We start from the raw sequence: 230686 nt of genomic DNA, 5'->3' as shown, positions 1-230686 counted from the left end.
CAGAATTAAAAAAGAATGGATGATAGCGTCATCCATTTTTAAATATTTAAAAAGCAAGACCAAGAGGCCTTGCTTTTTATCGACTCAGGAATTATTTAGCGATTTTTGCGAAGTATTCAAGAGTACGAACAAGTTGTGCAGTGTATGACATTTCGTTGTCGTACCATGATACAACTTTAACCAATTGTTTACCGTCAACGTCAAGAACTTTAGTTTGAGTTGCGTCAAACAATGAACCGTAAGACATACCTACGATATCTGAAGATACGATTGGATCTTCTGTGTAACCGTATGATTCGTTTGAAGCTACTTTCATAGCTGCGTTCACTTCATCAACAGTAACGTTCTTTTCAAGAACTGCTACCAATTCAGTTACAGAACCTGTTGGAACAGGAACACGTTGAGCAGCTCCATCCAATTTACCGTTCAATTCAGGGATAACCAAACCGATTGCTTTAGCAGCACCAGTTGAGTTAGGAACGATGTTAGCTGCAGCAGCACGAGCACGGCGAAGGTCACCTTTACGGTGTGGTCCATCAAGAAGCATTTGGTCACCAGTGTAACCGTGGATAGTAGTCATCAAACCTTCAACGATACCGAAGTTGTCATGAAGAGCTTTAGCCATTGGAGCCAAACAGTTTGTAGTACATGAAGCACCTGAGATAACTGTTTCAGTACCATCAAGAACGTCATGGTTAGTGTTAAATACAACTGTTTTAACATCTGATCCACCAGGAGCAGTGATAACAACTTTCTTAGCACCACCAGCGTGCAAGTGTTTTTCAGCAGCTGCTTTAGTAGCAAAGAAACCAGTTGCTTCAAGAACGATGTCTACACCGTCGTTAGCCCAGTCGATTTGTTCTGGATCACGTTCAGCAGAAACTTTAACGAATTTACCGTTAACTTCGAATCCACCTTCTTTAACTTCAACAGTACCGTCGAAACGACCTTGAGTTGTGTCGTATTTCAACAAGTGTGCAAGCATAACTGGATCTGTAAGGTCGTTGATGCGTGTAACTTCAACACCTTCTACGTTTTGGATACGACGGAAAGCAAGACGACCGATACGTCCGAAACCGTTAATACCAACTTTAACTACCATTAGTGATTTCCTCCTTATGAAAATCATGAAATTTTTATTGTGAAAAGAGTAACTTGAATCACTACAAATCACCTTTCAACAAACCTATTATATAACTATTTGAGTTGAATTGCAAGTACGGGCATTGTTTTTTGTCTATACCCCACTTATTTTTCTTTCTCCTTTGAAAGCCTATACTGCTGTCTTTCTTTCTCTACCTAGTCATTTCCCACTTTCCTTTTCAGATGAAAAGTGAAAATAGAAAAGATAAAAATTATTTTCAATCTTCCAATTTTACAAAAAAGAGACAGGAAATTCCTGCCTCTAGGCTGATAACAATTATTTACGGCGTCCTGGTCTTTCTTTGTAACCATAGTAAGAATCTTCGATGATTTCTTGCATATGGTCAACCATTGGAAGGCGTGGGTTAGCTGGTGAACATTGATCTTCGTAAGCAAGGAAGGCCAATTCACGTGAATGTTCTTTCCATTCTTTTTCATCGATTCCTTGTGCTTTGAAGTTCATTTGGATACCTACGCGCTCACCAAGTTCGTAGACAGCTTTTGCGTAAGATTCCACACCTTCTTCTGGAGTAGAAGCTGGAAGGCCAAGCATACGAGCGATATCTTGATATTTCTCATCTGCACGGTAGTAGTTGTACTTAGGCCATGTTGCTGTCTTAGCTGGACGTGTACCGTTGTAGCGGATGACGTATGGAAGCAAGATAGCATTTGTACGACCATGGATTGTGTGGAATTGCGCACCAATCTTATGAGCCATTGAGTGAGAAATACCTAGGAAGGCATTGGCAAAGGCCATACCAGCGATTGTTGAAGCGTTATGCATTTTCTCACGTGAGTGGAAGTCTGCATTCTTAACTGAGCTTTCAAGGTTTTCGAATACAAGTTTGATGGCTTGAAGTGCAAGACCGTCAGTGTAGTCGCTAGCCATTTGTGATACGTAAGCTTCAGTCGCGTGGGTCAGTACGTCCATACCAGTGTCCGCAGCAACAAATCCAGGAACTGTCAATACCAAAGCAGGGTCTACGATTGCCACAGTTGGTGTCAATGAGTAGTCAGCGATTGGGTATTTACGGTTGTTTGCTTTATCAGAGATAACGGCAAATGGTGTTACTTCAGACCCTGTACCAGATGTAGTTGGAATCGCGATGAATTTAGTCTTCTTACCAAGCAATGGGAATTTGAAGGCACGTTTACGGATATCCATGAATTTTTGGACAAGGTCACGGAAGTCCACTTCTGGTTGCTCATAGAAGAGCCACATTACTTTAGCAGCATCCATTGGAGATCCACCACCAAGAGCGATGATTGTATCTGGTTTGAAGGCACGCATAATCTCAGTACCACGGTTTACAGTTGTGATATCTGGATCTGGTTCTACATCTGCAAAGATTTGGTAAACAACCTTATTGCGACGAAGATCAAGTTGTTCGATGATACGATCAAGGAAACCAAGCTCGACCATGGCATGGTCAGTAACGATCATGACACGTTCAACGTCACGACATTTTTGAAGGTATTGAATTGAATCACGTTCAAAGTATGTTTTTGAAGGAAGTTTCATCCATTGCATGTTATTTCTCCGTCTTCCGACTTTTTTGATATTCAAGAGGTTAATGGCACTAACGTTATCCCCAACTGAGTTGCGTCCGTAAGAACCACATCCAAGTGTCAATGATGGCAAGAAGGCATTGTAAACGTCCCCGATACCACCGAAAGTAGAAGGTGAGTTACAGATAACACGAATAGCTTTAACAGCTTTACCAAATTCTTTAGTCAATTCTTCGTCAGCTGTGTGGATAGCTGCTGAGTGTCCAAGACCGTTAAATTCAACCATTTGACGAGCCTTAGTAATACCATCTTCACGGCTTTCAGATTTCAAAACTGCGATAACTGGTGACAATTTTTCACGGGTCAATGGCTCATTTTCACCAACTTCTTTACATTCTGCAGCAAGAATGTTTGTTCCTTCTGGAACTGTAAATCCTGCTTGTTCTGCAATCCAAGTTGCTGGTTTACCAACGATGTCAGCGTTCAATTTTGCACCAGCACAGTTTTTGCTGTTTGCTTTCACGCCGAAGCAGAATTCTTCAAGAAGTGCTTTTTCTTTTTTGTTTACAAAGTAAGTGTGATATGATTTGAACTCTGCTACAAATTCATCGTAAATTTCTTTATCAATGATAACTGCTTGTTCAGATGCACAGACCATACCGTTGTCAAATGATTTAGACATAACGATATCGTGTGCAGCTTGACGAATGTTTGCTGACTTTTCAACATAAGCTGGAACGTTTCCGGCACCTACTCCAAGAGCTGGTTTACCACATGAGTATGCCGCTTTAACCATGGCATTCCCACCAGTTGCAAGGATTGTTGCAACACCTTCGTGGTTCATAAGTGCACTAGTTGCTTCCATAGATGGTTCAGTGATCCACTGTACACAGTTTTCAGGAGCACCTGCTTTAATCGCAGCATCACGAACGATTTGAGCTGCGTGAGCTGATGATTCTTGAGCTGATGGGTGGAATGCAAAGACAATTGGATTACGTGTCTTCAATGAAATCAATGCCTTAAAGATTGCTGTTGATGTTGGGTTTGTTGTTGGAGTGATACCACAAACAACGCCAACTGGTTCAGCGATAAGAGTCAAACCTGTTACATCGTCTTCTTCGATAACACCAACTGTTTTAGTGTGGCGCATGTTGTTTACTACGTGTTCACAAGCAAACAAGTTCTTAGTTGCTTTGTCTTCAAATACACCACGTCCTGTTTCTTCATAGGCATGTAGAGCCAATTCCCCGTGGGCATCCAAAGCTGCTACTGATGCTTTGGCAACGATATAGTCAACCTGCTCTTGGTCCAACTTACGCATTTCCTCAAGAGCAACTAGAGCTTTTTGCACCAAGCCGTCGACATGCTTTTCAGCAGCGAGTTTCTTTTCCTCTGGTGTCACAGTTTTTTTATCAGCCATATTTTCCTCCATAGCTTTCAAGGGATCGATATCCTTTGTTAATTTTTTCACAAGTTTATTATAACGCATTATTTCAACTTTGTAAACAGTTTCATAAACATTTCACAAAGAATTTTTAAACCCTTGTGAAATTTTTCTCATTTTCCTTTATTATCAGTTTTTTTCTTCAAAGTTTGTGAAAATTATTTCAAATATTTTTTATTTCACAAGCTTGATTGGAAGAGGAGCTTGGAAAGATAGGGATTTACAGGTAAGCGCTTACTTAAACATTCTAACAATACCTCCTTTGATAAGGAGGCTTTATTTTTGTTGAAAAACGCCTTGTTTAAAAGTCCCTTCATAAACGACTTCTTGTTCTGTTGTTAGTTTTCCTTTTCCTTCAGCCTGACCATTTACAAAATCACCTTCGTAGATCCAGCCTTCTTTAGATTGAAAGGTACCTTTTCCGTTGAAGGCTCCATTGTTGAAACCACCTGTATATTGATCTCCATTTTGGAAGGTAATGGTACCTTGACCATTCATTTTACCACGGACAAGACTGCCGTCGTAAACAATCGTTCCATTATCGAGTTTTAGAACACCTTTTCCGGGAATATTTAGAAAAAAGACGAGTACAGCACAAAAAACAATGGCAACTACTGCTAAAAGTTCGAGACGTGGACGAGTCAGATACACTCGATACTTGTCGTAAAAATTCTTAAGATTTTCCACCTTCACTCTCCTTTTCTAAACGTTCTAGCCAAACTTGACAGCCCTCTTGAACACGTCGATAGGTTTCCTCAAAATCTCCTGTATACCAAGGATCTGGTATACTTTCAGATGCGAATGAGTAAATCTTATCTTGACAGTCTACTGGACACATCTGACGTAAGTCAGAAACATTTGAAGCGTCCATACCGATAATATAATCAAAGGCTTCAAAATCTTCCTTACTAATCTGAAGCGATGTCTTGCCTTTGTCATAAGGAATCTCATACTGTTGAAAAATCCCCTGAGTCCCCTTATGAATCGGATTGCCATGTTCCCAAGAGGACGTTGCTCGACTTTGGATTTCGTAGTTATCTGTCATTGATTTCATAACAAACTCGGCCATAGGGCTGCGGCAAATATTTCCCAGACAGACAAAGACTAGTTTTTTCATCCCATTTCCTTTCTTTTATAGAAAAACGGGAGTTCGTGATCCCGTCTTATTTTTCAATCGCGCCTTCTAGTGAAGCTGTTTCTTTAAGTGGTAATACGGTCTTGATAGCAGCTAGTTCAAAAGTCAAGTAAACCCCATCTACATCAAGAACAATTGTTTTCTTTTCTGTATCTACTTCATCGACTGTTCCATAAAGGCCCCCGATTGTAATAACTTCATAGCCTTTTTGTAGTTTATTCAAGCTTTCCATACGTTTTTGTGCTTGTTTCTTTTGAGAGCGTTGCGTAAAGAACATTAAGCCTAACATCGCTACAAGCATAATTAAAAATGTATAATTTGGATTCATTTTCTTCTCCTTTGTCTTTTACATAGGACTACTATATCAAATTTCAGTTACTTTTACAAGATTGTACCTTACTTTTCTAGTAAGAAAAAAACAGAGCTTGCGCCCTGATTTTTAGAATTATTTCAAGTTTTGAACGACTTTTACTAGATTTTCGACAGTAAAGCCATATTCTGCCAATACTTTTGGTGCTGGGGCAGAGGCTCCAAAGGTATCAATACCGAGAACAGCACCATCGAGACCAACATATTTGTACCAGTTTTGACTTGCACCCATTTCGACTGCAACACGACGGCGGACTGCATTTGGAAGAATTTCTTCCTTATATGCTGCATCTTGTTTATCAAAGACATCTGTAGATGGCATGCTGACTACGCGGACTTTTGCGCCTTGACTAGCCAATTCTTTAGCAGCTGCGACAGCAAGATTGACCTCTGAACCTGTTGCAATCAAGATGGTATCAAAGTCTGCTGCATTTTCATAGACAACATAGGCACCTTTTGCAACCTTGTTGAAGTCTGTCCCTTCTTCAACAGTCAAGTTTTGACGGGTCAAGACAAGGGCAGTTGGTGTTTTTTCGCTTGTCACTGCAAGGTACCAAGCTGCTTGCGTTTCACGCGCATCTGCTGGACGGAAAACATTCAGATTTGGCATGGCACGAAGGCCGGCTAAGTGTTCAACTGGTTCGTGCGTTGGACCGTCTTCCCCGACTGCGATTGAATCGTGGGTAAAGACATAAGTCACAGGAAGTCCTTGTAAGGCTGACAAGCGAACAGCTGCCTTCACATAGTCAGAGAAGACGAAGAAAGTTCCACCGTATACACGAAGTCCACCATGAAGAGCCATCCCGTTCAAGATTGTTCCCATGGCAAATTCACGAACACCAAACTGAATGTTGCGGTTCAAGCGGTTGGAATCGTCTTGAAGTCCGTCAGTCTTGATATAAGTCATGTTTGAGTGAGCAAGGTCAGCTGATCCACCTAGGAAGGTTGGTAACTTAGCTGCCACAACATTCAAGGCATCTTGGCTTGAATTACGAGTTGCTTGAGAGAAACCATTTTCTAAAGCTGGGAAGTCTGCTGGAGTCACTTCAACTGGATCACGTCCATCAATAATGGCTTCTACTTCTGCAGCCAATTCTGGATGCGCTTCTTTATAGTCAGCAACTAATTTTGTCCAAGCTTCATAAGCTGATGCGCCACGGTCTGCAACATGTTCTTTGAAATCAGCATAAACTTGTTCTGGAATTTCAAATGGTTCATAGTCCCAACCAAGGGCTTGACGAGTTGCTGCAGTTTCATCTGCTCCAAGAGGAGCACCGTGTACAGCATTAGTTCCTTGTTTGTTTGGAGAACCGTATCCAATAACAGTCTTCACTTCAATCAAAGATGGTTTGCCTGAAGCTTTTGCTGTTTCGATAGCAGCATGGATTGCTTCCAAGTCTGTTCCATCTTTAACCAAGGCTGTATGCCAACCATAGGCATTGTAACGGTCACGAACACTTTCTGTAAAGGAATCCTTTGTCTCACCATCCAAGTTGATGTCATTTGAATCATAAAGAACAACCAACTTGTCTAGTTTTTGCAAGCCTGCGTATGAAGCCGCCTCGCTTGAGACACCTTCCATCAAGTCTCCATCTCCACAGATAACATAGGTATAGTGGTCAAAGATATTGTAGCCTTCGCGGTTATATTTGGCTGCCAAGAAACGTTCTGCTTGGGCAAAACCAGTGGCAGTTGAAATCCCTTGACCTAGAGGTCCAGTAGTAGCATCAATCCCTGCTGTATGACCAAATTCTGGGTGACCTGGTGTTTTTGAACCCCATTGACGGAAGCTCTTAATCTCATCCATGCTGACATCTTCAAAACCAGAAAGGTGCAGAAGAGCATAAAGGAGCATTGAACCATGTCCTGCTGAAAGAATAAAGCGGTCGCGGTTAATCCAGTTTGGTTGAGCTGGATTGATGCGAAGTTGTTTTGTAAAGAGGCTGTAAGCCATCGGAGCTGCTCCCATAACCACACCTGGGTGACCTGAGTTGGCTTTGTTGATAGCGTCAATACCTAGGAAACGAATTGCATTAACAGATAGATTTGACATAGAATTTCCTTTCTATTTGAGGTGATTATTGAATCACACATTCTATTCTACTATTATATGAAAATTATCCGTATCATGCAACATACGGATAACCTCCAAAGAATATTTTTATATTATAGCAAAGCTTTAAATTGAATATTAGAGTCTTGTTCAAAACAATCATCAAAACCACGTGGATGATGGTATTCTACTAAGTGTTGATCTTGAGGATAAGTGTACTTACCGCCGACTTCCCAGATAAATGGATGGAAATCGTATTGCAAGCGATCTTTTCTCATTTTCCAAAGTTCTATAATCTCATTAGTAGAAGCCATGAAGTTAGACCAGATATCATAGTGAACTGGGATAATGACTTTTGTACGCAGATTTTCTGCCATACGAAGAAGGTCGATAGATGTCATTTTATCTTGGATACCTACCGGATTTTCACCATAGTTATTCAAAGCAACATCAATTTTAAAGTCTTTACCATGTTTTGCAAAATAGTTTGAGAAGTGAGAATCTGCACCATGATAGATGGTTCCACCTGGTGTTTCAAAGATATAGTTAACAGCCTTTTGAGCCATTTCTTCATCTGTAACAGCTAAGCCAGCAAGTTCCCCGCCTGTCTTATCAGCACCGTTCACTGGGAGAGTTACCAAGCAAGTACGGTCAAATGATTCTACTGCATGAATCTTCATATCTTTTAATTCGATAGTGTCACCTGGTTTAACAACGATGATACGTTCTTTTGGAACACCCCATCCTTCCCAGATTCGTCCACAGTGGTAAGGACCGATAAACTTAACATGCTCTAACTTAGGATTGTTGAGAATTGCTGCAGCTGTGTATGGGTCGATATGATCACTGTGGAAGTGTGAAACTAAGTAATAGTCTAGTTCGTTGATAGCAAATGGATCGATAACCATTGGCTGAACACGCAAGTTTGGTTGCAACTTACGAACACCTGCCATATTTGCCATTTGATGCCCACGAACCATATCTTTCACTTTTTTGGTTGATTTTCCACGGTTTGACCAAAGGTCCATGACAACGTTAGCACCACCTGGTGTCTTAATCCAAGTACCACAGTTGCCTAGCCACCACATGGCAAAGTTGCCTTCAGGTACGACTTCTTCTTCGATTTCTTCGTTCAACCATGTTCCCCACTCTGGGAAAGTAGCTAAAATCCATGACTCTCTTGTAATTTCTTTGACGTTTGGCATATGTTGCCTCCTTTGGATATAATTGTTATCTTTGAGATTAGTATACCACCCTTCAAAACACTAAAAAAGACCAAGAAAAACACAGGTTTGTGTTCATCATTGGACTGTCCTTCAAATATCTTCCAAAAAAGCTTGAACTACTATTTCTTGATTTATAAGTGTTTGAACCTCTTCTTGGAACTTACTAGCCAACTTGCTGTCTACAATATAAGACGAAATAAGACTAGAAAGATTTTCACTGAAACTTTTGCTCTCATTACGAAATATATTGTGTTTAAGATAGTCTAGCATTTTCAAAATATCTTCTGCTTCAAGGATAGGATTAACCCTTAAAGTCGGAAATCTGCTATCCAAATCATCATTAGTTGTAATCACTACATCAACTTGTGCAATATCTTCCACACTCTTAAATTGTTCTGTTGTAAATACAGTGCCAATCTGCTCATTTGGAAAATAAAGTTTGCATTGTTTCAGCAAAAGTCTCGAAACCGCAACACCTTCATCACAAACGAGATAAACTTTTTTCATATTTTTTTGAGACGATGGTGTATACTTTAAAAATCCTCCAATATGAATCGTCAAATAGGCAATATCATCGTCTGTTAGCCGAATAAACCATGCTCCTTCTAAAATTTCCGCAGATTTTCTAGTGACTAAAAATAATTCTCCATACTTGGATCGAATTTGTTTTGTTAGAGGATTTTTAGAAAAAATACCGTAAGTCTTTCTAAATAACAAGGCTTTACAGTGGATCATCAAATTTCGTAACAAATCATCCTTGTTTTCAATCTCCATTCGGATTTGTGATTCAAAATACCAGATAAATTCTTCTAAAGCAAGTTTTAATTGCCGAAAATCATCACTTTCTGCATGAATATCCAAATCTTTACGATAGGAGAGGAGAAGAACAGCTACAAGAGAAACTTCAAGTTCTGACAAAGAAATTTCAAACTTTTGAAACAACCGTTCTCCTAATTTCTTAGACACCTGATACTCTATTCTTTTTCTTATCAAAGAAAATTCTTTCTCTATATCCTGATGTCTTTCTTGATACTGTTCAACATTATGACAGCTTAACAGCAAATAAGGTAGAACCTGCAACATAAAAGTTACTTCATGATGGTTTATTTTCTTCCCTAAATCTTGTTCAACTAAAGGAACCTGTTCCTTAAAAAATTGGTTCATTTCAACAGAAAGCAAACTCTCATCATCTAACCTCTCTTTCATCTTATCTTCTAAAATAGATACAAAAGTGGCATTTTCTTCCATAAAAATATGATATAGAAGCGATTGAAGATACTGAATTTTATTAAGGGGGTGGGCATAAAGGTGGTATCCCTGTGACTTGCTCACTTGCAAGGTCACCTGATATTGTTCCAAAGTTAGTTGATAACGAATACTATTCAAATCATTGAGAACAGTATTCCTAGATACCTCTGTTAACTCCATCAATTTTTCAATCGTAATACGTTCTTTAGAGATACCTATCCATAGTAACATTATCATCATACGTTCATGCGCACTCATGATATAATCGTACGAATCTACTTCCGATAATAGTTCACAACAAGCATCTCTCTGCTCTTCCGCTAAGTGATTACCAATTCGTGGAATACTAATGATTTGAAGCGCCTCGTCACCCAGAGCAGCATTGATTTTGTCAATGTGATAATAAATTTTCCTTCTTGACTCTTTCAAATCTTTCGAAATCGCCATAATCGTTTTGGACGTTTCTTGATCCATCAAATATTGAAGCAAATCACAACTTGCCTTATCCAGTACCATATTTCATACTCCTCTATCAATCAACTGCCTTGAAAACAACTTTATAATAGTATCACATTCACTAATGCATTTCAATTATCAACAGTAGTCTCTTAATAACGAATACTTACAATTACAAAAGCGAGGCTTGGATCAAAAGGTCCTAGCCTCTTTTCAATTCAATTTCTTATTTCTTTTGACCGTAATAAGCATTTGGTCCATGCTTACGTTGGTAGTGTTTTTCTAAAATGTACTGGGGAGCAGGTTCAACTCTTGGATTGATTTGTTCTGTAAAGCGATTCATCTTTGATACTTCCTCTAGTACGACAGAGTGATAAACAGCATTCTCTGGATTTTTGCCCCAGGTGAATGGACCGTGATTGCGTACAACAATTCCTGGTACTTCAACCGGGTTAAGTCCGCGACGTTCAAACTCTTCTACGATAACCAGGCCAGTATCTTTTTCATAGGCCACTTCTACTTCGTCCTTGGTCAAACTACGGGCGCAAGGGATTGAACCGTAGAAATAATCTGCATGGGTTGTTCCATAGAAAGGAATATCACGTCCAGCCTGTGCCCAACCAACTGCTTCTGTCGAATGGGTGTGGACCACACTACCAATCTCTTGCCATGCCTTATATAACTGCACATGAGTTGGGAGGTCAGAAGATGGTCTTAAATCTCCTTCTAGAACTTGGCCATCCAAGTCCGTCACCACCATGTTTTCAGGTGTCAATTCGTCATAATCTACGCCTGATGGTTTAATAACAATGACACCTAGTTCGCGATTGACTTCCGATACATTTCCCCAGGTAAATTTAACAAGTCCATGTTTTGGTAATGATTGATTGGCATTACAGACTCGTTTACGCATATCGTTTATTACTTGATTCATCTTACATCAAACCTGCTTTCTTAATTAGTGGATAGAGAAAAACTTGCGCCTCTTGAATGGCTGCGCGTGTTTCTTCTACAGTTTCACAATTTTCAGACCACATTTCGATTAGGAAAGGTCCATTATAATTGGTTTGTTTTAAAATATCGAAAGCTTCTTCCCATTTGACACAACCTTGCCCAAAAGTTACATCTCGGAACTGGCCCTTTGAATTTTCTGTCACTGCATAAGTATCCTTGAGATGGAGAGCTGCGATGGCATGATGCCCAAGATAAAATTCACTGTAGACATCATTATGCCATGCAGACACATTACCAATATCTGGATATACAAAAAGGTAGGGAGAGTCAATATCCTTTTCTACAGCCAAGTATTTTTCGATACTATTGATAAAAGGATCATCCATAATTTCAATAGCAAGTACCACCTGAGCTTCTTCAGCCCAGTCACAGGCTTTTCTCAAATTTTTGATAAAACGTTGGCGTGTCTGGGGTGACTTTTCCTCATAGTAAACATCGTAACCAGCTAGTTGAATCGTACGAACTCCCAAATCTTGAGCTAATTCGATACATTTTTTCATGAGTTCTAGAGATTTTTCCTCTAGAACTGGATCACTTGATCCCAATGGGTAGCGACGATGGCCTGAAAAACAAATAGAAGGAATACGAACACCAGTTTCATAGATTGCTTTGACAACTTCCAAGCGTTCTTCCTTACTCCAGTCAAGTCTTGCTAAACGCTCGTCACGTTCGTCAATAGACATCTCGACAAAATCAAAGCCTAACTCCTTTGCAAAATTTAAACGTTCTAGCCAAGTAAAGTGTATCGGGGTTGCCTTTTCATAAATTCCAATTGGACGTACCATGGTTTACCCCCAAATTCGTTTAATTTCATCCTTGAAGGCACGCGCTGCTCCTGCTGGATCCGCAGCCTCTGTAATTCCACGACCTGCGATAAAGGTAAAGACATCAACATCTTCAAAGAGTTTGAGAGTATCTACATCTAGACCACCTGTTACAGATACACGGAAGCCCATGTCAATGAGTTTTTTAACCTTATTAAGGTCTTTTTCACCCCAAGTTTCACCAGCAAGAAGAGCATCACGAGATTGGTGATAAATAGCTTGTGAGATACCTGCATCTAGCCAAAGCTGAGCTTGTTCAAAAGTCCAATCGCCATAAAGCTCGATCTGGATTTCGCCTCGTTCTCCTCGTTCAGTCTTGATAGCCTTTAAAGCTGCTTCCATAGTAGGGATGGTTGCACAACAGATACAAGTCATCCAGTCTGCTCCACGAACCGCATTATTTTTAGCAACTGTTCCACCAGCATCAGCACATTTTGTGTCTGCCACAATAATCTTATCTGGGAAAAGACTACGCAAGACTTCAACCAGCTCACTTCCAACTTGAAGCAAGCAAACAGTTCCAGCTTCGATAATATCTACTTCCTGACCAACAGAAACAGCTGCTTTAATCGCTCCTTGCAAGTCTGAATGGTCTAATGCAACTTGTAAATTAGGTATTCTTTTTGTCATCTCTTTATTCCTCTTTCTAACTTTCCAAATCCAATCCTTCGAGATAAGGGCTATCCTTAGATTCTTCAATCATAGCCAAGACATCTTCTTTAGTCTGGCAAGCCTGTAAACGTGCAATAGAATCTTCTAATTCAAACAGGGCAATGATTTGTGGAATGGCTACACTTGTGTGAATTTTCGAGCTTGTTGCTGCTAGTGCCAACAAAACAGATACCTCTTTCCCATCTGAAAATACAACAGGATTTTGTAAGGTAATCAATGAAAAAGCATCACTTTGCACACCAGCTTCAGGTCTAGCGTGGGGCATAGCCATACCTGGCATCAAGATATAGTAAGGGCCATACTCTTCAGTCGATTCAATGATAGCATCGTAATACTCTGGCAAAATTGCCCCACTTTCAATCAAGGGGTCTACTGCTACCTTGACTGCTTCTTTCCAATCGTGAGCCTCTAAACCTAGTCGGATCGAGTCATTGTCAATTAAAGATTGTTTTAAATTCATATCTGCCTCCTTTATTTAAAGAGGGAGAAGGACAGAAACGATAACTCTCAGTTTCTGTCCAGCCCCCTCCAACCTTTTACTGTAGTGCTTGACTGAGTTTTTCAGTGATTTCTTTATCATCCATCAAGTTGTCAAGCCCAATTAACTTCCCATTAGTTCGCCCTTCCAATTCTTGAATCAAATGAAGAGAAGCGATTACGATGTCATATCCTGCTGCTAAACCTTTAGCTTCACCGACACTGCATGAATTGACTGTAAAATCTGTTTGATTAAGCTTACGGAGAGCATTTTCGACCTTCATCTTGATAACCATTGATGAACCCATTCCATTTCCGCACGCTGCTAATACTTTAACCATTTTATTTCTCCTTTTTCTAGATACTAAGCTTCTTCTTGAACTTCACCGTTGTAATATTTCTCTTTATCTTTTGCTTTGGCAAATTGAAGTTGAGGAATAACAAGCAAGAAGAGACACACAAGTACATAACCAACAATACCAAGGTATTTGAATATATATCCAAATCCAAGCCATGGGAATTCAAAGTCGATATTTCCATGGTAACCACCATAAGATGCTAAATAAAGAAGAGCTACACAGAGAGCTCCTAAAGCAACTTGGAGAACACCTGAGATGAAGGATAGGATAACAGCTGCTTTCCATCCGCCGCGTTTATCAGCGTAGACCGCAATGGCTGCATTGTCAAAGAACACTGGTACGAATCCTGTAATAATAAGAATCGGATTTTTAAAGACGATGAGCAAGACAATTGTGATCAATTGACCAATCAAACCAAAGGCAAATCCTGACAAGACAGCGTTTGGAGAACCAAATCCATAAGAAGCTGCAACGTCAACCGCTGGGAATGAACCTGGCAACAATTTGTTTGAAATACCTTGGAAGGCGTTTGTCAACTCAGATACGAACATGCGGACACCTTGCATCAAAACGAACAAGTAAACTGAGAAGGTAAAGGCTGTTTGGATAATGTACATAAAGAAATCTTGTTTAGCAGGATTGAATAGAGTTCCTGAAGTGATGACTTCTTTATTAGACATAATGTCTGGACCCAAGATTAAAAGAATGGCTCCGAAGAATACGAGCATCAAGGTAGCAGATGCAACAACTGTATCGTGGAAAATTGAGAGGAACTTAGGTAATTTAAGATTGTCTAAACTTTCTTCTTTCTTACCAAAGCGTCCTGCTATTTTATCTACAAACCAGATTGCAAATTGCTGTTGGTGACCAATCGCAAATCCACCACCACCAGTCAAACGTTGAGTTGCCTCAACAGTCATATTTGAACTAACCGCCCAGTAAAGTCCACAGATGATACCAATCGCTGCTGTACCGTAAGCATTGCGCAATTGTGGTACTAAGAATAGAACCATAAGAGATACTGTTGCAGCTTGTTGTACCATGATGTGACCAGTAATAAAGAGGGTTCTTACCTTCGTAATCTTGCGAAGAGCTACGAGCAAGATATTTATTCCGAAACCAATCAATAGAGCTGTAGTTGCAGTTCCAACAAAATCTGGAAACTCTGCTGCAATTTTGTTGTTTGCTGCAGCAAGTCCAAAGTAAGGGTCGATAACCGCTGCACCAATTTGGAATTTGTAGTTAAGGGCTGCTAAGATCGGACGGAAGGTTGTAACCAAACCACCCGCACCCACGTTGAGCAACATATACCCTACTGTTGCTTTAACAAACCCTGAGAAAACGTCATGGGCAGGTTTTTTCAAAAGTGCGTATCCTACCAACACCAATAAACCTACGAAAAATGCGGGATTCTGCAAAATATTGCTAGAAAACCAATTTAGAACACTTGAAATGACTTCCATAATTGTTCTCCTTTTGAATTGTTTTTGTAGGTTTATTATATACTTTGAAAGCGTAAACAAAAAGACCAAGAATTACACAGCGGACTGTTCACTCTTGGACTGTATGATTTATGATATTTTACGGATTATCTAATTTTCTTGTAGCTAAATAATAGGGAAGAATTTTAGCATAAGATTTCAATAGACCTTCTACGATTTCTTCTTCAGATAAATTTGCAGTCACAGGAACATCTGCCTTCACTAAAACTTTGCGAACTTCCTGATGGGATAGTTTTTCTCTTAACACTTGGCGATTTTCCTCAGTAGACTCCTTCTTATGACTTTCTCCATTTGAGTAGACTAAGTAATAAACACCTTCAACGGTTGGAATTTCTAAAACTTTGGCCTGCTTACCTAGAGTTTGCTCATCTTTCTTGCGCTCGATGAAACTGACTTCTAAGGAAATACCAAAATCAGAAGGATTCCCGTACAAACGTAAGGCTAGCATGGGCTCTGTCACTTGTCCGTCTCTCTGTAGATAGACCCAGAAATGTGGTCGCAAACGTTGTGCCTGATTCATCCACTGGCTAGTCTGTTGGAGTTGCCATTCTGGATGGCTTGCTTGAAAGGCTTTGGCTAGCTCTGTAAAAGCCTTTCTGGCCTCTTGACCTTTGTGGCGAAATTCCAGCATCTTCTCTCGCTCATCTCCAGACTTATCCGGATTACGATACTGCAAACCAGCAAAGTCTAAATAGTCTCTTATCTTATTCAACATTAATTTAATCTCCTCTAGCTAGCAAAAAATCAGGATAAACCTGATTTTACTTATTCTGTATCTACAACGACATAGCGATTTGGCTCGTCACCTTCAGAGTAACTAGTCACGCCATCCATACGTGAAATAATACGATGGATAATCTTGCGTTCGCTATTCGACATTGGATCTGTCTGATGACTGCGTCCTTCTTCTAAAACACGAGTCGCCAATTTTTGCGCATAGGTCTGCAATACTTCTGCACGGTGTTCGACATAATCATTAACATTGATTGTGATGTAGAAGGTTCTTGAATAGCGGTTGTAAAGATAATTTTGAGCCAATAGTTGCAAGGCCTTCAAGACTTTACCATGATAACCGATAATACGACCTGGCTCATTAGTATCAATTTGTAGATTGATGCTACGACGGTTGTAGTCATTTGAAATCGTCGCCTCAACGTCCATATCATCAATGATTGTTTGGACATAAGTCGTTACTTCCGTAGCCACTTGTTCAATATCAAAGCTTGGTTCCACCTTTAAGCCCAAATCTTCTAATTCTTGACTTTCAGTTTGTTCAGCTTGAGTCTCAACAATAGGAGTTTCTACTTCTTCACCGAAACCAGCTTCTTCAAGTTGTAATTCATTTAGAATCTCAATATGTCCAGTTTCTTCTAAAATGGTGTTAGCATGTTTTTCATTTTTCAAAATTTCAGCCTTGACTTCATCAGAAACCCCTTGGCCTTCCTCTTCAATCTTTTTAATTGCTTCTACTACATGCCCCAAATCAACGGTTGCTTCACTGACCGTTTTGACTGGTTCATTTTGTTCATTAATTTCTTTAGGAACGCCCTTTACAGCTTGTTGATTGGCTTTAATGACCGTTGTTTCACTAATAGCTTCAATATCAACTTGAGCTGGTTTTTTACCAAATAAACCAAGAAAGCCATTTTTTTCACGAGAAATGACTTTGATGTGAGCCTTCAGTCTTGGGATATCTAATTCTTTCAATCCTTTCTGGATTGCTTCTTCAACAGTTGAACCTGTAAATACTACCATTACCAGATTCCTCCTTATTATTTCGTTTTCTGAGCCTTTTTCTTGGCTTTTCTTTTTCTATTTTCCAAATCTTTCTGTGCCTGAACTACCGCCTCGCGCTCTGCGATAATCTTGAATGGATTGTTCAAGAAATAGGTTTGCAAGACTTGATAAGCATTGGACACTGTCCAGTATAGGGCGACTCCACCTGGTGCATAAACTGCAAAGATAAAGATCAAGACTGGAATCCCATACATCATCGCAGTCGTAGCGCCATTACGCTCAGACAAAGCTTTGTTGGACAACCAAGTACTTAAAAAGGTGAATACAGCTGCTAAAACAGGAAGAACAAGGGTTGTATCCACACCACCAAGGTTAATCCATAAGAAATGACCTGTCTTTAAAAAGTCAACTCTTGATAGAGCTTGGAACAAGGCCAAGATAACCGGCATCTGAATCAAAATCGGCCAAAGAGAATCTGACTGTCTGACACCCATTTCTTTAAAGACTTTACGCATTTCTTGCTCTAGCTTGGTTCTGCTTTCCATATCTCGACCTGGATATTGTTCTCGAAGCGCCTTAATACGTGGCTGAGCTTCCTGCATTTTTCTAGAAGCCACCATTTGCACTTGAAAGACCGGCAAGAGAACTGTACGAATCAAGACCGTAAAGAGGATAATTCCCACTCCGATACTGATATCAAACGATAAAAAGCGAATGATTTCCGCAAAGAAGTAAACAAATTTACTCCAAAAATCAGCCGAATCGGCTGTAATATCGCTAGTTGTCCCATTTGTTGCACAGGCTGTCATGATCAATAGGGACAGTCCTAGCAAACTAGTCAACTGTAGTTTCTTTTTCACTCCCATTTCCTTCCTGGTAAATCTTTGATAATTTTAATACGTGGAGTAGATTTTTCTCCATCTCTGCGTATCCCAAGGTTTCGACCCCTTTTCGAGCAATGACAACAAAATCGACATTTTCTTCCAGACTCCCTTTTACATTCTGAATAATATGTCGAATTCGTCGCTTGATTTGATTTCTAGTGACCGCATTCCCCAGTTTTTTGCTAACTGATAGACCTACTCGAAAATGGTTTTTCTGGTTTTCTAACTGGTAGACAACAAATTTGCGATTGGCAAAACTTGTCCCCTCCTTGAAAATTGCCTTAAAATCTTTCTCTCTTTTTACACGAAAGTTTTTCTTCAAAACTCAACTCCATCTATTAAATTACTACTATTATACCATATTTTTCAAAAAAGCCAATCATAGCAAGGTTTTGGACAATTTCATCAGAAAAAGGAGCTGGAAAAATCTCTTTCCCAGCTCCTTGTACTGAATATTTTTTCTAGTTTTACTTATTTTTCAAGCGCTCAACGTCACGGGCAATGACCAATTCTTCATCTGTTGGAATAACCAAAACACGAATCTTAGCTGCCTCTGTTGAGATATCTCCAGTTACGCCAAAGACATTCTTCTCTGAATCCACATCACATCCAAACCAAGAGATACCTGAAATAACATCTTCACGTACATCGGTTGCATTTTCTCCTACACCCGCTGTAAAGATAATAGCATCTGCACCGTTTAAGACTGCAAGGTACTGCCCAATATGTTTTTGGATACGGTCAATATAGATTTCATATGCTAATGTAGCATCATGGTCGCCTTCTTTTTTAGCAGCAATCACATCACGCATATCACTAGACTTGCCTGAAACTCCCATGAGTCCTGACTCACGATTGAGAATATGACTAATAGCCTCCGGCGTATTAAAGTCCTCTGTATATTGCATTAGGTAAGGGATGATAGCTGGGTCAATATCTCCTGTACGAGTTCCCATCATCACACCACCAAGTGGAGTGAATCCCATTGAAGTATCGACAGATTGACCACCCTTAACAGCTGTAATAGAAGCACCATTACCGATGTGGCAAGTAATCAATTTCAAGTCCTCTAATGGACGGCCCAAGAGTTTTGCTGCTTCTCCTGCTACAAACTGGTGACTTGTACCGTGGGCCCCATATTTACGAACCTTGTTTTCTGTGTAATATTTTGTTGGTAGAGGGTAGCGATAAGCTTTCTCTGGCATAGTTGTGTGGAATGAAGTATCAAAAACAACTACACTGGTAATATCTGGCAACAATTCCTTGAAGGCACGAACACCTGCTGCATTGGCTGGATTGTGGAGAGGAGCCAACAAGCTCAACTCTTCAACTTTTTCTAAAACATCCCCTTCAACAACTGTTGATTCTTTGAAATATTCTCCACCTGCAACAACACGGTGACCAACACCTGTAATCTCATCATAAGCCTTGATAATATCGAAACGAATCAAGTCATCCAATAAAATTTTAACAGCTTGTGTGTGATTTTCAATATCCAAAATTTGTTGTTCAGAACGGCCATCAAATTTTACAGTTGAAATTGAATCTTTCAAACCGATACGTTCAATCAAACCTTTCGCCAATACTTTTTCTTCTGGCATTAAGTATAATTGCCATTTCAAACTTGAACTTCCTGCATTTATTGCGATTGTTCTTTGTCATTATTAATTACCTCTTTTAAGCGTTTTCATCTATTATAACAAAATCTATTTTATATTTCAGTACCTTGAGTCCATTTTTGAAAATTTTCTTTAAATTTCATTAGAATACTTGCATCTTGCAAGCTAGAAAGTGGATAAATAAAAGGCTCCACTGCTATTTCACTTTTCTTCTGTAGGATAAAAATAGTCTTGGATTGTTTAGCACTGGCAAAGAGATTTTCAGGCAGACTAATCATAGCAACCAGAGTCGCATCCTCTTTCAACCACCCTTTCAACAAATCACCTTGAGGGCTGGTCAACAAATCACTCGGAGCGAGAAAAATAGCGTATCCATCTGACTTGAGATACTTAAGGCCTTGTTCCATGAGCAAGTGATGGGCGTAAGTATGTTCTTGACTAGAAGCAACTTGATGGCGCAACGCAACAGCATCATCAGGATAATAACCGACAGGCAAGTCGCTGATGACCACATCGCTTTCTTTGAGCATTTGTGGACGAACGGCATCTCCTTGGACAAAGCCAGCCTGCAAACCAATTACATCTGCCATGCTAGCTGCCAAATCAATCAGCAAATCATCTACTTCCATTCCCAAATAATCCACCTTTTTATCAAGCGAGGTCAAGAAAGTTGCGCCCAGAATCCCCATTCCAGACCCCATTTCGAGGATAGTGATTTCCTCCTCTTTAAACAACTCTTCCACAATAAACACCAAAAGTAAGGCAATAGCATCTGGCGTAAACTGGTGATTAGCCTGCAAGGGTTCTGTCTGCCCAGCCTTCATCAAGAGAAACTGGTAGGTCTTGAGCCATTCTTCTTTGCGTAGCGCTAAGCGTTTAAGAGCCTGATTGTTTTCCTTGACATGCTCTAACTCAGTCTCACCATCCAAATAGATGCTGTTTTGCTCCACCAGGGCGTCATAAAAGTTGGTCGCCAAATCACTTTGGATGACTTGGACATTCTCTAGTAAATACGTATAAGCTTGTTCAATTTTTTCAAAATCCATATTCCTATCTTATCAAATTTCCCTTCTTTTTTCCATCCTTATAGAAAAATCACTCCCTGACTAGGCGAGTGATTTTTGGGCTACTGTTAAAAAGAGTTCTGAGTAATTTCCTTGAAACAAGTCTTCAGCACTGTAAAGAGTCTGACTATGTACAGATGAAAAACCATGCTCAATTAGCTGTTTTTCCAGTTCAACCAATTCAAATCCATGATGGTTAGCTTCTGTCTTGGTAAAATCAGCAAGTAAAAGTTGTCCATCTTCCCTCAAATATTATGAAACAGTAGAGAGCCGCATCCAAATCAGGCATATGATGAAGAACCCGACAAACAACAATGAGATCAAACTCTTGCTTCAAGGGATTTTTCAATAAATCTTGCTCCAGAAACTGGATATTCTTGATGTCTTGTTGCTCCGCTTTCAAACGAGCTTGCTCCAGCATTTTCTCCGAAATATCCACCAATGTTACAGACTTGGCCTGCTTGGCTAGGGGCAAGGTTAACAGACCCGTCCCACCACCGAAATCCAAAATTTCTTTGTCTGATAGAAGATCAATCTGTTTCTCGACTGCTTGACAAACCAAGTTTGCAAGGAAAATGTTTTTAGGGGAATCAAAAGTTTCTGCTTTGTGGTTAAAATCATGTTTCATATTTTTAGTTTAGCACAAAGTAATTGAATTGACTAGGAATTCTCTTTCTTTTCAACCTTCTCTTCTGATTTTTTCTTCTCTGCTTTTTCGCTTAAATCAGTCGCTACCTTTTCCTTTTTATCTGTTTTCTCTTCTTTGATTTTGACGGAAGGAAACAGAAACTCATATTGACTCTTAGGCGTACGAACCCTTGTCACCAAGCTTGTTTTCTTGTTTTGATAACTCACCTGACCCAGATTAAAGATCTGTTCCCCACTTTCCTTATCAACCTTATCTTTGGTTCGCTTGGCCATGGCAAAAGCAACCAACTTTTCTTTATTCAAAGCATAGTCTTGATAGTGGGCAGCTTGTCTGTTCAAGTAAAATTGTAACAAAAGACTAAAGGTGGCTGCCATAGTGACTGCATAGATGAGAACACCCGCCTTAACTTTTTGCTTTTTCCACACGATAGATGAACTCCCTTTCTAAGCCTTTTTGGAATTGAAAACGAAAGCGAACCAGTTGATTCTCCTCTGTAATCTGCGCAGATTTGAGGCCATAAACCATAGGCTGATAACCTCGTCCACTGGCATCAGTTTTTCGAAAATCATCCGATTTTGACTTACCTATCGCAATTTCCTTGCCATCTTGCTTCATGTATAGGCGATTTCCCTCCACTTTTTCGAATTGCGAACGATCTAATTCTGCCTCCAACTGGTCCACAAACAAGAGCCACTCTTTTTGCTCACTTTGCTGCTGGTATCGAACTTCTGAAATGAGGAGCTGACTCATGGCTTGAAAGAGGAGTAAGCTTCCACTGATGACAATGAGGGCAATCAGGGATTCTAACAAGGTAAAAGCCTTGACCTTATGGCTCTTTGATTGCCAACAACTGTTCTGAACCATGGTAGACCTCCAATCCTTTTTCACTAGAAAACACCTGAATCTCCACTCCGTTGATCTTTACCTGATTTTGACCTGTCTGCAAGGCCATCTTAGCTACCCGCAAGACTTCTTCCTTTTGCAAAATTTTTGCTTCTTCTTGCCTATTCTTTTGAATTTGTCCCAAAAGAAGGGTAGCAATACTGGCAAAGATAGCTAGAGCGACTACTGCTTCCAGTAAAATCACTGCCCTAATTTTTTGTTTCCTTAATGCGTTTAATTTTTCCATTTCCTAGATATAATTGATAACGAATCGCTCCTTTACTGGTCTGAAATTCAACCTTAGCCAGGGACGAATTGCCCCCAGCTCGGTCAAATGTAATACTTTGGCCTGATGGTGCCTGAATTCCTTTAGGAACTGTCAACTTTTGACTGCCATTGCTAATCGTCTGCCCATCTAGATTCAGACTAGTCTTTTGCTGACTGGCTACACTGCGTTTTTGAGTTTCCCGATAGAGTTCTTCAAACTCCATAAAGAAAATCTGCTCCTCCACCGCCGCAAAAGTGGACTGGACAGAGCCGGATAAGCCCAAGGCAAGGATACTCACCAGACCCAAAACCAAGAGACTTTCAAGCATGGTAAAGGCCTTAATCTGCAACGGTTTGACTGGTATTTTGTTTAGCATGGTATTCTTTATAGGCTTTAGCCTGTTCTTCTGTGATTCGCCCATCTGCTTGTAACTTGCTTAGGCTAGCATCTTCATTTTTATCTAAGCTATAAAGTTCTGCCTGGCTTTCCACTACCTTAACAACAGCTGCTTTTCCTTTGTCATTGACCGCCTCTTTTTGCTTGGTCAAATTAGGTACAAAGAGCAAGAGAAGCACGCTGATGATGAGCAAGACCACCAACATTTCCACAAGTGTGAAAGCCTTCACTTTCGCTTTTTTCAAGAATGTCATCATTTTTTTCATTTTAAAAATTTACCTCCATATTTTGATACATGGGCATGAGCATTGCCGCATAAAGTAAAACGATAATCAGTGCCACAAAGATAAAAACCAGTGGCTGCACCAGATTCATGGTGCGATTGACTCGGGTAAAAAAGGCTTCCCAAGTTTTTTCAGCATAGATTTCCAACTCACTCCCCAGCTTAGACTTGACTTCCCCATACTCGATGATGAGACTCAACTCCTTCTTAAAGAAAGGATAGGTTCCTATCGTCTGAGAAAATTCCTGACCATTTTGTAGAGTTTGAGCCAAATCTTGACCGATTTCTTTAAAGAGCTGGGAACCTTGTTCCTGCATGATTTGAAAAATCTGCGTCAGCTCCATTCCTTGAGAAATCATATTGCCCCATTCACGCGCGTAATAAGCTGTCAAATAGGTCTGTACAAAAATTCCAAGGAAGGGGAGGCGTGCTAAGATCGAAAAGACACGCATCTTAGAACTTCTTTTATAAAAAGTTAGTGCTAAAAGAAAAACTGCTGAAATAAGTCCTACCATTCCTAGAAAGATTTGTGGTAGATTTCCGATAATTTGCGTGGCAATATTACTACTATCCAGTTGTGGTAATAGATAGTTACGGAGTCCCAACATAATTAAGAGAAGAAAGCCCAGCAAAATCAAAGGATAGGTCGCTACTTCAATTAGTTTTTTCTTGACCTTGGCCAGATTGTCTAGATACTCTTCTATCTTTCCCAAACTCAGGTGGAGATTTCCATGAACTTCAGCTAGGGATAACTGAGTGACAATGGCGCTTGAAAAGCCCAAACTTTCCATCATTTCTGAAAATGATTTCCCCTGAGACAAACCTGTGCGCATCTGGGTCACGCACTGCTTGTCCAACAAAGCACTCCTATCTAAAAAGGAGATAGTCTCAACCAGATGAAAACCGCTGGAAAAGAGATTGTTAAACAAGGTGATGATATTTTTTTGCTTAGCTGTAGCTAATTTTTTCCGTTTCAGCCTGAAGACTTGTGATATGTCCATCTTCAAGAAGCTGGTCAATCTGTTCATTCCAGCTAGTTGGCTGGTGTTCTTGATAGTCTTTGTTTGCAAAGTCAACAATTCCTCCTCCCCCGATTAATCTCTGGTAGCAGACTCCTTGCAGAACGACTGCCAATTCCTCCTCACTCACACCCAACTCCAGCAAGCGCTCATAAACACCTCGAATACTCTTGGCATGAATGGTTGAAAAGACGGTCGCACCTGTCAAACTAGCTCTAACTACTGCACGCGCCGTCTCGCTGTCCCGAATTTCTCCGATAATCAAGAGATCAGGACGATGACGTAAGGAAAGCTTGATAAGATTTTCATAGGTTAGCCCAATCGCCTCATTCAACTGCAACTGGAGCATGTCGTCCTGCTTGATTTCGACAGGATCTTCGATGGACATAACTTGCTGTCCTTTAAAGAGAGACTTGGCTAATTCGTGCATCAAGGTCGTCTTGCCACTTCCGACTGGACCAGCAAAGAGATAGAGACCACGTTGCCTGTACTGCTTACCCAGTTCTTCAATATCCTGAAACCAAAAATGCAAATCCTGCTCCTCATCATGCAACAGGCGAATAACTAAACTCTCATGCCCTCGATAATCGCCTACAGTAGACAAACGTAGGGACGCCATCTTCTGGTCATATTCATAATCACAGGAACCAAGTTGACTACGTCTTTTTTCTCCCACATTCATACCCGCCACAAACTTAAAGTGACTGATTACGGCCGCAAATTTTTCAAAATCATAACAACCGATTTTACAGCGCTCGTCTCCTACCCTCATATGAAGCTCATAGGCGTCTAACTTGGGGACAAAATAAATGTCTTGCGCCCCTTTTTTCCGAGCCGAACGAATGATTTCTTGTGCAATTTCTTGAACCATACTTACCTCCTCACCTATACTATTCGCAAAGATTTGGAAAAATAAAAAAAGCAACTCCAAAAAAGTTACTTTTTCTCTATTTTAATTTCATACGGCAAGAACGGTGCCTTTCCTTACCTGTTTGTTTTTCATAGCCTGGGCGTAGTTTTTCATCTGGGATAACCTGCTCATCCTGCAAAAGAGCCAAAGAATGGTATTGTTGTAAATAGTCATCACATTCATCGCACCAGCGTTGGTCTTCCGGGTCCCAGAAAATGGTCATCAAGTCACTTCTACTTTTATAAAGAGGGGATTCTTGTTCCAATCTAAACCAGCAAGTTTTATAGTATTTGAGAGCATCATAATACTGGTCAAATTTCTTACTTGCTACAATATCTTCTTCCCAACCTTCTATAAACCACCAGGGTTCAAAATCTCCGTACATTTCTATAACACGATACATATTCATTCATTCCTTTGTACCGTATATTATAACCAATTCCGCTAAACAAGGAAAGAAATATGCTCATTTCTTAATTTTTTGGTTCTTAAGCTTCTGAAATATCGTTTTCAATAATGACTTTGATTGCATGGTGGTCTGCTGCCTTACTGAAGACTTCATAGGCTTTTTCAATTTCACTTAATTTGAAATAATGAGTTACCAATTTTTCTGGTTCAATCTTATGACTTTCGAGTGCTTTCAACAATTGTGGAGTTGTATTTGTAGATACCAAACCAGTTGTTACATTGATGTTGCGAATCCAAAGTTTATCTAAATCGAATTCAACTGGTTTACCATGCACACCACAGTTGGCAACCGTTCCGTCTACACCGATAATCTTTTGACAGAAATCAAATGTTGCAGGAATACCAACAGCTTCGATAGCGACATCCACACCACGACCATCTGTCAAATCATAAATTTCTTTAATGGCTTTTTCAGGGTCTGAAGAATTAACCTTGTGAGTCGCACCAAATGATACAGCAGTTTCCAAGCGGTTATCGTCTAAGTCCACCATAATCAATTTAGCTGGTGAATAGAATTGAGCTGTTAAAAGAGCAGCCAATCCAACTGGACCTGAACCAATAATGGCTACGCTACAACCAGGTTCTACTTTCCCTTTCAAAACACCAATTTCATATCCAGTAGGCAGAATGTCTGATAACATAACCAAGGCTTCATCTGACAAGTCTTCTGGAGTGTGGTAAAGAGTGTTATCTGCATGAGGGACACGTAGATATTCAGCCTGCATACCATCAATCAGGTGACCGAAAATCCAGCCACCTTCGTCTTCACAGTGGGCATAAATTCCTTTTTTACAGTAGTAGCATTTACCACAGGCACAGACACAAGAAATCAAGACCTTATCGCCTTTTTTGAAGTTAGAAACTCCTTCCCCAACTTCTTCAACAATCCCAATCCCTTCGTGACCAAGAATGGTACCACTTTGGCAAGCAGGAACATCCCCTTTGATAATATGGAGGTCTGTTCCACAAATAGTGGTTTTTACGATACGCACAATAGCGTCTGTTGGCTTGCGAATAACTGGTTTGTCTACATCAACAAAAGAAGCAAGTCCTGGTTTAACATAAGTATAGGCTTTCATAAAGCACTCCTCCGTTTTTTTATTTGTACTATTTATAATATAATTGTAAGCCTTTTCAATTGTTTGTTCAAGTTTTTTTGTGATTTTTTTAACTTTTTTATTTACCGGTAAAGTAATATAGATAAAAAAAGCAGAAGCTAATCTCTAACTTCTGCTTTTTCTCTTATGCTTGATAACGTTTCACACCGTCTAGGTAGGTTGCTACCAATTCCAAATCTTTATCTAATACGATAAAGTCCGCATCATAACCTTCACGGATTTGACCACAGACATCATCAATGTGAACGGATTTAGCTGGGTTGAGGCTGGCCATCATGACTGCTTCATGCGGATTCGCAATTCCCCACTCGACTACATTTCTCATACCATCTTTAAGTTTGAGGATAGAACCTGCCAAATTACCAGTAGATTTGAGACGTGCAGTTCCATTTGCTACTACAACAGGGAATTCTCCCAACATATAGTCACCGTCTTCAAGCCCACCAGCTGTCATACAGTCCGTAATAAGAGCGATGTTTTCTGTCCCCTTTTGCTTAAGTAAAATCTCACAAGCTTTTGGATCTACGTGATAACCATCACAAATCAATTCTGCGTAAGTATGTGGGAGCTCATACATAGCTCCTACCATACCTAGTTCGCGGTGTGTTAAACCACGCATTCCATTGTAAGCATGTACCCAAACACTCGCTCCAGCATCGACTGCTTTTTTAGCTTCATCAAAAGTCGCATCTGAGTGTCCAAGTGCAACTGTCACACCTTCACCTGTAATAGTACGTACAAAATCTTCCACCCCATCACGTTCTGGTGCAATAGCGATTTTATTTAGCATCCCTTTTGCAGCATCCTGCCAAGAATGAAACTCCTCAACACCCGGGTCTCTCATATAAGTTGGATTTTGTGCCCCCTTAAAAGTTTCTGTGAAATATGGACCTTCATAATAAATCCCACGAATCTTAGCACCTGTTGCTTCTTTATAATGGTTTCCAAGATTTTCAGTGACTGCAAGCAATTGCTCATAAGTGGCTGTTAAAGTTGTGGGCAAGAAACTGGTAACACCGGTACTAAGAAGTCCTTCACTCATAGTATGCAATGTACCTTCAATGTTGTTGTCCATCACATCTACACCTGCATATCCATGAATATGAGTATCCACAAGACCTGGTGCAATGCTATAACCAGTATAGTCAAGAACCTCTGCTCCTTCAGGAATTTGATCCACATGTTTCCCAAATTTGCCATCAACAAGTTCTAGGTACCCACCACGACGAATGCCAAATGGATAGAAAAACTGATCCGCTTTAACGTAATTAGGCATAATAATGACCTCCTTAAAAGATTACTTTTGATATTTATTATGTCAATTACATTATAAACCTTTCTGATTCATTTGTAAATGGTATAGACCTATTTTCTAGAGATATTTTAAAAGCGTAACTTCTCAAAGTAACTTCCATCTCTCTCCCAAAACTGGAAGTTAGTCTCAGACGATGAATTATGCTAGAATTAAGTCTGAGACTTTTCGTGAGGAGGCACCTCATGACGAAAAAACAAAAACATCTCACTCTAGAAGACCGTATTGACATCCAAACTGGAATCAGCCAACAGGAGACTTTCCGTTCCATCGCTGAGAAGATGGGGAAAGACCCGTCAACGATTTCAAAGGAAATCAAGCGCAATCGCATCATGCATCCAACATCCGTCAAATCTGATTGCACGGATTGCCCTCTTCTCAAAAAAGCTCCTTATGTCTGTAACAACTGTCCAAAAAAGAGGACGGATTGTGGGTTTAACCGCTATCTTTACTACGCGAAAAAGGCACAGGAGCAGTACGAGACTATGTTGAGGGAATCCAGACAGGGAATTCCCCTAAACAAGGAAAGTTTTTATCAGATGGACAAGGTCTTAACCCAAGGCATCCAGAAGAAACAAAGCATCTACCATATCATTCAGACACATAACCTACCTGTGTCGAAAGCTACGGTGTATCGGCATGCCAAGCTGGGCTATCTGACAGCCAAGCCCATTGATTTCCCTCGGATGGTCACGTTCAAGGAACGCAGAAAATCCAGAAAAGTAGCTATTCCTAAAGAGCTGAAAATTGGGCGGACCTATCAAGATTTCCAAGAGTTACGAGAAACAGATGATTTCTTCAAATGGTTGGAAATGGACACGGTCATCGGCAGACCTGGTGGAAAGCTACTGCTCACCTTCAACGTTTCCTTCTGCAACTTCCTCTTCGCCCTGCTTTTGAACAACAAGACCGCTCTGGAGGTCGCCACTAAATTCGCAGCTTTGAAAGAAAGAGTCATGGACGGAGGGTGTGCGTTCCATCAGCTGTTCCCTGTCATTCTCACAGACAACGGATCTGAGTTCGCCTATGTGGAGGAGCTTGAGCGAGACATTGATGGGAAGTCTCACCTCTACTTCTGCGACCCTAGCCGTCCTGACCAGAAGGGGCGGATTGAGAAGAACCATACGGTTTTGCGAGCCATTCTTCCCAAGGGCACTTCCTTTGACCAGCTGACTCAGAAAGACGTCAATCTAGTCATTTCCCATGTCAATTCCTTGAAACGAGAAGAGTTTCAAGGAAAATCTGCTTACGACATCTTCACCTTCACCTTTGGCGAGGACATCGCTGCTCTTCTGGGTTGCCAATTTGTCAAACCAGAAGACACACACCTATCACCTGATTTATTGAAATAAAGGGAATTTTCCCCTCTAACTACACATCTTATCACCATCGAAAAGTCTCACACTAAACGCTAGCAACTGGAATTTACTCTAAGACGACTCTGTTTTAGGGCTATTTGTCGTGCACTTTTTTCTGAGTCTTTTCGCTTTTGAACCCTTATATATCAAGAAAAAGAAAACCAGTGGAAGTTAGTCTAAGACGGATTTCCACTGATTTCACGCGTTTTTCTCATACTAAAAGCTAGGTTGTGGGAAACTGGAAGTTAGTTTTAGAAGTTACCGATATTTTAAAAGAGCTGGATTTCTCCAACTCTTTTCTCTGTAATACAGGTTATTTTGATTTGACTGGCTTGTCTTGAGCCGTCTGCAAAGCTGTGGCAATCGTATCTGCATACAATTTAGCTCCTGCTTCAATAGTGCTAGTGTCACTTCCGAAATGGACTTGGTCTGTTCCTGCCCAGATTTCTGGATGTTCCTTAGCAGCTTGATTCCAATCTGCTATCGTGATGTAAGGAGTCTTCTCTGCCAATTCTCTCATATAGGCAGCCTCCTTCTCAACGATGGCATAGGTCTCTTTTGTCTTATCCCCCTCATAAGGAGTCACCAAAACCATATGGTGGCCCTTAGGAAGATTTTTTACGATACTATCCCAGTCTTCCTTGTAATTTTCAGGATTATTTACCCCAGTCGCAATGACCACCATCTTAGGTAAAAATTTATTCTGGCTATTGTTTAGCATGATTTCATTGGCAGTCTTGGTTGTTCTGCTGACCTGCGCGTTAATTTGTGCTCCAGGAAGAGCTGTCTGCAGGGCTGTATTTGCCCTTAAAGCCACTGAATCACCAATTAACATAGTACCATCAGCAATCCCCAAACTATCAGCTTCTGCTCGTTCTGCCATCACTTTTGTTTGGGCAATAGTACTAGCAGCTTGCTTCAAACCATTGACAGTTAAGTCTGTCTCAAACGCTCCCACTTGTGGTGCCAACAAAGTCACTAAGAGGACAATGAAGGCCAAGATTCCTGTACTTGTTGCAAGAATTGCGTGAATATAAGGCAGGGGACGAAGAGTTTGTAAAACAGGTGTGTTCTTTCCTGCAATCCACGGCTCCAATACATAAAATGAAAGACTGGCAAATCCATAAGAACAAATCAAAGTCAGTAACACAGCAAAAAGATTTGATGTCAACTGTGAGAAAATAATATAGAAAGGCCAATGGAAGAGATAAACCGCATAGCTAGTATCTGCTAAAAAGCTGATAATCTTTGGTTCTTGCACATGAGGAGTCTTTTCATGTAAGACACGCGCCGCCAGAATCATAGCAAGGGCTGCAAGGCTGGCAAGCAAGAAGCCCATAAGATAGGCAAAGAGATAGGTAAATTTGACAAAGAAGGTCAAAATGAGTAAGAAGCCAAAACCTCCTGCAAAAACTAAAAGGGTCTTGCGTAAATCCCAGATTTTATCTAACTGCTTGACGAGGGAAGTCGTCTGACGAACGCCTACAATCGTTGCTAGGATACTTCCCAAAAAGAATGGATAGACATGAGTTAAACTGGAGAAGTAAACAGAGGAATAAGAGGTTACTAGAAAACTACCAATAAACATGGAGAAGAAGCTGATCAAGAAGGCAGTGGCAGATAAAAGAAAGACCATCCCCTTCAACTGACCATTTGATTTAGCCTGTTTAGATAAGAACCAAACTGCCAATCCCCAAAGAATATAGTAGTGAACCTCAACGGCCAAGCTCCAATTATGAACAAACAAATGAGGAATGAACTGTGATTCATAACTCCCACCTGTTAGAAGTTCATAAAAGTTGGTCATAAAGCCTAAGACACCAGCAATCTGGCCACCAATTCCAGCCACATAATCTTGGCGAACTAGAAAGGTAAAGGGCATGGTTACCAAGACCATCAAAACCACAGGTGGCACAATCCGATAAAAACGTCTCCTAAAAAATCCTATCAAATCAATTTCATGATTTTTAGAAAATTCTTCGATGAGTAGAGCTGTAATCAGGAAACCTGAAAATGTGAAAAAGACATCTACCCCGAAAAATCCTCCAGGAAAGATGGTCTGAAAGAAGTGATACAAGAGTACCAAAAGTAAACCTGTAATCCTAATCAAGGAAAACCATTTAATGCGCATACGAGTTTATTCTTCCTTTCATTGTACACTTTATTCTATCAAAAAAAGAAGAAAAATCCCAAGAGAAAACTTAGGATTTTTAGCTTATATCAATTCCATTTTAGAAATTACGCCCTGACTTATTGTAGCCATATTTTTCCACAAAATACTCACGGAATTCCAAGAGATTGTCATCCATGATGGCTTGTCGCACTTGCTTCATCAGGTTAAGCAAGAAGTAAAGATTATGATAGCTTGTCAAGCGGATACCAAAGGTTTCATCAGCCTTGAGTAGGTGACGAAGATAAGCACGTGTATAGTTCTTACATGTGTAACAATCACACTCAGGATCCAGTGGCGTAAAGTCCTCAGCAAACTGGGCATTTTTGACAACCAAACGTCCCTGACTGGTCATACAAGTCCCATTACGAGCGATACGAGTCGGCAAGACACAGTCAAACATATCTACACCACGAATCACCCCATCAATCAAGCTATCTGGCGCTCCCACACCCATCAAATAGCGAGGTTTAGTTTCTGGCAGCAGTTGAGTTGTGAAGTCCAAGACAGCATTCATCTCTTCGTGGGTTTCTCCCACTGCCAAACCACCGATAGAGTAGCCTGGGAAATCCATGCTGACAAGGTCGTGAGCTGATTGGCGACGCAGGTCTTCAAATCCTGCCCCCTGCACAATTCCAAACAAACCTTGGTCATGTGGACGACGGTGAGCCTTCAAACCACGCTCAGCCCAACGACTGGTACGCTCGATTGATTTCTTAACGTAGTCGTAAGGTTGATAAAACTGAGGACACTCGTCAAAGGACATCATGATGTCTGAGCCCAGATTATTCTGAATAGAGATGGCTTTTTCTGGGGACAAGAACATCTTGGAACCATTGAGATGGTTTTTAAAGGTTACTCCTTCTTCTGTGATATTACGGCTATCTGCTAGAGAATAAACCTGGAAACCACCACTGTCCGTCAAAATAGGTTGGTCCCAATTCATGAACTTGTGGAGACCACCTGCGCGTGCGATGAGTTCATCTCCAGGACGAAGCCAGAGATGATAGGTGTTTGACAGGATAATTCCCGAACCCATCTCCTTCAATTCTTCAGGCGACTGAGTTTTGACAGTGGCTTGTGTCCCAACTGGCATAAACATAGGTGTTGGGAAGGTACCGTGGGGAGTGATGATTTCTCCCAGACGAGCTCCTGTGTGTTTTTCTTTCTTAATCAAACGATATTTGATTGGTGAATCTGACATTTTTTACCTCCGAAGCTGGGAAAGACAGTCCCAGTTCATACTTTGTACCCAAGGGCATACTGTATGATTTTATCAAAAAAAGCCGGAACTGTCACGAACTATGGTATAATAAGAGAATGAACTATCCAAAAATTGATTTAAAAACAATTCGTCAGGAGTCAAAACATTTTCAGGCTGACACCCCCCGTCTCTTTCTCCTCTATATCCTTCCCAGTATGCTGGTCATCTTATCTGGTTTTCTTAATCCCTTATCTCGGATCCACGGGACTGTTTTAGAACAGCCATTTTTCAGCATACTTGGTCAAATACTTCAAGCCTACCTCTTTCCTCTACTAGTCTCCTTTATCGGGACTATTCTTTTGACCAGTTCCGTCTATGCAACACTGACACTCATGAAAGATTCTAAAACGGAGCCATCTGTAAAAAACAGCCTAGCTCTCTTTGATGAGGAGCGCTTTTCTCAAACCTTTTTGACCCTACTTCTCAAACGTTTCTATCTCTTTTTATGGAGTATCCCTAATTTACTTGGGATTTACTTCCTCTTTTATAGTAGCTTTTTAGCCAAAAAATTCGTCACCCTACATCCTGAGTTTCCAAATCTAGATCTCTCATCAGTTGAAACCGAGCGTTTCCTCATGGTCTTTGGACTCTACTTTCTTGCAAGTCTCATCTTGATCATTGTAGGAAATATCCTCTATATTCCACAGTATTATGCCTATTCACAGGTGGAATTTCTTCTCTGTTATAGTCTAGACCTAGGACAGGCCTCACCAAGACGAATCCTAAAAACTAGCCGTTCCTTTATGAAGGGCTACAAGTTCCAGCACTTTGTCCTAGATTTACAGCTTCTTCCTTGGTACTTCCTCAATTGGATTACCTTTGGCATTGCTAGTTTTTTACTCCTACCTTATATCCAATGTACTAAAATCAGCTTTTATAGAGCAGTACTTAGAGCAGCACTTAGTAAAAAATACCAACTAAACTACCCCTGGTAGGGCTAGTTTTTCACTCCTACCCTACATTCAAATTAATAAAATGATTTTTTACCGAGCAGTATTGGCTCGAAAACGTCCAAAAGCTTGAAGGTTTTTCCCTCAAGCTTTTTTCTATCAATGAGTTTCTCCGCCTACCAACTTGAGGTCTTGATCTCCATGTTCGATAATGGCGCCGATTGCCGCTTCTATCCCTCGCCTAATATCCACTAAACTCATAGCTGGGGTAGTCGGTCGATTCACCACCTGTTCCATCATATAAGGAATATGCATAAAACCTGCCTTAACATGTGGAAATTTCTTTTCTACCAAATAGAGGGCCTGATACATCAAATGATTGCAGACAAAAGTCCCTGCAGTATTGGAAACAGAGGCCGGCAAGCCCTCTTTTTTTATAGCTTGAACCATCGCTTTAATCGGCAGACTACTAAAGTAGGCCGGAGCACCGTCTGGGCGAATGGGAAGGTCAATCGGTTGATTACCCTCATTATCAGGAATCCGTGCATCATCTTGATTAATAGCTACTCGCTCAGGTGTCAAGCTAGATCTTCCACCTGCTTGGCCAATACAAAGGACAAAATCAGGTTGATAACGACTCATCTCTTCTTCCAATACTTGAGCCGATTTGTGAAAAACTGTCGGCACTTCTAGCCAACGAACCTCAGCACCATGGATTTTAGCTGGTAAACCTTTAATGGCCTCCAAAGCTGGATTGACCTTTTCCCCTCCAAAGGGCTCAAAACCTGTCACTAATACTTTCATTTCTAACTCCTTAGAACCAATTCAATGAGACTCTTTTCTTAAAAACAAGTATAACATATTTCCCTTATTCTGGAGTGAAAAGGACTAGCGAGGCTAGGATTGCTCTTTGATACTCAATGAAAATCAAAGAGAAAACTAGGAAGCTAGCCGTAGGTTGATCAAAGCACAACTTTGAGGTTGTGGATAAGAGTGACGAAGTCAGCTCAAAACACTGTTTTGAGGTTGCAGATAGAACTGACGAAGTCAGTAACCATACCTACGGCAAGGTGAAGCTGACGTGGTTTGAAGAAATTTTCGAAGAGTATGACAAAGAAAAACGAACGAGACTCGCTTCCTATCACGAAAGCTAGATCTCATTCGTCAAAATGATATTACAAAGTCTGGTTTATCCATTCATTGAAACGTGAACGTGGTCATAGTGATTTTCTGTCACGCTACCACGGTCTGGCATTGGGTTCCAAGTGTTAGCTGGTCCATATTTGCTATCGAATGGAGCATAAAAACGCTGTTTCCAGATAATATAACTAATTCCACGGCTGGCCATATTTTGAATAGCGTATTCCGCAATCTTATCCCCTAGTTCTGAACCTTCTGGTACCATAAAGTCGATAGCCAAACCTTTTCTGTGATCACCGCTGTCTCCTGGACGGTAACCACTAAAGGATGTGATGCCAAACAAGTTGGCAATTTCTTCTTTAAAGGCAGCTGTTTGTGGTTGAAGGCCTGCATTTTCAGATTTCGCTACTGCCAGTCCAGCATAATCGGGCGCAGCTGGAGCCGCGTAAGTTGTTGAAACTGTTTTCGCCTCTTCTGGTTGATAAGTAGAAACTGCTGTTGTAGCTTCATTTGATGAGGCTTCTTTTGCTTCTTCTGAACTTGTTGCAGTTGTTTCGGTTCCTTTTTCTTCTACTGGCGTTGTAGTTGCTTCTACTGCTGATTCAGCTTGAGGGCTTGCTTGTGTTTCCTCTTTCTCAGCTGGAATCGTTGCCTGAGAACCCGCTTCTGCAACTGCACTACTTGTTTCGGCTGTTTGCTCCTCTGGGACAGAAGTGCCCGTAGATGGTGCCACTTCTTCAGAAGCAATCACTGTCTTTGTAACTTCTGAGCTTGATGCTACTTCTTTTGTACTTGTAGTTTCTATCGCTGTTGGAGCTTCTGCAATTGGTTGAGAAAGATCTGCAACTTGAACAGTTTGATCAGTAACGGTCACTTGATTGGTTGTCAAATCTGCTGTCGCAGTTGTCACTTCTTCACTAGAATCTGCTTGAGGTGTTTGAACCTCAACTTCCGTTACTTCTTCTGCTTCATTGACAGTCGTTGTCAAAACGGTTTCTGGGAAAATCAAGTCCATATTCGTGATTTTATTCAAATTCGCAAGAACTGTAACATCTACACCCAAGGCTTCTGCAATGGTGCTCAAGGTATCACCATACTGAACGGTATAACTTGTTTTGTTATCCGTTTTAGTCAAATCATTTTGGATTTGCTCAACACTACGTGCAATCCAAAGAACTTCTTCTGCTTGGATTGCCAATACTGGGGCAAATGACAAGGCTACTGTTGAGGCTAATAACATTCTTTTCTTCATTCTTTCAAATTCCTTTCAAATGAGTACCTGTCTATGATAACACAAAAAGAGCAGAAAAAAAGCCCTCTCGGGCCTATTTAACAGAACTGTCTATTCCTTGTAACAAACTCGGTTACTTGAAATAGTTTGTTAGGTATCTGTCACAAAACTGACACAATCTTTTTATTGCTCAGCCTCAAAAATACGGGGAATATCTGCTAACCCTTGAATCCTATGATTGCCTCCATAAGACGACTCTAAAAAGTTGATACTTTGAATCCCACTATTCTGGGCAAATTCCACATCCAGAGTCCGGTCCCCTATATAATAAGTCTTCTCAGGATTCAGCTGATACTTGTCTAACAGATAGGTAGCCGCTTCTGGATTAGGCTTGCGCGCAAAGCCACTCTGACTGGTTAAAATCTCTGTAAAATAGGACTCCAACCCCAAGTCTCTGAGGATGGCAAAAGCATTATCTCCTTTATGAGTGTAGACAAACTGTTGAATTCCTACTTGGTCTGCCCAAGCTAGCACCTCACGCGCACCTGGCATCAAGACTACCTGCGCATTCTTCTCAGCCAGACTCTGGGCACGTACCTGATTTAGTATTTCCACATTTAGTTTTCTCTCTTCTGCCACCTGCACAAGCAAATCCTGCACAGAATACTTGAGAATAAACTCTCTCACCTTCTCCTTATCATAAGGAATAGAAAACTGAGCAAAAGTTTCCTCAATCCCTGACAAAATCGCTTCGTAAGAGTCCAATAAAGTCCCATCTAAATCCCAAATAAAAGCTGTTTTTTGCATTTCCTATCCTTTCAAGCTCATATAACGCTGGTAACGGTAACGTAGAAATAACCAACGAAAACCATTATCCAAAAGGGTTCCAGCCCAAATACCAGGCAAACCCCAACCAAGCACAATCCCCATCAGATAGGCTGTCCCAATACGGATACACCACATCCCTATACTTGTCGCATAAAAGGGGAGGCGAGCATTGCCCAAACCCTGCCAGACTGCTGTATAGATGACTGTTCCTATCGTCATAGGAGTACCAAGTAGTGAAAAAAGTGTCACTAGAACACTAGCCTCCACCGCTAGAGGGTTAGTAGTATAGAGATGAGTCAGTGGTATCCCTAAGGCATAGATACTGAAGGTCAAGGGTAACATGAGGACCAGAGAAAGCCAAAAGGTTTGCTTGCTCAAACTAGCTACTCTTTCCCAATTATCTTCTCCAACCGCTCGAGCCACTTGCATGACTGTTGCTGTAGCCACACCAAAGGCAGGCATATAGTTAAACTGGGTCAAGACTTCTCCAACTGCATTCCCAGCCACTGCCTCCGTTCCAAAAGAAACGACCAAGGCAATGATCACTATATCTCCAGCTCGCATCATAAGCCGCTCTCCAGCTGCTGGCAAAGCTAAGGTCAATAGTTCCTTATCTAAACCAAAAGTCGGTTCCTCAAAAGGCAACTTTAATTGCGACCATAAAATCACAAGACCTACCAAGCGAGACAGAATTGTCCCCCAAGCAACACCAGCTATCCCCATATCCAGAACAAAAATAGCTAGACTTGAAAAAAGAATATTCAAGGCATTGGATAAAAGACTCACATAGAGGGGCAAACGTGGATTATGCGTTGCACGAATCAAGGCTCCCAGACTAGTCATTAAGCCTAAGAGAACAATCGAGCCACCTACCAAAGAGAGATACAGTCCACCACTCTCAGCTACATCTCTCTCCGTCCCCAAAAGTCCTATCATCTCTTGCCCAGCTAAGATAGACAAAGCTCCTAAAAGGAAACTTAATAGTAAGGTAATCTTCAAGGCCTCAGTCACATGATAGGCTAGCTTAGACTGATCCTTCTGCCCAATACTTTTTGAAATAACACTGGAAATAGCAGCTCCCAGAGCGATGAAAATCGCCTGGTAAATCGTGATAATATTGCCAGCTACTGATACACCCGAAATAGCTATCAAGCCCAAGTGGGCTACCAAGTAACTATCCACCATCCCCATGAGCATCTGCAAAAAGTTTTCACCCATAGCTGGTAAAGCAATATTAAGAATGTCTTTATTTTTCTTAAACAATCCTTCCTCCTGATGAAAAGAAACTCAGTTGGTTTCCCAACCGAGTTTACTTCCTCTGTCTTATGTCTTAAAGTCCTAGATAAGCCTCAACCTCTGCTTGCATATCTGCAGCCGCCACAGTTGTCTTGTGACGAACAGGAGCTGTTTCAAGCCCATCAACTGCTGGCGGCACTGCCACTCCTGAAATATCATGTAATTGAGCCAAGGCTTCAAAGTCAGTCAAGCCAACTTTCCCCGTTACAGCTTCTACTGCAACTACTGGGAACTTGTATGGACTAGCTGTTGAAGCAATCACTGTCTTAGTTACATCTCCAGTAGCAGCTTGGTATTTCTTATAAACTGCTGAGGCAACCGCCGTATGTGGATCTTCGATATAAGAATCTGACTCATAAACACGCTTGATTTCTGCCGCTGTTTCTTCCTCAGTCGCATATTCAGCTGCAAAGAGGTTAAGAATCTCTGCATCAAAGTCTGTCAACTCATATTGTCCTTGCTTGTTCAAGGCATTCATGAGTTCAGCTGTTTTAACCGCATCATTACCCAAAAGATGGAAAATCAAACGCTCTAAGTTTGAAGATACCAAGATATCCATAGATGGACTAGTTGTTACCTTAAACTCACGCTTCTTGTCGTAAACACGTGTCTTGAAGAAGTCTGTCAAAACATTGTTGTCATTTGAAGCACAGATTAATTTGCCAACTGGTAGACCGATTTGTTTGGCATAAAAGGCAGCCAAGATATTTCCAAAGTTTCCTGTCGGTACCGTGAAGTTAACCTTTTCACCAGCTACAATCTCACCAGTTTTAACAAGCTGAGCGTAGGCATAAACATAGTAGACAATTTGTGGCACCAAACGGCCAATATTCATAGAGTTAGCCGATGAAAATTGCAACTTGTTGGCTGCCAACTTCTCACGAAGAGCCACATCGTTAAACATATGCTTCACATTAGTTTGGGCATCATCAAAGTTACCATCAATAGCGATAACATGAGTATTGTCGCCAATCTGAGTGGTCATTTGCAACTCTTGTACCTTGCTGACACCATCCTTTGGATAAAAGACGATAATCTCAGTACCAGGAACATCCGCAAACCCTGCCATAGCAGCTTTCCCAGTATCACCAGATGTCGCTGTTAAGATGACAATCTTGTTCTCCAAACCATGCTTCTTAGCAGCCGTTGTCATAAAGTATGGCAAAATAGACAAGGCCATATCCTTAAAAGCAATTGTTGAACCATGGAAAAGCTCCAGATTGTATTGCCCATCTAATTTCACTAATGGTGCGATAGCTGGAGTATCAAACTTGCTATCGTAGGCATTGTTGATACAGTAGTCCAACTCTTCAGCTGTAAAGTCATCTAAAAATGCTGACAAAACAAGCTTAGCAACTTCCTGATAAGAAGCATCTTTCAATTTGTCAAAGTCCAAATCTACCTTTGGATAAGTAAGCGGTGTAAACAAACCACCATCCGTTGCCAAACCTTGCAAAATTGCTTGGCTAGCAGTTACTGTATTGTTGGCGTCACGCGTTGATTGATAAACTAATGTCATTACTCTCTATCCTTTATCTATAGTCTCTTCCATTATATCATGATTTTTCAGAAAATTCTCCCTTTATAAGAGAAATTATAGGCTCAATTCTTCTTTCAAAGGCTGTAAATAAGTCGTTTCTTGCTTGTTTCTCATCCTCAGTCCTTCATCAGCTAGCAAGAGTAAGTCTTTTGAAAACTCTATAATCGCAGTTTCTTCCTGATCTGTGAGCTTTTTCTTAGAAAATTGCCGCCTTAAAAACTTATAATTTCGTCCAAATTCTTTAAAGAAAGGTGCTGTTTCTAAATAAGCTTCTAACTTATCTAAATTAACCAACAATCCCAAGTGAAAAGCTGCTGAAGCGAAAGTTCTCTCTAGAGGCTGAGTACACACACTACGAAACTCAACAGTTCCGCGAGTCGTTAAGTCTTGGTACTGATAGCTACGATGAGTTTCAAAATCCTTTTCTTGAGGGTAAATAAGAACCTCATCCCCATTAAGATCAAATGCTTGGATTTCAGGTGTAGCCAAATAGTCCCTTGCCTGAATGGGATAAAAATAATAGGTTTGTTCATCACGTTCCGCAGTAAAAATTGCAGAATAATCTAGATAATCAAAAAAATCATCCTCATCTTTAAAGAGTCTAGCATTGACCCCGACGTTTTCTGGATAGACACCATGCATCGATTCTTCCCAGAAAATATCTCTTGAGATTTTTGTATCCCAATCCGCACCTGTAAACTCAGAATTGGCAAATAAATATGCCTTAGCCGCTTCAATTTGGGTAAAAGCATTAATCACCCGTAAGTAGTTAGACTTTGAAACATCCAGCTGGACCTGACTCCCACAGATAAAAGCCCCATATTCAGGGAAATAATGTAAGTCTGACTCAGTCACATTGCAACTCAAATTCAAATAATCCATCAACATCTGATAGCGTGGATAAGCCACTGGACAATTCTCATTTTTATCCCAGTTGGGATGAATACCACAGCCAACAATAACATGATTTGATTCAGCTAACTTTTTCTGAATCACTTCCATATAAATACTAAAACGTTCTTCAACCTCTTGTATCGTTTCAGCCTTACCAAATGCAAACTCAATCGTAGTATAGGAAACTTCAAATAAAATAGCATCCTGACTTACTAGATTCAATAACTGAATAGGATTTCCAAAATCATCAATCTTTTCTACAGTTAGATGCAAATCAGAAACTAGATATCTAAATAACTGCTTGATAACTTCAACATCGGTAGCATTCCCTTCCAAGTTTACAACAGGAAATTCCAGCTCAATCCCGACAAACAATTCAGGATTTTCTTTAATATTTTTCAAATACCGATGTTTTAATAAATCGATAGAACGAGACATACTTCCCTACACTTTCATAATCTAAATAAAATTTGAATAACTATTATTATACCAAAAATAATATAAAAAGGAACGAAGATATTCCACGTTCCTTAACTCTATACTATACCGGCGGCCGGGGTCGAACCGGTACGTCCTTGCGGACACTGGATTTTGAGGAAAGCCCTTGCAGTTTTACAGTTTCATGAACCCAATAAAAACAGTAATACAAGAAATTACATTTGCCATAAAATCGGTAGGTTTATTTGTTTTTAGTCACTTTTTAGGAATTACCATTTCTTAGCTGATGCCTTATTTCTTTACTTAAATTTTTAAGGTCTTCATCATTACATAATTCTTCCCCAATAAATTTACTAAAGGTAAAAGAATGAATCACTTTCTTACGGCTTTCCTCAGTCCCATCGTTTAGAAGCTTCAAATAGTTTTCAAAGTCTGCTATCGCTCTCCTCTTGACCGTCTCAAAATCTTCGCCATCACTAACTTGATAATTGACTGATGTCCAATATAGCATTTCTATCTCCTTATGTAAGTTTTATATCACTAGTTTATTATTTTTCAATTTATTTAGCAAATGGACTATACTTAAACAAACAGAGTCAAAATTATAAGAATGAAAACCCAGTAAAACCAGTATTATAAGCGACTACTTCCATCGTAAAAACGGTGGAATTTTTTATTTTTTGGAAATTTTTAGGAATTTAGGAATTAGCGTGTTCACCTATTTTATTTCTTCATCAATTTTATAATATTCCTTTATGTACTCATAATACTTATAAATTGCTTGATTTAAAATATATGCCTTAGTTACCCTACCTTCTTTTTCAGCAATAATTTTTTGGATTTCGTCTAATTCATCCGATGAGCGTTTTGTCATATAAAAAGCTATTTGTTTCTCCATTGATAACTCTCCTTTATTTAATTAAGTTAATTTTAGCAAAAAAAATAGTAAATAGCTATTTTTTTCTTTACAAAAATCTTTTTTAGTGGTATCATAGTCTTAACCTAGTTAATGACTAGCTATAATATAGTTAAAAACAGAATGGAGACTAATATGGACAACTTTGAAAAAGAGGCTTTAGATTACTTCTATGAAGAATTGGAAAGCTATTATGATGAAGACGAACAAGGAGACATCTATGATGGATACGACTTCTAGCACTTCCTCATTTCACTCATACATCACACAGGAGCATTTGCTCCCTCAATTAACATTAAAGAGAGGACAAAATGATGAATACATTAAAAACTGAACAATATCAAGAAGCACGAGATAGATTAGATACTCTTGATTCCGTTTTTACACTCAGCCCTAGTCTCATTAATCAATGGGAAAATGGGAAATTGTGTTATTCTTATCTCACCCCATCGGGTGGAATTTTAGCTCCAATTGATATAGACACTGATAAAGCACATTTTAGAGAGCTAGTAAATGAGTATGAAACCAGAACAGGAAATCTTGTTTACCTTGTTATTGCAGATAATCATCTAATAAATCTTCTTTACGTCAGTAAAGCAGAAAAAGGAATTTCAAAGGCAAAACAAGTTAAGATTTGGCAAAAGGAGTTTAATAACAATATTTTTGGCTGGGTAAATGCTTGTGTAATCAATCCTAATAATCCTACATCATATGTACACGAGGATATTTTTATAGGTACATGTCAAGGTATACTTGGCAGAATTAAATAATAGTAAGAGGAGATTTTCTCCTCTACTACTATTCTAAATAGAAAGGTTTAATTATGACACAACTTAAAATTTTGAATTGGAACGTTAACCAACGTTCTGGCCTTGGCAAACAAATTCCTGATGTAGTTGTAAATGAGTTAAAACATTTAGATGCGGATGTTGTGTGCTTAACAGAGTACAAGAATCATTTTGAATTTTGTGAACAACTAAAATCTTTAGGTTACTCTTTATTTATGTATCCTGAGTATATCGAAAGATTTCAAAATGAAGTTTTGATAGCGATAAAAACTAAATTCGTTACACTCCCCAAACTAACAACTTTCCCCAAAGAGGATATGTTCCCAGATTTTCTACATCTACAAATTGATTTTGAAGGTGCTCCCTTGCATATCATTGGTGCGAGAATAAAAATTGCTACCATTGATAATTCACTCTCCTATAATAGAAAATTACCACTTTTAGTCAAGGACGCTAAAGAACGCTTACTACAAATTGAGTATATTACAGAATATGTTCGTAAGTTGAATGGAAAAATTCTTCTTATGGGCGATTTTAACAATTTTCACTACTTTGAACATCAAAAAACAGACTCATGGGAACATGATAAGGAGTTTTTACAAAATTATTATTCTTACCCTCTCGTAGTCGAAAAAATGAATGAAGTAAATCTTGCTACCTAATCTCCCACAGGTAATTATGATGAGGTCTATTCATGGATTAACCCAAAAATAAGGGCAGATAATATAAAACGCTATATTAGGAACGACCACTTGTTTTCAAATTTAGCAGAAATCAGCGATATTAAATATATTTGGGAGTTCACTAAAAATCCCAATTATCAAAATAAAGTCGGCTTCCCCGACCACGCTATTTTATCGGCAACTATCTCTTTATAGTTGTCCTTATACTTGCTCATTATAGGAGGTAAAGTAAAATGAGTGATAACTTAAAAGCATATCTATCTCTTTTAGGATTTGTGATATTAGCTAGCATAGGAATTTTTATATTCCCTCAAGGACATTTCTTTTCGAATTCTATCCTTATCCTTGGGTGTATTCCACTGCTTATCTCAACATATTATTTCGCAAAAATCCAGCTCTTAGGTTTTTACGAACTTTTAAAAGAGCTTTTAGATAAAATAAAAGGTATCTAACTAATATGTTTAAATTAAGACAAAGTGCTGATTTAACCAAAACTTATATTATTACTAGTAGTAAATTGAAGACAGTACATTTTTCAATAATAGCACTCACTATCTGCATTATATGTGCTATTATTGCCAATATAAGGGCTCCAACTTTTTTTCAAATTCTCTTTATATTTTTAGGTGGATTTATTATCTATAAAATTCATCTGAAAATAAAAATTTTTCGATATAACTTAGAGTATTACCTTATTATACGTGAGAGCTTACTTTATGTACTCCACACAAACAGACTTTATACCACATCTAAAGATAGTTCAGGCTATGAAAAAATCATCAGAAGTGCAGCATTAGAATACGAGATAGATAGACAAAAAGGTCATGTTCTTATCAAAGCTCTTATAACGGGCGATGAATTTACAAAAAAACTTCAAGCTCTCGATGATTTGCTTTCTGGCGCGCTTGGACTAGAGCTTGACGAGAAGATTCTTCGGGCTAGTGTTGCAGAGTATCATTTCTATTACATAAAACCAAAAAGGTTAGTTCTACAATCTCACAACCAAAGACGAGAGATAGATAGCCTTGATATAGATTTAGGATATGGTGTAAATTATAACCCAATAAAATGCCCACATATTTTGGTATCAGGAGGAACAGGGAGCGGAAAGTCTGTCTTCATATCTTTCCTGATTTTAGAACTTCTCAAACGGCAATCAACAGTCTATATTGCTGACCCTAAGAACTCTGACCTAGGTAGCTTGTCTCATTACTTTGGAAATAAATACGTAGCAACCACCCCAAATAATATAGCTCGCATTGTGAGAATCGTAGTTGAGGAAATGCAGGAACGATATCAAGTCATGCGTGATAACTTCCAGTATGGTTCAAATTTTTCAGAGCACGGTTTTAAGCCGATATGCTTGATAATAGATGAAATGGGAGCATTTCAAGCTTCAGGAACGGATAAAAAATCAAAAGAAGTTATAGTTGAAGTTATGGACGGTATCAAGCAAATCATTCTACTTGGGCGACAAGCTGGGGTATTTATCCTAGTATCTGCCCAACAAGTAAATGCTAGTGCTACTTTAAGTACTGAACTCAGAGATAATTTAGGATTGAGAATAGCTCTTGGAGCTAATTCTAGCGAGGGATATCGAATGGTTTTTGGTTCAGCTACTCCCAAAAATTTGAAACCTATCGAGGTAAAAGGAGCAGGCTATCTTTATATGCAAGGTTCAGGAAAAGAATCTGCCCAATACTGGGAAAGCCCGTATCTTGATATAACTCAATTCGATTTTATAAAAGAACTACAATTATACGTAACAAAGTCAAAATAATTTCAATAGATATTTTTGCTTAAATTCAATAGATTTTCAGCAAAAATATCTGTTCCTCATCGCTCTGCGATGATAGAAAAGAGGTACACATGAAGTTGAATGATTTTTTAAAGCCAGAACTGCTTGGCAACAAATTTCTAGCAGTAAAAGGCTATACAGAAGTATTAGACAGAGAGACAAATAAGCCTACTGCTTTTCGCCTTAACGTGTCCATACAGGACGACAATACTGAATTTTTTTTAGAACTGATACAAGTAAAAGTAAATACACTAACACCTACTTTAACAGTTCAAGAAATGGCAAACAACAAAACCTGCCCTGTTATATTAAAAGATTTGAATGTTGGTCAGTATAACGGAAACCTTTGGTTCTCATGCTCTGATGTTTTACCTGTAACAAAATAGCTAAGATTAGATAATATATAAAGGAGTTTTACAATGCAAACTTTTAACTACGATGATTTTAAGAATGAAAAGGGGATTGTTTCATTTTCTGAAGCAGAACAAATCTATTCTAGTCTCCTTAATTCCTCCAATCAACTTGATAAAGAATTTCAAGAAGAATGGACAACATTTGTACTTCTATGCGTAGAGTATGCCTCTGCACGTGGTAAATGGCTCACACTCTCAAGAGAAGAGAAACTTGCCAATGATGAATCTAGAACTGTTACTCACAATAAAGTTATTTATCAACTAAAGATTTTAAAAGGTTTACAAGTGAACAGGGCAATGATGTTGCTTGGTTTGAACAATTTAACGATGACAGAAAACGTATTGGCGACTTTGCTTGCTATGTAGCTTATATCTATGCCTTAAATGCTCGATAGACAATTAGAGGATATTATAGCTATATATTACTCTATGTCTGATATTCATGGAAATTATTAAATAACATCTTAAGAATAATTAATTCTATTTATCTATCACCGAAACAATGTGCTATAACTTAATTCGATTCTTAGACTAATATCAAAAATAAAGAGGGGAATATATATGAAGACGTTATTAATTGGTGATTTACACTTAAAATCTCAACTGATTTTACCCATTGTTGACAAAATTATCCAAACACATAATATTAAGAGAATCATTTTTCTTGGTGATTACGTTGATTTACATGGTCAAACTAACAATATCCAACTTTATGCCAAAGACCTCACTTTTTTATACTCTTGGAAAATAGATAAAGAGCAAAACGGAATAGATGTAATTAATCTTATAGGTAATCATGATGCTTATTATTTACTGGGAGAACAAGCTCCTTTCTCAATTCAAAACCTAGAGGTCTTTTTCGCAGTTAAAGAATTGTTGCAGGATTTGAAATTACAAGTAGCTTATCAACTAGATAATTATTTAGTCAGTCACGCTGGTTTCAATCTGATATTTGACCCAAAAGAATGGCATTTTAACCTCTATACCAAAGAGCATGAAGAAGAATTAGATATTCTAGCTTATACAATAGGACCAATGCGTGGTGGGAAAGCTCTTGGGGGGTCTCCTTTATGGGCACATTTTAGAGAATTAGAACTGCTTCCCAACCAAGACTTTCCTAAACAAATTGTTGGGCATACCCCTAAAGAATCTATTGATATTTCTAAAAATGTTATTGGTATAGATACTTTTTCATTATATATTGACAAAGATAATAAATATCAATTTATTGGTAATGGAGATTTACTCGTTTATGACCAAGGACATTTTGAGGTCATTTCAACAGACTGGGCAACAGACAAAATATTAAAACAATTACCACGACTATAAATTTAATAGCTACTTCTCATCATGTATCTAAGCAAAACTGCCGACAAGCAGTCGGCAAGCTGGAAGTGTGTTTAGCGGAGCGGTGCTTAGGATCACATGATAGAAGTAGGGAGGAGCTTTGCTCCTCCTAGTTTATTTATTATATAGACAATCTTTTGGCGAAAACTATAATAAGGGTGCATTTTTTTATGACTAATTATAATAAAAAAATTATTCGCACCGCTTCCTATATCGAGATTTGGGAATATGAAAAGCCAATATTTTCAAAAGGAAAATCCATTCTAGATACTAATACTGAAAACAAGGAAAAATCACAACGTAGAACATTTGAAGAACTTACACCTGAAGAACAAGAACAACGTCTGGAGCGTATGAAAAAAACTCGCTTAGAAGCAAAGTGGAACTTATTACGCTTAGTTGATTGTAATTATAATGACAATACTTCATTTCTAACCCTGACCACTAAAGAAAATATTAGCGACAGAAACCACTTCAAAGACTTACTAAAAACTTTTATAAAACGCTTTAACTACCACATCTTTAATACCAAGAAAAGTAAATTAAAATATTTAACAGTATTAGAAAAGCAAAAACGTGGAGCATGGCATGCTCATATTCTGCTTTTCAGCGTTCCTTATGTACCACACCGTCAACTCTTGGAACTTTGGGGACATGGAGCAGTACGAATAAATAAAGTTGATGTAGACAGCAAAGAAAATCGCGGTCGATATGTCACAAAGTATTTTGAAAAAGGGATTGGACAAGAATTGTTGGAAAACTTCGGAAAGCAAGCCTATTTTTCATCACGCAACTTAAAAAAGCCTGATGAAGATAGATTTTATACTTATGAAGATTTTAATTATGATAGTTCAGTCGTACTATATGAAACGGAATACATTAGTAAAGTCTATAAAGACGGTCAGTATTTCGATAATCATGTAAAGTATAAGAAAATAAAACTAGATGAATAAAGGAGTAAGTTACATGATAGCAACTGTTACTAAGAATGACCTAGTTGCCCTTGGTTTTTCTGAGGGCACATCGAAACGTATTATCCGCCAAGGGAAAGAGCTACTGATAACACGAGGCTTTACAGTCTATCAGAATAAACGAATTGGTACTATACCTGCTACTATTGTAAGCGAATTACTCGGTTTTGATGTTCAAAACAGTACCCTCAAGGAGTAAAATATGGCAATTAGAAAAGGTAAAGACGGTAATTGGATAGTTGATATTAGCAACGGTTTTGACCCAATAACACTAAAGCAACGTAGAATTGTCAGAAAGGGCTATAAGACGAAAAAAGAAGCTATTGAGGCAGAACACTACTTACGAAGTGTAGAGTTAAAAGAACGCTTCTATGGGGCTAAAATAACTATCCCCATACTATATGAACTACTAAAGGAAGAAGATAGTATAAATCATCGAAAAGCAAGCTATATCAATACACAAGATAATAATTACAACAAACACATCAAAGATTATTTTTCTATGGTAGATAATGTCGGAAAACTAACCTATGAAGACATCTACCAATTTAGAGAACATCTTAGGCAAAAAGTAGCTAAAAATTCTGATAAACCGTTAAGCACAAATACTATCAACAAAATCATGATTTTACTCAAAAAAATTTTTGATGTTGGTTTGCGAAAAGGCTATTACTCCTCCAATCCAGCAAAATTGATAAAAAAGTTGCCAATTGAAAAAACAAAAATGCAATTTTGGACAGTCAAAGAATTTCAGAAGTTTTTGACACTATTTGAACCCGAAGAATACAATATCAAACTACTCTTTACTGTTCTATTCTTTACAGGATTAAGACTTGGGGAAGCTCTTGCCCTAACATGGCAAGACATCGACTTTTCAAGTAATACAATTCATATCACGAAATCTGTCTATGTTAATAAAGGAGTAACTCATATCAGCACAACAAAAACTAAAGCAGGAACAAGAAGAATTGTCATCAATAAAAAATTAAGCCAAGAATTACAAGATTGGGAAAAGCAACAAAAACATCTATTAGAGCAATTTACCAACAATAGCCTAACATTACAAGTGTTTCAAAATAGTCCTATCACAATTACAAAAAATGCAGTTGAAAAACAATATAAGAAAATACTTGAACGTGATAGCACACTAAAAAAGATACGCATACACGATTTTAGGCACTCACACGCTTCCCTGCTGATTAACCAAGGAGAAGATTATCTAGTTGTAAAAGAGCGACTAGGACATGCTTCTATAACAACCACGATTGATACCTACTCTCACTTGTACCCAAGTAAGCAAAAGGATTTAGCTGATAAACTAGATGAATTACTATAAAGTAATTGAGTTTTATAAATGGAAAGTTCATAATTAAATCATGGATACATCACAAGCAATAAAAGCACATGAAGTAGCTAAAAAAGCACACTTTGGACAAATTGATAGAGCAGGAATTGACTACATTAAACACCCTGAAACAGTAGCTAGTTTTGTCGCAACTGATGAAGAGAAAGCTGTCGCCTATCTACATGATGTAATTGAAGATACTTCACTAACCCTACTAGACCTAAAAAAGGAAGGTTTTTCAAAAAATATTATAGAAGCCGTCGATATACTCACAAAGAAAAAAGGACAAGATTATCAATCTTATCTCAATCTAGTAAAGAAAAATGAACTCGCTAGAGTTGTAAAGTTAGCGGATTTACGGCATAATTCAGATTTAACAAGACTACCATTAATTACTGAAAAAGACTTAGAGAGAAATAAGAAATACAGTTCTGCTATTAGATTTTTAAGAGCAAAGAAAAAAAGTTAGTAACTAAACTATAAAATTTTATAAAGATAAAACAAAAGACAAGGCTTATAAACTTTGTCTTTATTACTATACTGGCGGTCGGTCTCGAACTGGCACATCCTTGCAGATACTACAATTTTATTAAAATAAATAACTATAAAAAGTGAAATTTTTTATTGAGAAACTTTTAGACTAGGAGTATAATGTATCTAAAATAACTATTAGGTGGCTGTTATATGAATAATGTTGTTACTACACAAATTTCTATTCAACTTAGTCAAGAGTTAAATTCTTTATTAAATGCTATTGTTGAAGAAAATAATACAACAAAGACTGACTTTATTAGACAAGCTGTTATAGAGAAAATTGAAGATATATATGATATTAAGGTTGCTGATGAAGCTTATAAAAAATGGGTTGAATGTGGCAGAAAGACTTTCTCACATGAAGAAATGATGAGGCGCTATGGCTAAAATATACGCAATATCTGATATACATGGGCACTACAATGAGTTTATTAAATCTATCAATAAAATAGATTTATCTGATAAACAAAGTCGACTTATCTTACTTGGAGACTACATTGACAATGGTTCTCAATCTTTTCAAGTTATTTCCAAAATAATTGAACTTGAGGAACTTTATCCTAATCAAATTATCACTCTATTAGGAAATCATGAAGAATGGTTTTATGATTGGTTGATTTTAGAAAAGCCTACTTCTTCTGCATTTCCAGAAACAATAAAAAGCTTCTTCTCTCCAGAGGAATTGAACTATATTTTTAAATCGAATGCTAACAACTTTGAAACAGGTGTTAGAAATGAAATTAAAAATAATATCAAATTTAATCCATGTATAAACTGGTTTAAAAAACGATATAGGGATAAACGCTATTATGAAACTGATACCCAAATTTTTGTTCATGCTGGCATTGATGAAGAAGCAGGAAAGTTTTGGAAAGAACTAACGAGTTCAGAGATATTTACAAACAAATTTCCTATTACCACTGGTAGATTTCATAAAGCTATTATTTCGGGCCATATTGCTTCTTCGGAAGTAGCTAAAGATAGAAGATACCTGGGTAAGATTTACTATGATAGTAAAAGTCATTACTTTATTGATGGAGAGGTAACGAATAGCAAAACAATACCTGTTCTTTGCTATGATACAATTACCCAAAAATATCACTTTCTATAACTTTTAATCATGTGCTTTTATATGAAATTAGTAATTATTAGTAACAATTTCAAGAAATTTATTATGACATAACAAAAAGACAAGGCTTAGAAACCTTGTCTTTTCAACTATACCGGCGGCCGGGGTCGAACCGGCACGTCCTTGCGGACACTGGATTTTGAGTCCAGCGCGTCTGCCAATTCCGCCACGCCGGCAAATAGTAACTGGGGTAGCTGGATTCGAACCAACGCATGAGGGAGTCAAAGTCCCTTGCCTTACCGCTTGGCTATACCCCAATAATATAAAATAGGCGAGTGATGGGGATCGAACCCACGCATGCCAGAGCCACAATCTGGTGTGTTAACCACTTCACCACACCCGCCATAATTCTATTAACACGGGCAGTAGGAATTGAACCCACACTGAAGGTTTTGGAGACCTTAGTTCTACCTTTAAACTATGCCCGTAAAATGGAAGGGGAGGGATTCGAACCCCCGAACCCGAAGGAGCGGATTTACAGTCCGCCGCGTTTAGCCTCTTCGCTACCCTTCCAAAATATATAAATGGCGCGAGACGGAATCGAACCGCCGACACATGGAGCTTCAATCCATTGCTCTACCAACTGAGCTACCGAGCCTTATTGCGGGAGCAGGATTTGAACCTACGACCTTCGGGTTATGAGCCCGACGAGCTACCGAGCTGCTCCATCCCGCGTTAATACAAAAGGAGGATGTGGGATTCGAACCCACGCACGCTTTTACACGCCTGACGGTTTTCAAGACCGTTCCCTTCAGCCGGACTTGGGTAATCCTCCAAAATAGTCCGTACGGGATTCGAACCCGTGTTACCGCCGTGAAAAGGCGGTGTCTTAACCCCTTGACCAACGGACCAAACTTTATGGGCACGAGTGGACTCGAACCACCGACCTCACGCTTATCAGGCGTGCGCTCTAACCACCTGAGCTACGCGCCCAAGTTAAAAACTTGGTAATTGAACAAAGTTCAAAGCGGGTGACGAGAATCGAACTCGCGACAACAGCTTGGAAGGCTGTAGTTTTACCACTAAACTACACCCGCTTAAATGGGAGTTAACGGGATCGAACCGCTGACCCTCTGCTTGTAAGGCAGATGCTCTCCCAGCTGAGCTAAACTCCCTAGAGCTAAGCGACTTCCATATCTCACAGGGGGCAACCCCCAACTACTTCCGGCGTTCTAGGGCTTAACTTCTGTGTTCGGCATGGGTACAGGTGTATCTCCTAGGCTATCGTCACTTAACTCTGAGTAATACCTACTCAAAATTGAATATCTATTCAAATCAAGAAAAACCGTTCGCTTTCATATTCTCAGTTACTTTGGATAAGTCCTCGAGCTATTAGTATTAGTCCGCTACATGTGTCGCCACACTTCCACTTCTAACCTATCTACCTGATCATCTCTCAGGGCTCTTACTGATATAAAATCATGGGAAATCTCATCTTGAGGTGGGTTTCACACTTAGATGCTTTCAGCGTTTATCCCTTCCCTACATAGCTACCCAGCGATGCCTTTGGCAAGACAACTGGTACACCAGCGGTAAGTCCACTCTGGTCCTCTCGTACTAGGAGCAGATCCTCTCAAATTTCCTACGCCCGCGACGGATAGGGACCGAACTGTCTCACGACGTTCTGAACCCAGCTCGCGTGCCGCTTTAATGGGCGAACAGCCCAACCCTTGGGACCGACTACAGCCCCAGGATGCGACGAGCCGACATCGAGGTGCCAAACCTCCCCGTCGATGTGAACTCTTGGGGGAGATAAGCCTGTTATCCCCAGGGTAGCTTTTATCCGTTGAGCGATGGCCCTTCCATACGGAACCACCGGATCACTAAGCCCGACTTTCGTCCCTGCTCGAGTTGTAGCTCTCGCAGTCAAGCTCCCTTATACCTTTACACTCTGCGAATGATTTCCAACCATTCTGAGGGAACCTTTGGGCGCCTCCGTTACCTTTTAGGAGGCGACCGCCCCAGTCAAACTGCCCGTCAGACACTGTCTCCGATAGGGATCACCTATCCGGGTTAGAGTGGCCATAACACAAGGGTAGTATCCCAACAACGTCTCCTTCGAAACTGGCGTCCCGATCTCTTAGACTCCTACCTATCCTGTACATGTGGTACAGACACTCAATATCAAACTGCAGTAAAGCTCCATGGGGTCTTTCCGTCCTGTCGCGGGTAACCTGCATCTTCACAGGTACTAAAATTTCACCGAGTCTCTCGTTGAGACAGTGCCCAAATCATTACGCCTTTCGTGCGGGTCGGAACTTACCCGACAAGGAATTTCGCTACCTTAGGACCGTTATAGTTACGGCCGCCGTTTACTGGGGCTTCAATTCATACCTTCGCTTACGCTAAGCACTCCTCTTAACCTTCCAGCACCGGGCAGGCGTCACCCCCTATACATCATCTTACGATTTAGCAGAGAGCTGTGTTTTTGATAAACAGTTGCTTGGGCCTATTCACTGCGGCTGACTTAAAGTCAGCACCCCTTCTCCCGAAGTTACGGGGTCATTTTGCCGAGTTCCTTAACGAGAGTTCTCTCGCTCACCTGAGGCTACTCGCCTCGACTACCTGTGTCGGTTTGCGGTACGGGTAGAGTATGTTTAAACGCTAGAAGCTTTTCTTGGCAGTGTGACATCACTAACTTCGCTACTAAACTTCGCTCCCCATCACAGCTCAATGTTATAGAACTAAGCATTTGACTCAGTTCACACCTCACTGCTTAGACAGACACTTCCAATCGTCTGCTTTAGTTAGCCTACTGCGTCCCTCCATCACTACATACTCTAGTACAGGAATATCAACCTGTTGTCCATCGGATACACCTTTCGGTCTCTCCTTAGGTCCCGACTAACCCAGGGCGGACGAGCCTTCCCCTGGAAACCTTAGTCTTACGGTGGACAGGATTCTCACCTGTCTTTCGCTACTCATGCCGGCATTCTCACTTCTATGCATTCCAGCACTCCTCACGGTATACCTTCATCACACATAGAACGCTCTCCTACCATACCTATAAAGGTATCCACAGCTTCGGTAAATTGTTTTAGCCCCGGTACATTTTCGGCGCAGGGTCACTCGACTAGTGAGCTATTACGCACTCTTTGAATGAATAGCTGCTTCTAAGCTAACATCCTAGTTGTCTGTGCAACCCCACATCCTTTTCCACTTAACAATTATTTTGGGACCTTAGCTGGTGGTCTGGGCTGTTTCCCTTTCGACTACGGATCTTAGCACTCGCAGTCTGACTGCCGACCATAATTCATTGGCATTCGGAGTTTATCTGAGATTGGTAATCCGGGATGGACCCCTCACCCAAACAGTGCTCTACCTCCAAGAATCTCTAATGTCGACGCTAGCCCTAAAGCTATTTCGGAGAGAACCAGCTATCTCCAAGTTCGTTTGGAATTTCTCCGCTACCCACAAGTCATCCAAGCACTTTTCAACGTGCCCTGGTTCGGTCCTCCAGTGCGTCTTACCGCACCTTCAACCTGCTCATGGGTAGGTCACATGGTTTCGGGTCTACGTCATGATACTAAGGCGCCCTATTCAGACTCGGTTTCCCTACGGCTCCGTCTCTTCAACTTAACCTCGCATCATAACGTAACTCGCCGGTTCATTCTACAAAAGGCACGCTCTCACCCATTAACGGGCTCGAACTTGTTGTAGGCACACGGTTTCAGGTTCTATTTCACTCCCCTCCCGGGGTGCTTTTCACCTTTCCCTCACGGTACTGGTTCACTATCGGTCACTAGGGAGTATTTAGGGTTGGGAGATGGTCCTCCCAGATTCCGACGGGATTTCACGTGTCCCGCCGTACTCAGGATACTGCTAGGTACAAAGACTATTTTAAATACGAGGCTATTACTCTCTTTGGCTGATCTTCCCAAATCATTCTTCTATAATCTTTGAGTCCACATTGCAGTCCTACAACCCCGAAGAGTAAACTCTTCGGTTTGCCCTCCTGCCGTTTCGCTCGCCGCTACTAAGGCAATCGCTTTTGCTTTCTCTTCCTGCAGCTACTTAGATGTTTCAGTTCACTGCGTCTTCCTCCTCACATCCTTAACAGATGCGGGTAACAGGTAGTACCTGTTGGGTTCCCCCATTCGGAAATCCCTGGATCATCGCTTACTTACAGCTACCCAAGGCATATCGTCGTTTGTCACGTCCTTCTTCGGCTCCTAGTGCCAAGGCATCCACCGTGCGCCCTTATTAACTTAACCTTATTTTTCTGACCTTTCAGTCATAAACTCTTATTAATACTACAGCGTTTTCGGTTTATTTTCTTGTTACTATTTGATATAGATATTCAATTTTCAATGTGCATTACTTGGTGATCTCTCACCAATGGAGCCTAGCGGGATCGAACCGCTGACCTCCTGCGTGCAAAGCAGGCGCTCTCCCAGCTGAGCTAAGGCCCCACAAGACCTCTCAAGACTAAACAAGACCAATGCGCAGTTCCTTTTCCTTAGAAAGGAGGTGATCCAGCCGCACCTTCCGATACGGCTACCTTGTTACGACTTCACCCCAATCATCTATCCCACCTTAGGCGGCTGGCTCCTTACGGTTACCTCACCGACTTCGGGTGTTACAAACTCTCGTGGTGTGACGGGCGGTGTGTACAAGGCCCGGGAACGTATTCACCGCGGCGTGCTGATCCGCGATTACTAGCGATTCCGACTTCATGTAGGCGAGTTGCAGCCTACAATCCGAACTGAGACTGGCTTTAAGAGATTAGCTTGCCGTCACCGGCTTGCGACTCGTTGTACCAGCCATTGTAGCACGTGTGTAGCCCAGGTCATAAGGGGCATGATGATTTGACGTCATCCCCACCTTCCTCCGGTTTATTACCGGCAGTCTCGCTAGAGTGCCCAACTAAATGATGGCAACTAACAATAGGGGTTGCGCTCGTTGCGGGACTTAACCCAACATCTCACGACACGAGCTGACGACAACCATGCACCACCTGTCACCTCTGTCCCGAAGGAAAACTCTATCTCTAGAGCGGTCAGAGGGATGTCAAGACCTGGTAAGGTTCTTCGCGTTGCTTCGAATTAAACCACATGCTCCACCGCTTGTGCGGGCCCCCGTCAATTCCTTTGAGTTTCAACCTTGCGGTCGTACTCCCCAGGCGGAGTGCTTAATGCGTTAGCTGCGGCACTAAACCCCGGAAAGGGTCTAACACCTAGCACTCATCGTTTACGGCGTGGACTACCAGGGTATCTAATCCTGTTTGCTCCCCACGCTTTCGAGCCTCAGCGTCAGTTACAAGCCAGAGAGCCGCTTTCGCCACCGGTGTTCCTCCATATATCTACGCATTTCACCGCTACACATGGAATTCCACTCTCCCCTCTTGCACTCAAGTTAAACAGTTTCCAAAGCGTACTATGGTTAAGCCACAGCCTTTAACTTCAGACTTATCTAACCGCCTGCGCTCGCTTTACGCCCAATAAATCCGGACAACGCTCGGGACCTACGTATTACCGCGGCTGCTGGCACGTAGTTAGCCGTCCCTTTCTGGTAAGATACCGTCACAGTGTGAACTTTCCACTCTCACACTCGTTCTTCTCTTACAACAGAGCTTTACGATCCGAAAACCTTCTTCACTCACGCGGCGTTGCTCGGTCAGACTTCCGTCCATTGCCGAAGATTCCCTACTGCTGCCTCCCGTAGGAGTCTGGGCCGTGTCTCAGTCCCAGTGTGGCCGATCACCCTCTCAGGTCGGCTATGTATCGTCGCCTTGGTGAGCCGTTACCCCACCAACTAGCTAATACAACGCAGGTCCATCTGGTAGTGATGCAATTGCACCTTTTAAGCAAATGTCATGCAACATCTACTCTTATGCGGTATTAGCTATCGTTTCCAATAGTTATCCCCCGCTACCAGGCAGGTTACCTACGCGTTACTCACCCGTTCGCAACTCATCCAGAGAAGCAAGCTCCTCCTTCAGCGTTCTACTTGCATGTATTAGGCACGCCGCCAGCGTTCGTCCTGAGCCAGGATCAAACTCTCATTAAAAGTTTGAGTTCTCACTCATTTCTGTCACTGACAGATTGTTTGTTTGTTCATTGTTCAGTACTACAACAGTTGTTGTAGTGCCCTGCACATTGGTTCGTCTTGTTCAGTTTTCAAAGGTCTTTGTCACTTACTTCTCTCAAGTGACAACTATATTAGTATATCACAGTCGCTTTCGCTTGTCAACACTTTTTTGAAACTTTTTTGAACTTTTTTCATCAAGTGTTCCATCCGCAACATACCATAGTCCGTACGGGATTCGAACCCGTGTTACCGCCGTGAAAAGGCGGTGTCTTAACCCCTTGACCAACGGACCTGAGCTGTTATTTTCAACTCTTACTATTATACAGGCTTTTCTAACTTTGTCAACTACTTTTTTTATCTTTTTTCAAGTTAAGTAAAAAGAGCCAGAATTGTACTGACTCTTCTATTGATTATTAAACTTAGAAGCACGTTCTTCTCCCCACCAATAGGGGATTAGTTCTGCGACTTTAACTGTTTTTCTTATATTATAATCCATCATGAATTCTGCATCTTTATTTTCAGCATTCAACTCTAAAAGGAATTCTCTACAAGCACCGCAAGGCATAGCTGAACTTCCACCATAAGGTGGTTTATCTCGAAAGGCTAATACTTTCTTAACCTTAGTTTGTCCTGAAAATTGGTTCATATTGAAGAGGGCCGCCCGTTCTGCACAGAGATGGAATACACCACAGGTTCCCTCCATACAGAATCCTGTAAATAGTTGTCCATCTTCTGCTTCTACTGCGGCAACGACATGATTAGCATAAACAAAATCAGATACTTCATGTGGATTATACAATTTCTGTGCTTCTTCGTACATCTTTTCCCAGATGTCCATTATTGCATTCTCCTTATTTAGAGATTTCTTTTAGCATGTTTTCAATATGCTGAATTGATTTTTCACGTCCAAGCAAGAAGATCGTATCTGGTAATTCTGGTCCATGCATTTCACCTGAAACAGCAATACGAATTGGCATGAAGAGATTTTTCCCTTTGATACCTGTTTCTTTTTGAACAGCTTTGATTTGTGGGAAGATATTTTCTGTTACAAATTCATCATCTGTCATCGCTTCAAGTTTTGCTTTGAAGGCTTCAAGAACTGTTGGGACTGTTTCGCCCGCCATAACTTCGCGCTCTGCTTCGGTCAATTCTGGGAAATCTGAGAAGAAGAGATCTGTCAATGGAATAATTTCATCAACTGATTTCATTTGTGGTTTATAGAGCTCAACTAGTTTTTCAGCTTTGTCAGTTAAACGGCCTGCTTCCTCTAAGAATGGTTTTGCCATTTCAAAGATAGTTTCTAGGTCTGCATTCTTGATATAATCATTGCTCATCCAGTCGAGTTTCTTCTGGTCAAAGGCTGCTGGAGACTTGCTCAGGCGGTTTTCATCGAAAAGTTTAATGAGTTCTTCACGAGAGAAGATTTCATCTTCGCCACCTGGGTTCCAACCAAGAAGAGCAATAAAGTTAAAGACTGCTTCTGGTAAATAACCTTTTTTACGGTAGTCTTCGATAAACTGAAGGGTGTTGGTATCGCGTTTAGACAATTTTTTTCCAGTTTCAGAGTTGATAATTAAGGTCATGTGACCGAACTCTGGAGCTTCCCAGCCAAGTGCTTCATAGACCATGAGCTGTTTTGGTGTATTAGCAATATGGTCATCTCCACGGATAACATGAGAAATTTGCATATCATGGTCATCGATGACAACGGCAAAGTTGTAAGTTGGGTAACCGTCTTTCTTTTGGATAACCCAGTCACCACCGATATTGCCACCTTCAAATTCGATATCGCCTTTGACCATATCATGCCACTTGTAGATACCTGACTCATTGACAGCCAAACGAACCGTTGGGATGACCCCAGCTGCTTCACGTTCTGCGATATATGCTGCTTTCTCCTCTTTACTCATACCAAGATATTCATTGATGTAACGAGGTGTTTCCCCAGCTGCTTCTTGGCGTTCGCGTTCAGCTGCCAACTCTTCTTCTGTAACGTAAGATTTGTAGGCTTTTCCTTCAGCTAATAGTTGGTCAATGTATTTTTGATACAAGTCCAAACGCTCAGACTGGCGGTAATTTTCATGTGTCTCTGGGCTTTCATCCCAATCCATGCCCAACCAACGAAGATTTTCAAGCTGTGAACGTTCTCCATCCTCGACATGACGTTTACGGTCAGTATCTTCGATACGAATGATAAAAGTTCCACCATGATGACGTGCGTAAAGGTAGTTGAACAATGCTGTACGGGCATTCCCGATGTGTAGTAGTCCTGTTGGACTTGGTGCGTAACGTACGCGAATATCTTTTGACATAGTTTCTCCTATAAAGTCTCTAGGCGTCTGCCTTTTTGCTCTCTATATTATATCACAAGTCTTGGCTGAGTCCAATTTCTATGGATAAAGAGAGTAAAAAGAGTGGACAAACCACTCTTTTTTCTATTATTATAGACGTGCGTTAAGTTCTTTGCTTAATTCTTCAAATCCTGGTTTTCCAAGAAGAGCGAACATGTTACGTTTGTATGCTTCAACACCTGGTTGGTCAAATGGGTTGATGGCATTCAGGTAACCAGAAAGGGCGATAGCCAATTCGAAGAAGTAGATTGTGTAACCAAGAGTGAAAGCATCTTGCTCTGGAAGAGTCACGTACATGTTTGGTACATCACCGTCTGTGTGGGCAAGAAGAACACCGTCAGTTGCTTTTTTGTTTACAAAGTCAACGTCTTTTCCTTGAAGGTAACCAAGTCCATCAAGGTCTTCTTCCAAGCTAGGGATAATCACGTTTTTACGAGGTTTGTCAACACGGACAACTGTTTCAAACATGATACGAGTTCCTTCTTGGATAAATTGACCAAGTGAGTGCAAGTCAGTTGAGAAGTTGGCTGAAGTTGGGTAGATACCTTTTTGGTCTTTTCCTTCTGATTCACCAGCCAATTGTTTCCACCATTCTGAGAAGTATTGAAGTGATGGCTCATAGTTTACCAAGATTTCAGTTGCATAGCCTTTACGGTAAAGGATGTTACGAACTGCTGCATATTGGTAAGCTTCGTTTTCAGAGATTTTGTCTGAAGTGTAGTCTTTGCGAGCTGCATTCGCACCTTCCATAAGAGCTTTGATGTCAGCTCCTGATGCTGCGATTGGAAGCAAACCAACGGCTGTCAATACTGAAAAGCGTCCACCGATATCATCTGGAACAACAAATGTTTCCCAACCGTTAGCGTCTGCTTCAACCTTAACAGCACCTTTTTGGCGGTCAGTTGTTGCGTAGATACGTTTGTTTGCTTCTTCTTGACCGTATTTCTTAACCAAGAGTTCTTTGAAGACACGGAAAGCGATAGCTGGTTCAGTTGTTGTACCTGATTTAGAAATCACGTTTACTGAGAAGTCTTTGTCTGCAACATACTCTACCAAGTCAGCAAGGTAAGTAGATGAGATTGAGTTTCCTGCGTAAAGGATTTGTGGAGCCTTGCGTTCTTCTTTTGTTTGCAAGTTTGCAAAGTGGTGGTTCAAGAAGTCGATTGCTGCTTTGGCACCAAGGTAAGACCCACCAATACCGATAACAACCAAAACATCGCTGTCTGATTTGATTTGCTCAGCAGATTTCAAGATACGGTCAAATTCTTCGCGGTCGTAGTTTTCAGGAAGGTCCAACCATCCCAAGAAGTCGCTACCAGCACCAGTTCCTTTACGGATCAATTCATCTGCTGCTGTTACTTGTGATTGCATGTATTCCACTTCATGTGGTGCAACAAATTTGTCTAAAACTTTTGAATAATCAAATTTAATATGTGACATGTTATTCCTCCAATATTTCTTCTTTTCTATCATAACGCTTACTTTCGTTTTTTTCAAGTTTTTTTGTCGAATTGCTCCAATTATTATCAGAATTCAAACGTTTGCGTACAAATACCGCATCCCAAAATTTTGAAAAAATAAAATCATGACCACCCGTCAAACGGGTGGTTTGTCCCAGGGCTATAAGCCCAAATTACCAGCCAGCGCCTAAAGACGCTGGCTTTCATGTTGTTCAAGCCTCATTGCTCTTGGCTCGTCACTTGCCTCTTAAAGAGGCTTTAGTATTACTTACCACTATCCCTAAAGGGATCCTCATATTCTTTTACACTTAATTTATCTAGTGCTATATCATGCTTTTCCTGTTCTTGAATATATTTCTTAATTGTGCCTTCATTGAGTCCAACCGTACTCACATAATAACCTTCCGCCCAGAAATGCCGATTCCCAAACTTGTACTTGAGGTTGGCGTGTTTATCAAACATCATGAGTGAACTTTTTCCTTTTAAATAGCCCATGAAACTCGAAATACTTATCCTTGGTGGAATACTTACTAACATATGTACATGGTCTGGCATTAAGTGACCCTCGATAATTTCAACTCCTTTATAACTACACAAGCGATGAAATATTTCTCCTAAACTACTTCGATATTGATTATATATAACTTTTCGTCTATACTTAGGGGTGAACACAATGTGATATTTACACATCCACTTTGTGTGTGATAAACTATGTGCCTTTTGTGCCATATTTTTCTCCTTTCGCTTTACAATTGGCTTGAACACCTTTATTGTATCGCGTTTGGAGTTTTTTGGGTATAACCTTCGACGCGCACCCGCATAGCGGGTGGTTTTTTTGTCTCGCACCTAACGGAGCGAGACGGACTAACAGTCACATAATAAAGAACGACCAGATATACCAGTCGTTACAATTCATTCAATAAATACTCAAATAGTTCTAAATTGCCATCTTCTTCATTAACTAGAAACTCTGGATGCCACTGCAAACCGATAATGCGGTGTTCGTCGATAGACTCAATCGCTTCGATGGTTTGGTCTCTTGGATCAATAGCAGTTACACGGAAATTAGGTGCCAAATCTTTAATACTTTGACGATGGACGGAGTTGACCTGACTGTCTTTTCCAAATAGCTTAGCCACCACGCTTCCTTCTACTGTCTCAATAGAGTGAGATGTTCCGAAAGGTAATCCTTGCCAGTGACCTTCGATTTCTTGATTGAGGGTTCCGCCAAAGGCAACATTGACAAGTTGGACACCGCGACAGATTGCCATAATTGGTTTATTCTGACGGAGCGCTTCTTTCAAGAGGGCCAATTCAAACTCATCGCGCACTAGGTTGTAATCATCACTCTCGATGGTCTTTTTCTCTCCATAAAACTGAGGATGGACATTTTGCCCACCTGTTAAAATGAGTTTGTCAATCATTTCCACATAATCGCGTACAACTGACTCATCACCAACAGGGATGACTAAAGGGAGACCGCCGACTTGTCGAATGCTCTCTGCGAATCTACAAGATACAGATGAATGAATGTTTTTGCCCTCTGCGTCTACAGGACATAGATTTGCAGCAACTCCTACAACCGTTCTAGGCATGATGTGTCTCCTTTCGAATGTTAATACTCTTCGAAAATCTCTTCAAACCACGTCAGCGTCGCCTTACCGTAGGTATGGTTACTGACTTCGTCAGTTCTATCCACAACCTCAAAGCAGTGCTTTGAGCAACCTGCGGCTAGCTTCCTAGTTTACTCTTTGGTTTTCATTGAGTATAACGATAGTCCTATCATATCACTCAAAATGACTTTCGTCTAATATGTTTTTTTTAAGGCTGTGATAAAAATTTTTTATGGACAAGAAAAAGCTGCCCACATAGGACAACTTCTTTCTTATTCGAAAACAAATTGATTGTGATAGAGTTCTGAATAGAAGCCACCTAGTTTCAAAAGTTCATGGTGGTTACCGCGTTCAATGACTTCTCCATCTTTAAGGACAATAATCTGGTCTGCATTGAGGATGGTCTTCAAACGGTGAGCAATGACGAAACTAGTTCTGCCTGCTACAACCGCCTCCATGGCATGCTGAATCTTACTTTCTGTCACCGTATCTACGTTTGAAGTCGCTTCATCTAGAATGAGAACTTCTGGATCTGTCATCAGGGTTCGAGCGATAGAAATCAATTGCTTTTGCCCAGTTGAGAAGATGCTCTGGTCATCATCTATAAGAGTATCGTATTTATCAGGTAGGCTTTCGATATAGTCATGAATATGGGTTGCTTTGGCTGCTGCCTCAACCATTTCTTGACTAGCATCTGGCACACCAAAACGGATATTGTCTCGAATGGTTCCACTAAATAAGACTGAATCTTGCAAGACAATTCCCACCTTGCTTCTGAGACTATCCAAGTCGTAGTCACGGATGTCTTTACCATCAAAATAAATACCACCAGTATCAACATCATAAAAGCGATTGATGAGGTTCATAATAGTCGTTTTCCCTGAACCTGTCGGACCAACAACCGCTGTCATCTGGCCTTTAGGGGCAGAAATGCTGACATCTTTCAAAATAGGTTTATCAGGCAGATATGAAAAATCAATATGACTAATTTCAACACCTTCTTGCAACTTAGTAAAAATCGGCGCCTTTTCAGGTCGGATTTCTTCCTCTGCGTCAAACATTTCCTGAATCCGTTCAGCCCCAGTAAAGGCTAACTGAAGGCTTCCCCAACTAGCTGCAACTTGGATAATAGGCTGGTAGTACTGCTGTGAAAATTGGGCAAACATAACAATCAAACCTAAGGCTGTACTTGTTTCGATAGACTTATCATTCAAAAGTACAGCTGAACCAGCAAAAATGACGATGGCTGTATTAACCAGACTCATCCCATTCATGACAGGGAACAGAATTCCTGAAAACATTCTTCCTTTAAAGGTTGCCTTGCGCACGCACTCATTTTGTTCAAGAAATCCTGCCAGCATATCCTCTTGAATTCCTTGAACAATGACAGCTTTTTGACCTGAGATACTCTCATCCATATAGGCGTTGAGCTTCCCTACCTCTTTCTGCTGTAGATTGGTGTATTTGCGTGCCATTTTCATGATGAAAATCAGCATAAAGAAGGCCACTGGTGTGCTGGCAATGGTGATGAGGGCCAGTGTCACATTTCTCGAAAGCATGACAAGAATCAGACCAATGTATAAAACAATATTGCTCATGACCTGAATCAAGCTCTCGTTAAAGGCTTGAAGGATATTATCCAAATCACTGGTAAAACGAGACAAGATATCGCCATCTTGTCGGCGGTCAAAGAAAGAAACCGTCAAGCGAGCAAGCTTACCGAAGAGGCCTTTGCGCATCTCATTGGTCGACTCTGCAATCACGCGCGTCATGAGACACATGTATATCACACTAGAGATAAATAGAACCAAAACCAGCAGGCCAAGATTGACCATGATTCCCGATAGACTTTGCCAAACAAGTTCTGGATTGCCATCTTGATAAGCTTGAATTAAATTAGCTAGCTGCGTCACCGCTTGTCCAGCAAAGACCGGAAAGAGGGCTTGAGCAAGAGTCGCCAGAACAATCATCAGTATAACAACTACAAATGAGAGCTTATAGACTTTAAAATAATTCCAAAAAAATTGAACTGTCTTCATTTTACTCCTCCTTTCCTTTCTGTGTTTCGTAGATTTCACGGTAAACGGCATTGTTGGCAACCAAGTCTGCATGCGTACCTTGACCAATCAATCGTCCTTGATCTAGAACCAAGATTTTATCTGCATGAACAACCGAGCTAATCTTTTGCGCGATGATAATGGTTGTTGTTCCCTTCAAGTCCTTATTCAAGGCTTCTTGCACTAGGCGCTCTGACTTGGCATCCAAGGCCGAGGTCGAATCGTCAAAAATCAGAATACGTGGATTGCTGACAATCCCACGCGCAATCGACATCCTTTGCTTTTGTCCACCTGAGAAATTGGTTCCCCGTTCCTCAACTGGACTTTCAAAGGTTTTCTCCATACGATGAATGAATTCACTGGCTTGAGCAATATTGGCTGCACGCTCCATTTCAAATAGAGTAGCATCTCCCTTACCCTGTCTTAGATTATCTGCAATCGTTCCACTAAAGAGAATGGCACGTTGGAGAACGATAGAAACTGTTTGACGCAGGGTTCCTTCACTCACTTCTCGAATATCCTTGCCACCGATTTTAATGGCCCCGTCCTGTGGATCAAAGAGACGTGGAATCAGTTGAGCCAAGGTTGATTTTCCTGCACCAGTCGCCCCAACTACACCAACCATTTGACCAGGTTCGATAGTAAAGGTCACATCTTTCAGCATTGGTTCCTTGTCCATTGGATAGGTAAAGGTTACATTTTCAAAGCTAAGACTTCCAACCAACTCTTCATCTGAGACATCCTTGAAGGTCATGGCTGGCTCTGCGTCAAGGATTTCTCGAATACGACGCATGGAAATCATAGCACGGCTGACAGAATTTCCCAAAAATCCAACCATGACAATGGTAAAGATAATCTGGCTCAGGTAATTGACAAAGGAAGCAATGGAGCCAACAACTGACGGTTCCGACTGAACCATCCCTGCAACTAGCCAAATAGAGAGGAATACTGCCCCATAACCGACCAACATCATGAAAGGTTCCACTACTGAAAAGGCATAACCAATGTAAAGGTTTTGACCGAGAAGTTCGTCTGAAACCTTCGTAAACTTAGCAAACTGCTCTTTTTCTTGGACAAAGGACTTGACCACACGAACGCCACGCAGATTTTCCTTGGCAATAGCATTAATGCGCTCAAGAAGAGTTTGAAACTTGGCAAAACGAGGCCCCATCATCCCCATCATGACGGCAGTCAAGCCAAAAATTAAGATTACCATGAGAACAATCACCCACCACAGAGAAGGTAAGGTTTGAACCGCCAAGATAAAGGAACCAATAAACAAGAGAGGAAGTCTGAAAAGAATTTGGAAGGTCATCATGACGACGTTCTGAATCTGGTTGATATCATTTGTCATGCGAACGACTAGATTTCCCGCATTAAATTGTTCAATATTGGCATAAGAAAAGGTTTGGATTTTACGGAAGGCATCCTCTCGAAGGTCGGATGAAACTCCTTGAGCAATATAGGCTGCAAGGACAACATTGAGCCCACCAGCAACCAGACCGACCACGGCCACACCAATTAACCAAGCCCCGATACTATAAATAGCTTCATATTTTCCAGCAAGGAGGGCGTCTAACACTTCCTGCAGATAACGCGGTTGCAGAAGTGAACTAGCAACCGTCAAGCCCGTCATCAGGAGCGAAGTCAAGGCCTGCCACTTGTAGGTTTTTATTTTCTGAATCAGCATACTTTCTCCTTAAAAAATAGACAAAAGGGAGCGACAATGTGTCAGCTCCTTCTCATTCTGTTTGTGTGATGTTATTCTAGCAAAAAAGTGGAGGGTTGTCAAAGAAGTCTCCTTGATACAGCTAGAATGACTAGTAATTTTCTCTTTATAGTTTCTGTTTTAACTCGACCAAGACATTCATAGCCTGCATGGGTGTCATGTTGTAAATGTCCAATTTAGCTAATTCTTCTAGGATAGGATGCTCTTCTGCAGTATCAAAGAGTGAAATCTGTTCTGTGACAGTACTTGTTTGTTTCATAGGAACAGGACTTTCTATCCCTTGATTCTCTAACTGAGTTAAAATCTTATCCGCCCTTGCTAAAAGGTCTGCTGGCAAGCCAGCAATCTTGGCAACATGGATACCGTAGGATTTATCAGCTGGTCCTGGTTCAATCTTGTGAAGGAAGGTGACTTGCCCATCCTGCTCCAAGGTTGCCACGTGAACATTGACTAAGTGCTCCAAGCTAGACTCCAGACTAGTCAACTCATGGTAGTGGGTCGCAAAGAGGGTCTTGGCTCCGATATGCTCATGAATGTATTCGATGATAGACTGAGCAAGAGCCATACCGTCATAAGTTGCAGTTCCTCGTCCCAATTCATCAAAAAGAATCAAGGAATTTTTGGTCGCATGCGAAATGGCATTGTTGGCCTCCATCATCTCCACCATAAAGGTTGACTGACCTGAAACCAAGTCGTCTGCTGCTCCGATACGGGTAAAAATCGCATCAAAAATCGGTAAATGGGCGCTTTCTGCCGGCACATAGGAACCCATCTGAGCCATAACCGCCGTCATGGCTAACTGACGCATGTAGGTTGACTTCCCACTCATGTTGGGCCCGGTAATCAGCTGAATACTAATATCTTCTGCCATCTGAATCGTATTGGGAATATAGGTCTGAGCCCCCATAACCTTTTCAACGACAGCATGGCGCCCTTTCTGGATATCAATTTGTGAATCGTCACCAAACTCTGGTCGAATCAAATGCTGGGTTTCAGCTACAACCGCCAGACTTTGCAAGACATCAACTGTCGCAATTCCTTGAGCTAGAGCCTGCAAACGCTGGATATACTTGCTGACCTCTTCACGAATACGCATAAAAATTTCATATTCGAGATTGGCTGACTTCTCACGCGCCTCCAGCATATCTCCCTCGATACGGGCTAATTCTTCGGTTCCAAAACGTTCCGAGTTTTTCAGCGTCGCCTTGCGGAAAAAGTGGGCTGGCACATTCTCCAGTCGTGAATTGGTCACATGGAAATAGTAGCCATCCTTTTTATTGTAGTCAATTTTGAGCGTACTGATACCAGAATTTTCTCGCTCTTTAGCCTCAATCTCAGCAATCCAGCTAGCCCCTTCTCTGAGCACACGACGGTACTTGTCTAAAATCTCATCAAATCCAGTTCGGATAATTCCCCCATCTGTAATCACATGAGGAGCTTCAGGAGCAATCGCTGCGCTAATCAAACTCTCCAACTCAGGAATTCCATCCAATTGTTCGATAAGATAAGTTAGAGCAGATTGCTCCATCCCTTCTAAAATCGCTCGGATCCGTGGCACACTAGACAAGGTGATCGCCAACTGCAAGAGATCCTTGGGATTGGTTTTGCCAAAAGAAACACGACTAGCCAAGCGCTCAATGTCATAAACTCCCTTGAGACTGTCTGTCAAATCACTGCGCTCAAAGAAATGGTCGAGAAAGACCTGCACCACTTCTTGGCGTTGGATAATTCGTTCCTTATCAATCAAGGGGCGATGAATCCAAGACCGCAAGAGACGCATTCCCATAGCCGTTTTGGTTTCATCCAAAAGCCAGAAAAGACTGCCTTGCTTCTTGCCCGAACGGGCATTCTCAACCAAATCTAGACTAGCCTTGGTCGCATAATCCATCTGCAAGAAATCCTTGATTTCATAGCGTATAACAGGCTTGAGGTGGTTCAATTCCCTCATCTGAGTTCGATGAACATACTGGAGCAATTTACTAGATGCCGCTTGCTCCACAGCTGCCAATCGTGAATCCAGTAAATGAAGGTCTTCAAAGCCTTCTTTTTCATAGGAAAGTACCAGATTCATCTGACGACTAAGGATTAGTTCCTCTTCCTCAGACAAGTCATAGCCCAGCACCACTTCTCGCGCCTTGAGATTACGGATTTCCCCACAAACCAGCGTGAAATCCAAAAGACCCGTCACATAAAAGTCTCCGGTCACCAAGTCCATATAAGCTAGACCAAATTGACTGCCATCACGGTCTATAGCAACCAAGAAATTGTTCTGACTATCCGGCTTACTACTATCGACCACTGTCCCAGGTGTAATGACCTGAACAACCTCTCGTTTCACAACCCCAACTGCCTGTTTAGGATCTTCCATCTGCTCTGCGATAGCCACCTTATAGCCCTGCTCAATCAAGACATCGATGTACTGTTGGGCAGAATGATAGGGAACACCCGCCATAGGAATCGGATTGTCGGCATTCTTGTTGCGACTCGTTAAGGAAATTTCCAGAATCTGCGCAGCATTGACCGCATCCTCATAAAATAATTCATAAAAATCACCCATACGAAAGAGCAAAAAAGCATCTGGATATTGCTTTTTAATATCCACATACTGTTGCATGCCCGGTGATAGCTTTTCTGTCGCCATTTTCCGTCTCTCCTTGTCAAAAATAAGTCTTGAGAGCAACTCCCAAGACCTTACTTATCTTTCATCAAATCTAGCAAACGATCTTCCATGAGTTTGGCAACGTGCTGGTCTCGACAAATGACCAATAAGGTATTGGCACCAGCAACTGTTCCTAAAATCCATTCATCCTTGTTTGCATCTACAATATTTGCCAAAACAGAGGCTTCTCCCAATTTGGTATGAAGTACCAAGGTAAACTCTGCTCTTGCAACACCTTCTAAATGATGAGACAAAAATTCCACCAAATCAATCTTTTCTGTCTCATTTGCTAGTACATAATACACCATATCATTTTTCTTGACCTTGGTCAAGCCGATTTCGCGCAAATCACGAGACAAGGTTGTTTGCGTCACAAAAACATTATGTGCCTCCAACCGATCTTGAATTTCTTTTTGTGTACTTAATTTCTCCTCAGTAATCATTTTTTTTATTAACTGATGACGATCTCTTTTTCTCATAAAATCCTCTTATATGCATATTTATAACTAATTTTATAACTATATTATACCAAAAAAATAGGAGATTTCAAAAATTTTTTCTTCTTTCTTTAAAATTGTGATAAAATAGTAGAAAAGTCCAAAAAGGAGCTCTAAATGAATACAAAAGAATTGATTGCTAGCGAGTTGGCTAGCATCATTGATAGCCTGGACCAAGAGGCTATTTTAAATTTACTGGAAACCCCTAAAAACTCAGAAATGGGAGACATCGCTTTCCCTGCTTTTTCTCTTGCAAAAGTCGAACGTAAAGCACCTCAAATGATTGCTGCTGAACTGGCTGAAAAAATTAACAGCCAAGCCTTTGAAAAAGTTGTTGCAACAGGACCTTACGTCAATTTTTTCCTTGATAAATCTGCCATTTCTGCTCAAGTATTGCAAGCTGTTATCACTGAAAAAGAACACTATGCTGACCAAACTATTGGTAAACAAGAAAATGTTGTTATCGATATGTCTAGTCCCAATATCGCTAAACCATTTTCTATTGGTCACCTGCGCTCAACTGTTATCGGAGATAGCTTGTCACATATTTTCCAAAAAATCGGTTATCAAACAGTCAAGGTCAACCACTTGGGAGACTGGGGGAAACAGTTTGGGATGTTGATTGTTGCCTATAAAAAATGGGGCGACGAAGAAGCTGTAAAAGCTCATCCAATTGATGAACTTCTTAAACTCTATGTCCGCATCAACGCTGAAGCTGAAAATGACCCTAGCTTGGATGAAGAAGCACGCGAATGGTTCCGCAAACTGGAAAATGGAGATGAGGAAGCTCTCGCACTTTGGCAATGGTTCCGTGATGAAAGTTTGGTGGAATTTAACCGCCTTTACAATGAATTGCAAGTCGAATTTGACAGCTACAATGGAGAAGCTTTCTACAACGATAAGATGGATGCAGTTGTAGACATTCTTTCTGAAAAAGGCCTTCTTGTTGAATCAGAAGGTGCCCAAGTTGTGAATCTTGAGAAATATGGAATTGAACACCCAGCCCTCATCAAGAAATCTGATGGTGCAACTCTCTACATCACACGTGACTTGGCTGCAGCCCTTTACCGTAAAAACGAATACCAATTTGCTAAATCTATCTATGTCGTTGGTCAAGAGCAATCTGCCCACTTTAAACAGCTCAAAGCTGTCTTGAAAGAAATGGGCTACGACTGGAGTGAAGACATTACTCATGTTCCTTTTGGTTTGGTTACAAAAGAAGGGAAAAAACTCTCTACTCGTAAAGGGAATGTCATCTTGCTAGAGCCTACTGTTGCAGAGGCTGTTAGTCGTGCCAAGGCCCAAATCGAGGCTAAAAATCCTGAACTTGAAAACAAAGACCAGGTAGCGCATGCTGTTGGGGTTGGTGCCATTAAATTCTATGACCTCAAGACCGACCGTACAAATGGATATGATTTCGACCTAGAAGCCATGGTATCCTTTGAGGGGGAAACTGGTCCTTATGTTCAATACGCCTACGCTCGTATCCAATCTATCTTGCGCAAAGCAGATTTCAAACCAGAAACAGAGGCTAATTACAGCTTAAATGATGCTGAAAGCTGGGAAATCATCAAACTCATCCAAGATTTCCCACGTATTATCAATCGTGCGGCAGATAACTTTGAACCTTCCATCATTGCTAAATTTGCAATTAGCCTGGCTCAAGCCTTCAACAAGTACTATGCACATACACGTATCCTAGACGAAAATCCTGAGCGCGACAGCCGTCTAGCCCTTAGCTACGCAACAGCAGTCGTTCTCAAAGAAGCCCTTCGTTTGCTTGGAGTAGAAGCGCCAGAGAAGATGTAAATCGCTAAAGTTACTTGATTGCGGAGCAATCTAAGTAACTAACGCCAAATCCTATTTGGACTTTGGCTAGGCGCTTCACTAGTTTTAGGACATAAATATGATCGATTTATGTCCTAAAACGTCGTAATCTTCAAGTTATTGGAACTAAAGTTCCTAGTCTCTTGACGGCAATCGCTATATGGCGAATTGCCTAAACGCTTCACTAGTAAAGAAACATAAATATTATCGATTTATGTTTCTTTACGTCGTAACTAGAGACACTTGCCTAAACGATTTACTAATTTATCAAACCAAATAATATCGATTTGGTTTGGTTCATGTCGTAATCTTCAAGTCACTTGATTGCAAAGTAATCTAAGTAACTAACGCCTAATCCTATACGGGCTTTGGTTTAGGGTCTATCAAAAATCTTATCAGGTTTTGCTGGCTTGTTCTGCTATTTTAGATCCACTAAATCGATTTATTCACTACTACTTCTTCACTATCCAAGGAGATATTCTATGAGCCAATATGCTTATATCCTCGTTGTGATTAGTTTGGTTTTCCTTTTTCTGCTTAATAAGTACGAGAAGGAGAGACTGCAAAGACTCTACCAAGAACAACTTTTAAAGGATGAAACATTTAGGGCTGACATCAAAGAGAAAATTCAAACGACTGAAAATATCAATGATGTCATTGCTTACATCAATAAAACTTATCATCTGGGAATGTTGCTATCAAAAGACATTACAGATCAATTGAAATAAACCGAGCTATTCTTTAAGGAATATCAAAACCGAGTCTAAGAGTTTAATACTTAGGCTCGGTTTTTGTATATTTTTCAAGTAACAAAGCAACCACTCCCCAGCAATGCAAGTGCAAAATCCCCTAGAATGTGATAAAATAAAAAGAGAACTCTATCAAGGAGGAAAACATGGAAAAACAAACCGTCGCCGTCTTGGGGCCTGGTTCTTGGGGAACTGCCCTTTCACAAGTCTTAAATGACAATGGACACGAGGTACGTATTTGGGGAAATCTTCCCGAGCAAATCAATGAAATTAATACCTATCATACTAACAAGCACTACTTTAAAGATGTCGTTCTAGACGGAAATATCATTGCCTACACTGACTTAGCAGAGGCATTGAAAGATGTAGATGCGATTTTGTTTGTTGTCCCAACAAAAGTGACACGACTTGTTGCCCAACAAGTTGCACAAACCTTAGACCATAAGGCGATCATCATGCACGCATCAAAGGGATTAGAACCTGATAGCCATAAACGATTATCAACCATCCTTGAAGAAGAAATTCCTGAACATCTCCGCAGTGATATTGTCGTTGTTTCAGGACCTAGTCATGCGGAAGAAACCATTGTTCGGGACCTGACTTTAATCACTGCTGCTTCTAAGAATTTACAAACAGCTCAATACGTTCAGGAGCTCTTTAGTAATCACTACTTCCGACTTTATACCAATACGGATGTTATCGGAGTCGAAACCGCTGGTGCTCTTAAAAACATTATCGCTGTCGGTGCTGGAGCCTTACATGGTTTGGGATTTGGTGACAATGCTAAGGCAGCCATCATCGCTCGAGGCTTGGCAGAAATTACCCGCCTAGGGGTAGCACTCGGGGCCAATCCATTGACCTATAGTGGCTTATCTGGTGTAGGAGATTTGATCGTAACGGGAACCTCCATCCACTCTCGTAACTGGAGAGCTGGAGATGCCCTTGGTCGTGGAGAATCCCTAGCTGATATAGAAGCTAATATGGGCATGGTAATTGAAGGAATTTCGACGACCCGAGCAGCCTATGAACTAGCGCAAGAACTTGGAGTCTATATGCCGATTACACAAGCCATTTACCAAGTTATTTACCACGGAACCAATATCAAAGATGCCATTTATGACATCATGAACAATGAATTTAAAGCAGAAAATGAGTGGTCTTAACCCTCTAAAGAAAGGATTCTTATGACATCAAAAGTTAGAAAGGCAGTCATCCCTGCCGCTGGACTCGGGACTCGATTTTTACCAGCAACCAAAGCACTTGCTAAAGAAATGTTGCCAATTGTGGACAAACCAACTATCCAATTTATCGTCGAAGAAGCTCTTAAATCAGGTATTGAAGATATTCTGGTTGTCACTGGTAAATCAAAACGTTCTATTGAAGACCACTTTGACTCAAACTTTGAGCTTGAGTACAACCTCAAAGAAAAAGGCAAACATGACTTACTAAAATTGGTAGACGAAACAACTGGCATTCGCCTTCACTTTATCCGTCAAAGCCATCCTCGTGGTCTTGGTGATGCTGTCTTACAAGCAAAAGCTTTTGTAGGAAATGAGCCCTTCGTTGTCATGCTTGGTGATGACCTAATGGATATCACAGATGACCACGCTGTTCCTTTGACAAAACAATTGATGAATGATTACGAGTCGACTCATGCATCAACAATTGCTGTTATGCCTGTCCCTCATGAAGAAGTTTCAGCATATGGAGTTATCGCGCCTCAAGGCGAAGGGATTAATGGTCTCTACAGCGTCGAAACTTTCGTTGAAAAACCAGCTCCAGAGGAGGCGCCAAGTGATCTAGCTATTATCGGACGCTATCTGCTCACACCAGAAATTTTTGAGATTCTCGAAAATCAAGCTCCCGGTGCTGGGAATGAAATCCAACTTACCGATGCGATTGATACGCTTAATAAAACACAACGTGTTTTTGCCCGTGAATTTACAGGAGCTCGTTACGACGTTGGAGATAAATTCGGCTTTATGAAAACATCTATTGACTACGCCCTCAAGCACCCACAAGTCAAAGATGACTTGAAAGATTACCTCATCCAACTGGGAAAAGAATTAGCTGAGAAGGAATAACATAAAAAGATAAGGTTCAAAAATGCCTTATCTTTTTTCATTACACAACTATTATTATAAGCTCTCACAACCCCATTCCCTTGTAGAGAAGTAAGACTGCAAGTCCTACAAACAAGACTACCGCTACCAGTCTCTGACTAGCGCTATACATCCGTCTTTCTCCTCGAACTGGAAAGATAATTGCTAGAAATGCTCCACCAACTGCTCCCCCAATATGGCCTGCTAGGCTGATTCCTGGAATCAGAACACTTCCAATAATATTAACCACAAAAAGTGTCAGATAGGATTGCCCCAACTGCTGGATATAAGGATTACGCGTAGCATAGCGAAGAATGATAATCGCGGCAAATAGCCCATAGAGAGAAGTAGAAGCTCCCGCTGCTAAGGATTTTGGACTAAATACAAAAACAAAGAGATTGCCCATCATTCCAGATAAGAGATAGAGAAAGAAAAACTTCTTGGACCCAAAAATCTCCTCTACTTGCCTACCAAGATAATAAAGGGAAAGCATATTAACAATGAAATGCTCCCACCCAATATGAACAAAAATGGCAGAAAAGAGACGCCAAATCTGCTCAGGAAAGAGGAGAATAGCAGGCCCATACATGGCTCCAAATCGAAATAAGGTATCCGCCCTGTCAAAGTTTCCACCTGTGGTCGCCAACATTAGTAGAAACACCAAGGCCGTCACTAAGAGGAAGAAACTCGTCACAGGATAACGTCTATCAAAGATTTCCTTCATCAATTAAAACCTCCTGAACAGGAATATCATGATTTTCAGGCATGAATTGCTGAACTTGACAAGGATAAACCGTACTCAAAGTATGACCAGAAAAATGTTTCAGATAACGGTCATAATAGCCTCCACCGTATCCTATCCGATATCCTTTCGTCGTAAAAGCCAGACCAGGAACATGAATCAAATCAATCTGAGAGGCATCTATAACTTCCAGAACTCCCTGTGGCTCCAGTAAGCCAAAGGCAGTTTTTACCAACTGCTGTGGATCATAGACCACAAAGTCCATGCGCCCCTTGGGATAAGTTTTGGGTATCAGAACCTTCTTGCCGTCCTTCAGCGCCTGCTCAATCAGTTCCTGCGTTTGAAACTCATTAGGAAAAGAGAGATAGCTTGCAATGACCTTGGCTTCTTGGTAAAAGGGGTGTTGTAAAAGTCGCTCGGTTAAAGCTTGGTCTATAAATTGTTTTTGCTCTCGAGGGATAGCCTTCATTTCGTGCAAGACTTGCTTACGTAATTCCGATTTCATAGACAAACCCTCTACTCTGCTGCCTTCTTTTTCAGGAAACTAGAGACCGCATCCACCCCAATAGCTAATGCTTCTTCCTTAGGACTCATCTGAGGGTGATGAAGGGCGTAGGGACTATCAATACCTAGCCAGAACATAACCCCATCAACTTTTGAAAGGAGATAACCAAAGTCCTCACCTGTCATAGCAGGTTCGATATCAATCAACTCGATTCCGTCTTTTTCTTCAAAGAAGTCCATCAGTTCACGCGCCAAGGCTGGATCGTTCTCAACAGGCAGATAACCACCTTGTTTGAGTTCCACTTCGACTTCCATACCAAAGGCGGCCGCAACCCCTTCTGCAACTGTTTTAACTCTTTTTTGCACCAAGAGACTCATATCTTGAGTCAAGGCCCGAATAGTTCCATGTAAAAAGGCTGTGTCTGTGATGACATTGTTGGTGGTTCCAGCTTGGAAAACTCCAAAGGTCACCACCGCTCCCTCGATTGGGTTAACATTGCGGCTGACAACTGACTGCACCTGGGTCACAAAGTAACTAGCCGCCACCAAGGCGTCATTGGCTTCATGCGGAAAGGCTGCGTGGCCACCTTTACCTTTGAAACGAATCTTCACCTCACAAGTCCCTGCAAAGAGTGTATGAGTATTGGTCGCAATCTGACCAACCTTCAAATCTGGTCGAACATGAAGGCCATAAAATTGGTCTGGCAACCAGTCTCCAAAAGCGCCATCCTCATACATGAGCATGCCACCAGCTTCATTTTCTTCAGCAGGTTGAAACAGAAAGAGCAAATTATTTTTAGGTTGCTCCTCAAGGGCTCGCTCAAGACAGCCCAAAGCAATAGTCATGTGGAAATCATGGCCACAAGCATGCATACGACCTTGGTGCTGAGAAACGAAAGGAAGGCCTGTTTGTTCGACGATAGGCAGGCCATCAATGTCTGTTCGCCAACCAATGGTACGCTCTGGCTGACTTCCCTGCAAATAAACCAAAATCCCTGTACGCCAAGTTCGAACTTGGACAAAATCCTTGCCTACAGTCAATTTCTCAATCACATCCAACAGATAAGCCTGAGTCTTGAACTCCTCCAAGCCAATCTCTGGAATCTGGTGCAAATCTCGTCTAGTCTGAATCAAATCTAACATCTATCTATCCTCCGATATAGCAGAAAGAGGCTGGAAGAAGGGTTCCGCCTCTTTATTACTTTTACAATTATAAGGTACGAAGCGCATCCTCTAGCGCTGTTTTTTGTTGGGTTTGGGCATCAATCTCTTTGATGATACGAGCTGGAACACCTGCCACCACCACGTTTTCTGGGACATCTTGGGTAACAATGGCTCCTGCCGCAACAACTGAACCACTACCGATTTGAACTCCTTCGATAACCACTGCGTTGGCACCAATGAGAACATTGTCTCCAACACGGACTGGTTCTGCGCTAGCTGGCTCAATCACACCTGCAAGAACCGCACCTGCACCAACGTGACTGTTTTTCCCAACGATGGCACGGCCACCAAGGATAGCACCCATGTCAATCATAGTTCCTGCACCAATTTCAGCACCGATATTGATAACAGCCCCCATCATGATAACAGCATTGTCTCCAATTTCAACTTGGTCACGGATAATAGCACCTGGCTCGATACGAGCGTTGATCTCACGTTTGTCTAGCAACGGAACCGCAGAATTACGAGCATCTTGCTCAACAACATAGTCTTGATTTTCTACCAAACCATCAAGAAGCGGAGCCACGTCCTTCCAATCTCCGAATAGGACATTCCCTAGTTTGACAACAGATCCAGGTACAGCAGTTGCGAGTTGTCCCTCAAAGGTTACTTTAACACTGGTTTTCTTTTCAGCATTGGCGATAAATTGGATAATTTCTTGTGCGTTCATTTTTGTAGCAGTCATAAGCGCCTCCTAGTTCATTTTAATGATACCTATTCTACCAAAAAAGGCCTCAAATTTGAAGCCTTTTTGTTTGTTTTTAGGTATGATTTTTAGGGATGTGAGATAAAACGTGCTGTCGGTAAAAGCAAGCCTCTACCGATACAACCTAAAAACACTCTTCACAACTATCTCCCCGTGTTTTATTGACTATTCTAGTATAGCACACTTTTAGAATTAAGAAAAGACTTTTTATTTACTTTCTTTCGCTTCTTCTACCGATAGGAAAATCATGGGCAAAATAATCAAGGCCATAGCTAGAAGAAGGGACCAATCCACTACCAAGCCTAAAAATAAAACACTCAAAAGGGCAAAAAAAAGAGGCTCACTGGCACTAATAACGGAAACCACCAAGGGAAAAACCAAGGACACAGCCTTCATGGAAATGAAAAAGGCAAAAGCCGTCCCAAAGAAAGCGATAATGAGACAAATCAAGATACTCCAAATATCAAGAGTAAAGGAAAGCTGATAAACTGGTGAGAGAACATTGCTAAATAAACCTGCTAAAATCATACCCCACCCAACCGTGGGTACAAAACCATAGCGCTTCGCAAAAGGCTGAGGCAAGATAACATTAAACATGACCCCCATGGCACTCAGCAGACCTGTCACAAGCGCTAGTGGTGTCATGGATAACTGAGAGAGATCTCCCTTTGTCGCCATCAAGCAAACACCCAACATGGCAACCAAAACATAAAAAATAGCGCTTTTTGACGCTCGTTTTTGATAAACCAAACGATTGTAAAAGAGAATAAAGACAGGGCTGATAAACTGTAAAATAGTCGCTGTCGCTGCATTTGAGTATTCTACACAGAGATAGAAAAAATACTGAACTGAAAAAATCCCCAAAACAGCATAGGCTAAAAAGGGCAGGTAATTTTTCTTATCTCGCCAAATATCTAGCACTTGCGATTTTAATTGCATCGCAGACCAAATGAGTACAAGACTCCCTGCTAGTGTCAAACGCATAGAGGTAATCCAGCCAGAGGACACTTGATAATGAGTAAAGAAATACTCTCCTAGAATCCCACAAATTCCCCAGATTAAGCCGGATAGGAGTGAATAAATGGTTCCTTTAACAATCTTTTTCTGATACTGATTCATACCTTTATTGTAACACGAAAGGAAAAAAGAAAAAAGTGGCAATCAATACCACTTTCCTATCTTCTACTATTTGATTGTGTTGATGATGAACTTGATGTACTGCTAGAACTACTACTTGAGCTACTACTTGAACTTGGTGTAGATGAGAAACTACCAATAATACTTGACCAAGCATTTTGGTAATCTGCTTCACTTCCTCCAATGGCAAAGTGATAGCTTGTTGTAGGAGCTCCCGCTTTATTAGCCCAATAGCTCGTTACAGTAGAACCTGAAAGATCAACTGTTTTTCCATTAACGGATACTTTGCCTGGCTTCTCTCCTGTAGATCTGAGGACCTGAGATTGGGTCACACTAGAATCAAGATTAAAGCGTTCATTGCCCCAAACACCAGGCTCGGCCTGTTGGATAGCATTGACCAAGTAGGCCATATATTTGGCATTTCGATAATGCCCAGCCCCCTTAGCCATTGGGCGGTTGTCATCATGCCCTAGCCAACCACCTAGAGTCAATCTTGGTGTTGACAGCATGAGCCACATATTTTCATCTTCATTGGTTGTCCCAGTCTTACCAATCCAGTCTGCACGAGCTAAACTTGAATTGATAGAAGCCAAATCCGTTTGGAAACTTGAAGTGATCCGAGATGAAATCACCTCACGAAGCAAACTCTGCATAATCGTTGCCGTTGCCTTCGAGTACACTTGAACTGGCTTATCTTGGAATTCATAGATTACTCTACCATCAGATGATTCAATCTTAGAAATCACATGTTTCTGATGGTAGATACCGTTATTAGCAATTGTTTGATAACCATTGGTATGCTAGGCGACTGTGACTTCAATCCCACCACCCATAGGCAGACTTTCGATACCGTACTCCGGAATCTCGTAACCCATTTTCTCCATGTAACCCTTGACATCTACACCCTTCTCACGTAGCATTCGATAGGTCCAATAGGCTGGGATATTCCATGAATAGTTCAAGGCTTCTCCCAAGGTCATCATGCCTGTACCTGGACTGTTCACATACATGATAGGATTTCCATTAGAGAATTTTGTCGGATAATTTGACAAGATACTAGCGCTACCCATCAAACCTTGGTCAATGGCAATACCGTAGGCCAACAAAGGCTTGGTTGTAGAGGCTGGCGAGCGCTTAGTGTCGAAGGCATGATTGTTTTGGTTAGTCTGGTAATTACGACCACCAACAAAGCCTAGAACAGCCCCCGTTTTATTGTCCATCAAAACATTCCCTACTTCAGGCTGACCAGTCGCATCATCTACCAAATGACCGTAGTTAGCAACTGCATTTTGCATGGCGTTATGGATTTTTTTATTGATCGTTGTAGTGATTTTATAGCCACCGTTACTTAGTTCCTGCTCCGCTCGCTCATGATAGGCCTTTTGAATCGACTCGTTTTTCAACTCTTGACTAGAAACATTGTCCTGTCGAACTAAGTAATCATACATGCGATCTGTCGCTTCAGCCATAGCTGTAAAGTAGAGATAATCCCTCGAAACAACATTGACAGTTCCTGATGGCAAGAAATCTTGTTTGAGATTATAATCCTTGTACTGATCGTATTCTTCCTGAGTCAGAGCACCCGTACGGTACATGTTGTAGAGAACATCCTTGGCCCGCTTCAAACCAAGCTCTAAGTCTTCATCACTCTTTAACTCTCCAGTATTTTCATAAGGGGAATAAGTAATCGGACTCTGGGGCAAACCTGCTAGGAAGGCTGCTTGAGGAATACTCAACTTGTTGGCATCAATACCGAAAATTCCTTCAGCAGCTTGCTGGGCACCTGCAATATTCTGTCCTTTATGATTTCGACCAAAGGGAGCAACATTGAGATAAGTAGTCAAGATTTCATCCTTACTCATGCTGCGTTCCAAGGCAAGGGCATCAACAATTTCTGTAGCCTTACGAGCCAAAGTCGGAGCATCTCCAACCACTTGTTGTTTGATTAACTGTTGGGTCAAGGTCGAGCCCCCGCTAGATGAGCCCAAACCTGCAAAGGTTCCCAAAGTCGCCCGAATCACAGCTTTTGGCACAACCCCATTATGTTCAAAAAAATGTTCGTCCTCAGTTGCAACGATAGCCTTTTTGAGATTGTCCGATATTTCCTCAGATGAGACAGAAGTTCTCAGTAAATCACTCTCGATAGAAGCAATGACACTCCCATCTGCATAAACAATTTCTGAGATAGAAGAAATATTTTTAACCTGCTTGACCAACTCCTCCGATTGGGGAACCTTAGCCTTGTCAAACAAAGCAACTCCATAACCAAGAGCTAGACCAGCACCAAAAAGCCCACCGATAAAGCCTAGAATAAAGAGAGTATTCAAAATTCCCTTAATAGCAACTAAAATGCTCCCTAGAATAGACAGAATTCTCCCACCTGTCCCATCCGACTTCTTCTCTTCTGAGACTTTCTCTGATTTTTTATGATTTATTTTTGATTTTACTCGCTGGAAAAATTCCAGCATTTTTCGTTTTAATTCATTTAATTGATTTTGCATGGATTTCCTCACTCTATCTATTATACCATAAAAGGTAAACTTTCAATAAAATGGTAACTTCTAAAACTAACTTCCAGTTTCCCACAACCTAGCTTTTAGTATGAGAAAAATGCGTGAAATCAGTGGAAATCCGTCTTAGACTAACTTCCACTGGTTTTCTTTTTCTTGATATATAAGGGTTCAAAAGCGAAAAGACTCAGAAAAAAGTGCACGACAAATAGCCCTAAAACAGAGTCGTCTTAGAGTAAATTCCAGTTGCTAGCGTTTAGTGTGAGACTTTTCGATGGTGATAAGATGTGTAGTTAGAGGGGAAAATTCCCTTTATTTCAATAAATCAGGTGATAAGTGTGTGTCTTCTGGTTTGACAAATTGGCAACCCAGAAGAGCAGCGATGTCCTCGCCAAAGGTGAAGGTGAAGACGTCGTAAGCAGATTTTCCTTGAAACTCTTCTCGTTTCAAGGAATTGACATGGGAAATGACTAGATTGACGTCTTTCTGAGTCAGTTGGTCAAAGGAAGTGCCCTTGGGAAGAATGGCTCGCAAAACCGTATGGTTCTTCTCAATCCGCCCCTTCTGGTCAGGACGGCTAGGGTCGCAGAAGTAGAGGTGAGACTTCCCATCAATGTCTCGCTCAAGCTCCTCCACATAGGCGAACTCAGATCCGTTGTCTGTGAGAATGACAGGGAACAGCTGATGGAACGCATACCCTCCGTCCATGACTCTTTCTTTCAAAGCTGCGAATTTAGTGGCGACTTCCAGAGCAGTCTTGTTGTCCAAAAGCAAGGCGAAGAGGAAATTACAGAAGGAAACGTTGAAGGTGAGCAGTAGCTTTCCACCAGGTCTGCCGATGACCGTGTCCATTTCCAACCATTTGAAGAAATCATCAGTTTCTCGTAACTCTTGGAAATCTTGATAGGTCCGCCCAATTTTCAGCTCTTTGGGAATAGCTACTTTTCTGGATTTTCTGCGTTCCTTGAACGTGACCATCCGAGGGAAATCAATGGGCTTGGCTGTCAGATAGCCCAGCTTGGCATGCCGATACACCGTAGCTTTCGACACAGGTAGGTTATGTGTCTGAATGATATGGTAGATGCTTTGTTTCTTCTGGATGCCTAGGGTTAAGATCTTGTCCATCTGATAAAAACTTTCCTTGTTTAGGGGAATGCCCTGTCTGGATTCCCTCAACATAGTCTCGTACTGCTCCTGTGCCTTTTTCGCGTAGTAAAGATAGCGGTTAAACCCACAATCCGTCCTCTTTTTTGGACAGTTGTTACAGACATAAGGAGCTTTTTTGAGAAGAGGGCAATCCGTGCAATCAGATTTGACGGATGTTGGATGCATGATGCGATTGCGCTTGATTTCCTTTGAAATCGTTGACGGGTCTTTCCCCATCTTCTCAGCGATGGAACGGAAAGTCTCCTGTTGGCTGATTCCAGTTTGGATGTCAATACGGTCTTCTAGAGTGAGATGTTTTTGTTTTTTCGTCATGAGGTACCTCCTCACGAAAAGTCTCAGACTTAATTCTAGCATAATTCATCGTCTGAGACTAACTTCCAGTTTTGGGAGAGAGATGGAAGTTACTTTGAGAAGTTACGCTTTCAATAAAATAGCCACTTTCTTCCCTATTCTACTAGGCTATTGCCCAAGTTTGTGATACAATAGGTAGAAACAATAATTTTAAAAAGGAGAAAAGACACATGCACATTTTTGATGAGCTAAAAGAGCGTGGTTTGATTTTTCAAACGACTGATGAAGAAGCTTTGCGTAAAGCCCTAGAAGAAGGTCAAGTTTCTTATTATACTGGCTACGATCCAACTGCTGACAGCCTTCACCTAGGCCACCTTGTCGCAATCTTGACAAGTCGTCGCTTGCAACTAGCAGGTCACAAACCTTATGCGCTCGTTGGCGGTGCTACAGGTCTCATCGGAGATCCGTCCTTCAAAGATGCTGAACGTAGTCTCCAAACAAAAGACACAGTAGATGGCTGGGTCAAGTCTATCCAAGGACAACTTTCTCGTTTTCTTGACTTTGAAAATGGGGAAAACAAGGCTGTCATGGTCAACAACTACGACTGGTTTGGCAGCATCAGCTTCATTGACTTCCTCCGTGATATCGGAAAATACTTCACTGTCAACTACATGATGAGCAAGGAGTCTGTGAAAAAACGGATTGAAACAGGAATTTCATACACTGAGTTCGCTTACCAAATCATGCAAGGTTACGACTTCTTCGTTCTTAACCAAGACCACAATGTCACTCTTCAAATCGGTGGTTCTGACCAGTGGGGAAATATGACAGCTGGTACTGAATTGCTTCGTCGTAAGGCTGACAAGACAGGCCACGTTATCACAGTTCCGCTTATCACAGATGCAACTGGTAAGAAATTTGGTAAATCAGAAGGAAATGCCGTCTGGCTCAATCCTGAAAAGACTTCCCCATACGAAATGTACCAATTCTGGATGAACGTTATGGATGCTGACGCTGTTCGCTTCTTGAAGATTTTTACTTTCTTGTCACTTGATGAGATTGAAGACATTCGTAAACAATTTGAAGCAGCTCCACACGAACGCTTGGCTCAAAAAGTATTGGCTCGTGAAGTCGTTACACTTGTTCACGGAGAAGAAGCCTACAAAGAAGCCCTCAACATCACTGAGCAACTCTTTGCAGGAAACATCAAAAACCTTTCTGTCAAAGAGCTCAAACAAGGACTTCGTGGTGTACCAAACTACCAAGTACAAGCAGACGAAAACCTCAACATCGTGGAACTCCTCGTGTCAGCTGGTGTAGTTAACTCAAAACGCCAAGCCCGTGAAGACGTCCAAAACGGAGCTATCTACGTCAACGGCGACCGCATCCAAGACCTTGACTATGTCTTAAATGACGCAGATAAGTTAGAGAACGAACTGACTGTTATCCGTCGTGGAAAGAAAAAATACTTTGTTTTGACTTATTAAACTGTTCAACATTTACCTATAAAAAAGGAGTTAACCTCGAGAAAGGTAACTCCTTTTTGCTGTTAATAGTCCCCACCTATCCCTTAATAGACAGGCTACGCAGGACTATGCGTAAGGTTGTTAGATTATGTAAGATAGAGAGATTTGAAGGACTGAGCCAATTAAACAAGCCAAAGCCAATCAAACTACTATTTACGACAACGGTATCTTGAATATTCTTCTTGATGAGTGTTTGCAAAGATGATGATAGCCAATCCAACTCTTGGAAGAAATCCAAGCGATTATCTAACAATAAGATATCGCTCATCTGCTTAGAAATATCTGCACTCTCATTCATCACCACACCGATATCTGATAGGGTTAGAGCCGCTGAGTCATTTAATCCATCTCCAACCATCAAAATAGTGTGACCTGCTTTCTGAAGTTCCTCTACTAACTCAAATTTCCCATCAGGTTTCAAGTCTGTATAGACCTGATCAAAAGGCAAATCTTTGACTAATTCCTCTGTTCTAACCAAGGTGTCCCCTGTTGCCAGAATCAATTTTTTCCCTTGTGCCTTAAGTTTCTCCAAGGCCGCTTTTGCTTCTTTTCTCAAAGGAGTATGAATGCAGAACATTCCAATCAATTCATTCTGATAAGCCAAGAATAAGAGATTGTAGTGACTCTTGTACTCTTCAATTAAAGCATTTTGTTCTAAACTGATATGAATCTGCTCATCCTGTATCAAGACATAATTTCCAATAACAACTGGTTGCCCATCTATATGAGATTTGATCCCCTTACTTGCGATATATTGGAGTTTCCCATGCATTTCCTCATGTTCAATTCCCTCTATCTCAGCTTGCTTGACAATGGCATTAGCGATAGGATGATAGATGTGTTCCTCAAGACAGGCGCTGATTCTTAAGATTTCTTCCTCACTATAGTCTCCAAAAGGTAACACCTTTTCAACTATAGGATAGCTAGTTGTAATTGTCCCAGTCTTATCAAATAAGAAGGTATCGACTTCCAGATATTTCTCCAGAACATCCCCATCCTTAATCACCATTTCACGATTCAACCCCTCCTTGATAGCTGTCAAATAAGCTACAGGAGTAGAGATTTTCAAAGCGCAGGAGAAATCGACCAATAGAAAAGAAATAGCCTTAGAAAAGGAACCTGTTAATAGGTAAGTCAGCCCAGCCCCCAAGAAATTATATTTGACGACCTTATCCGCCATCTTGATGAAATAGCGTTGTTTCGTTTTCTTGTTTTCTTCAGATTTCTTCATCAACTCAATCAGCTGTAAAATACGGCTGTTCATCTGATTATCGGTTACACGAATGCGTAACTCTCCAGTTTCTAATACTGTATTTGCACAAACCAAATCAGACTCTCTTTTTTCAACTGGAAAACTCTCTCCTGTCAAGGAACTTTCGTTGACCATACCTAAACCTGAAACTACTTGTCCATCAAACAGAATTTCATTTCCTTGAGATAGGACCAAGACATCTCCTATTTGAACATCGGAACTCTTGATACTAACAACCGTATCGCCCTGTACTAAGAATACATCACTCTCTTTTGCAAGAAGGCTCTGTTCTAAATCTGTTGCAGTTTTTTTCAAGGACCACTGGTCTAAATGATTCCCCAAAGCAAGCATAAACATGATGTTGCTGGCAGTCTTGGATTGGTTCATAAACAAAGACAATAAAATAGCCGAACAGTCCAAGACTTCCATCGTTAGTTCCTTACGCGCTAGTGTTTGATAGGCTTCTTTAACATATCCAAAAGCCTGATAACAGGTCCATATATAGCGAATAGGAGACGGCACAAGACTACGAAAAAGCACACGCTTAATCGCTGCACCTGAAACGATAGAATAGGCACTTTCTTCTCTACGAACAGGAAGAGTCATCAACTCCGAAACTTTCCCTTTATCGATTTTTTTTAAAAAGGCTTCTGCATTATCTAATACAGAAAAGCCTTCTTTTATACGTAGAGTAAAATGCTGTTGATCCATGTAAAACTGGATAGACTCAATCCCCTTTTCATCTCTCGCCAAGGAACGAAGATAGTCTTGAATATCCAAGGTGAGTGAAAAAGAAGATGATAGTCGGATATGTTGATATCCTCTATATAGCACTTTAAAAGACATATTATTCCCCTATAAGGCTATCTAATTGCTCTTCTTTTTTCTCTTGCTCGTACAAATATTTGGCATCTTGCAAAACATCGTCTCCATGTTGTTTCACAACAGAAACAGATGCATCTAGCTCGTCTTTTAACTTGTAAGCCTTAGCCAAAGCTTTAGAATAACCTTTTTTAGCTTCCTTACTTGCTAAGATTTTCAAACCAAGGGTACCAAATGCGACACCACCCAAAAAGAGTGATGATTTTTTCGCAACTTTTGCAACGCTTAATACTTCTTTTAACATATTTATTTCCTCCTTATCATTATTATATAGCAATTTCGATATAAAAGCAATTTCATTCTATAAATTGGAGAATTAGTTTTATTTCTACTGAATCTCCCATCTACTTATTCCTAAAGTTGCTTTCATTTGCCTCTTTTGATACACTTAAACTATGAATACAAATCTCAAACCCAAACTTCAACGTTTTGCTTCTGCGACTGCCTTTGCCTGTCCTATCTGTCAAGAAAATCTGACCTTAGTAGAGAGCAGTCTCAAATGCAACAACCGCCATTCTTTTGACTTGGCTAAATTTGGCTATGTCAATCTAGCACCTCAAATCAAGCAATCTGCCAACTACGACAAGGAAAATTTTCAAAACCGTCAACAAATCCTAGAAGCTGGATTTTATCAAGCTATTCTAGAGGTCGTCTCTGATTTACTTGCTAGCTCAAAAAATGCCAAAACAATTTTAGATATCGGTTGTGGTGAAGGATTCTATTCTCGCAAACTCCAAGAAAGTCATCCTGACAAAACCTTCTATGCCTTTGATATTTCAAAAGATTCTATCCAAATCGCTGCCAAGAGTGAAGCAAACTGGGCAGTCAATTGGTTCGTTGGTGACTTAGCTCGTCTTCCTATAAAAGACGCTAGCATGAATATCCTACTAGATATCTTTTCACCTGCCAACTATGGAGAATTTCGTCGCGTTTTATCCAAAGATGGTATCCTGATAAAGGTCATTCCAACTGAAAATCACCTCAAAGAAATCCGCCAGAAGGTACAAGACCAGCTGACAAACAAGGACTATTCTAATCAAGACATTAAAAATCATTTCCAAGAACACTTTACCATCCTATCTAGTCAAACTGCCTCTCTGACCAAATCTATCACAGCAGAGCAGCTTCAAACCCTACTCAGCATGACTCCCCTACTCTTTCATGTCGACCAGAGCAAGATAGACTGGAGCAACTTGACAGAGATTACCATTGAGGCAGAGATTCTTATTGGACAAGCACTGTAATCAGCATATACAAAAAACCGCATTTCAAGAAGATCTGCGGTTTTAAATTTCAATTTTTAAACTATCTATCCGAAAAATTTAGGAAATTTACCAATTCTGAGTTCTAATCTTTATTCTCGATTCGAGATAACAAACTTATCAATAAACAGTAAGTGATATAAGGCCAGTACCGAACCCCAGAAACTACCACGAAGAGAGAGTTCTTGATGATTGAGAGGAAACAAATCGTGGTTACCTATATAGAGGCAGGTCAAAATGATAAATAAAATCCAAAATAAACCCTACATTCTTAAAATAACTTAGTACATAAATGATAATGCTGTCGCCGCCATCAATATTGCAAGAACTATTTTCCAAATTTTTTTATTTTTTCCAAAAATCTTATCAGGTAACAAGCTTATTACAAAAAAGGTAATAAACAACACCAATTTTGTATATATCATAAAAACACCTTCTTTCCTACAATTATATTATAATACTTGATGTAAACGGATGCAAGAAATATGAGGTAATCAACTACGAAGAAATATAAGGATGAAATAAAGTGTTATGCGTTCACTGTATCTATGATTTCCATCTTTTTAAGATAAGATGGACCCAAATCCACAGCATTCAAAAAAAGCGAATTTCAATCGAAACTCGCTTTTTTACAAAATGTATTAGTATAAACTTGTATCTTAGTTCAAGTGCCAGATATCTTCGTTATACTGAGCGATTGTACGGTCAGATGAGAAGAATCCTGCTTTAGCAATGTTTACGATAACTTTATCCAACCATGCGTCACGGTCTTCGTAGTCAGCCAACATTTGCTCTTTCACTTTGATGTAGTCTTCCAAGTCAAGAAGAGTCATGAACCAGTCTTTGTTGATCAATTCATTGTAAAGACGTTCCAAGCGCTCTTTGTTTCCAGCTGCAAGAACTGCATCGCTAACGATGAAGTCAACTAATGGCTTGATAGCTTTACGAGCGTAGAATTCGCTTGATTTGTAAGCTGCTTTTGCGTAAAGATCGATAACAGTTTCTGAATCTTCACCGAAGATGTAGATGTTTTCGTCGCCAACCAACTCAGCGATTTCTACGTTAGCACCGTCCATAGTACCAAGAGTCAAAGCTCCGTTCAACATGAATTTCATGTTACCAGTACCTGAAGCTTCTTTAGAAGCAAGTGAGATTTGTTCTGAGATATCACATGCTGGGATAAGGAAGCTTGCTGCAGTAACGTTGTAGTTTTCAACCATAACTACTTGCAAGTGTGGAGCTACTGCTGGATCGTTAGCAATAACTTCTGACATGCAAAGGATCAAGTGGATGATGTCTTGAGCGATTGTGTAGGCTGGAGCTGCTTTACCACCAAAGAAGATTGTGATTGGGCGAGCAGGGATGTTACCAGCTTTGATGTCAAGGTATTTGTGGATTACGTACAAAGCGTTCATTTGTTGGCGTTTGTACTCGTGAAGACGTTTGATTTGGATGTCAAAGATAGAGTTTGGATTGATTTCCACACCTTGGTGTTCTTTCAAGTGACGAGCCAATTTACGTTTGTTGTGAGCCTTGATACTTTCCAATTTTTCTTTGACAGCTGCTTTGTCTTCGTAAGACAAGAGTTTTTCAAGCTCATCCGCTTCATGGTGCCAACCTTCTCCAAGAATCTCATCCAAGTAGTGAGACAAGCTTGGGTTAGCATGCATAAGCCAACGACGGAAAGTGATACCGTTTGTTTTGTTGTTGAATTTTTCTGGGTAAAGGTCGTAGAAAGCTTTCAACTCAGAGTTCTTCAAGATTTCAGTGTGAAGTGCTGCTACCCCGTTAACACTGTATCCGTAGTGGATATCCATGTGAGCCATGTGAACACGTCCGCTCTCATCGATGATTTGGACAGCTGGATCTTTCACTTCTGCTTTCACGCGACGGTCCAATTCTTCGATAATTGGTACCAAGTGAGGAACCACTTCTTGCAAGAATTCAAGAGGCCATTTTTCAAGGGCTTCAGCAAGGATTGTGTGGTTAGTGTAGGCAGTCATGCTACGAACGATTGAGATTGCTTCGTCAAGTTCGATACCACGAGCAGTCAAAAGACGGATCAACTCAGGAATAACCATTGATGGGTGAGTATCGTTGATTTGGACAACTGCGTAGTCAGCAAGGTCATGCAAGTTGCTTCCTTTTTCGATTGCTTCTTCGATGATCAATTGCGCACCGTTTGAAACCATGAAGTATTGTTGGAAGATACGGAGCAATTCACCTTGACGGTCACTATCATCTGGGTAAAGGAAAAGAGTCAAGTTGCGAGCGATATCTGTCTTGTCAAAGTTGATACCGTCTTTAATGATTGAAGAATCAACTGAATCCAAGTCAAACAAACGCAAGCGGTTCTTCGTTTCTGTCTTGTAACCAGGTACATCGATATCGTAAAGAGTTGATGTCAATGTGAAGTGAGCAAATGGTACTTGGTAGCTGCGACTTGAGCGAACCAACCAGTTTTGCTCTGTCAACCATGCATTTGGAATTGTTTCTTGTTGGTTGTTTTTAAGAACTTGTTGGAATAGACCAAAGTGGTAGTTAAGACCAACACCGTCACCGTTCAAACCAAGAGTAGCAATTGAATCGATAAAGCAGGCAGCCAAACGTCCCAAACCACCATTACCAAGAGATGGTTCCAATTCAACTTCTTCAACTTCAATCAAGTCTTTACCTGCAGCTGCAAGTTCTTTTTTAACATCGTCGTAAAGACCAAGGTTGATCAAGTTGTTTGACAAGAGTTTACCAATCAAGAACTCAGCTGAGATGTAGTAAACTTTTTTCTTACCAGTGTTAACTGGTTTTTTGCTACTTGCAAGCTTGCTGTAGTTAAGAAGAGCAAGGTAAAGCTCTTCATTGCTACATTCTGCAATGGTTTTATTGTAACGATTTTGTACAAATTCTTGTAGTGATAACATGTTTAAGGTGTCTCCTGATATTGTATTATTTCTTTAATTCTACCAAATTCTCATTGATTCGGCGATAAATTGTTGTCAAGTCAAGCAAGCCTTCCTCGACAGCTGGTGTCAATTGATCTTCAGTCATACGCCAAGACCAGTTTCCACCAAGGGTAGATGGGAAGTTCATACGAGCTGCCTCATCCAATTCTAGCAAATCTTGCATAGTTGCAATTGCCATGAAACTAACTGATGAAAAGACTGTACGAAGCATAGCATGTGGCACTGTTTCGTATTCTTTACGGTTCGTGTAGCGCGCCATGTACTCACGAGTCGCATCATCGATCTCGTTACGGTACCAACCAAGGACCGTATTGTTATCGTGTGTTCCTGTGTACATAACTGAGTTAGCAGGTGCCAAGTGTGGGCTATCGATGCTTTCGTCTTCTGGGTTGAAGGCAAATTGAAGAATCTTCATTCCTGGGAAGCCAGTACGTTCACGCAATTCGATAACTTCATCAGTCATGAAGCCAAGGTCTTCAGCGATGATGTTTAGCTCACCAAGTTCTTCCTTAACGGCTGCAAAAAGCTTGTAACCAGGACCTTTCACCCACTCACCAGGTGCTGCTGTATCAGAACCAGCAGGGATTTCCCAGTAAGATTCGAAGCCACGGAAGTGGTCAATACGAACGATGTCGTAGATTTTGAAGCTTTCACGCAAGCGCTCAATCCACCATTTGTAGCCATCTTTGTCCATTGCTTCCCAGTCATAGATTGGGTTACCCCAAAGCTGACCAGTGGCAGAAAATTCATCTGGTGGGCATCCTGCGATGCAAGTAGCCTTACCATTGACATCTGTCTTGAAGAGATGTGGATTTGCCCACATATCGCTTGAATCTTCCGCTACGTAAATTGGCATGTCTCCAACGATTTCGATGTGGTTGTCGTTAGCGTAAGCTTTCAATTTCAACCATTGTTGGAAGAAGAAGTATTGAGTCACACGGTGGTAAACCAACTTGTCTGCCAATTGCTCACGGTAGCTTTCAAGTGCTGAAGCTTTACGAGCACGAGCATCTGCATCTGGCCATTCAGTCCAAGCAAGATTATCAAAATGCTCTTTGATAGCCATATACTCTGCAAAGAGTTCAAGCCATGATTGGTTGTCTTGAGCAAATTTCTCAAAATCTTTAACATCTCCTACTTCCAAGAAACGTTTTACCGCTTTTTCTAGAAGAGGACGACGTGCATAGTAGATTTTCGCATAGTCAACTTCAGACGCATCGCTACCAAAGTCAACCCCTTCAAGGTCACTTGCTTGCAACAAGCCTTGTTCCACCAAGATATCTAAATCGATAAAATGAGTGTTTCCTGCAAAGGCTGAGAAAGATTGGTAAGGAGAGTCTCCGTAACTAGTTGTTCCTAGTGGAAGGATTTGCCAGTAACGTTGTTTTGTGCGAACCAAGAAATCAACGAAGTCGTAAGCACTTTTACCAAATGATCCGATTCCGTATGCCCCTGGAAGAGAAGAAATGTGCATCAACACACCACTTTGACGTTTTTTCATAATAAGCACCTCATGTGTTTATAGTTAGATATTACATTTTTACGAACGCAAACGTTTGCGTTACTATCAGTATATCTCATTTTTTTGATAAATGCAAGCGGTTTTAAAAAACTTTTTTGATTATTTTTTAAAAAGTTTTTCTTCTTACCCGTATATATATACTTTCAGAAAACAAACAAAATAGGAATAAGGTTTTCACTTATCTTATGATCTGGAAAGAAAGTAGCAAATCTCTTTAGTTTCCATCTGTAAATTAGGCAATCGTTTTCTCAACTTTTTTTAAAATTTAAAATAAAAACTATTTTTGACTTTTCTACTATTATATAACGATAAAGCGTTTACTTTTTTTACAATTTTTTAAAAAATTTTTACAAAAAACACTTGCAACCGCTTTCTGATTGTGTTATACTAGTCCCATAAAGGAAAACGTTTGCGTTTCCCTCATTATAAAATTTGTTATTCTTTAGGAGGAATACACTATGTCATCTAAATTCATGAAGAGCGCTGCTGTGCTTGGAACTGTTACACTTGCTAGCTTGCTTTTGGTAGCTTGCGGAAGCAAATCTGCTGATAAGGCTGCTGATTCTGGTTCATCTGAAGCGAAAGAACTCACTGTATATGTAGACGAGGGATATAAGAGCTATATTGAAGAAGTTGCTAAAGCTTATGAAAAAGATTCTGGAGTAAAAGTTACTATTAAAACTGGTGATGCTCTAGGAGGCCTTGATAAACTTTCACTTGACAACCAATCTGGTGATGTCCCTGACATTATGATGGCTCCATACGACCGTGTAGGTAGCCTCGGTACTGACGGACAACTTTCAGAAGTGAAATTGAGCGACAGCGCTAAAACAGATGATAAAACTAAATCTCTTGTAACAGCTGCTGACGGTAAAGTTTACGGTGCTCCAGCCGTTATCGAGTCACTCGTTATGTACTACAACAAAGACTTGATAAAAGAAGCTCCAAAAACTTTTGCTGACTTAGAAAACCTTGCTAAAGATAGCAAATATGCCTTCGCTGGTGAAGACGGCAAAACTACTGCCTTCCTAGCTGACTGGACAAACTTCTACTATGCATACGGACTTCTTGCTGGTAACGGTGCTTACGTATTCGGACAAAACGGTAAAGACGCTAAAGACATCGGTCTTGCAAACGAAGGTTCAATTACAGGTATCAATTACGCTAAATCTTGGTATGAAAAATGGCCTAAAGGTATGCAAGATACTGAAGGTGCTGGAAACTTGATCCAAACTCATTTCCAAGAAGGTAAAACAGCTGCTATCATCGACGGACCTTGGAAAGCTCAAGCCTTTAAAGATGCTAAAGTAAACTACGGTGTTGCAACTATCCCAACTCTTCCAAATGGAAAAGAATATGCTGCCTTCGGTGGTGGTAAAGCTTGGGTCATCCCTCAAGCCACTAAGAACCTTGAAGCTTCTCAAAAATTTGTAGACTTCCTTGTTTCAACTGAACAACAAAAAGTATTATACGATAAGACTAACGAAATCCCAGCTAACACTGAGGCTCGTTCATATGCTGAAGGTAAAAACGATGAGTTGACAACAGCTGTTATCAAACAGTTCAAGAACGCTCAACCAATGCCAAACATCTCTCAAATGTCTGCAGTTTGGGATCCAGCGAAAAATATGCTCTTTGATGCTGTAAGTGGTAAGAAAGATGCGAAAACAGCTGCTAACGACGCTGTAACAAGGATCAAAGAAACAATCAAACAAAAATTTGGTGAATAAGAAATTTGTTCAAGGGGGGTGGAATTCAAATCCCCCTTTGAATTTATCAATCAAAAACATATATAATTTAGGTTTTAATTAGAAACCAGTATCCTATGAAAGGAGTTATTATGGAAAAGCAACAACCTAGTAAAGCAGCTCTGCTGTCTATCATTCCTGGGTTAGGACAGATTTACAATAAACAAAAAGCCAAAGGTTTTATCTTCCTTGGTGTAACCATCGTATTCGTCCTTTACTTCCTAGCACTTGCAGCCCCTGAATTGAGCAATCTCATCACTCTTGGTGACAAACCAGGTCGTGATAATTCCCTCTTTATGCTGATTCGTGGTGCCTTCCATTTAATCTTTGTAGTTGTTTATGTACTCTTTTATTTCGCAAATATCAAAGATGCACATACAACTGCCAAACACATTAACAATGGCATACCAGTAGCACTTACCTTTAAAGAAATGGTCAAAGGGATCTATGAAAATGGCTTCCCTTACCTCTTAATCATTCCATCTTATGTTGCCATGACTTTTGCGATTATCTTCCCAGTTATCGTAACCTTGATGATCGCCTTTACCAACTATGACTTCCAGCACTTGCCACCAAACAAATTGTTGGACTGGGTTGGTTTGACCAACTTTACGAACATCTGGAGTTTGAGTACCTTCCGTTCTGCCTTTGGTGCCGTTCTTTCTTGGACTATCATCTGGGCTTTGGCTGCCTCAACTTTACAGATCGTCATCGGTATCTTCACAGCTATCATTGCTAACCAACCATTTATCAAAGGAAAACGTATCTTCGGTGTTATTTTCCTTCTTCCTTGGGCTGTTCCAGCCTTCATCACTATCTTGACATTCTCAAACATGTTTAACGATAGTGTCGGAGCTATCAACACTCAAGTATTGCCAATCTTGGCTAAATTCCTTCCTTTCCTCGATGGGGCTCTTATTCCTTGGAAAACAGACCCAACTTGGACTAAGATTGCCTTGATTATGATGCAAGGTTGGCTTGGATTCCCATACATCTACGTTTTGACCTTGGGTATCTTACAATCTATTCCTAACGACCTTTACGAAGCAGCTTATATTGACGGTGCCAATGCTTGGCAAAAATTCCGCAACATCACTTTCCCAATGATCTTGGCTGTTGCGGCACCTACTTTGATTAGCCAATACACCTTCAACTTTAACAACTTCTCTATCATGTACCTCTTCAATGGTGGAGGACCTGGTAGTGTCGGTGGTGGAGCTGGTTCAACCGATATCTTGATCTCATGGATCTACCGTTTGACAACAGGTACATCTCCTCAATACTCAATGGCGGCAGCTGTTACCTTGATTATCTCTATCATTGTCATCTCAATCTCTATGATCGCATTCAAGAAACTACACGCATTTGATATGGAGGACGTCTAAGATGAATAACTCAATTAAACTCAAACGTAGACTGACTCAAACCCTTACTTACCTCTACTTGATTGGTCTATCAATCGTGATTATCTATCCACTGTTGATTACCATCATGTCAGCCTTTAAAGCAGGTAACGTCGCAGCCTTTAAACTCGATACTAACATCGACTTCAATTTTGATAACTTTAAAGGACTCTTTACTGAAACTCTATACGGTACTTGGTATCTCAATACCTTGATTATCGCCTTGGTTACTATGGCGGTTCAAACAAGTATCATCGTACTTGCTGGTTATGCCTACAGCCGTTACAACTTCTTGGCTCGTAAACAAAGTTTGGTTTTCTTCCTGATTATCCAAATGGTGCCAACCATGGCCGCTTTGACAGCCTTCTTTGTTATGGCACTTATGTTGAACGCCCTTAACCACAGCTGGTTCCTCATCTTCCTTTATGTTGGTGGTGGTATCCCGATGAATGCTTGGCTCATGAAAGGCTACTTCGATACAGTGCCAATGTCTCTAGACGAATCTGCAAAACTAGACGGTGCAGGACACTTCCGCCGCTTCTGGCAAATTGTTCTTCCACTTGTTCGCCCAATGGTTGCCGTACAAGCTCTCTGGGCCTTCATGGGACCTTTTGGAGACTATATCCTTTCTAGTTTCTTGCTTCGTGAGAAAGAATACTTTACTGTTGCCGTAGGTCTCCAAACCTTCGTTAGCAATGTGAAAAACTTGAAGATTGCCTACTTCTCAGCAGGGGCTATCCTCATTGCCCTTCCAATCTGTATTCTCTTCTTCTTCCTACAAAAGAACTTTGTTTCAGGACTTACAAGTGGTGGCGACAAGGGATAATATATCCCCGCCACCCTTTTTCATTTTATACTCTTCGAAAATCTCTTCAAACCACGTCAGCTTTATCTGCAACCTCAAAGCTGTGCTTTGAGCAACCTGCGGCTAGCTTCCTAGTTTGCTCTTTGATTTTCATTGAGTATTAGCGATTGTTACTGTAAATAACATCCTTGCGACAAGCAATTTGTCCCCTAGACTTGAAATAAAGCACATTTCTCTATATAATAATACTCATATAGAAAACACCTTTTAGAAAGATACCTATGCTTCCATATCCATTTTCCTATTTTTCAAGTATTTGGGGATTTCGTAAACCCCTGTCCAAACGTTTCGGGCTCAACTGGTTTCAACTGCTCTTTACCAGTATCTTCCTTATCAGCTTATCTATGGTACCTATTGCCATCCAAAACAGTTCGCAGGAGACTTATCCGTTAGAAACCTTTATCGATAATGTCTATGAACCATTGACAGATGAGGTTGTCCAGGATCTCTCCGAACATGCTGCAATTGTTGATGGTAAATTTACTTATACAGGAACAGCTAGTCAAGCCCCTTCTCTTTTAATCGGTCCAAGTCAAAGCAAGGAATTACCTAAGGACTTGCAATTGCATTTCGATACGAATGAGCTCGTCATCAGCAAGGAAAGTAAAGAGCTGACCCGTATCTCTTACCGAGCGATTGAGACTGAGAGTTTCAAAAGTAAAGACAGCTTGACCCAAGCCATTTCTAAAGACTGGTACCAGCAGAATCGTATCTATATCAGTCTCTTTCTAGTTATCGGTGCGAGCTTCCTCTTTGGTTTGAATTTCTTTATCGTCTCGCTAGGAGCGAGTCTTCTCCTTTATATCACTAAGAAATCACGCCTCTTTTCATTTAGGACCTTTAAAGAGTGCTACCATTTTATCTTGAACTGTTTAGGATTACCAACTCTGATTACGCTTATTTTGGGATTATTTGGCCAAAATATGTCAAACCTCATCACTGTACAAAACATTCTTTTTGTCCTTTATCTGGTCACTATCTTTTATAAAACGCACTTCCGTGATCCAGATTACCATAAATAGGAGATTTTTATGCCCGTTACGATTAAAGATGTGGCCAAGGCTGCAGGTGTCTCACCTTCAACCGTAACCCGTGTTATTCAAAACAAATCAACCATCAGCGACGAAACAAAAAAACGCGTTCGCAAGGCTATGAAGGAGCTCAATTACCATCCCAACCTCAACGCTCGCAGCTTAGTGAGCAGTTATACCCAAGTTATCGGCTTGGTCCTTCCTGACGATTCAGACGCCTTCTATCAAAATCCTTTCTTCCCATCTGTCCTCCGTGGTATCGCCCAAGTCGCATCTGAAAACCACTATGCCATTCAGATTGCAACAGGTAAAGATGAAAAAGAGCGCCTTAAAGCGATTTCACAGATGGTTTACGGTAAACGTGTGGATGGTTTGATTTTCCTTTATGCCGAAGAGGAAGATCCCTTGGTCAAACTAGTTGCTGATGAGCAGTTCCCCTTCCTCATCCTAGGAAAATCCATTTCACCCTTTATCCCTCTTGTTGACAATGACAATGTCCAAGCTGGGTTTGATGCAACCGAATATTTCATCAAAAAAGGCTGCAAACGAATTGCCTTCATTGGAGGGACTAAGCGACTCTTCGTAACGCAAGACCGTTTAACAGGCTATGAGTCAGCCCTCAAGCAATACCAACTGCCTCTTGATAATAACTTGACCTATTTTGCGAACGAATTCCTAGAAGAAAAAGGTTATCAATTCAGTAAGCGTTTGTTTAAACACGATCCTATGATTGATGCTATCATCACAACTGATAGCCTCCTAGCTGAAGGGGTCTGTGACTACATCGCTAAGCACCAGCTGGATGTCCCTGTTCTCAGCTTCGACTCAGTCAATCCCAAGCTTAACTTGGCAGCCTATGTCGATATCAATAGCTTGGAACTTGGTCGTGTTTCCCTTGAAACCATCCTCCAGATTATCAACGATGCTAAAAGCAATAAACAAATTTGTTATCGTCAGTTGATTGCCCACAAAATTATCGAAAAATAAAAACCAGCTCGCGCTGGTTTTTTTGGTTACTAATTTTCTGTTTCAACGAATCGTCCCAAAATATGGACATTCTCAGATACAGAGACAAAGGCGCTTGGGTCCACCTGTTTCATAATCTGTTTAAATTCATTAAACTCTGCACGTGTAATAACAGTAATTAAAACTGCCTTTCTCTCGTGATTATAGGTTCCTTCTGCATCGTGAATCATGGTTGCTCCACGATGTAATTTTTTATGGATTTTTTCAATTACCTTGTCTGGATGATTGGTCACAATCATGGCCTGCATCCGTTTTTGCTTGGTAAAGACCGCATCTGTTACACGGCTAGAGACAAAGATGGTAATCATAGAGTAGAGAGCATATTTCCAACCAAAGGTCAAACCAGCTATCAGCATGATGGTCCCATTTACCAAGAAAGAAATACTACCGACGTTCTTACCTGTTTTCTTGCGAATGGTCAGGCTGACGATATCCGTCCCACCACTGGAGATATTGTTGCGAAGAGCAAAACCAATTCCCAAGCCCATGACAACGCCCCCAAAAAGGGCATTGATAATGGGATCCTCCGTCAAGGTTGCCACAGGGACAAACTGGATAAAGAAGGAACTCATGGATACCGTGATAAAGGTAAAGACGGTGAACTTATGGCCAATCTGATACCAAGCTAAGACCATCAAAGGGAAGTTAATGGCGTAGAAGGTTAGCGAAATCGGAATGTGAAAACCAAACAAGTGATTACTCAAGGCAGAGATAATCTGTGCCAGACCTGTCGCACCACTCGAATACACATGCCCCGGTTGGAAAAAGAAATTGACCGCTACTGCTGATAAAAAACCATAGACCAGTGAGGCCGAAATCTTCTCATCATATTTTTCCCGAGAGATGCTTTGTAAGACACGTAAAATTTTTATCTGATGAGCAAAGCGGCGCAGATAATAGCGCCACCGCTTAATTCGTTTTGCTTGTTTCATCTTCTTCTACTTGTAAGCTGAGTTCCTCTAGTTGTTTGAGAGCGACTGTTGAAGGAGCTTGTGTCATTGGGTCAGTTGCCTTGTTGTTTTTAGGGAAAGCAATGACTTCACGGATATTTTCTTCTCCTGCTAAGAGCATGACAAATCGGTCAAGCCCGATAGCCAAACCACCGTGTGGTGGGAAACCATAGTCCATGGCTTCAAGAAGGAAGCCAAACTGGTCATTTGCTTCTTCGGCTGAGAAACCAAGAGCCTTGAACATACGTTCTTGAAGGTCTTTTTGGTTGATACGAAGGCTACCACCACCAAGCTCATAACCATTCAAGACGATATCGTAAGCAATGGCACGAACCTTAGCCAAATCACCTTCTAATTCGTGAGTTGTCTCTTCTTGTGGAAGGGTGAACGGATGGTGGGCGCTCATGTAGCGACCTTCTTCTTCAGACCATTCAAACATTGGCCAGTCAACCACCCAAAGGAAGTTGAATTTATCGTTATCGATCAAGCCAAGCTCTTTGGCAATACGTCCACGAAGGGCACCGAGCGTTGCATTGGCCACTTCAAGCGTATCTGCCACAAAGAGAACCAAGTCCTTGTCTTCAAGCGCAAGCGCTGCTGTCAATTCTGCTTGGATGCTAGTCAAGAACTTAGCAACTGGTCCGTTTAATTCTCCATCAACTACCTTGACCCAAGCAAGACCTTTGGCACCATACTGTTTGGCTACTTCCGTCATCTTGTCGATGTCTTTACGTGAATAGTTGTCCGCAGCGCCTTTGACTACAATTGCTTTTACAGCAGGTACTTCTGAAAAGACTTTAAAGTCTACACATTTGACCACTTCTGTCAAGTTCTGAAGCAACATGTCAAAACGCGTATCAGGTTTGTCAGAACCGTAAAGAGCCATCGCATCATCGTATTTCATACGAGGGAATGGAAGCGTCACTTCGATGCCTTTGGTTTCTTTCATCACGCGCGCAATCAAGCCTTCTGTAATATCTTGGATTTCTTGCTCAGTAAGGAATGATGTTTCCAAGTCGACCTGGGTAAACTCAGGCTGGCGGTCACCACGTAAGTCCTCGTCACGGAAACATTTAACGATTTGGTAATAGCGGTCAAAACCAGCATTCATCAAGAGTTGTTTCGTGATTTGCGGACTTTGAGGAAGAGCGTAAAAATGCCCTTTATTAACACGAGACGGCACCAAATAGTCACGCGCCCCTTCTGGCGTTGACTTAGAAAGGAATGGTGTCTCCACGTCGATAAACTCCAACTCATCCAAGTAATTTCGGATAGAGTGGGTCACCTTAGCACGAAGTTTGAGATTTTCCAACATTTCTGGACGACGAAGGTCAAGGTAACGGTAACGCAAACGCGTATCGTCATTGGCTTCAATCCCATCCTTAATCTCAAATGGTGTTGTCTTAGCTGTGTTAAGCACTGTCAGAGCTGTCACGTTTAACTCAACTGCACCAGTTGGTAACTTATCATTGGCTTGCTCACGCGCAGCGACCTGTCCAGTCACCTCGATAACAAATTCACTACGAAGGCTTTCAGCTGTTGCCATAACCTCTGCAGATACTTTTTCAGGGTTGATAACCAACTGCATGATTCCTTCACGGTCACGAAGATCTATAAAGATCAAACCACCAAGGTCACGACGACGGCCTACCCATCCTTTCAAGGTTATTTCTTGTCCGATGTGTTCCTCACGAACACGACCAGCATACATACTACGTTTCATGTTTTCTCTCCTCTTTTATTCTGTTACTATTTTACCATAAAAGCGCAGGCTCTTCATGAAAATCATCAGAAAAGTTTGCCAGTCTTTAAAAATTAACGCCCATACAAAAATCCGATGAACTTCATCGGACTCTTTTATTTTGAATTTTTGCCTGCTTTACGCTTTTCAGCTATTTCAGCTGCCTTTCGAGGCAAGACGATTTCCGTCGTATAAGCTGTCCCAAAACGCCAGATACCAGCAATAGGGGCAAAGACTACTGCGAGATGGCTGTAGAAGAAATCGCCCTTAAAGGCATAAGATAGTCCCCCAATGATGAAAAATAGAACGACTGCTTGAATCACTGCTAATAAAATTACTCGTTTCATGTGACCTCCTGACTCTATTATAGCATGAGAATCATCAAAAAGCTGACTAAATTATTCAAAGCGTGGAGAGAAATACTGTAGACCAGACCTTTTCGACTTACATAAGCCAGACCCAAACTCAATCCTAGACTAGCATAAACTAAAAACTGTTGCAAAGTTCCTGGAGAATGAATCAAGGCAAACAGAACACTCGACACCAGAAGGAAAAGCAGAGTTTGTTTGCTATTGTCCTGCTTAGGAAAGAGATAGCGTGCTAACATCCCTCTAAAGATGAGTTCTTCCGTCAAAGGAGCAAAAATATTAATAGCAAAGAATGAGAAAAGTGGCTGAGCCAAGGTCAGGTCTGTCGCTGTTTGCTGATTTACCGAAGGATCATTTGGTAGGAAAAATTGAACGGCAAGAGATAAGAACCAAACCAAGGCAGGGAGCCAAATAAATCGGTTGAAGCCACTCTTCTCAATATGGACAGGACCTTTCTGGTACCATTTATAAATGACGTACACATATACTCCAGCCAGGGCCACATAAAGCAAGGTAGTAGCATAGGGTGAAGCGCCTAGATTCAAAGCTTCTACAGCCCCACTCTGAACGGTACCATAGATAAACACAAAGGATAGAAGGGCTAGAAGAAACCAGCCAAATTTTTTAAGTAATTTCATAAAGTTCCCCTATCTTGCTTTATAGCTATTTTTCAATACAAAGAGGTTTGCTATTCCTAACACAAGTACCCAGGCAAGTAACATACCGATGTTAGAAAAAGATATTTCTCCACCTTTTTTATTTAAAAGATTTACAATAGGACCGACGAACGAGTAATCTAACACTTTCTGAGCCGTATCATTTTGAAGAGCAATTATAGGTAAAAAAGAGACGATTAACATAGGAAAAATACTATAAACTTGCGCTTTAGATTGAGTATCTGACACCGCACCGATTAGAAGGTTGAGAAAAATAATACTAATAGTTGCTAGGAGCAAATAGATAACGTAGGCAAATAAGTAACCTGATAGATCTACTTTAAGATAGACTGGGAGTAAAATCATTCCAAGCAACATTATCAACATAGGGAGAACAAGCATACTAAAAGTATATTCTGTTGCTGTCACACCACTTAGAATGAGTGATTTGAGATTTCGTTTTTCCTTATCTTCTGCCATCATAATCGATACCATATAACCACTTCCCATGCTCAAGACCATCGTCAAGCTAGCAGATAGTAAAAATAGGCTCAATTGTCCATTCTTATTTGAAAATTCATTATATAGAACAGCAATACCAAAAGGCATCAATAAAGTCGCTAACAAAGTTGAATTGCTAATAAGAACTTGCACTCTTAACCATAGTAGGGCATTTAATTTTCTAAACATCTAACTTTTCTCCTGTCAATCTGATAAAGATCTCTTCTAAAGTCGGCTCACAAGAGTGAACCACCATCAAATCTGTCGTGTCTAAATGTGGCAATTCTTCAAATGGAACTATCTGTTCTCGTCCATCTTTATAAGCTACACGTACTTTCTTATCCACATGGTACTTCTGGATAATATCTTGTGGACTTCCATACTCTATTAAGTTTCCCTTATTCAAAAGAGATAGGCGATCACAAAGCAGAGTTGCTTCATGCATATCATGCGTGGTCAGAAAGATAGTTGTCCCCGCCTGCTTTAATTCTTGAAGTAAGCTATGAATCATCTTAGATGTTGTAGGGTCTAAGCCACTGGTTGGCTCATCTAAAAAGAGAATCTTAGGAGCATTCAGAAGGGCACGAGCCAAGAACATTCGTTGTTTCATTCCTGTAGATAGTTTTTCTGCGATAATATCTTTAGCATCTGCCAATCCAACCTGTTGGAGCACCTGATTTACTCTATCTGACTTGAGACCATATAACTTAGCATAGATGAGAAGATTTTTATAAAGACTCATCTTTTCATAAAAACCACTGCCATCACTAACTATACCGATTTGTTCCAAATCATTTGAAGTTAAATCTTGAGAATTCTTGCCTAACAAAATTGTGTTACCTTGATCTGCAGCCAACTGACCTGTCAAGACATTGATCATGGTTGTTTTACCTGAGCCAGAAGGGCCAAGAAAACCAAAGATTTCACCTTCCTTAATCTCAAAAGAAATCTGATGAAGAGCTTTTTTGCTCCCAAAACTTTTGCTTACATTTTCAACACGAATCATAGAAACTCCTTTATTTGAAATAGCGTTTTACTATAGGTAACTGCATCACATTGATATAAACATGGATGGCTCCGACAAGCAAGAAGGCTAGTAACTGAATCTCTCCTGTCAGTAAAGAAAAGAGATCAATTAGAATGTAGAGACCTGGCAAGACATATTGGTGTAATTGGAATAAAATCCGAAAACTCTGTTCCAAATTAGCCTGGCGCTCCCCTTCATCGTAAGAATTGATAAAGTCCATGACATCCTTTGGTGTAGAGAAAAATGCCAAATCAAACTGACGAACAATCGCAATGGTCTTAAAAAGATATTTTTGAACACTGAAAATCAGCACTAATGCCAAAAAAGAAAGAGATAAGGTTAGATGGCTTCCATTTAGTACAATTGCTTCACAACCTGAGATGAAAAAAGCCAATAAAATCGCTACACTTGCAATATTAAAAGCAATGGTTCCAAACTCGAGATTCCGATACATTTGCACATAATAGCTTTCATTCTGATCATCATCCATTTCCTCTTGATACAAGGAATGAAATTTTCTGCTTTTCTTTAAGAAATTGAATGTCAAAAGAATGCTAATGAAACCTAACACTAAACAAATAGCTGATATCCATAGTATCAAGACTTTTACATCTAACATAATTCCGTGAGATTCAGCAAGTGCCTTAAACATCCCTACAAACATGGCCAAAAAAACTCCCAAGACAATAGACATCAAAAATAATAACAATCCACGTTTCTTTTTCATATTCATTCTCCTTTTTCACTTGCTAAATTGTTTGCTTTCTTTTCAATCCAGTCAACGACTGGGATGAGAGCAAAGTAGGCCCAAACAAATTGATCGCTTTGATATGGATTAAACCAGCCTAGATCCATCCCAATCAGTAGAAATACGCTGACTAATAAAGCTATGGCAACTACATAATAAATCACTTTATACTTATTCATCACTCGTCCTCCTCCAAGCGAAATACCGATTCGACTGTTTCGTTGAAAATCTGAGATATTTTCAAGGCAATCACAACGGACGGGGTGTACTCATCCCGTTCTAGTAGGCTAACGGTCTGTCTGGAAACCCCTGCCAGCTTGGCTAGGTCGGTTTGATTGAGGCCATCGCGAGCCCGCAGCTCTTTTAGACGATTTTTTAGTTGCATGTTACACACCTACTCTCCGTCAAATTCAACGGTTTGGATATCCTCAATGCGTTGTAATTTGAATTTTTCTTTTCCTTTTTTATTAACACGACGTAGCTTGACCCATTCCTCATCTACATCTACAACTTCCCAGTTGTCTGTTCCAAAAACTTGTCCAACAATTGTCGGTGTTTTCCCAATCAATTCTTTTAAAATTCTTGACATTTCTTTATTTCCTTTCTGTTTTTGCTCAATTCTTTTGATTTTATTCTCTAGTTTCTTGACCTTTTGGGAATGGTAGATATAATACATAATCACAAGAGGTACAAATCCTAATGCCCACATAATCGTTCCTTTCTCCTTTTCTCTTAACTTGCTTATATTGTAACACATCTTTTTCTTTTTGACAATCATATTTGTCAAAAAGTTTATGATTTTTGTCATTTTGCAAAAGAAAAAGGTCAGGAATAAGTTCCTGACCAGTTTATCTATCATTAATACTCTTCGAAAATCAAATTCAAACCACGTCAGCTTCACCTTGCCGTACTCAAGTACAGCCTGCGACTAGCTTCCTAGTTTGCTCTTTGATTTTCATTGAGTATAAAATCCTAGTTTTTCAAAGATTTCTGAGAAGTTTTGGCTGATTGCCTCAAGTGACACTTGAACTTCTTCTCGAGTTTGGTTGTTCTTGACCGTCACTTGTCCGCTTTCGACTTCACTCTCTCCTAGGGTGATAAGGGTCTTAGCAGCAAAGACATCGGCTGATTTGAACTGAGCTTTGAGTTTACGGTTGAGGTAATCACGCTCTGCTTTGAAACCTTGTTGGCGAAGAGCTTGTACTAATTCCAAGGCCTTGACATTTGCTCCATCACCCAAGACTGCTATATAGACATCTAGGGCGTTTTCGATAGGGAGGGCCACACCTTGCTTTTCAAGAATGAGAAGCAGGCGCTCTACACCAAGTCCAAAACCAAATCCAGCAGTTTCAGGGCCTCCAAAGTAAGAAACCAAACCATCGTAACGACCACCCGCACAGACTGTCAGGTCATTGCCCTCAATCTCAGTAATAAACTCGAAAATAGTGTGATTGTAGTAGTCCAGACCACGCACCATATTGGTATCGATGATATAGTCTACTCCAAGATTTTCCAACATCTGACGCACAGCATCAAAATGAGCTTGACTTTCTTCATCAAGGAAATCCAAGATAGACGGTGCATTCTCCACTGCTACCTTGTCTTCTTTTTCTTTAGAGTCCAAGACACGAAGAGGATTTTCCTCCAAACGACGTTGGCTATCCTTAGACAAGGTCTCCTTGAGCGGTGTCAAATAGTCAATCAAGGCTTGACGGTAGGCCGCACGACTCTCAGGATTTCCAAGAGTGTTGAGGTGCAATTTGACACCTTGGATGCCGATTTCTTTCAGGAAATGAGCTGCCATAGCAATGGTTTCCACATCAGTAGCTGGATTGCTAGATCCAAAACACTCAACACCAATCTGGTGGAACTGGCGCAAACGCCCTGCCTGTGGACGCTCATAGCGGAACATAGGGCCCATGTAGTAGAACTTACTTGGCTTTTGTACTTCTGGGGCGAAGAGTTTATTTTCCACGTAGGAACGGACAACGGGCGCTGTTCCTTCTGGACGGAGAGTAATATGGCGATCACCCTTGTCATAAAAGTCATACATTTCCTTGGTTACGATATCCGTTGTATCTCCGACAGAACGGCTGATAACCTCGTAATGCTCAAAAATAGGCGTGCGCACTTCTGCATAGTTGTAGCGCTTGAAAATCTCACGGGCAAAGCCCTCAACGTACTGCCATTTGGCAGATTCAGCAGGTAAAATATCCTGCGTTCCTTTTGGTTTTTGTAATTTCATAGGGAATCCTCTTTAAACTTAATAGTCTTATTTTACCATAAATAGAGGGATTAAGACAGTATGAAAAAAATTAGGATTTAGATATCATTTTTGAGATTAATAACTGTCAAAAGAATAGCTAGCAAGGAAAGACCAACAAATAGCATCCAAGTCAACTGTATATTCCATACGGCTACAAGTGAAAAACAGGCTGTTCCCACAGGTATGGATAAGGTGAACAATAAACCTAAAAAATTACTGGTACGAGCTAGAACCTCTGGAGCTAGATTTTTCAGGAGCATGGCACTAATCTTTGGTTGAACTTTACCAGACACATACAGAGTTGAACAGAGAAATAGTAAACCAAGTACGACTTGATTGAATAAATTAGCTAGACCAATTAGACTGAGTCCTACGGTCACCCACATCATCAATCTAGGCAAGGACTGCTTCCCAAAATAATCATTGCCCGTAAGGCTACTGATGATGATTGCTAACAAAGCACAGACTTGACTGATAAATAATGCCTCTGTGTAAGAAAAGTCCAAAAGAGAATGGCTCAAAAAGAAGATGTTATAGATGCTTCCTAAAGCGCCACCCAAGGCATTGATAAGCAAGACAGCAAAGATCATAAATCCAAAGTTTTTCTGTCCACCTTTAAGAAAAACGAGACGTAAATTTCGATAAATCGTTAGGAACTGCTCTTTGATCGGAAGCTTCTCATTTTTTAGAATTTCACCATCAGCAGATGACATTGACAGGCTCAATTTGCTTTTTCCTAAAAAGAGGATGACGGCTGATACTAGGAAGAAACAGGCATTGATTCCCGCAACGAGGGAAAAATTGTTGACCGATAGACCTAAGAGCCAGACTCCAAAAGCTTGACCACCAATAGCTGAAATATAGGTGATGAACTGGGAAAAAGAATAAGCCTCCATCAAATCCTCTTCAGCTACTTTTTCCTTAATAAGAGGCATGCGCAAGCCACCTGCAAAATCACTGATGACATCACTAATGACATTGATTAAACACAGGCTAGAAAAGGCAAATAGACTAGCTTGCTGGACAACTAAAGCTGCTAGAAAAAATAAAATCGCCTGAAACAAGCCACTATAGACCATCCATTTGACCTTGGCCCTCGTATAATCTGCCCGAATCCCTACAAAAACTGTAAAGAAAGTCGGAAGAATCACGACAATATTCGCCATAGCAACAGCAAAGGAGGCTTGTGGCAAGGTCGATGCATAGACGATAAATACCAAGTTGAGAATCGAAGCACCAAAAGCATTGAAGAATCGTGACAAAGTCAAGAGTCGATAAGCTTGATTTCTAAACAATAGTTTCATAAGTAATCTCCCTTCTTGTTCGAATACTCAATGAAAATCAAAGAGCAAACTAGGAAGCTAGCCGAAGGCTGTACTTGAGTACGGCAAGGTGAAGCTGACGTGGTTTGAAGAGATTTTCGAAGAGTATAAGTTTTATGTGAAGTATGACTATAGTATAGCACTTAGAAATGTTAGAGGAAAAACTTTTGAATATATGCAACAAATAAAATGAGCACAAAGAAACGAGAGAATTTCTCCAGTGACACGAGAGAGCCCAAAAATTCTATCACTTAAAATTTCAAATTATTTTCGTAGTTTGCAGATATTCAACAATCGGTCGTATTTCTATAGTATTCGGCAGATTTATTACAGCCAAGCATCTCAAAAATACGGACAGCATCTTCCATCTTTTTCTGACCTTCCTTGACTCTGCCTTGCTTGCTATCAAGGAGACCTTCCGCCCACAAATAGACAATTCGGAAATAGGTTTCATTTTCATTGTAGAAATGCTCTTCGATAACACGCTTAAAATAAGAGGCATTGGTAAATTCTTCACACTCAATGCTGGCTAAAAAGCCATTCAATAGTATAGTGTGAAAAAGGTTTCGATTGCCAGACATTTCCATTAGGAAATCAGATTTACGTACCATTTCTCGTACATATCTAGTAAAAAGAGAAACAGATAAAAAAGCAGAACTGACTGAAAATAAATTTAGTTCATAGATTCCCCAAATCTCGGTAGAAAACAAATAATCATGAAGGACTTTCCCCTCCTCTGCCGTTAACTCTACCCTTTCGTCCATGCTCTTCATATAAGACTTGATAAGAATGGCATTTAGAATATGTTTCTGTTTGTTTTGAGAATGGGCATGCTTTTGATACTCCTTGCGATACAAGTCCTCAAGCGGAGCTATATTCTTTGGATCCAAGACATCTATGATTTCTTTTCTCAACTCAGAATCTGTATCATACTGAAAACCTCTCGCCAGAAAGAGGATCTCCTCCACACTGGCCGATATATTTTCTAGTGCAAATAGAAACTTTTCCACCGAAAGCTCACTCTGACCTGTTTCAAAGCGGGACAACATAGACGGCGAAAATTGTCCCCCAGTTGCTTGTTTCAGCGAGATATTTCTTGACTCTCGTAATTGTCTAAAGACTTTTCCAATCTGCTCCATAGGCATCCCCTTGATTCAGTATTTTCTTCATTTTATCATATTTTTCAGAAAATTCATCAAAAACTTGCCAAATTGTCAGAATTATGAGAAAATAGAGGATATTTATCACGTGGAGGGACTGTAATGAGAGAGGATATCAAAATCAATGACCGTGCTTTGGCCTTACAAGATCAAATTATCGAAAAACTAGAGAAGGTTTTTGATACAGATGTAGAATTGGATGTTTACAATCTAGGGCTGATTTATGAAATTAATCTAGACGAAACGGGGATCTGTAAGATTGTCATGACCTTCACCGATACTGCCTGCGATTGCGCCGAAAGTTTGCCTATCGAAATCGTCGCAGGTCTAAAACAAATCGATGGTATCGAAGATGTCAAGGTTGAAGTCACCTGGTCACCTGCTTGGAAAATCACACGAATCAGTCGCTACGGTCGTATTGCCCTTGGACTGCCACCTCGTTAATACTCTTCAAAAATCTCTTCAAACCACGTCAGCGTCGGCTTGTCGTATAGATGTTACTGACTTCGTCAGTTCTATCCACAACCTCAAAACAGTGTTTTGAGCAACCTGCGCCTAGCTTTCTAGTTTGCTCTTTGATTTTTATTGAGTATAAGCAGGCAAATTACTTTTGAAGATGAAAAGAAGCAAGCCGAGATTGGCTTGCTTTTTAAGTTTATTTTTTACCTGACTTGTCCATATTCCAGAAGTCTGTCACGGCTCCGCGTGAAGCAGATGATACGATGTGGGCGTATTTACCGAGGACACCACGACTGTAAAGTGGTGGCAAGGTAGTTTCTGCCTTGCGTTTTTCAAGTTCTTCTTCGGATACGGCCATGGAAATTTCTTTGGTATCTTGGTCAACCGTAACGATATCACCTGTACGAAGGTAGGCAATTGGTCCACCATCCTGAGCTTCAGGAGCGATATGTCCAACAACCAGACCATAAGTACCACCAGAGAAACGTCCGTCTGTCAAGAGGGCAACCTTGTCTCCTTGACCTTTACCAACGATCATTGATGAAAGTGATAGCATCTCAGGCATACCAGGACCACCTTTAGGTCCAACAAAACGCACAACGACTACATCGCCATCAACGATTTCATCTGTCAGAACGGCCTGAATCGCATCTTCTTCTGAGTCAAAGACCTTAGCTGGACCAACGTGACGACGCACTTTAACACCTGATACCTTGGCAACCGCACCATCAGGGGCAAGGTTCCCGTTCAAGATGATAAGCGGACCGTCTGCACGTTTTGGATTTTCAAGTGGCATAATGACTTTTTGACCTGGTGTGAGGTCTGCAAAGTCAGCTAAGTTCTCAGCAACTGTCTTACCAGTACATGTGATGCGGTCTCCATGAAGGAAACCATTTGCCAAGAGATATCTCATAACCGCAGGAACACCACCGACTTCGTATAGGTCTTGGAAGACATACTGACCAGATGGTTTCAAGTCAGCCAAGTGGGGCACACGCTCTTGAATCGTATTGAAGTCCTCAAGTGACAAGTCAACATTGGCAGCATGGGCAATGGCAAGCAAGTGAAGAGTGGCATTTGTAGAACCACCGAGAGCCATAGTCACAGTAATGGCATCTTCAAAGGCTTCACGAGTCAAAATATCTGACGGTTTGAGACCAAGTTCCAACATCTTGACAACAGCACGTCCTGCTGCTTCGATGTCTTCTTTCTTATCAGCTGATTCAGCTGGGTGAGAGGAAGACCCTGGCAAACTCATACCGAGAACTTCGATAGCTGTCGCCATGGTATTAGCAGTGTACATACCACCACAGCCACCAGGGCCAGGGCAGGCATTACATTCGAGACGTTTCACTTCCTCAGCTGTCATGTCACCGTGGTTCCATTTTCCGATACCCTCAAAGACAGAAACCAAGTCAATATCTTTACCATCAAGATTTCCCGGTGCAATAGTTCCACCATAGGCGAAAATAGCTGGGATATCCATATTAGCAATGGCAATCATAGAACCCGGCATGTTCTTGTCACAACCACCGATAGCGACGAAGGCATCCACGTTGTGACCACCCATAGCCGCCTCGATTGAGTCCGCAATGATATCACGAGATGTCAAAGAGAAACGCATCCCAGGCGTTCCCATGGCAATCCCGTCCGCTACAGTAATAGTCCCAAACTGCACAGGCCAAGCACCTGCCGATTTGACACCTTCTTTGGCTAATTTCCCAAAATCATGCAAGTGGATGTTACATGGTGTATTTTCCGCCCAAGTCGAAATCACTCCCACAATCGGTGTCTCAAAGTCCTTATCTGTCATACCAGTCGCACGAAGCATGGCACGGTTTGGTGATTTTACCATACTGTCATAAATGCTACTGCGGTGACGTTTATCTAATTCAGTCATTTGTTCCCTCCCATTTCAGTTTTTACTATTATAGCACATTTTAAAAGCAATGAACAGAAGAAAATTCTTGAATTTTCAGAAAATTCTATACACATATAAACATTGTAAATTAAAAACAACAAAGCGGATCAGGGCACTTTCTGATTACCAGAATATGCTTTTAATCCGCTCGCTTTAAATAACGTAATGTAATTTTTACAGAAGTTCTTTCAGATAAGTGTATTTAACATCTATCTTGCATTATAAAACGCTAAAACTTTCTCTTTTATATTCGATTCACTCAAACCATACTCATTAAGAAGATAATCCATTTTCCCTACTTGACCGAATCTTTCTTGAACACCCATCCGATGAATTTTTGTTATTCCATCATCAGAGAATAATTCACATAAAGCACTGCCAATTCCACCTATCTGATTGTGGTTTTCTACAGTAAATATAGTTTTTCCGCTTAACATTGTTTTTATCTGTTCTGGTATCGGTTTGATTCTAAATAAATCTATCACACCTACTGAATAACCTAATTTAGACAGTTCATCCGCAACTCGAATACTTGGAGCAACCATTATGCCAGAAGCAACTATTACAACATCTTCACCGTGTCTTAACTCAATGTAGCCTTTAGAAAAATCTTCTCCACCTTGATATACAGCCTCTGGAGCTTTTCTAATTGTTCGAATATATTTTAGTCCTTTTAATTCTAATGTCTGGTTCAAGATTTCACGAAATTGGATATCATCAGTTGCTTCAAAAATGATTGATTTAGGAATTAAACGTAACAATCCAATTTCTTCAAATGGCATATGTGTTCCACCATTCATCTCTGCCGTTACTCCTGCATCTGAGCCAATCACAGTGGCATCCAATTGTGCGTACCCAAGAGAAATAAATAATTGATCAAATACTCTTCGTGAAGCAAAAGGGCCAAATGTATGAAGATAAGGTCTAAACCCCTGAATAGATAAACCTGCTGCAAGCCCGACCATTTCTGCTTCCATGATCCCAACATTCACATAACGGTCTCCAAAGTCCTTTTCAAGATTATTAGTAGCCATCGAACTTGACAAGTCTGCTTCTAAAACTACTATATCATAATAACTTTGGTTAGCTTCTAGAAGGAAATCTCTATACACATGTCGTAATTCTTTCGTACTTCTCATCATTCTGTTTCCTCCAATTCCTGACTTAATCTTTCTACAACTGAAGTTAACATTTGTCTCTCCTCTACAGTAGGGCGAAGATGATGATTGGATTTCATTTCTTCCAGCTCTCGAACTCCTTGACCTTTAATAGTGTCTAATACAATACACTTAGGGGATGAATTATTTGACTGTTTTAATTGGATAATCCCTTCATAAATTTCTCTAATATCTGAACCATTGACCCTAATGGATTCAAATCCAAATGCTGAGAATTTTTCTACAAAATCACCTGGATTACAAATATCCTTTGTAAAACCATCTAATTGTTTTTTGTTATCGTCTACAAATACCATTAAATTAGATAACTGTTGATGAGAAGCAAACTGTATAGCCTCCCAACATTGTCCCTCATTTAACTCACCATCCCCAACAATAGCATAGGTATAAAAGGGACTTTTTCTTATTTTCTGACCATATGCAAGTCCGGTTGCAACACTAATTCCCTGTCCTAAAGAGCCAGTTGTCATATCTATGCCCGGCGTTAGATTTCTATCAGGATGAGACGGTAATTTGGTTCCATTTGTATTTAAAGAATATAAGAATTCTTTGTCAAAGAAACCATTCAAATAGAGTGTGCTATACAAAGCTGGTCCAGCATGTCCCTTGGATAAAACAAAATAATCCCTATCTCGTGATGCAAATATTTCTGGAGTCATCGGCATTATTTCACCATAAAGCACTGCTAAAACTTCTACTATAGACAGACTTCCTCCATAATGGCCAAATCCAAGATGATTCAATGTTCTAAGAGTATTTAATCGGATTTTTGTTGCAAATTTTCTTAACTCATCTTCTCTATTTTCACTTAAAATCATCCCTTATTCCTCCTTTGCAGATGGCTTTTTAATAAAGGATACTCCAAACATAACTGCCAAAATAAGAACAAGACCAATAACAATGCCTGCTTGTGAACCAAACTGATTCAACATTCCTAAAATAATTCCTGATAGACCAAAATCTGCATCTGAGAAAGTTGATCCTTGGAAACCAAGTCCTCCCAAAACTGGCATTAAAAAGACTGGAAGAAAACTAATTAAAATACCTTGTAAAAATGCTCCAATAGTAGCTCCACGAACACCACCAGATGCATTCCCAATAACACCTGCAGTCGCTCCACAGAAGAAATGAGGCACAACACCTGGTAAAATAACAACCGTTCCTGAAGCAATCATAATTGCCATACTTACTAAACCACCAACAAAACTAGAGATAAATCCAATTAGAACTGCATTGGGTGCATAAGTATAAACAATCGGACAATCCAAAGCAGGTTTTGAATTAGGTACAAGACGCTCTGAAATACCTTTAAAGGCTGGAACAATTTCACCCAAAATAAGGCGAACACCTGCTAAAATAACAAATACCCCTGCTGCAAATTGACCTGCTAATTGTAAAGCATAAACTAGACCACTTGTACCACTACTGATTTCTTTTTCTATATACTCTGACCCTGCAAAGATAGCTACAATAATGTAAATAATTGCCATGGATAAAGTAATGCTAACAGTACTATCACGTAAAAAAGCTAAACTCTTTGGAAATTTAATGTCCTCTGTTGATTTTGATTTGTCACCGATAAGGCTACCAGTAAAACCACTCAACCAATATCCCAAAGAACTGAAATGACCTAAAGCCACCTTGTCATTTCCAGTTAATTGAACCATATATTTTTGCACAAATGCTGGGGAAACACTCATAATAATACCGAGTGCTAATCCTCCTAGTAAGATAAGAGGCAAACTTGTAAAGCCAGCAACTGATAAAATGACCGCAATCATACACGCCATATATAGAGTGTGGTGCCCTGTTAAAAAGATATATTTGAATCGAGTAAAACGAGCAATTAAGATATTGAATACCATACCTGCAAACATAATCATTGCAGTAGCTGAGCCATATGTTGTTAAAGCTACAGCTACAATTGCTTCATTATTCGGTACAACTCCAGATAAATGAAAAGCATGTTCAAACATGGTACCAAATGGATTCAAAGAATTTTGTACAATTCCTGCACCACCAGATACAACTAAGAAACCAACAAAGGTCTTAATTCCGCCTTTAATAATATCAGGTAATTTCTTCTTCTGAAGAACTAATCCTAAGATTGCAATTAAAGCTACTAAAATAGCTGGTGTACTAACAATATCCAATATGAACTTCATCATGACGCTAGCCTCCTATATAAGTTCTTTTTCTTTACAAATTTTAGTAATTAATTCTCGTAGCTCGTCCATATCAATAATACTATTTAAGATACGAACATCTCCAAGATGACTAGCGGAATCAGCTAGATCACGACCAACAATCCAAATATCAGCTGCATTTGGATCTGCTCCACCTAAATCATAATGTTCAACTTCTACATCTGAAACATTCAAATCACTCAATACAGATTCAATATTCATCTGTACCATAAAACTTGAACCTAATCCTGAACCACAAGCTGTACCAATTTTTAACATTATCTAATCCTCCTGTTTAATTATCATTTCAATGTCATCAAAGTTTTTTGATGATATTAAAGTTTGAACATGATTTTTATCTCTTAAAATTGTTGTTAAATGTGACAAAGCCTTTAAATGACTCTCATTATCAATGGCTGCAATACAAATCAACAATCTTACCTCTTGTTCTGGATTATCCAATAAATAAATCGGTTCTTCCAAAACTAACATTGACATTCCTATTTCATTCACACCTTCATCTGGCCGAGCGTGAGGAATTGCTACTCCCTTCCCTAAATTAATAAAAGGCCCAAACTCTTCTACTTTTTGAATCATTGCCTCAGGGTAGTTCTCAGTTATCTTATGTTGATCCAAAAGCGGTTTAGCTGCTAAACGAATCGCCTCCTTCCATCCTAATTTTTCCGAACTAACCTGATAAGTTTCTTTTGTAATTAATTCTTCTAACAATGGTAACACTTCCTTTCTGTTCATTTCTTGATAGAGATACCTCTTTAATGCTAATTTTAACTCTAATTCTTGTGTGACTACACTATATCGTCTTACTATGCTAATTATCTGATTAAGCTCAATATCTCGATAACCTGTATCTGGGAAATCTTTTGATACCAATTCAACTAACTGTGTTGTTTGTTCTTCCGTCATCATAACCGAAACTAGATAATTTGGTTTTTCTGTCTCCACCTTTATGGTAGAAAAAACCATATCATAGTCACTACTAGCTTTTACCTGCAAATCATCAATCTTTGAGGTTCCTATAAACTCAATTTGAGGAAATAATGCTAATAGATTCTCTTTTAACATCAATGAAGAACTAATCCCATTAGGACAAATAATTGCTGCTTTATAACATTTTTGAGGCAAATTGTCTGCTTTCTTTAAATATCCTCCAAAATGGATAACAAAATATGCTGTTTCACTATCAGGTATGGGTTTGTCAATAGCGTCCATCAAGGGAGTCAAAGAATCTTTTACTAGTTCAAATAAATCAGGATAATGTTCTTTAACATGCAACACATATTCATTTGAACTAGGTAAGCCGAACTTTAATCTATAGTAAGCCGGTATAAGGTGGCGGCGAAGATTTTCTCTCAATACTTCCCTTTGTTTAAAATGTAACAAAGAAATATCTTCCATTCTACTTATAATAGCCTCTGTTAATTGATTAAAGTAAACCGGAGCAACATCTACTTCACCTTCAAAGCAACTTGATAATAAAACTGTGATATAGCGATAATCATCCTCTGAAAATACCGTATCTATAATTCCCAAATCAACTACTGTATCCAATAAAATAGTTGTTATATCTTGAATAATAGGAGATACTAATGTCTCTGAAAGACATACTCTTTCAACATCCCTTTGATACCTACATATAATGAATACTAAACCGAAAAGGCAAACTTTTAATTGATTAACAATAGGTACTATCTGTAGCTTTTCATAATAATCTTTAACTACCTGATCAATCAAATCATAAGTTAATGAATACCCCCAACTAGATAAAACATAATCCAACCCCCAAATCCCTATGGAGGATTCCAGCAACTCACTAACCATTTGAAAAGCTAAACGGTGCTTATTCCACTCTGAACCGTGTAAAGTATAACCTTTTGCTCTACTGTACCCTAGCTCCAAATCATTATCTAACATAATCTTTCTTAATGATTGAATATCAGATAAGGTTGTATTCTTACTTACTTTCAAAAAGTCTTGGTAATGATTATTCGATATAAAATCTAATCGGCAAAAAGTGTAAAGATAGATTAATGCTAAGCGAGTCGACTTTGGTAAAACCAATTCATCCGACTTAATAATATCTGTCAAAGACTGCTTCGTACGATTTGATAAACTATAGCGACCTTGTTTTTTATCCAGCACTATCCCTTTATTAGCTAGATAAGGCACTAAATAATCTATTCCTTCTTTGACTTCCTTTATAGGTAAGCTCACCTTAACAGATAATTCATATAATGATAGCTCACAATGATCCATCAAAGTCATCAAAATAACTAGTGCTCTATAATCAAACATTTCTCTTCCTTTCTAACTACAATTATAGTGTAAAAGTTATAAGAATAAAAGAGTATTTGAGCACAATATAATCTCACCTCCTACAAGTAATTATTGGGCTGAAAGTTTTTAGTAATTATTTTTCTACTTTTTCTTGACGTTATAAATTAAAGCGATATCATTTAGATATCAAATAATAGGAATGGTTGAAATGACACTGGAACGGCTCAATGAAGAGGAATTGGTAGAGCTTGACGAAGAACGAAAAGCTGCCATGGTTTCAAATCTCCTAGTCGTTCTCTGTGGCAATCATGATGCACAACCAATTGTCAACACAGGAAGTCTTTACTAAAAATGGCTGAAGCTAAAAAAAAGCAGATCCCCCTTCGGCTCTCAACAAAGTTATACGCTGCACTCGCATCATGGGCAGAAGACGACTTTCGTTCAGTCAATGGGCAAATAGAATATCTCCTCACAGAATGTGTCAAACAACGGAAGAAAGACGGAAAATACGTATCAGAAACCATTGATGAACCATTTGAGATTGATATTTAAGACCTTCTCCTGTTTGCTGTGTCGGACAGGAGAATTTTTGGTAACTTCTAAAACTAACTTCCAGTTTCCCACAACCTAGCTTTTAGTATGAGAAAAATGCGTGAAATCAGTGGAAATCCGTCTTAGACTAACTTCCACTGGTTTTCTTTTTCTTGATATATAAGGGTTCAAAAGCGAAAAGACTCAGAAAAAAGTGCACGACAAATAGCCCTAAAACAGAGTCGTCTTAGAGTAAATTCCAGTTGCTAGCGTTTAGTGTGAGACTTTTCGATGGTGATAAGATGTGTAGTTAGAGGGGAAAATTCCCTTTATTTCAATAAATCAGGTGATAAGTGTGTGTCTTCTGGTTTGACAAATTGGCAACCCAGAAGAGCAGCGATGTCCTCGCCAAAGGTGAAGGTGAAGACGTCGTAAGCAGATTTTCCTTGAAACTCTTCTCGTTTCAAGGAATTGACATGGGAAATGACTAGATTGACGTCTTTCTGAGTCAGTTGGTCAAAGGAAGTGCCCTTGGGAAGAATGGCTCGCAAAACCGTATGGTTCTTCTCAATCCGCCCCTTCTGGTCAGGACGGCTAGGGTCGCAGAAGTAGAGGTGAGACTTCCCATCAATGTCTCGCTCAAGCTCCTCCACATAGGCGAACTCAGATCCGTTGTCTGTGAGAATGACAGGGAACAGCTGATGGAACGCATACCCTCCGTCCATGACTCTTTCTTTCAAAGCTGCGAATTTAGTGGCGACTTCCAGAGCAGTCTTGTTGTCCAAAAGCAAGGCGAAGAGGAAATTACAGAAGGAAACGTTGAAGGTGAGCAGTAGCTTTCCACCAGGTCTGCCGATGACCGTGTCCATTTCCAACCATTTGAAGAAATCATCAGTTTCTCGTAACTCTTGGAAATCTTGATAGGTCCGCCCAATTTTCAGCTCTTTGGGAATAGCTACTTTTCTGGATTTTCTGCGTTCCGAAAACGTGACCATCCGAGGGAAATCAATGGGCTTGGCTGTCAGATAGCCCAGCTTGGCATGCCGATACTCCGTAAATTTCGACACAGGTAGGTTATGTGTCTGAATGATATGGTAGATGCTTTGTTTCTTCTGGATGCCTAGGGTTAAGATCTTGTCCATCTGATAAAAACTTTCCTTGTTTAGGGGAATGCCCTGTCTGGATTCCCTCAACATAGTCTCGTACTGCTCCTGTGCCTTTTTCGCGTAGTAAAGATAGCGGTTAAACCCACAATCCGTCCTCTTTTTTGGACAGTTGTTACAGACATAAGGAGCTTTTTTGAGAAGAGGGCAATCCGTGCAATCAGATTTGACGGATGTTGGATGCATGATGCGATTGCGCTTGATTTCCTTTGAAATCGTTGACGGGTCTTTCCCCATCTTCTCAGCGATGGAACGGAAAGTCTCCTGTTGGCTGATTCCAGTTTGGATGTCAATACGGTCTTCTAGAGTGAGATGTTTTTGTTTTTTCGTCATGAGGTACCTCCTCACGAAAAGTCTCAGACTTAATTCTAGCATAATTCATCGTCTGAGACTAACTTCCAGTTTTGGGAGAGAGATGGAAGTTACTTTGAGAAGTTACGCAGGAGAATTTTTTCATCTTTTTTTGTCAAGTAACTTTACTTTACAAAAAAAATGTGTTATCCTAGTATGGTTGATGAAAATCAGTAGATTGAATCGAATATAAATACCTAAAGGAGAAATCAAAATGGCAGTACCTGCACGTCGCACTTCAAAAGCGAAGAAAAACAAACGTCGTACACACTACAAAGTAACAGCTCCATCTGTAAACTTTGACGAAACTACTGGAGATTACTCACGTTCTCACCGTGTATCACTTAAAGGATACTACAAAGGACGTAAAATCGCTAAAGCTGCATCAGCTGAATAATAGAAGGGAGATACCATGCGCGTAAATATTACACTTGAACACAAAGAATCTGGTGAACGCTTGTACCTTACTTCTAAAAACAAACGTAACACTCCAGACCGTCTTCAATTGAAGAAATACTCACCAAAACTTCGCAAACACGTTGTGTTTACAGAAGTGAAGTAAGCATTCAATACGAATCAATACAGAAGAAAAACGCTTAATCAGCGTTTTTTGATTTTTTGAAACTCATTACATTGCACTACAAATCAATTTTTTAGATAAATATATCAGTTGGATATTGGTTAAGCTCTGCTATCATTTCGATGGCAGGGCTTTTTAATATTTGGTACACTAACTTCTTATCTATATTTTGGTGGATTTTAAGTTGACATCTACAAAGTTTAATGTTAAAATACATTCAAAAATATATTTGAATGAGGTGTTTTATGATTCAAAATGTTGTTACTTCAATAATACTGTATTCTGGGACAGCCGTAGACTTACTTATTATCCTAATGTTATTTTTTGCCAAAAGAAAAAGCAGAAAAGACATCATTAACATCTATTTAGGACAATTTCTAGGCTCTGTTAGTCTAATATTGCTAAGTTTGCTTTTTGCATTTGTCCTAAATTATATTCCTAGTAAAGAGATTTTAGGTTTACTCGGTTTGATTCCAATTTTCCTAGGCCTCAAAGTTTTGCTTTTAGGAGATTCTGATGGAGAAGCTATTGCAAAAGATGGTTTGCGAAAAGACAATAAAAACCTGATTGTTCTAGTCGCTATGATTACTTTTGCAAGTTGTGGCGCTGACAATATTGGTGTCTTTGTCCCATATTTTATCACCTTAAATTTAGCGAATTTGATAGTGACTTTACTTACTTTTCTAGTCATGATTTATCTCTTGGTTTTTTCTGCCCAAAAATTGGCACAAGTCCCTTCTGTTGGAGAAACTTTGGAAAAATATAGCAGATGGTTTATTGCCGTTGTTTATTTAGGATTGGGGATATATATCCTGATTGAAAATAACAGTTTTGACATACTATGGACTATATTAGGCTAGGAGAAAATATTATGAAAAAAGATAGTATCTGCCAAGTGAATGTTATAAATCAGCAAAATATTACAACCGCAACGAACTACCTTGAAAAAGAAAAAGTCCAAAAATCACTTCGCATTTTAACAAAATTTACCGATAATAAACAGATAAATATCATCTTCTATCTTCTTGCTGTTGAAGAACTCTGTGTCTGTGATATAGCCTGTTTACTAAATCTCAGTATGGCATCTACTTCCCACCATCTTCGTAAACTAGCCAATCAAAACATCTTGGGCACTAGAAGAGAGGGGAAAATTATATATTATTTTATAAAAGATGAGGAAATTAGAGATTTTTTTAATCAACTAGGATAACAACTATTTTTACTACTTTTCCATGATTATAGGGGATTATATATGAAATTTTTTGATGAAAATTACTCACAAGAAATACATACTCGTATCAAATCTTTAAGAGAAAAATATAATTTAAAGCAAAGCTACCTAGGTAATGCAGGTCAAGTTAGCCAAGTTGAAAAGTAAAAGCGACAAGTTACCGCTTCAATATTGCTTTATTTGAATACTCAAACCGACTTGGACTATAAAGAAATTATTTTTAGAGATATCGCCAAGTTTGTTGAAAATCTGTTTTACCACTGCTTCAGCTCTATTATATTTATAGAAACTGTAGATAGAAGTTAAGTAAGCATTCAATACGAATTAATACAGAAGAAAAACGCATTCAAGCGTTTTTTCTTTTTGTTAATTCCACTACATTGCAAGACAAATCATTCGAATGACTACATTTTTTGTGAAATAAATTAGACTCTAATATATAGAAAAATCCAAAATCCCCTGCAAATCTACATTACAAGGGACTTGTGTGTTATTCTTGTACTTCTTTCTGGGCGGCCTTGCCTTGGTCTAGAAGGGCTTGGACGATTTTCTCATCGCGTAGCTTGACAGAATCGTTGATCATTTCTGCGGACTTAACGATAGTTGTTTCTAGCTGGGCACGTTTCTGGCGTCCCAATTCAATAGCAGCGACGATACCTTGGTTTTGAGCGACCAGACTTTCAGCCAGTTTGGTAACCGATTCGACAGCGACTGTCGGGCTTTGGGCAATTCGTTCCATCTGCGGAATCACTTCCTTACTGGTTTCAGCTAACATCTGAAGAGCAGCATTATTGGCATTGACAATGGCATCTGCCACAACACCTGATTTCATTGACTGTTGCAAAATACCCAGTTGAGCAATAGAAAGCTTCATTGTTGGAATCGTATTGCGACGAAGCATGCCCAATTTTTGGCGCATATCAGATGACACCTTCACAAGATTGCGCATCTGAGGTGTTGTTGCCCAGGCAACATAGAGACGGCTGACATACTCAGTGTGTTGTTGTTCAAGAGTATTAACCACTTCAGCCATGCGGGCCAATTCTTGTGACTTGGTTTGGTATTCTACCGTACTTGTATAAAGTTGGTCAGTTTGAGCTTTCAGTTCGGCAGCGCGATTACCAGCTTCTGTCTGGCTGGCTTCGATAAAGGAAATCACTCCCACTAGATTTTCAATGGATTTGGTATTGTCCTCAATCAACATCTCAGCAGAGACGATATTTCGAGCTAGCACATCTTCTTGCTTGACCACTGCAGCTGCCATACCATCGAGCTTTTGCTCCACTGTTTTTGAGTCAAAGTAAAATTCTTGTAGGGTATTCTTGCTCTTGTTAAACAATCGTTGCAAAAAGTTTGGCTTTTCTTCTAACTCAGCAATTTCAGCGTTCTTGTATTTAACTACAAAGCCTTGCAACTCACGGTTGGTATTTTTGAGTAGATCATCCACTTGGGGAATCTGCAGTTTCTTTTGTTCTGACAAGATACGATTGACCGTATTGTTCACACCTTCGACAGCAGATTGTCCAAAATCTAAAAGAGCATTTTGATTTGTGACAAACTGGTCTACTAACTGGGGCACGTGCGCCTTGATTCCTTCTTGCTGCTCAGGGCTCAACTTTTCAAGGAAGGTTAAGGTCTTGTCCGAGCCAGTATTGGTCTCGATGATTTGGGTTGTTTTATCCACCTTAGCTACCGTATTATTGGCAATCTGGTCAATATCAAAATTAAATTCTGTCATGGTTACTCCTTTATTTCTAACCTATTCTTTACGATCTTTTTCTAAGATACGCAGACTGATATCAAAATCACGCATATCTGTTTCATTGAGTTCTCTCAAGACTTGGTCTAGCTCAAGGTCAAATTGTTCGATAGCTGCTTTAGCTTGCTCTAAGCGTTCTTCTGCCCGATTATAGTTTTTAGGATTGGCCTTAATCTTTAAATAACCTTCTAAAATCGTTTTGAATTTCTCCATCTTCAAACTATGAATGGCCGTCAATTCTTCCTTATCCCCCTCGGCAGAGGTAGCAATCTTGTCTAAAATAGCCTGATGGTCAATAGCAATATTGGCCAAGGTCTGGGACAATTCTGGAGCTAATTCCTCTGTCTCCGCATTTTCAAGATCTACCTGACTTTCTCTATCCAAACGTTCTAGCTGAACATCGATGTTTGCCCTTACTGTACGAACCTTTTTGTCAATACGGTTGTAGACATCAGCATCGATATAGGACTTGAGACGATCCGCCTCCTGATGGATTTCCCGCAGTTCGATTAATACTTGATTGGCCAGACTCTTATAGGACTCTGAGCCTTTTTCTACTAAAGTTCCCTCTAATTGCTGAATATCCTTGTCCGCCTGACGAATCCGAGCTTTTAAAAGCTCAATCCGATCATCTAGAGAGGCATCCTGCAAAAGAGGATAACGCCAACGTTTATAGAGACGATAACCACCATAGCCTAGCAGTACACAAGCTGCAAGCGGAAGAGCATATTGGACCAAAAGGCCCAACAAGAACAAGAAGCCCCCAAAATAGAGACAACCTTTCCAAAAACCATTACCCGATTTCATAAACATTCCTTATTTTCAATTTATAAGTCTATTTTAGCACAAAAGACAAAAATGAGGGCGGAAATCCCTAGAAAAGAGTTGATTTCTTTGCTGTAGAATGGAACTTGGTAGCGCGTGTGCTAATTTCAGTGAAGCGGACTCAAACCACAAACACACTCTGAGGAAATATAAAAATAAAAACTTGAAATATTGGGTGTTATATGTTAGAATGAACTTACAATGTGAGTAAAGTTACAGCATATGTAACTAAAAAACCCCACCGTGCCACCGATGGGGTTTTTTGCTACCCTCTTAAAGGATTAAGAGCTACTTGCTACGTCTCTTTATCCATAGCTTGAAAAGCTCAGATAGTACGTTAACAAGTAACGGAGCTAGAAACACTGTGAGTAAAGTTTCTAACATATGTAACACCTCCCTTCATTAAATTGAGGGGGCCAAAACATTATATCATACCAGATTTATATCATCAACATCGTGGCATTCCCAAACAAAAACGCCTTTATATAGGCGCTACTTTTTCTTGAACAAGCGGATGTAGTCCTGTTTGCTATGAATAATATCTGATACAAAGACAGCTTTTCTGTCCTCTAAAATATGATAGAAGGCTAGATAATCTCCTAAAATGATACATCGAGTTTTGAGGGGTGGATATATAATACATCCTACTCTTTCGTCAGCATCAAATCCTGCTTCTGGGAAGACTTCAAGACGCTCCAAACCATAAAGAATATTCCTAACTGTGTTTGCTCCTGCCTGTTCTGAAAAGTAGTTAGCTGAGATATAGTCTTTGATACCTCTTAGCTGTTCTTGTACCGTTTCAGAGATAATGAGGCTATATGCGTTCTCGTTAAATTCCAAGGTTAGCCCTCACTTCATCAAGGCTGTAAGTTCTTCCCTGTTCTAAATCGTCAAAGCTACGGGCAATTTCAGCACGCAACCCTGATAGAAGTTCTTCTCTTTCTTTATCTACTTGAGTTTCAAATGGCAAGGATTTATGTTCTACAATGTGTTCCAAAAACAAGTTAAAGCTGGCTGTCATATCAAGATTTTGCGCTGTGATAATAGCTTTAGCCTTCTCTAACAAGTCTCTGTTAGTCTTAAAATTTACCTGTGTATTTTTTTCTAAAACATTCATAGTAGTACCTCCTTTTAGACTATTATATCACTTTAAACTATACAGGTCTAGTTGCATATAGACGATTATAGCTGGATACTAAGAGAAATCAAAAAGCACTAAAGGAAAGCGCACCAAAGTGCTTAATATCAAGGCTCTAAAGCCTATCTGATTCAATAAAATATTACAACATTTTATTATCTTGCAGTGATTAGGTACAGAAAAACAGGCCTAAGCCTGCTCTAAATCTAACTTGATTTTCTCCAAAACTATTAAATTCAAATAAGTTGAAAAAACATAACGGGTAACAAAAAAGGACTTAAAATGATGAGTTCAGCAGGCAAGAAACTAGCACGGTCAAACGTGCTTTTTTTATTGCTGATAGATTCATTATACCACGTAGTATATAAAAGGCAAAAATAACTCATATCAAAAAGCACTTAGATTTCTCTAGGTGCTGGAATAGGCGGGACGGGAATTCCCCGCTTTTCAGATACCCAAAGGGTGCGTAGTTCCCGATGTTTCTCTACTTCTATTCTTTATCTATATTATACACCTTTTCTAGTCCTTTTCAACCACAAAAACCCCCACAAAAGGACAATCAATCGTGCTTTTTTTATTACCTAATAATACTATCATAGCACATCTGGAATACACACTCAATTATTAGCAATCCCCTTCGATTTGCAGTATAATGATGAAAAAGTGGGTTAATGTTGACGGTTCACCAAAAAGACTGGTTTGGCGAGTTTATGGAGGAGGGATTTATATGGATAGATCAAAATCGACATGGGAAATTGATGGATATTTATGGTTACATTGCCCTGTTTGCGGAACTGAAGTTATGGACTATGATATCTGTGACGTCTGTCGTTGGCATAATACTGGTATTATAAATATTGACGGTGGCCCAAATAAATTGACTCTAGCCGAAGCCAAAGAAGCTTACGCAAGGAGAAAAATCGTAAAAATTCTAGAATTTGATACAGTGTTGTTAAAAAACGGTCAAACGGCGACAATTGTCGAAAAATTAAGTGAAGATACTTTTATTGCTGACATAGGAGATTCCTCGAAAGACTGGGATACCATAACAATTACAATCAATGATATTGAAAAAGTAGTGTATAGAAATAGCTAATATATTTGTATAGTGTTGGGAGTAACCTTAAATGAATAAGACTGGAAAAGAGAATTTAATCATTATTAACGGTAGCGAATATGTCCATTGTCCAGTATGTGGTACTGTTACCGCAGTGTATGATATCTGTGACGTTTGTCAGTGGCAAAATACAGGAGAAACTAATATAGATGGTGGTCCTAATAAAATGACACTTGCGGAGGCTAAAGAAGCGTATGTTAAGGGAATTCCAATAATATAACAGACTATAGTACCACGAAAGGAGAGACTGATGGAACTTAAAGAATTTAATAACAAGGTTGTCAGAATCACCGATATTGATGGCCAAATATTTAAAGGTGTAGCTCTTTACGAAGACAAAGATGTCCACGATGAAGAATTTGATGGGTTATCCGTTAATTCTGGAACCAAATGGATTAAACTCTTTGAAAATGAAATCAAGGAAATTGAAATTACTGATAAAATCAACCAGTCAAAAAACCCTTAGATTCGTTTCTAAGGGCTTTTAATTAGGCCTAAGATATTGTTTTGCTTATACACCACTAAAACACCACCACGATAGCTTTTAGCAAAGTCTAGCAGTATCTCAGCCTTGAGGCACTCATATTGAGCCTTATCGATGTCTAGCGCCTCGTATAATTGCCATAGCTTTAATCTCTCTCCAGTTCGCCTTGTAAAGAGAGTGGCGAATATCTCACGTCGTACATCATACAATCACTTATCTTCAAGTCTAAGTCTAAGTCTAGTCTCTGAGTTGCTTTTTCAAAATTTTTAATACTTTTTGTTTCTTTTCTACTTCGTCAGTGGTCAAGCTGCTACTCCTTTATGATATAATTAGTTTAAAGAGAAGTGAGGTAGAAATGATAGTGTCGCTACGCAACTTCATAGTATGAGATGACGGGACAGGCACACCGTCCACTACTCTTGAGCGCTTAGATTTTTCTAAGTGCTTTTTTGCATTTTCTCGGCGTTCGCTCTTGGTTCAAGTCCATTCTCCATACCATTTGGTAAGGAATTAAGAGACATTTTTATCTCTTCTATCCCTTGTCATTCTGCGAGCAACTAAGGCAAGTTATTACTTTGCTTATCTGCTTATCATTTTGTAAACATCAAATTTAAAATAACAGACTTAAACTTTTCTTATTTCCTCAATACCCAAACAATAAAACACTATCAACTCGTTTAAACACACGTTTCAGACACACACATACTAGGCTTTTGCTAAACTCTGGAATACCCTATAAAGAATTACAACACCGTCTAGGTCATTCTACACTAGCTATGACTATGGACACTTACAATCATCTCTCCAAAGAAAAAGCAAAAACAGCCTTCTCATTTTATGAGAAAGCTGTTAGTTCGTTATAAGTGATGACAAAAATGATGACAAACCCAGAAATCAACGTTTTAAGACAAAGCAAAAAGCCCACTGTTGTAGGCTTCTTACAATATAAAGTCTTATCTTAAAGCATTTTGTTGTAGAATTCAACGACAAGTGCTTCGTTGATTTCTGGGTTGATTTCGTCGCGTTCTGGCAAGCGAGTCAATGAACCTTCCAATTTTTCAGCGTCGAATGATACGAATGCTGGACGTCCAAGAGTAGCTTCTACTGCTTCAAGGATAGCTGGAACTTTCAATGATTTCTCACGAACTGAGATCACTTGACCTGGAGTTACGCGGTATGATGGGATATCAACGCGTTTTCCGTCAACAAGGATGTGACCGTGGTTTACGAATTGACGAGCTTGACGACGAGTAGTCGCAAGACCAAGACGGTAAACAACGTTATCCAAACGACGTTCCAAAAGAAGCATGAAGTTGAAACCTAGGATTCCGCCTTTGATTTTTGTAGCTTGTACGAACAAGTTACGGAATTGTTTTTCACCTACACCGTAAGTGAAACGAAGTTTTTGTTTTTCAGCCAATTGCAAACCGTATTCTGACAATTTAGAACGGTTGTTTGGTCCGTGTTGTCCTGGTACGTAGTTACGACGTGCCAATTCTTTACCTGTACCTGTAAGTGAAAGGCCAAGGCGACGAGCTTGTTTCCAAGATGGTCCTGTATAACGTGACATGTGAATGTCCTCCTGATATAAATAATATTTCGGTGGAAATAGTCACTTAGAAAGCCCTGATTCGTGCAGATGCCCTTCGCCTAAACAGCCAAGGTTACTTATCATAAGACACCTGTTGACGAGCTTCATGCTTTCCTGCTGATATTTCGCACAAAATCCATTCTACCATGAATGGCTAGATTTGTAAAGGGGTTTTAAGCTTTATTTTCACTACCAGAGAGGTTGAGAAGGAGGGTAAAGGTGCTTCCGAGGCCGTACTGGCTGCTGACCGTGATTTCCCCACCCAATTGATGGGCCAATTCACGCGCAATCGCAAGACCCAAGCCATGACCACCTGTTTTCATATTACGCGAAGTTTCGACACGATAAAGGCGTTTGAAAATATTCTCCAAATCCTCTGGGGCAATGCCCTGCCCCTCATCGGTCACACTGATTGAAAGCTGGTGCTTCTCCAGCTTAGCCACCACTTCCAGCTTGGTTCCTGGAGCAGAGTATTTAAAAGCGTTATTGACCAGATTCACCAAGATACGAGAAAGCTTAGCATAATCTCCTTCAATCCGGGCAGACTCTGGGATTACCTGCAAGTGGACATCTCTTCTTTCTTGCTCAATCAAGAACTGAAATTCACTCATGCACTCAATCAAGAGCTGATCCAGAAAAATGCTGTCTTTACTAGTCATATCCGCCTGATTTCTGGCTGTGTTTAGGGTCAAAAAATTCAACTCCTCAACCAGTTTATTGAGTCTTTCCGTCTGGCGTCCAATGGTTGCTAGATAATGAGCTTGCTCCGACTCCTTGATAACCCCATCCAAAATCCCTTCTACCGTCGCTTGGATCGAAGTGATAGGAGTCTTAATATCATGCGAAAGTTGAGCAATCATCAAGCCCTTTTCTCGTTCGCTTTCTTCCAAGGAATCAAAGCTGGCCTGCAAATCATGGGACATTTCATTAAAAGCTTGGCCTAATTGTTGAAATTCTAAAGGGCCTTGAACCTCTAAATTTGAAGGAAAATCCTTGTCCGCTACCCGCTTGGCATGTTCCTTGAGTTTGCCCAACGACGTAAATACCGGCGACAGGAGAAAGAGACTAATACCAGCACCGACAAGGCTAGCAACGATAGTCATCCCAAGCAAAAAGTAAATCTCGCTTTTCTCAATCAGCATTTTTTGAACAGCCCAAAAAACAACCAAAATGGTTAAGAGGGTTGAAATAATATATCCAACCAAAATATAACTTTTTAGTTTCATGTTTGTCCTCTCGGTTTCTCTATCTTATATCCCAACCCCCAAACTGTCTTAATAGTGGGCGTTTGGTCACTACTATATTTTGCCAACTCCTGTCGAAGAGCATGGATATGCACATTCAAGGTATTGGTGTCATCCACGTAGTCTTCTTGCCAGACCTTTTCATAGAGGTCTGTCTTGGAGAAAACTCTCTCTGGATTGCTAGCTAAAATCCACAGCAATTCAAATGATTTAACAGTCAAATCCAGCATTTCTTCTCCTATTTGAACTTCATGACTACTATGATTCATTTTCAGATTGCCAAGGGAAATCAGCTCTGTTTCGCCCCCACGATGAAGGCGACGCAAAATATTATGGACCCGCAAAACCAGCTCACGAGGGCTAAAGGGCTTAGCAATAAAATCATCTGCTCCCAAGCTCAGACCGTAAATCTTGTCCTGTTCACTGGTCTTAGCAGTAATAAATAGGAAAGGCTGCTCTGGTGATAAGTATTGAACCTCACCGATTAAATCATAACCATCCATCCGAGGCATCATGACATCTGTGATAATCAAATCAATCGGTTTTTTCTTGAACAGCTCTAGCGCTTCCAGTCCATCATGGGCTACCAAGACCTGATAACCTGCCTGAATTAAGTATCTCTGATGAATATCTGTGATTTCTACCTCGTCGTCAACGAGTAAAATTGTCTTTCCCATCTGTCTCTCCTTTGATAAAAACAGTGCTATACTGCTTTAAGTATAACACTATTTTTATTGTTTTACGATGATTTTAATCTGCTATTGAAAGAAAGTCCTGATTGCTGATTGAGTTGGTAAACTAGCCTTAGTCAGCCCACTATCCCTCATTTATTTCCTTAGCTGATTAGTTTTCTTCTTTTTTGTTTTTCAAACCTAGACCACCGAGTAAACCTGCAAGCGCAAGCCCAAGGAAACCAATACTTGCCATTGATGTTTGAGCTTCACCAGTATTTGGTAGCATAGCTTTATCATCTGACATCATCTTGTCTGACATCATCGTATCAGACATCTTGTTAGCAGAAGCAGCCATGTTTTCACCTGCCATCGTATTGGTAGAGCTTGTCATGGTGTCAGCAGGCATGCTATCTGTAGTACTTGGAGCTGGAGTCTCAGTCTTCATACCTGATTTTTCCATTTGGTCATTTGCTGGCATTGCTTTATCAGTCTCTTTGGCTGGTGCCATCATGTCCTTATGGTCAGTAGGCATTTGATGAGTCGCACCTGTAGCATGACTGTGATTCATCGGAGTCACGCCAGAACCAGAGTTAGAAGGTGAGAATGAACCATTTGCTGTGCCTGATGTTTCTTTAACATTTATCTTAATAGTAACTTGTTTAGTTGCTACGATGTTTGTCAAATCTGCTTTACCGTCTTTATTTCCGTAAACTTTAACAGTAGCTTTATAAGTTTGAGTACCATTAGCACGAAGCTGATCGATTAAAGCTTGACCTTGTTTACCAACAGTATTGCCATTTAAGTCTACTTCATAGAAGTATTGACCTTTGGTCTTCACATTTTCTCCTAATGGAGATAAAGCAGGATTTTTAGCTACACCATTATCAGACCATGGTGCCTTATCAGAAGCTTTTAGTAATAGACGAGTCAACATACCATCACCAGCGAATAGTTCATAAGGAATTACTTGATTTACACCGGCAGTGAAAGGACCTTTTCCTTCAGCTTTTTCAAGATAAGCAGCAGGAACATCGATACTGTCTTTAACGTTATCTTTAACAGCTTTTTCGACAGTTTCTTTAGCAACTAATCCATTGATGTTGATGTCTACATTTTTAGTAGCAACTAGATTAGTCAAATCAGCTTTACCGTCTTTATTTCCGTAAACTTTAACAGTAGCTTTATAAGTTTGAGTACCATTAGCACGAAGCTGATCAATTAAATCTTGACCTTGTTTACCAACAGTATTGCCATTTAAGTCTACTTCATAGAAATATTGACCTTTTGTTTTCACATTTTCTCCTAATGGAGATAAAGCAGGATTTTTAGCTACACCATTATCAGACCATGGAGCCTTATCAGAAGCTTTGAGCAAGAGACGAGTCAACATACCATCACCAGCGAATAGTTCATAAGGAATTACTTGGTTTACACCGGCTGTGAATGGACCTTCGCCCTTGGCTTTTTCTAGGTAGGCTGCTGGAACATCAATACTGTCTTTAACGTTATCTTTAACAGCTTTTTCGACAGTTTCTTTAGCAACTAATCCATTGATGTTGATGTCTACATTTTTAGTAGCAACTAGATTAGTCAAGTCAGCTTTACCGTCTTTATTTCCGTAAACTTTAACAGTAGCTTTATAAGTTTGAGTACCATTAGCACGAAGCTGATCAATTAAATCTTGACCTTGTTTACCAACAGTATTGCCATTTAAGTCTACTTCATAGAAATATTGACCTTTTGTTTTCACATTTTCTCCTAATGGAGATAAAGCAGGATTTTTAGCTACACCATTATCAGACCATGGAGCCTTATCAGAAGCTTTTAGTAATAGACGAGTCAACATACCATCACCAGCGAATAGTTCATAAGGAATTACTTGGTTTACACCGGCTGTGAAAGGACCTTTTCCTTCAGCTTTTTCAAGATAAGCAGCAGGAACATCGATACTGTCTTTAACGTTGTTTTCAACTGCAGAGTTAACATCACTTCTTGTTACAAGACCGTTCAAGGTAATATTGACTTTACGTTCCTTGACAACCTTAGTCAAATCAGCTTTATCTCCGGCTGCTTCATAGACAGTCAGGGTAGCTTCATAGGTATTTGTACCATTAGTACGAAGTGTATCTAATAAATCCTGACCCTGCTTACCTGTGGTGTTACCATTCAAAGATACTTGATAGTAATACTTGCCATCAGGTAAATTTTTCACTGGTGGAATTTTCTCGTTTTGAGCGACACCGTTATCTGACCATGGAGCCTTGTCAGATGCTTTGAGCAAGAGACGAGTCAACATACCATCGCCTGCGAAAAGTTCATAGTTAAGCGGTTTGTTTACACCAGCCAAGAAAGGACCGGTAGCTTTGGCTTGTTCTAGGTAGCCAGCTGGGACATCGATACTGTCTTTAACATCCTCATCGACAGCTTTTTCAATATCTGCTGGAGTTGCTTGTGTCCCTGCCACATCAGCTGTATCTACAGCTTCTTTTAAGACATCTGTTAGCTCTGGATTTTCTTGAGCTTCTTCACCTTTTTCAAAAAGTGTATCCAGACGAGAAGGGCTTGTTTCCTCGCTCACTTCAGTTCCTTCTGTAGGTGTCGGAAGTGAATTCGTATTTCCAGCAACGACCTCAGGTTTCGCTTGAGCAAGAACGGTGTCTCCCTGAGTTTCTGCTAAGTCACCCTTTTTCGTTACCGATTCCCCTTCAGGTAAGACTTGAGCAGGGGTTGGATTGAGCCCATCGGCACGTACAGAACTTGGCTGACCAACTAGGACAAAGAAGCCACTAGCCACAACAACTGAGGCAACACCGACACTAAGACGGCGAATAGACCAACGAGTATATCTTTGATTTGGATTGAATTTCATAGGATTCTCCTTAGAGTTTTTCTTTATTTGATGACTCTAGTATAATCTCCTAAAATTAAAAAGGACTAAGAAAAAGTTAAAATTTTTCTTAAATCCCTCTTATAAAATACTTATATCAATTAAATCCATAAACAGATTTGGTGATTTGATAGACAACATTGGACAGTTTGCGAGCTGGCAAGACTGAATGTTTGGTCAAACGACTCAACATGGTCTTGCGGATAGCCTGAAAAACCTCTGGATTTTCCTGCTGAATATAGGTCCACAGCTCCCGTTTTTTTGCCAGATGCTCCGCTGTTCCAGCTCGGTTGAGCAGGGCACTGGAAATCACCGTCGTAATCTCAATATGATTCAGCAGATATTCTCGCATTTTAGGGTGGCCTACTTTAGATAAATCAAGCTGGTCTACCAAGAGTCGATTGACCTTTAGTTGCTGGTCAATGCGCTTAATCATCACTTGCTCATTGACAGACTGGTCCTCACGCCCAATCAAATAACGATAGAAATCGACAGGTAGATAGTACATGGTCTTGACCTGCTGAAGGGGGGTAAAGACAAAGAGATTATCGACATAAAAAGTATGCTCAGGCAGTTGGAACTGGCTCGCTCGCAACAAATCTGTCCGATAAATCAGCGAGTGCATCATGATATACTGGCCTTTTGAAAAATTTCCGACCTGGTCCCAGCCAAAAATCTGCCGAACAGGCAAGACTGACTCGTAACTCATACTCTTCTTACGAGACTGGCCTTCCTTTTCATAGACAAAATTGGTCACAAAGGCATCCACCTCTTGCCCCTGGCTCTCAAGTTCCTGCAAGGTTTCCAAAATTTTCAGGTAAGCACGAGGATCCACCCAGTCGTCACTATCAACTACTTTAAAATAGCGCCCAGAAGCCTCCGCCAAGCCGCGATTGACGGCACCCCCATGGCCCTTATTTTCCTGATAAATGGCTCTCACGATGTTAGGATACTTGCTAGATAAACTCTCAGCAATTTCCTGAGTCTGGTCCTGAGACCCATCATTGATAATCAAAATCTCAACTTGCTCACCACCAATCACTAGCGACTCCACACAATAATGAAGATAGGCAGCGGCATTATAGCTAGGGATGGCGATAGACAATAACTTCATAATCTGCTCCTTTAGGGGACTGATTTTTTCTTATACTCTTCGAAAATCTCTTCAAACCGCGTCAACGTCGCCTTGCCGTAGGTATATGATACTGACTTCGTCAGTTCTATCTGCAACCTCAAAACGGTGTTTTGAGCTGACTTCGTCAGTTCTATCTGCAACCTCAAAACGGTGTTTTGAGCTGACTTCGTCAGTCTTATCTACAACCTCAAAACAGTGTTTTGAGCATCCTGTGGCTAGTTTAGTTTGATCTTTGATTTTCATTGAATATTACTCTCTCTTGTCACTTCTTTCTATTTTACCATAAAGTCCAGCCTTTGAAGAACTTTTACTAGAATACAAGGCTTCTGTCTCTCTGTCTCTCTTTGCCATCTTGGGCATCAAAAAAGAGGGGTGCTCCCTCCTTACGAATTTAATTCTGCCAAGTCATCTAGATACTGGTTGTTAATGACCGCCAAGATATAGGCATCTGCTTTCAAGAGGTCATTAGGACCAAACTGGACATCCAGTGGTGAATTTTCTTGTTCACGAAATCCTAGGACATTGAGATTGTATTTGCCACGTAGATCTAGCTGGCTCAGACTTTGACCTGCCCAAACACTCGGAATTTTCATCTCCACGATAGAGACATTTTTATCCAGCTGAAAGACATCGACATTGTTATGAAAGAGAATGGTCTGCGCTAGGGACTGCCCCATTTCATACTCAGGTGAGATCACCGAGTCAGCACCGATTTTTTCCAGAACCTTCTTGGCTGTCTGGCTTTTGACCTTGGCAATAACCCTTGGTACACCTAGACTCTTACAATGCATGACTGCAAGCACACTCGACTCCAGATTTTCCCCTGTTGCCACTACAACCGTATCACAGGTATCAATTCCTGCAGTTCTGAGGAGTTCCTCATCTGTAATATCGCCCACAACTCCACGCGCCAAAACTGGCTCAAATTGATTGATACGCTCAGCGTGGTCATCAATGGCAATGATATTCATATCTTGCTTGGCTAGGGCCGTCAGGACACTACTCCCGAAAATCCCCAAGCCTAAAATTCCAATCGTACGATCTGACATCATTCTTCCTTTCTTATCCAATACTAATATCTGCTTTCATATACTGAATCAAATCTTTCTTATCAGGCTGGTAATCCGCTAGACTAACCAGCAAGGTCAAGGGACCGATACGGCCAATAAACATGAGCACCATGACAATGCTGAGAGCTAGTTTGCCCAATTCTGGTGTCAGATTTGCCGTTACCCCAACTGTCGCAAGAGCTGAAATGGTCTCAAACATAAGGTAGATAAATCGCGGTGTTCCTTCTGCTGTAATTCCCAGCAACACCAAGCCCAACAGGAAGGTCATCAAAAAGATAATGAAGACACTAAAGGATTTTTGGACTGTTCGAGCCTCAATAGTTCTCTGAGCAACATTGGCATGAGGTAAGCCCAGCAATTCACTACGCGCAAAGACCAATAAGACAAAGAAAGTCGTAATCTTGAGCCCCCCAGCCGTCCCTCCAGGCGCTCCACCCAGAAACATCTGTAGGATATAGATAAACAAGGTCACAGGTCGAGCTTGAGTGTAGTCAATAGAAGCAAAACCGGCCGTTCTCATGCTAACGGTTTGGAAAAAGCTAACCAGCACTTTCTCTGGAACACTGAGATTGCCAATCGTTCCTGGATTGTGCCACTCCGTAAAGAGTGTGGATACTGTCCCAAACAGCAAAATCCCTGCAGTCAAGAAGAGGACTAGTTTGGTGTGGAAACGCAGACGGCGTTTTTTCTTCTTGTCAAACTGGGTTGCCAAGTCAAACCAGACCATAAAGCCAAGACCACCCGTGATAATCAAACCAGCAATGACCAGATTGATCAAGGGGTCCGTCTGAAAAGACACTAAACTGTTACTGCCGAAATTATCAAAACCAGCATTACAAAAGGCTGAAATGGCTAAAAAGATAGAGGTAAAAATGCCTCGTCCCCAGCCAAACTCAGGAATAAAACGAAAACTTAGTAGAAAAGCACCCAAGCCCTCCACCAGAAAAGTCGTCAAAAAGATAGACCGCATAAAGGCTTTCAGCGACCGAGTCTCCCCGTAACTAAAGCTTTCCTGAATGGTTTCACGACTGCGAAGACTGAGCTTTTGCTTGCCCTGAATATAAAAGACCCCGATAAAAGTCATGAGCCCCAGACCACCAATCTGTATCAAGAACATACAAATCAACTGACCCCAGACATTATAGGTAGTAGCCACTGGTTGCGTAAAAAGGCCAGTCACACAGACCATGGACACCGTCGTAAAAAGATGGTCAAAATAAGTGGCCTGAGAACCATTTGCCTGAACAAAAGGCAAACTCAAAAGAAGAGAGCCTATAAAAATAACTCCAGCGAAACTCAGAAAAATCCGACGAGCTGGCGAAAGTCCACCCAAAGCTCTTTCAATTTTTTTCACAAATAATTTGAATAACATACATCCATTGTACCATAAAAAGAAGGAGAGTAGCTAGATCTGAGAAGTTATCTCAAGGCAGAGTTCCAAGGCCTTCTCGAAAGCTTCTGAACCCCAGTCACGACTATCGTACTGGTCCAAGTCTGCTAAGGAATCAGCTGTGAACAACAATTCTCCCCAGAGAACCCCACGCAGTTGGGCTACTGCCGCAAGCGCAGAACACTCCATCTCCACAACAGCACAGCCTTCTTCCTTGCGATAAGCCACCTTTTCAGCCGTTTCTCGGTAAAAACCATCTGTCGTCCAGGTCATAACTTCTTCATAAGGAATCCCTCTGACTTCCAAAACTCGCTCAATAGCAGCAATAGCCTCTGACTGAATTTCCATATAACGAGAAGGTGCCATATAGTGATAACTAGCTCCTTCATCTCGCAGAGCGCGAACAGGAACTAGAAAGGCATTTTCTTCTATATCAGCCAGCACACCACAGGTTCCGGTTGAAATAATCTGCTCCACACCATAGCCAATCAACCAATCCATAAACTGGGCTGCTGGAGCTGAACCGACAGGAGCCTGAGCCAGACAAATTTCCTCGCCTTTGTAGTTCACGACATAGACTGGATAGGTCTTAGTGGCAGAAACGAATTCGCCTACACAGTCCGCCCCTACTTCCCTCGCATAGCGGTCAATCTCCTCTTCCAAAAATGCATAGATGCACTTCTTTGGTAACTTTAAATCCAAGCCTTCATGATTCGGCATAATGACCGCCTGAGGGTTATCATCAAACTCTAAAATGGGAATCGCATGTTTCTGAATCATAGCCTACCTCCTCTAATTTTGTACTATTGTATCAAATGCTGACCGAGTGTCAAGGAGAAGAATGATAAACCAAGGAGAAAAAAGCATCCCGATTACGAGATGCTTTTAATACTCAATGAAAATCAAAGAGCAAACTAGGAAACTAGCCGCAGGCTGCTCAAAACACTGTTTTGAGGTTGTAGATAAGACTGACGAAGTCAGCTCAAAACATTGTTTTGAGGTTGCAGATAGAACTGACGAAGTCAGCTCAAAACACCGTTTTGAGGTTGCAGATAGAACTGACGAAGTCAGCTCAAAACACCGTTTTGAGGTTGCAGATAGAACTGACGAAGTCAGCTCAAAACACCGTTTTGAGGTTGTGGATAGAACTGACGAAGTCAGTAACCATATATACGGCAAGGCGACGTTGACGTGGTTTGAAGAGATTTTCGAAGAGTATAAAACTGCCTCTGCTAAATAAATGTGACTCTTGTATTCATAGGTCATAAATATTTCCCTCTGTAGTTGTAACTTCAATTATTACATCTATTATATAGTAAAATGAAATAGAAACCTAACAAATCTATTAGGAAAGTCAAACTAATTTCTAACAATGTTTTAAAAGCTAAGTTGTACTCTTCCAGATTCAGACCACTATATAATTCCCATCAAGAAAGTCAAGCCAGACAACTTGAGGCCTCTATTCTAACAAAAAGAGGTCAATGTTCGCCATCAACCTCTTTCTTATCGTTCATTCTTTTTGCTAAGTAAGATGAATACTTTACCTATGGCCTGACATTTTCAGCCTAGTTTACCCATTCACCATTACCATTTACATAGTAACCATCTGGTGTTGTTGTGCTCACAGCCAAAGCTCCAGAATCGTAGGCATAGTACCAGTGTGGTCCAACTTTAAACCAACCTGTCTTCATAATACCTGCTTCGTCAAGGTAATACCAAGTGCCATTTTCCTTGTACCAGCCTGTCTTCATAGCTCCTGAGCCGTCAAAGTAGAACCATCTGCTACCATCTGTTCCCCAGCCTGTAAACATAGCACCTGAATTGCTCAAGTAATACCAGCTACCAGAAACTTTTACAAATCCAGTCTGCATGATACCTAAGTCATTCAAATAGTACCATTTACCATCTGTTTTCACCCAGCCTGTCTTCACATCACCAGACTCATAAAAATACCATTTACCATTAGATTCCACCCAGCCAGACTGATCAGACGTAGACGCTCTAAAATCTTTCAGTGGTTTTTCTACAACCGTAGCTTTAGTTTTAACTGTTGAAAGGTTTGAGGCAGTCACTTCTGTATACTGAACAGCAGAACCATATCCACCAGCCAATTCCTCTGAAGAAGCATCATCACCTAGAGTTTGAGCAATTGTAATAGCTTTGTATTGATTATTAGGATTTTTAAAAGCTGCCATCCCCATGTGTGTAAATTTAGGGTTAATTAGCGACTCATAGTGACCAGATTTCCCATTGTCTGAACCACTATTTTTTTTCTTCACATAATCTGCCTTTTCAGAACGCCATTGTTCAATAGCTTTTAGAAAACCGTCATGATTCCATGCCAAATTTTCTCCCATTATACTATTAGAAGTTGGAAAGGCACTCCAAAGCTCTTTGCTAGAAAGACGAGTATGATCCATGGTTATAGATGCTTCTGTAGCTCTGGCAAAAGCTGCCTTTTCTAGGTCAGTTGACCATTTAATAGGGACATACTTATCTACCAAACCTTCATCAGCTGCTTCCTTACGAATCTTATTAATCGCATCCAAAATAGCTTGTTTATCTGGGGTTAAAAATTCTCCCTTAATCCCAACTAAAACGTTGCCACTAGAAGGATTTAACACCTCTGAAGTCAATACATAACCATCAGCAGATTGCGTTGCCACCAACCTGTCATTCGCAAAAACATCAGTTGTCAAAACTGCTCCAGCCAAGGTCAAAGCCAAGGCGCTAGCAAATACAATTTTCTTCATTGTTTACTCCTTATATCTTTTGAATCGTATCTTGATAAATACTTCTCAACACACAATTATATCATATTTTCCTACTATTTGTCTTTGCTTACCTATTCCTAAATCCCCAAAGTAGGCGCAATGATTCTTTTATTTCACAACAAGTTCATAACGTGTCTTACTGGTGAAGGTTTGACCGGCTTTGAGAATGACTTGGTCTTTGAGGTTACTGTGAATGGCATCTGGTAAAGCTTGCGCTTCAAGGGCAATCCCATTGTGCTGAATCATTGGCTGACCAGCCACAAGTACACTCTCATCCACAAAGTTTGCTGTGTAGACCACAAAGCAAGGAGCCTCTGTCTTGAAAAGCAGGAAGCGACCTGAGTTTTGGTCATAAAGGAATCCAGCATTGTCATGACCTGCAGGAAGGGCAAATGGATGATCTAAGCCAGATACCAACTGGATTTGCTCATCTTCTTCTGCAAAGATATCTTTCAACAAGGCACCATTGTAGATGTGTTTGACCACATCACGGTTGGCTTCTGGAGTTTTGGCAGGAACACCGTCGAGAGCGATTGGGTAAATGCCCTCTGTATTTAGTTGGAAGACATGACGGTCAATCGTCTGCGTGAAATCACCAGACAAGTTGAAGTAGCTGTGGTTGGTCGGATTGACCAGCGTATCCTAATCGGTCGTTACCTTGTAGCTGATTTCGTAGGCACCAGTTTCTTCCAAGTGGTAACTAATCCAAATCTTGAGATTTCCAGGAAATCCCCCTGTCCCATCTGTACGCTCTGTGTAGAGGGTCAGACCATGGTCGCTCACTTCAACTAGTTCAAACAAGCTCGAATCCCAACCAGTTGAACCGCTATGGTTACAGTTGCTAGCATTGTTGACTTCCAGATGATAGGTCTGGCTATTGAGCTCAAATGTCGCACCAGCAATACGGCCTGCCACAGGACCTACACTAGCTCCATGCTTGGGACTATTGCCTACATAACTATCAAAATCATCAAATCCCAAGATAACATTGGCAAAATTTCCAGCCTTGTCAGGCGTTACATAGCGCAAGATGGTCGCACCATAAGTCATAACCTCAAGTTGGTAACCACCGTCCGTCTCAAAACGATAGGCCAAGACATCCTTGCCCTCAACATTTCCAAATACACGCTCTGTGTATGCTTTCATTCTCTTCTCCTTTTACTATTTCTATCAAGCAAACAAACCATAGAAAGCCGATTGACAATCTATGGTTTATCTGATAATTTATAAATCCTCTTTCAAGAATTCATAAATATTGCCTTATACTCAATGAAAATCAAAGAGCAAACTAGGAAGCTAGCCGCAGGTTGCTCAAAGCACCGCTTTGAGGTTGTGGATAGAACTGACGAAGTCAGCTAAAAACACTGTTTTGAGGTTGTAGATAGAACTGACGAAGTCAGCTAAAAACACTGTTTTGAGGTTGCAGATAGAACTGACGAAGTCAGCTCAAAACACTGTTTTGAGGTTGCAGATAGAACTGACGAAGTCAGCTAAAAACACTGTTTTGAGGTTGCAGATAGAACTGACGAAGTCAGCTCAAAACACTGTTTTGAGGTTGCAGATAGAACTGACGAAGTCAGCTCAAAACACTGTTTTGAGGTTGCAGATAGAACTGACGAAGTCAGTAACATATACCTACAGCAAGACGAAGCTAGTATGGTTTAAAGAGATTTTCGAAGAGTATTACTTTTGATAGTCATGGATGATAACACCTTGTACCACACGGTTTACCGTACCTGTAGGAGACGGTGTATCTGGTTTATTTTCTACCTTGAGTGAAGTCAATAGGGCAAAGAGTTGGGCATAAACGATGTAAGGGAAGACACGGTAAATATCATTCAAGACACCGCCACAACCAAGGGCCACTTCTTTGACATTTTCAAGACCAAAGGCTTGATCACTCAAAAGCACAACACGGCGAGCAATCTGATCACCAGCAACTTCACGAACCAAGTCCAAGTCGTACTTGCGAGTGTAGTCTGTCGTTGTACCAAAGACCAAAACAACTGTATCTTCGTTAATAAGAGATTTTGGACCGTGACGGAAGCCGACTGGGCTTTCATACATAGTCGCTACTTGACCAGCTGTTAATTCCAAAATCTTGAGCTGAGCTTCATGAGCAAGTCCGAAGAATGGACCAGCACCTAGATAGATGACACGGTTAAAGTCTAGGTCAACAAGCTCTTTGACATCTTCTGCCTTGTCTAAAACTTTACGGGCAAGACTAGATACAACTTCAAAACGTTCAGCTTTCACAGCAAATTCTGTAGGATCAAAGACCAAGAGAGCTGTTAACATCATAGACGTAAAGCTAGAAGTCATGGCAAATCCAGCGTCATTTGAAGCAGCTGGTTGCAACAGCAAGAGATTGCGGTCATCACCGTGGGCTTGAAGAGCCAACTTACCGTCCGATGCACAAGTAATCGTCACTTGGTAAAGCTCATCCACCAAGGCCTTGGCCAAATCAACAGTCGCCACACTTTCAGGCGAGTTCCCACTACGAGCAAAAGATACAAGGACAGTTGCCACATCTTTTTTCAAATAGGTTTCTGGATTGGCAACGATATCTGTGGTCGCAATAGCATTGAAATTCCATTTTCGTTCGTCATAGACTTCCTTAAAGTAAGGTACCAAGGTATCTCCCACATAAGCAGAAGTCCCAGCACCTGTCAAGATAACCTTGATATAGTCATGTTTATCAGCAATCCCTTGTAGGAAAGCTGCAATTTCTTCACGTTGTTCTTGATAAGATTCAAAAGCTTCTTTCCATACATCAGGCTGTTGGTAGATTTCACGTGTAGTGATTTCTGCACCCAATTCGAGCAAGTCTTCTTTTGTATAATGTAGCATTGAGTTCCTCTTTTTCTATTAAATATGGGAATGGGAGTAAGCCCCATTCCCATGTATATTCTATATCAGTTGTTCTGACGATGTTCACGTTGTCACATGAATTGAATCGAGTTCCAACTAAAATCTTTGGGAAAAAGACCGATTATCGTCGGAGCATCGCTCCATCCTCTTATCGCCTATTTTCCCTGTGATTTTCACGTTGTCACATCTTATTCATCTTCGTCATCATCGAAGCCCGCTAACAGGTCATTGACTTTCACAATGCTTTCTGCAGCACGGCTCTTGTAGTCCGCATCTGCACCTGTAAGGCTAGCATTGATAAATTCAATCACCATTGGAAGATTCATCCCTGCGTAAAGTTCGATGTCACGACCTTCCATAATCAAACGGCTTACCACGTTACATGGTGTTCCACCGAGAAGATCCGCAAAGACTAGGAAATCGTCCAATCCTTCAATAGCAGCTTTAAATTTTGCAGTAAATTCTTCTGGGCCATCTTCTGGAAGAAGAGCTACTGTATAAATATTGTCTTGTGGGCCCATAATCATTTCTGTGCTACCTTTAAGCTCCTCACAGAAGCGACCATGGCTCACCAAAATTAATGATTTGGTCATAAGGAATTACATTCCAAGTGCAAAGTGACCAAGGGCAGAAAGAACCAAAGCAAGTACGATAATAATAAAGATAGCTTTAGTAGAGTTCATACCTTTCTTACCAAGCAACCAGAAGATAAAGGCAGTAAAGATTGCTGGAAGCAAGCGTGGGAAGATTGAGTTCAAGATGTCTTGGAAGTCAATCATCTTTTCACCGATTGGCAACTTGTAAGAAATTTCAAAGTTAATCAATGTTGCTACAAGAGCACCCATCATGAAGACACCAAGTACAGATGCAGCGTCAATCAAAGCTGTCAAGGTACTTTGCATGTTGTTGATAAGGTTAACCCCTTCTTTGTAGGCAAATTCCAACTGTTTCCAACGGAAGATGTCATAAGCAACTGCAACTGCAATCCAAAGGAAGATACCCCAAGGTTGGCCAGCGATAGCCATAGTTGCTGCGACTGACCCCATGATAGCAGGTACAAGTGAACCAAAGATTGTATCCCCAAGAGGAGCGAATGGCCCCATCAAACCTGTCTTGATACCGTTAACGGCGTCTTTTGAACCTACACCATCTTTTTCTTCCATGGCAAGGTCAAAACCAGCGATAATGGTATGGAAGAATGGTGAAGTATTGAAGAATTGAGTATGAACTTTCATCATTTCTTTCAATTCAGGAGTTCCATCCCCATACATTTTACGCAATTGAGGCAAAATCATGTAAAGGTAACCAGAAGCTTGCATACGTTCGTAGTTCCAACCTAATTGGAAAGTAAACAAGCTACGTTTGTTGATTTGATTAAAATCTTCTTTTGTTAGTTTGTAATTAGAATTCGTCATCTTCGATTTCCCCACTTTCTGATGGTGTAGAAGGTGCTGCTACAGCTACTTTTTGGCTATTTTTGAAGTGAAGCACTGCAAGGAAGATACCTACGATAGAAATACCAATCATAGACAAACCTTTGAAGTTGTTCACGAAACCAATTTTTTCAGCAACATCTTTCGGTAGAGTGCCTACGATACCAGCAACAGCGCCACCAAGACCTGTTACATATGAGTAAAGAACAGTCAACATAGCTGTCAAACCAAATCCCATAGCAAGGTAGTGAAGGTTACGTTTAACTGGAAGGTAACGAAGCAAGATTGCAAATCCAAGACCTGGAAGCATACGTCCTGCAAGTGTCAAACCATCTGCAACCCATTGGTATTCCTTAACGAAGTCTACAACTGACTGTACAAAGGCACCACCAAAGGCAAGGGCAAAGAAGACTGGAAGGGCACGAGATAAAGCCCAAGGAATCGCACCAAGCAAGTAGTTGCGTTCAATACCTTTGTAGTCAAAGCGTTCGATTGCAGCATCCACACGGTGAGCAAAGAAAGTAGTTGTCATACGACCAAGAACGTCGAAGTAAGTCAAGAGAGCTGCTACTGGCACAGCGATTGTTGTAATCGCAAGTGCTGTATCAATTCCTTGTGAAACAGAGAAGGCTGTCGCAAGAACCGCACCAGAAGTTGCATCGATACGAGAAGCACCACCGAAGGTACCAACCCCAAGAACGAATAGTTGCAAGTTACCACCGATAAGCAGACCAGTAGTCACATCTCCCATGATTAAACCAGTAATGAAACCAGCAAATACAGGGGAACCTGCAGATGAAACGATCGTCAACTCATCACAGATTTGATAAGCTGAGTACAAAGTGAGAAGTAAAATTTGCCACCATTGTATCATAACAATGACCTCCTAAAAATTTTTTCCTATTTTAATAAGCTCAAAAAGTCTGAAACTGGATCATTTGGAACCATTTGAGCAGTAAGTTTAACACCTTTTTCTGCCAATTTGTGGAAGTCTTCCACATCCTTGTCCACTACGTTGATGGAACGTGTGATGGCGCGAGTTTCTGGTGTTTGAGACATATTCCCAACATTAAGGGTTTCAAGTGGTACACCTGCTTCTACCAAACCAAGGAAGCGATCTGGCTTACGAGCCACGATAAAGAGACGTTGGCTATCGTATTTTCCAGCAAGAATATTGGCTGCCGCTTTTTCAATTGGCAAAATACTCAATTTCACACCTGGTGGTGTCGCGAGTTTCAAACCACTCTTTTCAACGTCATTGTTGACAACTTCGTCATCTACAACCATAATACGTGAAACATTTAGTTTTCCAGCCCAAAGATTGGCTACTTGTCCGTGGATCAAACGTCCATCGATACGGCATCCTACAATTGTCATAAGTTTTCCCCCTTTATATGTTTTAGTGTAGGTTTACGAGTTAAATGAATCTCTTCTTTATATTCACCTTCTGTTTCAAAGATAATGATGCGGTTGGCACCTTCCTTGAGATAGCTATGAGGGATATAAAGCGAGAGGGTTGGACCGACGTTCCAAAAACGTCCTATGTTCCGCCCATTGACAAAGGCAACCCCCTTACCAAACTCAGACAAGTCTAGGTAAGTATCTTTTGGCTCTCGGACTGTAAAGTCATAAGCGTAAAAGGCTGGTTGTCCTTCTGTCCATCCTTTTGAAAAATCAATTTTCTCAGGATTATCCAGTGGGAGTGGATAGTGTTTCCAGTTTAGTAAGAAGTGCAAATCCTTACAAACTCCTGTTCGGATTCCCTTACGTTGCGTATCGGCTAAGAACTTATGCCCATAGTTGACACGCCCCATATTTTCTATCAATATGTCAATTCTAGATAGCGCTTCCTTTTGACCTTGATAGAAAATATCTTCCCCAATCTCTGTCTGGTATTGAGTGGAAATCCATTGACCATCTACAAAGAGTTGAGCACGGTCACGTCCATCAATGATACGAAGTCTTTCCTCTTCTGCATCCCAACTTGCCTCAGTACGATAGAGAAGATAGCCATAACTTTGTCCTAGCTCCTCCATCTTTTGAGGATAGAGACTTTCTATAGGACTGGACAAGCTATCTAAGGTTTCAAACAAGGAAACTTTTTCAGCAAGTGGAATAGCGTCCACTTTCATGCTTTCCTTATAGAGTGGTTCCAACTGCGGATACTCTGGGAAATGTGTCGCCATCATCTTCTTGACTGCCAAATATTTGGCAGTTGGATTTCCTTCTTCATCCAGAAGGGCATCATAATCATAAGATGTAACCTGTGGCAGGTCCAAAGTTCCTCGAGCCGAACAACCATTCATGAAGCCAAAATTTGTACCACCATGAAACATGTATAGATTGATGGAACCTTGTTCCAAAACTTCTCGAACTGCATCTGCCAATTCTTTTGGGTCCCGTGTGATAATCGGTTCCTTCCAACGATTGAACCAGCCATCCCAGAACTCCATACACATGAGTGGCCATTTCTTGCCATGTTCATCAAAGAATTCCTGCATCTGTGAAAAGTTGTAAGGGGCCTTAGAACCAAAGTTGCCTGTTACAAAGAGGTCATCTTCGATTAAGGTTCCAGCTTTCAGAGTAGCTCGCCATGGACCATCTGATGTAAAGAGTGGACAGGTTACGCCACGATCTTCCATCAACTGTCGAATTGCTCTTAGGTAAGCCTTATCTTCTCCATAAGAACCATACTCATTTTCAACCTGCATCATAAGGATATTGCCACCATTGTCCAACAAATGTGGAACCAATCGTGACAAGAGCTGGTCATAGTAGCGACCGACAGCTTCAATATAGGCTGGGGCGGATGAGCGAATCCGCATATTCTTGGTTAAAAGCCAAGCCGGTAAGCCACCGAATTCCCACTCCGCACAGATGAAGGGAGAGGGACGAACGATAGCGTAGAGACCCAAATCTTGTGCTGTCTGTAGAAATCGCTCCAAATCCAGAGCTCCTTCAAAATGAAACTCACCCTCACGAGGCTCATGTAAATTCCAAGCTACATAAGTCTCTACCGTATTAAAGCCAAGGGCTTTCAAGTTGTAGAGTGAATGATACCAATCTTCTGGAGGAATCCTAAAATAATGAATGGCGCCGGACAAAATCTTGAACGGTTTCCCATCTAAATAGAAATCGTCCCTAATATCAAATCGTGTCATTTTACTACCTTCTGACAATTAAAGTTTACGCTTTCATTTGTTGATATATTAAATATATCTCAATATTTTGCTTTTGTCAATAGGTTTTCACAATTTTTTTCATTTTTAACTAACTTTTACACAAAAAACTTATAAAAGTCTCTAATTTATAACAATAGTATCCTTTAAAAACCATGTATAAAAATGTATGTTTTTCTATTAATTTCGATGTAAATTAACCTTATACCCTATTATTCTAATTTTTTTATTCAAAAGACTACTATTCTTTTCGGTTTTATGGTAGAATCTTTAACGGAGAAGGAAAATCGAGGTGAAATTATGGCAATTCCAAAGTATCAATATATAAAAGATGAATTAAAGAACAAAATCATTTCTGGCCAATTCGCTAGTGGAGATAAATTTTACACTGAAGCTGAATTGATCGCTATGTATGATGTAAGTTCTATCACAGTTGTCCGCGCCTTAAACGACCTTGCCAAAGACGGCTATATTGTCCGCCAACAAGGAAAGGGTACATTCGTTTCACGCGCACGCAAACACAAACTCGTAGAGTTTTCTGATGTAGAAGTTTTTGAAACTAAAGATGATAAAGTTACCGTCCTTTCTATTGAGCGCGGAAACAAATTAAACTACTTAGAAAAACTTGGACTACGCGGTGACCAGTTCTACTACAAGATTGAACGTGTACGCGAAACAAATGGTGTCGTATACATCTATCACACATCTTATATTCCAGAACAATACATCAACGCAAATTATCCAAATCTTGAATATTATAGCTCTATCTATAACCGTTTCAAATTGGATTATCACATCCACATGAATGATGAACATTTTGAAGAAATCAACGAAATAGCATTTCCAACTCCAGAACATGCGGCTTCAGTCCTTGGAGTCGATGAACAATTCCCTAGCGTTTTACAAACCAAGACGACTAAACTAGAGTCTACTGGTCAAGTTCTCGCATACAGCGAAACATATAAACGAGCAGATTACTACAAAATCAAATTCATTTCATGTGACCGTGATCACTAAGAAGAAAGCCTGAGCCTTGCTTGGGCTTTTTCTATGCTTATTATATGACATTAAAAATATATGGCTCTTTGTCAACTGTAGTGGGTTGAAGTCAGCTAAGCTCGAGAAAGGATAAAATTCGTCCTTTCTTTTTTGATGTTCAGAGCGATAAAAATCCGTTTTTTGAAGTTTTCAAAGTTCCGAAATCCAAAGGCCTTTCGTTTGATAAGTTTGATGAGATTATTAGTCGCTTCCAATTTGGCGTTAGAATAGGGTAGTTGAAGGGCGTTGACAATTTTCTCTTTGTCCTTTAGAAAGGTTTTAAAAACAGTCTGAAAAAGAGGATGAACTAGCTGCAGATTGTTCTCAATGAGTCCAAAGAATTTCTCAGACTCCTTGTTCTGAAAGTGAAAAAGCAAAAGTTGATAGAGATGGTAGTGGTGTTTCAAGTCTTCTGAATAGCTCAAAAGCTTGTCTAGAATTTCTTTATTCGTCAAGTGCATGCGAAAAGTAGGGCGATAAAAACGTTTATAGCTGAGTTTCTGACTATCTTGTTGGATGAGTTTCCAGTAGCGTTTGATAGCCTTATATTCATGGGATTTTCGATGAAACTGATTCATGATTTGGACACGCACACGACTCATAGCACGGCTAAGATGTTGGATAATATGGAAACGATCTAGAACGATTTTAGCACACGGAAAAAGCTGTTTAGCCAAGTCATAATAAGGACTAAACATATCCATAGTAATGATTTTCACCTGACAACGAACGGCTCTATCGTAGCGAAGGAAGTGATTCCGGATGATAGCTTGTGTTCTGCCCTCAAGAACAGTGATGATATTGAGCTTTTCAAAATCTTGTGCAATGAAACTCATCTTTCCCTTTGTAAAGGAGTACTCATCCCAAGATATAATCTCTGGAAGATGAGAAAAATCATACTTAAAACGGAAGTCATTGAGCTTTCGAATGACAGTTGAAGTTGAAATAGACAACTGATGAGCAATATCGGTCATGGAAGTTTTTTCAATCAGCTTCTGAGCAATTTTTTGGTTGATGATACGAGGGATTTGATGATTTTTCTTTACTAGAGGAGTCTCAGCAACCATCATTTTTGAGCACTGATAGCACTTAAAACGGCGTTTTTTAAGGAGAATTCTAGTAGGCATACCAGTTGTTTCGAGGTAAGGGATCTTAGACGGTTTTTGAAAGTCATATTTCTTCATTAGACTTCCGCAATCAGGACAAGATGGGGCCTCACAATCTAGTTTAGCGATGATTTCTTTGTGGGTATCCCTATTAACAACATCCATAATTTGGATATTAGGGTCTTTAATGTCTAGTAGTTTTGTGATAAAATGTAATTGTTCCATATGAATCTTTCTAATGAGTTGTTTGGTCACTTTTCATTATAGATCTTATGGGACTTTTTTTCTACAACAAAATAGGCTCCATAATACCTATAGGGGATTTACCCACTACAAATATTATAGAGCCAAATATATTTTCTATATGTCAATGAAGATCGATTAAATTAGTTGAAATTTTACTAATACTCTCCGAAAATCTCTTCAAACCACGTCAGCGTCGCCTTGCCGTATATATGGTTACTGACTTCGTCAGTTTCATCTACAACCTCAAAATAGTGTTTTGAGCAGCCTGCGGCTAGCATCCTAGTTTGCTCTTTGATTTTCATTGAGTATAAAATATTGGTAATCTTTTTATCAAAAAGCTTTAATAAACAAGAAAAATCGAATTTCTTCTATTCCAGTAAATAGAGTAATAGAACTTCGATTTTTATTCTAATTATCCTAAACCAAGACGTTCAAAGATATCATCCACTCGTTTAGTGTAATAAAGAGGGTTGAAGATTTCATCGATTTCTTCTTGTGTGAGGCGTGATGTCACCTCTGGATCTGCTTCCAGAAGCGGTTTAAAGTCTACTTGGTTGTCCCAAGAGTAGGCTGTTTTTGGTTGCACCAAATCATAAGCTTGTTCACGGGTCATTCCTTTTTCAATCAAGGTCAACATAGCACGTTGGCTGAAAATCAAACCGAAAGTTGAGTTCATGTTGCGGATCATGTTTTCTGGGAAGACTGTCAAGTTCTTAACAATATTTCCAAAACGGTTAAGCATGTAGTCGATCAAGATGGTCGTATCTGGTGTGATGATACGCTCAGCTGATGAGTGAGAGATGTCACGTTCGTGCCAGAGAGCCACGTTCTCATAGGCTGTAATCATGTGACCACGGATAACGCGCGCCAGACCTGTCATGTTTTCAGAACCAATTGGGTTGCGTTTGTGAGGCATTGCTGAAGACCCTTTTTGCCCCTTGGCAAAGAACTCTTCCACTTCACGTTGTTCTGATTTTTGCAAACCACGAATCTCAGTCGCCATACGCTCAATAGAAGTTGCGATGCTAGCAAGAACTGCAAAGTACTCAGCGTGAAGGTCACGAGGAAGGACCTGTGTAGAGATTTCTTGAGCACGGATACCCAATTTGTCGCAGACGTATTGCTCTACGAATGGTGGGATGTTGGCAAAGTTCCCAACCGCACCAGAAATCTTACCAGCTTCCACTCCAGCAGCTGCATGCTCGAAACGCTCGATGTTGCGCTTCATTTCGCTATACCAAGTCGCCAATTTTAGACCAAAGGTTGTAGGTTCAGCGTGCACACCGTGGGTACGACCCATCATGATGGTAAACTTGTGCTCCTTAGCCTTATCAGCGATGATGTTGGTGAAATTTTCAAGGTCACGACGGATAATGTCGTTGGCCTGCTTGTAGAGGTAACCGTAGGCCGTATCCACCACGTCAGTTGATGTCAAGCCGTAATGGACCCACTTGCGCTCTTCACCAAGAGTCTCAGAAACCGCACGTGTAAAGGCAACTACGTCATGGCGAGTCTCCTGCTCAATCTCCAAAATACGGTCGATGTCAAAGTCCGCCTTTTCGCGAATCAAAGCCACATCTTCCTTAGGGATTTCCCCCAACTCAGCCCATGCCTCGTCAGCCAAGATTTCCACTTCAAGCCAAGCACGGTATTTATTTTCTTCACTCCAAATATTCGCCATCTCAGGGCGAGAGTAACGGTTGATCATGTTGTTCATTTTCCTTTCTTCTTAAGCTGTTGGGAATAAACTATCTAGGTAAAGCAAGATTTCTACTCAAACTCTTCTTTCCCAATAAACACAGACGGATAGTGTAGTAATTCATTGAGATCGGTATCCAATGGTAAATCATAAATTGCTAAATAGTTTTCAGGATATAGAGCAACTAGCTCTTCATATTTAGCCTTTACCTTTTCGTGATCACTACTAGCATACAAGACTTCAACGACTGCTCCAGTCTTATCCTTTTCAACAAAAGCGTTAACGATAATTTGTATCATAGACTTGTCCTAAAAATCTATCCCTTTCCCAAACTCAACCACATTGTCTGGTTCATTACTAAACACAGTCACATGTCCCATCTTGCGGTTGTGCTTCGCTTCTATTTTACCATACATGTGGAGGTGGGTGCTTGGATTTTCTGCGACATACTTTTCAGCGGCCTCGACGTGTTGGCCGAGAACGTTGAGCATAACGGCTGGCGCATGCAGGTGGATAGCTGGCAATGGTGCTCCCAGAACTCCTAAAATATGGGTATCAAACTGAGAGAAGGCGCAGGCTTCGATTGAGTAGTGTCCTGAGTTATGTGGGCGTGGGGCAATCTCATTGACGATAATATCATTAGCTGTCGCAAACATTTCCACGCAAAGGGTTCCAGACAAATTGAGCTGTTCTGCGATTCGCACTGCCATGGCTTTGGCTTTTTCATCTAAACTTTCTGAAATGCGAGCCGGCACAATGGTCTTAGACAGGATATTGTTGCGGTGGATATTTTCCTGAACTGGGAAAACCGTCACGTCCTTGCCATTTCCTGATACGATGACAGAAATTTCAAGGTCAAAATTAACAAATTCTTCCAAAACGCAGTCTGCTGAGTCAGCTAGCGCATAGGCTTCTTCCAAATCTGCTTCTGAGCGAATGACCTTTTGACCATGTCCGTCATAGCCACCAGTCGCAGTCTTGAGGACATAGTTTTTGGACAAGTCAATCTCCGCCAAATCTTGGCTAGAAGTCACAACCTTGTAAGGTGCTACCGTTACTTGAGCCTTGTTTGAGAGAAAGTCCTTTTCAAAAATACGATTTTGCGAAATGCGGAGCAGGTCGGTTCCTTGAGGAAGCTGACCTTCTTTAATAACAGCATCCAAACCGTCAGCATCTACATTTTCAAATTCATAAGTCAGGACATCGCAACGCTCAGCCAGCTGACGAAGGGCATCCACATCGTTATAAGGCGCCACAATGATTTCCGCCACACGAGAGGCTGGGCAATCCGCAGCAGGATCCAGCGCTATAACCTTGTGGCCCATGTAGATAGCAGAAATGGCCATCATCTGCCCTAGCTGACCACCACCGATAATTCCGATTGTTTTAGATGAGCTCATTGGTAGACTCCTCTGCGATTTTTCCTTGCTCCTTTGCGAAATCTGCCAATGCTGTCGCGATAGACTGATCCTCTACTGAGAGGAGACGGAGGGCGAAGAGGGCAGCGTTAGTCGCGCCAGCTTCACCAATCGCCATGGTTGCAACTGGTACTCCACCCGGCATCTGAACGATCGAATAGAGCGAATCCACGCCACTAAGGGCACGAGATTTGACAGGCACACCAATAACAGGCAGAGTGGTTTTAGCTGCAACCATGCCTGGCAAATGAGCTGCGCCACCAGCACCTGCAATGATAACCTTGATGCCACGGCTACGTGCTTCTTCGGCATATTTGAACATAAGGTCTGGTGTACGGTGGGCGGAGACAACTTTCTTTTCATAGGCTACACCGAAGCGGTCAAGGACTTCTGCTGTTTTTTGCATGGTTGCCCAGTCGGATTTTGAGCCCATGATGATGGAAATAATTGGCTTGGTCATAATTTTCCTTCTCTTTCCTTCTTTTTTCAATCACTTTAGGTTGTGAGGGACGGCAGCAGCCACCAAAGGTGTCTCATGCCTAAATCGGAAGCCCAAGGTCTTCCAATTTCCCTGAACGATTGGATTGTCATTCAATCGTTCTTTCACAACGGCGGTGATTGTTCTATATTAACTCGCTAACGCTCGTAAGTTATGCGACCATTATCGTGTTTTGTGAATTTTTGCTAATTCTTTTTTGATAATGGTCTTGGGGGGGACGGAAGCAAACCTTCGGTTTCATTCCTAAACTTTGAGCCTAAGGTCTCAAAGTTTCCCCGACCAGAACAGTATCTGTTCTGGTCTTTTCACCACGGCGACCATTATCTCACTTTGGCTCGCTTTCGCTCGCCATGACAACTATAATATCTGTTAATCTTTTATGGCCTTGCTTCCGATATCTGTTCGGTAGAAGAGCCCTTCTGTGTTTTGTTGGGCGAGTTCACTGTAAATAATGTTTTGTCCGTCTTCGACGGTATCTGCAGTAGTGACGAGCATATAAACACGTCCGCCATTTGACAGCAGTGCTCTGCTATTTTCCGCAAACTTAGCCCCTGCATAATAGGTGATAATGTCGCCTTCTGTCTTGGCTGGCAACTTGACACCTTTTTCATAGTCTAGGGGGTAGCCCTTGGATGCGACAACCACACCCAGAGTCACACCCTTATCTGTCCAAGTGATATTTGGCTCCTTGCTATCCAGAATATCCGTAATATTTTGTGCAAAGTCAGATGTCAGACGAGGCAAGATAATCTGAGTTTCTGGATCTCCGAAGCGAGCGTTGAACTCGATAACCTTAGGGCCGTCCGCTGTCAAGATAAGACCAGCGTAAAGGATACCAAGATAAGGGCGCCCTTCTTTAATCATGCCCTCAAGGACTGGCTTGACAATGGTGTCAACCGCTGTAGCAACCACGCTCTCTGGCAAGTGAGGAACTGGCGCATAGGCACCCATACCACCCGTATTAGGCCCTTTGTTGCCATCGTAGGCACGTTTGTGGTCCTGAGCCGTTGGCATGATGTAGAACTTATCACCATTGACAAAGGCAAAGAGTGAAAATTCCTCCCCATCAAGGAATTCCTCAATAACTACACGCGCACCTGAGTCACCAAATTTATTGTCCAAAAGCATCTCGTGAGCTGCTTCGACTGCTTGCTCAACCGTCTCCGCAACGACGACACCCTTCCCAAGCGCCAAGCCATCCGCCTTGACTACGATAGGCGCACCCTGCTTTTCGATATAGACCTTAGCTTCCTCGAAATCTGAGAATGTGCCATAGGCTGCTGTCGGAACTCCGTATTTGACCATGATTTCCTTGGCAAAATCCTTGGACCACTCAAGTTCAGCCGCAGCCTTAGTCGGACCAAAAGCTTTGAGTCCTGCCGCATTGAAATCATCCACAATCCCAGCCGCAAGGGCATCATCTGGCCCGATAAAGGACCAAGCAATATCGTTGGCTTTTACAAACTCAATCAATTCAGAATGTTCGGAAATAGAGATATTTACCAATTCCAAACCATCCAGAGTCATCCCGTCATTCCCAGGGGCAACAAAAACCTTTTCTACCTCTTTTGACTCAAGCAACTTCTTAGCAATCGCATGCTCACGACCACCTGAACCGACAACAAGCAGTTTCATTCTTCAACCTCTTTTGCGAATTATTTACTAACATTATAACATAAACGTTCGTTTTAATCTTGTTTTATTAAGTATTTTTAAGCAAAAAAGGAAAGAAACTGTTTTCTTCCCTTTAGTGTTCTTAATGTCTAAAATGTCTCACGCCTGTGAAGACCATAGTCAAGCCATATTTATCCGCAGCTTCGATAGACTCTTGGTCACGGACCGATCCACCTGGCTGGATAATAGCCTTGATACCTGCTTTGGCGATTTCTTCCACATTATCCGCAAATGGGAAGAAGGCATCGGAAGCAAGCACAGCGCCGTCGAGGCGGTCTTTAGCTTGGTCGATGGCAATACGAACAGAAGCCACACGGTTGGTTTGACCTGGTCCAACACCCAGCGTCATATGATCATTGGTCATGATGATACCGTTTGATTTGACGTATTTAATAGCTTTCCAAGCAAACTCAAGAGCTGTCGCTTCTGTCTCAGTTGGCTGGCGTTTGGTCACCACTTGCCAGTCAGTTGGACTTTCTTTCACCACGTCTTGATTTTGCACGAGAAGTCCACCGATTACGCCTGTGTATTCTGCTTCCACTTCGCTAGCCTCTTGAGCGTCAAATGGCAAGGCAAGGATACGCAAGTTTTTCTTTTTGTTGGTCAAAATGGCCAGCGCCTCATCCGTATAGCTTGGTGCAATGATGATTTCGAGGAAAACACCATGCATCTTCTCAGCTGTCGCAGCATCCACCTCACGGTTAAGAACGACAATGCCACCAAAAATAGACACTGGGTCAGACTCATAAGCGTAATCCCAAGCAGTCTCGATGTCATCAGCCTGACCGATTCCACATGGGTTCATGTGTTTGAGAGCCACAACGGTTGGACGGTCTTTGAAGTCACGGATGATACGAATGGCAGCGTCAGCATCACGGATATTGTTGAAGGACAATTCCTTACCGTTAAGCTGTTTCGCTGATGCAATAGAATAATCTGTCGACAATGCTTTTTGATAGAAATCTGCATCCTGCTGAGGATTCTCACCGTAGCGCATGGCTTGCTTGAGGTCATAGGTTAAAGTGAGTTTTTCTGGTTTGCGTTCTCCGACTTGAGCTGTGAAATACTCTGCAATCAAGGCATCATAAGCCGCTGTGTGACGGAAAACTTTGGCTGCCAAACGTTGGCGAGTTTCATAAGAGGTTTCGCCGTTTGCTGCCAATTCGTCCAAAACCACTTTATAGTCAGCAGGGTCTACCACAACCGTCACGCTGGCATGATTCTTCGCTGCCGAGCGAAGCATAGATGGCCCACCGATATCGATATTCTCCACTGCATCTGCATAAGTCACATCTGGTTTGAGGATGGTTTCTTTAAAGGGATAGAGATTGACCACAACAAGGTCGATGAGCTCAATCTGATTGTCCTTAGCTGCTTCCAAGTGACTATCCAAATCACGACGAGCGAGGAGCCCACCGTGGATATTTGGATGAAGGGTCTTAACACGGCCATCCATCATCTCTGGGAAGCCTGTCACATCATCGATAGCAATGGTCTCCACCCCAGCATTGTCAAGGGCAACCTTTGTCCCACCTGTCGAGATAATATCCCAACCAAGTTTTTTAAGTTCTTGGGCAAATTCAACAATGCCCGCTTTATCTGAGACGCTGATTAAGGCGCGTTTAGTCATTCTATTCCTCTTTCTTTAGGTCCAAGCGCATAGCGACTTCGTTATTTTCTTCTATAAATCCTGTTTCCTGAAAACCCAAACTAGTCAACAGGTGCTTCATTTTTTCATTTCCAACCACATAATCTGCGATAATATAATTGCAAGTGCTATCCATCTGAGCCTTTTTGATCAGAACTTCCACAGCTTTTCGTCCATAACCTCTTCCTTGGTACTGCTGGTCAATCATTATCCTCCAGATAAAGTATTCCGCTTCATCCTTATCTATTTCCAACAGGAGAAAACCAACTACAAGCTCATTCCAATAAATTGCCATTGGAAACACATCCCCATTCTCTCGGTAGAGCCATGCGTCAGCTAAAGAGCGTACATTTGGAGACACGAAACGTGCTCGTTCATCAGCTTCAGATATTTTCAAATCCAGCACTGCCTGAAAACTGCTCTCATCTACTAATTTCAGTTCAATCATTTTTTCTCCTAGCAAGATTGCGCAATCAAAACTTGATTTACTTCTTATCTTCTCCCCATCCCTAAACTCTCTAGAACTTCCGGATATAACTTATACTCTGCCTCATGAATCCTAGCTTCAAAGCTTTCTATGGTATCATCAGCTAGTCGCGGCACACGTACTTGTTTGATGACCTTTCCTGTATCCACTCCAGAATCCACCCAGTGAATGGTCACGCCAGACTGATCCACGTCAGCATTCCAAGCATCCTCAATCCCATGAGCTCCTGGAAACTCTGGCAGGTAGGCTGGATGAATGTTGACAATCTGACCTTCATAAGCCGCCAATAAGGTTGGCCCAACAATTTTCATGTAGCCTGCTAGACAAACCAAGGCAATCTGGTGTTCTTCCAAGAGTTCGACAAGGGCCGCTTCGTAGTCTGCCTTGCTCTCAAACTCCTTGAGTTCAAAAGCATAGGACAGAACGCCGAGCTTGTCTGCACGTTCGAGCACATAGGCGTCACGATGGTCTGAGAAGACAAACTCTACTGGAAATTGTTCCGCTATCACCTGAAAATTTGAGCCATTACCAGAGGCAAAAACCGCTATTTTTTTCATTTGATGATGACACTTTCGTTTTCTTTCTTGACGATACGACCAATTTCATAGACTGGTTCATCCAACAATTCCTTGACACGGCTTACATTTTCAGGGCTAACTGCTAGCATAAGTCCCACACCCATATTGAAGATTTCAAACATTTCTTCGTGTTTGATCTGACCGTATTTTTCAAGGGCTTTGAAAATCGGTAAAACTGGAACCTTGTCTTCTTCAATCTCAGCAGCCAAGTCAGCTGCAAACATACGAGGGACATTTTCGATAAAGCCACCACCAGTGATGTGGGCAATACCGTTGATCAACTCTTCCTTGATGAGTGGCAAAACAGCCTTGACATAGATACGAGTCGGCTCAAGGAGAACTTCCTTGAGTTGCTTGCCTTCCAATTCTGGCAGGACTTCCTCACCTGTGTAATCCGCAAAGACACGACGGACGAGAGAGTAACCATTGGAATGAATCCCACTTGAAGCAAGTCCGAGAAGAACATCTCCTTCTGCCACCTTTGAACCGTCAATGATTTGAGATTTTTCAGCCACACCGACCGCAAAACCAGCCAAGTCATAGTCATCTTCGCCGTACATGCCAGGCATTTCAGCCGTTTCCCCACCAATGAGGGCAGCGCCAGCCTGCACACAGCCTTCTGCAACACTAGCGACTACTTGTTCTAGTTTAGCTGGTTCATTCTTCCCTGTCGCCACATAGTCGAGGAAATAGAGGGGCTCCGCACCTGCAGCGATGATATCATTGACACACATGGCCACACAGTCCTGACCGATGGTATCGTGCTTGTCGTACTTGATAGCCAGCATGAGCTTGGTTCCGACACCATCAGTTCCTGAAATCAAGACAGGTTCTTTAACCCCAGTTTTTGAAAGATCAAACATACCACCAAAGCCACCCAGAGCTCCCATGACACCTGCACGCTCCGTACGAGCCACGTGCTTTTTAATCCGTTCAACAACTTCATAACCCGCTTCAACATCCACACCAGATTGAGCGTACGCATTTTTATTTGCCATTTTATTTTTCCTTTTCTTTGAGAAGATTGCGACGTATTTTTAGATAAACAATTATTTTATCTAATACTCAATGAAAATCAAAGAGCAAACTAGGAAGCTAGCCGCAGGCTGTACTTGAGTACGGCAAGGTGAAGCTGACGTGGTTTGAATTTGATTTTCGAAGAGTATAAAAATACTAGTCAGGGTTCTAGCTTTGCCCTATAGGACAAAGCGTCTACTGACAAATGCTTTAGCTTTTAGTCAGTAGTGAGACGTGAAGCATAAGCACTCCTATTTGTCATTTTGTCTCCTCTTCCTTTCCTTTAATGGAGAATCTTTATCCGTCTATTTGTAAAAACTGGTCTTTTCTTCTAAACTGCGACGATAGTCTTCTTCATAATCGTAGAGAGGTGTTGGGTAGTCACCGTCAAAGTAAGCGACACAGAGACCACCATTTGGCGCATCCGTTTCAATACCAATTGAATCAATCAACCCCTCAACAGAAAGATAGGTCAGACTGTCCGCACCAATGATTTGGCGAGTTTCTTCAACCGTATGATTGGCCGCAATTAGCTCCTGACGGGTCTGGATATCAATCCCGTAGAAGCATGGATAAGCTAGCGCTGGACTACCAATAGCAACGTGAACTTCAGTCGCACCTGCTTCTTTCAAGAGCTGAACGATACGACGAGAGGTTGTTCCACGAACAATGGAATCATCCACCATAACCACGCGCTTGCCTTTGACAACACCAGAAACAGCAGATAGTTTCATCCGCACCCCTTGCTCCCGCAATTCTTGAGTCGGTTGGATAAAGGTACGTTGGGTGTATTGGTTCTTGATGAGGCCCATTTCATTTGGTAGCCCAGACTCTTCCGCAAATCCCATCGCTGCGCTCAGGGAAGAATTGGGCACACCGACCACGATATCCGCCTCATGCTTGAATTCACGCGCCAATTGGGCACCCATACGTTTGCGAGCCGTATGGACATTGACACCATGAATGTTAGAATCAGGGCGAGCAAAATAGATATACTCCATAGAACAGATTGCTAACTGAGTATCGTCTGTATAGCTATCATACTGGATTCCCTTGTCATCAATGATCACAATCTCACCTGGCTTCAAATCACGAATCCACTCTGCACCAATGACTTCAAAAGCACAAGTTTCAGAGGAAACCACCACCGCTCCGTTGGCCATTTTCCCGATAGAAAGCGGACGGAAACCATTGGGGTCAAGAGCCGCAATCAACTTATCCTCAAACAGCAGGATATAAGCAAAGCCACCTTTGACAAGGCTGAGCGCTTCCTTGATTTTGCCCATCAGGCTAGGATTATGACTGCGACGAATGAGGTGAGCCAAGATTTCCGAGTCCGAAGTCGCGCTGAAAATTGCTCCTCTTTGTTCCAATTCTTTCTTGAGAGAGGCTGCATTGGTCAGATTTCCATTATGAGCCAACCCAAACTGCATATCGTGAAAACGGAAGAGGAAGGGCTGGATATTATCTACAGAAGCTTCGCCAGCAGTCGCGTAACGCACATGCCCAATCGCACCAGTTCCTGTCAATTTATCCAAATTAGCAGGATTTCTGAAGACTTCTGATAAAAGCCCCATGTCACGATGGTGCTTTAGTTTTCCTTGGTCATTGGAGAGGATTCCTGCCCCCTCCTGACCACGGTGCTGAAGACTATGGAGACCAAAATAGGTCAATTTAGCAGCATCTGGATGGCCCCAGATACCGAAAACACCACATTCTTCATTAAGAGATTTTACTTCGTATGTCATTTTATATACCTAATTTTTATTTGTGTAGCACCAAGAGCTAAATCTACATGACTTTTACATTACTGACACTATCTATTAAAACATCTGCAAGTCTTATTTTCCAGTAAAGTATTTAACCGCTGACGCAAACAGGTGCTGGTCTTTATTTCCTGGGATGTTTTGGAAAAGACCGTCTTCATAACGTTCTGAGTGGCCCATCTTACCGATGATTTGACCATTCTTGCTGGTAATTCCTTCGATGGCATGGACAGAACCATTCGGATTGTACTTAGAGTCCATACTTGGTTTTCCATCAAAGTCAACATATTGGCTGAAAATTTGTCCATTGTCACGGAGCTCAGCGAATTCCTCAGCCGTCACGACAAACTTCCCTTCACCGTGCGAAACGGGAATGGCGTGGATATCGCCCACTTGCACTCCAGCTAACCATGGCGAGTTAGTATTGGTAATCCGAGTTTCCACCATCTTAGCCACGTGTTGGTTGGCATCATTGTAGAAGAGGGTTGGGCTCGTACTGCTGGCATCTTCAAAGTTTCCGTATGGAAGAAGACCTGATTTTACGAGAGCCTGGAATCCATTACAGATACCGATAATCAAGCCACCACGGGCGATAAAGCTATCAATAGCCACACGGACTTTTTCATTGAGCAAAATATTGACAATGAACTTGGCTGAACCATCTGGTTCATCCGCAGCCGAGAATCCACCGGCAAAAAAGAGAATGTTAACCTTGCCGATATTGTCAACCATGGTTTCAACTGACTTGACAATAGCATCTTCATTCAAGGTCACAAATGGCACCAAGTTGACCTCTGCACCTTCTTTTTCAAAGGCCTTGGCTGAGTCATATTCTGAGTTGGTCCCTGGAAATACTGGGATGTAAACCACAGGTTTTTCAATAGTTTCTTTAGCTTTAATGACTGTGTTAGTAGCGACAGCTGGAACTTCTACTAGTTCTTTGGCTTGGGCAAACTCTGTTGGGTAAACTTCTTCCAATTTTCCTTGGAAGGCACTGTCAAGTTTGTGTCCATCTAGCTTCACACCGTTTACAGTCAGTGTAAAGTTTGCACTTGTTTGACCGATTTTCTCTACTCCAGCGATTTCTTCAGGAGATGTGAAGACAAATCCACCTAATTGAGCTGTCAAAGCTGTTTTAAGTTCAGGCAAGATCACCTCTGCACCAATATGATTTCCAAAAGTAGCAAGTGCCAAACTTTCAAGCACACCGCCGTATTTGACAGCTGAAGCTGCTGTTACTTTGTGAGACTTTTGAAGGGATTCAAACTGAGCAAAGTTATACTTAATCAAGTCAAAATCAATCTCTGCAGCAAGAGCTTGACCTGGGATGTAGTAAATGTTTTCCCCAACAGTCTTGAACTCAGGAGAAAGCACCTTACGGCTATCTGCCGTTGTCACCCCAAAAGCAACCAAGGTTGGCGGTACTGTCAATTCTTCAAAGGTACCAGACATGGAGTCCTTACCACCGATAGATGGTAAACCAAGTTGGATTTGTGCTTCGATAGAGCCTAGAAGAGCTGCTACTGGCTGACCAAAACGCTCAGCTTGTTTATCCATGCGCTCGAAATACTCTTGGTAAGAGAAACGAGCCTTAGACCAGTTTGCGCCAGCAGCCACCAAACGAGCAGTTGCTTCGATAACCGCATAAGCAGCACCGTGGTATGGAGACCATTCAGCTACATATGGGTTGAAACCTTGAGCCATGACTGAGGCAGTATGAGTCACACCGTGTTGTACAGGCAATTTCTGCACAGAAGCCTCAGTCGGTGTGAGTTGGTAGCGACCACCAAGCGGATGGTTGACTGTAGAACGACCGACTGAGCAATCAAAGATAGTCTGCAAGCCTTTTTGACTCGCATGGTTCAAGTCAGATAGAACCGCAAGGGTGTCAACTTCAAGTGTATCATCACTTGTTGTACGCTCTTCTGGGAGTTTGACATCCTTGTCCACAACCTTGACATCAACAACGACACGCACACCATTGGTATCAAGGAAACGACGTTCTAAGTCGACAATTGTTTCACCATTCCAGTGCATAACCAGATTTGGTTTTTCAGTCACTGTCGCAACCACAACAGCGTCAATATTCTCTTTGTTACATTCTTCAACAAAGGCATCTACGTCTTCAGGACGAACCACCACAGCCATCCGTTCTTGTGATTCAGAGATGGCAATTTCGGTACCATTCAAGCCCTGGTATTTAAGAGGCACCTTGTTGAGGTCGATTTCAAGACCGTCTGCCAGTTCACCGATGGCTACACAGACACCACCAGCACCAAAGTCGTTGGATTTCTTGATGAGACGAGTGACATCACCATTACGGAAGAGGCGCTGAATCTTACGTTCTTCGATGGCATTCCCTTTTTGAACCTCAGCTCCAGCAGTTTCCACAGACTCAACCGTTTGAACCTTAGAAGAGCCCGTCGCACCGCCGACACCATCACGTCCAGTCTTACCTCCAAGGAGGATAATGACATCACCCGCTTCCGGTTTTTCACGGACAACATTGCCCTTGGGAGCCGCACCGACAACTGCACCTAGCTCCATACGTTTAGCTACAAAGCCTGGATGGAAATACTCACGAACGTAAGTCGTCGCAAGCCCAATCTGGTTACCATATGAAGAATAACCATGAGCCGCTGTTTTAGAAATAACTTGTTGTGGCAATTTACCAGCGCGCGTTCCCGAAATCGGTGTGGTAATATCTCCAGCACCCGAGATACGCATGGCTTGGTAAACATAAGAACGACCTGATAATGGGTCACGAATGGCCCCACCGATACAGGTGGCAGCACCGCCAAATGGTTCGATTTCTGTTGGGTGGTTATGGGTTTCGTTCTTGAACATGAGAAGCCATGGTTCTTTCACGCCATCAACATCCACTTCGATTTCAACTGAGCAAGCATTAATTTCGTCTGACACTTCCATGTCATCCAAACGTCCATTAGCACGCTCATAACGACCAAAAATAGTCGCCATATCCATCAAGGTTTGCGGTTTTTCAGAACGCCCCAACTCATCGCGCATAGCGATATATTTGTCATAGGTTGACTGCAATTGTTTTTGGAATTTAGAAGCTGAGAAATCAATCTGTTTCAACTCTGTCTCAAAAGTCGTGTGACGGCAGTGGTCAGACCAGTAAGTGTCCAAAACCTTGAGTTCTGTTTCCGTCGGCACACGTCCGATTGACTTAAAGTAGTCTTGGATAAAGAGCAAATCATCCACTTCCATTGCCATGCCCTGCTCGGCCTTGTAGCGGGCAAAGTCTTCTGCTGTATAGCTTTCAAAGAAAGTCAATTTAGGAATGGTCTTGTCTGACTCTGAAAATTCCTGCTTGGCAATCTCTGTCGTGATGTCCTTGAAACGAGAATCAACTGGATTGAGCAAGTAGTTCTTGACCTCCTCTAACTCAGTCGCATCAATGTCCTTATTGACCAAGTACAATTGTGCTGTATTGACTGTCACGTCACTAGAACTTCCCAGCAAAAGCAAGGCTTCCTGTGAAGATGCTGCACGCTGGTCAAACTGCCCTGGTAGGCTTTCAATGGCAAAGAAAGCATAGTTGGCAAGATCCGCCTGCACAGCCGCTTCGTCCAAAACATGGTCTGTCACCTGCTCAGAGAAAATGTGTTTCTCTGCAGGTGCAAACAGGTCCTCTGCCAAGTCAAATACATCATAAACTTGCACGATGCGAATACTTTTCAAGCTTGAAAGTCCCAAGTTGTGCTGGAGTTCTCTAACCAAACTCTCTGACTTGACCTGAAAATCAGCCTTTTTTTCAACAAAAATACGTTTATCCATCAATTCTTATTCCTTTATTTCAGCTCTTGCAATGTTCCAACGACCTTGAGGTTGTTATTTCAACCCCTGCAACTTTTCCCAGACGATCTCGTAAACATCGATTAGTTCACCTAGTCCCCTACGGAGTGAAAAGGTCTGGAGGATCTTTTCAGTCTGAGTCCTTTTAATTGAGAGACGAAGGTTTTCCGTTGCAAACAGATTATTTCAAACCTTGCAACTTTTCCCAGACAACTTCATAAACGTCTGTTAGCTCTCCCAATCCTCTACGGAGTGAAAAGGTCTGGGGGACCTTTTCAGCCTGAGTCCTTTTAGTTGAGAGACGAATGTTTTCCGTTGCAAACAGATTATCTCAAACCCTGCAACTTTTCCCAAACAATCTCGTAAACGTCTGTTAGCTCTCCTAATCCTCTACGGAAAACATCCTTATCCATGTGGTTACCATCCGCATCCCACAAACGGCAGTTATCTGGTGAAAATTCGTCTGCCAAGATGATTTTGCCATCCTTGTCAAAACCGAACTCTAACTTAAAGTCAATCAACTTAAGCCCAATCTCAGCAAACCAGGCTTTCAAGAGTTCATTGATTCGACGAGTTTCTTCTTTCAAGTAGGAAATCTGCTGGTCATCCGCAATCTGTAGGAATTTCACATGCTCATCATTGATAAATGGATCATCCAAATCATCATTTTTGTAGTAAAATTCGACAATAGAAGTCTCAAATGCGATTCCTTCGTCTACGCCAAAACGTTTTGAAAAGGAACCAGCAGTATAGTTTCGGAGCACAACTTCCAAAGGAATAATCTCAACCTTTTTATTGAGTTGTTCCGTGTCTGAAAGCTTCTCCACAAAGTGAGTCGCCACACCAGCCGCATTTAACTTCTCAAAAATAAAAGATGAAATCTGATTATTCAAGACTCCCTTGCCCGCAATCTGCTCCTTCTTGACACCATTGAAAGCAGTCGCCTGGTCCTTGTAAGTTGAAATAATAAGATTTTCATCTTCAGTTGTATAGATATCTTTAGCTTTTCCCGAATAGATTAATTGTTTTGACATTTTAAAGTTCGCCTTTCGTATTACTTGAGCACATTCTACCATAAAAAACCAAAAAATACAAGAATTTAAACGAATAAATAGCAGATGTATTTCAAAAATCATAAAGAAAAAAACTGCAAGAAGAATCTTTCTCACAGTTTTAAAATCATTTAACTCTAACAACACGAACATTACTCTTTGTTCAAAAATTGATCTAAATAATAACGTAGGTAACTTTTCTTGCCCGTAATCATCTGCAGGCGACCTTCCACCCCGTACCGAAGTTTTTCAGCCTGCTCCGAAGTTAGATTAGTCTCCGCCTCAATTTTAAAGAAATTCCCTTTCTCAGTCTTAGTAGCTGTCGCATCTATACTTGTAATAGTAGAATCTAGGAAAAGTTGATTCTTGGCATCATGAGTCGTCGTATAACGAACAGAATCACCGACCTTGATCCTTGCTACGTCTTTCGAACTTAGATAAGCTGTGAGTTTAGCTTTCCCTTCTTTCTCCAAGGACGGATAGAGTTGGGCTAGTAGGGCACCTTCTGCAACCATGCTAGAATCACTGGTCTCAGGATTAAGATGAAGTACCCCATCCTCACTCGCCGTAATTTTCCCCTTGTCTAAAAGATTTCCCTGTACCTTCTTACCTGACTCCACCTCCAAGATTTTCTGGTCTAGAAGGGTCAATTCCTGACCAACCTTTGCCAAGTGTTGGGATTTGAGAGACTCCAATTGACTGCTTAAACCAGACGCATAGGCTTGCTGGCTACCTGAACCCGCATACTGGACACGGTAAGTAGCAAGACTAGATTCTAACTGAGAAAGCTGTGCTTCAACCTGCGCAACAGCCTGAGCTTTAGCTTGCGGATTTTCCTCACCCTGAGACTTATAGGACTGGTAGAGAGAGTAGGCTAGATTCTGATTGCCCAAGGAAGCGCCTGTTTCAATAGCTGACTTAGCTGTCTGGTAATCGCGAATTTTAGCCTCTGCTTGACTGATGAGGTTGCCGATTTCAGCTTGGGTTTGACTAGCTGCTGCATTCTGGGACGCGATGGTCTCGTTTTGTTGCGATGTACTAGCCCTAAGACTTCCTGCTTGACTGATGTAGTCGCGAAAGGTGGCTTGGTAGCCAAACTTATCCTCCTCTGGAAAGTAATCCGTCCCTTCTTGCAGGCTCTTTTGCAAATACTCCAATTGCTTTTTTTGATCCTTGAGCATGTCCAACTGACTAGCATAGGCCTCCGCTTGGACACCCTCTGCCCCTTCCTGATATTGAAGCAGAAGTTCCCCCTTCTTAACCAGCTTATTTTCTTCCAAATGATTGACAAGAATGCGATTGTTGCTAGTTGACTGGATATTTGCAAGGATACGACTAGGCTCAACAGTAGCTCTAGTAGACAAACTCATCTCCTTCTCTGCAAATGTTGCAAATCCAAGCAAAAACACGAGTAGAAGGGACATGGGCACAATCACCCGACTGGAAAAATTATGGTAACGACGATTATAAAACTCCGCACTTTCTAAAAATTCTGGTTTCATCCTCTCCTCTTTCTAGCTATTCACCAAATGGGCATAAAAGCCACCCTGTGCAAGTAAATCAGCATGCTTTCCTTCTTCAACAATCTTGCCCTGATCCAAGACAACAACCTTCTCTGTCCGTTCAGCAATGGTCAAGCGGTGGGCGATGAAAATCAAGGTCTTATCTAAAGCCATGAGATTATCCACAATCCGCTTCTCTGTCAAGATATCCAAACTACTGGTCGCCTCATCCAAAATCAAGACCGGCGCATCTGTCAAGAGAGCACGCGCCAGAGCAATTCTCTGCCGTTGACCACCTGAGATACCTGCCCCATCCGAAGTCAATTCTGTCTGGTAATTCAGTGGCATCCGCTCAATGTCCTCTCGAATCTCTGCCAATTCGACCGCCCGTAAGATATCCTCCTGAGTCGTCCCTTCCTTGGCTCCCAAAAGAAGATTCTCTAAAATCGTTCCGTTAAAGACATAGGGCTGTTGAGGCAGATAGTTGATATACTGGCGCAGGGCTTTTTTATCAATCTGATTGAGATTGACACCACCCAGACTAATCTCCCCTTGACTTGGGTCGTAAAAATTAACCATCATCTTAGCCAAGGTCGTCTTACCTGACCCTGAAATTCCCACAAAAGCCACTTTAGAACCTTGGGGAATGGTCAAATTGATGTCTGACAAGACATCTCGACCATAGCCATACTTGTAGGAAACCTGCTTGAAGGTCATCTCTCCCTTCATCAAGCTCAAATCCTCAACTGTTTTCTTCTCCTCAAACTCAGAAGCTACCAGATAAACCTCATTTAGACGGTTATTGGCAACCTGCGCTGTCTGAAGCTTAGTTTGCAGGTTGATGATATTCTCCAAAGGATTGGTAAAGTAAACCAGCAAGGTATTATAGGTAATCAACTGCCCCAAACTCATCTTGCCATCCATGACCAGAACAGCCCCCATCCAGAGAATGCCGACATTGAGCAAGAGATGGGCAACCTTTTTCAGAGCCTTTTGCTGACTCTCTGCCCGACTATAGGTAAAGGATTTTTTCAGATAATCTACAAATTCCTTGTCAATCTTTTGGTAACGTTGACTTTCACTGGTCAAAGACTTGATAGTCTCAATACCGTTGATGTCCTCAATGATAGAAGAAGACAGAACCGCATTGGCTTCCATGGTATCCCGATTCATCTTTTCAAACGGCTTCATAAAGGCAAAGATAATCACTGTATAGATAGGAAGCGCCAATAAGGTCATGAAAAAGAGATTGGTATTTTGTGAAAATAAAACAAGTGAAATAATGACAACCGTTGACACATCTAGGAAAATCGAAAGAATGGTCGAAGCCAGCGCATCAATAATACTATTGGCATCTGTAAAACGAGACACGATCTCCCCTGTCCTGCGTGTCGCAAAGAAGGACATAGGCAGGTGAAAAACATGCTTGATATAGGACAAAATCACATCAATCGATAAGCGTTGCCCCAAAACAAGTAAGAGATACTCCTGAGCGTAAGACAAGATTTGCTGAAGAATATAAACAATCACCAGCCCAATAGAAATAATCCCCAGCGTCGAACGCATCTGATCTGGCACATAGGTGTCAATGATAGACTGCAGATAATAAGAACCCACAATGTTAATCAAGGTTACCAAGAGTGTTGCCAAAACGATATTGGCAATCAAGCCACGCTGCTTCACTAATATAGGGATAAAAGAGAGTAAACCATTCTTTTGATCCTTATGAGGCTTGTAGTCTGGACTAGGTGCCATAAAAAGAGTCACCCCTGTCCATTCTTCCGCAAAACGCTCACGTGGCAGTTTGGTCAATTTCACCCCAGGATCTGGATCGGCAATATGAATGCTGTCCTTATCCTGCCCAGTCACCACATAGTAGTGGAGCAATTTTCCTTCCTTAAGCACATGGGCAACAAAAGGAAAAGTCAAATCTGGCAAGTCAAAAAGCGTCATATCCGCCTTAATTGCTCGCGTCTCAAAACCAATCTCCTCTGCCACCTTGACCAAGCCCAAAGCCGTCGTCCCATCCATGGTCGTCTTAGCCAATTCTCGCAAATGAGCCAAAGAATAATAGCTACCATAGTAGCCAAAAACCATGGCTAATGAAGCTACACCGCAGTCCATCTGATCCACCTGCGGACGATAGTGACGTTTCCCAAATTTCATATTCATCTCCTTTTCCTAATACTCAATGAAAATCAAAGATCAAACTAGGAAACTAGCCGCAGGTTGCTCAAAGCACGGCTTTGATGTTGTAGATAGAACTGACGAAGTCAGTAACATCTACATGGCAAGGCGACGTTGACGTGGTTTGAAGAGATTTTCGAAGAGTATAAACTCATCTGATAATACCTATCTTACCCCAATTCCCAAATAAAAACTGGACTTCCTCCCCAAATGCGCCTATCTCCCTCCCAACTGCACTTTTTGGATAAAAAAATAGGCAGAACAAACGTTCTACCTACTAAAAATATGGTATGAAAGGAAATTGATTTTTTACTAACACCCTAGGCAAGCTTAGGACAAATAAATCATTGATAGTAACAGTTGCTATCCTATTTATTACTTCAATTTCTAATGTCCCTGCTATTTCTAAGCCACCTCTGGTATGATCTATTCCTAGTCAGAATAGATAACACCGTTCTAAGTTACGATTCATAGTTACTCCTTTTTTTGATTCGTTACTGTAAGACATCTATTCCCTATAGAGCGTCTACTACCTCAAATTTATCCATTCTTTTTTTCTTTACTTCTGTATAAAAGAATGAAGACCATCATAAATAATGCAATCGTTGGTATATTGAAACTATCAAACCAAGTAGGTAAAGATACTTTATTCATATCAGCTACTAATCTGATGATGATATAAGACATTGAACTAAGTAATACCATGATTTCAGGCCAAACTTTCAGTATTGATTTAACAAATTTCATATTAAACTCCGATGTGATGCATTCTTAGATTCTAGCCTAGCTATTTTCAGCGCAGACTAACAAGTCATTCTTAACTGTTTACTCTACTCGCTTTTTATTGGCCTTATATCCTAGATAAAAGAGCCCAAATAAAACAGGGTAAATTTCTGGATAAAATAGGATATTGATTGGACTTTTCAAAATCACATGCGTTGCGATGTAGATAATGAGCGATACGATAAAATAACCCTCAGCAAAGCCTAATAAAAATGTTTTAATAGAAAACTCCTAATTACCTGACAAGAATGGCGGAAAACTCTACCATTCACATACACAAAATCCTTTTGATTCATGTTCTTCATTTATGATTTTGATTATTTTTTGACAAATCTTTGCGAAAAATACCAAAATATGCTGAGAAAAGCAACCCAACTAAAGTCCATTGCCAATTAAAGGATACTAACGAACCTGTACGAATCACATGAAGCGCGAGATTAAGAGTTATTCCCAATAAAGGAAATATAGTGGCTAGTTTAGGTAACAATGTATTAAGATTCAGATTGTGGTTATTCATTATCTAACGCCCGCGACGAGCCAAATCTGAACCAAATGTGTAACCAGCCCCAAATGCGCCAAATGCAATAGCACTTAGGCCAAATATAACCGAAATAGGTTCAATTCCTCCTTCAATTACTTGCAAATCTTTCTCATCAACTACTTGAAATTTATCCATTCTTTTCTCCTTTACTTCTATATAATAAAATGAATACCATTAAAAACAATGAAATTGTTGGTATATTAAAATCATCAAACCATGTAGGTAAGGGTAGCTTATTAACATCAGCTACCAACCTGATAATTGTATAAGATATTGAACTAAGTAATACCATAAGCTCAGGCCAAATCTTCAGCATTAATTTAACAAATCTCATATATAAATCCAAAATTATGGTCGATTAGCATAATATCCTGCAGCTATGCCGGCACCTGCTGAAGCTGTAGCAAGCGCAGCTACACCTCCAATTAATTTCCAACTAATAACTACACCACCAATAATAATTGGTGCAATTCCCCCATCCACATCCATCAACTCTTCTTCTGTAAGAGCTACAAAGTTCTGTTCCATTTTGTCAAAATTTGTCATCTTTTTCTCCTCTTGTTCTATTTTTTCTAAATCTTATCTTCTAAAAAATGGGGTCCCAATAAATACACCGCGTAACAATAGACCTGAAATTAGACCCCCTTGATAACTTTCCTTACTACCACCAACCATCAAGGCTAAGTCGCTTTCCTTTAATACCTCAATAGTATACTTGTCATTCATTTCATTCATTGCTTATCCTCCTAAAAACCTAAACCTCTACGAAATCCAATGTACCAATCTGCAAGGGTCTTCGTCCAATTTTCTCCACCTTGAATATCGGTCAATTCTTCCGAAGTTAACTCAACAAATTCATATTGATGTTCTTTCATTATTTTATTCCTTTCTTTTTCCTCTTACTTATTTATTCGAAAATGTACAACTAAATTAAATTTTATTTAAAAAATAATTTAATGAACCACGGATACAAGATTGGTAGATACATAAACCAGGCTCCTTTCCTTTTCCTCTTACTTATCTATTCGAAAAACAATTCGAAAATGTACAACTAAATTAAATTTTATTTGAAAAATAATTTAGTAAACCACGGATACAAGATTGGTAGATACATAAACTAGGCTCCTTTCCTTTTCCTCTTACTTATCTATTCGAAAAATAATTCGAAAATGTACAACTAAATTAAATTTATTTAAAAAATAACTCAGTGAACCATGGGTAGAACATTGATATAAACATGAACTAGGCTCCTTTCCTTCTCCTCTTACTTATCTATTCGAAAAAAAGTCAAAAAAATAAGAATATCAGAAATTTTTCCGATATTCTTATTGATAAACTCATCCAAGTCTAATAGATATTAGACATTGAGATGTTTTTTAAGGGTTCTTCTGGCTGTTCGTGATACGGGGAAGTGCAAGCCTTCTAACAAGGTCACTTCTGTGGCAGTCATCTCTTCAATTGCCTGTAAACTGACTAAAGTATTGCGATTGGCATAGACAAAGTAATCTTTTTCAGCCTTGGCAGCGATATCCTTGAGACTACCATAAATGGTTTTGATAGAATGATTGGCATAATAGACCTTGATACGATGGGATTCCACTGAGGTTTCAAAGGCTAAAATTTCATGGTAGGGCAGAGTAAAGCCCCGTCTTCCCTCAAAACTATAGGTGAAGAGACGCATATTTTCCCTCTTGTCCACTGCCAGTACATAGTCCAGACAACGCTCCAACTGATGACGGTAATCTTCCTCTGGCTGATCCTTGGAAATAAAATCCAAGGCAGACAAGTGGTAGCGAAAAGCTAGAGGCAAGGCCTCCGAGTGTGTGGACACAAAGACAATACTTGTAAAGGGATCTAGCTCCCGAACCTGTTGAGCAACCTGAAAACCCCGTTCACGCTCTCCATCAATCTCTAAATCTAATAAATAGAGCTGGTAATGGTCAAAATACTGAGAATACTTTTCAACATCTCCATAGTTTTTGGCAATATCAATTTCCAATCTCAAATTGCGAGAGCGACCAATATCTAGTAAAGTCTGCTCTATCCGTCCTTGCTGGACTCTATCGTCTTCCAAAACTAAAATTCTCATTCCTCTCCCCCTCGTTTCTCATCCTTAAATGGCAATTCTAAATCTTGTCTAAAGGTCGTCTCTCCTAGCTGGGTATCTAAGTTTAAATCATAATGAAAAACCATATCCTCCAAGGTCGCTAAACCCAGTCCACTGTGGTTTCCCTTGGTAGAGTAACCCTTTTGACTGAGAATGATGGGATTCAGTTCTTCTTTCTTACGAGTGTTTTCAATGATAAAACGGACACTCCTATCACCTGCCAACAAAGCAACCCGAATCTGCGGATTTTCAGCCTCACTGGCTGCCTCTAAGGCATTTGTCGTGAGGATAGAGAGGATACGGATAGCCTCCAACATCGGCAATGCCAGTTCTTCGACAACCCCCACCGTCTCCAAACTAAAATGAATTCCCTGATTATCTGCCACAATCATGGCTTTTGCCAAGGTATTACGAATGGCTATATCATGGATATTGTGAAGATTAAAAGCTGTGTAATCTGCCTTCCTCAGCTTTTCATTGGTCTTTAGAAAGACATCTTGATAAATGGTAGACACCTCAGCCATATCTTGATTCGCTATGGCAGGCTCCATGCTAGCGACAATCCCTGCAAAATCATGACGGAAACCTCGAACCTCATCATAGAGATGACCCAACTTATCCACCATCCCTTGCAAGGAACGATTTTCTTCTTCCTGTCTCTGAATGGTCTGCTCATCACGATAAACCTGCTCTAAGTGTCTGATATAAAAGAGCCAGGAGAAAAAGAGAATGAAAATCAGGAGAGAAATGGTCGTGTCAAAGCGAACGTAAAAAGAACTATTTCTATTGGTCATGAACGAAGAGAATATCCTAAATCCAGTCAGAGGTAGGATAATGAAAAAGCTCTTACGATAGTGGGTTTTAAAAGTATCTGAAAAGAATAAATCCAAATCCAAAGACCAACGCTTCATAATTTTACAACATAGAAAGATTGATAATAAATCAAATATAGATATATATAAAGTAGAAAACGAATCTACGAAACAACAAGGCTCACCAGATAATACACGAATCCAAATTGTCAAAAATAAATAACGAATACTTTGAAAGAAGAGAAAAAGATACAGAGAAAGAAAAAGAGATTCCCCTTTTCCCTTGTGCAATACTAATAAAAAAATACAGTAAAAGTAGATAAGAACTCCTATATGAAATAATTCTCCAAATGTTTGACGAGCAGATAAACTAATTAAAAATATAAGTATCCAATAACGTTTTTTATAAAATTCTGGGGAAATTTGAGCGCCCAAATAAATAGTAGGCACTATGGTTGAAACGACTACCAACAGTAGATATATCACAGAAAATAAGAATTCTAAAATAAGCATAAATAAATCTAATCTCTAACTAATAGTGTGAATTTAAGCAACGTGTCTACCCGTACCAAATAATTTATTGCACCATTTTACAGTATCTTCAAAAATCCCTCCACCATTCACTTCCTCCAATACCTCTGGGGTTAACTCTTCAAATTGTTCTAATTCTACAAATGTATTTTTCATTTCCATGACAGACTCCTTTTCATTATTTTATAGATAACTCTATCCCCTGCTCCATCTACAAAAGGCTTTAGTTTCCTTTTGAAATACAAGAAATCTAAAGCCTCCTGAAAATGGTATATTGGTTAGAGTGTTAACAATTAGTTGTGAAGATGTTATTTTTATTTAACCACAACCACTTTATAATATTCGTTTGAGTGTGGAGATTCAATCTTAATTTTTTCACCGTATAAACCATCGATTTCTTTATCCAGATAATCTGAAACTCCCGATGGCAAACGTTTCATCTTAAGAATCTCACCAGATTGACCCGCATAGGCTAGGATGTGATAGTGGGTTGTAGCCATACCATCATCAATTAATACAAAGTAACCTGTTTTGAGCTTACCTTGCTCATTTTCTAAATAGTATAGTTTATTGTTATTGATTGTAAAGCTGGTAGCTCCAAGACGAAGTCGTGCACCTGGATTTTCTAAATAGACATCATTGCCAACTTTTTTAACCTCTGAATAGGTTGTCATTGCTGGGATATTAACCACACGATGTCCATTTTCATCAAAGTAGTAGCGATTTGGTAAGTTTTGGAAGTTCTGTACAACTGCCTTAGGATTAATTTCTTGTCCTTCTTCTTTATTATCCACTAAAGCTAAGGTAGTATTTGCAACCTCATCCCCATATTTGTTAGAAAACTTCTGGAACTCTGGTCTGATATACCAAGTGTTTTTTTCAATAATAACATCGTCACCTTTAGCATTTAGCAAATATTCTTGCCCATCTCCAAGTTTGACAATATCATGAATATTGTATCCAGCATCTTTTCTATTTGCTAGATAGCCATCCTTACCAATGACATAACTTTCCCCATCACTGGCTGGAACAGCTCTATCTGCGACCATAGCACCTGATTTTTCAAAGTAAGACCATTTACCATCTATAAACTCCCAACCTGTCATCATAGAACCACTAAAATGAAGATAGTACCATGTAGACCCTTCTTTGTACCAACCTGTACGCATGGCACCACTATTAGCTAGTGAGTACCATGTGTTGCCTTCCTTGTACCAGCCAGTACGCATAGCTCCACTATCTGCTAGTGAATACCATGTATCACCGTCTTTGAGCCATCCTGTCTGCATTTTTCCAGAACCGTCAAAATGGTACCAAGAACCAGCATTTTGTACCCATTTATCCTTAGCTAGACTGCCATCTTGTGAAAGATTCCAGTCAGCACCATTTTTAACCCAAGTATCTGCAGCCTGTGCTTGGTTGATAGACAAAAGTAGACCAGCACCTGCAAGCAGACCAAGTGTGAGTAGTTTAGATTTTTTCATAGCCATTTCCTCCTTTATTGAATAGTTATCAAAAGATATTTTTCCATCATAAACATTCTACATAACTCCTAATAATCCTTAAGAGTCAACCAACACCTTCTTTCTATCATCATTGCCCACCCCACACCTTTATGATATACTAAATATAAATATTTTCCTAAAACTTCTACTTTTGGAACATTTTTGGAGGCAAAAATATGCGGTGGGATATTGGTTCAGTTTATAAATACATTCGTAAGTCAAAAGGGATTACACAAAATGAGGTCTGTGGTGACTACATTACTCATTCTAACTTATCTAAGTTTGAAAATAATCATTCTACTCCTAGGTATGATACTATGGAGTTACTTTTGAGGCAAATTGATATGAGTTTCGATGAATTTCATTATATTTGTCAACATTACCAAATGGATTCTCGTAAGAAATTATTTTCAGAATATTATCAAGTCATTTCTTCACCTAATCTAGAAGAAATGAAGACACTGCTATCAAAATGTCAAATTTATCTAGATGAAGTGCAGAATGATATCCCAATAGAACATGCTGTGAAAGAACTAACCATTTTTATAGAAGTGATTGAAAATCAGTTTTCCGATAAAGCTCAAGCCTTGGCTGAGGAGTTATGGAAAGAATTGGAAAAAAGAGATCAGTGGTTCCTCTCAGATTTACGATTGCTAGTGATGATCATTTTCCATTTCCCTATTGATTCACTAGAAATGCTACGTAAGAGGCTTGTAAAATCTCTAAATAAATACACAGATTATCGTCCAATTCAAAGTATTCATTACTCCATTCTAGCCAATATGACACGAATGTACCTTGAAGCAGGGAAGAAAGATGACTGTCTATGCTTAATTCAAGAATGTCTTGATTTAGCAAAAATATTGAAACGATACGATTTATTAGGTGTAGCTCAAGTACGTCTGGGAATTGTTAATGAAGATCATACTATGATTAATAAAGGATTATCCTTACTCGAATCAACAGATGAAAGTCGATTACTAGAAGAAATGAAAAGAGAAGTTAGTGATTATTATCAAGCAGATTTTTTTGAAACAAAGACCAAACAGTAACTATTACTTTATGAATAAAAGCGAACATGACTTCCTAGTATACAAAGCTGTTCGCTTTTTTCGTTTTACTCTGTCAGATAGTTTATTTCACAACAGAAACATTTCCTGTCTTACTATCGATTTTAACAGTTTGACCGTAGAAACCGTCAATTTCTTTATTAAGATAATCTGAAATTCCTGTTGGCAATCGTTTCATTTTAAGAATTTCACCAGATTGGTCTGCATAAACAAGAATATGATAGTGATGATAGCTTGGTCTATCATCAATCAATGCAAAATAACCTGTTTTGAGTTTGCCATTATCACCATCTAAATAGTATAGTTTATTATTATTGATTGTGAAGCTGGTAGCTCCAAGAAAAAGTCGTGCACCCGGATTTTCTAGATAGACATCATTTCCAACTTTTTTAATCTCTGAATAGGTGGTCATTTCTGGTAAATTTGTTACGCGACGACCATCTGCCCCAAAGTAATACCTGTTTGGTAAGTTTTGGAAATTTTTCACGACAGCTTTAGGATTAATTTCTTGTCCTTCTTCCGTATTATCTACTAAAGCCAACATCGTATTGGAAACTTTATCTCCATATTTATCAGAAAACTTTTTAAACTCTGGTTTGATGTACCAAGCATTTTTTTCAACAATGACTCCATCTTTTCTATGAATAAGATGATAATCATACCCATCAGACAAAGTAACAATATTTGTGATAATTGTATCATCCGCTTGAGATTGTTCAACCTGACTTGGAAGTTTGGTCAACATATAACCATCCTTACCGATGACATAACTTTCCCCATCACTGGCTGGAACAGCTCTATCTGCGACCATAGCACCTGAATTTTCAAAGTAAGACCATTGACCATTTGCAGTCGCCCATCCTGTTGCCATAGCGCCACTGTCTTTGAGGTAATACCAAGTAGACCCTTCTTTGTACCAACCTGTGCGCATAACACCACTATTTGCGAGTGAGTACCAGGTGTTACCTTCCTTGTACCAGCCTGTGCGCATAGCACCACTATCTGCTAGTGAATACCATGTATTCCCATCTTTGAGCCAGCCTGTCTGCATTTTACCAGAACCGTCAAAGTGGTACCAAGAACCTGCGTTTTGTACCCATTTGTTTTTAGCGAAACTGCCATCTTGTGAAAGATTCCAGTCAGCACCATTTTTAACCCAAGTATCTGCAGCCTGTACTTGATTGATAGACAATAGTAGGCCAGCACCTGCAAGCAAACCAAGTGTAAGTAGTTTAGATTTTTTCATAGCCATTTCCTCCTAAAATAGATAAATCCAAAGTAAGAAAATCAAATAGAAACGAAGTCAAAATAGATGTCAGATTCATGAACCTGAACCATAAGACCTCCTAACATTTCCAAGCATATAAGATAGAGACTAGTTTATCAAAAGTACATAGTCATCACCTTCCCCCAACTATAAAATAAATCCTTTTTTATATCTACATTATAGTCCTGTAAAAAAGGAAAGTCAATTAAAATTGTGATTATATTAACATTTTTGTTCTAACAGAAATCCATTTATTTTTTCATTTGATCTTCATTTCTTATCTCCTTTTTGGAGATTGATTTTTCTGACTCCATTATATCCTTTATTTGTTTTCATATCTCTCCTGTCCCTAGAAAGACTAAATCTGTTCCTAAACGGTCACTTGAACCAAAGAAAAATTCCAAAGCAAATGCCTTGGAACTTCTTATCTTTATTTTGCTTGAATGATTTTAACCACATCTCCTACACTTTGCAGTTGGTCAATTTCCTCATCGCTGATTTCGATACTAAATTCATCTTCCAGCGTCAAGATAAACTCCATTAAGTCAACTGAGTCAGCATCCAAATCGTCTTTCAGACTCAAGGATTCTGTCACGACAAAGTCCTCTCCCTGTCGCTCTTGGATAATGGTCACAATACGGTCAAAAATTTCTTTTTCTGTCATCTCTTTTATTCTCCTGAAAATTCACGCGCAGTCTGGGCAACTACGTCTGTCTCTAGCATGGTACGAATCTGGCGAATCGTACTATAAACAGCCTTGGCATCACTTGAGCCATGAGTTTTGACAACAGGTGCCTTAACACCAAACAAGACCGCTCCACCAACATCTGAGTAGTTGAGCTGCTTTTTCAAACCTCTGAGGCTGTCCTTGAGAAGGAGGGCACCTAGTTTCGCTCGAAGACCACCACCTGTAATAGCGGTCTTGAGCAAGCCCATGATTCCCATAGCTGTCCCTTCGATGGATTTGAGCACAGCGTTTCCCGTGAAACCATCTGCCACAACAACATCTGCAACGCCATTCATCAAATCACGCGCTTCCACGTTTCCGATAAAGTTCAAACTATCATCAGCTGCTAGTAATTCGTAAGTTTCCTTACGAAGCGGGTCGCCCTTACTACTCTCTGTTCCGTTATTGAGCAAGCCAACGCGTGGTTGCGCAATGCCACGAACATTTTTAGCATAGAAGGAACCTAGAACCGCATATTGATGGAGGTGCTGGGCTGTATTTTCCGCATTGGCACCGAGGTCCAGCATGTCAAAGCCTTTTCCATCTGTAGTTGGTAGGGTTGACATGAGTCCAGGACGGTCGATATTCTTGATACGACCTACGATGAAAAATCCTGCTGCTAGTAAAGCACCTGTATTCCCAGCTGAGAGAACGGCGTCTGCCTCTCCCTCTTTGACAGCCTTGGCCGCCAAGACCATACTGGCATTTTTCTTCTTCCGAATAGCTCTCGTAGGTTCATCGTCTGAATCAATCTTCTCATCCGTATGGATAATGCTGACGCGCTCTGTCGCTGTCAGATATTGCTTGATTTTAGCCTCATCTCCGTAGAGTTGAACTTCAATATCTGAAAAGTCAGCAAGGGCTTGATTGACACCCTCAACGATGGCCTGAGGTGCGTAATCGCCTCCCATGGCATCTACTGCGATTTTTTTCATTTCTTTTCCTCTTTTAGTAATTGTCCCCAGTCTGATAGGGAATCAATAAATTTCTTTGATTTTAGGTGAATCCCAACGTACTCTTCGTAGAGTTGATCCATAAATTGGCGTAGCTCTTGCTTGATTTCAGGCTTGAGCGAAATGGTCTCCAAGGTCTCAAAATCAATGGCTTGAAATTGATTGAGCAGATAAGGGATATTGGGATTGAGATGGCAACGTCTCTCATCCTCATGATAATGCTCTGGACAGAGGCAGGCTCCATATTTGAAAGAAAAGTCAAAAGCCTGACCGATCCGATGGCAAAAGACACACTCATTAAAATTGAGGCTGATTCCAAATCTGGTCAAGATTTGAATTTCAAAAATATTGGTCAAAACCTGATAATCCAAGCCAGCTTCCATCAACTCCAAAGTCTTTTGCAAAAAAGCAAACAAGGAAGCATCCTGCTGATTGTCCTGCAAACTAGCATCTGCAAGAGCCGCTACATAGGTCGCATAGGCCATGACAAAGAGGTCACTATTAATCTTGGGAAAGGTCATAACCTCATGATAGTCCTCGATGTAGCTAAGCCCATCATCATTGATTCGCAAGAGAAATCGAGCCAGCACCAAAGGCTGAATAACCGGCGCCAGTTTGGACTGACCAACGTGTTTGACGAAAAACATGCGCTTACCAGCCTGCTCTGTAAAAATCTTGACGAGCTTGTCATCCTCACGAAAATTGCGATTGTAGAGCACCAAGCCTTGACTCGTGATAGACTGAATCATGCTTCTCTCATGTACTCCTCAAGTCGTTTCATAGCTTCTTTGATAGTCTCCATGCTGGCCGCATATGACAGACGCACATAGCCTTCTCCATAACGCCCAAAGGCAGCACCAGGGATAAAGGCAACGGCCTTCTTCTGAGCAAAATCCTTCAGAAAAGCAAAGGAGTCTTGATTGTAACCCGCTGGAATCTTAGCAAATATATAGAAGGCACCGTCTGGTTTGATAATTTCAAAACCAAGAGCAGTCATTTTCTCGATAATATAGTCCCGACGCTGGATGTATTCCTTCTTCATAGGCTCCGCATCGTTTTTACCAGCCGTCAAGGCTTCCACCGCAGCATGTTGAGCCATAGTATTTGCGGCAGTGACCAAGTACTGGTGACTCTTGATTAACTGGGCTGTGAAGACCACAGGAGCGAAAATCAAGCCCAAACGCCAACCTGTCATGGCATGCGATTTAGACAAACCATTGATAATAATAGCCTGATCTCTCAACATGGTTCCCAGAGACACATGGGCTTCGCCTGTATAGGTCAATTCTGAGTAAACCTCATCACAGACAACAAAAATTTCGTACTTGCGTAAAACAGCTGCCAAGGCTTCCAACTGCTCCCGACTATAGGTAATTCCTGTCGGATTAGCTGGATAATTGAGAATAACCGCCTTGAGCTTATCACCCTGCTCCAAAATAGCTTTCTCCAACATCTCAGGAGTCAAGACAAAACCATTTTCAGTCGTATCAATCTCGACAACCTCTGCCCCAACTAGATTGACAATCGGTTCATAGCCTGGATAAGCAGGAGCTGGCAAGAGCACCTTGTCTCCCTCTTCCAAAATAGCCGTCAAAGTAGCAGATAAAGCCTCTGTCGCCCCAATTGTAACCAAGATTTCATTTTCAGGAGCATAGTCCAGTTGGTACTTTTCCTTAACAAAGTTACTGGCCGCCTGACGTAGAGTCAGCAGACCACTCATCCCTGTATAGTAGGATTGATTCTGATCAATCGCTCGCTTGGCCGCCTCCTTGACATGATCTGGCGTTGTAAAATCAGGTTCCCCCAAGGTCAAACGCAAGACCCCAGGAATCTCAGAAATAGCCTGATCAAACTGACGAATCAACGAAACTTGAATCTTATCTAACTGTTTATTAAAGCGCTTAGTTAAATCCATAGATACCTCCTACTGTAAAAACGTATCTCTATTATACTACAAAAGCCCCCCGACCGCAAAAATACATGATAGAATAACGCTAGCATGACAAATTGAAGTATGTTAATTTAAATTCATTGCAATACTATGTTTTTAGAATACTCAATGAAAATCTCATGAGACTAGGAATCGAGGTGAAAGCATAACTAAAGTTAGGTAAGCCGAAGATGACAACGTATCATGAGATTTTCAACGAGTATTGAGGTTTTGATAATCTTCGTTACAACTATTCTAGCACCGTTACTGATTACTATTACCGGTAATGTCATTTCTGAGTGAATAGTCAGAAAGTGGTTAGATAAGCGCGACAAAAATATAACCTGAGTTTAGTTTTAATGTAACTGGACAAAAAGAAATACCAGAGGTGGAGCTCTGGTATTTTTGTTTTTGCCAAGACTTCGTTACAGTTCTTGTAAGATTATTATCACATGATTAGCGCTACTTGTCAAATAATTGTTAGCTCCACTTTCTATTTGACTTTTCCTGTTTTTATGTCTACAATGGTAAAAGATTTTATTTGGAGGTTTTTATGTCATTTCTATCAAAAAATGGAGCAGGTATCTTGGCCTGCCTTCTCATTTCTATCGTATCTTGGTGCTTAGGAGGATTCTTCCCTGTTATTGGCGCGCCCGTTTTTGCCATTTTCATAGGCATGCTCCTACATCCCTTTCTCTCGTCCTATAAACAACTGGATGCGGGGTTGACCTTTAGTTCTAAAAAATTGCTCCAATATGCCGTTGTCTTGCTTGGTTTTGGTCTCAATATCTCGCAGGTCTTCGCAGTTGGCCAATCTTCGCTCCCTGTCATCCTGTCCACTATCTCAATAGCTCTTATTATTGCCTACTTCTTCCAGCGTTTCTTTGCACTGGACACAAAACTGGCTACCTTGGTTGGAGTAGGTTCTTCTATCTGTGGTGGCTCTGCCATTGCAGCGACAGCGCCCGTTATCCATGCCAAGGAAAAGGAAGTAGCCCAAGCCATCTCCGTTATCTTTTTCTTCAATGTCTTGGCTGCGCTCATCTTTCCAACTCTAGGAACCTGGCTTCATCTATCCAATGAAGGCTTCGCCCTCTTTGCAGGAACTGCGGTCAATGATACTTCCTCTGTAACAGCCACAGCCAGCGCCTGGGACAGTCTCTACCAGACCAATACCCTCGAATCCGCAACCATTGTCAAACTCACGCGCACCCTAGCTATCATCCCCATCACTCTCTTTCTCTCCTACTGGCAAAGTCGCCAACAAAAAAATAAGCAAGACCTGCAACTGAAAAAAGTCTTCCCACTTTTTATCCTTTACTTTATCCTCGCATCTCTTCTAACTACCCTCCTGACCTCTCTCGGGATATCCAGTAGTTTCTTTACCCCTCTCAAACAACTTTCCAAATTCCTCATTATCATGGCCATGAGTGCTATCGGTCTCAAAACCAATCTGGTCGCTATGGTCAAATCCAGCGGAAAATCCATTATTCTCGGAGCCATCTGCTGGATTGCCATCATCCTCACCAGCCTTGGTATGCAGACCCTTATCGACATTTTCTAACACTCTTCGAAAATCTCTTCAAACCACGTCAACGTCGCCTTGCTATATATATGTGACTGACTTCGTCAGTCTTATCTACAACCTCAAAGCAGTGCTTTGAGCTGACTTCGTCAGTTCTATCCACAACCTCAAAACTGTGTTTTGAGCAGCCTGCGGCTAGTTTGCTCTTTGATTTTTATTGAGTATAACACAAAAGGTAGCCCACCAGCTACCTTTTTTATACTTCCTCAATCAAGCGTGTATGTTCTCTCTTGATACAGCGATTCATCACGATATCATCACATCCACCAGCACGCAAGATTTCTTCCGCTTCTAGACTTTCAAGTCCTAGCTGTGCCCAAAAAATCCTAGCATCAGCCTTGAGAAAATCACGCGCCACATCTGGCAAAAACTCACTGCGACGGTAAACATTGACAATATCTACAGGAAAAGGAATCTCAGCGAGGCTTGCATAAGCCTTTTCACCCAATATTTCGCCACCTGCCACCTTGGGATTGACTGGGATGATTTTATAACCCCGAGCCTGCATTTCCTTGGTCACTCGATTGCTAGTTGTTTCCTCACGGTCAGACAAGCCCACCACAGCAAGGGTTTTACTCGTTGCGAGATACTGACGAATCACGCCATCACTTGGATTGATAAATTCTTGACTCATAGAAATCCTCCTTTTTCATCAGTATAGCACAATTGAAAAGGCTTGCATAATTCTACTACAAAAAAGGAGGACTAGCCCCTTTTTATTTAGCCTCGTACCAGGTTGCTCCCTCATTCTCATCTGCGATGAGGGGAACACTGAGTTGAATGGCTTCTTCCATGGTTTGTTTCACCAATTTTTTCATCTCTGCCAATTCAGATTTAGGAACTTCAAGGACGATTTCATCGTGCACTTGCAGAAGCATCTTAGTCTGATAACCACCTGCAACTAAGGCTTTATCTAACTGGATCATGGCAATCTTGAGAATATCTGCTGCCGAACCCTGGATAGGAGAGTTGATAGCTGTCCGCTCTGCGAAACCACGAATATTAAAGTTGCGCGAATTGATATCTGGCAACTCACGACGACGCTTGAAAAGTGTCTCTACATAGCCCTTATCACGCGCCTCACGCACCACTTCATCCATGTAGTTTTTAATACCTGGGAAGCGTTCAAAGTAGGTATCAATGTAGGCTTTGGCCTCCTTACGGCTAATGCCCAGATTATTAGACAAACCAAAGTCTGAAATCCCGTAAACCACTCCAAAGTTGACCGCCTTGGCATTGCGACGGTCGTTTGCAGTCACATCCTCAGGACGTTCAATGCCAAAGACCCGCATGGCTGTCGAAGTATGGATATCTGCCCCCTCTTGGAAGGCCTTAATCAAGTGCTCATCCTTAGAAATATGCGCCAAAACGCGCAATTCAATCTGTGAGTAGTCCGAGCTGAGAAGGACACTATTCTCCCACTCTGGAACAAAAGCCTTCCGAATCAAGCGCCCTTGTTCCAATCGAGCAGGAATATTTTGCAAGTTTGGATCCACACTAGACAGACGCCCAGTCTGGGTCAAATCCTGCACATAACGAGTATGAATCTTGCCATCAGCCAAAATCCAGTCCTGCAAGCCAATTACATAAGTAGATTGAATCTTAGCAATCTGACGATAGTCTAGGATTTTCTTAACAATCGGCGCAATAGGAGCCAGGCGCTCCAAGACATCCACGGCTGTCGAATAACCTGTCTTGGTTTTCTTAGTGTATTCTAGAGGAAGAGCCAATTTTTCAAAGAGAAGTACCCCCAACTGCTTAGGCGAGTTGATATTAAACTCCTCACCAGCCAGTTCGTAAATCTCTTGAGTGAGTTTTTCAATGACAAGCTCATTTTCAGCCTGCATCTCAAGCAAGGTCTCTTTCTTGACCGTAATACCAGCAATTTCCATCTTAGCAAGGACAAAAGCCAAAGGTTGTTCCATATCATAAAGAAGCTCTAATTGCCCATTTTCGCTGAGTTTTTCAAGTAAAATAGGCTCTGTTTCAACCAAAACAGCAAGCTTACGAGCTAAATGCTCCAAGAATTTCTCGCGTTCAGGAATGGCCTTCTTGACTCCCTTACCATAGAAGGTCTCATCATCAACCAAATAAGTCTGACCATAAAGACTAGCGATGGTCGCAATTTCATTGTCCTCCACAGTCGAAAGGAGGTATTTAGCCAAACGGCTGTCAAAAGCAGGCGCCTGCAAATCCACACCAAAACGATTCAAAAGAACTTTGGCCTTTTTAAAATCATAAACTCTCAGAGGTGTTTTTTCTAGGAAATCCTTGAAAATAGGCTCTTGCAACAGCTCAAGCTTGTCTGTAGCATAAAGCTTATCCCCACAAGACCAAGCAAAACCAACCAAATCATCCGTATGGTAATTCTCACCAAAAAGCTCAAAATGGAAGATAGACTCTTCACTCAGCATATCTTGACTGATTTGGTCAACAATAGTAAAATCCAAACTCTCAGTCACATCAGCTGACGACACATTTAAAGCTTGCTTGAGCTGTTTGAAGCCCATCTCATCGTAGAATTTCCCAAGATTTTCCACATCTGGACCACTATAGACCAAGTCCTCCAAACCAATCTCAATCGGTGCCTTGGTATCAATGGTCGCTAGTGTTTTAGACAAAAAAGCCTGTTCCTTATCATTGATGAGATTGTCCTTCATCTTAGAAGCCTTCATCCCATCAATATTTTCATAAATTCCCTCAAGCGAACCATGCTCCAGCAAGAGCTTGATACCCGTCTTTTCACCGATTTTGGTCACCCCAGGGATATTATCCGACTTATCACCCATAAGCGCCTTGAGATCGATAAACTGCGTCGGTGTAATGCCCAGCTTTTCCATAAGATATTCTGGCGTAAAGGCCTCAAACTCAGCCACACCTTTCTTGGAAATCTCAACCACCGTATGCTCATCCGTCAGCTGAATCAAATCCTTGTCCCCACTGACAATGGTAATATCAAAACCATCCTGCTCTGCTAGTTTATCCAGTGTCCCAATGATGTCATCCGCCTCATACTGAGCCAACTCATAATGACGAATCCCCATATGATCCAGCAACTCACGAATAAAGGGAAATTGCTCACGAAACTCATCAGGAGTCTTGGCCCGACCACCCTTATAGTCCGCATACATCTCTGTCCGGAAAGTCGTCTTTCCCGCATCAAAGGCTACTAAAATATGACTAGGCTCAACCCGCTCCAACAAATGACTCAACATCAACTGGAAACCATAAATCGCATTGGTATGCAAACCAGCCGCATTCTTAAAACGGTCCAACTGCTGATAGAGTGCAAAAAACGCCCGAAAAGCAACAGAAGACCCATCAATCAATAATAATTTTTTCTTATCCATACACCCATTATAAAGGAAAGCAGGGAAAAATACCATTGGGAAGAGCTAGAACAAGTATTTTTCAAACTTTTTCCGAATAAATAGATAGAGCCAGAGAATTTAGTAAACCTAGATTTAAAAATGTGCTATAATGAAAGGAGAAAGAATATGACTTTACGTCATCCGGGCATCAGCCCAACCAATGACTTGGTTGCTAAGAAAATTTTCAGCAATCCAGAAATCACTTGTCAATTTATTCGCGATATGTTGGATTTACCAGCCAAAAATGTAACCATTTTGGAGGGAAGTAACATTCACGTCTTGCCTTCCCTGCCGTACTCAGCGCAGGATTTTTACACTAGTATAGATGTTTTAGCTGAACTAGATAATGGAACCCAAGTAATCATTGAAATTCAGGTACATCATCAGAATTTTTTCATCAATCGCCTGTGGGCTTACCTGTGCAGTCAGGTCAATCAAAACCTCGAAAAAATTCGCCAACGAGAAGGTGATACTCACCAGAGCTACAAGCATATCGCACCTGTTTACGCAATAGCTATTGTGGATAGTAATTATTTCCAAGATGATCTAGCTTTCCACAGTTTTAGCATGCGAGAAGATACGACGGGTGAAGTCTTAACCATTACAAACAATGGACAAGAAAACCATCTAGTCAAGATGGCATTCTTGGAATTAAAAAAATACAGAGAAACCAGCAAAGACGAGGTTCGCAAACCGTGGTTGGAGTTTTTTGGGAACAAGCCCTTTACCCAACAACCCGAGCGAGCCATCAGCCAAGCAGACCAACTGCTGGACTACAAGAGCTGGTCCGAGGAGGACAGGAAGATGTTTAGTCAACTACGTATGCGAGAAGAACAAGCCTTGTTAGCACAGGACTATGCCTTGGAAACAGCTAGGGCGGAAGGTATTGAAGAGGGATTAAAAGTAGGTTTAGTAAATCTCGTCCGTCAAGGTCTTCTGACACCTGAGGTTGCCAGCCATCAATTGGGAATGACCGTCGCTGAGTTTGAGGCGCTGTTGTAAGTTTATAAATTAATACTCAATTATTTTCAAAAAGCAACCTTGTCCATTGTCTGCCGACAGTGGACTTTAAAACGCTTTTTTCCAGTCCTTGAATAACTTCTTGAAGCTTATCAATGACGGCTTCCAATGTTTGGAAAGCCTTATTTTTAAAACCTCGTTTTCGAATTTCTTTCCAGACTTGTTCAATAGTGTTCATTTCTGGTGTATAAGGTGGAATAAAAGCTAACTCAATATTACTTGGAATCTCTAAGGTATTTGATTTATGCCATATAGCATTATCCATGACAAGTAACATATAGTCATCTGGATAAGCTTGTGAGACTTGCCGTAGAAATTCATTCGTCCACTCAGTATTGCATCCTCCAGCAATGAGGAAAAAGGAATCTCCTGTCTGAGCATCTACTGCCCCATAACAATAGCGATATTCTCGCATATAATGGCTAGGAATGCTAGGTCGGCTTCCTTTAGGAGCCCAACAAGAACTCATCTTACTGATTCTTCCGAAACCAGCTTCATCTTGGTACATCAAGCGTACTTTGTTATAAGTTCCCTCCCCTTTAAAGCGCTTACTTAAGGTCTCGAATGTAGATTTTATTTTTAGACGTCTCAATTGTCTGAGCGTCTGCCTTCTTGGGATGTTCAGGTCGAGGAGTGACCGTTCGCCAACCATGGCGTTTCAAGAGATAATAAAAACCATCACGTGTAGAAGTGCGACCAATCTCTTGTTGATAGGCTTCAAATAACTGATTGACAGTTACAAATTCCCCAGCTCGAGCAGCTTCTATATGACGTTTTAGAAATGCTTGTTCTTCTTCGTAAGTCATATATTCTCGATGACGTCCACCACGGGTCTCTTGAAGAAGAGCTTCTAAACCAAACTCCTTATATTTTTTTAAATTCCTCCAAACAGTTGTTTTATTGCAATCTAGCAGCTCCATGATTTCCTTATAACTCTTTTCTTTTGAGCGAAAATAAATAATCTGTAGACGTTTGTGATATTTGGCGTATGATGAATCTCTTAGGAGTTGTTCAATTTTTTGTATTTCTTCGTTTGTAAGTTTCATAACTACTATTATAAGATGTTTTTTGATTTTAGTCCAGTATAACATAAAAGTGAACAGGACTGAAATATTGTCTTGTTCACTTTTTTCTTCTTTCAATAGAACTCTCACTATAGTCCATACCACAAAAAAGAAAGGACGAAATTTGTCCTTTCTCGAGCTTAGCTTTTCTTCAACCCACTACAGTTGACAAAAAGACATTTATTGTATCAATATTTTTTAAATGTATCAAGGATAATCTTTATTTTTTTGTATTTTTTGATTGATACTATATTAGTTAGTAAACATCTTGATTGTAAATGCTTTGTATAATAGTTCCTATGTTAGTATACGGCTCATAAACAATAGTTTGTTGATTTAAACTGCCCATTGCAGAAGTGTTTTTCATGGCTATTGACACAAAATCTTCTAATTTCATTAATAAATCCTTATCATTTTTATGATGATTTTCATACTGTTCACAATTTAGATGTTCTTCTAATTTTGTGTACAACCTATCTTTTGTATGCGATTGGTTAGGTTTTTCGAAATGAGCTAACAACCATACTTCAAAACAACTATTTGAAAAACCAATATCAATTTTATTATCTTTCGCGTCTTTTAACACACCTTCTATTTCGTCATTTTTTAAACTATCTTTGTCAAAAATAATATAGACTCCTCCGAGGTTATTCCTTTCTGCCTTATTTAGAGTTCTTATTTTCCCTATTGCATGATTTAGAAGACTCCGACCTTGTTTACTTGTAGGATATATACTTACTTTTACACTTGCTGTTCTGTTATACTTCTTGTTTAAAATTGAAAAATAATTTTTTCAGTGTATCCTTCAGTGAAGATGTAAATAGATTTTCTTAGATGTTTACCTTTAGATTGTCTTCCTCTAGCCATTTAAGACTCCTTAAATATTTGATTCATTCCGTCAATATCGATATCTGGTAAAGCACCAAACTGTCCATTTAGGTAACGTTTAAGGAAAGAAATGTCACCTCTTGACACACCTCTTATATCATTAAAATCAAAAAGAGAGTATAAGTCTGTTTTCCCTAGGAAATCTTTTTCTGTCATATAAATTTGATCTACTCTCAAATTCGAATCTAATAAATTTAAATTGTGTGTTGTAAAAATAAATTGATTCATAATGGAATGAATCATCAAATTCATCCATAACAACGACTCTGTCTTTATCTAAACTATCCAACAATATCAATGCGACCGCCATCATTTTTTGAGTACCAGAAGATTCCATCTCATATGAAATTTTTTCTTTACCAACTACTTTCCCATCTTTATCATATTTTTTGTAAATAGAATATACTTCAAAAGTGGTAAACGGTTTTGATAGCAAGTTTTCATCAACATTTGCCATAGATATCATTTTTTTCAATTCTTCGGGAATTGATTCTATTTTTTCAATAACTTCAATATCTAAAATATTAAAATCAGCTAAATTTAATAGTTTAATGAATATATTTTTCTTTTCTGAGTCAGCTTGAATTGACTTAAATGATTGTTTATGAAAAGGTTCAAAAATCAAATTTGTATGGAACCATTTAAATACGGCAACACACTCAGCATCGTTCTTATCTTGACCCTCAAATAATAACAGTTTATTTTTCCTAACTGATTGTCGTAGATTTTTTAAATTATCTGGAAGTAGTTCCGAATTACTTGGAGAAGTAGTGCGTTTAAAGTATAATTTTTCGTCATTATTTTCTGTAACAAAATAAAGTTCCTCTAGAGTCACTTCTTTTCTATTATAACAAATATGATAGTGATAAACCTTTTTATTCGTAATTAAGCGAATTGAAAATTCAGTATCTTCGTATTTGTTTTGTTTATTTAAGCGAAATGGCATATAAGGTAAAGAATCTTCAATATCATCTGTAGGTTGTAGAATCAGGTTAGCCAAGACTCTTAATGCTGTAATCAGATTACTCTTACCAGATCCATTAGAACCAAAAATATTTACATTTTTCAATAAAGAGAGATTTTCCCTATTTAATGTATGAGACTCAGAATACTTTTTTAAATATTTTCCTTTTTCTAAAGATAAGACTGTACTATTTTGAAAAGATAAAAAATTTTTTACTTCGAAATCAACTAACATAATCTACCTCCTTCTCATTCTAATTATACAGCAAAAACTTAATTTTAACAACGTCTTTCCGTTATAAAATATATTTTTTATCGTTATTTGGAAGGGCGTAACTTCTCAAAGTAACTTCCATCTCTCTCCCAAAACTGGAAGTTAGTCTCAGACGATGAATTATGCTAGAATTAAGTCTGAGACTTTTCGTGAGGAGGTACCTCATGACGAAAAAACAAAAACATCTCACTCTAGAAGACCGTATTGACATCCAAACTGGAATCAGCCAACAGGAGACTTTCCGTTCCATCGCTGAGAAGATGGGGAAAGACCCGTCAACGATTTCAAAGGAAATCAAGCGCAATCGCATCATGCATCCAACATCCGTCAAATCTGATTGCACGGATTGCCCTCTTCTCAAAAAAGCTCCTTATGTCTGTAACAACTGTCCAAAAAAGAGGACGGATTGTGGGTTTAACCGCTATCTTTACTACGCGAAAAAGGCACAGGAGCATTACGAGACTATGTTGAGGGAATCCAGACAGGGCATTCCCCTAAACAAGGAAAGTTTTTATCAGATGGACAAGATCTTAACCCTAGGCATCCAGAAGAAACAAAGCATCTACCATATCATTCAGACACATAACCTACCTGTGTCGAAAGCTACGGTGTATCGGCATGCCAAGCTGGGCTATCTGACAGCCAAGCCCATTGATTTCCCTCGGATGGTCACGTTCAAGGAACGCAGAAAATCCAGAAAAGTAGCTATTCCTAAAGAGCTGAAAATTGGGCGGACCTATCAAGATTTCCAAGAGTTACGAGAAACAGATGATTTCTTCAAATGGTTGGAAATGGACACGGTCATCGGCAGACCTGGTGGAAAGCTACTGCTCACCTTCAACGTTTCCTTCTGTAATTTCCTCTTCGCCTTGCTTTTGGACAACAAGACTGCTCTGGAAGTCGCCACTAAATTCGCAGCTTTGAAAGAAAGAGTCATGGACGGAGGGTATGCGTTCCATCAGCTGTTCCCTGTCATTCTCACAGACAACGGATCTGAGTTCGCCTATGTGGAGGAGCTTGAGCGAGACATTGATGGGAAGTCTCACCTCTACTTCTGCGACCCTAGCCGTCCTGACCAGAAGGGGCGGATTGAGAAGAACCATACGGTTTTGCGAGCCATTCTTCCCAAGGGCACTTCCTTTGACCAGCTGACTCAGAAAGACGTCAATCTAGTCATTTCCCATGTCAATTCCTTGAAACGAGAAGAGTTTCAAGGAAAATCTGCTTACGACGTCTTCACCTTCACCTTTGGCGAGGACATCGCTGCTCTTCTGGGTTGCCAATTTGTCAAACCAGAAGACACACACTTATCACCTGATTTATTGAAATAAAGGGAATTTTCCCCTCTAACTACACATCTTATCACCATCGAAAAGTCTCACACTAAACGCTAGCAACTGGAATTTACTCTAAGACGACTCTGTTTTAGGGCTATTTGTCGTGCACTTTTTTCTGAGTCTTTTCGCTTTTGAACCCTTATATATCAAGAAAAAGAAAACCAGTGGAAGTTAGTCTAAGACGGATTTCCACTGATTTCACGCATTTTTCTCATACTAAAAGCTAGGTTGTGGGAAACTGGAAGTTAGTTTTAGAAGTTACCTTATTTGGAAGGGGCTTTATCTGTCAAAAAAAATCTACAAAGCAATATCATTATGTAACCGTCCAATAACGAAGTATATTGAAAAATCTCCAGACTAGAGAACTCACTGATAGTTCCTAATCTGGAGATTTCTTATTTGCACTTTTCTTGTACAACTTTAGTCCATGGTAAATAAGCCTCTAAAACCTCTTTGTTAACGAGAGTTCCCTCGTTTGGAAGACATTCTAGAAGATAGGATAGATATTTCTCACTATTTAATTGATGACGTTTAGCTGTTTCCAACAAGCTCATAATAATAGCTGTTGCTTTAGCTCCTTCAAAACTTTGAGAAAACAACCAATTTTTACGTCCCATAACCAAGAATTTAATGGCGCGTTCAGCTAGATTATTGGAAAGGACGAGATGTCCGTCCTTCAAAATTGTCTTAAAGGTTTCTTCATATTTGAGGCTATATTCAATCGCCCTCCCTAGTTTTGAACCCGCTAAGACTGACTGGCGCCGGCACCAAGCAAAGAAGTCTTCCATTAAGGGCTGGAGCTTTTCTTGACGTTTCTGTAGTCGTTCATCAGCTGGCAATGTCTCCCAGTCTCTTTCCAAGGCAAATAACTGGTCACAATAAGCTAAACCTTTAGCTCCTAACGATGAGTTATCTCCTTGCTTGGGGGTCGCTTCAAAAAACTTCCTTCTCACATGTGCCCAACATCCAACAAGTTCAGCCTCTTCCAATTGACGATAAGCTTCTAGCGGTTCGCAGTTTACCAAGCTTAGCGTCGCCTTGCTCCTAAACCTTGGACTGCTATCGCATAGGCAGAACTAGAGGACTAAAGTCCTAAGTTACTGCCGCAACATATCACAATGCACATATCCAGAATAATCTCCTAGGAATTCTTGTACTACCGAACCACTCCGACGCTGATCATGATGGTAAAGAGTGATGCCTTGTTCCTCAGTTTTCCCTGACAAAAAGGTCCAATAGTAGGTCAGATGGCTATCACTCTCTAAAACCCGATAAGAGGTTTCATCCGCATGAAGAAGAGGTTGTTCTAACAACTTTTCTCGTAAAAGATTATAAAGGGGCTCCAAATAATAGTGACTCGTCTTGATATGCCAATTAGAAATTTCCTTACGTGTGATTGGTAAACCCATCTTAGCCCAATCTTCTTCTTGGCGATAATTGGGTACCTTCAGATTAAACTTCTGATGGATGGTGTGAGCGATAATAGAGGCTGAGCCAAGGCTATGCGCCAAAGGGGCTTTAGGGACAGGAGCTTTTACAATTTTATCACTTGGATTATTCTTACTGCATGCTTGGCACTTGTAAGCGTGTTGAATATGATCAACTCTTTTTAATTGCGCAGGAATAAAGACCAATTCTTGTCCTTGAAGGCTCGCTCCAATTTCTTTTAGCTCTCCCTGACAGTCAGGGCAAATGCAGGCCTCTAAGCGATGATGAACTTCTTCTGAATTAAATTGGGCAAGAAGAGATTGACGTTTCCCTTTAACTTTCTTACGTTTGTAGGTGATTTCTTCTCTTTCAACTGGGTAAGTCAGAGTCTTCTTCCAAATTTTGTTCCTCCTCAAAAAGACTGAGTTGTCCAGAGGGGCAAACACTTTTCTCAGAGGATTTTCCATAGAGCTTTTGCGTTAGATAAGCCACTTGTTCACGCAGAAGGGCAAGTTCATTGGTGAGACTATCAATTGTAGCACTCTGTTGTTGAATGATTTTCAATCTTCTCCCATAGACTTTCCTCCTTATTTTCTAACTTTATTATACTAAAAAGAAAGTCTTAATTTCAATAGAAATCACGACTTTCTGATGGATTTATTTTGGGAGTGATAGAAAATCCCTTCATCAGCCAATCTACTTGTTCAGGTGTGAGAGCTTTGACATCCTTTTCTGTACTTGGCCAAGTCAACTTACCGTTCTCAAAGCGTTTGTAAAGTAACCAGAATCCTTGACCATCCCAGTAAAGGGCTTTAAAGCGGGCTTTACGTCCACCACAAAAGAGAAAGACTTGACCTGAGAAAGGATCCAATTCAAAGTGGCTTTTAACCACATAGGCTAAGGAGTCTATTCCCTGCCTCATATCTGTCTTACCACAAACAAGGTAAACTTGACCTAAATCGCTTAGTTGAATCATCATAGTACAATACCTTTCCTCCGATAACTATTTTTATCTAGTATACCGGAAGTTGGGGAATTGGGATAGATACCTTGTTATGACGCGCTTACATCATTATTACACAAACTATGACTTACTTTAGTTATCTTGTAATTAAGGTAATAAACTATTGATACATAGATAGTCTCTATAAATGAGAAGCTAATACGTAAGAAGCGAGACGGACTAAAAGTCATATCACATAGAAAGGCGCCAACAAAGCCCTCACGCGATTATATATACAAAAAGAGAAGGTAACAAGTCCTTCTCTTTCATATTAAATCCATTCACCGTTTCCGTTTACAGTGTAACCATTTACAGTAGTATTTACTGCAAGGGCACCTGAACCGTCGACATAGTACCATGTACCACCAACTTCAAACCATTGGCTAGCTTTCATAGCACCTGAGTTTTCAAGGTAGTACCATGTACCACCATCTTTAAGCCAACCTGTTGCCATTGCACCATTGCTGTTGAGGTAGTACCATGTACCACCGTCTTTAAGCCAACCTGTTGCCATTGCACCGTTTGCATTTAGATAGTACCATGTATCACCATCTTTAAGCCAACCTGTTGCCATTGCACCATTGCTGTTGAGGTAGTACCATGTATCACCATCTTTAAGCCAACCTGTTGCCATTGAACCATTGCTGTTGAGGTAGTACCATGAACCCTTGTTTTGTAGCCAACCTGTTGCCATTGAACCATCGGTATTGTAAAAATACCACATACCGTTTTCTTGTTTCCAGCCGGTTTTTGGAGAAGCTGGTTTAGCTGGTTCTACTACAGAATATGAGCTGTATGACGGAACATATGAAGGGACATATATAGGATTAGCTGGTCTTGCAGGAACAGAAGGTTTGACTGGAGTTTCTGCCGGTTTTTCTTTAGCTTTATCTTCTTCTGCAGCTTTCTTATTTAATTCATCGATAAATTTTTCAGCTTGTTTCGCAGTTAAACCTTGTTTAAAGCCTTCTACAATTTCTGCTCTTGTTTTATCTGATGCTGCTTTTAATGCGGCAATTGTATCAGCTTTTGCTTTTGCTTCTTCTGGACTATTAGTTTCAGCTTTTTCTAATTCTGCGATTGCTGCTTTCAATGCTGCATCATAGTTCGCTAAAAATTCTTCCTGAGCTGCTTCCTCTTTTGCTGCAGCCTCTTTATCTTCTTCTGCAGCTTTTTTATTAGCTTCATCAATTAAACCTTCAGCTTGTTTTGCAGTTAAACCTTGTTTAAAGCCTTCTACAATTTCGGATCTTGTTTGAACTGACGCTGCTTTTAATGCAGCAACTGTTTCTTTCTTTTGTTTTTCTAATTCTGGATCATTTTTTGTATCAGCTTTTTCTAATTCTGCAATCGCATCTTTTAATGCTTGATCATAATTAGCTAAAAATTCTTCTTGAGCTGCTTTCTCTTTTGCTGCCGCTGCTTTATCTTCTTCTGCAGCTTTTTCATTCGCTTGATTGATTAATTTTTCAGCTGCTTCTACAGTTAAACCTTTTTTAAAGCCTTCTACGATTTCTTTTCTTGTTGCATCTGATGCTGCTTTTAACGCTGCAATTGTATCAGCCTTTGCTTTTGCTTCTTCTGGACTATTAGTTTTAGCTGCTTCTAATGCTTTAACTGCCTCTTCTAATGCCTTATCATAATTCGCTAAGAAGTCTTTTTGAGCTGTAGTTTCTTCTTCAGCTTTTACAACTAACGGTTGAGATGTAGCAAACGCTAATCCTAGAACAGCAACACTAGCTAAACTAGCAGTAAGAAGTTTTTTCTTATCCATAAAATATCTACCACCTTTAATACTCTTTTTAGCATTATTTTACCATTTTCTTTTATTAAATTCAATAAATAACCCTCCGTTTAAAAATGAAGTAATACTCAATGAAAATCAAAGTGCAAACTAGGAAGCTAGCCGCAGGCTGTACTTGAGTACGGCAAGGTGAAGCTGACGTGGTTTGAATTTGATTTTCGAAGAGTATAACTTCTCAAAGCAACTTCCACTTGCCTAACCAAAGTGGAGAAAATAGCCCATAATATCCATAGGGGATTTACCCACTACAAATATTATAGAGCCACAAAAAACAGGAGATTTCTCTCCTGTCATGATTCAATTATATAAAATTAAACCCATTCACCGTTTCCATTTACAGTGTAGCCATCTACAGTAGTATTTACTGACAATGCACCTGAAGCATCAACATGATACCATTTATCTTTAACTTGGAACCACTGACTAGTTTTCATTGCACCAGTGTTTTCAAGGAAGTACCATTTACCACCGTCTTGCAACCAACCAGTTTGCATTTCACCTGAACCATTTAGATAGTACCAAGTGTTACCATCTTTAATCCACCATTTTTGCATTACGCCTTCAGCGTTAAAGTAGTACCATGCACCATCAACTAGTTTCCAACCAGTAGCTTTATCACCTTTAGGAGTTACAATATAAATCCAACCTTTATCAGTATTTTTCCAACCTGTTTCAACAGCATTTACTTTTGCATCTGCTTCTTCTAAGATTGAACGACTATATGTAAGACCAACTTTCTTATATTCTACTGCTGCTCTCTTTTCTGCATTTTCAAGTGCAAGCAATGCATTATCGCGATCTGTGCGAGCTACTTCTACCTCAGATTCTAGAGTAGAAATTGTTTCTTTTGCGTTTTCAATTTTCTTATCTAGATTGTAGGCTGCTTGAGTAATCTTGTAATCATTACCTGTTTCCAAAGCATCCATATATTGAAGAGCTGCTTCAATACGTGCTTGATCAAATACTGCTTTTTGGAGTTCTGCTTCTGCTTTTGCTAATTTCTCGTTTGCTTCTTTTTCTGCTTTAACTGCAGCATTTTGACGTCCTTTTGCTAATGCAAGATTAGATCTAGTTTGAGCAATTGCTGTGTCATCTCCTGAAGTTAGAGCCGCTTGGAAAGCTGCTTCTGCTGCTGCTGTTACTTTGACAGCGTCAACACGTGCTTGCTTAGCTGTGTTAACTTCATTTTCATATGATTCTACATCATCAGTAAATTTAGCTTCACGTTGTGCAGCTTCTGTACGTGCTGATTTTAATTCATCAGCTTTGCGTACTAATGCTGTTCCATCACCAATCAAGTCAGCAGTACGAATTTTTTCTTGTTGTAATTTTTCAAGATTAGAGTATGCTTCTTTAACACGAGCAGAAAGTGTATTATACGCTGCATCTTTTTCTTTATAAAGGTTATAAGCAGGTGTAAGAATACTTAATTGTTGATCTTGAACATCATAAATATGTTGTGCTACTGCTTGAGCATCTGCTTTAGCTTTATCACTTCTGATTGAAGCCAATATAGAATTATAATCTACATAATCATCTGCTGCTGAAACAGATTGTACAGCACCAAATGCTGCGAGTACGACTGCGCTTGTCAATAAAACTTTTTTCATCGTTTTATCTCCTTTGTTTTCTTTAAAATTTTTTTCGTAAGACTATCTTACTACCATACAGTATATAAATATTTGCAGGATTTGTCAAGGGTTTTCTTCAATTTTTTAAACTTTTCAGCTATTTTTTCAAAAAAAGGTTAAAAAAACACCTTTGTGAGATGAAATACCCTTCAAATACTGTATCTCCCAAGTGAAAATCTCACAAATTTCTAAAACCTTGAGTCAAACCTCACATATCTAAGCCATATAGATAGTTGGACAGAACTCACTTCTATTGTATTATCCTATATCCCCTTCCAAATGTCAAGCAAAAATGGCAAGTATTTTGCAAATAACTCGCCATTCCATTAACTTTCTACTATTTAAAATGTGACCTCATAGCAAGGACTCAAACTCAGTGACAGTCATACCCAACTGCTGGCTGGCAACATCAGAAGTCAGAAGACCTTGATGGACTAGATTTACTAAACCTACTTTTAATCCCTCTTCAATGCCTTCTTCGCGCCCTTTTTCAATACCCTCTGCACGGCCACGTTCGAGTCCACGTTCTAAACCTTTCTCCTCAGCTTGTTCCAAGGCATAATCCTGAGCCAATAACGCCTGTTCTTCGCGTCTGCGTTGTTCACTAAACATCTTCCTGTCCTCCTCGGACCAGCTCTTATAGTCCAGCAGTTGGTCTGCTTGGCTGATAGCTCGCTCGGGTTCTTGAGTAAAGGGCTTGTTGCCGAAAAACTCTAACCACGGCTTGCGAACCTCGTCTTTGCTGGTTTCCCTGTATTTTTTTAATTTCAAGAATACCATTACTTGTGATAATCTTATAAGAGTGCCTCAAATTCAGCGACTGTCATTCCTAATTGTTCACTCGCAACTTCCGAAGTCAGAAGACCTTGGCGAACGAGATTTACTAGACCTACTTTTAATCCCTCTTCGATACCCTCTGCTCGTCCTCTCTCCAATCCCTGTTCAATGCCCTCAGCACGACCACGCTCTAAACCTTGTTCAAGACCTTGTTCGATGCCTTTCGCTCTAGCTGTTTCCAAAGCATAGTCCTGTGCTAACAAGGCCTGTTCTTCTCACATACGTAGTTGACTAAACATTTTCCTGTCCTCCTCGGACCAGCTTTTATAGTCCAGCAGTTGGTCTGCCTGGCTGATGGCTCGCTCAGGTTGCTGGGTAAAGGGTTTGTTCCCGAAAAACTCCAACCACGGTTTACGAACCTTGTCTTTGCTGGTTTCTCTGTATTTTTTTAATTTCAAGAATACCATTACTTGTGATAATCTTATAAGAGTGCCTCAAATTCAGCGACTGTCATTCCTAATTGTTCACTTGCAACTTCCGAAGTCAGAAGACCTTGGCAAACAAGATTTGCTAACATGGCAAAACTACCTTCAGCTTTCCCACGCTCCAGTCCCTGTTCAAGACCTTCTTCTCTCCCTTTTTCAATCCCCTCTGCACGACCACGTTCAAGACCACGCTCTAAACCTTGTTCAATACCTTCCGCCCTAGCTGTTTCCAAGGCATAGTCCTGTGCTAACAAGGCTTGTTCTTCTCGCATACGTAGTTGACTAAACATTTTCCTGTCCTCCTCGGACCAGCTTTTATAGTCTAGCAGTTGGTCTGCTTGGCTGATAGCTCGCTCAGGTTGTTGGGTAAAGGGTTTGTTGCCGAAAAACTCCAACCACGGCTTGCGAACCTTGTCTTTGCTGGTTTCTCTGTATTTTTTAAGTTCCAAGAATGCCATCTTGACCAGATGGTTTTCTTGACCGTTATTGGTGATGGTTAAGACCTCACCTGTCGTGTCCTCGCGCATACTAAAGCTATGAAAAGCTAAATCATCTTGAAAATAATTACTGTCTACGATTGCAATGGCATAAACAGGGACGATGTGTTTGTAACTTTGATGTGTATCACCTTCTCGTTGACGAATTTTTTCGAGATTTTGATTGACCTGACTGCATAAGTAAGCCCACAAACGATTAATGAAAAAATTCTGATGATGAACTTGGATTTCGATAATAACCTGCGTGCCATTGTCTAACTCTGCCAAAACATCTATACTGGTATAGAAATCCTGTGCTGAGTACGGCAGGGAAGGCAAGACATGAATATTGCTTCCCTCCAAAATAGTCACATTTTTTGCTGGTAAATCCAGCATATCGCGGATAAATTGACAAGTGATTTCTGGATTGCTAAAGATTTTCTTAGCAACCAAGTCATTAGTCGGGCTGATGCCCGGATGTCTGAGAATCATATTTCCTCTCCTTTCATTATAGCACATTTTAAAATCTAGGTTTACTAGATTCACTGCTACTATCTATTTATTCGGAAAAGAGATGAAAAAAACCTGAGAATCATCTCAGGCTTGGTCATTAAATCTTTTTCTCAATACTGAAAAGTGGAGAAAGTGGGCGTTTTTCATGGATACGTACAATAGCATCCCCTAATAGATGAGCGATTGAAATCTGCTCAATCTTATCAATCAAACGCTCTTCTGGCAGATAGATGGTATCCAAAACAACCAATTTCTTAATAGCTGAATTTTGGATATTGTCCATAGCAGGACCAGAAAGAACTGGGTGCGTACAGCTTGCATAGACTTCAACAGCACCAGCTTCTGCAAGGGCATCTGCAGCGTGACAAATCGTTCCAGCAGTATCAATCATATCATCAATCAAGATACAAGTCTTGCCTTCGACCTTACCTATGATGTTCATGACTTCACTAGTATTCATCTTATCAACACTACGACGTTTGTCGATGATAGCGATAGATGTTTTCAAAAACTCAGCCAACTTACGGGCACGAGTCACCCCTCCATGGTCTGGACTGACAACCACATAGTCAGAACCAACCATGCCACGACGCTCAAAATAATCCGCAATCAGAGGAGCTCCCATCAAGTGATCCACAGGAATATCAAAGAATCCTTGAATCTGCGCAGCATGCAAGTCGATTGTCAATAAACGATCCACTCCAGCTACTTCAAGCATATTTGCGACAAGTTTTGATGTGATTGGCTCACGCGCTCTCGCCTTTCTATCCTGACGTGCATACCCATAGTAAGGCATGACAACATTGACAGATTCTGCACTCGCACGCTTCAAAGCATCCACCATAATCAAAATTTCAAGCAGATTGTCATTTACAGGCGAGCTAGTTGATTGTAGGATAAAGACGTGTTTCCCACGGATTGATTCTTCAATGTTGACCTGAATCTCTCCATCTGAAAATTGACGAACACTTGATTTCCCCAACTCTATCCCAATCTCCTGCGCCACACGTTTTGCCAATTCTTGATTAGAAGAAAGGGCAAACAGCTTTAAATCAGAAAAAGACATGATTTCCTCCGGTATATATGTATCGCTTGTGCTTTTCACAAGATTTTTCCATCTACCATTGTAGCGCTTTTTGCACTATTTTTCAATCAAAAATAAAAGAAGGGTACCATATTTGTACCCTTGCATCATTCTCGTAACTTCTCAAAGTAACTTCCATCTCTCTCCCAAAACTGGAAGTTAGTCTCAGACGATGAATTATGCTAGAATTAAGTCTGAGACTTTTCGTGAGGAGGTACCTCATGACGAAAAAACAAAAACATCTCACTCTAGAAGACCGTATTGACATCCAAACTGGAATCAGCCAACAGGAGACTTTCCGTTCCATCGCTGAGAAGATGGGGAAAGACCCGTCAACGATTTCAAAGGAAATCAAGCGCAATCGCATCATGCATCCAACATCCGTCAAATCTGATTGCACGGATTGCCCTCTTCTCAAAAAAGCTCCTTATGTCTGTAACAACTGTCCAAAAAAGAGGACGGATTGTGGGTTTAACCGCTATCTTTACTACGCGAAAAAGGCACAGGAGCATTACGAGACTATGTTGAGGGAATCCAGACAGGGCATTCCCCTAAACAAGGAAAGTTTTTATCAGATGGACAAGATCTTAACCCTAGGCATCCAGAAGAAACAAAGCATCTACCATATCATTCAGACACATAACCTACCTGTGTCGAAAGCTACGGTGTATCGGCATGCCAAGCTGGGCTATCTGACAGCCAAGCCCATTGATTTCCCTCGGATGGTCACGTTCAAGGAACGCAGAAAATCCAGAAAAGTAGCTATTCCCAAAGAGCTGAAAATTGGGCGGACCTATCAAGATTTCCAAGAGTTACGAGAAACTGATGATTTCTTCAAATGGTTGGAAATGGACACGGTCATCGGCAGACCTGGTGGAAAGCTACTGCTCACCTTCAACGTTTCCTTCTGTAATTTCCTCTTCGCCTTGCTTTTGGACAACAAGACTGCTCTGGAAGTCGCCACTAAATTCGCAGCTTTGAAAGAAAGAGTCATGGACGGAGGGTATGCGTTCCATCAGCTGTTCCCTGTCATTCTCACAGACAACGGATCTGAGTTCGCCTATGTGGAGGAGCTTGAGCGAGACATTGATGGGAAGTCTCACCTCTACTTCTGCGACCCTAGCCGTCCTGACCAGAAGGGGCGGATTGAGAAGAACCATACGGTTTTGCGAGCCATTCTTCCCAAGGGCACTTCCTTTGACCAGCTGACTCAGAAAGACGTCAATCTAGTCATTTCCCATGTCAATTCCTTGAAACGAGAAGAGTTTCAAGGAAAATCTGCTTACGACGTCTTCACCTTCACCTTTGGCGAGGACATCGCTGCTCTTCTGGGTTGCCAATTTGTCAAACCAGAAGACACACACTTATCACCTGATTTATTGAAATAAAGGGAATTTTCCCCTCTAACTACACATCTTATCACCATCGAAAAGTCTCACACTAAACGCTAGCAACTGGAATTTACTCTAAGACGACTCTGTTTTAGGGCTATTTGTCGTGCACTTTTTTCTGAGTCTTTTCGCTTTTGAACCCTTATATATCAAGAAAAAGAAAACCAGTGGAAGTTAGTCTAAGACGGATTTCCACTGATTTCACGCGTTTTTCTCATACTAAAAGCTAGGTTGTGGGAAACTGGAAGTTAGTTTTAGAAGTTACCCCTGCATCATTCTTTTGAAAAATATTCTAGTTCATTATCTCATCGTTCTTCTCAACAAAGCGATAAGCCTGATAAAAACCATAGAGAGCAATAGCCGTAACCACTGGAATCGCTAGTGGCAACTCTGTCTCTAATTCTACAAAAGGAGAGTTAAACAAGAAATGAGTTCCCAAGGCTAAAGCTAGGAAAATAAACCCTTGTTTCTTGCCAACCTTCTGCCCTTTATAGGCTCTGTAAAGCAAGTAAACACCTACTACAGCCAGACCTGAAAAAGTCCAGTGAGAGGCAATTCCTGAGATGATACGCTCTAAAATTCTCGAAATAGTAAAGTCAAAGCCCTCTGGCAAATCCGTACGAATATAGCCAATATCCTCAATCATTTGAAATCCCAAACCAGAAGCAATCCCAAGTAAAAACAAAGATTTTAATTTTCGCACAGGAATCAAAGCCAAAACAAAGACAAGTGGCAATAATTTCAAGGGTTCTTCTACCAAAGGAGCTACAATAGCACTTTCAAAGGCATTTAAAAAGGCACTATCTGGGAAAAGAACACCCAGTAAATCATGGATGTAGGTATTAGCAAAGCTAGACAGCCAGCCTGAAAGAAACATCCCACCCAATAAAGACAAGATCAAGGCCTTCTTTGGTAATTCCCATTTTTTTCCAATACGGAAAAGGAAATAAAGAGCTGGAATTATGTAAAAGAGAGCTATAAAGATAGAAACTCCCATTAGTCCATATTCCGCAGCTGCCATCGAACCATCCGTATAGTAGATGGTTTCATACTGTAAACCAATACATAGCAATAAGATAAAAATAAATAAAATGCTGTTTCTCTTCATACACTTTCTTTCTAAATGAAGTATTTATAATTCTACGACTGTCATCCTTCCTGTATCCACATCGTAAATAGCACCAGAAATAATGACATCATCTGGTATTAGGGGAGACTCGATAAGGGCTTGCATGTCCTCTCGCACACTCTCCTCTATATCTTGGAAAGGCAAAAAGTCCTGGTCTGACACATCAACACCTAGCTCCTCTTTTAAATACTCCTGAAAAGGACCATTTTCAAAAGTCTGAGCACCACAGTCTGTATGGTGCAACACCACAATCTCTCTTGTCCCCATTTGCTGCTGAGAAATAACTAGCGAACGAATCATGTCCTCCGTCACTCGACCACCTGCATTCCGCAAAATATGAGCATCTCCCAGAGCCAACCCAAGAGCTGGCGCAACGTGTAAACGCGAGTCCATACAAGTTACGATTGCAACCTTGGTCTTTGGTTTGATTGATAAATGAAGATCTCCATGCAGTTCTACATAGGCTTGATTGGCTTTTAAAAAATTTTCAAAATAGGACATGACAACTCACTTTCTAGTCTACCAGATAATTTGAACACCAAATTATTCATCTCCTATCTTACCATCTTTTCTTTGTCTTGTCAGTTGTCAACCTTCATATAAAAAAACTGGGACAGAGACATCCAGCTTCTAGCTTGGGCTTCTGTCCTAGTTTTATTTTTATGAACCTTTTTGGATATACTTATTGAGCGATCCTGCAAAGCTCTGAAGATTGAGACTTTGTACGTAGACCTCACCAGTTCCTCGGAAGGTGTTAACCACTCCTTCACCTGTACCAATAGACTGCCAGAAGCTATTTTCTAAGTGGATATTATAGTCCAAAGATTGACTCCAAGCCACCACATGGGCATTGTCAATGGTTATTTCTTGGTTTTGTAGCTCAATTTTCTTGATAGAGCCAAAAGCATTGGCCAAGAGAGTTCCCTGGCCTTGGGTAGTCATCACAAAGAGACCGCCTTGCCCTCCGAACAGAGCTTTACCAATAGACTGACTCTCCATAGTATAGGAAGCTGTACCATCCAGAGCTAGAAAAGCCCCATCATTCAGTTGATATTGTTTTTCACCTAGTTCAAGAGCAATTACTTGCCCAGGAGTATCTGGTGCTAGAGCAAGGTTCCCGTTATCAGACTCTGCTACAGCTTGAGTAATGAAGGTGCTTTCACCAGAAACCATTGAACGTCCTACAGCTTTAACAAAACGTCCCAAACCTGAACCGCTAGCATTGAGTTGGGTATTGAGACTTACGTTAGGCGTGTGGTAAACCATACTACCTCGCTGGATATAGACGGTTTCTCCTTGATTGAGTGACAGCTCTACCAAAGGAAATTGCATATGACTATCCATAGAAAATTTCATCAGAAATTCCTCCTTATTTTTAATAAATGTTAGCAATAAAATAATTAATCATCTAAAACTGACCATAACGATTAGGAGAATGCTTTTTTCAAAACTTCCTGAATCGTTGTCACCCCAATGACCTGAATTTCCTTGGGTGGAGTGATTCCTGTTAAGGAATTCTTAGGTACATAAATCTTAGTAAAACCCAGTTTAGCAGCTTCATTGATGCGTTGCTCGATACGATTCACGCGCCGAATTTCTCCAGTCAAACCTAGTTCTCCTACAAAACATTCCTGAGGGTTGGTTGGCTTGTCTTTATAGCTAGAAGCAATAGCAACAGCGACGGCTAAGTCAATGGCAGGTTCATCCAATTTGACACCACCAGCAGATTTGAGATAGGCATCCTGATTTTGCAAGAGAAGCCCTGCACGCTTTTCTAAAACAGCCATAATCAGACTCGCACGATTAAAATCAAGTCCTGTCGTCGTGCGCTTGGCGTTCCCAAACATGGTCGGTGTCACCAAAGCCTGAACCTCTGCTAAAATTGGACGCGTCCCTTCCATAGTCACAACGATTGACGAACCAGTCGCCCCATCCAAACGCTCTTCTAGGAAAACTTGACTCGGATTGAGGACCTCAACCAAACCGCCCGACTGCATCTCAAAAATCCCAATCTCATTTGTTGAACCAAAACGGTTTTTGACCGCTCTCAGAATACGGAAGGTATGGTGACGCTCCCCTTCAAAGTAAAGTACCGTATCTACCATGTGCTCCAACATACGAGGACCGGCCAAGGTTCCTTCCTTGGTCACATGCCCTACGATAAAGATGGCAATGTTATTGGTTTTGGCCAGCTGCATAAGTTCAGCCGTTACCTCACGCACTTGAGAAACAGATCCCTGTACCCCTGAAATCTCAGGAGACATAATGGTTTGAATTGAGTCAATAATGAGAAAGTCTGGCTGGATTCTCTCTACCTCTACGCGAACACTCTGCATATTGGTCTCTGCATAGAGATAAAACTCGCTATCAATATCTCCCAAACGCTCTGCACGTAGTTTAATCTGCTGAGCAGACTCCTCCCCACTGACGTAGAGAACAGTCCCCACTTGAGACAACTGGGTTGAGACTTGTAAGAGAAGGGTTGATTTTCCAATCCCAGGATCCCCACCGATGAGGACGAGACTTCCTGGTACCACTCCGCCTCCAAGTACACGGTTGAATTCCTCCATCTCCGTCTTGGTTCGATTGACATTGATGGAAGTCACCTCAGCCAGTTTCATGGGCTTGGTTTTCTCACCTGTCAAGGACACACGCGCATTCTTGACCTCGGCAACCTCAACCTCTTCCACAAAAGAAGACCAAGACCCACAGTTGGGGCAACGTCCCAGATATTTAGGGGAATTATACCCACAATTTTGACATACAAATGTCGCTTTTTTCTTTGCGATAATAAACCTCTTTCTATATCTCTAACTCACACTCAATCACTTGGCAAAAATCAATCTTCTCATTTGACACAAACTGGCGCATGAGCATTCCGTGAGTTACAATGATAATAGTTTTATAATTTTTATATTTTTCCAAAGCTTTTAAAAAACGATGACGCATCTCTAAATCAGTTTCATAACGATAAGGAGAATCTTCAGATAAACCTCCTTGATGTTTTAGATAATATTCATGAGCTACCAATACACTAGTTAAATCAGAGTTAGTGCCATCTAAGTCTGGACGCCACTCATGAAAAAACGGCTCCACAAATAAGTCCAATCCTGTTTCAACTGCTATATAATGGGCTGTTTCTAAAGCCCTCGTCACAGACGATGAAATAATAATCTCTGCCTTTCCAAAACATGCAGTTTTAGCAACTTCTTTTGCCAGACTGCGACCTTTTCCTGTCAATGGTGCTAAATCACGACCAAAACCACTATAGAGTCGCGGATTTTCAAGTTTATCAAGCATACTATAATCTGGCTCCCCATGACGTACAAAGATAATCTTCATTCTAGTGCCCAGTCGATCCAAATCCACCAGTCCGCACGCCGTCTGCCGCATCTCCATCTGCGATTAAGAAAGGCGCAAAGACAGCCTGGACAACACGTTCTCCCACTTCAAGAACAACCTCTTGATCTGTGATATTCTTCATCTGAGCAAAAATATGCCCTTCATTCCCAGGATTTCCATAATAATCCCCATCAATGACCCCAACCGAGTTAATTAAAACCAAACCCTTCTTACGAGGGTTTGAAGAACGATCATAGAGGTATAGGACCTCAGTCGGTTGCATATAAGCCTTAACCCCTGTCGGAACTAAGACAATCTCTCCTGGAGCGATAACTGTACGCACAGCAACCTTTAAGTCGTAACCAGCCGCATGCGCTGTCTCGCGCTTGGGCAATAAATTTTCATCTGTAAAACTCGAAACCAATTCAAAACCACGAATTTTCATCATCTTCTCTTTTCTATTATCATTTATTCTAGATTATTCTATCTTATTTATTCGGAAAAAGCACGAAAAAAAGAGCACACAATTCAAATCGCTTAGGGCTGCTGGATTCCTCCCCTGACCCGCTTCACGCAGAACTGTTGCTCTACTATTTATTATATCACATTCCTATTCATTTTAAAAGCAAAATTATTTTTTCCGTCTATTTCTAAAAAAGTCCTGCATAATAGCTGCGCATTCATCTTCCAAAATTCCCGTTTCAACATCCACACGATGGTTGAGACGCTCATCTGTCAAGATATCGTACAAACTCCCAGCAGCGCCAAATTTCTGGTTTTTAGCCCCATAGACCACGTTTGGAATACGGGCAAGTCCAATCGCCCCACTACACATGACACAAGGCTCAATGGTCACAAAAAGCGTGCAATCAATCAAGCGCCAGCTCTCCTCACTCAGGTTCGCATTCTCTATGGCCATAATCTCCGCATGCATAACCGCTCGCTGCAGTTCCTCACGCGCATTATGCCCACGGCCAATGATTTCTCCATCCTTGACAATCACACAACCAATTGGAATTTCATCGTGTTCAAGAGCAATATCAGCCTCTCTCAAAGCTTCCCTCATAAAGACTTCTTTTTCTTCAACTGTATAATCCATCTCTTTTCTCTTTTCCTACTTATCGATTTTATTATTATATCATGATTCCCAACACAAAAAAAGCCACCGAATGCGGTGACTTTATAGGGAGATTATTATGAAAAAGAAAAGTTTAGGATATTTGTTACAACAAGTTAGGAGGTCTTCTTGTAACTGTCTATAGTATACTCGACCTATCTTAAACAAATCTTAAAAATCTCTTATGACCAAACACTTTCTAAAATATTTGTTTGTTCACGACCAGGACCTACTGAGAAAGTAGAGATACGAACGCCAACCAATTCACTCACACGACGAACATAGTTACGCGCATTCTCAGGAAGATCTTCCAAATTACGAACTCCAGTGATATCTTCTGACCAACCTGGCAACTCTTCATAGATAGGCATGCAGCGTTTCAATTGCTCAAGACTAGCTGGATAGTAGTCAATACGCTGACCATCAAGATCATAGGCAACACAGATCTTCACTGTATCTAAACCACTCAAAACATCGATAGAGTTCAATGAAAGATTAGTAATACCAGAAACACGACGACTATGACGCATCACAACTGAATCAAACCATCCCACACGACGTGGACGACCAGTTGTTGTACCATATTCATGACCGACTTCACGGATACGTTCTCCCACTTCATCAAACAATTCAGTTGGGAAAGGACCATCTCCTACACGACTTGTATAAGCTTTACATACACCTACAACCTTGTCAATCTTACTTGGACCAACACCAGAACCAATTGTTACACCACCAGCTACAGGGTTTGAAGACGTAACAAATGGATAAGTACCTTGGTCGATATCTAGCATAACTCCTTGTGCACCTTCAAAAAGTACACGTTTACCGTTATCAAGCGCATCATTCAAGATTACAGATGTGTCTGTTACATATTTCTTAATTTGTTGACCATATTCGTAATATTCTTCAAAAATATCATCAAAAGCAATAGCTTTACTGTCATACAATTTTTCAAAAAGACGATTCTTTTCAGCAAGGTTACGTTCTAAACGCTCACGGAAAATATCTTTATCTAAAAGATCTGCGATACGAATCCCAACACGAGCAGCCTTGTCCATATAAGCTGGACCAATTCCCTTAATTGTAGTACCAATCTTATTGTCGCCCTTAGCTTCTTCTTGCAAACGGTCTAACTCAATATGATAAGGCAAAATAACATGCGCGCGATCAGAAATACGCAAGTTATCAGTTGTCACACCCTCCTCATGAAGATAGCTCAACTCTTTTACAAGAGATTTAGGATTTACAACCATACCATTCCCAATAACAGAGATTTTTTCAGGGAAGAAAATCCCAGATGGAATCAAGTGCAATTTAAACTTCTTGCCATCAATCACAATCGTGTGACCTGCATTATCACCACCTTGGTAACGTGCAATCACTTCTGCATTCGCTGAAAGGAAGTCTGTAATCTTCCCTTTACCTTCATCACCCCATTGGGTACCTACAACAACAACTGAAGTCATAATCTTGTCTGAGCCCTCAGGCTCTTCCTTTCTCACATACATGGCAGGACTCTCACCTGCAATTATATCTTACAATTTATTATAAGAAAAAATCGCCTTTTTATCAAGAAGAAACAATAGAAAGATTTGCTATTTCCAACTATTAAAAAATGATTTAGAAAAAATTCCGGCTATTTATCATTATTTTCTCACAAAAAGTTAAATTTGTTCGGAAATTAACTCATACTGTCTCAACAAGCAACAAAACCTTGTTTCATTATCAATTTTTCAAGATACAAACGATAAGCAACACGATAATGGTAAACAATAAAATCCCGACGACTCACAATACGATATCGGACAAGATAATAAATCAAAAACTTAAAATGAACATGTTCCCAATCAAAATTATCACCGAAGAACATACCATACTCTTCTTCAATATTTCTATAAAAATCCATCATCTGATCATAAATACTTTGTAGCATAAATATATACTCCTTTTCTTTTTATGACCTTATTCTAACAAAAAATTATAAACAGTTATTATAAAATCCTGAATTGCTCACATACCAACCTCAAAAAGATAACAAATAGGAAAAGTTGACAGAATAGGAACAAATTTACTACCTCAATTTCAAAAACTAAGATAATGGAAGCGGAAGGATGCGAACCCCTCGAAGGAGCGTATTTACAGTCCGTCACGTTTAGCCTCTTCGCTACTCTCGATTAAAGTACTAAAAAGATCTCCTTAAAACTGTGGTACATTGCTCGAAAACGGAGGGCTCTGAAACTTTACTCAGCAAAAAATATCTCACACCAAATAACACAAAATAGATTATTAATTACATAAAAAAAGAGGTCTAAACCTCTTTTTCTTAACTACTCCGCCAGTAGGACTCGAACCTACGACATCATGATTAACAGTCATGCGCTACTACCAACTGAGCTATGGCGGATTAAAGCTAAGCGACTTCCATATCTCACAGGGGGCAACCCCCAACTACTTCCGGCGTTCTAGGGCTTAACTTCTGTGTTCGGCATGGGTACAGGTGTATCTCCTAGGCTATCGTCACTTAACTCTGAGTAATACCTACTCAAAATTGAATATCTATTCAAATCAAGAAAAACCGTTCGCTTTCATATTCTCAGTTACTTTGGATAAGTCCTCGAGCTATTAGTATTAGTCCGCTACATGTGTCGCCACACTTCCACTTCTAACCTATCTACCTGATCATCTCTCAGGGCTCTTACTGATATAAAATCATGGGAAATCTCATCTTGAGGTGGGTTTCACACTTAGATGCTTTCAGCGTTTATCCCTTCCCTACATAGCTACCCAGCGATGCCTTTGGCAAGACAACTGGTACACCAGCGGTAAGTCCACTCTGGTCCTCTCGTACTAGGAGCAGATCCTCTCAAATTTCCTACGCCCGCGACGGATAGGGACCGAACTGTCTCACGACGTTCTGAACCCAGCTCGCGTGCCGCTTTAATGGGCGAACAGCCCAACCCTTGGGACCGACTACAGCCCCAGGATGCGACGAGCCGACATCGAGGTGCCAAACCTCCCCGTCGATGTGAACTCTTGGGGGAGATAAGCCTGTTATCCCCAGGGTAGCTTTTATCCGTTGAGCGATGGCCCTTCCATACGGAACCACCGGATCACTAAGCCCGACTTTCGTCCCTGCTCGAGTTGTAGCTCTCGCAGTCAAGCTCCCTTATACCTTTACACTCTGCGAATGATTTCCAACCATTCTGAGGGAACCTTTGGGCGCCTCCGTTACCTTTTAGGAGGCGACCGCCCCAGTCAAACTGCCCGTCAGACACTGTCTCCGATAGGGATCACCTATCCGGGTTAGAGTGGCCATAACACAAGGGTAGTATCCCAACAACGTCTCCTTCGAAACTGGCGTCCCGATCTCTTAGACTCCTACCTATCCTGTACATGTGGTACAGACACTCAATATCAAACTGCAGTAAAGCTCCATGGGGTCTTTCCGTCCTGTCGCGGGTAACCTGCATCTTCACAGGTACTAAAATTTCACCGAGTCTCTCGTTGAGACAGTGCCCAAATCATTACGCCTTTCGTGCGGGTCGGAACTTACCCGACAAGGAATTTCGCTACCTTAGGACCGTTATAGTTACGGCCGCCGTTTACTGGGGCTTCAATTCATACCTTCGCTTACGCTAAGCACTCCTCTTAACCTTCCAGCACCGGGCAGGCGTCACCCCCTATACATCATCTTACGATTTAGCAGAGAGCTGTGTTTTTGATAAACAGTTGCTTGGGCCTATTCACTGCGGCTGACTTAAAGTCAGCACCCCTTCTCCCGAAGTTACGGGGTCATTTTGCCGAGTTCCTTAACGAGAGTTCTCTCGCTCACCTGAGGCTACTCGCCTCGACTACCTGTGTCGGTTTGCGGTACGGGTAGAGTATGTTTAAACGCTAGAAGCTTTTCTTGGCAGTGTGACATCACTAACTTCGCTACTAAACTTCGCTCCCCATCACAGCTCAATGTTATAGAACTAAGCATTTGACTCAGTTCACACCTCACTGCTTAGACAGACACTTCCAATCGTCTGCTTTAGTTAGCCTACTGCGTCCCTCCATCACTACATACTCTAGTACAGGAATATCAACCTGTTGTCCATCGGATACACCTTTCGGTCTCTCCTTAGGTCCCGACTAACCCAGGGCGGACGAGCCTTCCCCTGGAAACCTTAGTCTTACGGTGGACAGGATTCTCACCTGTCTTTCGCTACTCATACCGGCATTCTCACTTCTATGCATTCCAGCACTCCTCACGGTATACCTTCATCACACATAGAACGCTCTCCTACCATACCTATAAAGGTATCCACAGCTTCGGTAAATTGTTTTAGCCCCGGTACATTTTCGGCGCAGGGTCACTCGACTAGTGAGCTATTACGCACTCTTTGAATGAATAGCTGCTTCTAAGCTAACATCCTAGTTGTCTGTGCAACCCCACATCCTTTTCCACTTAACAATTATTTTGGGACCTTAGCTGGTGGTCTGGGCTGTTTCCCTTTCGACTACGGATCTTAGCACTCGCAGTCTGACTGCCGACCATAATTCATTGGCATTCGGAGTTTATCTGAGATTGGTAATCCGGGATGGACCCCTCACCCAAACAGTGCTCTACCTCCAAGAATCTCTAATGTCGACGCTAGCCCTAAAGCTATTTCGGAGAGAACCAGCTATCTCCAAGTTCGTTTGGAATTTCTCCGCTACCCACAAGTCATCCAAGCACTTTTCAACGTGCCCTGGTTCGGTCCTCCAGTGCGTCTTACCGCACCTTCAACCTGCTCATGGGTAGGTCACATGGTTTCGGGTCTACGTCATGATACTAAGGCGCCCTATTCAGACTCGGTTTCCCTACGGCTCCGTCTCTTCAACTTAACCTCGCATCATAACGTAACTCGCCGGTTCATTCTACAAAAGGCACGCTCTCACCCATTAACGGGCTCGAACTTGTTGTAGGCACACGGTTTCAGGTTCTATTTCACTCCCCTCCCGGGGTGCTTTTCACCTTTCCCTCACGGTACTGGTTCACTATCGGTCACTAGGGAGTATTTAGGGTTGGGAGATGGTCCTCCCAGATTCCGACGGGATTTCACGTGTCCCGCCGTACTCAGGATACTGCTAGGTACAAAGACTATTTTAAATACGAGGCTATTACTCTCTTTGGCTGATCTTCCCAAATCATTCTTCTATAATCTTTGAGTCCACATTGCAGTCCTACAACCCCGAAGAGTAAACTCTTCGGTTTGCCCTCCTGCCGTTTCGCTCGCCGCTACTAAGGCAATCGCTTTTGCTTTCTCTTCCTGCAGCTACTTAGATGTTTCAGTTCACTGCGTCTTCCTCCTCACATCCTTAACAGATGCGGGTAACAGGTAGTACCTGTTGGGTTCCCCCATTCGGAAATCCCTGGATCATCGCTTACTTACAGCTACCCAAGGCATATCGTCGTTTGTCACGTCCTTCTTCGGCTCCTAGTGCCAAGGCATCCACCGTGCGCCCTTATTAACTTAACCTTATTTTTCTGACCTTTCAGTCATAAACTCTTATTAATACTACAGCGTTTTCGGTTTATTTTCTTGTTACTATTTGATATAGATATTCAATTTTCAATGTGCATTACTTGGTGATCTCTCACCAATGGAGCCTAGCGGGATCGAACCGCTGACCTCCTGCGTGCAAAGCAGGCGCTCTCCCAGCTGAGCTAAGGCCCCACAAGACCTCTCAAGACTAAACAAGACCAATGCGCAGTTCCTTTTCCTTAGAAAGGAGGTGATCCAGCCGCACCTTCCGATACGGCTACCTTGTTACGACTTCACCCCAATCATCTATCCCACCTTAGGCGGCTGGCTCCTTACGGTTACCTCACCGACTTCGGGTGTTACAAACTCTCGTGGTGTGACGGGCGGTGTGTACAAGGCCCGGGAACGTATTCACCGCGGCGTGCTGATCCGCGATTACTAGCGATTCCGACTTCATGTAGGCGAGTTGCAGCCTACAATCCGAACTGAGACTGGCTTTAAGAGATTAGCTTGCCGTCACCGGCTTGCGACTCGTTGTACCAGCCATTGTAGCACGTGTGTAGCCCAGGTCATAAGGGGCATGATGATTTGACGTCATCCCCACCTTCCTCCGGTTTATTACCGGCAGTCTCGCTAGAGTGCCCAACTAAATGATGGCAACTAACAATAGGGGTTGCGCTCGTTGCGGGACTTAACCCAACATCTCACGACACGAGCTGACGACAACCATGCACCACCTGTCACCTCTGTCCCGAAGGAAAACTCTATCTCTAGAGCGGTCAGAGGGATGTCAAGACCTGGTAAGGTTCTTCGCGTTGCTTCGAATTAAACCACATGCTCCACCGCTTGTGCGGGCCCCCGTCAATTCCTTTGAGTTTCAACCTTGCGGTCGTACTCCCCAGGCGGAGTGCTTAATGCGTTAGCTGCGGCACTAAACCCCGGAAAGGGTCTAACACCTAGCACTCATCGTTTACGGCGTGGACTACCAGGGTATCTAATCCTGTTTGCTCCCCACGCTTTCGAGCCTCAGCGTCAGTTACAAGCCAGAGAGCCGCTTTCGCCACCGGTGTTCCTCCATATATCTACGCATTTCACCGCTACACATGGAATTCCACTCTCCCCTCTTGCACTCAAGTTAAACAGTTTCCAAAGCGTACTATGGTTAAGCCACAGCCTTTAACTTCAGACTTATCTAACCGCCTGCGCTCGCTTTACGCCCAATAAATCCGGACAACGCTCGGGACCTACGTATTACCGCGGCTGCTGGCACGTAGTTAGCCGTCCCTTTCTGGTAAGATACCGTCACAGTGTGAACTTTCCACTCTCACACTCGTTCTTCTCTTACAACAGAGCTTTACGATCCGAAAACCTTCTTCACTCACGCGGCGTTGCTCGGTCAGACTTCCGTCCATTGCCGAAGATTCCCTACTGCTGCCTCCCGTAGGAGTCTGGGCCGTGTCTCAGTCCCAGTGTGGCCGATCACCCTCTCAGGTCGGCTATGTATCGTCGCCTTGGTGAGCCGTTACCCCACCAACTAGCTAATACAACGCAGGTCCATCTGGTAGTGATGCAATTGCACCTTTTAAGTAAATGTCATGCAACATCTACTCTTATGCGGTATTAGCTATCGTTTCCAATAGTTATCCCCCGCTACCAGGCAGGTTACCTACGCGTTACTCACCCGTTCGCAACTCATCCAGAGAAGCAAGCTCCTCCTTCAGCGTTCTACTTGCATGTATTAGGCACGCCGCCAGCGTTCGTCCTGAGCCAGGATCAAACTCTCATTAAAAGTTTGAGTTCTCACTCATTTCTGTCACTGACAGATTTATTGTTTTTTCATTGTTCAGTACTACAACCTTAGTTGTAGTGCCCTGCACATTGGTTCGTCTTGTTCAGTTTTCAAAGGTCTTTGTCACTTACTTCTCTCAAGTGACAACTATATTAGTATATCACAGTCGCTTTCGCTTGTCAACACTTTTTTGAAACTTTTTTGAACTTTTTTCATCAAGTGTTCCATCCGCAACATACCATAGTCCGTACGGGATTCGAACCCGTGTTACCGCCGTGAAAAGGCGGTGTCTTAACCCCTTGACCAACGGACCAGAGTTGTTTTCAACTCTTACTATTATACAGACTTTTTCAGACTTGTCAACACCTTTTTTTATCTTTTTTTATTTTCGTAACTTCTCAAAGTAACTTCCATCTCTCTCCCAAAACTGGAAGTTAGTCTCAGACGATGAATTATGCTAGAATTAAGTCTGAGACTTTTCGTGAGGAGGCACCTCATGACGAAAAAACAAAAACATCTCACTCTAGAAGACCGTATTGACATCCAAACTGGAATCAGCCAACAGGAGACTTTCCGTTCCATCGCTGAGAAGATGGGGAAAGACCCGTCAACGATTTCAAAGGAAATCAAGCGCAATCGCATCATGCATCCAACATCCGTCAAATCTGATTGCACGGATTGCCCTCTTCTCAAAAAAGCTCCTTATGTCTGTAACAACTGTCCAAAAAAGAGGACGGATTGTGGGTTTAACCGCTATCTTTACTACGCGAAAAAGGCACAGGAGCAGTACGAGACTATGTTGAGGGAATCCAGACAGGGAATTCCCCTAAACAAGGAAAGTTTTTATCAGATGGACAAGGTCTTAACCCAAGGCATCCAGAAGAAACAAAGCATCTACCATATCATTCAGACACATAACCTACCTGTGTCGAAAGCTACGGTGTATCGGCATGCCAAGCTGGGCTATCTGACAGCCAAGCCCATTGATTTCCCTCGGATGGTCACGTTCAAGGAACGCAGAAAATCCAGAAAAGTAGCTATTCCTAAAGAGCTGAAAATTGGGCGGACCTATCAAGATTTCCAAGAGTTACGAGAAACAGATGATTTCTTCAAATGGTTGGAAATGGACACGGTCATCGGCAGACCTGGTGGAAAGCTACTGCTCACCTTCAACGTTTCCTTCTGCAACTTCCTCTTCGCCCTGCTTTTGAACAACAAGACCGCTCTGGAGGTCGCCACTAAATTCGCAGCTTTGAAAGAAAGAGTCATGGACGGAGGGTGTGCGTTCCATCAGCTGTTCCCTGTCATTCTCACAGACAACGGATCTGAGTTCGCCTATGTGGAGGAGCTTGAGCGAGACATTGATGGGAAGTCTCACCTCTACTTCTGCGACCCTAGCCGTCCTGACCAGAAGGGGCGGATTGAGAAGAACCATACGGTTTTGCGAGCCATTCTTCCCAAGGGCACTTCCTTTGACCAGCTGACTCAGAAAGACGTCAATCTAGTCATTTCCCATGTCAATTCCTTGAAACGAGAAGAGTTTCAAGGAAAATCTGCTTACGACATCTTCACCTTCACCTTTGGCGAGGACATCGCTGCTCTTCTGGGTTGCCAATTTGTCAAACCAGAAGACACACACCTATCACCTGATTTATTGAAATAAAGGGAATTTTCCCCTCTAACTACACATCTTATCACCATCGAAAAGTCTCACACTAAACGCTAGCAACTGGAATTTACTCTAAGACGACTCTGTTTTAGGGCTATTTGTCGTGCACTTTTTTCTGAGTCTTTTCGCTTTTGAACCCTTATATATCAAGAAAAAGAAAACCAGTGGAAGTTAGTCTAAGACGGATTTCCACTGATTTCACGCGTTTTTCTCATACTAAAAGCTAGGTTGTGGGAAACTGGAAGTTAGTTTTAGAAGTTACCCTTTTTTTATTTTTTGCATAGCTTCTTACAGAGTACGGATATCAAACTCCTTAAACACAATACGTAAGTCTCTTAATACTCTTTGTCGTCCTCGGAAGCGTTCATGTCTTAAGACGCGTTCTAACTCTTCTTGTTTGTCTTTACTTTGTTTGTTTCTATAATCTCTTAGTGTCTCATGAAAGAGATAATACTCATCTAGCCACAGACCTCCCTCGCTTATACGATGACTAAGCTCACCCACTTCTTCATAGGGTTCTTTTTCATATCTACGCTTCTGGCTTTCTTGTTTACGGATATGGTCTAAAATTCGATTACGGAATTTAGTTTTGAAGTATTTTCGTAAACGAGGAATATCTTCTACTAGCTCTTCTTCTCTACTGATCAATTCATGTAAGCAAATCATTCCCTCTTGGTCCCAATCAGATAACTCCCATAAATGGAGATGATATTCATTTCTACACTTGTACACAATTCCCTGGACTTCTTTATACAATTCTTTAAACATAACGTTCCCCTTTCTAGATACAGTCTAACAAATCAAGAAGATAATTGGGATATTTCACCTATTCTGTCCCCTACACCGTCTCAACTGCACAAAAAGAGAGGACTTGCCTCTCTTAGGGTTATTTATCATCATTCATTTTTGACTTTACTTCATCATAAGATAGTACATGAGATTCCTCTTCTACTGTTTCAGGCATCTTTCCTGTTTCGTAAAGAGATTTAATTTGTGTACTATCCAATGTTTCGTATTTCAATAGTGCTTCTGCAATCAACTTGTGAGTTTCACGATTTGACTGAATAATTTCAGCAGCTTTATTTCGTGCTTCATTTAATAATGAACGAACCTCTTCGTCAATTTCATAAGCTGTTTGTTCTGAAATTGATTTTTGAGGGCTTTGTGCTCCAAACATAGCATGATTACCCTCATATTGTACCGGACCAAGTTTTTCACTCATACCATACTCTGTAACCATTGCACGCGCCATTTGAGTCGCTTGTTCAAAGTCATTTGAAGCTCCTGTCGTTTGGACATTAAAGATAATTTCTTCAGCTACACGTCCACCCATTAAGCCAGCCAATTGCTCTTTCATATCTTCTTTAGATAAAAGCATTTGATCTTCCTTAGGAAGTGCAATCATGTAACCACCTGCACGACCTCTTGGTACAATTGTAACCTTATGAACAACGCGGGCATTCGACAAGACTAGACCAACAATGGTATGTCCTGCCTCATGGTAGGCAACCAATTCACGTTCTTTTTGTGAAACTGTCTTATCTTTCTTAGAAGGACCAGCAATAACTCTATCTTCTGCTTCATCAATATCTGAGGCATCAATTATCGATTTATTGCGACGAGCAGCGACTAAAGCAGCTTCATTCAATACATTCTCTAAATCAGCACCAACAAAACCTGGAGTTTGTTGAGCCACTAATTTTAAATCTACATCTTCTGCTAAAGGCTTGTTCTTAGCATGAACTTTCAAGATTGCTTCGCGACCTTTAACATCAGGACGGCCAACCAATACTTTTCTATCAAAACGTCCTGGACGCAAAAGGGCAGGATCAAGTACATCTGAACGGTTTGTCGCAGCGATGACGATAATTCCTTCATTTCCCTCAAAACCATCCATCTCAATCAAAAGTTGGTTCAAGGTTTGTTCACGTTCGTCATTACCTCCGCCAAGACCAACTCCACGTTGACGTCCAACAGCATCAATTTCATCGATAAAGATAATAGCTGGTGCTGCTTTTTTGGCATCTTCAAAAAGAGAACGAACACGACTAGCTCCAACTCCGACAAACATTTCTACAAAGTCAGAACCTGAAATACTAAAGAATGGAACACCTGCTTCTCCGGCTACTGCCTTAGCAAGCAAAGTTTTACCTGTTCCCGGAGGTCCCTCCAAAAGAACACCTGCTGGAATACGGGCTCCAAGTTTTGTAAATCGTTTTGGATCTTTTAAAAATTCAACAACTTCAACTAGTTCTTGTTTTTCTTCCTCAGCTCCAGCAACATCTGAAAATCTTACTTTAATATCTTCTTTATTTGCAGCTTTAGCCTTACTACGTCCAAAACTCATCGGGTTACGACTATTATTTCCTCCCATATTTCCCATCATCGAGAAGAGGAAGAAGAAGAGGATACCGAATGGCACAATGGATACAAGAATATTAATCCACATACCACTTGAACTTTCATGCTTAACAGTTACTTCCGCTTTATGGTCAGCAGCAAGTTTTTGCAATTCAGATACTGTCGTATCTGAAGGAAGAATGATGCTTGAAAATTTCTCTACTGTTGTAGCAGAAGGAGAAAAGAACTGGATACCTGTTTCTTCTTTACTTGTTTTAGGATTTTTATAGACACCCGAAACTTCGATAACACTACCATTTGGTTGGTAAGTCAATTCTTTTACATTGTCATCGGTAATTTCTTTTACCAATTCTGTATAATTAATTTGCTCACTTTTACCTACAACACTACCTGTATTAAAATACTGGTAAGCTGTAACTAGGAAAAAAATAAGTAATAACCATAGAAAAGGATTTTTAATTAAACCATTATTTTGTTTTTTCATTAAAAATTGTTCTTTCTAATTTGAATACACTTCTTCTTTCAATACTCCAACATAAGGAAGGTTACGATAGTTTTCTTTGTAGTCTAAACCATAACCTACTACAAACTCATTTGGGATAGTAAAACAGGTATAGTCTGCCTCAATTTCTACAACACGTCCTTCTGGTTTATCCAACAAAGTTGCAATGTTAACAGAAGCAGCTTCTCTTTCAATAAACATATCTCGCAAATTCTTCAAAGTTTGACCTGTATCAATGATATCCTCTACAAATAGAACATGTCTTCCTTTGATATCTTGAGTCACATCTTGCTTGATATTGATGACACCACTACTTGCTGTTCCACCATGATAGCTAGAAACCATCATGAAGTCCATTTCAATATGTGTATCGATATGCTTAACCAATTCAGCCATAAAAGGAATAGATCCTTTTAAAATTCCAACTAAGATTGGATTTTTTCCTGCATAGTCCTTAGTTAACTGAGCACCTAATTTTTTAGCAGCTTCTGTAATTTCATCGTGTGAAACGAGGATTTTTTTAATATCGTTTTCTAACATTTTTTTACCTATCTATTTTTTCTATATAAAGTACAGTGTTCATTATATCATTTTTCGTGTTTTTACTCAAATTACTGGTCGCAATTCCCAAAATTGAAACAATTTCACTAAATTGCTCAATAATCAGGGCAGATTTTCGCTTTTCCATAGGGATTTTCAAATCAATAAATAGACGTCTTAGTTTTTTTCTATGCCCATTTTGAATCAAAAAATCTCCTCTTTTTCGATGACGAATGTGTATGGATGTTTCCCGTGAAACAGGTATTCGCTGAATTGATTCACCTTCTAAAGGAAGTCCAAAGGAAAATAAATATCCTTGATAAGATACCTGATTTTGATAGTGTAACACAAGTTCATCTTCCTTTTCATCAGACTGAGGACTGATTTTACAAATCTTAAACCATTGGTACTCTTTTATCAATTCATAGCCATTTTTAAGTAAATTACGATACTGGCTTTTAGATTTTAAAATCTGCCGAACTTCTTCAAACTGAGCTTTTGTGAGATTCAAATCTGGAAAACGATTCAGATAAGTTTGAAGTAAAACTCTTTGTGTAGACTCAGAGTAAGACAATAGCTGCTCTAAATTTTCTACATCAATATTCTTTGATAATTCAGCTATTGCCAAATCATAATCTAAAATTTCATTGCCGAGGCTTAAGATTGCATCTCTAAATCGAGGATTTTCTTTTTCTAATTCTGGTAAATAAGAATTTCGAATACGATTGCGAAAATAATGATTTTTCTTATTTGATATATCTTCAAAGTGAAAAATTGATGGAAAGTCTTTTTTCTGAAAATGCAAGAAGGGCCGAATGATTTCTATCTCTCCTACTACTTGCTTCTCCTTAATTCCTGATAGATAGCGCAAACGAGTACCTCGAATCAATCGCATCAAAATCGTTTCCACCTGATCATCAGCATGGTGGGCAGTGACCAAGGCTGTCGCACCAGTCTTTTTCATGACCTCTTGAAAAAAATCATAACGAAAATGTCGAGCCCGCGCTTCTGAAAATTCTCCTGAAAAATTGCTGATATAAATAGGAAGCTCTGCTTCAGCAGCCAACTTCCTTAATTTCTGTTCTTCCCAATCTGATTCTACTCTCTGCTTATGATTCACATGAGCTAAAATCAGTTCAATTTCTAACTCTTTTTGATAAGTAGACAATACCTTAAATAGAAACATAGAATCTAATCCACCAGAAAGAGCTAACACTACTTTAGCATGCTTTTTGAAATATCCCTTCTTGAGAAAATGATTTAAAAAATCTTGTTCCCTCATTTTAGAACCTCATAAACATCCTTAGCTATCTGAGAAATTGTATCATAATCAGAATTTTTAGTGAAAATAGAAAGAATAAATGGAGAATCTGCATAGACAACACCCGTATCATGCTTAAATTCGTCCGCATCCCCAATTTTATGAGCTACCTTCACAGAAACACCTTTGGCAATTCGCTGATTATCAAAATCTGTTTTAGTCAAAGACTCTAGCACAAATCCATTTTGATTATAAATAGCTTCCATGACCTTCCCAGCCATCTTGGAAGAAATCAATTTTTCTTTTGGATCCCAATCATCTCCCATAATGGCAGACATCTTGGATTTGAATGTGGAATCAGATTGGTTTGAAATATAATAACCCAATATATTATGAGCTACATTATCAGATTCTTTAGATACTTTTGTGATTAAGTCCTTGAGAGAATACTCTTTATTATCCTCTTTTTTAGGAAGACTACCACTTCCCTCTGGTTTATAAGAACCTGGAAAATCATTGACTGATGATACGTATTTTACAGTCGTATCTAACTGATAAAGACCCTCATTTATTTTTTCTTGCGCATAATAGAGATAAGGGAGTTTCAAAACACTAGCTGCATACATCTTTTCATCTTGATTGATACCAGCTTCTTTTCCAGTAGTCAGTTGCTTAACATAAATAGAGAATGAATCCTTCTGATATTTTTCAGATAACATTTCTTGAACTTTACTCATCCGATTATCTTCTTCAGAAGTGGATTCCTTATCTACCCATCCAGCCTGATCAATATGTAAAAATTCTCTTCCTTCTACAAACATTGTCTTGTCAATTGATACTTGCGAATAAGCTGATAAGGATGATTTCACTTCTTTTACATCATAAGGACTATTGTACAGTTTAAAATCAGATTCTAACCATACTTTTTTTATTGTTGGAGTTACCTCTGATTGATCATATAAAAATCGTTTGTCCGCAGCTATAAATTGATGATTTGATAGCTTAAATACCGGAATTCCTTGTTTATTTAAGCGCCACTCAGTTATTTGAAAACTTGTTTTGGGAGTCAATTTTCCAGATTCCACTACTAAATCTTCATTCGCATAAACAGGAACCTCTCCATAAACCATGGGAGAACTTAATTTTTCTCTAAAATAAATACCAAAGTCAGATTGTGAAAGGTAATAAATTTCTTTCGAAGTATAGACGACTTCTTTTTCTGTACTAACAACTTTTGAAATGGTCAAAAAACTTGGTAGCAACAAAATAATTAAGAATTTACGCATTCTTCCTTTCCTTTTCTTCTTGTAAACGCAATAATTGATTTTTATCAGCCAACTCTTCCAGCTTTTCATCTGATAAACTCAAAAATTGCTCAATTACGTCTAGTAAATTTTCCATTTTATCACCTTTGAAGCAAGTCAGGAATCGTATAAACTATTTCCCTCGACTTAGAATAATAGTACTTCGCTCGTGTATATTTGGCAGCATAATCCTCATCTTTCAACTTGGTAGCAAATGCTGTCTCCTTATCCTTTTCATCACTCAAAGTTTGATACTGAGTTTGCAAGTCTGCTAATTGCTGACGTCTTTGGAGTAATTGCTGATAACTCTGCGCTAAATTAAAAGTTGGCAAGATAAATAATAGCATAATCAAAATCAATACCCACCCCATAAAACGATTCCGTTTTTGTCGTTCTTTCATCAGGTAGCGACGACGTTGATATTCATTTTGAATAAAAGAATTATTCAATTGTACGATATTTTTAGACATTTTCTTCTACCCGTGTTTCACTGATAATTTCATACATGCCTGCTGCATCTTCTTTTTTTGTACTATCTTTCATCTCTAGTACTTTGACAAGTAGCAACTTATTGCCAAAACGAATTTCAACTTGGTCATTAACTTTCAAATCCGTTGAACTTTTGGCCAAGATTCCATTCACCTTGATTCTGCCTTTATCTGCTACTTCTTTTGCGACTGTACGACGCTTGATAATTCGCGATACTTTTAAATATTTGTCTAATCTCATCCTTATTACCTCAACTTATTATTGTACCATTTTTATCTATTTTATAGAAGAAAAATATCAAATGGAATTTTCTTTCTTAGACTCTTTTATCTCTAATAAACTTTCTCCAAAAATCAGCAGACCTTCTAAAATTTCATAATCTTTCTTATTTTGGACATCAAATACAAGCTCCATTAACCCCTTATTCTCAGCGATGACTGCTTTTAAGTTCGTTGCGGATAAAGCTTTAAAATAATCTTGAGCTAAAAACAATCGTTGAGTGACTTTTTCAAATTGAACTGTAATTTTATTATCTTTTCTTTCCACACGTTGAACAAAGACCTTGTCCAAATATGACTTGACTAAACCAATCTCTAAAAGATAGGCTACTACATCTGGGTATTCTCCAAAACGATCTATCAACTCCTCTTGTAACTCTTCATAATTGACACGGTTGTCAATTTGACGAATTTTCTTGTAAATTTCAATCTTATGTCGTTGATCAGAAATATAAGTATCAGGAAGATAGGCATCAATTTGCAAAATCAACTCAGCATTCCCTTTGGTTCTTGTGTTAGCATTAGCATTACCGTTTCGTTTAGCAATAGCTTCCTCTAATAACTGCGAATACAATTCAAAACCAACAGAATCAATGAAACCAGACTGGGATTTTCCTAGGAGATTCCCTGCTCCACGAATCGAAAGATCTCGCATAGCAATCTTAAATCCGGATCCCAATTCTGTAAATCCTTTAATCGCTTCTAATCTCTTTTCAGAGACTTCACTAATTGATTTTTCTGGACGATACATGAGATAGGCATAAGCAATACGATTACTACGACCAACTCTTCCTCTTAACTGATACAAGGTTGACAAGCCCATATAATCCGCATTTTCAACAAATAAAGTATTAGCATTTGGAATGTCCACCCCTGTCTCAATAATGGTAGTCGTCACCAAGATATCGTATTGTCCCTCAATAAAGTCTAGTAGAGTATTTTCCAACTGGATTTCACTCATTCGACCATGAACATAACCAACCGAAGCCTCTGGAATCAACTCCTGTAATTCTGAAACCTTCTGGTCAATCGTGTCAACTTTGTTGTAAAGGTAGTAAACTTGACCTCCACGCTCCATTTCACGCAAAACAGCATCACGAATGACACTCTCATTCTTTTCCAAAACATATGTTTGCACTGGATAACGATTAGTCGGCGGAGTTTCAATAACAGACAAATCTCTGATTCCCAGCATAGACATATGGAGGGTACGAGGGATTGGAGTAGCGGTCAAGGTTAGGACATCCACTTGTTTCTTTAACTCTTTCAAAGTTTCCTTATGCTTGACACCAAATCGCTGTTCCTCATCAATAATCATCAAGCCCAAATCAGCAAACACAACATCTTTTGACAAAACACGATGGGTTCCAATCAAAATATCAACTTGACCATTTTTTAATTTTTCAAGTGTTTCAGTCTGCTCTTTTTTACTTTTAAAGCGGCTCAACACATCAATATTAACAGCAAAATTTTGGAATCGTTCCTTAAAATTCGTATAGTGCTGTTGCGCTAAAACTGTCGTAGGAACTAGAACGACAACCTGTTTGTGATCATTGACAGCCTTAAAGGCTGCACGCATTGCAACTTCAGTCTTTCCAAAACCAACATCCCCAACTAAAAGTCGATCCATTGGCTGAGAAGACTGCATATCTCTTTTGATTTCCTCAATACTACGAAGTTGATCATCCGTTTCAACATAAGGGAAGGCATCATCAAAAGCATGTTGATCCTCATCATCAGCTGAAAAAGCATAACCTTTCAACTGACTACGCTCAGAATAGAGTTTAATTAAATCGTCTGCTATATCCTCTACCTGGTTCTTAACTTTTTGCTTGGCTTTTTTAAAATGACCATCATTTAATTTATTGAGTTTTGGAGCTTTCCCATCACTTGAAACATATTTAGACAGTAGATGAATCTGTTCTACTGGGATAGAGATTTTATCTCCACTTTGGTATTGGACACTGACATAATCGCGGTGAATTCCTTTGATTTCAATGGTTTCAATTCCTAGGTATTGACCAATTCCATGAATATGGTGAACAACGTAGTCCCCTTTTTCAAGTTCATTATAATCTTTTAAGCGCTCTGCATTTGAAACATGTTGTCTTCGAAAACGACGTTTTAATTTCTTTTGAAAAATCTCATGTTCAGTGATCACCAGAATTTTTTCATCTACAAAATGAAAACCATGTCTGAGATTGCCCTCGATTAAGTTTACAGATTCTTTACAAATGATTGACTTATTTCTAGAATCCAATTTAATCTGATATTCCTCTAACATATCCTCCAATGCCTTACTTCCCATTGAATTGCTAGACTGCAGAATAATGGTGTAATCCATTTTTTTGTATCTCTCAATTTCTTCTTTTAGAAAAGAAAATTGATTGAAAAACTCCTGCATAGGATATTGATTAAATTGATAAATTTGGTCAAACTTGAGATTTCCTAACCCTTTTTGTAGATTAGAGAAAAAGGTAACCGGACTCTGTTTTTTATAGATTTGCTCTGTATCTGCAAAATACTGCATCTCAGAAAATGCTTTACTATTCTGTAATTCTTCTGTAAAGTATTGTGCTAGTTCTCTTTCAAATATTTCATACTGATTCATCAATTTCTGATAATCATCAAAGAATATTGGTATGTCTTTTTCAATATAATCAAAGACAGTCCATGTCTTTTCATAGCACAAAGATGAAAACTTCCGTGAATCTGAATGTATTTGTTTTTGGTGAAAACTTGAAAGAATTTCTTCTAGATAGGATTTCAAAATCGGTGATAACGTTTTTGAAATTTGTTTTTCTAAAGCTGACTGTCCTCGTTGATAATCCTTTTCTCTCAAAAGTATGTCGCTAGCTGGAAAGATTGTGAGTTCTGTCTTATTTTCTTTCGATAATTGTGTTTCGACTTCAAATGATCTAATACCATCGACTTCATCACCAAAAAACTCAATTCGGTAAGGTTCTAACTGGGATATTTCAAAAATATCTAAAATATCTCCTCGCAGACTAAATTCGCCTTGAGTTTGTACTTGCGTAACTTTTCGATAGCCAATTTCCTTTAACTGATGCATAAGTGCGTTTTGGTCATATTCTTCACCAACTACAATTTTTATAATGCTTTCTTTAAATCCAGTCGGAGAAGGTAAAAACAATCGACTTGCTGCGATATTACAAACTAAAATCCCTCTCTTAGATGAATCAGTCAAAAAACGTAAGGCTTCAACCCGTGAGATGATTTTTTCTTGTGAAGACATCAAAAACTCGACCATAGGGGAATCATCTACCAAAAATGGATAAACAAGTTCCTCACCCAAGATAGAGATAAGATCACTAACAAGTCCTTCTGCTTCTCCATAAGTGGACGTCAATAACACAATCTTATCTTCTTTTTCTAGACTACTTGCAATTGCAAGAGCTTTAGTAGACGTTGATAAACCAAGTATTAGTTGTCTTTTCTTATCTGTTAAACTTTGATGCCATTTTTTTATCTGATCATTTTCTGAGAATAAATCTAATAAGGTCACCATTTATCCGTTATACCTCTGCATCGTTTTTTCAAAGTTTTTCTCTTGTAAATAGTAGTTTACAGAATCGTCAACTTTGTCAATAGACTGTAAAATACCGATATAATCATCCTTGTCAAATGTACTCAAAACATGATGAACAACCGACATGCCATTTTTAGGTCTTCCGATTCCAATCTTAACACGATTAAAGGTCTGAGTCCCTATATGTTGAATAATAGACTTGATACCATTATGACCACCTGCTGATCCTTTTACTCTTAAACGAATCTTTCCAACTTCCATGTCAAGATCGTCGTAAATGACGAGTAAATCTTCAATATCCAAACCATAGTAAGTCAATAAAGCATGAACTGCTTTTCCACTTTCATTCATAAATGTCGTTGGTTTGACAAGATAAATTTTTTCTCCATTTAGGAAAAAGGATGCTAGGTCAGTTTGAAATATCTTATCATGTGTAAAAGTGACATTCTGTTTCTTCGCTAGTTGGTCAATCAACATAAATCCAACATTGTGTTTTGTTTCAAAATATTTATCCCCTGGATTTCCTAATCCTACAAGTAATTTGGTCATTTATTTTTCCTTTCAAAAGCCAAAAGGGTTGGAATTTTTTTCCAACCTAATTGACACTATTTATTAAATTTTTAGACATTAAAGCGGAATTCCATGATATCTCCGTCTTGGACGATATATTCTTTACCTTCTTCACGCAAACGTCCAGCTTCTTTTACGGCCTTTTCAGATCCATATTTCACCAAATCATCGTATGACATGGTTACTGCACGAATAAAGCCTTTTTCAAAGTCTGAGTGGATAATACCAGCTGCTTGAGGAGCCTTCATACCACGTTTGAAGGTCCAAGCGCGAACTTCTTTTTCACCAGCTGTGAAGTAAGTTCCCAGTCCAAGTAAGTGGTAAGCTGCACGAGTCAACTTGTCAACGCCTGATTCTGTCAAACCAAGTGCTTCAAGAAACTCTTGCTTGTCTTCATCGTCTAACTCAGAAATTTCTTCCTCAGCACGCGCAGAAATAACAACTACTTCAGCATTTTCTGTCGCTGCAAATTCACGAATTTGTTTAACATAGTCGATAGAGTCAGGTTCTGAAACCACATCCTCGTCCACATTAGCAACATAGAGCACTGGTTTAGTCGTCAAAAGGAAGAGACCTTTGACAACTTTTTGTTCTTCATCTGTAAACTCGATTGTACGAGCTGATTTCCCATCTTCAAGGACTGGTTTAATCTTTTGAAGAACATTAAACTCGGCTACTGATTCTTTATCTTTTTGCGTACGTGCCATCTTTTCTACACGCGCATAACGTTTATTAACCGATTCTAAGTCAGCAAGAATCAATTCCAGGTTAATGGTGTCAATATCTGCAAGTGGATCCACAAAGGCATCTTCACGTCCTTGCTCGCGCATCACATTTTCATCATCAAAAGCACGAACTACGTGAACAATCGCATCTACTTCACGGATATTGGCCAAGAATTTATTACCTAACCCTTCTCCTTTTGAAGCTCCTTTTACAATTCCTGCGATATCTGTAAATTCAAATGTTGTTGGAACTGTCTTTTTAGGAGTAATCATTTCAGTTAGTTTTTGTAGGCGTTCATCTGGAACTTCTACCATTCCAACGTTTGGATCAATCGTCGCAAATGGGTAGTTTGCTGCCTCTGCTCCTGCTTTTGTAATTGCATTAAATAGTGTTGATTTACCAACGTTTGGCAAACCAACGATACCTGCTGTTAAAGCCATATTTTCTCATTCTCCCTTTTCATTTCAATCCCTAATATTATAACACAAAAAGGGAAAACTTGCTAACACTCTAACTAAGGGTTCTCAGTCAATAATTTTATTCATTTTTCGATCAAAATCATAGCGCCCCATCATGACAACATGGTCACAATTGCTACATTTGATTTTGATATCTGCTCCTACACGTGTAATTTCCCAACGATTAGCTTTTTTTCCTGTTGACTTGATTGTGCAAGCATGTGGTTTTTTCATTTCAACAAAATTTCCAACTTGATACATACTACTCTCCTTTTCTTTTTCGATTATATCATAAAAGAGGCGAGCTAGGCTCAACCTCTTTCACTTAATTTGTACGAACTGGTGTAATGAGCTGCATGAAGTCCTCATCAGTGTCTGCTGGCACAAGAGTAAATGGACGAACAGCTGAAATAAAACTAATGGTCACTTTTTCGCTATTTAAAGCTTTAAGAGAATCAATCAAGTAAGTTGGGTTGAAACTAATAGTCAAATCTTCACCAATCACCTGATCAGTATCGATTTCTTCGTTTACTTTACCAACTTCTGGAGAATGAACATGAGCGCTAACAATACCACCTTTAATTTCAAGCTTCACAGTACCATTTTGAGTCGCACTTGATAAAAGACGAGCACGCTCCATTGACTGGCGTAGGTTTATCACATCAAAAGTAATAGTAGTATTAAAGTCTGTTGGAATCAAACGATCTGTATCAGGGTAGTTTCCTTCTAACAAACGTGTATAGAAGCTAATATTTTCGCTTCTAAAGAGGATTTGATTGTTGGCAAAGAAAATCTCTACAGTTTCAATATCATCTGTAAATACTGCTGAAAATTCGCGTAGAGAACGGCTAGGAATCACGACATCAAAATCATCACTATTTTTTTCAAGAGTCAATTTTTTCTGGCTTAGACGATGAGAGTCTGTTGCAACTGTTTTTAGCTCCTTGTGTTGGCTCAATACAAAATGAACACCTGTTAAAATTGGACGACTTTCTTGTATACTTGCAGCAAATGCTGTTTCATTGATAATTTTCTTGAGTAATTTTGTTTCAAGAACCAAAGGAGTACTAACTGAAATTTCTTGGATTCGTGGATATTGTTCGCTATCTTTTCCTTTTAGGGTAATTTCTGATTTGCCGCTGGTTAAAACAATTTGATTTTGTTCAATTTCTTTAAAATCAAGAGTCACATCAGGTAGACTAGATACTACATTGATAAAGAAAGAAGCTTCAAGAAGAATCGAACCTAAAGAAGTAATTAACAAACCAGCATCTTCATTTTTTTGAGAAATAAAATTTTCAATTGAAATCTGACCATTTGAACCAATTAAAGTAACACCTTCGTTGGTCACGTCAATTTTGATGGTTGATAAAATAGGAATGGCATTTTTAGAACTAATAGCTCTCTTAGTTGTATTCAATGCTTGTAGAAATAAATTTTTATTAATTGAAAAATGAATCATGGATTCTCCTTTATTTATTTTTAGTATTAGAAGGATAATAGTAATAATAGAGTCTGTGAAATCTGTGGAAAACAGATTTTAAACAAGTAATATCAAGTTCTTTCGCTTGTTTAAAAAATGTGGATAAAAAAGATAAAAAAGTAAAAGTTATCCACAAGTTATTTAATTTTCTTTTTGATTGATTCAATTTCTAAACGTAAATTATCGTCCTCATCAATCAAAGATTTAATTTTGGCATGGGCATGAATGACTGTTGTGTGGTCTTTTCCACCAAATTCCTTCCCAATTTTTGGAAGACTATTATCTGTTAGTTCTCTAGATAAATACATGGCTACTTGACGGGCTAACACAATGTTTTGAAGTCGTCTGCTTCCCTTCATTTCTTTGACGCTGACACCATAAAAGTTACCAACTTCATTTTGGATTTTATCAATTGGGATGACGAGCATTTGGTTAACATCTTGTTTACGTGCTCGAATAGCCTCCGCAGCGATATCGATTGTGATATCCTTAATCTTCTTCACTCGGGCAATTAAAGTGATGTCGTTGATTGCTCCTTCAAGTTCTCGGACGTTTGAATCAAATTGACCAGCCAGGTATTCTAGGGTATCACTTTGGAAATGGTAGTCTAAATGCTCTGTTTTACTTTGTAAAATGGCGATACGTGTTTCAAAGTCAGGTGGTGTGATGTTTTGCGTCAAGCCCCAGCTAAAGCGCGTGACAAGCCTTTCTTCAAGGCCCTCTAAGTGTTTAGGACTACGATCACTAGTCAGAACAATTTGTTTTTGATTGTTATGGAGAACATTGAAAGTATTGAAAAATTCTTCCTGAGTTGCAACTTTTTTTCCACTCAGCGATTGAATATCATCAATTAACAAGAGATCGAGACTACGATAGGTCTTTTTGAACTTATCCATTTCACCCAGTCTCAGATGTTCAAGAAAGTCATTTATAAAGCTTTCAGCAGGAATGTATTTAACACGCGCATCAGGAATATTTTTCAAAATCTCATTCCCAATTGCATTGAGTAAGTGAGTCTTCCCAAGCCCAGGTCCTCCATAGATAAAAAGAGGATTATAGGTCAAGGCCAAATCTTCAGAGACAGCCAAAGCGGCTGATACTGCCCAAACATTTCCATCCCCTTGAATAAAATTATCAAAGGTATATTTTTCTTTTAATCCAGTATCCGAATAAGGAATAGATGCTAACTTTGGACTATAGTCATAAAGAGTTGAATTTGGAGCATCTTCAACTTGTGAGACAGTAGTATCTTGAGGTTTGATGAAAATATAGTGGGGAGTTATTTCAGCATCATAAATTTCAAATCCAGCAACTACAATAATATCTTTTAGTTGTTTTTTCCAGACCATTTCCATTTCAGATCGTGGTAAAAATATAGTGGCAACATTTTCCTCTACCTTGATGAGTTCAGCTTGAATAGCATAGAAATCATACATGGATCGAGTCAGTCTTTCTTGTGCAAATTCTAATATACGATTCCAAAATTGTTTTTCTTTCAA

At 40.5% G+C, this 230686-nt stretch carries 213 protein-coding genes, 17 tRNA genes, 6 rRNA genes, 1 other RNA gene and 10 pseudogenes (1 of these 247 cut by a window edge); 48 read left to right on the top strand and 199 right to left on the bottom strand.

All coding sequences use genetic code 11. The annotated features are described in order from the left end of the window. Positions 1-23, top strand: the 3' portion of a protein-coding gene (locus SMI_RS01205; protein WP_012972433.1) for an RluA family pseudouridine synthase. It extends 853 nt beyond the left edge of the window; only the last 23 of its 876 coding nucleotides appear in the window; its start codon lies off the left edge, out of view; its stop codon occupies positions 21-23. 68 nt (positions 24-91) lie between these two features. Here SMI_RS01205 and gap read toward each other — a convergent pair whose 3' ends face one another. From gap to nagA, 31 genes and pseudogenes are all read right to left on the bottom strand, one after another. Then, positions 92-1102 (bottom strand): type I glyceraldehyde-3-phosphate dehydrogenase, encoded by a 1011-nt coding sequence (gap, locus tag SMI_RS01200; RefSeq protein WP_000260670.1) that lies wholly within the window; start codon positions 1100-1102, stop codon positions 92-94. A gap of 318 nt (positions 1103-1420) precedes the next feature. After that, positions 1421-4072 (bottom strand): bifunctional acetaldehyde-CoA/alcohol dehydrogenase, encoded by a 2652-nt coding sequence (gene adhE / locus SMI_RS01195; RefSeq protein WP_012972432.1) that lies wholly within the window; start codon positions 4070-4072, stop codon positions 1421-1423. A gap of 300 nt (positions 4073-4372) precedes the next feature. Beyond that, positions 4373-4783, bottom strand: a complete 411-nt coding sequence (locus tag SMI_RS01190; protein ID WP_000429312.1) for an MORN repeat-containing protein — start codon at positions 4781-4783, stop codon at positions 4373-4375. Next, the gene (locus SMI_RS01185; RefSeq protein ID WP_000737446.1) at positions 4770-5213 is read right to left on the bottom strand and encodes a low molecular weight protein-tyrosine-phosphatase; all 444 of its coding nucleotides are present in this window, start codon (positions 5211-5213) and stop codon (positions 4770-4772) included. Before SMI_RS01185 ends, SMI_RS01190 begins: the two co-directional genes overlap by 14 nt. Before the next feature lie 46 nt (positions 5214-5259). Then, positions 5260-5559 (bottom strand): preprotein translocase subunit YajC, encoded by a 300-nt coding sequence (gene yajC, locus SMI_RS01180; protein ID WP_001069291.1) that lies wholly within the window; start codon positions 5557-5559, stop codon positions 5260-5262. 117 nt (positions 5560-5676) lie between these two features. Beyond that, entirely contained in the window at positions 5677-7653 is a 1977-nt protein-coding gene (gene tkt / locus SMI_RS01175; protein WP_000067891.1) for a transketolase, read from the bottom strand. Between the two features lie 113 nt (positions 7654-7766). Then, complete coding sequence (ulaG, locus tag SMI_RS01170; protein WP_001134229.1) at positions 7767-8858, bottom strand: L-ascorbate 6-phosphate lactonase; 1092 nt, start codon at positions 8856-8858, stop codon at positions 7767-7769. A 111-nt stretch (positions 8859-8969) separates the two neighbouring features. Next, a complete protein-coding gene (locus SMI_RS01165; RefSeq protein WP_000242110.1) occupies positions 8970-10643 on the bottom strand; it encodes a BglG family transcription antiterminator in 1674 nt (557 codons plus the stop codon). 166 nt (positions 10644-10809) lie between these two features. Next, on the bottom strand, positions 10810-11517 hold the full coding sequence (locus tag SMI_RS01160) for an L-ribulose-5-phosphate 4-epimerase (RefSeq protein WP_001077566.1): 708 nt from the start codon (positions 11515-11517) through the stop codon (positions 10810-10812). A 1-nt stretch (position 11518) separates the two neighbouring features. Next, complete coding sequence (locus SMI_RS01155; protein ID WP_000252120.1) at positions 11519-12382, bottom strand: L-ribulose-5-phosphate 3-epimerase; 864 nt, start codon at positions 12380-12382, stop codon at positions 11519-11521. Between the two features lie 3 nt (positions 12383-12385). Beyond that, entirely contained in the window at positions 12386-13051 is a 666-nt protein-coding gene (locus tag SMI_RS01150; RefSeq protein ID WP_000166736.1) for a 3-keto-L-gulonate-6-phosphate decarboxylase UlaD, read from the bottom strand. A 16-nt stretch (positions 13052-13067) separates the two neighbouring features. Beyond that, positions 13068-13553: a PTS sugar transporter subunit IIA gene (locus SMI_RS01145; protein ID WP_001050067.1), complete on the bottom strand. Its 486-nt coding sequence runs from the start codon at positions 13551-13553 to the stop codon at positions 13068-13070. A 76-nt stretch (positions 13554-13629) separates the two neighbouring features. Continuing rightward, entirely contained in the window at positions 13630-13911 is a 282-nt protein-coding gene (locus SMI_RS01140; RefSeq protein WP_000241466.1) for a PTS sugar transporter subunit IIB, read from the bottom strand. A gap of 23 nt (positions 13912-13934) precedes the next feature. Further along, positions 13935-15392, bottom strand: a complete 1458-nt coding sequence (locus SMI_RS01135; RefSeq protein ID WP_000452079.1) for a PTS ascorbate transporter subunit IIC — start codon at positions 15390-15392, stop codon at positions 13935-13937. 118 nt (positions 15393-15510) lie between these two features. Further along, positions 15511-16146: a hypothetical protein gene (locus SMI_RS01130; protein ID WP_000932649.1), complete on the bottom strand. Its 636-nt coding sequence runs from the start codon at positions 16144-16146 to the stop codon at positions 15511-15513. Positions 16147-16196: 50 nt separating this feature from the next. Further along, entirely contained in the window at positions 16197-17186 is a 990-nt protein-coding gene (jag, locus tag SMI_RS01125; RefSeq protein ID WP_000260002.1) for an RNA-binding cell elongation regulator Jag/EloR, read from the bottom strand. A 17-nt stretch (positions 17187-17203) separates the two neighbouring features. After that, a complete protein-coding gene (locus tag SMI_RS01120; protein WP_219335883.1) occupies positions 17204-18028 on the bottom strand; it encodes a membrane protein insertase YidC in 825 nt (274 codons plus the stop codon). Continuing rightward, positions 18003-18374: a ribonuclease P protein component gene (gene rnpA / locus SMI_RS01115; protein WP_000739250.1), complete on the bottom strand. Its 372-nt coding sequence runs from the start codon at positions 18372-18374 to the stop codon at positions 18003-18005. Before rnpA ends, SMI_RS01120 begins: the two co-directional genes overlap by 26 nt. A gap of 145 nt (positions 18375-18519) precedes the next feature. Next, the gene (locus SMI_RS01110) at positions 18520-19653 is read right to left on the bottom strand and encodes an acetate kinase (protein WP_001113734.1); all 1134 of its coding nucleotides are present in this window, start codon (positions 19651-19653) and stop codon (positions 18520-18522) included. A 110-nt stretch (positions 19654-19763) separates the two neighbouring features. Further along, on the bottom strand, positions 19764-20717 hold the full coding sequence (locus tag SMI_RS01105; protein ID WP_000345096.1) for a class I SAM-dependent methyltransferase: 954 nt from the start codon (positions 20715-20717) through the stop codon (positions 19764-19766). A 60-nt stretch (positions 20718-20777) separates the two neighbouring features. Continuing rightward, a pseudogene (locus SMI_RS01100) lies at positions 20778-21363 on the bottom strand (class I SAM-dependent methyltransferase). Positions 21364-21395: 32 nt separating this feature from the next. Continuing rightward, positions 21396-21809: a competence type IV pilus minor pilin ComGG gene (gene comGG / locus SMI_RS01095; protein ID WP_000265641.1), complete on the bottom strand. Its 414-nt coding sequence runs from the start codon at positions 21807-21809 to the stop codon at positions 21396-21398. Next, positions 21787-22248, bottom strand: a complete 462-nt coding sequence (gene comGF, locus SMI_RS01090) for a competence type IV pilus minor pilin ComGF (protein ID WP_000250522.1) — start codon at positions 22246-22248, stop codon at positions 21787-21789. Before comGF ends, comGG begins: the two co-directional genes overlap by 23 nt. Beyond that, positions 22211-22513, bottom strand: coding sequence for a competence type IV pilus minor pilin ComGE (comGE, locus tag SMI_RS01085; RefSeq protein WP_153197443.1), 303 nt, complete (start codon positions 22511-22513; stop codon positions 22211-22213). Before comGE ends, comGF begins: the two co-directional genes overlap by 38 nt. Continuing rightward, the gene (gene comGD / locus SMI_RS01080; protein WP_164925504.1) at positions 22476-22910 is read right to left on the bottom strand and encodes a competence type IV pilus minor pilin ComGD; all 435 of its coding nucleotides are present in this window, start codon (positions 22908-22910) and stop codon (positions 22476-22478) included. The genes comGE and comGD overlap by 38 nt, the downstream gene beginning before the upstream one ends. Continuing rightward, on the bottom strand, positions 22873-23196 hold the full coding sequence (comGC, locus tag SMI_RS01075) for a comG operon protein ComGC (protein ID WP_000738641.1): 324 nt from the start codon (positions 23194-23196) through the stop codon (positions 22873-22875). The genes comGD and comGC overlap by 38 nt, the downstream gene beginning before the upstream one ends. A 1-nt stretch (position 23197) precedes the next feature. Continuing rightward, positions 23198-24214 carry a competence type IV pilus assembly protein ComGB gene (gene comGB / locus SMI_RS01070; protein ID WP_164925538.1) on the bottom strand — a complete coding sequence of 339 codons (1017 nt, stop codon included), beginning with the start codon at positions 24212-24214 and terminating at the stop codon, positions 23198-23200. Further along, positions 24162-25103, bottom strand: a complete 942-nt coding sequence (gene comGA, locus SMI_RS01065) for a competence type IV pilus ATPase ComGA (protein WP_000249543.1) — start codon at positions 25101-25103, stop codon at positions 24162-24164. Before comGA ends, comGB begins: the two co-directional genes overlap by 53 nt. A 76-nt stretch (positions 25104-25179) precedes the next feature. Continuing rightward, on the bottom strand, positions 25180-25545 hold the full coding sequence (locus SMI_RS01060; RefSeq protein WP_000286392.1) for a DUF1033 family protein: 366 nt from the start codon (positions 25543-25545) through the stop codon (positions 25180-25182). A gap of 85 nt (positions 25546-25630) precedes the next feature. Next, on the bottom strand, positions 25631-26689 hold the full coding sequence (locus SMI_RS01055; RefSeq protein ID WP_000649461.1) for a zinc-dependent alcohol dehydrogenase family protein: 1059 nt from the start codon (positions 26687-26689) through the stop codon (positions 25631-25633). A gap of 163 nt (positions 26690-26852) precedes the next feature. Beyond that, a complete protein-coding gene (nagA, locus tag SMI_RS01050; RefSeq protein WP_001134545.1) occupies positions 26853-28004 on the bottom strand; it encodes an N-acetylglucosamine-6-phosphate deacetylase in 1152 nt (383 codons plus the stop codon). 221 nt (positions 28005-28225) lie between these two features. Between nagA and SMI_RS01045 the strand changes: the two genes are divergently transcribed. Continuing rightward, positions 28226-29392 carry an IS30-like element ISSmi1 family transposase gene (locus SMI_RS01045; protein ID WP_000163009.1) on the top strand — a complete coding sequence of 389 codons (1167 nt, stop codon included), beginning with the start codon at positions 28226-28228 and terminating at the stop codon, positions 29390-29392. 319 nt (positions 29393-29711) lie between these two features. Here SMI_RS01045 and SMI_RS01040 read toward each other — a convergent pair whose 3' ends face one another. Together SMI_RS01040 and tgt are read right to left on the bottom strand one after the other, a co-directional pair. After that, complete coding sequence (locus SMI_RS01040; RefSeq protein WP_001220867.1) at positions 29712-31529, bottom strand: acyltransferase family protein; 1818 nt, start codon at positions 31527-31529, stop codon at positions 29712-29714. Between the two features lie 100 nt (positions 31530-31629). Beyond that, the gene (gene tgt, locus SMI_RS01035) at positions 31630-32772 is read right to left on the bottom strand and encodes a tRNA guanosine(34) transglycosylase Tgt (RefSeq protein WP_001285239.1); all 1143 of its coding nucleotides are present in this window, start codon (positions 32770-32772) and stop codon (positions 31630-31632) included. Between the two features lie 116 nt (positions 32773-32888). Between tgt and SMI_RS01030 the strand changes: the two genes are divergently transcribed. Then, positions 32889-33767 (top strand): DUF975 family protein, encoded by an 879-nt coding sequence (locus tag SMI_RS01030; RefSeq protein WP_001108846.1) that lies wholly within the window; start codon positions 32889-32891, stop codon positions 33765-33767. 114 nt (positions 33768-33881) lie between these two features. Here SMI_RS01030 and pcp read toward each other — a convergent pair whose 3' ends face one another. Next, a complete protein-coding gene (gene pcp / locus SMI_RS01020; RefSeq protein WP_000866927.1) occupies positions 33882-34526 on the bottom strand; it encodes a pyroglutamyl-peptidase I in 645 nt (214 codons plus the stop codon). 179 nt (positions 34527-34705) lie between these two features. Between pcp and SMI_RS01015 the strand changes: the two genes are divergently transcribed. Continuing rightward, positions 34706-34876, top strand: a complete 171-nt coding sequence (locus tag SMI_RS01015) for a hypothetical protein (RefSeq protein ID WP_164925494.1) — start codon at positions 34706-34708, stop codon at positions 34874-34876. Between the two features lie 35 nt (positions 34877-34911). On the opposite strand, the gene SMI_RS01010 is transcribed toward SMI_RS01015, so the two are convergent. The 7 genes from SMI_RS01010 to SMI_RS00980 form a co-directional block, all read right to left on the bottom strand. Next, the gene (locus SMI_RS01010) at positions 34912-36114 is read right to left on the bottom strand and encodes a LysM peptidoglycan-binding domain-containing protein (protein WP_000746973.1); all 1203 of its coding nucleotides are present in this window, start codon (positions 36112-36114) and stop codon (positions 34912-34914) included. Between the two features lie 162 nt (positions 36115-36276). Then, on the bottom strand, positions 36277-36900 hold the full coding sequence (locus tag SMI_RS01005) for an HAD family hydrolase (RefSeq protein ID WP_001172835.1): 624 nt from the start codon (positions 36898-36900) through the stop codon (positions 36277-36279). A gap of 3 nt (positions 36901-36903) precedes the next feature. Then, positions 36904-38184, bottom strand: a complete 1281-nt coding sequence (locus SMI_RS01000) for an MATE family efflux transporter (RefSeq protein WP_000473952.1) — start codon at positions 38182-38184, stop codon at positions 36904-36906. A 67-nt stretch (positions 38185-38251) separates the two neighbouring features. Further along, positions 38252-39736, bottom strand: a complete 1485-nt coding sequence (gene thrC / locus SMI_RS00995) for a threonine synthase (RefSeq protein ID WP_000177124.1) — start codon at positions 39734-39736, stop codon at positions 38252-38254. Between the two features lie 75 nt (positions 39737-39811). Then, a complete protein-coding gene (locus tag SMI_RS00990) occupies positions 39812-41089 on the bottom strand; it encodes a hypothetical protein (protein ID WP_000091371.1) in 1278 nt (425 codons plus the stop codon). A gap of 262 nt (positions 41090-41351) precedes the next feature. Continuing rightward, a complete protein-coding gene (locus tag SMI_RS00985; RefSeq protein WP_000967654.1) occupies positions 41352-41600 on the bottom strand; it encodes a hypothetical protein in 249 nt (82 codons plus the stop codon). Positions 41601-41807: 207 nt separating this feature from the next. Continuing rightward, positions 41808-41987, bottom strand: a complete 180-nt coding sequence (locus SMI_RS00980) for a hypothetical protein (RefSeq protein WP_000414802.1) — start codon at positions 41985-41987, stop codon at positions 41808-41810. Positions 41988-42316: 329 nt separating this feature from the next. Here SMI_RS00980 and SMI_RS00975 point away from each other — a divergent pair, with 329 nt between their 5' ends. The 13 genes from SMI_RS00975 to SMI_RS00915 all read left to right on the top strand — a co-directional run bounded on the left by SMI_RS00975 (position 42317) and on the right by SMI_RS00915 (position 50995). Next, a complete protein-coding gene (locus SMI_RS00975) occupies positions 42317-42775 on the top strand; it encodes a hypothetical protein (RefSeq protein ID WP_000982220.1) in 459 nt (152 codons plus the stop codon). Positions 42776-42828: 53 nt separating this feature from the next. Next, positions 42829-43455: an endonuclease/exonuclease/phosphatase family protein gene (locus SMI_RS00970; protein ID WP_000192641.1), complete on the top strand. Its 627-nt coding sequence runs from the start codon at positions 42829-42831 to the stop codon at positions 43453-43455. A 254-nt stretch (positions 43456-43709) separates the two neighbouring features. Then, positions 43710-43928 (top strand): hypothetical protein, encoded by a 219-nt coding sequence (locus SMI_RS00965; protein WP_001282609.1) that lies wholly within the window; start codon positions 43710-43712, stop codon positions 43926-43928. 5 nt (positions 43929-43933) lie between these two features. Beyond that, positions 43934-45256 (top strand): FtsK/SpoIIIE domain-containing protein, encoded by a 1323-nt coding sequence (locus SMI_RS00960; protein WP_000475574.1) that lies wholly within the window; start codon positions 43934-43936, stop codon positions 45254-45256. 89 nt (positions 45257-45345) lie between these two features. After that, a complete protein-coding gene (locus SMI_RS00955) occupies positions 45346-45660 on the top strand; it encodes a hypothetical protein (protein WP_000772799.1) in 315 nt (104 codons plus the stop codon). Positions 45661-45693: 33 nt separating this feature from the next. Further along, positions 45694-46053, top strand: coding sequence for a hypothetical protein (locus tag SMI_RS00950; protein WP_012972428.1), 360 nt, complete (start codon positions 45694-45696; stop codon positions 46051-46053). Positions 46054-46248: 195 nt separating this feature from the next. Beyond that, positions 46249-47016 carry a metallophosphoesterase family protein gene (locus SMI_RS00945; protein WP_000854386.1) on the top strand — a complete coding sequence of 256 codons (768 nt, stop codon included), beginning with the start codon at positions 46249-46251 and terminating at the stop codon, positions 47014-47016. Positions 47017-47204: 188 nt separating this feature from the next. Then, positions 47205-47987, top strand: a complete 783-nt coding sequence (locus SMI_RS00940; RefSeq protein ID WP_000186339.1) for a rolling circle replication-associated protein — start codon at positions 47205-47207, stop codon at positions 47985-47987. Positions 47988-48000: 13 nt separating this feature from the next. Beyond that, on the top strand, positions 48001-48204 hold the full coding sequence (locus SMI_RS00935; RefSeq protein WP_000562210.1) for a DUF3173 domain-containing protein: 204 nt from the start codon (positions 48001-48003) through the stop codon (positions 48202-48204). Between the two features lie 3 nt (positions 48205-48207). Continuing rightward, a complete protein-coding gene (locus SMI_RS00930; protein WP_001007697.1) occupies positions 48208-49341 on the top strand; it encodes a site-specific integrase in 1134 nt (377 codons plus the stop codon). A gap of 40 nt (positions 49342-49381) precedes the next feature. Then, complete coding sequence (locus SMI_RS00925; RefSeq protein WP_000381519.1) at positions 49382-49819, top strand: HD domain-containing protein; 438 nt, start codon at positions 49382-49384, stop codon at positions 49817-49819. A gap of 215 nt (positions 49820-50034) precedes the next feature. Continuing rightward, the gene (gene relB / locus SMI_RS00920) at positions 50035-50271 is read left to right on the top strand and encodes a type II toxin-antitoxin system RelB family antitoxin (RefSeq protein ID WP_001067142.1); all 237 of its coding nucleotides are present in this window, start codon (positions 50035-50037) and stop codon (positions 50269-50271) included. Further along, complete coding sequence (locus tag SMI_RS00915; protein WP_001074366.1) at positions 50264-50995, top strand: metallophosphoesterase; 732 nt, start codon at positions 50264-50266, stop codon at positions 50993-50995. Before relB ends, SMI_RS00915 begins: the two co-directional genes overlap by 8 nt. A gap of 110 nt (positions 50996-51105) precedes the next feature. Here SMI_RS00915 and SMI_RS00910 read toward each other — a convergent pair. From SMI_RS00910 to argR, 26 genes are all read right to left on the bottom strand, one after another. Beyond that, a tRNA-Leu gene (locus SMI_RS00910) sits at positions 51106-51189 on the bottom strand. Between the two features lie 9 nt (positions 51190-51198). Further along, a tRNA-Gln gene (locus SMI_RS00905) sits at positions 51199-51270 on the bottom strand. A 13-nt stretch (positions 51271-51283) separates the two neighbouring features. After that, positions 51284-51356, bottom strand: a tRNA-His gene (locus SMI_RS00900). Between the two features lie 14 nt (positions 51357-51370). After that, positions 51371-51441 (bottom strand) — tRNA-Trp (locus SMI_RS00895). 4 nt (positions 51442-51445) lie between these two features. Continuing rightward, positions 51446-51526: transfer RNA gene (locus tag SMI_RS00890), tRNA-Tyr, on the bottom strand. Positions 51527-51538: 12 nt separating this feature from the next. Next, positions 51539-51611: transfer RNA gene (locus SMI_RS00885), tRNA-Phe, on the bottom strand. Between the two features lie 3 nt (positions 51612-51614). After that, positions 51615-51688 (bottom strand) — tRNA-Met (locus SMI_RS00880). A 10-nt stretch (positions 51689-51698) separates the two neighbouring features. After that, a tRNA-Ser gene (locus SMI_RS00875) sits at positions 51699-51788 on the bottom strand. Positions 51789-51792: 4 nt separating this feature from the next. Next, positions 51793-51864: transfer RNA gene (locus SMI_RS00870), tRNA-Glu, on the bottom strand. An 8-nt stretch (positions 51865-51872) separates the two neighbouring features. After that, positions 51873-51946, bottom strand: a tRNA-Ile gene (locus SMI_RS00865). Positions 51947-51979: 33 nt separating this feature from the next. After that, a tRNA-Gly gene (locus tag SMI_RS00860) sits at positions 51980-52050 on the bottom strand. Between the two features lie 5 nt (positions 52051-52055). Next, positions 52056-52128: transfer RNA gene (locus SMI_RS00855), tRNA-Val, on the bottom strand. Positions 52129-52132: 4 nt separating this feature from the next. Then, positions 52133-52248 (bottom strand): 5S ribosomal RNA (gene rrf, locus SMI_RS00850). A 77-nt stretch (positions 52249-52325) separates the two neighbouring features. Next, positions 52326-55227 (bottom strand): 23S ribosomal RNA (locus SMI_RS00845). A 125-nt stretch (positions 55228-55352) separates the two neighbouring features. After that, positions 55353-55425: transfer RNA gene (locus SMI_RS00840), tRNA-Ala, on the bottom strand. A gap of 51 nt (positions 55426-55476) precedes the next feature. After that, positions 55477-57022, bottom strand: a 16S ribosomal RNA gene (locus tag SMI_RS00835). The 16S, 23S and 5S rRNA genes sit together here with 14 tRNA genes alongside, the layout of an rRNA operon. Before the next feature lie 241 nt (positions 57023-57263). Continuing rightward, positions 57264-57335: transfer RNA gene (locus SMI_RS00830), tRNA-Glu, on the bottom strand. A gap of 111 nt (positions 57336-57446) precedes the next feature. After that, positions 57447-57881, bottom strand: a complete 435-nt coding sequence (locus tag SMI_RS00825) for a cytidine deaminase family protein (protein WP_000355920.1) — start codon at positions 57879-57881, stop codon at positions 57447-57449. Positions 57882-57894: 13 nt separating this feature from the next. Further along, on the bottom strand, positions 57895-59355 hold the full coding sequence (gltX, locus tag SMI_RS00820; RefSeq protein WP_000031057.1) for a glutamate--tRNA ligase: 1461 nt from the start codon (positions 59353-59355) through the stop codon (positions 57895-57897). Positions 59356-59484: 129 nt separating this feature from the next. Further along, positions 59485-60834, bottom strand: coding sequence for a glucose-6-phosphate isomerase (locus tag SMI_RS00815; RefSeq protein ID WP_000018273.1), 1350 nt, complete (start codon positions 60832-60834; stop codon positions 59485-59487). A 284-nt stretch (positions 60835-61118) separates the two neighbouring features. Beyond that, positions 61119-61583, bottom strand: coding sequence for an IS200/IS605 family transposase (gene tnpA, locus SMI_RS00810; RefSeq protein WP_000057438.1), 465 nt, complete (start codon positions 61581-61583; stop codon positions 61119-61121). 176 nt (positions 61584-61759) lie between these two features. Continuing rightward, positions 61760-62449 (bottom strand): gamma-glutamyl-gamma-aminobutyrate hydrolase family protein, encoded by a 690-nt coding sequence (locus tag SMI_RS00805; RefSeq protein WP_001138350.1) that lies wholly within the window; start codon positions 62447-62449, stop codon positions 61760-61762. 290 nt (positions 62450-62739) lie between these two features. Then, positions 62740-64506: a multidrug efflux ABC transporter subunit PatB gene (gene patB, locus SMI_RS00800; protein ID WP_000859877.1), complete on the bottom strand. Its 1767-nt coding sequence runs from the start codon at positions 64504-64506 to the stop codon at positions 62740-62742. A 1-nt stretch (position 64507) separates the two neighbouring features. Further along, positions 64508-66214: a multidrug efflux ABC transporter subunit PatA gene (gene patA, locus SMI_RS00795; protein ID WP_000908161.1), complete on the bottom strand. Its 1707-nt coding sequence runs from the start codon at positions 66212-66214 to the stop codon at positions 64508-64510. A 145-nt stretch (positions 66215-66359) separates the two neighbouring features. Further along, on the bottom strand, positions 66360-68894 hold the full coding sequence (gene mutS / locus SMI_RS00790) for a DNA mismatch repair protein MutS (RefSeq protein WP_000179937.1): 2535 nt from the start codon (positions 68892-68894) through the stop codon (positions 66360-66362). 50 nt (positions 68895-68944) lie between these two features. Further along, positions 68945-69391, bottom strand: coding sequence for an arginine repressor (gene argR, locus SMI_RS00785; protein WP_001231476.1), 447 nt, complete (start codon positions 69389-69391; stop codon positions 68945-68947). Between the two features lie 135 nt (positions 69392-69526). Here argR and argS point away from each other — a divergent pair, with 135 nt between their 5' ends. From argS to galU, 4 genes are all read left to right on the top strand, one after another. After that, the gene (gene argS, locus SMI_RS00780) at positions 69527-71218 is read left to right on the top strand and encodes an arginine--tRNA ligase (RefSeq protein WP_001092709.1); all 1692 of its coding nucleotides are present in this window, start codon (positions 69527-69529) and stop codon (positions 71216-71218) included. 500 nt (positions 71219-71718) lie between these two features. Beyond that, a complete protein-coding gene (locus SMI_RS00775) occupies positions 71719-71964 on the top strand; it encodes a hypothetical protein (RefSeq protein ID WP_000084861.1) in 246 nt (81 codons plus the stop codon). A 167-nt stretch (positions 71965-72131) separates the two neighbouring features. Further along, positions 72132-73148: an NAD(P)H-dependent glycerol-3-phosphate dehydrogenase gene (locus SMI_RS00770; protein ID WP_000415117.1), complete on the top strand. Its 1017-nt coding sequence runs from the start codon at positions 72132-72134 to the stop codon at positions 73146-73148. Between the two features lie 21 nt (positions 73149-73169). Next, positions 73170-74069, top strand: coding sequence for a UTP--glucose-1-phosphate uridylyltransferase GalU (gene galU / locus SMI_RS00765; protein ID WP_000202213.1), 900 nt, complete (start codon positions 73170-73172; stop codon positions 74067-74069). A gap of 64 nt (positions 74070-74133) precedes the next feature. Here galU and SMI_RS00760 read toward each other — a convergent pair whose 3' ends face one another. From SMI_RS00760 to SMI_RS00730, 7 genes and pseudogenes are all read right to left on the bottom strand, one after another. Continuing rightward, positions 74134-74811 carry a rhomboid family intramembrane serine protease gene (locus SMI_RS00760; RefSeq protein ID WP_000658489.1) on the bottom strand — a complete coding sequence of 226 codons (678 nt, stop codon included), beginning with the start codon at positions 74809-74811 and terminating at the stop codon, positions 74134-74136. Then, a complete protein-coding gene (locus SMI_RS00755; protein WP_000834298.1) occupies positions 74795-75334 on the bottom strand; it encodes a 5-formyltetrahydrofolate cyclo-ligase in 540 nt (179 codons plus the stop codon). Before SMI_RS00755 ends, SMI_RS00760 begins: the two co-directional genes overlap by 17 nt. Before the next feature lie 11 nt (positions 75335-75345). Next, entirely contained in the window at positions 75346-76476 is a 1131-nt protein-coding gene (locus tag SMI_RS00750; RefSeq protein WP_000886120.1) for an N-acetyldiaminopimelate deacetylase, read from the bottom strand. Positions 76477-76543: 67 nt separating this feature from the next. Beyond that, positions 76544-77242 (bottom strand): 2,3,4,5-tetrahydropyridine-2,6-dicarboxylate N-acetyltransferase, encoded by a 699-nt coding sequence (dapD, locus tag SMI_RS00745; RefSeq protein WP_000127457.1) that lies wholly within the window; start codon positions 77240-77242, stop codon positions 76544-76546. Between the two features lie 228 nt (positions 77243-77470). Continuing rightward, positions 77471-78382 carry a DMT family transporter gene (locus tag SMI_RS00740; protein WP_012972427.1) on the bottom strand — a complete coding sequence of 304 codons (912 nt, stop codon included), beginning with the start codon at positions 78380-78382 and terminating at the stop codon, positions 77471-77473. A gap of 56 nt (positions 78383-78438) precedes the next feature. Next, positions 78439-80901 (bottom strand): annotated as a pseudogene (pbp1b, locus tag SMI_RS00735) (penicillin-binding protein PBP1B). Positions 80902-81222: 321 nt separating this feature from the next. Continuing rightward, positions 81223-82389, bottom strand: coding sequence for an IS30-like element ISSmi1 family transposase (locus SMI_RS00730; RefSeq protein WP_000163003.1), 1167 nt, complete (start codon positions 82387-82389; stop codon positions 81223-81225). A gap of 209 nt (positions 82390-82598) precedes the next feature. Between SMI_RS00730 and tyrS the strand changes: the two genes are divergently transcribed. Then, positions 82599-83855, top strand: coding sequence for a tyrosine--tRNA ligase (tyrS, locus tag SMI_RS00725; RefSeq protein ID WP_000546885.1), 1257 nt, complete (start codon positions 82599-82601; stop codon positions 83853-83855). Positions 83856-83931: 76 nt separating this feature from the next. Here the strand turns inward: tyrS and SMI_RS00720 are convergent, their stop codons facing one another. Both SMI_RS00720 and SMI_RS00715 read right to left on the bottom strand, forming a co-directional pair. After that, complete coding sequence (locus SMI_RS00720) at positions 83932-85992, bottom strand: heavy metal translocating P-type ATPase (RefSeq protein WP_000008810.1); 2061 nt, start codon at positions 85990-85992, stop codon at positions 83932-83934. Between the two features lies 1 nt (position 85993). Beyond that, positions 85994-86272 (bottom strand): DUF6110 family protein, encoded by a 279-nt coding sequence (locus SMI_RS00715; protein ID WP_000910903.1) that lies wholly within the window; start codon positions 86270-86272, stop codon positions 85994-85996. A 151-nt stretch (positions 86273-86423) separates the two neighbouring features. On the opposite strand from SMI_RS00715, the gene SMI_RS00710 reads away from it, so the two are divergent. After that, positions 86424-87272, top strand: a complete 849-nt coding sequence (locus tag SMI_RS00710; protein WP_001095525.1) for a putative RNA methyltransferase — start codon at positions 86424-86426, stop codon at positions 87270-87272. A gap of 677 nt (positions 87273-87949) precedes the next feature. Here the strand turns inward: SMI_RS00710 and glgP are convergent. Together glgP and malQ are read right to left on the bottom strand one after the other, a co-directional pair. After that, positions 87950-90208, bottom strand: coding sequence for a glycogen/starch/alpha-glucan family phosphorylase (gene glgP / locus SMI_RS00705; RefSeq protein ID WP_000950133.1), 2259 nt, complete (start codon positions 90206-90208; stop codon positions 87950-87952). 25 nt (positions 90209-90233) lie between these two features. Beyond that, positions 90234-91751 carry a 4-alpha-glucanotransferase gene (malQ, locus tag SMI_RS00700; protein ID WP_000747274.1) on the bottom strand — a complete coding sequence of 506 codons (1518 nt, stop codon included), beginning with the start codon at positions 91749-91751 and terminating at the stop codon, positions 90234-90236. Between the two features lie 479 nt (positions 91752-92230). On the opposite strand from malQ, the gene SMI_RS00695 reads away from it, so the two are divergent. From SMI_RS00695 to SMI_RS00675, 5 genes are all read left to right on the top strand, one after another. Next, positions 92231-93502, top strand: a complete 1272-nt coding sequence (locus SMI_RS00695; RefSeq protein ID WP_000095472.1) for an extracellular solute-binding protein — start codon at positions 92231-92233, stop codon at positions 93500-93502. Between the two features lie 110 nt (positions 93503-93612). Further along, positions 93613-94905, top strand: a complete 1293-nt coding sequence (locus tag SMI_RS00690) for a sugar ABC transporter permease (protein ID WP_000414956.1) — start codon at positions 93613-93615, stop codon at positions 94903-94905. A gap of 1 nt (position 94906) precedes the next feature. Continuing rightward, complete coding sequence (locus SMI_RS00685; protein ID WP_001065643.1) at positions 94907-95749, top strand: sugar ABC transporter permease; 843 nt, start codon at positions 94907-94909, stop codon at positions 95747-95749. Between the two features lie 260 nt (positions 95750-96009). Next, entirely contained in the window at positions 96010-96810 is an 801-nt protein-coding gene (locus SMI_RS00680) for a DUF1189 domain-containing protein (protein ID WP_000938246.1), read from the top strand. A gap of 9 nt (positions 96811-96819) precedes the next feature. Continuing rightward, positions 96820-97806, top strand: coding sequence for a LacI family DNA-binding transcriptional regulator (locus SMI_RS00675; protein WP_001145423.1), 987 nt, complete (start codon positions 96820-96822; stop codon positions 97804-97806). Positions 97807-97835: 29 nt separating this feature from the next. Here the strand turns inward: SMI_RS00675 and SMI_RS00670 are convergent, their stop codons facing one another. The 13 genes from SMI_RS00670 to rgg all read right to left on the bottom strand — a co-directional run bounded on the left by SMI_RS00670 (position 97836) and on the right by rgg (position 108563). Next, on the bottom strand, positions 97836-98777 hold the full coding sequence (locus tag SMI_RS00670) for a YitT family protein (protein WP_000806274.1): 942 nt from the start codon (positions 98775-98777) through the stop codon (positions 97836-97838). Beyond that, positions 98755-100518, bottom strand: a complete 1764-nt coding sequence (gene aspS, locus SMI_RS00665) for an aspartate--tRNA ligase (RefSeq protein WP_000830900.1) — start codon at positions 100516-100518, stop codon at positions 98755-98757. Before aspS ends, SMI_RS00670 begins: the two co-directional genes overlap by 23 nt. Before the next feature lie 134 nt (positions 100519-100652). After that, positions 100653-100883, bottom strand: coding sequence for a membrane protein (locus tag SMI_RS00660; protein ID WP_000832196.1), 231 nt, complete (start codon positions 100881-100883; stop codon positions 100653-100655). 17 nt (positions 100884-100900) lie between these two features. Then, positions 100901-101542: a CPBP family intramembrane glutamic endopeptidase gene (locus SMI_RS00655; protein ID WP_000771020.1), complete on the bottom strand. Its 642-nt coding sequence runs from the start codon at positions 101540-101542 to the stop codon at positions 100901-100903. Positions 101543-101551: 9 nt separating this feature from the next. Continuing rightward, positions 101552-102250, bottom strand: coding sequence for an ABC transporter permease (locus SMI_RS00650; RefSeq protein ID WP_000488859.1), 699 nt, complete (start codon positions 102248-102250; stop codon positions 101552-101554). Then, positions 102243-103067, bottom strand: a complete 825-nt coding sequence (locus SMI_RS00645) for an ABC transporter ATP-binding protein (RefSeq protein ID WP_000621679.1) — start codon at positions 103065-103067, stop codon at positions 102243-102245. The genes SMI_RS00650 and SMI_RS00645 overlap by 8 nt, the downstream gene beginning before the upstream one ends. A 10-nt stretch (positions 103068-103077) precedes the next feature. Then, the gene (locus SMI_RS00640) at positions 103078-103815 is read right to left on the bottom strand and encodes a DUF3169 family protein (protein ID WP_000730204.1); all 738 of its coding nucleotides are present in this window, start codon (positions 103813-103815) and stop codon (positions 103078-103080) included. A gap of 2 nt (positions 103816-103817) precedes the next feature. Beyond that, positions 103818-104015, bottom strand: a complete 198-nt coding sequence (locus SMI_RS00635) for a hypothetical protein (RefSeq protein ID WP_001046132.1) — start codon at positions 104013-104015, stop codon at positions 103818-103820. Beyond that, positions 104015-104221, bottom strand: coding sequence for a helix-turn-helix transcriptional regulator (locus SMI_RS00630; protein WP_001176232.1), 207 nt, complete (start codon positions 104219-104221; stop codon positions 104015-104017). The genes SMI_RS00635 and SMI_RS00630 overlap by 1 nt, the downstream gene beginning before the upstream one ends. Before the next feature lie 9 nt (positions 104222-104230). Continuing rightward, entirely contained in the window at positions 104231-104695 is a 465-nt protein-coding gene (locus SMI_RS10970) for a hypothetical protein (RefSeq protein ID WP_000565864.1), read from the bottom strand. Between the two features lie 96 nt (positions 104696-104791). After that, a complete protein-coding gene (hisS, locus tag SMI_RS00620) occupies positions 104792-106081 on the bottom strand; it encodes a histidine--tRNA ligase (protein ID WP_000775865.1) in 1290 nt (429 codons plus the stop codon). Between the two features lie 77 nt (positions 106082-106158). Then, positions 106159-107406, bottom strand: a complete 1248-nt coding sequence (locus SMI_RS00615) for a hypothetical protein (RefSeq protein WP_000770648.1) — start codon at positions 107404-107406, stop codon at positions 106159-106161. Positions 107407-107711: 305 nt separating this feature from the next. Next, positions 107712-108563, bottom strand: coding sequence for a quorum-sensing system transcriptional regulator Rgg (rgg, locus tag SMI_RS00610; protein ID WP_000434945.1), 852 nt, complete (start codon positions 108561-108563; stop codon positions 107712-107714). Between the two features lie 123 nt (positions 108564-108686). Between rgg and SMI_RS00605 the strand changes: the two genes are divergently transcribed. Continuing rightward, positions 108687-109028, top strand: coding sequence for a metal-sulfur cluster assembly factor (locus SMI_RS00605; RefSeq protein ID WP_001206379.1), 342 nt, complete (start codon positions 108687-108689; stop codon positions 109026-109028). 211 nt (positions 109029-109239) lie between these two features. On the opposite strand, the gene ilvD is transcribed toward SMI_RS00605, so the two are convergent. The 6 genes from ilvD to SMI_RS00575 form a co-directional block, all read right to left on the bottom strand. Next, positions 109240-110943 carry a dihydroxy-acid dehydratase gene (ilvD, locus tag SMI_RS00600; protein ID WP_000137348.1) on the bottom strand — a complete coding sequence of 568 codons (1704 nt, stop codon included), beginning with the start codon at positions 110941-110943 and terminating at the stop codon, positions 109240-109242. Between the two features lie 230 nt (positions 110944-111173). Continuing rightward, on the bottom strand, positions 111174-112106 hold the full coding sequence (locus SMI_RS00595) for a transketolase family protein (RefSeq protein WP_000986410.1): 933 nt from the start codon (positions 112104-112106) through the stop codon (positions 111174-111176). Continuing rightward, the gene (locus SMI_RS00590) at positions 112103-112960 is read right to left on the bottom strand and encodes a transketolase (protein WP_000603568.1); all 858 of its coding nucleotides are present in this window, start codon (positions 112958-112960) and stop codon (positions 112103-112105) included. Before SMI_RS00590 ends, SMI_RS00595 begins: the two co-directional genes overlap by 4 nt. A 3-nt stretch (positions 112961-112963) precedes the next feature. Further along, positions 112964-114310, bottom strand: coding sequence for a PTS ascorbate transporter subunit IIC (locus SMI_RS00585; RefSeq protein ID WP_000975304.1), 1347 nt, complete (start codon positions 114308-114310; stop codon positions 112964-112966). 12 nt (positions 114311-114322) lie between these two features. Next, positions 114323-114607 carry a PTS sugar transporter subunit IIB gene (locus SMI_RS00580; RefSeq protein WP_000912475.1) on the bottom strand — a complete coding sequence of 95 codons (285 nt, stop codon included), beginning with the start codon at positions 114605-114607 and terminating at the stop codon, positions 114323-114325. 3 nt (positions 114608-114610) lie between these two features. Continuing rightward, positions 114611-116641 carry a BglG family transcription antiterminator gene (locus SMI_RS00575; protein WP_000460909.1) on the bottom strand — a complete coding sequence of 677 codons (2031 nt, stop codon included), beginning with the start codon at positions 116639-116641 and terminating at the stop codon, positions 114611-114613. A 190-nt stretch (positions 116642-116831) separates the two neighbouring features. Here SMI_RS00575 and SMI_RS00570 point away from each other — a divergent pair, with 190 nt between their 5' ends. Continuing rightward, positions 116832-116972, top strand: a complete 141-nt coding sequence (locus SMI_RS00570) for a hypothetical protein (RefSeq protein ID WP_000171574.1) — start codon at positions 116832-116834, stop codon at positions 116970-116972. A gap of 2 nt (positions 116973-116974) precedes the next feature. Next, a complete protein-coding gene (locus tag SMI_RS00565; RefSeq protein WP_000796544.1) occupies positions 116975-117175 on the top strand; it encodes a PTS ascorbate transporter subunit IIC in 201 nt (66 codons plus the stop codon). Between the two features lie 308 nt (positions 117176-117483). Here SMI_RS00565 and SMI_RS00560 read toward each other — a convergent pair whose 3' ends face one another. Next, on the bottom strand, positions 117484-118650 hold the full coding sequence (locus SMI_RS00560) for an IS30 family transposase (protein ID WP_000163005.1): 1167 nt from the start codon (positions 118648-118650) through the stop codon (positions 117484-117486). A gap of 232 nt (positions 118651-118882) precedes the next feature. Here SMI_RS00560 and rpmF point away from each other — a divergent pair, with 232 nt between their 5' ends. Together rpmF and rpmG are read left to right on the top strand one after the other, a co-directional pair. Further along, entirely contained in the window at positions 118883-119065 is a 183-nt protein-coding gene (gene rpmF / locus SMI_RS00555; RefSeq protein WP_000290417.1) for a 50S ribosomal protein L32, read from the top strand. Between the two features lie 15 nt (positions 119066-119080). Continuing rightward, a complete protein-coding gene (gene rpmG, locus SMI_RS00550; protein WP_001265622.1) occupies positions 119081-119230 on the top strand; it encodes a 50S ribosomal protein L33 in 150 nt (49 codons plus the stop codon). A 66-nt stretch (positions 119231-119296) separates the two neighbouring features. Here rpmG and SMI_RS10695 read toward each other — a convergent pair. Then, positions 119297-119465, bottom strand: a pseudogene (locus SMI_RS10695) (FanG protein). A 28-nt stretch (positions 119466-119493) separates the two neighbouring features. Here SMI_RS10695 and SMI_RS00540 point away from each other — a divergent pair. The 3 genes from SMI_RS00540 to SMI_RS10905 are packed head-to-tail and all read left to right on the top strand — an operon-like array spanning position 119494 to position 120626. Further along, positions 119494-120108: a CadD family cadmium resistance transporter gene (locus SMI_RS00540; RefSeq protein ID WP_000615749.1), complete on the top strand. Its 615-nt coding sequence runs from the start codon at positions 119494-119496 to the stop codon at positions 120106-120108. Between the two features lie 11 nt (positions 120109-120119). Continuing rightward, the gene (gene cadX, locus SMI_RS00535) at positions 120120-120458 is read left to right on the top strand and encodes a Cd(II)/Zn(II)-sensing metalloregulatory transcriptional regulator CadX (RefSeq protein WP_000711088.1); all 339 of its coding nucleotides are present in this window, start codon (positions 120120-120122) and stop codon (positions 120456-120458) included. Positions 120459-120500: 42 nt separating this feature from the next. Further along, entirely contained in the window at positions 120501-120626 is a 126-nt protein-coding gene (locus tag SMI_RS10905) for a hypothetical protein (protein WP_000667625.1), read from the top strand. Between the two features lie 343 nt (positions 120627-120969). Here the strand turns inward: SMI_RS10905 and SMI_RS00530 are convergent, their stop codons facing one another. The 4 genes from SMI_RS00530 to SMI_RS00515 form a co-directional block, all read right to left on the bottom strand. Then, positions 120970-122217, bottom strand: coding sequence for a toxic anion resistance protein (locus SMI_RS00530; protein ID WP_000134331.1), 1248 nt, complete (start codon positions 122215-122217; stop codon positions 120970-120972). Between the two features lie 21 nt (positions 122218-122238). Beyond that, positions 122239-123045 carry a hypothetical protein gene (locus SMI_RS00525; protein ID WP_000834989.1) on the bottom strand — a complete coding sequence of 269 codons (807 nt, stop codon included), beginning with the start codon at positions 123043-123045 and terminating at the stop codon, positions 122239-122241. Positions 123046-123555: 510 nt separating this feature from the next. Next, positions 123556-123903: a type II toxin-antitoxin system RelE/ParE family toxin gene (locus SMI_RS00520; RefSeq protein WP_000395513.1), complete on the bottom strand. Its 348-nt coding sequence runs from the start codon at positions 123901-123903 to the stop codon at positions 123556-123558. Continuing rightward, on the bottom strand, positions 123893-124180 hold the full coding sequence (locus tag SMI_RS00515) for a type II toxin-antitoxin system RelB/DinJ family antitoxin (RefSeq protein WP_001101476.1): 288 nt from the start codon (positions 124178-124180) through the stop codon (positions 123893-123895). The genes SMI_RS00520 and SMI_RS00515 overlap by 11 nt, the downstream gene beginning before the upstream one ends. 748 nt (positions 124181-124928) lie before the next feature. Between SMI_RS00515 and SMI_RS10690 the strand changes: the two are divergent. The 4 genes and pseudogenes from SMI_RS10690 to SMI_RS00495 all read left to right on the top strand — a co-directional run. Next, positions 124929-125114: pseudogene (locus SMI_RS10690) on the top strand (CPCC family cysteine-rich protein); the annotation flags it as partial. Positions 125115-125328: 214 nt separating this feature from the next. Continuing rightward, positions 125329-125538, top strand: a complete 210-nt coding sequence (locus tag SMI_RS00505; RefSeq protein ID WP_001044017.1) for a CPCC family cysteine-rich protein — start codon at positions 125329-125331, stop codon at positions 125536-125538. A gap of 30 nt (positions 125539-125568) precedes the next feature. After that, the gene (locus SMI_RS00500) at positions 125569-125784 is read left to right on the top strand and encodes a hypothetical protein (protein WP_000420651.1); all 216 of its coding nucleotides are present in this window, start codon (positions 125569-125571) and stop codon (positions 125782-125784) included. 662 nt (positions 125785-126446) lie between these two features. Then, positions 126447-126665: pseudogene (locus SMI_RS00495) on the top strand (tyrosine-type recombinase/integrase); the annotation flags it as partial. Between the two features lie 95 nt (positions 126666-126760). Here SMI_RS00495 and rpsD read toward each other — a convergent pair. The 9 genes from rpsD to SMI_RS00450 form a co-directional block, all read right to left on the bottom strand. Beyond that, positions 126761-127372, bottom strand: coding sequence for a 30S ribosomal protein S4 (gene rpsD / locus SMI_RS00490; RefSeq protein ID WP_000092756.1), 612 nt, complete (start codon positions 127370-127372; stop codon positions 126761-126763). 194 nt (positions 127373-127566) lie between these two features. Further along, positions 127567-128619, bottom strand: a complete 1053-nt coding sequence (locus SMI_RS00485; protein WP_000769776.1) for a HAMP domain-containing sensor histidine kinase — start codon at positions 128617-128619, stop codon at positions 127567-127569. Beyond that, positions 128616-129314: a response regulator transcription factor gene (locus SMI_RS00480; protein WP_000520637.1), complete on the bottom strand. Its 699-nt coding sequence runs from the start codon at positions 129312-129314 to the stop codon at positions 128616-128618. Before SMI_RS00480 ends, SMI_RS00485 begins: the two co-directional genes overlap by 4 nt. 166 nt (positions 129315-129480) lie before the next feature. After that, positions 129481-132180, bottom strand: a complete 2700-nt coding sequence (locus SMI_RS00475) for a PavB family fibronectin-binding SSURE repeat adhesin (RefSeq protein ID WP_000671355.1) — start codon at positions 132178-132180, stop codon at positions 129481-129483. Positions 132181-132295: 115 nt separating this feature from the next. Then, entirely contained in the window at positions 132296-133312 is a 1017-nt protein-coding gene (locus SMI_RS00470) for a glycosyltransferase family 2 protein (RefSeq protein ID WP_000771886.1), read from the bottom strand. 51 nt (positions 133313-133363) lie between these two features. After that, positions 133364-133576, bottom strand: a complete 213-nt coding sequence (locus SMI_RS00465; protein WP_000692791.1) for a hypothetical protein — start codon at positions 133574-133576, stop codon at positions 133364-133366. Positions 133577-133716: 140 nt separating this feature from the next. Then, positions 133717-134382: a potassium channel family protein gene (locus SMI_RS00460; protein WP_001283909.1), complete on the bottom strand. Its 666-nt coding sequence runs from the start codon at positions 134380-134382 to the stop codon at positions 133717-133719. 13 nt (positions 134383-134395) lie between these two features. Further along, the gene (locus SMI_RS00455; protein WP_000897705.1) at positions 134396-135775 is read right to left on the bottom strand and encodes a TrkH family potassium uptake protein; all 1380 of its coding nucleotides are present in this window, start codon (positions 135773-135775) and stop codon (positions 134396-134398) included. A gap of 33 nt (positions 135776-135808) precedes the next feature. Next, complete coding sequence (locus SMI_RS00450) at positions 135809-136573, bottom strand: nucleoside phosphorylase (protein WP_000614984.1); 765 nt, start codon at positions 136571-136573, stop codon at positions 135809-135811. A gap of 115 nt (positions 136574-136688) precedes the next feature. Between SMI_RS00450 and SMI_RS10685 the strand changes: the two genes are divergently transcribed. Then, the gene (locus SMI_RS10685; RefSeq protein ID WP_000693051.1) at positions 136689-137033 is read left to right on the top strand and encodes a hypothetical protein; all 345 of its coding nucleotides are present in this window, start codon (positions 136689-136691) and stop codon (positions 137031-137033) included. A gap of 325 nt (positions 137034-137358) precedes the next feature. On the opposite strand, the gene SMI_RS00435 is transcribed toward SMI_RS10685, so the two are convergent. From SMI_RS00435 to SMI_RS00400, 8 genes and pseudogenes are all read right to left on the bottom strand, one after another. Then, the gene (locus SMI_RS00435) at positions 137359-138546 is read right to left on the bottom strand and encodes a CAP domain-containing protein (protein WP_000724617.1); all 1188 of its coding nucleotides are present in this window, start codon (positions 138544-138546) and stop codon (positions 137359-137361) included. Positions 138547-138675: 129 nt separating this feature from the next. Next, positions 138676-139713: pseudogene (locus SMI_RS00430) on the bottom strand (aldose epimerase family protein). A gap of 537 nt (positions 139714-140250) precedes the next feature. Beyond that, positions 140251-141417: an SIS domain-containing protein gene (locus tag SMI_RS00425; protein ID WP_000903539.1), complete on the bottom strand. Its 1167-nt coding sequence runs from the start codon at positions 141415-141417 to the stop codon at positions 140251-140253. Positions 141418-141626: 209 nt separating this feature from the next. Further along, the gene (locus tag SMI_RS00420; protein ID WP_000167449.1) at positions 141627-142031 is read right to left on the bottom strand and encodes a PTS sugar transporter subunit IIA; all 405 of its coding nucleotides are present in this window, start codon (positions 142029-142031) and stop codon (positions 141627-141629) included. Positions 142032-142037: 6 nt separating this feature from the next. Next, positions 142038-142853 (bottom strand): PTS system mannose/fructose/sorbose family transporter subunit IID, encoded by an 816-nt coding sequence (locus tag SMI_RS00415; protein ID WP_000185295.1) that lies wholly within the window; start codon positions 142851-142853, stop codon positions 142038-142040. Then, positions 142840-143745: a PTS mannose/fructose/sorbose/N-acetylgalactosamine transporter subunit IIC gene (locus tag SMI_RS00410; RefSeq protein WP_000617011.1), complete on the bottom strand. Its 906-nt coding sequence runs from the start codon at positions 143743-143745 to the stop codon at positions 142840-142842. The genes SMI_RS00415 and SMI_RS00410 overlap by 14 nt, the downstream gene beginning before the upstream one ends. A 26-nt stretch (positions 143746-143771) precedes the next feature. Beyond that, on the bottom strand, positions 143772-144248 hold the full coding sequence (locus SMI_RS00405; RefSeq protein WP_000156971.1) for a PTS sugar transporter subunit IIB: 477 nt from the start codon (positions 144246-144248) through the stop codon (positions 143772-143774). Further along, on the bottom strand, positions 144245-146032 hold the full coding sequence (locus SMI_RS00400) for a glycoside hydrolase family 35 protein (protein ID WP_000196523.1): 1788 nt from the start codon (positions 146030-146032) through the stop codon (positions 144245-144247). The genes SMI_RS00405 and SMI_RS00400 overlap by 4 nt, the downstream gene beginning before the upstream one ends. A gap of 318 nt (positions 146033-146350) precedes the next feature. On the opposite strand from SMI_RS00400, the gene SMI_RS00395 reads away from it, so the two are divergent. Continuing rightward, positions 146351-147067 carry a GntR family transcriptional regulator gene (locus SMI_RS00395; protein ID WP_012972423.1) on the top strand — a complete coding sequence of 239 codons (717 nt, stop codon included), beginning with the start codon at positions 146351-146353 and terminating at the stop codon, positions 147065-147067. Positions 147068-147162: 95 nt separating this feature from the next. Here the strand turns inward: SMI_RS00395 and SMI_RS00390 are convergent, their stop codons facing one another. The 30 genes and pseudogenes from SMI_RS00390 to SMI_RS00280 form a co-directional block, all read right to left on the bottom strand. Next, on the bottom strand, positions 147163-148419 hold the full coding sequence (locus tag SMI_RS00390; protein WP_000436571.1) for an ISL3 family transposase: 1257 nt from the start codon (positions 148417-148419) through the stop codon (positions 147163-147165). A 176-nt stretch (positions 148420-148595) separates the two neighbouring features. Next, positions 148596-148742: a hypothetical protein gene (locus tag SMI_RS10680; protein ID WP_000693551.1), complete on the bottom strand. Its 147-nt coding sequence runs from the start codon at positions 148740-148742 to the stop codon at positions 148596-148598. Positions 148743-148852: 110 nt separating this feature from the next. Then, complete coding sequence (gene purB / locus SMI_RS00385) at positions 148853-150148, bottom strand: adenylosuccinate lyase (RefSeq protein WP_012972422.1); 1296 nt, start codon at positions 150146-150148, stop codon at positions 148853-148855. Positions 150149-150210: 62 nt separating this feature from the next. Next, positions 150211-150438, bottom strand: coding sequence for a hypothetical protein (locus SMI_RS00380; protein WP_000614695.1), 228 nt, complete (start codon positions 150436-150438; stop codon positions 150211-150213). Between the two features lie 9 nt (positions 150439-150447). Next, a complete protein-coding gene (gene purK / locus SMI_RS00375; RefSeq protein ID WP_000099042.1) occupies positions 150448-151539 on the bottom strand; it encodes a 5-(carboxyamino)imidazole ribonucleotide synthase in 1092 nt (363 codons plus the stop codon). Continuing rightward, the gene (purE, locus tag SMI_RS00370; RefSeq protein ID WP_000165488.1) at positions 151526-152017 is read right to left on the bottom strand and encodes a 5-(carboxyamino)imidazole ribonucleotide mutase; all 492 of its coding nucleotides are present in this window, start codon (positions 152015-152017) and stop codon (positions 151526-151528) included. The genes purK and purE overlap by 14 nt, the downstream gene beginning before the upstream one ends. A 30-nt stretch (positions 152018-152047) precedes the next feature. Then, positions 152048-152164 (bottom strand): phosphoribosylaminoimidazole carboxylase, encoded by a 117-nt coding sequence (locus SMI_RS10675; protein ID WP_080710434.1) that lies wholly within the window; start codon positions 152162-152164, stop codon positions 152048-152050. A 261-nt stretch (positions 152165-152425) separates the two neighbouring features. After that, positions 152426-153691 (bottom strand): phosphoribosylamine--glycine ligase, encoded by a 1266-nt coding sequence (gene purD, locus SMI_RS00365; RefSeq protein ID WP_000772240.1) that lies wholly within the window; start codon positions 153689-153691, stop codon positions 152426-152428. A gap of 121 nt (positions 153692-153812) precedes the next feature. Beyond that, entirely contained in the window at positions 153813-155360 is a 1548-nt protein-coding gene (gene purH, locus SMI_RS00360; protein ID WP_000166538.1) for a bifunctional phosphoribosylaminoimidazolecarboxamide formyltransferase/IMP cyclohydrolase, read from the bottom strand. 1 nt (position 155361) lies between these two features. Next, complete coding sequence (locus SMI_RS00355; RefSeq protein ID WP_000571271.1) at positions 155362-155826, bottom strand: GNAT family N-acetyltransferase; 465 nt, start codon at positions 155824-155826, stop codon at positions 155362-155364. Between the two features lie 44 nt (positions 155827-155870). Further along, positions 155871-156422 (bottom strand): phosphoribosylglycinamide formyltransferase, encoded by a 552-nt coding sequence (gene purN / locus SMI_RS00350; protein ID WP_000717511.1) that lies wholly within the window; start codon positions 156420-156422, stop codon positions 155871-155873. Then, positions 156419-157441 carry a phosphoribosylformylglycinamidine cyclo-ligase gene (purM, locus tag SMI_RS00345; protein ID WP_001284592.1) on the bottom strand — a complete coding sequence of 341 codons (1023 nt, stop codon included), beginning with the start codon at positions 157439-157441 and terminating at the stop codon, positions 156419-156421. Before purM ends, purN begins: the two co-directional genes overlap by 4 nt. Before the next feature lie 324 nt (positions 157442-157765). Further along, positions 157766-159208: an amidophosphoribosyltransferase gene (gene purF / locus SMI_RS00340; RefSeq protein ID WP_000220607.1), complete on the bottom strand. Its 1443-nt coding sequence runs from the start codon at positions 159206-159208 to the stop codon at positions 157766-157768. A gap of 93 nt (positions 159209-159301) precedes the next feature. Continuing rightward, on the bottom strand, positions 159302-163027 hold the full coding sequence (locus tag SMI_RS00335) for a phosphoribosylformylglycinamidine synthase (RefSeq protein WP_000361183.1): 3726 nt from the start codon (positions 163025-163027) through the stop codon (positions 159302-159304). Between the two features lie 54 nt (positions 163028-163081). Beyond that, a pseudogene (locus SMI_RS11015) lies at positions 163082-163150 on the bottom strand (phosphoribosylaminoimidazolesuccinocarboxamide synthase); the annotation flags it as partial. 76 nt (positions 163151-163226) lie between these two features. Then, positions 163227-163370, bottom strand: a complete 144-nt coding sequence (locus SMI_RS10965; RefSeq protein WP_343287568.1) for a phosphoribosylaminoimidazolesuccinocarboxamide synthase — start codon at positions 163368-163370, stop codon at positions 163227-163229. 1 nt (position 163371) lies between these two features. Further along, positions 163372-164079, bottom strand: coding sequence for a phosphoribosylaminoimidazolesuccinocarboxamide synthase (gene purC / locus SMI_RS00330; protein WP_164925502.1), 708 nt, complete (start codon positions 164077-164079; stop codon positions 163372-163374). A gap of 170 nt (positions 164080-164249) precedes the next feature. Then, the gene (comB, locus tag SMI_RS00325) at positions 164250-165599 is read right to left on the bottom strand and encodes a competence pheromone export protein ComB (protein WP_000801593.1); all 1350 of its coding nucleotides are present in this window, start codon (positions 165597-165599) and stop codon (positions 164250-164252) included. Positions 165600-165611: 12 nt separating this feature from the next. Further along, positions 165612-167765, bottom strand: coding sequence for a peptide cleavage/export ABC transporter ComA (gene comA, locus SMI_RS00320; RefSeq protein WP_000668317.1), 2154 nt, complete (start codon positions 167763-167765; stop codon positions 165612-165614). A gap of 561 nt (positions 167766-168326) precedes the next feature. Beyond that, positions 168327-168533, bottom strand: a complete 207-nt coding sequence (locus tag SMI_RS00315) for a bacteriocin immunity protein (RefSeq protein ID WP_000673799.1) — start codon at positions 168531-168533, stop codon at positions 168327-168329. A 78-nt stretch (positions 168534-168611) separates the two neighbouring features. Beyond that, a complete protein-coding gene (locus SMI_RS10670) occupies positions 168612-168791 on the bottom strand; it encodes a hypothetical protein (protein WP_231840221.1) in 180 nt (59 codons plus the stop codon). A gap of 79 nt (positions 168792-168870) precedes the next feature. Beyond that, positions 168871-169086, bottom strand: a complete 216-nt coding sequence (locus SMI_RS10960; RefSeq protein WP_012972421.1) for a bacteriocin immunity protein — start codon at positions 169084-169086, stop codon at positions 168871-168873. Positions 169087-169089: 3 nt separating this feature from the next. Next, on the bottom strand, positions 169090-169245 hold the full coding sequence (locus tag SMI_RS00310; RefSeq protein ID WP_000357249.1) for a smi_0061 family bacteriocin-like peptide: 156 nt from the start codon (positions 169243-169245) through the stop codon (positions 169090-169092). A 213-nt stretch (positions 169246-169458) separates the two neighbouring features. After that, positions 169459-169656, bottom strand: coding sequence for a class IIb bacteriocin, lactobin A/cerein 7B family (locus tag SMI_RS00305; RefSeq protein WP_000180818.1), 198 nt, complete (start codon positions 169654-169656; stop codon positions 169459-169461). Positions 169657-169689: 33 nt separating this feature from the next. Continuing rightward, positions 169690-169845, bottom strand: a complete 156-nt coding sequence (locus SMI_RS10535) for a hypothetical protein (RefSeq protein ID WP_001004585.1) — start codon at positions 169843-169845, stop codon at positions 169690-169692. 11 nt (positions 169846-169856) lie between these two features. Then, positions 169857-169985 carry a smi_0059.1 family bacteriocin-like peptide gene (locus SMI_RS00300; protein WP_000658145.1) on the bottom strand — a complete coding sequence of 43 codons (129 nt, stop codon included), beginning with the start codon at positions 169983-169985 and terminating at the stop codon, positions 169857-169859. Positions 169986-170467: 482 nt separating this feature from the next. Next, positions 170468-171199 (bottom strand): response regulator transcription factor, encoded by a 732-nt coding sequence (locus SMI_RS00295; RefSeq protein WP_001221865.1) that lies wholly within the window; start codon positions 171197-171199, stop codon positions 170468-170470. Then, positions 171196-172011, bottom strand: coding sequence for a GHKL domain-containing protein (locus tag SMI_RS10665; protein WP_000184941.1), 816 nt, complete (start codon positions 172009-172011; stop codon positions 171196-171198). Before SMI_RS10665 ends, SMI_RS00295 begins: the two co-directional genes overlap by 4 nt. Before the next feature lie 564 nt (positions 172012-172575). Continuing rightward, positions 172576-172722, bottom strand: a complete 147-nt coding sequence (locus tag SMI_RS00285) for a smi_0057.1 family bacteriocin-like peptide (protein ID WP_000425304.1) — start codon at positions 172720-172722, stop codon at positions 172576-172578. Between the two features lie 152 nt (positions 172723-172874). Beyond that, positions 172875-174044 (bottom strand): N-acetylmuramoyl-L-alanine amidase family protein, encoded by a 1170-nt coding sequence (locus tag SMI_RS00280; RefSeq protein WP_000748692.1) that lies wholly within the window; start codon positions 174042-174044, stop codon positions 172875-172877. A 197-nt stretch (positions 174045-174241) separates the two neighbouring features. Here SMI_RS00280 and SMI_RS00275 point away from each other — a divergent pair, with 197 nt between their 5' ends. Then, positions 174242-175117 (top strand): helix-turn-helix domain-containing protein, encoded by an 876-nt coding sequence (locus SMI_RS00275; RefSeq protein WP_001267146.1) that lies wholly within the window; start codon positions 174242-174244, stop codon positions 175115-175117. A gap of 82 nt (positions 175118-175199) precedes the next feature. Here SMI_RS00275 and SMI_RS00270 read toward each other — a convergent pair whose 3' ends face one another. The 5 genes from SMI_RS00270 to SMI_RS00250 form a co-directional block, all read right to left on the bottom strand. Then, entirely contained in the window at positions 175200-176381 is a 1182-nt protein-coding gene (locus tag SMI_RS00270; RefSeq protein WP_000748701.1) for an N-acetylmuramoyl-L-alanine amidase family protein, read from the bottom strand. 451 nt (positions 176382-176832) lie between these two features. After that, on the bottom strand, positions 176833-177066 hold the full coding sequence (locus tag SMI_RS00265; RefSeq protein ID WP_000136448.1) for an acyl carrier protein: 234 nt from the start codon (positions 177064-177066) through the stop codon (positions 176833-176835). Between the two features lie 5 nt (positions 177067-177071). Beyond that, positions 177072-178064 carry a phosphate acyltransferase PlsX gene (gene plsX, locus SMI_RS00260; protein ID WP_000717437.1) on the bottom strand — a complete coding sequence of 331 codons (993 nt, stop codon included), beginning with the start codon at positions 178062-178064 and terminating at the stop codon, positions 177072-177074. Beyond that, positions 178061-178831 (bottom strand): DNA repair protein RecO, encoded by a 771-nt coding sequence (gene recO / locus SMI_RS00255; protein ID WP_000616155.1) that lies wholly within the window; start codon positions 178829-178831, stop codon positions 178061-178063. The genes plsX and recO overlap by 4 nt, the downstream gene beginning before the upstream one ends. After that, positions 178828-179997 (bottom strand): pyridoxal phosphate-dependent aminotransferase, encoded by a 1170-nt coding sequence (locus SMI_RS00250; protein ID WP_000366367.1) that lies wholly within the window; start codon positions 179995-179997, stop codon positions 178828-178830. Before SMI_RS00250 ends, recO begins: the two co-directional genes overlap by 4 nt. Positions 179998-180565: 568 nt before the next feature. On the opposite strand from SMI_RS00250, the gene SMI_RS00245 reads away from it, so the two are divergent. Continuing rightward, positions 180566-181576 carry a YeiH family protein gene (locus SMI_RS00245; protein WP_000009146.1) on the top strand — a complete coding sequence of 337 codons (1011 nt, stop codon included), beginning with the start codon at positions 180566-180568 and terminating at the stop codon, positions 181574-181576. Positions 181577-181793: 217 nt separating this feature from the next. Here the strand turns inward: SMI_RS00245 and SMI_RS00240 are convergent, their stop codons facing one another. Together SMI_RS00240 and polA are read right to left on the bottom strand one after the other, a co-directional pair. Beyond that, positions 181794-182231, bottom strand: coding sequence for a CoA-binding protein (locus tag SMI_RS00240; RefSeq protein ID WP_000076491.1), 438 nt, complete (start codon positions 182229-182231; stop codon positions 181794-181796). 82 nt (positions 182232-182313) lie between these two features. Next, positions 182314-184947: a DNA polymerase I gene (polA, locus tag SMI_RS00235; protein WP_000358440.1), complete on the bottom strand. Its 2634-nt coding sequence runs from the start codon at positions 184945-184947 to the stop codon at positions 182314-182316. 147 nt (positions 184948-185094) lie between these two features. Between polA and SMI_RS00230 the strand changes: the two genes are divergently transcribed. Next, complete coding sequence (locus SMI_RS00230) at positions 185095-185970, top strand: Rpn family recombination-promoting nuclease/putative transposase (RefSeq protein ID WP_000175244.1); 876 nt, start codon at positions 185095-185097, stop codon at positions 185968-185970. Positions 185971-185986: 16 nt separating this feature from the next. On the opposite strand, the gene SMI_RS00225 is transcribed toward SMI_RS00230, so the two are convergent. From SMI_RS00225 to SMI_RS00215, 3 genes are all read right to left on the bottom strand, one after another. After that, positions 185987-187034 (bottom strand): IS630 family transposase gene (locus SMI_RS00225; RefSeq protein WP_164925501.1). Its coding sequence is split into 2 segments (ribosomal slippage): positions 185987-186539 and positions 186538-187034, totalling 1050 coding nucleotides; the frame shifts between segments, so codons are not numbered across the junction. A gap of 274 nt (positions 187035-187308) precedes the next feature. Further along, positions 187309-187785, bottom strand: coding sequence for an RloB family protein (locus SMI_RS00220; RefSeq protein ID WP_231840220.1), 477 nt, complete (start codon positions 187783-187785; stop codon positions 187309-187311). A gap of 261 nt (positions 187786-188046) precedes the next feature. Further along, the gene (locus tag SMI_RS00215) at positions 188047-189138 is read right to left on the bottom strand and encodes an AAA family ATPase (protein ID WP_012972414.1); all 1092 of its coding nucleotides are present in this window, start codon (positions 189136-189138) and stop codon (positions 188047-188049) included. A gap of 203 nt (positions 189139-189341) precedes the next feature. Here SMI_RS00215 and SMI_RS00210 point away from each other — a divergent pair, with 203 nt between their 5' ends. Next, a complete protein-coding gene (locus tag SMI_RS00210; protein ID WP_000163002.1) occupies positions 189342-190508 on the top strand; it encodes an IS30-like element ISSmi1 family transposase in 1167 nt (388 codons plus the stop codon). Positions 190509-190912: 404 nt separating this feature from the next. On the opposite strand, the pseudogene SMI_RS10660 reads toward SMI_RS00210, so the two are convergent. The 9 genes and pseudogenes from SMI_RS10660 to SMI_RS00160 all read right to left on the bottom strand — a co-directional run. Further along, positions 190913-192328 (bottom strand): annotated as a pseudogene (locus tag SMI_RS10660) (IS66 family transposase); the annotation flags it as partial. Continuing rightward, complete coding sequence (locus tag SMI_RS00195; RefSeq protein WP_164925499.1) at positions 192312-192506, bottom strand: transposase; 195 nt, start codon at positions 192504-192506, stop codon at positions 192312-192314. The gene SMI_RS00195 and the pseudogene SMI_RS10660, both read right to left, overlap by 17 nt. Before the next feature lie 64 nt (positions 192507-192570). Beyond that, positions 192571-192921 (bottom strand): IS66 family insertion sequence element accessory protein TnpB, encoded by a 351-nt coding sequence (tnpB, locus tag SMI_RS00190; protein WP_000973424.1) that lies wholly within the window; start codon positions 192919-192921, stop codon positions 192571-192573. Positions 192922-193216: 295 nt separating this feature from the next. After that, positions 193217-194719, bottom strand: coding sequence for a hypothetical protein (locus tag SMI_RS10900; protein ID WP_000358451.1), 1503 nt, complete (start codon positions 194717-194719; stop codon positions 193217-193219). 341 nt (positions 194720-195060) lie between these two features. After that, positions 195061-196359 (bottom strand): N-acetylmuramoyl-L-alanine amidase family protein, encoded by a 1299-nt coding sequence (locus tag SMI_RS11010; RefSeq protein WP_000757037.1) that lies wholly within the window; start codon positions 196357-196359, stop codon positions 195061-195063. A 375-nt stretch (positions 196360-196734) separates the two neighbouring features. Next, a pseudogene (locus SMI_RS00175) lies at positions 196735-197160 on the bottom strand (hypothetical protein); the annotation flags it as partial. A 14-nt stretch (positions 197161-197174) separates the two neighbouring features. After that, a pseudogene (locus SMI_RS10650) lies at positions 197175-197624 on the bottom strand (hypothetical protein); the annotation flags it as partial. Between the two features lie 14 nt (positions 197625-197638). Then, positions 197639-198610, bottom strand: coding sequence for an Rpn family recombination-promoting nuclease/putative transposase (locus SMI_RS00165; protein WP_000603344.1), 972 nt, complete (start codon positions 198608-198610; stop codon positions 197639-197641). Positions 198611-198728: 118 nt separating this feature from the next. After that, positions 198729-199697 carry a ribose-phosphate diphosphokinase gene (locus SMI_RS00160; RefSeq protein WP_000010168.1) on the bottom strand — a complete coding sequence of 323 codons (969 nt, stop codon included), beginning with the start codon at positions 199695-199697 and terminating at the stop codon, positions 198729-198731. Between the two features lie 239 nt (positions 199698-199936). Between SMI_RS00160 and SMI_RS00155 the strand changes: the two genes are divergently transcribed. Then, positions 199937-201103, top strand: coding sequence for an IS30-like element ISSmi1 family transposase (locus SMI_RS00155; RefSeq protein WP_000163002.1), 1167 nt, complete (start codon positions 199937-199939; stop codon positions 201101-201103). 295 nt (positions 201104-201398) lie between these two features. Here the strand turns inward: SMI_RS00155 and SMI_RS00150 are convergent, their stop codons facing one another. The 16 genes from SMI_RS00150 to SMI_RS00075 form a co-directional block, all read right to left on the bottom strand. Then, the gene (locus SMI_RS00150; RefSeq protein ID WP_000828208.1) at positions 201399-202214 is read right to left on the bottom strand and encodes a PrsW family intramembrane metalloprotease; all 816 of its coding nucleotides are present in this window, start codon (positions 202212-202214) and stop codon (positions 201399-201401) included. Positions 202215-202238: 24 nt separating this feature from the next. Continuing rightward, positions 202239-202736 carry a beta-class carbonic anhydrase gene (locus SMI_RS00145; protein ID WP_000119799.1) on the bottom strand — a complete coding sequence of 166 codons (498 nt, stop codon included), beginning with the start codon at positions 202734-202736 and terminating at the stop codon, positions 202239-202241. Positions 202737-202895: 159 nt separating this feature from the next. Next, positions 202896-203591: a TIGR00266 family protein gene (locus tag SMI_RS00140; protein WP_000672724.1), complete on the bottom strand. Its 696-nt coding sequence runs from the start codon at positions 203589-203591 to the stop codon at positions 202896-202898. A gap of 71 nt (positions 203592-203662) precedes the next feature. After that, positions 203663-205024 (bottom strand): DNA repair protein RadA, encoded by a 1362-nt coding sequence (gene radA / locus SMI_RS00135; protein WP_164925536.1) that lies wholly within the window; start codon positions 205022-205024, stop codon positions 203663-203665. Positions 205025-205037: 13 nt separating this feature from the next. Then, the gene (locus SMI_RS00130; protein WP_000691251.1) at positions 205038-205577 is read right to left on the bottom strand and encodes a histidine phosphatase family protein; all 540 of its coding nucleotides are present in this window, start codon (positions 205575-205577) and stop codon (positions 205038-205040) included. A gap of 1 nt (position 205578) precedes the next feature. Further along, positions 205579-206022 carry a dUTP diphosphatase gene (locus tag SMI_RS00125; protein ID WP_000701987.1) on the bottom strand — a complete coding sequence of 148 codons (444 nt, stop codon included), beginning with the start codon at positions 206020-206022 and terminating at the stop codon, positions 205579-205581. 56 nt (positions 206023-206078) lie between these two features. Beyond that, an RNA gene (gene ffs / locus SMI_RS00120) (signal recognition particle sRNA small type) lies at positions 206079-206176 on the bottom strand. A 32-nt stretch (positions 206177-206208) separates the two neighbouring features. Next, complete coding sequence (gene tadA / locus SMI_RS00115; RefSeq protein ID WP_000386764.1) at positions 206209-206676, bottom strand: tRNA adenosine(34) deaminase TadA; 468 nt, start codon at positions 206674-206676, stop codon at positions 206209-206211. A gap of 200 nt (positions 206677-206876) precedes the next feature. Continuing rightward, positions 206877-208163 (bottom strand): adenylosuccinate synthase, encoded by a 1287-nt coding sequence (locus SMI_RS00110; protein WP_012972411.1) that lies wholly within the window; start codon positions 208161-208163, stop codon positions 206877-206879. 230 nt (positions 208164-208393) lie between these two features. Next, positions 208394-208630, bottom strand: a complete 237-nt coding sequence (comW, locus tag SMI_RS00105; RefSeq protein ID WP_000941921.1) for a sigma(X)-activator ComW — start codon at positions 208628-208630, stop codon at positions 208394-208396. Positions 208631-209027: 397 nt separating this feature from the next. Beyond that, a tRNA-Asn gene (locus SMI_RS00100) sits at positions 209028-209101 on the bottom strand. Between the two features lie 5 nt (positions 209102-209106). Beyond that, positions 209107-209222, bottom strand: a 5S ribosomal RNA gene (gene rrf, locus SMI_RS00095). A 77-nt stretch (positions 209223-209299) separates the two neighbouring features. Then, a 23S ribosomal RNA gene (locus SMI_RS00090) occupies positions 209300-212201 on the bottom strand. 125 nt (positions 212202-212326) lie between these two features. Next, positions 212327-212399: transfer RNA gene (locus SMI_RS00085), tRNA-Ala, on the bottom strand. Positions 212400-212450: 51 nt separating this feature from the next. Next, a 16S ribosomal RNA gene (locus tag SMI_RS00080) occupies positions 212451-213996 on the bottom strand. Positions 213997-214237: 241 nt separating this feature from the next. Continuing rightward, a tRNA-Glu gene (locus tag SMI_RS00075) sits at positions 214238-214309 on the bottom strand. A gap of 183 nt (positions 214310-214492) precedes the next feature. On the opposite strand from SMI_RS00075, the gene SMI_RS00070 reads away from it, so the two are divergent. Beyond that, positions 214493-215659: an IS30-like element ISSmi1 family transposase gene (locus SMI_RS00070; RefSeq protein WP_000163009.1), complete on the top strand. Its 1167-nt coding sequence runs from the start codon at positions 214493-214495 to the stop codon at positions 215657-215659. A gap of 294 nt (positions 215660-215953) precedes the next feature. On the opposite strand, the gene SMI_RS00065 is transcribed toward SMI_RS00070, so the two are convergent. The 14 genes from SMI_RS00065 to dnaA form a co-directional block, all read right to left on the bottom strand. After that, positions 215954-216433 carry a transcriptional regulator gene (locus tag SMI_RS00065; protein ID WP_000471943.1) on the bottom strand — a complete coding sequence of 160 codons (480 nt, stop codon included), beginning with the start codon at positions 216431-216433 and terminating at the stop codon, positions 215954-215956. A 118-nt stretch (positions 216434-216551) separates the two neighbouring features. Then, on the bottom strand, positions 216552-218510 hold the full coding sequence (ftsH, locus tag SMI_RS00060) for an ATP-dependent zinc metalloprotease FtsH (RefSeq protein WP_000744562.1): 1959 nt from the start codon (positions 218508-218510) through the stop codon (positions 216552-216554). A 15-nt stretch (positions 218511-218525) separates the two neighbouring features. Further along, on the bottom strand, positions 218526-219068 hold the full coding sequence (gene hpt, locus SMI_RS00055; protein WP_000892177.1) for a hypoxanthine phosphoribosyltransferase: 543 nt from the start codon (positions 219066-219068) through the stop codon (positions 218526-218528). A 4-nt stretch (positions 219069-219072) separates the two neighbouring features. Continuing rightward, positions 219073-220350, bottom strand: coding sequence for a tRNA lysidine(34) synthetase TilS (tilS, locus tag SMI_RS00050; protein ID WP_001209053.1), 1278 nt, complete (start codon positions 220348-220350; stop codon positions 219073-219075). Beyond that, on the bottom strand, positions 220347-221615 hold the full coding sequence (locus tag SMI_RS00045; protein WP_001224761.1) for a serine hydrolase: 1269 nt from the start codon (positions 221613-221615) through the stop codon (positions 220347-220349). Before SMI_RS00045 ends, tilS begins: the two co-directional genes overlap by 4 nt. After that, positions 221608-221730, bottom strand: a complete 123-nt coding sequence (locus tag SMI_RS10895) for an SP_0009 family protein (protein WP_000429334.1) — start codon at positions 221728-221730, stop codon at positions 221608-221610. Before SMI_RS10895 ends, SMI_RS00045 begins: the two co-directional genes overlap by 8 nt. Positions 221731-221734: 4 nt before the next feature. After that, the gene (locus SMI_RS00040; protein WP_000041912.1) at positions 221735-222103 is read right to left on the bottom strand and encodes a septum formation initiator family protein; all 369 of its coding nucleotides are present in this window, start codon (positions 222101-222103) and stop codon (positions 221735-221737) included. After that, positions 222096-222362 carry an RNA-binding S4 domain-containing protein gene (locus SMI_RS00035; protein WP_001234978.1) on the bottom strand — a complete coding sequence of 89 codons (267 nt, stop codon included), beginning with the start codon at positions 222360-222362 and terminating at the stop codon, positions 222096-222098. Before SMI_RS00035 ends, SMI_RS00040 begins: the two co-directional genes overlap by 8 nt. Positions 222363-222419: 57 nt before the next feature. Next, a complete protein-coding gene (gene mfd, locus SMI_RS00030) occupies positions 222420-225929 on the bottom strand; it encodes a transcription-repair coupling factor (RefSeq protein WP_000258129.1) in 3510 nt (1169 codons plus the stop codon). Then, positions 225930-226499 (bottom strand): aminoacyl-tRNA hydrolase, encoded by a 570-nt coding sequence (gene pth / locus SMI_RS00025; RefSeq protein WP_000163947.1) that lies wholly within the window; start codon positions 226497-226499, stop codon positions 225930-225932. Positions 226500-226570: 71 nt separating this feature from the next. After that, positions 226571-227686, bottom strand: coding sequence for a redox-regulated ATPase YchF (gene ychF, locus SMI_RS00020; RefSeq protein WP_001218712.1), 1116 nt, complete (start codon positions 227684-227686; stop codon positions 226571-226573). Positions 227687-227770: 84 nt separating this feature from the next. Then, positions 227771-227965 carry a DUF951 domain-containing protein gene (locus tag SMI_RS00015; RefSeq protein WP_000285186.1) on the bottom strand — a complete coding sequence of 65 codons (195 nt, stop codon included), beginning with the start codon at positions 227963-227965 and terminating at the stop codon, positions 227771-227773. Positions 227966-228029: 64 nt separating this feature from the next. Continuing rightward, positions 228030-229166 (bottom strand): DNA polymerase III subunit beta, encoded by a 1137-nt coding sequence (gene dnaN / locus SMI_RS00010; RefSeq protein ID WP_000581152.1) that lies wholly within the window; start codon positions 229164-229166, stop codon positions 228030-228032. 158 nt (positions 229167-229324) lie between these two features. Continuing rightward, positions 229325-230686 carry a chromosomal replication initiator protein DnaA gene (gene dnaA, locus SMI_RS00005; RefSeq protein WP_012972409.1) on the bottom strand — a complete coding sequence of 454 codons (1362 nt, stop codon included), beginning with the start codon at positions 230684-230686 and terminating at the stop codon, positions 229325-229327.

It is taken from the genome of Streptococcus mitis B6, from assembly GCF_000027165.1.
Taxonomy (GTDB): domain Bacteria; phylum Bacillota; class Bacilli; order Lactobacillales; family Streptococcaceae; genus Streptococcus; species Streptococcus mitis_AR.
The sequence above is the reverse complement of the archived record's forward strand: the minus strand, read 5'-3'. Positions and strand labels throughout refer to the sequence as shown.

Coding starts and splice junctions, on each gene's coding strand:
- SMI_RS00660 (WP_000832196.1), bottom strand. CDS start 100,883: ATGAAACGAGTAATTTTATTAGCAGTGATTCAAGCAGTCGTTCTATTT.
- SMI_RS00805 (WP_001138350.1), bottom strand. CDS start 62,449: ATGCCTAGAACGGTTGTAGGAGTTGCTGCAAATCTATGTCCTGTAGAC.
- SMI_RS00435 (WP_000724617.1), bottom strand. CDS start 138,546: ATGAAGAAAATTGTATTTGCTAGCGCCTTGGCTTTGACCTTGGCTGGA.
- SMI_RS00590 (WP_000603568.1), bottom strand. CDS start 112,960: ATGATTTTAAGTGAAAATAGAGAAGATGAGTTAAGAAAATTTGCAACA.
- yajC (WP_001069291.1), bottom strand. CDS start 5,559: ATGAATCCAAATTATACATTTTTAATTATGCTTGTAGCGATGTTAGGC.
- gltX (WP_000031057.1), bottom strand. CDS start 59,355: ATGTCAAAAGATATTCGCGTACGTTACGCACCAAGTCCAACAGGACTA.
- SMI_RS00710 (WP_001095525.1), top strand. CDS start 86,424: ATGAATACAAATCTCAAACCCAAACTTCAACGTTTTGCTTCTGCGACT.
- aspS (WP_000830900.1), bottom strand. CDS start 100,518: ATGAAACGTAGTATGTATGCTGGTCGTGTTCGTGAGGAACACATCGGA.
- SMI_RS00045 (WP_001224761.1), bottom strand. CDS start 221,615: ATGCGTAAATTCTTAATTATTTTGTTGCTACCAAGTTTTTTGACCATT.
- pth (WP_000163947.1), bottom strand. CDS start 226,499: ATGACCAAATTACTTGTAGGATTAGGAAATCCAGGGGATAAATATTTT.
- SMI_RS00825 (WP_000355920.1), bottom strand. CDS start 57,881: ATGGACATCTGGGAAAAGATGTACGAAGAAGCACAGAAATTGTATAAT.
- SMI_RS00560 (WP_000163005.1), bottom strand. CDS start 118,650: ATGACGAAAAAACAAAAACATCTCACTCTAGAAGACCGTATTGACATC.
- SMI_RS00975 (WP_000982220.1), top strand. CDS start 42,317: ATGATGAATACATTAAAAACTGAACAATATCAAGAAGCACGAGATAGA.
- SMI_RS00970 (WP_000192641.1), top strand. CDS start 42,829: ATGACACAACTTAAAATTTTGAATTGGAACGTTAACCAACGTTCTGGC.
- SMI_RS00775 (WP_000084861.1), top strand. CDS start 71,719: ATGAGCCAATATGCTTATATCCTCGTTGTGATTAGTTTGGTTTTCCTT.
- SMI_RS00740 (WP_012972427.1), bottom strand. CDS start 78,382: ATGAATCAGTATCAGAAAAAGATTGTTAAAGGAACCATTTATTCACTC.
- SMI_RS00390 (WP_000436571.1), bottom strand. CDS start 148,419: ATGGAACAATTACATTTTATCACAAAACTACTAGACATTAAAGACCCT.
- SMI_RS00945 (WP_000854386.1), top strand. CDS start 46,249: ATGAAGACGTTATTAATTGGTGATTTACACTTAAAATCTCAACTGATT.
- dnaN (WP_000581152.1), bottom strand. CDS start 229,166: ATGATTCATTTTTCAATTAATAAAAATTTATTTCTACAAGCATTGAAT.
- adhE (WP_012972432.1), bottom strand. CDS start 4,072: ATGGCTGATAAAAAAACTGTGACACCAGAGGAAAAGAAACTCGCTGCT.
- SMI_RS00150 (WP_000828208.1), bottom strand. CDS start 202,214: ATGAAGAGAAACAGCATTTTATTTATTTTTATCTTATTGCTATGTATT.
- purN (WP_000717511.1), bottom strand. CDS start 156,422: ATGAAAAAAATAGCGGTTTTTGCCTCTGGTAATGGCTCAAATTTTCAG.
- SMI_RS00650 (WP_000488859.1), bottom strand. CDS start 102,250: ATGTTTAGAAAATTAAATGCCCTACTATGGTTAAGAGTGCAAGTTCTT.
- rpsD (WP_000092756.1), bottom strand. CDS start 127,372: ATGTCACGTTATACAGGACCATCTTGGAAACAAGCTCGTCGCCTTGGC.
- comGC (WP_000738641.1), bottom strand. CDS start 23,196: ATGAAAAAAATGATGACATTCTTGAAAAAAGCGAAAGTGAAGGCTTTC.
- SMI_RS01060 (WP_000286392.1), bottom strand. CDS start 25,545: ATGTATCGTGTTATAGAAATGTACGGAGATTTTGAACCCTGGTGGTTT.
- SMI_RS00040 (WP_000041912.1), bottom strand. CDS start 222,103: ATGTCTAAAAATATCGTACAATTGAATAATTCTTTTATTCAAAATGAA.
- SMI_RS01165 (WP_000242110.1), bottom strand. CDS start 10,643: ATGGTACTGGATAAGGCAAGTTGTGATTTGCTTCAATATTTGATGGAT.
- SMI_RS10680 (WP_000693551.1), bottom strand. CDS start 148,742: ATGAAAATCAAAGAGCAAACTAGGATGCTAGCCGCAGGCTGCTCAAAA.
- SMI_RS00565 (WP_000796544.1), top strand. CDS start 116,975: ATGGCTGAAGCTAAAAAAAAGCAGATCCCCCTTCGGCTCTCAACAAAG.
- SMI_RS00605 (WP_001206379.1), top strand. CDS start 108,687: ATGAGAGAGGATATCAAAATCAATGACCGTGCTTTGGCCTTACAAGAT.
- SMI_RS00310 (WP_000357249.1), bottom strand. CDS start 169,245: ATGGATAAATTTCAAGTAGTTGATGAGAAAGATTTGCAAGTAATTGAA.
- SMI_RS10905 (WP_000667625.1), top strand. CDS start 120,501: ATGAAATTTTTTGATGAAAATTACTCACAAGAAATACATACTCGTATC.
- purB (WP_012972422.1), bottom strand. CDS start 150,148: ATGATCAACCGTTACTCTCGCCCTGAGATGGCGAATATTTGGAGTGAA.
- SMI_RS00165 (WP_000603344.1), bottom strand. CDS start 198,610: ATGATTCTCAGACATCCGGGCATCAGCCCGACTAATGACTTGGTTGCT.
- SMI_RS00570 (WP_000171574.1), top strand. CDS start 116,832: ATGACACTGGAACGGCTCAATGAAGAGGAATTGGTAGAGCTTGACGAA.
- SMI_RS00070 (WP_000163009.1), top strand. CDS start 214,493: ATGACGAAAAAACAAAAACATCTCACTCTAGAAGACCGTATTGACATC.
- SMI_RS00285 (WP_000425304.1), bottom strand. CDS start 172,722: ATGGAAATGAAAAATACATTTGTAGAATTAGAACAATTTGAAGAGTTA.
- SMI_RS00770 (WP_000415117.1), top strand. CDS start 72,132: ATGGAAAAACAAACCGTCGCCGTCTTGGGGCCTGGTTCTTGGGGAACT.
- glgP (WP_000950133.1), bottom strand. CDS start 90,208: ATGTTATCACTACAAGAATTTGTACAAAATCGTTACAATAAAACCATT.
- comGF (WP_000250522.1), bottom strand. CDS start 22,248: ATGGTTCAGAACAGTTGTTGGCAATCAAAGAGCCATAAGGTCAAGGCT.
- SMI_RS10900 (WP_000358451.1), bottom strand. CDS start 194,719: ATGGATAAGAAAAAACTTCTTACTGCTAGTTTAGCTAGTGTTGCTGTT.
- SMI_RS00130 (WP_000691251.1), bottom strand. CDS start 205,577: ATGAAGATTATCTTTGTACGTCATGGGGAGCCAGATTATAGTATGCTT.
- polA (WP_000358440.1), bottom strand. CDS start 184,947: ATGGATAAGAAAAAATTATTATTGATTGATGGGTCTTCTGTTGCTTTT.
- SMI_RS00155 (WP_000163002.1), top strand. CDS start 199,937: ATGACGAAAAAACAAAAACATCTCACTCTAGAAGACCGTATTGACATC.
- mutS (WP_000179937.1), bottom strand. CDS start 68,894: ATGGCGACAGAAAAGCTATCACCGGGCATGCAACAGTATGTGGATATT.
- SMI_RS00480 (WP_000520637.1), bottom strand. CDS start 129,314: ATGGGAAAGACAATTTTACTCGTTGACGACGAGGTAGAAATCACAGAT.
- SMI_RS00505 (WP_001044017.1), top strand. CDS start 125,329: ATGAATAAGACTGGAAAAGAGAATTTAATCATTATTAACGGTAGCGAA.
- SMI_RS00335 (WP_000361183.1), bottom strand. CDS start 163,027: ATGGATAAACGTATTTTTGTTGAAAAAAAGGCTGATTTTCAGGTCAAG.
- pcp (WP_000866927.1), bottom strand. CDS start 34,526: ATGAAAGTATTAGTGACAGGTTTTGAGCCCTTTGGAGGGGAAAAGGTC.
- ftsH (WP_000744562.1), bottom strand. CDS start 218,510: ATGAAAAAACAAAATAATGGTTTAATTAAAAATCCTTTTCTATGGTTA.
- SMI_RS00715 (WP_000910903.1), bottom strand. CDS start 86,272: ATGTTAAAAGAAGTATTAAGCGTTGCAAAAGTTGCGAAAAAATCATCA.
- comA (WP_000668317.1), bottom strand. CDS start 167,765: ATGAAATTTGGGAAACGTCACTATCGTCCGCAGGTGGATCAGATGGAC.
- hisS (WP_000775865.1), bottom strand. CDS start 106,081: ATGAAATTACAAAAACCAAAAGGAACGCAGGATATTTTACCTGCTGAA.
- SMI_RS01030 (WP_001108846.1), top strand. CDS start 32,889: ATGAACTATCCAAAAATTGATTTAAAAACAATTCGTCAGGAGTCAAAA.
- SMI_RS00960 (WP_000475574.1), top strand. CDS start 43,934: ATGTTTAAATTAAGACAAAGTGCTGATTTAACCAAAACTTATATTATT.
- SMI_RS00230 (WP_000175244.1), top strand. CDS start 185,095: ATGACTTTACGTCATCCGGGCATCAGCCCAACCAATGACTTGGTTGCT.
- SMI_RS01130 (WP_000932649.1), bottom strand. CDS start 16,146: ATGTTGAATAAGATAAGAGACTATTTAGACTTTGCTGGTTTGCAGTAT.
- comGE (WP_153197443.1), bottom strand. CDS start 22,513: ATGGAAAAATTAAACGCATTAAGGAAACAAAAAATTAGGGCAGTGATT.
- SMI_RS10960 (WP_012972421.1), bottom strand. CDS start 169,086: ATGAATAACCACAATCTGAATCTTAATACATTGTTACCTAAACTAGCC.
- comGB (WP_164925538.1), bottom strand. CDS start 24,214: ATGGACATATCACAAGTCTTCAGGCTGAAACGGAAAAAATTAGCTACA.
- tadA (WP_000386764.1), bottom strand. CDS start 206,676: ATGGATTATACAGTTGAAGAAAAAGAAGTCTTTATGAGGGAAGCTTTG.
- argS (WP_001092709.1), top strand. CDS start 69,527: ATGAATACAAAAGAATTGATTGCTAGCGAGTTGGCTAGCATCATTGAT.
- SMI_RS00160 (WP_000010168.1), bottom strand. CDS start 199,697: ATGTCTTTTTCTGATTTAAAGCTGTTTGCCCTTTCTTCTAATCAAGAA.
- tilS (WP_001209053.1), bottom strand. CDS start 220,350: ATGAGGGAACAAGATTTTTTAAATCATTTTCTCAAGAAGGGATATTTC.
- SMI_RS01155 (WP_000252120.1), bottom strand. CDS start 12,382: ATGGTACGTCCAATTGGAATTTATGAAAAGGCAACCCCGATACACTTT.
- SMI_RS01160 (WP_001077566.1), bottom strand. CDS start 11,517: ATGAATCAAGTAATAAACGATATGCGTAAACGAGTCTGTAATGCCAAT.
- SMI_RS10685 (WP_000693051.1), top strand. CDS start 136,689: ATGAAAATCAAAGAGCAAACTAGGAAACTAGCCGCAGGCTGCTCAAAA.
- SMI_RS00455 (WP_000897705.1), bottom strand. CDS start 135,775: ATGTTATTCAAATTATTTGTGAAAAAAATTGAAAGAGCTTTGGGTGGA.
- ulaG (WP_001134229.1), bottom strand. CDS start 8,858: ATGCCAAACGTCAAAGAAATTACAAGAGAGTCATGGATTTTAGCTACT.
- SMI_RS00680 (WP_000938246.1), top strand. CDS start 96,010: ATGCTTCCATATCCATTTTCCTATTTTTCAAGTATTTGGGGATTTCGT.
- SMI_RS00460 (WP_001283909.1), bottom strand. CDS start 134,382: ATGTCAGATCGTACGATTGGAATTTTAGGCTTGGGGATTTTCGGGAGT.
- malQ (WP_000747274.1), bottom strand. CDS start 91,751: ATGAAAAAACGTCAAAGTGGTGTGTTGATGCACATTTCTTCTCTTCCA.
- SMI_RS00420 (WP_000167449.1), bottom strand. CDS start 142,031: ATGACCAAATCATTAATTTTGGTGAGCCATGGTCGCTTCTGTGAGGAG.
- SMI_RS00300 (WP_000658145.1), bottom strand. CDS start 169,985: ATGAAAGAACATCAATATGAATTTGTTGAGTTAACTTCGGAAGAATTG.
- SMI_RS00250 (WP_000366367.1), bottom strand. CDS start 179,997: ATGGATTTAACTAAGCGCTTTAATAAACAGTTAGATAAGATTCAAGTT.
- SMI_RS00940 (WP_000186339.1), top strand. CDS start 47,205: ATGACTAATTATAATAAAAAAATTATTCGCACCGCTTCCTATATCGAG.
- SMI_RS00755 (WP_000834298.1), bottom strand. CDS start 75,334: ATGAAATCGGAATTACGTAAGCAAGTCTTGCACGAAATGAAGGCTATC.
- SMI_RS00485 (WP_000769776.1), bottom strand. CDS start 128,619: ATGAAACTAAAAAGTTATATTTTGGTTGGATATATTATTTCAACCCTC.
- comW (WP_000941921.1), bottom strand. CDS start 208,630: ATGCTACAAAGTATTTATGATCAGATGATGGATTTTTATAGAAATATT.
- SMI_RS10895 (WP_000429334.1), bottom strand. CDS start 221,730: ATGGAAAATTTACTAGACGTAATTGAGCAATTTTTGAGTTTATCAGAT.
- SMI_RS00280 (WP_000748692.1), bottom strand. CDS start 174,044: ATGAAAAAATCTAAACTACTCACACTTGGTCTGCTTGCAGGTGCTGGT.
- ychF (WP_001218712.1), bottom strand. CDS start 227,686: ATGGCTTTAACAGCAGGTATCGTTGGTTTGCCAAACGTTGGTAAATCA.
- SMI_RS00405 (WP_000156971.1), bottom strand. CDS start 144,248: ATGACAATTGTAGGATGCCGTATCGATGGACGTTTGATCCACGGACAA.
- SMI_RS01185 (WP_000737446.1), bottom strand. CDS start 5,213: ATGAAAAAACTAGTCTTTGTCTGTCTGGGAAATATTTGCCGCAGCCCT.
- purD (WP_000772240.1), bottom strand. CDS start 153,691: ATGAAACTGCTTGTTGTCGGTTCAGGTGGTCGTGAGCATGCGATTGCT.
- SMI_RS00575 (WP_000460909.1), bottom strand. CDS start 116,641: ATGTTTGATTATAGAGCACTAGTTATTTTGATGACTTTGATGGATCAT.
- purE (WP_000165488.1), bottom strand. CDS start 152,017: ATGACCAAGCCAATTATTTCCATCATCATGGGCTCAAAATCCGACTGG.
- SMI_RS01010 (WP_000746973.1), bottom strand. CDS start 36,114: ATGAAGAAAAGAATGTTATTAGCCTCAACAGTAGCCTTGTCATTTGCC.
- SMI_RS00470 (WP_000771886.1), bottom strand. CDS start 133,312: ATGAAGTTATTGTCTATCGCCATCCCTAGCTATAATGCCGCTGCCTAT.
- SMI_RS00640 (WP_000730204.1), bottom strand. CDS start 103,815: ATGAAAAAGAAACGTGGATTGTTATTATTTTTGATGTCTATTGTCTTG.
- SMI_RS00035 (WP_001234978.1), bottom strand. CDS start 222,362: ATGAGATTAGACAAATATTTAAAAGTATCGCGAATTATCAAGCGTCGT.
- SMI_RS00685 (WP_001065643.1), top strand. CDS start 94,907: ATGAATAACTCAATTAAACTCAAACGTAGACTGACTCAAACCCTTACT.
- rgg (WP_000434945.1), bottom strand. CDS start 108,563: ATGGAGCAGATTGGAAAAGTCTTTAGACAATTACGAGAGTCAAGAAAT.
- SMI_RS00585 (WP_000975304.1), bottom strand. CDS start 114,310: ATGATGAAGTTCATATTGGATATTGTTAGTACACCAGCTATTTTAGTA.
- comGA (WP_000249543.1), bottom strand. CDS start 25,103: ATGGTTCAAGAAATTGCACAAGAAATCATTCGTTCGGCTCGGAAAAAA.
- thrC (WP_000177124.1), bottom strand. CDS start 39,736: ATGACATTAGTTTATCAATCAACGCGTGACGCCAACAATACAGTAACT.
- SMI_RS00395 (WP_012972423.1), top strand. CDS start 146,351: ATGGCAATTCCAAAGTATCAATATATAAAAGATGAATTAAAGAACAAA.
- SMI_RS00465 (WP_000692791.1), bottom strand. CDS start 133,576: ATGAAAATCAAAGATCAAACTAAACTAGCCACAGGATGCTCAAAACAC.
- SMI_RS00690 (WP_000414956.1), top strand. CDS start 93,613: ATGGAAAAGCAACAACCTAGTAAAGCAGCTCTGCTGTCTATCATTCCT.
- SMI_RS00500 (WP_000420651.1), top strand. CDS start 125,569: ATGGAACTTAAAGAATTTAATAACAAGGTTGTCAGAATCACCGATATT.
- SMI_RS01105 (WP_000345096.1), bottom strand. CDS start 20,717: ATGGATTTTGAAAAAATTGAACAAGCTTATACGTATTTACTAGAGAAT.
- SMI_RS01140 (WP_000241466.1), bottom strand. CDS start 13,911: ATGGTTAAAGTATTAGCAGCGTGCGGAAATGGAATGGGTTCATCAATG.
- SMI_RS00925 (WP_000381519.1), top strand. CDS start 49,382: ATGGATACATCACAAGCAATAAAAGCACATGAAGTAGCTAAAAAAGCA.
- SMI_RS00275 (WP_001267146.1), top strand. CDS start 174,242: ATGCGGTGGGATATTGGTTCAGTTTATAAATACATTCGTAAGTCAAAA.
- tnpA (WP_000057438.1), bottom strand. CDS start 61,583: ATGGCACAAAAGGCACATAGTTTATCACACACAAAGTGGATGTGTAAA.
- SMI_RS00965 (WP_001282609.1), top strand. CDS start 43,710: ATGAGTGATAACTTAAAAGCATATCTATCTCTTTTAGGATTTGTGATA.
- tgt (WP_001285239.1), bottom strand. CDS start 32,772: ATGTCAGATTCACCAATCAAATATCGTTTGATTAAGAAAGAAAAACAC.
- SMI_RS00240 (WP_000076491.1), bottom strand. CDS start 182,231: ATGAGTCAAGAATTTATCAATCCAAGTGATGGCGTGATTCGTCAGTAT.
- SMI_RS00980 (WP_000414802.1), bottom strand. CDS start 41,987: ATGGAGAAACAAATAGCTTTTTATATGACAAAACGCTCATCGGATGAA.
- SMI_RS01045 (WP_000163009.1), top strand. CDS start 28,226: ATGACGAAAAAACAAAAACATCTCACTCTAGAAGACCGTATTGACATC.
- SMI_RS00475 (WP_000671355.1), bottom strand. CDS start 132,180: ATGAAATTCAATCCAAATCAAAGATATACTCGTTGGTCTATTCGCCGT.
- SMI_RS10970 (WP_000565864.1), bottom strand. CDS start 104,695: ATGATAGATAAACTGGTCAGGAACTTATTCCTGACCTTTTTCTTTTGC.
- tkt (WP_000067891.1), bottom strand. CDS start 7,653: ATGTCAAATCTATCTGTTAATGCAATTCGTTTCCTAGGTATTGACGCT.
- SMI_RS00990 (WP_000091371.1), bottom strand. CDS start 41,089: ATGTCTCGTTCTATCGATTTATTAAAACATCGGTATTTGAAAAATATT.
- SMI_RS00110 (WP_012972411.1), bottom strand. CDS start 208,163: ATGACTTCAGTTGTTGTTGTAGGTACCCAATGGGGTGATGAAGGTAAA.
- SMI_RS01005 (WP_001172835.1), bottom strand. CDS start 36,900: ATGCAAAAAACAGCTTTTATTTGGGATTTAGATGGGACTTTATTGGAC.
- SMI_RS00915 (WP_001074366.1), top strand. CDS start 50,264: ATGGCTAAAATATACGCAATATCTGATATACATGGGCACTACAATGAG.
- SMI_RS00065 (WP_000471943.1), bottom strand. CDS start 216,433: ATGTTTAAAGAATTGTATAAAGAAGTCCAGGGAATTGTGTACAAGTGT.
- SMI_RS00015 (WP_000285186.1), bottom strand. CDS start 227,965: ATGTATCAAGTTGGAAATTTTGTTGAAATGAAAAAACCACATGCTTGC.
- galU (WP_000202213.1), top strand. CDS start 73,170: ATGACATCAAAAGTTAGAAAGGCAGTCATCCCTGCCGCTGGACTCGGG.
- SMI_RS00750 (WP_000886120.1), bottom strand. CDS start 76,476: ATGTTAGATTTGATTCAGACTAGACGAGATTTGCACCAGATTCCAGAG.
- SMI_RS00760 (WP_000658489.1), bottom strand. CDS start 74,811: ATGAAGGAAATCTTTGATAGACGTTATCCTGTGACGAGTTTCTTCCTC.
- mfd (WP_000258129.1), bottom strand. CDS start 225,929: ATGGTGACCTTATTAGATTTATTCTCAGAAAATGATCAGATAAAAAAA.
- purH (WP_000166538.1), bottom strand. CDS start 155,360: ATGACTAAACGCGCCTTAATCAGCGTCTCAGATAAAGCGGGCATTGTT.
- purK (WP_000099042.1), bottom strand. CDS start 151,539: ATGAGCTCATCTAAAACAATCGGAATTATCGGTGGTGGTCAGCTAGGG.
- SMI_RS00530 (WP_000134331.1), bottom strand. CDS start 122,217: ATGACAGAATTTAATTTTGATATTGACCAGATTGCCAATAATACGGTA.
- SMI_RS00410 (WP_000617011.1), bottom strand. CDS start 143,745: ATGATACAATGGTGGCAAATTTTACTTCTCACTTTGTACTCAGCTTAT.
- SMI_RS00935 (WP_000562210.1), top strand. CDS start 48,001: ATGATAGCAACTGTTACTAAGAATGACCTAGTTGCCCTTGGTTTTTCT.
- purC (WP_164925502.1), bottom strand. CDS start 164,079: ATGTCAAAACAATTAATCTATTCGGGAAAAGCTAAAGATATCTATACA.
- SMI_RS00415 (WP_000185295.1), bottom strand. CDS start 142,853: ATGACGAATTCTAATTACAAACTAACAAAAGAAGATTTTAATCAAATC.
- SMI_RS11010 (WP_000757037.1), bottom strand. CDS start 196,359: ATGAAAAAAGTTTTATTGACAAGCGCAGTCGTACTCGCAGCATTTGGT.
- tyrS (WP_000546885.1), top strand. CDS start 82,599: ATGCACATTTTTGATGAGCTAAAAGAGCGTGGTTTGATTTTTCAAACG.
- comB (WP_000801593.1), bottom strand. CDS start 165,599: ATGAAACCAGAATTTTTAGAAAGTGCGGAGTTTTATAATCGTCGTTAC.
- dapD (WP_000127457.1), bottom strand. CDS start 77,242: ATGACTGCTACAAAAATGAACGCACAAGAAATTATCCAATTTATCGCC.
- SMI_RS00125 (WP_000701987.1), bottom strand. CDS start 206,022: ATGAAAATTCGTGGTTTTGAATTGGTTTCGAGTTTTACAGATGAAAAT.
- SMI_RS00140 (WP_000672724.1), bottom strand. CDS start 203,591: ATGAAATTTTCTATGGATAGTCATATGCAATTTCCTTTGGTAGAGCTG.
- SMI_RS00580 (WP_000912475.1), bottom strand. CDS start 114,607: ATGTTAAAAATTGGTACAGCTTGTGGTTCAGGATTAGGTTCAAGTTTT.
- SMI_RS00815 (WP_000018273.1), bottom strand. CDS start 60,834: ATGTCACATATTAAATTTGATTATTCAAAAGTTTTAGACAAATTTGTT.
- gap (WP_000260670.1), bottom strand. CDS start 1,102: ATGGTAGTTAAAGTTGGTATTAACGGTTTCGGACGTATCGGTCGTCTT.
- SMI_RS00265 (WP_000136448.1), bottom strand. CDS start 177,066: ATGACAGAAAAAGAAATTTTTGACCGTATTGTGACCATTATCCAAGAG.
- SMI_RS00450 (WP_000614984.1), bottom strand. CDS start 136,573: ATGATTCAGAAACATGCGATTCCCATTTTAGAGTTTGATGATAACCCT.
- SMI_RS00950 (WP_012972428.1), top strand. CDS start 45,694: ATGCAAACTTTTAACTACGATGATTTTAAGAATGAAAAGGGGATTGTT.
- SMI_RS01145 (WP_001050067.1), bottom strand. CDS start 13,553: ATGAATTTAAAACAATCTTTAATTGACAATGACTCGATCCGACTAGGT.
- rpmF (WP_000290417.1), top strand. CDS start 118,883: ATGGCAGTACCTGCACGTCGCACTTCAAAAGCGAAGAAAAACAAACGT.
- SMI_RS00615 (WP_000770648.1), bottom strand. CDS start 107,406: ATGAAACTATTGTTTAGAAATCAAGCTTATCGACTCTTGACTTTGTCA.
- jag (WP_000260002.1), bottom strand. CDS start 17,186: ATGGTAGTATTTACAGGTTCAACTGTTGAAGAAGCAATCCAGAAAGGA.
- relB (WP_001067142.1), top strand. CDS start 50,035: ATGAATAATGTTGTTACTACACAAATTTCTATTCAACTTAGTCAAGAG.
- SMI_RS00525 (WP_000834989.1), bottom strand. CDS start 123,045: ATGAAATCGGGTAATGGTTTTTGGAAAGGTTGTCTCTATTTTGGGGGC.
- SMI_RS00675 (WP_001145423.1), top strand. CDS start 96,820: ATGCCCGTTACGATTAAAGATGTGGCCAAGGCTGCAGGTGTCTCACCT.
- SMI_RS00670 (WP_000806274.1), bottom strand. CDS start 98,777: ATGAAACAAGCAAAACGAATTAAGCGGTGGCGCTATTATCTGCGCCGC.
- SMI_RS01055 (WP_000649461.1), bottom strand. CDS start 26,689: ATGAAAGCCTATACTTATGTTAAACCAGGACTTGCTTCTTTTGTTGAT.
- SMI_RS10665 (WP_000184941.1), bottom strand. CDS start 172,011: ATGACCAATAGAAATAGTTCTTTTTACGTTCGCTTTGACACGACCATT.
- SMI_RS00955 (WP_000772799.1), top strand. CDS start 45,346: ATGAAGTTGAATGATTTTTTAAAGCCAGAACTGCTTGGCAACAAATTT.
- SMI_RS00730 (WP_000163003.1), bottom strand. CDS start 82,389: ATGACGAAAAAACAAAAACATCTCACTCTAGAAGACCGTATTGACATC.
- SMI_RS00930 (WP_001007697.1), top strand. CDS start 48,208: ATGGCAATTAGAAAAGGTAAAGACGGTAATTGGATAGTTGATATTAGC.
- SMI_RS00635 (WP_001046132.1), bottom strand. CDS start 104,015: ATGAATAAGTATAAAGTGATTTATTATGTAGTTGCCATAGCTTTATTA.
- plsX (WP_000717437.1), bottom strand. CDS start 178,064: ATGAAAAAAATCGCAGTAGATGCCATGGGAGGCGATTACGCACCTCAG.
- patB (WP_000859877.1), bottom strand. CDS start 64,506: ATGAAGACAGTTCAATTTTTTTGGAATTATTTTAAAGTCTATAAGCTC.
- nagA (WP_001134545.1), bottom strand. CDS start 28,004: ATGCCTAATTACGTTAAAGCGGATCAGTTTTTCTATCCATTTGGCATT.
- SMI_RS00245 (WP_000009146.1), top strand. CDS start 180,566: ATGTCATTTCTATCAAAAAATGGAGCAGGTATCTTGGCCTGCCTTCTC.
- patA (WP_000908161.1), bottom strand. CDS start 66,214: ATGCTGATTCAGAAAATAAAAACCTACAAGTGGCAGGCCTTGACTTCG.
- cadX (WP_000711088.1), top strand. CDS start 120,120: ATGAAAAAAGATAGTATCTGCCAAGTGAATGTTATAAATCAGCAAAAT.
- SMI_RS00425 (WP_000903539.1), bottom strand. CDS start 141,417: ATGCTACATTATACAAAAGAAGACTTGCTCGAATTGGGTGCAGAAATC.
- SMI_RS00540 (WP_000615749.1), top strand. CDS start 119,494: ATGATTCAAAATGTTGTTACTTCAATAATACTGTATTCTGGGACAGCC.
- SMI_RS00295 (WP_001221865.1), bottom strand. CDS start 171,199: ATGAGAATTTTAGTTTTGGAAGACGATAGAGTCCAGCAAGGACGGATA.
- argR (WP_001231476.1), bottom strand. CDS start 69,391: ATGAGAAAAAGAGATCGTCATCAGTTAATAAAAAAAATGATTACTGAG.
- SMI_RS10535 (WP_001004585.1), bottom strand. CDS start 169,845: ATGAATGAAATGAATGACAAGTATACTATTGAGGTATTAAAGGAAAGC.
- SMI_RS00595 (WP_000986410.1), bottom strand. CDS start 112,106: ATGATGAGAAGTACGAAAGAATTACGACATGTGTATAGAGATTTCCTT.
- purM (WP_001284592.1), bottom strand. CDS start 157,441: ATGGCAAATAAAAATGCGTACGCTCAATCTGGTGTGGATGTTGAAGCG.
- rpmG (WP_001265622.1), top strand. CDS start 119,081: ATGCGCGTAAATATTACACTTGAACACAAAGAATCTGGTGAACGCTTG.
- SMI_RS01150 (WP_000166736.1), bottom strand. CDS start 13,051: ATGACAAAAAGAATACCTAATTTACAAGTTGCATTAGACCATTCAGAC.
- SMI_RS00720 (WP_000008810.1), bottom strand. CDS start 85,992: ATGTCTTTTAAAGTGCTATATAGAGGATATCAACATATCCGACTATCA.
- SMI_RS00630 (WP_001176232.1), bottom strand. CDS start 104,221: ATGCAACTAAAAAATCGTCTAAAAGAGCTGCGGGCTCGCGATGGCCTC.
- SMI_RS01135 (WP_000452079.1), bottom strand. CDS start 15,392: ATGGAAGTCATTTCAAGTGTTCTAAATTGGTTTTCTAGCAATATTTTG.
- SMI_RS00210 (WP_000163002.1), top strand. CDS start 189,342: ATGACGAAAAAACAAAAACATCTCACTCTAGAAGACCGTATTGACATC.
- recO (WP_000616155.1), bottom strand. CDS start 178,831: ATGATTCAGTCTATCACGAGTCAAGGCTTGGTGCTCTACAATCGCAAT.
- tnpB (WP_000973424.1), bottom strand. CDS start 192,921: ATGATGATTCAACTAAGCGATTTAGGTCAAGTTTACCTTGTTTGTGGT.
- SMI_RS00985 (WP_000967654.1), bottom strand. CDS start 41,600: ATGCTATATTGGACATCAGTCAATTATCAAGTTAGTGATGGCGAAGAT.
- SMI_RS01110 (WP_001113734.1), bottom strand. CDS start 19,653: ATGCCAGAAGAAAAAGTATTGGCGAAAGGTTTGATTGAACGTATCGGT.
- SMI_RS00655 (WP_000771020.1), bottom strand. CDS start 101,542: ATGAAATTACTTAAAAAATTTGGCTGGTTTCTTCTAGCCCTTCTATCC.
- SMI_RS00380 (WP_000614695.1), bottom strand. CDS start 150,438: ATGATACAAATTATCGTTAACGCTTTTGTTGAAAAGGATAAGACTGGA.
- hpt (WP_000892177.1), bottom strand. CDS start 219,068: ATGTTAGAAAACGATATTAAAAAAATCCTCGTTTCACACGATGAAATT.
- comGD (WP_164925504.1), bottom strand. CDS start 22,910: ATGCTAAACAAAATACCAGTCAAACCGTTGCAGATTAAGGCCTTTACC.
- SMI_RS01040 (WP_001220867.1), bottom strand. CDS start 31,529: ATGCGCATTAAATGGTTTTCCTTGATTAGGATTACAGGTTTACTTTTG.
- SMI_RS00400 (WP_000196523.1), bottom strand. CDS start 146,032: ATGACACGATTTGATATTAGGGACGATTTCTATTTAGATGGGAAACCG.
- SMI_RS00305 (WP_000180818.1), bottom strand. CDS start 169,656: ATGACAAATTTTGACAAAATGGAACAGAACTTTGTAGCTCTTACAGAA.
- SMI_RS00645 (WP_000621679.1), bottom strand. CDS start 103,067: ATGATTCGTGTTGAAAATGTAAGCAAAAGTTTTGGGAGCAAAAAAGCT.
- SMI_RS00355 (WP_000571271.1), bottom strand. CDS start 155,826: ATGATTGAACTGAAATTAGTAGATGAGAGCAGTTTTCAGGCAGTGCTG.
- SMI_RS00695 (WP_000095472.1), top strand. CDS start 92,231: ATGTCATCTAAATTCATGAAGAGCGCTGCTGTGCTTGGAACTGTTACA.
- ilvD (WP_000137348.1), bottom strand. CDS start 110,943: ATGACTGAATTAGATAAACGTCACCGCAGTAGCATTTATGACAGTATG.
- SMI_RS00315 (WP_000673799.1), bottom strand. CDS start 168,533: ATGAAATTTGTTAAATCAATACTGAAAGTTTGGCCTGAAATCATGGTA.
- purF (WP_000220607.1), bottom strand. CDS start 159,208: ATGACATACGAAGTAAAATCTCTTAATGAAGAATGTGGTGTTTTCGGT.
- SMI_RS00215 (WP_012972414.1), bottom strand. CDS start 189,138: ATGTTAGTTGATTTCGAAGTAAAAAATTTTTTATCTTTTCAAAATAGT.
- SMI_RS00515 (WP_001101476.1), bottom strand. CDS start 124,180: ATGAATGTTTTAGAAAAAAATACACAGGTAAATTTTAAGACTAACAGA.
- SMI_RS00270 (WP_000748701.1), bottom strand. CDS start 176,381: ATGAAAAAATCTAAACTACTTACACTTGGTTTGCTTGCAGGTGCTGGC.
- SMI_RS00145 (WP_000119799.1), bottom strand. CDS start 202,736: ATGTCCTATTTTGAAAATTTTTTAAAAGCCAATCAAGCCTATGTAGAA.